At 70.8% G+C, this 196468-nt stretch carries 176 protein-coding genes (1 of these 176 only partly in view); 110 read left to right on the forward strand and 66 right to left on the reverse strand.

Annotated elements, in window-relative coordinates; all coding sequences use genetic code 11:
- The 5 genes from ASF40_RS02890 to ASF40_RS02910 form a co-directional block, all read left to right on the forward strand.
- On the forward strand, positions 1–144 hold the final stretch of the coding sequence (locus tag ASF40_RS02890; RefSeq protein ID WP_056366068.1) for a hypothetical protein. The gene continues 609 nt to the left of window position 1, outside the view; 144 of the gene's 753 nt are visible here — the last part of the coding sequence; its start codon lies beyond the left edge, outside the window; its stop codon occupies positions 142–144.
- Positions 145–172: 28 nt separating this feature from the next.
- Positions 173–469 carry a hypothetical protein gene (locus ASF40_RS02895; RefSeq protein ID WP_056366070.1) on the forward strand — a complete coding sequence of 99 codons (297 nt, stop codon included), beginning with the start codon at positions 173–175 and terminating at the stop codon, positions 467–469.
- A 36-nt stretch (positions 470–505) separates the two neighbouring features.
- Positions 506–1084 carry an orotate phosphoribosyltransferase gene (pyrE, locus tag ASF40_RS02900; protein WP_045299293.1) on the forward strand — a complete coding sequence of 193 codons (579 nt, stop codon included), beginning with the start codon at positions 506–508 and terminating at the stop codon, positions 1082–1084.
- Between the two features lie 75 nt (positions 1085–1159).
- Positions 1160–1750 carry a carboxymuconolactone decarboxylase family protein gene (locus ASF40_RS02905; protein ID WP_056366073.1) on the forward strand — a complete coding sequence of 197 codons (591 nt, stop codon included), beginning with the start codon at positions 1160–1162 and terminating at the stop codon, positions 1748–1750.
- 10 nt (positions 1751–1760) lie between these two features.
- Positions 1761–2648, forward strand: a complete 888-nt coding sequence (locus ASF40_RS02910; RefSeq protein ID WP_056366076.1) for an RNA polymerase sigma-70 factor — start codon at positions 1761–1763, stop codon at positions 2646–2648.
- Positions 2649–2666: 18 nt separating this feature from the next.
- Here ASF40_RS02910 and ASF40_RS02915 read toward each other — a convergent pair whose 3' ends face one another.
- Positions 2667–3971: a cellulase-like family protein gene (locus tag ASF40_RS02915; protein WP_056366079.1), complete on the reverse strand. Its 1305-nt coding sequence runs from the start codon at positions 3969–3971 to the stop codon at positions 2667–2669.
- Positions 3968–7252, reverse strand: a complete 3285-nt coding sequence (locus ASF40_RS02920) for a DUF5107 domain-containing protein (protein ID WP_056366083.1) — start codon at positions 7250–7252, stop codon at positions 3968–3970. The genes ASF40_RS02915 and ASF40_RS02920 overlap by 4 nt, the downstream gene beginning before the upstream one ends.
- A gap of 94 nt (positions 7253–7346) precedes the next feature.
- Here ASF40_RS02920 and ASF40_RS02925 point away from each other — a divergent pair, with 94 nt between their 5' ends.
- Positions 7347–8210 (forward strand): AraC family transcriptional regulator, encoded by an 864-nt coding sequence (locus ASF40_RS02925; protein ID WP_056366086.1) that lies wholly within the window; start codon positions 7347–7349, stop codon positions 8208–8210.
- A gap of 151 nt (positions 8211–8361) precedes the next feature.
- On the opposite strand, the gene ASF40_RS02930 is transcribed toward ASF40_RS02925, so the two are convergent.
- Both ASF40_RS02930 and pdxR read right to left on the reverse strand, forming a co-directional pair.
- Positions 8362–8934, reverse strand: coding sequence for a YdeI/OmpD-associated family protein (locus ASF40_RS02930; RefSeq protein ID WP_056366090.1), 573 nt, complete (start codon positions 8932–8934; stop codon positions 8362–8364).
- A 9-nt stretch (positions 8935–8943) separates the two neighbouring features.
- Positions 8944–10443, reverse strand: a complete 1500-nt coding sequence (pdxR, locus tag ASF40_RS02935; RefSeq protein WP_056366093.1) for a MocR-like pyridoxine biosynthesis transcription factor PdxR — start codon at positions 10441–10443, stop codon at positions 8944–8946.
- Between the two features lie 69 nt (positions 10444–10512).
- Between pdxR and ASF40_RS02940 the strand changes: the two genes are divergently transcribed.
- Positions 10513–11526, forward strand: a complete 1014-nt coding sequence (locus ASF40_RS02940) for an aldo/keto reductase (protein ID WP_056366096.1) — start codon at positions 10513–10515, stop codon at positions 11524–11526.
- 544 nt (positions 11527–12070) lie between these two features.
- On the opposite strand, the gene ASF40_RS02945 is transcribed toward ASF40_RS02940, so the two are convergent.
- Entirely contained in the window at positions 12071–12880 is an 810-nt protein-coding gene (locus ASF40_RS02945) for an HAD-IIA family hydrolase (protein ID WP_056366099.1), read from the reverse strand.
- 40 nt (positions 12881–12920) lie between these two features.
- On the opposite strand from ASF40_RS02945, the gene ASF40_RS02950 reads away from it, so the two are divergent.
- Entirely contained in the window at positions 12921–13865 is a 945-nt protein-coding gene (locus tag ASF40_RS02950; protein ID WP_056366102.1) for an SDR family NAD(P)-dependent oxidoreductase, read from the forward strand.
- A gap of 127 nt (positions 13866–13992) precedes the next feature.
- Here the strand turns inward: ASF40_RS02950 and ASF40_RS02955 are convergent, their stop codons facing one another.
- From ASF40_RS02955 to ASF40_RS02980, 6 genes are all read right to left on the reverse strand, one after another.
- Complete coding sequence (locus ASF40_RS02955; RefSeq protein ID WP_056366107.1) at positions 13993–14646, reverse strand: metal-dependent transcriptional regulator; 654 nt, start codon at positions 14644–14646, stop codon at positions 13993–13995.
- A gap of 24 nt (positions 14647–14670) precedes the next feature.
- Complete coding sequence (locus ASF40_RS02960) at positions 14671–15978, reverse strand: Nramp family divalent metal transporter (RefSeq protein WP_056366767.1); 1308 nt, start codon at positions 15976–15978, stop codon at positions 14671–14673.
- 193 nt (positions 15979–16171) lie between these two features.
- Positions 16172–16582: an ATP-binding protein gene (locus tag ASF40_RS02965; protein ID WP_056366110.1), complete on the reverse strand. Its 411-nt coding sequence runs from the start codon at positions 16580–16582 to the stop codon at positions 16172–16174.
- Complete coding sequence (locus tag ASF40_RS02970; protein WP_056366114.1) at positions 16572–16904, reverse strand: STAS domain-containing protein; 333 nt, start codon at positions 16902–16904, stop codon at positions 16572–16574. The genes ASF40_RS02965 and ASF40_RS02970 overlap by 11 nt, the downstream gene beginning before the upstream one ends.
- Positions 16901–18859, reverse strand: coding sequence for a glycosyltransferase family 2 protein (locus ASF40_RS02975; RefSeq protein WP_056366117.1), 1959 nt, complete (start codon positions 18857–18859; stop codon positions 16901–16903). Before ASF40_RS02975 ends, ASF40_RS02970 begins: the two co-directional genes overlap by 4 nt.
- Positions 18856–20004 carry a PP2C family protein-serine/threonine phosphatase gene (locus tag ASF40_RS02980; protein WP_157549360.1) on the reverse strand — a complete coding sequence of 383 codons (1149 nt, stop codon included), beginning with the start codon at positions 20002–20004 and terminating at the stop codon, positions 18856–18858. Before ASF40_RS02980 ends, ASF40_RS02975 begins: the two co-directional genes overlap by 4 nt.
- A gap of 257 nt (positions 20005–20261) precedes the next feature.
- On the opposite strand from ASF40_RS02980, the gene ASF40_RS02985 reads away from it, so the two are divergent.
- Complete coding sequence (locus tag ASF40_RS02985) at positions 20262–20906, forward strand: TrmH family RNA methyltransferase (RefSeq protein WP_056366120.1); 645 nt, start codon at positions 20262–20264, stop codon at positions 20904–20906.
- A 9-nt stretch (positions 20907–20915) separates the two neighbouring features.
- Here ASF40_RS02985 and ASF40_RS02990 read toward each other — a convergent pair whose 3' ends face one another.
- The 3 genes from ASF40_RS02990 to ASF40_RS03000 all read right to left on the reverse strand — a co-directional run bounded on the left by ASF40_RS02990 (position 20916) and on the right by ASF40_RS03000 (position 24596).
- Complete coding sequence (locus ASF40_RS02990) at positions 20916–22127, reverse strand: NAD(P)/FAD-dependent oxidoreductase (RefSeq protein WP_056366124.1); 1212 nt, start codon at positions 22125–22127, stop codon at positions 20916–20918.
- Complete coding sequence (locus tag ASF40_RS02995) at positions 22124–23185, reverse strand: semialdehyde dehydrogenase (protein WP_235560109.1); 1062 nt, start codon at positions 23183–23185, stop codon at positions 22124–22126. The genes ASF40_RS02990 and ASF40_RS02995 overlap by 4 nt, the downstream gene beginning before the upstream one ends.
- A gap of 91 nt (positions 23186–23276) precedes the next feature.
- Positions 23277–24596, reverse strand: a complete 1320-nt coding sequence (locus tag ASF40_RS03000) for an MATE family efflux transporter (RefSeq protein ID WP_056366129.1) — start codon at positions 24594–24596, stop codon at positions 23277–23279.
- 220 nt (positions 24597–24816) lie between these two features.
- Here ASF40_RS03000 and ASF40_RS03005 point away from each other — a divergent pair, with 220 nt between their 5' ends.
- From ASF40_RS03005 to ASF40_RS03015, 3 genes are all read left to right on the forward strand, one after another.
- On the forward strand, positions 24817–26781 hold the full coding sequence (locus tag ASF40_RS03005) for a M13 family metallopeptidase (protein WP_056366132.1): 1965 nt from the start codon (positions 24817–24819) through the stop codon (positions 26779–26781).
- A gap of 64 nt (positions 26782–26845) precedes the next feature.
- A complete protein-coding gene (locus ASF40_RS03010) occupies positions 26846–27757 on the forward strand; it encodes a serine hydrolase (protein WP_056366135.1) in 912 nt (303 codons plus the stop codon).
- Between the two features lie 221 nt (positions 27758–27978).
- Positions 27979–29091: a 5-methyltetrahydropteroyltriglutamate--homocysteine S-methyltransferase gene (locus tag ASF40_RS03015; RefSeq protein WP_056366138.1), complete on the forward strand. Its 1113-nt coding sequence runs from the start codon at positions 27979–27981 to the stop codon at positions 29089–29091.
- A 140-nt stretch (positions 29092–29231) separates the two neighbouring features.
- Here ASF40_RS03015 and ASF40_RS03020 read toward each other — a convergent pair whose 3' ends face one another.
- The 4 genes from ASF40_RS03020 to ASF40_RS03035 are packed head-to-tail and all read right to left on the reverse strand — an operon-like array spanning position 29232 to position 32774.
- The gene (locus ASF40_RS03020; RefSeq protein ID WP_056366141.1) at positions 29232–30197 is read right to left on the reverse strand and encodes a VOC family protein; all 966 of its coding nucleotides are present in this window, start codon (positions 30195–30197) and stop codon (positions 29232–29234) included.
- Positions 30198–30219: 22 nt separating this feature from the next.
- Positions 30220–31299, reverse strand: coding sequence for a 4-oxalomesaconate tautomerase (locus ASF40_RS03025; RefSeq protein ID WP_056366144.1), 1080 nt, complete (start codon positions 31297–31299; stop codon positions 30220–30222).
- Positions 31286–31999, reverse strand: coding sequence for a 4-carboxy-4-hydroxy-2-oxoadipate aldolase/oxaloacetate decarboxylase (locus ASF40_RS03030; RefSeq protein ID WP_056366148.1), 714 nt, complete (start codon positions 31997–31999; stop codon positions 31286–31288). Before ASF40_RS03030 ends, ASF40_RS03025 begins: the two co-directional genes overlap by 14 nt.
- A 16-nt stretch (positions 32000–32015) precedes the next feature.
- Complete coding sequence (locus tag ASF40_RS03035) at positions 32016–32774, reverse strand: PIG-L deacetylase family protein (RefSeq protein WP_056366152.1); 759 nt, start codon at positions 32772–32774, stop codon at positions 32016–32018.
- 150 nt (positions 32775–32924) lie between these two features.
- Here ASF40_RS03035 and ligM (ASF40_RS03040) point away from each other — a divergent pair, with 150 nt between their 5' ends.
- Complete coding sequence (gene ligM, locus ASF40_RS03040) at positions 32925–34346, forward strand: vanillate/3-O-methylgallate O-demethylase (RefSeq protein ID WP_056366155.1); 1422 nt, start codon at positions 32925–32927, stop codon at positions 34344–34346.
- A 98-nt stretch (positions 34347–34444) separates the two neighbouring features.
- Here ligM (ASF40_RS03040) and ASF40_RS03045 read toward each other — a convergent pair whose 3' ends face one another.
- The 3 genes from ASF40_RS03045 to ASF40_RS03055 all read right to left on the reverse strand — a co-directional run bounded on the left by ASF40_RS03045 (position 34445) and on the right by ASF40_RS03055 (position 37623).
- On the reverse strand, positions 34445–35224 hold the full coding sequence (locus ASF40_RS03045) for a DUF1932 domain-containing protein (RefSeq protein ID WP_056366159.1): 780 nt from the start codon (positions 35222–35224) through the stop codon (positions 34445–34447).
- 10 nt (positions 35225–35234) lie between these two features.
- Positions 35235–36131, reverse strand: coding sequence for an IclR family transcriptional regulator (locus tag ASF40_RS03050; RefSeq protein ID WP_082496812.1), 897 nt, complete (start codon positions 36129–36131; stop codon positions 35235–35237).
- Between the two features lie 100 nt (positions 36132–36231).
- Positions 36232–37623, reverse strand: a complete 1392-nt coding sequence (locus ASF40_RS03055) for an aminomethyltransferase family protein (protein WP_056366165.1) — start codon at positions 37621–37623, stop codon at positions 36232–36234.
- 260 nt (positions 37624–37883) lie between these two features.
- Between ASF40_RS03055 and ASF40_RS03060 the strand changes: the two genes are divergently transcribed.
- From ASF40_RS03060 to ASF40_RS03080, 5 genes are read left to right on the forward strand one after another with little or no spacing between them, the layout of a single operon-like run.
- On the forward strand, positions 37884–38663 hold the full coding sequence (locus tag ASF40_RS03060; protein ID WP_056366168.1) for an ABC transporter ATP-binding protein: 780 nt from the start codon (positions 37884–37886) through the stop codon (positions 38661–38663).
- Entirely contained in the window at positions 38650–39360 is a 711-nt protein-coding gene (locus ASF40_RS03065; RefSeq protein ID WP_056366171.1) for an ABC transporter ATP-binding protein, read from the forward strand. The genes ASF40_RS03060 and ASF40_RS03065 overlap by 14 nt, the downstream gene beginning before the upstream one ends.
- Positions 39361–39363: 3 nt before the next feature.
- The gene (locus ASF40_RS03070) at positions 39364–40245 is read left to right on the forward strand and encodes a branched-chain amino acid ABC transporter permease (RefSeq protein WP_056366174.1); all 882 of its coding nucleotides are present in this window, start codon (positions 39364–39366) and stop codon (positions 40243–40245) included.
- Positions 40245–41348, forward strand: coding sequence for a branched-chain amino acid ABC transporter permease (locus tag ASF40_RS03075; protein WP_082496813.1), 1104 nt, complete (start codon positions 40245–40247; stop codon positions 41346–41348). Before ASF40_RS03070 ends, ASF40_RS03075 begins: the two co-directional genes overlap by 1 nt.
- A gap of 20 nt (positions 41349–41368) precedes the next feature.
- Positions 41369–42640: an ABC transporter substrate-binding protein gene (locus ASF40_RS03080; protein ID WP_056366177.1), complete on the forward strand. Its 1272-nt coding sequence runs from the start codon at positions 41369–41371 to the stop codon at positions 42638–42640.
- A gap of 147 nt (positions 42641–42787) precedes the next feature.
- On the opposite strand, the gene ASF40_RS03085 is transcribed toward ASF40_RS03080, so the two are convergent.
- Positions 42788–43447 carry a GntR family transcriptional regulator gene (locus tag ASF40_RS03085; RefSeq protein WP_200919412.1) on the reverse strand — a complete coding sequence of 220 codons (660 nt, stop codon included), beginning with the start codon at positions 43445–43447 and terminating at the stop codon, positions 42788–42790.
- Positions 43448–43668: 221 nt separating this feature from the next.
- Between ASF40_RS03085 and ASF40_RS03090 the strand changes: the two genes are divergently transcribed.
- A complete protein-coding gene (locus ASF40_RS03090; protein ID WP_200919413.1) occupies positions 43669–45150 on the forward strand; it encodes an aldehyde dehydrogenase family protein in 1482 nt (493 codons plus the stop codon).
- A gap of 113 nt (positions 45151–45263) precedes the next feature.
- Here the strand turns inward: ASF40_RS03090 and ASF40_RS03095 are convergent, their stop codons facing one another.
- A complete protein-coding gene (locus ASF40_RS03095; RefSeq protein WP_200919414.1) occupies positions 45264–46964 on the reverse strand; it encodes a tannase/feruloyl esterase family alpha/beta hydrolase in 1701 nt (566 codons plus the stop codon).
- A gap of 279 nt (positions 46965–47243) precedes the next feature.
- Here ASF40_RS03095 and ASF40_RS03100 point away from each other — a divergent pair, with 279 nt between their 5' ends.
- A complete protein-coding gene (locus ASF40_RS03100) occupies positions 47244–47702 on the forward strand; it encodes a MarR family winged helix-turn-helix transcriptional regulator (protein ID WP_056366186.1) in 459 nt (152 codons plus the stop codon).
- A gap of 16 nt (positions 47703–47718) precedes the next feature.
- Here ASF40_RS03100 and ASF40_RS03105 read toward each other — a convergent pair whose 3' ends face one another.
- From ASF40_RS03105 to ASF40_RS03120, 4 genes are all read right to left on the reverse strand, one after another.
- Positions 47719–48327 (reverse strand): PadR family transcriptional regulator, encoded by a 609-nt coding sequence (locus ASF40_RS03105; RefSeq protein ID WP_056366190.1) that lies wholly within the window; start codon positions 48325–48327, stop codon positions 47719–47721.
- 119 nt (positions 48328–48446) lie between these two features.
- On the reverse strand, positions 48447–49853 hold the full coding sequence (gene ligM / locus ASF40_RS03110) for a vanillate/3-O-methylgallate O-demethylase (RefSeq protein WP_056366193.1): 1407 nt from the start codon (positions 49851–49853) through the stop codon (positions 48447–48449).
- Positions 49854–49922: 69 nt separating this feature from the next.
- Complete coding sequence (gene purU, locus ASF40_RS03115) at positions 49923–50798, reverse strand: formyltetrahydrofolate deformylase (RefSeq protein WP_056366196.1); 876 nt, start codon at positions 50796–50798, stop codon at positions 49923–49925.
- Positions 50795–51616, reverse strand: a complete 822-nt coding sequence (locus ASF40_RS03120) for a methylenetetrahydrofolate reductase (RefSeq protein WP_200919423.1) — start codon at positions 51614–51616, stop codon at positions 50795–50797. The genes purU (ASF40_RS03115) and ASF40_RS03120 overlap by 4 nt, the downstream gene beginning before the upstream one ends.
- A 514-nt stretch (positions 51617–52130) precedes the next feature.
- On the opposite strand from ASF40_RS03120, the gene ASF40_RS03125 reads away from it, so the two are divergent.
- The 5 genes from ASF40_RS03125 (at position 52131) to ASF40_RS03145 (ending at position 56528) form a co-directional block, all read left to right on the forward strand.
- Positions 52131–53114, forward strand: a complete 984-nt coding sequence (locus ASF40_RS03125) for an ABC transporter substrate-binding protein (protein WP_056366202.1) — start codon at positions 52131–52133, stop codon at positions 53112–53114.
- Positions 53115–53208: 94 nt separating this feature from the next.
- Entirely contained in the window at positions 53209–54036 is an 828-nt protein-coding gene (locus tag ASF40_RS03130; RefSeq protein ID WP_082496816.1) for an ABC transporter permease, read from the forward strand.
- Positions 54033–54857 carry an ABC transporter permease gene (locus tag ASF40_RS03135; protein WP_056366205.1) on the forward strand — a complete coding sequence of 275 codons (825 nt, stop codon included), beginning with the start codon at positions 54033–54035 and terminating at the stop codon, positions 54855–54857. Before ASF40_RS03130 ends, ASF40_RS03135 begins: the two co-directional genes overlap by 4 nt.
- Positions 54850–55671 (forward strand): ABC transporter ATP-binding protein, encoded by an 822-nt coding sequence (locus ASF40_RS03140; protein ID WP_056366208.1) that lies wholly within the window; start codon positions 54850–54852, stop codon positions 55669–55671. The genes ASF40_RS03135 and ASF40_RS03140 overlap by 8 nt, the downstream gene beginning before the upstream one ends.
- The gene (locus ASF40_RS03145; protein WP_235560110.1) at positions 55668–56528 is read left to right on the forward strand and encodes a PaaX family transcriptional regulator; all 861 of its coding nucleotides are present in this window, start codon (positions 55668–55670) and stop codon (positions 56526–56528) included. The genes ASF40_RS03140 and ASF40_RS03145 overlap by 4 nt, the downstream gene beginning before the upstream one ends.
- A gap of 13 nt (positions 56529–56541) precedes the next feature.
- Here ASF40_RS03145 and ASF40_RS03150 read toward each other — a convergent pair whose 3' ends face one another.
- The 6 genes from ASF40_RS03150 to ASF40_RS03175 are packed head-to-tail and all read right to left on the reverse strand — an operon-like array spanning position 56542 to position 62095.
- Positions 56542–57003 carry a DUF3237 domain-containing protein gene (locus ASF40_RS03150; RefSeq protein ID WP_056366211.1) on the reverse strand — a complete coding sequence of 154 codons (462 nt, stop codon included), beginning with the start codon at positions 57001–57003 and terminating at the stop codon, positions 56542–56544.
- Positions 57000–58523: an o-succinylbenzoate--CoA ligase gene (gene menE, locus ASF40_RS03155; RefSeq protein ID WP_056366214.1), complete on the reverse strand. Its 1524-nt coding sequence runs from the start codon at positions 58521–58523 to the stop codon at positions 57000–57002. The genes ASF40_RS03150 and menE overlap by 4 nt, the downstream gene beginning before the upstream one ends.
- Positions 58524–58561: 38 nt before the next feature.
- Complete coding sequence (locus ASF40_RS03160; protein ID WP_056366217.1) at positions 58562–59014, reverse strand: MaoC family dehydratase; 453 nt, start codon at positions 59012–59014, stop codon at positions 58562–58564.
- A gap of 20 nt (positions 59015–59034) precedes the next feature.
- On the reverse strand, positions 59035–60225 hold the full coding sequence (locus tag ASF40_RS03165; protein WP_056366220.1) for an acyl-CoA dehydrogenase family protein: 1191 nt from the start codon (positions 60223–60225) through the stop codon (positions 59035–59037).
- 1 nt (position 60226) lies between these two features.
- Positions 60227–61114, reverse strand: a complete 888-nt coding sequence (locus ASF40_RS03170) for an amidohydrolase family protein (protein ID WP_056366222.1) — start codon at positions 61112–61114, stop codon at positions 60227–60229.
- A gap of 51 nt (positions 61115–61165) precedes the next feature.
- The gene (locus tag ASF40_RS03175; RefSeq protein ID WP_056366225.1) at positions 61166–62095 is read right to left on the reverse strand and encodes an SDR family NAD(P)-dependent oxidoreductase; all 930 of its coding nucleotides are present in this window, start codon (positions 62093–62095) and stop codon (positions 61166–61168) included.
- A 93-nt stretch (positions 62096–62188) separates the two neighbouring features.
- Here ASF40_RS03175 and ASF40_RS03180 point away from each other — a divergent pair, with 93 nt between their 5' ends.
- Positions 62189–62653, forward strand: coding sequence for a MarR family winged helix-turn-helix transcriptional regulator (locus ASF40_RS03180; RefSeq protein WP_056366227.1), 465 nt, complete (start codon positions 62189–62191; stop codon positions 62651–62653).
- Positions 62654–62749: 96 nt separating this feature from the next.
- Here ASF40_RS03180 and ASF40_RS03185 read toward each other — a convergent pair whose 3' ends face one another.
- The 3 genes from ASF40_RS03185 to ASF40_RS03195 all read right to left on the reverse strand — a co-directional run bounded on the left by ASF40_RS03185 (position 62750) and on the right by ASF40_RS03195 (position 66390).
- The gene (locus tag ASF40_RS03185; protein ID WP_235560111.1) at positions 62750–63976 is read right to left on the reverse strand and encodes an MFS transporter; all 1227 of its coding nucleotides are present in this window, start codon (positions 63974–63976) and stop codon (positions 62750–62752) included.
- A 170-nt stretch (positions 63977–64146) separates the two neighbouring features.
- Positions 64147–65331, reverse strand: a complete 1185-nt coding sequence (locus ASF40_RS03190) for a 4-hydroxybenzoate 3-monooxygenase (RefSeq protein WP_056366230.1) — start codon at positions 65329–65331, stop codon at positions 64147–64149.
- Positions 65332–65637: 306 nt separating this feature from the next.
- On the reverse strand, positions 65638–66390 hold the full coding sequence (locus tag ASF40_RS03195) for an IclR family transcriptional regulator (RefSeq protein ID WP_056366233.1): 753 nt from the start codon (positions 66388–66390) through the stop codon (positions 65638–65640).
- Between the two features lie 262 nt (positions 66391–66652).
- On the opposite strand from ASF40_RS03195, the gene ASF40_RS03200 reads away from it, so the two are divergent.
- The 17 genes from ASF40_RS03200 (at position 66653) to ASF40_RS03280 (ending at position 82701) form a co-directional block, all read left to right on the forward strand.
- Positions 66653–67411 carry an IclR family transcriptional regulator gene (locus ASF40_RS03200; RefSeq protein ID WP_056366236.1) on the forward strand — a complete coding sequence of 253 codons (759 nt, stop codon included), beginning with the start codon at positions 66653–66655 and terminating at the stop codon, positions 67409–67411.
- A 258-nt stretch (positions 67412–67669) separates the two neighbouring features.
- Positions 67670–68539, forward strand: coding sequence for a protocatechuate 3,4-dioxygenase subunit beta (gene pcaH / locus ASF40_RS03205; RefSeq protein ID WP_056366238.1), 870 nt, complete (start codon positions 67670–67672; stop codon positions 68537–68539).
- On the forward strand, positions 68539–69114 hold the full coding sequence (gene pcaG, locus ASF40_RS03210; protein ID WP_056366240.1) for a protocatechuate 3,4-dioxygenase subunit alpha: 576 nt from the start codon (positions 68539–68541) through the stop codon (positions 69112–69114). Before pcaH ends, pcaG begins: the two co-directional genes overlap by 1 nt.
- On the forward strand, positions 69104–70504 hold the full coding sequence (locus ASF40_RS03215; protein WP_235560112.1) for a lyase family protein: 1401 nt from the start codon (positions 69104–69106) through the stop codon (positions 70502–70504). The genes pcaG and ASF40_RS03215 overlap by 11 nt, the downstream gene beginning before the upstream one ends.
- Positions 70501–71280, forward strand: a complete 780-nt coding sequence (locus tag ASF40_RS03220) for an alpha/beta fold hydrolase (protein ID WP_056366247.1) — start codon at positions 70501–70503, stop codon at positions 71278–71280. The genes ASF40_RS03215 and ASF40_RS03220 overlap by 4 nt, the downstream gene beginning before the upstream one ends.
- Positions 71277–71678, forward strand: a complete 402-nt coding sequence (gene pcaC, locus ASF40_RS03225; RefSeq protein ID WP_200919415.1) for a 4-carboxymuconolactone decarboxylase — start codon at positions 71277–71279, stop codon at positions 71676–71678. Before ASF40_RS03220 ends, pcaC begins: the two co-directional genes overlap by 4 nt.
- Positions 71679–71941: 263 nt before the next feature.
- Positions 71942–72703, forward strand: coding sequence for a 3-oxoacid CoA-transferase subunit A (locus tag ASF40_RS03230; RefSeq protein WP_056366250.1), 762 nt, complete (start codon positions 71942–71944; stop codon positions 72701–72703).
- Positions 72700–73386 carry a 3-oxoacid CoA-transferase subunit B gene (locus tag ASF40_RS03235; protein ID WP_056366253.1) on the forward strand — a complete coding sequence of 229 codons (687 nt, stop codon included), beginning with the start codon at positions 72700–72702 and terminating at the stop codon, positions 73384–73386. The genes ASF40_RS03230 and ASF40_RS03235 overlap by 4 nt, the downstream gene beginning before the upstream one ends.
- 1 nt (position 73387) lies before the next feature.
- Positions 73388–74560, forward strand: coding sequence for a thiolase family protein (locus ASF40_RS03240; RefSeq protein WP_056366256.1), 1173 nt, complete (start codon positions 73388–73390; stop codon positions 74558–74560).
- A gap of 36 nt (positions 74561–74596) precedes the next feature.
- Positions 74597–75388, forward strand: coding sequence for an IclR family transcriptional regulator domain-containing protein (locus ASF40_RS03245; protein ID WP_056366258.1), 792 nt, complete (start codon positions 74597–74599; stop codon positions 75386–75388).
- Positions 75389–75614: 226 nt separating this feature from the next.
- A complete protein-coding gene (locus ASF40_RS03250; RefSeq protein WP_056366261.1) occupies positions 75615–76622 on the forward strand; it encodes an NAD(P)-dependent alcohol dehydrogenase in 1008 nt (335 codons plus the stop codon).
- A 105-nt stretch (positions 76623–76727) separates the two neighbouring features.
- Entirely contained in the window at positions 76728–77663 is a 936-nt protein-coding gene (locus ASF40_RS03255) for a nucleoside hydrolase (RefSeq protein ID WP_268776119.1), read from the forward strand.
- The gene (locus ASF40_RS03260; protein ID WP_056366265.1) at positions 77660–78982 is read left to right on the forward strand and encodes an ABC transporter substrate-binding protein; all 1323 of its coding nucleotides are present in this window, start codon (positions 77660–77662) and stop codon (positions 78980–78982) included. The genes ASF40_RS03255 and ASF40_RS03260 overlap by 4 nt, the downstream gene beginning before the upstream one ends.
- Positions 78964–79950 (forward strand): carbohydrate ABC transporter permease, encoded by a 987-nt coding sequence (locus ASF40_RS03265; RefSeq protein ID WP_082496818.1) that lies wholly within the window; start codon positions 78964–78966, stop codon positions 79948–79950. Before ASF40_RS03260 ends, ASF40_RS03265 begins: the two co-directional genes overlap by 19 nt.
- Complete coding sequence (locus ASF40_RS03270; RefSeq protein ID WP_056366267.1) at positions 79947–80816, forward strand: carbohydrate ABC transporter permease; 870 nt, start codon at positions 79947–79949, stop codon at positions 80814–80816. The genes ASF40_RS03265 and ASF40_RS03270 overlap by 4 nt, the downstream gene beginning before the upstream one ends.
- Positions 80813–81700, forward strand: a complete 888-nt coding sequence (locus ASF40_RS03275) for a ribokinase (RefSeq protein ID WP_056366269.1) — start codon at positions 80813–80815, stop codon at positions 81698–81700. Before ASF40_RS03270 ends, ASF40_RS03275 begins: the two co-directional genes overlap by 4 nt.
- A complete protein-coding gene (locus tag ASF40_RS03280) occupies positions 81697–82701 on the forward strand; it encodes a LacI family DNA-binding transcriptional regulator (RefSeq protein ID WP_082496820.1) in 1005 nt (334 codons plus the stop codon). Before ASF40_RS03275 ends, ASF40_RS03280 begins: the two co-directional genes overlap by 4 nt.
- 29 nt (positions 82702–82730) lie before the next feature.
- Here the strand turns inward: ASF40_RS03280 and purU (ASF40_RS03285) are convergent, their stop codons facing one another.
- Positions 82731–83606, reverse strand: a complete 876-nt coding sequence (gene purU, locus ASF40_RS03285) for a formyltetrahydrofolate deformylase (protein WP_056366276.1) — start codon at positions 83604–83606, stop codon at positions 82731–82733.
- A 98-nt stretch (positions 83607–83704) separates the two neighbouring features.
- Between purU (ASF40_RS03285) and ASF40_RS03290 the strand changes: the two genes are divergently transcribed.
- Positions 83705–84709, forward strand: a complete 1005-nt coding sequence (locus tag ASF40_RS03290; protein WP_056366281.1) for an acyl-CoA thioesterase — start codon at positions 83705–83707, stop codon at positions 84707–84709.
- 9 nt (positions 84710–84718) lie between these two features.
- Here the strand turns inward: ASF40_RS03290 and ASF40_RS03295 are convergent, their stop codons facing one another.
- Positions 84719–85093, reverse strand: a complete 375-nt coding sequence (locus ASF40_RS03295) for a MerR family transcriptional regulator (protein WP_056366283.1) — start codon at positions 85091–85093, stop codon at positions 84719–84721.
- A gap of 78 nt (positions 85094–85171) precedes the next feature.
- Here ASF40_RS03295 and ASF40_RS03300 point away from each other — a divergent pair, with 78 nt between their 5' ends.
- A complete protein-coding gene (locus ASF40_RS03300) occupies positions 85172–86383 on the forward strand; it encodes an MFS transporter (RefSeq protein ID WP_056366285.1) in 1212 nt (403 codons plus the stop codon).
- A gap of 19 nt (positions 86384–86402) precedes the next feature.
- Here ASF40_RS03300 and ASF40_RS03305 read toward each other — a convergent pair whose 3' ends face one another.
- Positions 86403–87356 carry a LysR family transcriptional regulator gene (locus ASF40_RS03305; protein ID WP_045298634.1) on the reverse strand — a complete coding sequence of 318 codons (954 nt, stop codon included), beginning with the start codon at positions 87354–87356 and terminating at the stop codon, positions 86403–86405.
- A 215-nt stretch (positions 87357–87571) separates the two neighbouring features.
- Here ASF40_RS03305 and ASF40_RS03310 point away from each other — a divergent pair, with 215 nt between their 5' ends.
- The 5 genes from ASF40_RS03310 to ASF40_RS03330 all read left to right on the forward strand — a co-directional run bounded on the left by ASF40_RS03310 (position 87572) and on the right by ASF40_RS03330 (position 94463).
- On the forward strand, positions 87572–88873 hold the full coding sequence (locus ASF40_RS03310) for a C-glycoside deglycosidase beta subunit domain-containing protein (RefSeq protein ID WP_056366287.1): 1302 nt from the start codon (positions 87572–87574) through the stop codon (positions 88871–88873).
- A 26-nt stretch (positions 88874–88899) separates the two neighbouring features.
- On the forward strand, positions 88900–90381 hold the full coding sequence (locus ASF40_RS03315) for a C-glycoside deglycosidase beta subunit domain-containing protein (RefSeq protein WP_056366289.1): 1482 nt from the start codon (positions 88900–88902) through the stop codon (positions 90379–90381).
- Entirely contained in the window at positions 90374–91282 is a 909-nt protein-coding gene (locus tag ASF40_RS03320; RefSeq protein ID WP_056366292.1) for an alpha/beta hydrolase, read from the forward strand. The genes ASF40_RS03315 and ASF40_RS03320 overlap by 8 nt, the downstream gene beginning before the upstream one ends.
- Positions 91279–92907, forward strand: a complete 1629-nt coding sequence (locus tag ASF40_RS03325) for a DUF5597 domain-containing protein (protein ID WP_056366296.1) — start codon at positions 91279–91281, stop codon at positions 92905–92907. Before ASF40_RS03320 ends, ASF40_RS03325 begins: the two co-directional genes overlap by 4 nt.
- 89 nt (positions 92908–92996) lie before the next feature.
- Positions 92997–94463 (forward strand): family 43 glycosylhydrolase, encoded by a 1467-nt coding sequence (locus ASF40_RS03330; RefSeq protein WP_235560113.1) that lies wholly within the window; start codon positions 92997–92999, stop codon positions 94461–94463.
- Between the two features lies 1 nt (position 94464).
- On the opposite strand, the gene ASF40_RS03335 is transcribed toward ASF40_RS03330, so the two are convergent.
- From ASF40_RS03335 to ASF40_RS03345, 3 genes are all read right to left on the reverse strand, one after another.
- Positions 94465–96633 (reverse strand): glycoside hydrolase family 3 N-terminal domain-containing protein, encoded by a 2169-nt coding sequence (locus ASF40_RS03335; protein ID WP_056366305.1) that lies wholly within the window; start codon positions 96631–96633, stop codon positions 94465–94467.
- Between the two features lie 129 nt (positions 96634–96762).
- Positions 96763–98055, reverse strand: a complete 1293-nt coding sequence (locus ASF40_RS03340; protein ID WP_056366307.1) for an ABC transporter substrate-binding protein — start codon at positions 98053–98055, stop codon at positions 96763–96765.
- Between the two features lie 179 nt (positions 98056–98234).
- Positions 98235–101447 carry a glycosyl hydrolase gene (locus ASF40_RS03345; RefSeq protein ID WP_056366312.1) on the reverse strand — a complete coding sequence of 1071 codons (3213 nt, stop codon included), beginning with the start codon at positions 101445–101447 and terminating at the stop codon, positions 98235–98237.
- 147 nt (positions 101448–101594) lie between these two features.
- Here ASF40_RS03345 and ASF40_RS03350 point away from each other — a divergent pair, with 147 nt between their 5' ends.
- The 13 genes from ASF40_RS03350 to ASF40_RS03410 all read left to right on the forward strand — a co-directional run bounded on the left by ASF40_RS03350 (position 101595) and on the right by ASF40_RS03410 (position 113881).
- On the forward strand, positions 101595–102554 hold the full coding sequence (locus tag ASF40_RS03350; protein ID WP_056366316.1) for a carbohydrate ABC transporter permease: 960 nt from the start codon (positions 101595–101597) through the stop codon (positions 102552–102554).
- Between the two features lie 3 nt (positions 102555–102557).
- Positions 102558–103394: a carbohydrate ABC transporter permease gene (locus tag ASF40_RS03355; RefSeq protein ID WP_056366318.1), complete on the forward strand. Its 837-nt coding sequence runs from the start codon at positions 102558–102560 to the stop codon at positions 103392–103394.
- Positions 103395–103513: 119 nt separating this feature from the next.
- On the forward strand, positions 103514–104308 hold the full coding sequence (locus ASF40_RS03360; RefSeq protein ID WP_056366322.1) for a TIM barrel protein: 795 nt from the start codon (positions 103514–103516) through the stop codon (positions 104306–104308).
- Positions 104305–105852 (forward strand): GMC oxidoreductase, encoded by a 1548-nt coding sequence (locus ASF40_RS03365; protein ID WP_056366327.1) that lies wholly within the window; start codon positions 104305–104307, stop codon positions 105850–105852. Before ASF40_RS03360 ends, ASF40_RS03365 begins: the two co-directional genes overlap by 4 nt.
- 49 nt (positions 105853–105901) lie before the next feature.
- Entirely contained in the window at positions 105902–106297 is a 396-nt protein-coding gene (locus ASF40_RS03370; RefSeq protein ID WP_056366336.1) for a C-glycoside deglycosidase beta subunit domain-containing protein, read from the forward strand.
- Positions 106294–107400 carry a sugar phosphate isomerase/epimerase family protein gene (locus ASF40_RS03375; protein WP_056366338.1) on the forward strand — a complete coding sequence of 369 codons (1107 nt, stop codon included), beginning with the start codon at positions 106294–106296 and terminating at the stop codon, positions 107398–107400. The genes ASF40_RS03370 and ASF40_RS03375 overlap by 4 nt, the downstream gene beginning before the upstream one ends.
- Positions 107397–108431, forward strand: a complete 1035-nt coding sequence (locus ASF40_RS03380; protein WP_056366341.1) for a sugar phosphate isomerase/epimerase family protein — start codon at positions 107397–107399, stop codon at positions 108429–108431. Before ASF40_RS03375 ends, ASF40_RS03380 begins: the two co-directional genes overlap by 4 nt.
- A 39-nt stretch (positions 108432–108470) precedes the next feature.
- Positions 108471–109253, forward strand: coding sequence for a nuclear transport factor 2 family protein (locus ASF40_RS03385; RefSeq protein WP_056366344.1), 783 nt, complete (start codon positions 108471–108473; stop codon positions 109251–109253).
- 8 nt (positions 109254–109261) lie between these two features.
- Entirely contained in the window at positions 109262–109678 is a 417-nt protein-coding gene (locus ASF40_RS03390) for a C-glycoside deglycosidase beta subunit domain-containing protein (RefSeq protein WP_056366346.1), read from the forward strand.
- On the forward strand, positions 109675–110865 hold the full coding sequence (locus ASF40_RS03395) for a Gfo/Idh/MocA family protein (RefSeq protein ID WP_200919416.1): 1191 nt from the start codon (positions 109675–109677) through the stop codon (positions 110863–110865). Before ASF40_RS03390 ends, ASF40_RS03395 begins: the two co-directional genes overlap by 4 nt.
- 61 nt (positions 110866–110926) lie before the next feature.
- Positions 110927–111934: a sugar phosphate isomerase/epimerase family protein gene (locus ASF40_RS03400; protein WP_045298598.1), complete on the forward strand. Its 1008-nt coding sequence runs from the start codon at positions 110927–110929 to the stop codon at positions 111932–111934.
- A gap of 79 nt (positions 111935–112013) precedes the next feature.
- Positions 112014–112883, forward strand: a complete 870-nt coding sequence (locus ASF40_RS03405) for a ThuA domain-containing protein (RefSeq protein WP_056366354.1) — start codon at positions 112014–112016, stop codon at positions 112881–112883.
- Between the two features lie 2 nt (positions 112884–112885).
- Complete coding sequence (locus ASF40_RS03410) at positions 112886–113881, forward strand: Gfo/Idh/MocA family protein (protein WP_056366357.1); 996 nt, start codon at positions 112886–112888, stop codon at positions 113879–113881.
- A 187-nt stretch (positions 113882–114068) separates the two neighbouring features.
- Here the strand turns inward: ASF40_RS03410 and ASF40_RS03415 are convergent, their stop codons facing one another.
- Positions 114069–115508, reverse strand: coding sequence for a sugar phosphate isomerase/epimerase (locus ASF40_RS03415; protein WP_235560114.1), 1440 nt, complete (start codon positions 115506–115508; stop codon positions 114069–114071).
- A gap of 102 nt (positions 115509–115610) precedes the next feature.
- Positions 115611–116888 (reverse strand): ROK family protein, encoded by a 1278-nt coding sequence (locus ASF40_RS03425; RefSeq protein WP_056366359.1) that lies wholly within the window; start codon positions 116886–116888, stop codon positions 115611–115613.
- Between the two features lie 105 nt (positions 116889–116993).
- Between ASF40_RS03425 and ASF40_RS03430 the strand changes: the two genes are divergently transcribed.
- The 11 genes from ASF40_RS03430 (at position 116994) to ASF40_RS03480 (ending at position 128839) form a co-directional block, all read left to right on the forward strand.
- Entirely contained in the window at positions 116994–118028 is a 1035-nt protein-coding gene (locus ASF40_RS03430; protein ID WP_056366361.1) for a Gfo/Idh/MocA family protein, read from the forward strand.
- Positions 118025–118801: a hypothetical protein gene (locus tag ASF40_RS03435; protein ID WP_056366364.1), complete on the forward strand. Its 777-nt coding sequence runs from the start codon at positions 118025–118027 to the stop codon at positions 118799–118801. Before ASF40_RS03430 ends, ASF40_RS03435 begins: the two co-directional genes overlap by 4 nt.
- A gap of 106 nt (positions 118802–118907) precedes the next feature.
- On the forward strand, positions 118908–119927 hold the full coding sequence (locus ASF40_RS03440) for a VOC family protein (protein ID WP_045298584.1): 1020 nt from the start codon (positions 118908–118910) through the stop codon (positions 119925–119927).
- A gap of 76 nt (positions 119928–120003) precedes the next feature.
- Complete coding sequence (locus tag ASF40_RS03445) at positions 120004–120975, forward strand: fumarylacetoacetate hydrolase family protein (protein ID WP_056366367.1); 972 nt, start codon at positions 120004–120006, stop codon at positions 120973–120975.
- A complete protein-coding gene (locus tag ASF40_RS03450; protein ID WP_056366370.1) occupies positions 120972–121970 on the forward strand; it encodes a cyclase family protein in 999 nt (332 codons plus the stop codon). The genes ASF40_RS03445 and ASF40_RS03450 overlap by 4 nt, the downstream gene beginning before the upstream one ends.
- Before the next feature lie 34 nt (positions 121971–122004).
- Positions 122005–123138: an FAD-dependent monooxygenase gene (locus ASF40_RS03455; protein WP_056366371.1), complete on the forward strand. Its 1134-nt coding sequence runs from the start codon at positions 122005–122007 to the stop codon at positions 123136–123138.
- Positions 123135–124175, forward strand: a complete 1041-nt coding sequence (locus tag ASF40_RS03460; RefSeq protein ID WP_056366374.1) for an amidohydrolase family protein — start codon at positions 123135–123137, stop codon at positions 124173–124175. Before ASF40_RS03455 ends, ASF40_RS03460 begins: the two co-directional genes overlap by 4 nt.
- Positions 124172–125140, forward strand: coding sequence for a fumarylacetoacetate hydrolase family protein (locus tag ASF40_RS03465; RefSeq protein ID WP_056366377.1), 969 nt, complete (start codon positions 124172–124174; stop codon positions 125138–125140). Before ASF40_RS03460 ends, ASF40_RS03465 begins: the two co-directional genes overlap by 4 nt.
- Positions 125141–125280: 140 nt before the next feature.
- The gene (locus tag ASF40_RS03470; protein ID WP_056366380.1) at positions 125281–126774 is read left to right on the forward strand and encodes an MFS transporter; all 1494 of its coding nucleotides are present in this window, start codon (positions 125281–125283) and stop codon (positions 126772–126774) included.
- 17 nt (positions 126775–126791) lie between these two features.
- Positions 126792–128387, forward strand: a complete 1596-nt coding sequence (locus ASF40_RS03475) for a GMC oxidoreductase (protein WP_056366384.1) — start codon at positions 126792–126794, stop codon at positions 128385–128387.
- A complete protein-coding gene (locus tag ASF40_RS03480) occupies positions 128384–128839 on the forward strand; it encodes a nuclear transport factor 2 family protein (protein ID WP_056366389.1) in 456 nt (151 codons plus the stop codon). Before ASF40_RS03475 ends, ASF40_RS03480 begins: the two co-directional genes overlap by 4 nt.
- A gap of 105 nt (positions 128840–128944) precedes the next feature.
- On the opposite strand, the gene ASF40_RS03485 is transcribed toward ASF40_RS03480, so the two are convergent.
- Positions 128945–129712: an SDR family NAD(P)-dependent oxidoreductase gene (locus ASF40_RS03485; RefSeq protein WP_056366392.1), complete on the reverse strand. Its 768-nt coding sequence runs from the start codon at positions 129710–129712 to the stop codon at positions 128945–128947.
- A 118-nt stretch (positions 129713–129830) separates the two neighbouring features.
- On the reverse strand, positions 129831–131075 hold the full coding sequence (locus tag ASF40_RS03490) for a family 1 glycosylhydrolase (protein WP_056366395.1): 1245 nt from the start codon (positions 131073–131075) through the stop codon (positions 129831–129833).
- 234 nt (positions 131076–131309) lie between these two features.
- On the opposite strand from ASF40_RS03490, the gene ASF40_RS03495 reads away from it, so the two are divergent.
- Genes ASF40_RS03495 through ASF40_RS03510 form a run of 4 tightly spaced genes read left to right on the forward strand, consistent with a single transcriptional unit; the run spans position 131310 to position 136908 of the window.
- Positions 131310–132875, forward strand: coding sequence for an ABC transporter substrate-binding protein (locus tag ASF40_RS03495; RefSeq protein WP_056366396.1), 1566 nt, complete (start codon positions 131310–131312; stop codon positions 132873–132875).
- 57 nt (positions 132876–132932) lie between these two features.
- On the forward strand, positions 132933–133874 hold the full coding sequence (locus ASF40_RS03500; protein WP_056366399.1) for an ABC transporter permease: 942 nt from the start codon (positions 132933–132935) through the stop codon (positions 133872–133874).
- Positions 133871–136042: a dipeptide/oligopeptide/nickel ABC transporter permease/ATP-binding protein gene (locus ASF40_RS03505; RefSeq protein ID WP_056366400.1), complete on the forward strand. Its 2172-nt coding sequence runs from the start codon at positions 133871–133873 to the stop codon at positions 136040–136042. Before ASF40_RS03500 ends, ASF40_RS03505 begins: the two co-directional genes overlap by 4 nt.
- On the forward strand, positions 136039–136908 hold the full coding sequence (locus ASF40_RS03510; RefSeq protein ID WP_056366403.1) for an ATP-binding cassette domain-containing protein: 870 nt from the start codon (positions 136039–136041) through the stop codon (positions 136906–136908). The genes ASF40_RS03505 and ASF40_RS03510 overlap by 4 nt, the downstream gene beginning before the upstream one ends.
- A 9-nt stretch (positions 136909–136917) precedes the next feature.
- On the opposite strand, the gene ASF40_RS03515 is transcribed toward ASF40_RS03510, so the two are convergent.
- Positions 136918–137829, reverse strand: coding sequence for a LysR family transcriptional regulator (locus ASF40_RS03515; RefSeq protein WP_056366406.1), 912 nt, complete (start codon positions 137827–137829; stop codon positions 136918–136920).
- 155 nt (positions 137830–137984) lie between these two features.
- Here ASF40_RS03515 and ASF40_RS03520 point away from each other — a divergent pair, with 155 nt between their 5' ends.
- The 3 genes from ASF40_RS03520 (at position 137985) to ASF40_RS03530 (ending at position 140277) form a co-directional block, all read left to right on the forward strand.
- A complete protein-coding gene (locus ASF40_RS03520) occupies positions 137985–138530 on the forward strand; it encodes a quercetin 2,3-dioxygenase (protein ID WP_056366409.1) in 546 nt (181 codons plus the stop codon).
- 7 nt (positions 138531–138537) lie between these two features.
- Positions 138538–139320: an alpha/beta hydrolase gene (locus ASF40_RS03525; protein ID WP_056366414.1), complete on the forward strand. Its 783-nt coding sequence runs from the start codon at positions 138538–138540 to the stop codon at positions 139318–139320.
- Positions 139321–139389: 69 nt separating this feature from the next.
- On the forward strand, positions 139390–140277 hold the full coding sequence (locus ASF40_RS03530; RefSeq protein ID WP_082496848.1) for an alpha/beta hydrolase fold domain-containing protein: 888 nt from the start codon (positions 139390–139392) through the stop codon (positions 140275–140277).
- 21 nt (positions 140278–140298) lie between these two features.
- Here the strand turns inward: ASF40_RS03530 and ASF40_RS03535 are convergent, their stop codons facing one another.
- Together ASF40_RS03535 and ASF40_RS03540 are read right to left on the reverse strand one after the other, a co-directional pair.
- Positions 140299–141108, reverse strand: coding sequence for an IclR family transcriptional regulator (locus ASF40_RS03535; RefSeq protein ID WP_056366420.1), 810 nt, complete (start codon positions 141106–141108; stop codon positions 140299–140301).
- A 39-nt stretch (positions 141109–141147) separates the two neighbouring features.
- Positions 141148–141705, reverse strand: coding sequence for a carboxymuconolactone decarboxylase family protein (locus ASF40_RS03540; RefSeq protein ID WP_056366423.1), 558 nt, complete (start codon positions 141703–141705; stop codon positions 141148–141150).
- 92 nt (positions 141706–141797) lie between these two features.
- Between ASF40_RS03540 and ASF40_RS03545 the strand changes: the two genes are divergently transcribed.
- The 5 genes from ASF40_RS03545 to ASF40_RS03565 are packed head-to-tail and all read left to right on the forward strand — an operon-like array spanning position 141798 to position 147928.
- Positions 141798–142580 (forward strand): SDR family NAD(P)-dependent oxidoreductase, encoded by a 783-nt coding sequence (locus ASF40_RS03545; protein WP_056366799.1) that lies wholly within the window; start codon positions 141798–141800, stop codon positions 142578–142580.
- Between the two features lie 25 nt (positions 142581–142605).
- Complete coding sequence (locus tag ASF40_RS03550; protein WP_056366428.1) at positions 142606–143397, forward strand: SDR family NAD(P)-dependent oxidoreductase; 792 nt, start codon at positions 142606–142608, stop codon at positions 143395–143397.
- Positions 143398–143428: 31 nt separating this feature from the next.
- Positions 143429–144304: a fumarylacetoacetate hydrolase family protein gene (locus ASF40_RS03555; protein ID WP_056366431.1), complete on the forward strand. Its 876-nt coding sequence runs from the start codon at positions 143429–143431 to the stop codon at positions 144302–144304.
- The gene (locus ASF40_RS03560) at positions 144301–145152 is read left to right on the forward strand and encodes a fumarylacetoacetate hydrolase family protein (RefSeq protein WP_056366435.1); all 852 of its coding nucleotides are present in this window, start codon (positions 144301–144303) and stop codon (positions 145150–145152) included. Before ASF40_RS03555 ends, ASF40_RS03560 begins: the two co-directional genes overlap by 4 nt.
- 52 nt (positions 145153–145204) lie before the next feature.
- Complete coding sequence (locus ASF40_RS03565) at positions 145205–147928, forward strand: alpha-L-rhamnosidase (protein ID WP_056366438.1); 2724 nt, start codon at positions 145205–145207, stop codon at positions 147926–147928.
- On the opposite strand, the gene ASF40_RS03570 is transcribed toward ASF40_RS03565, so the two are convergent.
- Positions 147891–149510 carry a peptide MFS transporter gene (locus ASF40_RS03570; RefSeq protein WP_056366442.1) on the reverse strand — a complete coding sequence of 540 codons (1620 nt, stop codon included), beginning with the start codon at positions 149508–149510 and terminating at the stop codon, positions 147891–147893. The two genes, ASF40_RS03565 and ASF40_RS03570, sit on opposite strands and share 38 nt — an antisense overlap.
- A 111-nt stretch (positions 149511–149621) precedes the next feature.
- Between ASF40_RS03570 and ASF40_RS03575 the strand changes: the two genes are divergently transcribed.
- Positions 149622–150911 (forward strand): FAD-dependent oxidoreductase, encoded by a 1290-nt coding sequence (locus tag ASF40_RS03575; RefSeq protein WP_056366445.1) that lies wholly within the window; start codon positions 149622–149624, stop codon positions 150909–150911.
- Between the two features lie 135 nt (positions 150912–151046).
- Here the strand turns inward: ASF40_RS03575 and ASF40_RS03580 are convergent, their stop codons facing one another.
- Positions 151047–152447 carry an MFS transporter gene (locus ASF40_RS03580; RefSeq protein WP_056366448.1) on the reverse strand — a complete coding sequence of 467 codons (1401 nt, stop codon included), beginning with the start codon at positions 152445–152447 and terminating at the stop codon, positions 151047–151049.
- A 97-nt stretch (positions 152448–152544) separates the two neighbouring features.
- On the opposite strand from ASF40_RS03580, the gene ASF40_RS03585 reads away from it, so the two are divergent.
- The 5 genes from ASF40_RS03585 to ASF40_RS03605 all read left to right on the forward strand — a co-directional run bounded on the left by ASF40_RS03585 (position 152545) and on the right by ASF40_RS03605 (position 156867).
- Positions 152545–153261, forward strand: coding sequence for a GNAT family N-acetyltransferase (locus ASF40_RS03585; protein WP_056366451.1), 717 nt, complete (start codon positions 152545–152547; stop codon positions 153259–153261).
- A 145-nt stretch (positions 153262–153406) separates the two neighbouring features.
- Positions 153407–154324, forward strand: a complete 918-nt coding sequence (locus ASF40_RS03590; RefSeq protein WP_056366454.1) for a cyclase family protein — start codon at positions 153407–153409, stop codon at positions 154322–154324.
- Between the two features lie 77 nt (positions 154325–154401).
- Positions 154402–154701, forward strand: coding sequence for a hypothetical protein (locus tag ASF40_RS03595; protein ID WP_056366456.1), 300 nt, complete (start codon positions 154402–154404; stop codon positions 154699–154701).
- A gap of 39 nt (positions 154702–154740) precedes the next feature.
- Entirely contained in the window at positions 154741–155874 is a 1134-nt protein-coding gene (gene menC / locus ASF40_RS03600; protein ID WP_056366459.1) for an o-succinylbenzoate synthase, read from the forward strand.
- 108 nt (positions 155875–155982) lie between these two features.
- Positions 155983–156867 (forward strand): hypothetical protein, encoded by an 885-nt coding sequence (locus ASF40_RS03605; RefSeq protein WP_056366462.1) that lies wholly within the window; start codon positions 155983–155985, stop codon positions 156865–156867.
- A gap of 181 nt (positions 156868–157048) precedes the next feature.
- Here ASF40_RS03605 and ASF40_RS21645 read toward each other — a convergent pair whose 3' ends face one another.
- Positions 157049–163360: a rhamnogalacturonan lyase family protein gene (locus ASF40_RS21645; RefSeq protein WP_056366465.1), complete on the reverse strand. Its 6312-nt coding sequence runs from the start codon at positions 163358–163360 to the stop codon at positions 157049–157051.
- Between the two features lie 484 nt (positions 163361–163844).
- On the opposite strand from ASF40_RS21645, the gene ASF40_RS03615 reads away from it, so the two are divergent.
- The 5 genes from ASF40_RS03615 to ASF40_RS03635 all read left to right on the forward strand — a co-directional run bounded on the left by ASF40_RS03615 (position 163845) and on the right by ASF40_RS03635 (position 170727).
- Positions 163845–165179 (forward strand): alpha-hydroxy-acid oxidizing protein, encoded by a 1335-nt coding sequence (locus tag ASF40_RS03615; protein WP_082496824.1) that lies wholly within the window; start codon positions 163845–163847, stop codon positions 165177–165179.
- 172 nt (positions 165180–165351) lie between these two features.
- Positions 165352–167211 (forward strand): vWA domain-containing protein, encoded by a 1860-nt coding sequence (locus ASF40_RS03620; protein WP_235560115.1) that lies wholly within the window; start codon positions 165352–165354, stop codon positions 167209–167211.
- 11 nt (positions 167212–167222) lie between these two features.
- On the forward strand, positions 167223–168266 hold the full coding sequence (locus ASF40_RS03625) for a hypothetical protein (protein WP_056366468.1): 1044 nt from the start codon (positions 167223–167225) through the stop codon (positions 168264–168266).
- A 69-nt stretch (positions 168267–168335) separates the two neighbouring features.
- Complete coding sequence (locus tag ASF40_RS03630) at positions 168336–169721, forward strand: glycine--tRNA ligase (protein WP_056366471.1); 1386 nt, start codon at positions 168336–168338, stop codon at positions 169719–169721.
- Between the two features lie 223 nt (positions 169722–169944).
- The gene (locus ASF40_RS03635; protein ID WP_056366474.1) at positions 169945–170727 is read left to right on the forward strand and encodes an SDR family NAD(P)-dependent oxidoreductase; all 783 of its coding nucleotides are present in this window, start codon (positions 169945–169947) and stop codon (positions 170725–170727) included.
- Between the two features lie 208 nt (positions 170728–170935).
- On the opposite strand, the gene ASF40_RS03640 is transcribed toward ASF40_RS03635, so the two are convergent.
- The 4 genes from ASF40_RS03640 to ASF40_RS03655 form a co-directional block, all read right to left on the reverse strand.
- Positions 170936–172450, reverse strand: a complete 1515-nt coding sequence (locus ASF40_RS03640) for a flotillin family protein (RefSeq protein WP_056366477.1) — start codon at positions 172448–172450, stop codon at positions 170936–170938.
- Between the two features lie 61 nt (positions 172451–172511).
- Positions 172512–172979, reverse strand: coding sequence for an NfeD family protein (locus ASF40_RS03645; RefSeq protein ID WP_056366480.1), 468 nt, complete (start codon positions 172977–172979; stop codon positions 172512–172514).
- Between the two features lie 218 nt (positions 172980–173197).
- Entirely contained in the window at positions 173198–173620 is a 423-nt protein-coding gene (locus tag ASF40_RS03650) for a DUF1801 domain-containing protein (protein ID WP_056366483.1), read from the reverse strand.
- 13 nt (positions 173621–173633) lie between these two features.
- Entirely contained in the window at positions 173634–174218 is a 585-nt protein-coding gene (locus ASF40_RS03655; protein WP_056366486.1) for an HhH-GPD-type base excision DNA repair protein, read from the reverse strand.
- A gap of 62 nt (positions 174219–174280) precedes the next feature.
- On the opposite strand from ASF40_RS03655, the gene ASF40_RS03660 reads away from it, so the two are divergent.
- The 7 genes from ASF40_RS03660 to ASF40_RS03690 all read left to right on the forward strand — a co-directional run bounded on the left by ASF40_RS03660 (position 174281) and on the right by ASF40_RS03690 (position 179778).
- Complete coding sequence (locus tag ASF40_RS03660; RefSeq protein ID WP_235560116.1) at positions 174281–175822, forward strand: protoporphyrinogen/coproporphyrinogen oxidase; 1542 nt, start codon at positions 174281–174283, stop codon at positions 175820–175822.
- A 98-nt stretch (positions 175823–175920) separates the two neighbouring features.
- Positions 175921–176310, forward strand: coding sequence for a hypothetical protein (locus ASF40_RS03665; RefSeq protein ID WP_056366489.1), 390 nt, complete (start codon positions 175921–175923; stop codon positions 176308–176310).
- A gap of 4 nt (positions 176311–176314) precedes the next feature.
- Entirely contained in the window at positions 176315–176716 is a 402-nt protein-coding gene (locus ASF40_RS03670; RefSeq protein WP_056366810.1) for a phage holin family protein, read from the forward strand.
- The gene (locus ASF40_RS03675; protein WP_056366491.1) at positions 176706–177005 is read left to right on the forward strand and encodes a hypothetical protein; all 300 of its coding nucleotides are present in this window, start codon (positions 176706–176708) and stop codon (positions 177003–177005) included. Before ASF40_RS03670 ends, ASF40_RS03675 begins: the two co-directional genes overlap by 11 nt.
- 187 nt (positions 177006–177192) lie before the next feature.
- Complete coding sequence (locus ASF40_RS03680) at positions 177193–178041, forward strand: uroporphyrinogen-III synthase (RefSeq protein WP_056366494.1); 849 nt, start codon at positions 177193–177195, stop codon at positions 178039–178041.
- 7 nt (positions 178042–178048) lie between these two features.
- Positions 178049–179032 (forward strand): 2-phospho-L-lactate transferase, encoded by a 984-nt coding sequence (cofD, locus tag ASF40_RS03685; protein WP_056366497.1) that lies wholly within the window; start codon positions 178049–178051, stop codon positions 179030–179032.
- A gap of 2 nt (positions 179033–179034) precedes the next feature.
- Positions 179035–179778 (forward strand): sulfite exporter TauE/SafE family protein, encoded by a 744-nt coding sequence (locus tag ASF40_RS03690; protein ID WP_056366501.1) that lies wholly within the window; start codon positions 179035–179037, stop codon positions 179776–179778.
- A 10-nt stretch (positions 179779–179788) separates the two neighbouring features.
- Here ASF40_RS03690 and ASF40_RS03695 read toward each other — a convergent pair whose 3' ends face one another.
- From ASF40_RS03695 to cofG, 5 genes are all read right to left on the reverse strand, one after another.
- The gene (locus ASF40_RS03695; RefSeq protein ID WP_056366503.1) at positions 179789–180220 is read right to left on the reverse strand and encodes a cupin domain-containing protein; all 432 of its coding nucleotides are present in this window, start codon (positions 180218–180220) and stop codon (positions 179789–179791) included.
- A gap of 207 nt (positions 180221–180427) precedes the next feature.
- Positions 180428–181153, reverse strand: a complete 726-nt coding sequence (gene cofC / locus ASF40_RS03700) for a 2-phospho-L-lactate guanylyltransferase (RefSeq protein ID WP_082496826.1) — start codon at positions 181151–181153, stop codon at positions 180428–180430.
- Positions 181150–182160 carry a glucose-6-phosphate dehydrogenase (coenzyme-F420) gene (fgd, locus tag ASF40_RS03705; protein WP_056366506.1) on the reverse strand — a complete coding sequence of 337 codons (1011 nt, stop codon included), beginning with the start codon at positions 182158–182160 and terminating at the stop codon, positions 181150–181152. Before fgd ends, cofC begins: the two co-directional genes overlap by 4 nt.
- Positions 182157–183626, reverse strand: a complete 1470-nt coding sequence (locus tag ASF40_RS03710) for a flavin-containing monooxygenase (protein WP_056366509.1) — start codon at positions 183624–183626, stop codon at positions 182157–182159. Before ASF40_RS03710 ends, fgd begins: the two co-directional genes overlap by 4 nt.
- Entirely contained in the window at positions 183623–186157 is a 2535-nt protein-coding gene (cofG, locus tag ASF40_RS03715; RefSeq protein WP_056366512.1) for a 7,8-didemethyl-8-hydroxy-5-deazariboflavin synthase CofG, read from the reverse strand. Before cofG ends, ASF40_RS03710 begins: the two co-directional genes overlap by 4 nt.
- 103 nt (positions 186158–186260) lie before the next feature.
- Here cofG and ASF40_RS03720 point away from each other — a divergent pair, with 103 nt between their 5' ends.
- Complete coding sequence (locus tag ASF40_RS03720) at positions 186261–186725, forward strand: hypothetical protein (protein WP_056366515.1); 465 nt, start codon at positions 186261–186263, stop codon at positions 186723–186725.
- Positions 186726–186740: 15 nt separating this feature from the next.
- On the opposite strand, the gene ASF40_RS03725 is transcribed toward ASF40_RS03720, so the two are convergent.
- Positions 186741–187559, reverse strand: a complete 819-nt coding sequence (locus tag ASF40_RS03725; protein WP_056366519.1) for an ABC transporter permease — start codon at positions 187557–187559, stop codon at positions 186741–186743.
- Entirely contained in the window at positions 187556–189634 is a 2079-nt protein-coding gene (locus tag ASF40_RS21580; RefSeq protein WP_082496827.1) for an ABC transporter ATP-binding protein, read from the reverse strand. Before ASF40_RS21580 ends, ASF40_RS03725 begins: the two co-directional genes overlap by 4 nt.
- A gap of 149 nt (positions 189635–189783) precedes the next feature.
- Here ASF40_RS21580 and ASF40_RS03735 point away from each other — a divergent pair, with 149 nt between their 5' ends.
- The 4 genes from ASF40_RS03735 (at position 189784) to ASF40_RS03750 (ending at position 193260) form a co-directional block, all read left to right on the forward strand.
- On the forward strand, positions 189784–190857 hold the full coding sequence (locus ASF40_RS03735) for an enoyl-CoA hydratase/isomerase family protein (protein ID WP_056366522.1): 1074 nt from the start codon (positions 189784–189786) through the stop codon (positions 190855–190857).
- A gap of 27 nt (positions 190858–190884) precedes the next feature.
- Entirely contained in the window at positions 190885–191730 is an 846-nt protein-coding gene (locus ASF40_RS03740) for an LssY C-terminal domain-containing protein (protein WP_056366525.1), read from the forward strand.
- Positions 191727–192266 (forward strand): hypothetical protein, encoded by a 540-nt coding sequence (locus ASF40_RS03745; protein WP_056366528.1) that lies wholly within the window; start codon positions 191727–191729, stop codon positions 192264–192266. The genes ASF40_RS03740 and ASF40_RS03745 overlap by 4 nt, the downstream gene beginning before the upstream one ends.
- Positions 192267–192333: 67 nt before the next feature.
- The gene (locus ASF40_RS03750) at positions 192334–193260 is read left to right on the forward strand and encodes a J domain-containing protein (protein WP_056366531.1); all 927 of its coding nucleotides are present in this window, start codon (positions 192334–192336) and stop codon (positions 193258–193260) included.
- A gap of 123 nt (positions 193261–193383) precedes the next feature.
- Here ASF40_RS03750 and ASF40_RS03755 read toward each other — a convergent pair whose 3' ends face one another.
- The gene (locus ASF40_RS03755) at positions 193384–194061 is read right to left on the reverse strand and encodes a FadR/GntR family transcriptional regulator (protein WP_056366535.1); all 678 of its coding nucleotides are present in this window, start codon (positions 194059–194061) and stop codon (positions 193384–193386) included.
- Between the two features lie 75 nt (positions 194062–194136).
- Here ASF40_RS03755 and ASF40_RS03760 point away from each other — a divergent pair, with 75 nt between their 5' ends.
- Positions 194137–194985 (forward strand): amidohydrolase family protein, encoded by an 849-nt coding sequence (locus ASF40_RS03760; RefSeq protein WP_056366539.1) that lies wholly within the window; start codon positions 194137–194139, stop codon positions 194983–194985.
- A gap of 236 nt (positions 194986–195221) precedes the next feature.
- On the opposite strand, the gene ASF40_RS03765 is transcribed toward ASF40_RS03760, so the two are convergent.
- On the reverse strand, positions 195222–196094 hold the full coding sequence (locus ASF40_RS03765; RefSeq protein WP_056366542.1) for an IS3 family transposase: 873 nt from the start codon (positions 196092–196094) through the stop codon (positions 195222–195224).
- The coding region (locus ASF40_RS03770; protein WP_235560117.1) for a transposase at positions 196091–196468 on the reverse strand (378 nt) is incomplete at its 5' end. The genes ASF40_RS03765 and ASF40_RS03770, both read right to left, overlap by 4 nt.

Raw genomic sequence — 196468 nt, forward strand, 5'->3', positions numbered from 1 at the left:
GCCGTGGCGGCGCTGCTGCCGCCGGGCGCCACCGGGAACGACAAGCGACGCGAGGCGATCACGTCTCGCGCGGCTCCGCGCGACGTCGCGATGCTCAGCGGGCGACCGGTCGAGGACAGAACCGACGCGGCTGTGGAAGACTGAGGCGCCATCAGCCAGGAGAAGGGCCGTCATGACCGTCAAGAACCGCGTGCTCGCCGGCGTCCTCGCCGTCTGCGTCGCCTCGGGTGCAGGCATCGCCGCCGCAGCACCCGCCCAGGCCGCGACGATGGGGTACAAGTCCTTCACCATCACGAAGTCGGGTTACACGACCAGCACGGCATGCCTGGCGGCGCAGCGCTCGACCGCGTGGTCGATCACGAACTCCGGGGGGATCATCTATGCCGGCGATGCCTGCGGTTACTGGGGCTCGGCGCAGAAGTGGGGCTTCTCGACCACGTACAAGAAGCTGGTCCCCATCGGCTCCTGAGCGGCGCCGGGGCGCAGCATCCGTAAAATCGAGGGCATGACCGCCGCCTCCACGCCGCAGCTCGAAGCCGACCGCCAGTATCTGATCGCGCTGATCCAGGACGAGGCGGTGTTCCACGGAGACTTCACCCTCTCGAGCGGCAAGAAGGCGACGTACTACGTCGACATGCGCAAGCTGACGCTCGACCACCGTGCGGCCCCGTCGATCGGGCGCATCATGCTCGATCTCATCCGCGACGTGGACGGCATCGTCGCCGTCGGCGGCCTGACCCTCGGCGCCGACCCGATCGCCAACGCCGTGATGCACGAGTCCGCGCGCACCCACAAGCCGCTCGACGCCTTCGTCGTGCGCAAGGAGCCGAAGGACCACGGCCGCGGCCGCCAGGTGGAGGGGGCGGATGTCGCGGGCAAGCGCGTCGTCGTGCTCGAAGACACCTCGACCACCGGCCAGTCGGCGCTGAAGGCGGTCGAGGCGCTCCGCCGCGAGGGCGCCGAGCCGGTCGCCGTCGCCGTCATCGTGGACCGCAAGACCGGCGCGCAGGCGGCCGTGGAGGCCGAGGGTCTGCAGTGGCTCGCCGCGATCGACCTCGACGACCTGGGCCTCGACCCGCAGTAATACTCCGCGGGGTGTCACACGCCGGCGCCCGCCGGTGTCTCCATGTCGAAGGACCGAATCGACACGGAGGTAGACATGAGCAGCGACACCCGCATCCCCACCGCAGAGGTCACCGGCGTCTCCGGCGCGCTGATCAAGGCGGTCGCCAAGAAGATGGTCGGCCGCGTGCCCGACTCCCTCGGCGTGCTGTGGCATCACCGCGGCGTGATGAAGGACTCGATGGGCATCGGCCAGAAGGTCGAGGGCTGGCACGAGCTCGACCCGAGCCTCGCGACCTTCGCCGCGATGGCGTCGGCGGCGACCATCGGCTGCAGCTTCTGCCTGGACTTCAACTACTTCATGTCACGGGACCGCAACGTGGACGCGGCGAAGGTGCGCGAGGTGCCGCGGTGGCGGGAATCCAGCCTGTTCACGCCGCTCGAGCGCCGCGTGATGGAGTACGCCGAGGCGGCGAGCCAGACGCCGCCCGCCGTCACGGATGACCTGTCGGATGCGCTCCTCGCCGACCTCGGCGCTGCCGGGCTCGTCGAACTGGCCGCCAGGGTGGCGTTCATGAACATGTCGGCGCGGATGAACATCGCGCTCGGCATCCGTTCCGAGCACTTCGCCGACGCCTGCGGCCTGCCTCCGCTCGCCGCACGGCCGGCCGTCGGCGCTTCCGCGTAGGCTCCCGGCCATGAGCACCGCCGCCGTCGACGACCCGTTCGTCACGCACCGGAGCCTGCTGTTCACCGTCGCGTACGAGATGCTCGGCTCGGCCGCCGACGCCGAGGACGTGCTGCAGGAGTCGTGGCTGCGGTGGGCGGCCGTCGAGCACGACACCGTGCAGGAGCCGCGCGCCTACCTCGTGCGCATCGTGACGCGGCAGGCGCTCAACCACTTGCGCACGGTGTCGCGGCGGCGGGAGGAGTACGTCGGGGAGTGGCTCCCCGAGCCGCTGCTCACGAGCCCCGACGTGGCCGACGACGTCGAGCTCGCCGAGAACCTCTCGATCGCCATGCTCACGGTGCTCGAGACGCTCGGCCCGGCCGAGCGGGCGGTGTTCGTGCTGCGCGAGGTGTTCGATGTCCCGTACGACGAGATCGCGGATGCGGTGGGCAAGACCCCTGCGGCCGTGCGGCAGATCGCCCACCGTGCGAAGGACCACGTCGCCGCGCGCCGCCCTCGCGTGACGGTCGGCCCCACCGAGCACGAGGAGGTCGTGGAACGCCTCGTCGTGGCGCTCAACAGCGGGGACCTGCAGGGCCTCATGGACGTGCTGGCGCCTGACGTCGTGTCCGTCGCCGACGGCGGCGGCAAGGTGCGCGGTGCGGCCCGCCGGCCGATCGTCGGCGCGGAGCGGCTCGCACGCTACCTCGTCGGCGGCATGGCGAAGGTCGAAGGCACCTTGGCGGCGTCGTCGACCTGGGTCAACGGGCAGCCCGGGGTGCGCATGGAGCTCGACGGTGTGCTCGTCGGCGTCGTCAGCCTGACCGTCGTCGACGGGCGGATCACGCAGGTGTACTCGATCGCCAACCCCGAGAAGCTCGGACGGGTCGACGAGGAAGCGGTGGTGGGCCGCTGAGCCGCACACCCCGCACACTCAGCGGGCGAGGATCTGCGCGTTGAGCTCGCGCTGCCAGTCGCGCAGCTGCCACATCGGATGGTGCGGGGCGGCGTTCGACGACAGCACGACGCCCCACACGCCGTGGTCCAGCGCCGTGCGCACGCCGTGCTCGGCGAGGGACCGGCCGATCGGGCCCTCTTCGAAGGTGCCGTGCAGCGGCGTGTAGCCGACCCACCCCTCCCCGACGATCGCCGGGACGCCCTGCCAGCGCGCCCACGCGGCGATGGCGATGGCCCGCGAGGCGATCTCCCGGTGCATCACCTGCTGGTACGGCGGGTAGTGGTCGACGAGCCAGGTGTCCCACACGACAGGGTCGATCCAGTCGTAGCCGTAGATCATCTGGTCCGTGACGACCGTCGCGCGGTACTTCCACTCGGCGGCGCGACCGTACTCCGCGAGGGACGGGGCATCACTGCGCAGCAGTTCCCGGAGGGCGGCGTGGGGAAAGCCTTCGCTGCCCTCGGAGCGGATGTCGATGCGCTGCTGCAGCGCGTCGAGCACGCCGTAGCTGTACACGTGGAACTGCGCGGCGCCCAGCCCGTCGGGGAGCCGGTGCATGGCGAGGTGGGGCGGCTTGCCGTAGCCGGCGGTGATGAGGAGATCCGGATGCTGCGCCCGCAGGCGCGTCACCTCCTCCGCTCCGCCGTCCTCGAGCGCGGGCAGGATCGAGAAGTCGACCTCGTTGTGCAGCTCGACGAGCGCGATGCGATCACGGTGGCCGTGGTCGGTGAGCCACTCGATCATCGCGTCCCAGGCGTCGGAGAGGACGCCGTAGCGATCGGCGAGCGGCACCGCGTCGATCGCTTCGAACCATGCCGGGGAGGCGGCGAACGCGGTCGACTGCTGGTACTCCCAGCTGGCGAGGATGATCACCATGCCGTGCGCGGCGGCAGATTGGAAGAGCGCGAGAAGGCGCGCCCGCAGATCGATGCGGTAGCCGCCGGGAGCGTCGTACCACCGGGTGCGCTGTCCGAAGTATCCGCCGAGCGGGGACGGGCCGAGCCCGCCGATCTCGAGGTCGCGGGCGACCTCATAGAGTCCCAGTCCGCCGAAGAGCAGCACCGGGGCGGCGCAGATGCGGATGGCGTTGTAACCCAGGGAGGCGGCCTCCGCCACCGCCGCGTCGAGATCGGCGTACGGCTCGCCGGGACCCGCCTGCGTGTACCAGGAGAAGTCCCACAAGGTGATGGTGAGCCGCTGCGGAAGATGCGCCGGGACGGGTCCGGTGAGGGCCGACTCGTCGCGCTCGATCGTGCCGGATCCCAGGTAGCGCTCGGTCATGTGCGGGTCCTCTCCGAAACGTCGACGGGCCGCGCTGCGAGCTGCTGCGCGCGTCCGCGCTCCGCCAGCCGTTCGAGCCGGTCGGCCATGGCTGCCCGCGCCGTCGCGGTGGCGGCCTCGAACGAGGTCAGCTCGGGCACGGAGGTGGCGAAGTAGTCGACCTCGTCGCTCGCGGCGCGCAGCGCCGTCGCACGCGCGTCCAGGGCATCCCACGCGGACGCCGCGCTCGTCGCGTCGGCGAGGTGGAGATGCGCCACCCCGGTCCAGTACGTCGACTCGCCGGCCGCCCGCGGTGCCACTGCCAGCGGCGACGGTGCGACGGCCGTGCGCCAGGCCTCGGCCGCACCTGCCGCGTCTCCGGCAGCCGCGCGCGCGGCGCCGAGCAGCACCCATCGCTGCACCGGACGCTCGGCCGGGTGGCGTCCCTCGCCGAGGGTGCGCGGCGGAACGAAGCCGGACTCCAGCAGCGAGACCGCGTCGGCCGGCGCCGTCTCCAGCATCCGTTCCGCGAGTCGGCACGCGGCGCGGTCGTACGCTGCGATCACGAGCCCCTCGCCGCCCTCGAACGGCCGGAAGCGGCGGGTCGTGAGCAGGATCCACGCCTCGTCGATGCGCCCGACATCGAGAAGCAGGTTCGCATGGCGCACCGCCAGGTCGTCGCGGGCGTCGAGCAGGACGGCGTGGGCCTCGAGCAGCGAGAGCCGGGTCGCGGCATCCGTCCTCCTCCGCACCGCGAGCACGTCGCGCTCGAGAAGCAGCCGCGCGTCCGGGCGCAGTGACAGGGCGTGGGCGAGCGCCGCGTCGGCCGCGGCCTCGTCGTCGTCGACCGCGACGAGCGCGATCGCGAGGTTGCGCCACACCACCGGGTCGGTCGAGCCGCCCTCGGTCGCGCAGCGCAGGTGCGCGAGCGCGTCGGCGTGACGGCCGGCGTCGAGCAGCCACATGCCGAGGAGCCCCGCGGCGACGACGTCGTGCGGGTCGGCGGCGACCGCGGCGACGAGCGCGTCGAAGTGGTCGAGGCCGGCGGGGAATGCCAGCGTGGTCGAAGTCCCCCGTCCGAGGGAGCGCTCGTCGTCGGCCTCGGCGGCGCGTCCGGACCGTTCGAGCCAGTGCGCGCGCAGGTAGTGGCGGAGCGGACCTGCGAGACCCGCCGAGGGCGTGCGCTCGACGGTGGCCGCGGTGGCCGCGGTGGCCGCGAGGGCCTCGTCGACGGCGCCCGCCCGCGCGAACTCGGCACCGACCTCGAGCGCCGTGCGGGCGTCGCGGTCGATCGACTCGCCCGCGAGCGCACGGGTCGCCGGGTCGAGCGGGTCGGCCGCGAGCAGCTCGGCGACGCGGGCGACGGATGCTGCGCCCTCACCGCGGCGGGCGAGTGCCAGGGCTTCGATGCGTCCTGCCTCGGGGATCGGCGCAGCCGAGCGGGCGAGGTCGAGCGCTGCGACAGTCGATCCCGCGCGCAGGGCGATGCGTGCCCGCGCGAGCATCGCCGCCGGCGCGAACGCCGCGTTCCAGGCGGCCTTCGCGAGGCAGCGATCGGCCGCGTGGTCGTCGCCGAGCCGTTCGTGCACGAGGCCGAGCAGGTACGCGGCTTCACCGTCGCGCGGGTTGAGGTTGCGCCGGGTGAGCTGCGCGGTGGCCGCCTCGAGCAGATCGCGCGCCGCCGCGTACTCGCCGCGGGCGAGGTGCCACGATCCGAGCGCGGTCGCCGCGCGCGAATCGCCGGCGTCACGTCGCAGCGCCTCGTGCAGGTACGGCACCGCCGAGCGGGTGGGGTGGCGGTACTGCAGCAGGTGCATGGCCGTCGCATAGAGCTCGTCGTTGGACGCGATGTCGTCGGGCAGGGGCGGCGCGGTCGCTACCCAGGGCTCGCCCGCGTTCCCTGCTCGCGCTCGCCAGGCAACGAGGGTCTCGCCCGCGTGGAGGACACGCACCTCGAGGCCCGCAGCATCGACGGCGATGTCCGCGACGGCGGCGAAGGGCGCATCGGGGCCGAGGTCGACGGTCCAACGCGCGACCGTCGCGCCACCTCGACGCACCTCGATCACCGCCGCCGGGAGCACCCGCGTCGCGATCGCCGTGATGAGAGTGCCGTCGCCGTCGGCGCGCACGCCGATCGCGGCATCCGTCGTCGCCTGCCGTACGGCTCCGGTGGCGTGGATCGGGTACCAGTACTGACGGAACCGCTTGGTCTCGCCGGGGAGCATCCAGCTGAAGTCGGGCTGATTGTCGGTGTAGACGCCGGCCATGAGCTCGACGTACGGGCCGTCGTCGTCGGTCAGCTGGTCGTCCCATGCGCGCCCGATCGGGCCGTCGCCCCACGTCCACTGCTTCTTGCCGGGGGAGATCGCCCGGTCCGCCCAGTGGACGAAGCCGGCATCGGCCGCGTGGTCATAGCCGCCGAAGAACGAGTCGTCGGTGTCGGTGATCATGTACGACGTCGGCACCGGGATGCTGCTGTACACGTCGATGCGGTCGGCGTCCGGCCGCTCCGCCGCGAGCGCCGGGTAGTCGACGCCGTAATAGGGGCGGTCGGCGCGTGGGAACGCGGAGATCGCCCGGCGCGCGTGGTCGGCGACGAAAGCGACGTCGTCGGGGAAGAACGACTGATACCGCTCGTGCGCACGCGCCGCGACGTTGGCCCACCACAGGAACGTCTGCGGGACGTCGGTGCGGTTGTGCAATGCGGCCTCGAGCTCGATCAGCGACGATCCCGGCCGGAGCCGCACCCCGTGCACGCCGCGCATGCGCTGCAGCGGGTCGAGGTCGCTGTGCCACACCACGACAGCGCCGTCGGCCTCCCGCTCGATGCGGGTGTCCACCGGGAGGAAGGTCGCGGGCCGGTGGTGCTGCGGCCAGTTGAACTCGACGCCGCCCGAGATCCACGGACCGGCGAGGCCCACGAGCGCGGGCTTGATGACGTTGTTGCGGTAGAAGAAGTCGTAGCCCGCGACCTTGTCGTAGCCGATGTGGATGCGACCGCCGATCGCGGGGAGCAGCGCGAGGCGCACGTAGGCGTTCTCGAGATGGATGGCGTGCCACTGCCGCGGCGCCTTCTCGTGCGCGACGCTGTCGATCATCGGGAGCGGGTAGACCTTTCCGCTGGACCCCTGATAGACGCGCCGATCGAGGAACAGCGGGTAGGGATCCGGCTCGCCCGGCTCGTACGTGTCGATCCAGAGGGGCTCGCTCCAGCAGGCGACTCCGCCCGCCGCGAGGATCGCGGCCTGATCGGCGGGAGCCTCGGGGAGCTCGATGCGGCTCTGGCGGTCGGCGTCGGTCACCTGGCAAAGCTACGCGCGCGGGGGGCCTTGCGACCATGGCGGATCGTGGCGATGACCTGGACGATCCAACTGCCATCCGTGACAGGATTCCGGAGTGGAGCGTGCAGAAGGCTTCGAGCGGGAGCGGCTGAGCGTCGTCCCTCGTCCTCTCGTCGACGCTGCGCTCGCGCGGCCGGTCACACGGCGCATGCTGGTGACGGATGCCGGGTACTTCCCGCGTGCGAGACACCATGGACGACACCGCCCCGATGGGGCGGCGGAGACGATCGTGATCGTGTGCGTCGCCGGGTCGGGATGGGTGGAAGCGGAGGGCGTCCGCACGCGGGTGGGGAGTTCGACGGCGATCGTCATCCCCGGCGGTGTGGCCCACTCGTACGGCGCGGATGCGACCGATCCCTGGACGATCTGGTGGTGCCATGTGCGCGGGAGTGACGTGCTCGAGCTCACCGAGGCGGCCGGTATCCGTCCCGACCGGTTGACGCTGTCACTGCGCCAGGTCGAGCGCGTCACCGCCCTGCTCGACGAGATCTCGATGTCGCTCGCTCTCCAACCGACGCCGGCGCGTCTCATCGCGACGTCGGGAATGGCGTGGCGCCTGTTCACCCAGCTCGTCGTCGATCGTGCCCTTCCGAGCGAGGGTGCGCCCGTCGAGCGTGCGATGCGCTATCTCGAGGAGCGTGTCGACGGGCGCGTGCAGGTCGCGGAGCTCGCCGCCATGGTCGGGGTGTCGCCGTCGCACCTCGCCGCGCTGTTCCGCCAGGCCACCGGCGGCGGTGTGCACGCGCACCACCAGGCCCTGAAGATGGCGCGTGCCCGGGCGCTGCTCGACACGACCGATCTGCCGGTCGCCGAGGTCGGGCGCCGGGTCGGGCTGGACGACCCGTTCTACTTCTCGCGGCAGTTCCGCCGCACGCACGGCATGAGTCCGCGCGCCTACCGCGAGCAGCACAAGGGCTGACGGGCGTCCGGGGCCGGGTCGGCCGTCTGGGCGGTTCGGGATCAGTCGCGCTTGCCGCGGCGCCGCCACCACTGCCAGATGATGACGGTGAGCGTGCCGAGCGTGATGATCGCGGCGGTCAGGAGGAGCAGCGTCTGCTCCGTCTCGGAGATCACGGGCGCTTGCCTTCCGCGGCGTCGGCCACGAGCTTCGCAACGCGCGCGGCGCGGGTCTCGGGGCGCCGCGCCGTGTCGACGTGGGAGATTCCCAGCTTGCGGCTCGAGGGCGGGAACGCGTCCCAGGCGGTGCGCGCAGCGGGCGCGGCGTCGAGCGCTGCAGCGAGGTCGTCGGGCTCGCGGAGCGCCTCGGCGTTGTCGAGCACCGTCCACGCGCCGTTCGCCTTGGCGACCTCGACCGCTCGGTAGCCGGCCTCGGTGATCAGGCCGGCCGCTTCGAGCTCGATGAGCCGCGCCTTGTTCGTCGCCGCCCAGCCGCTCGTCGCGCGCCGCGGCGCGAACCACAGGCCGCCGCGCTCGTCGTCGAACGAGCGCACCGGGCCGTCGATCCACCCGAAGCAGAGTGCTTGCAGGATCGCGTCCTCGTACCCGATGACCTCTAGGTCGGAGCCCGGTCGCGCCCGCACGAGCCACGCGCCCTTGGAGGTGCGATGGTTGGCGTCGAGCCACGCGCGCCAGGCCGCAGCATCCGTCACTTCCACCATCTCGCCGTCGTCGAGCGCACCCATGCCGCGACCCTACCGGGAGCCGGTGACGTCGCGCGCGGCGACCTCGCGCACCGTGTCGGCGAGCAGGCGCACCGCCTCCTCGACGAGGGGATCGGCGAGGTCGCCGTACCCGAGAACGAGGCGCTCAGGCGCCGGTGCGTCGGGTGAGACGCGGTAGCGGCGCATGTCGGTGAGAGCGAGCTCGCGGGGCTCGGCCGTGCGCACCACCTCGGCCGCGCGTACCCCGGGTGGCAGCTCGAGCACCACATGAAGCCCCGCCGCGATGCCCGACACGCGGCACTCGGGCATCGCGCGTTCCAGTGCCGCGAGGAGCGCCTCGCGCCGGCGCCGGTAGCGGGTGCGCGCGCCGCGCAGGTGCCGGTCGAGGCCGCCGGAGATGAGGAAGCGGGCGAGCGCGAGCTGGTCGAGCGTCGACGGCGCCGCCGATCCCGCGTCGCGCACGGCGTCGCGCAGCCACGGCGGCAGCACGAGCCACCCGACCCCGAGCGCGGGCGTCGCGGTCTTGCTGAGGCTTCCGGCGAGCACGACGCGATCGGGTGCCATCGCCTGCAGCGCGCCGATCGGGCGCCGGTCGTAGCGGAACTCGGCGTCGTAGTCGTCCTCGACGACGACCCCGTCGCGGGCGCGCGCCCAGGCGACGAGTCCCTCGCGGCGCTCGGCCGACAGCGGCACCCCCGTGGGGAACTGGTGCGCGGGTGTCACGAGAGCGGCGCGCGCGCCGGTGCGGACGGATGCCTCGACCAGCGCCGCGACGTCGATACCGCCGTCGTCGACGGGAACGGGCACCGACGTCAGCCCCTCCGCCGCGGCGACCTGGCGCATGCGCTGCCACGATGGGTCTTCGACGAGGAGCGCGGTGTGCCCCAGGGTGCGCAGTGCCCGGGCGACACGGCGCATGCCGTCGGCGGCGCCGTGCGTGACGAGGACGGCGTCCGCATCGGCCCGCGCGAAGCGCGACCGCGACAGGTAGGCGGCGAGCGCCGCGCGCGCAGCCGGCACGTCGCCGTCGAGCCGGAACAGCTCGGTGTCGGGGGTTTCGGTCAGCGCCTCGGTCACGGCGCGCAGCCACAGCGCACGAGGCGCGTTCCGCAGGTCGGGCACGCCGGGGGCGAGGTCGTACCGGGGTCGGTGCAGCGGCCGGACGGGCTCCGCCTCGGGTGGCGAAGCGGTGGCGCGCACCGTCCCCACGCCCTCTCCACGCGCCGCCGGCGCGTCGCGCGGAGCCTCGGGGCGCGTGGGCCCAGCGGCGACCCGCGTCGCCGACCCGGTCCGGGCCTCGAGGATGCCCTCGGCCGTGAGCCGCCCGTACACCTCCGTGACCACCCACCGCGAGACGCCGAGCGACGTCGCGAGCAGGCGGCTCGGGGGAAGTGCGGCACCGGACGCCAGGCGGCCGGTGGCCACAGCATCCCTCACCGCCTGCTCCAGCCGCACGTGGCGCGGGCCCTCGTACGCGGCGAGGTCGAACAGCGTCTCCCACGCGACCGGATTGGTCTGGGTTTCTGCCATGGAATCGGATCGTACTCCCAGACCGCTCGCGATCCACGATGGGAACACGAACCACGGAAAGGGCACATCATGCAGTTCCGCACCATCTCCAACGGCACGACCTCGTTCGAGGTCTCGACCCTCTGCCTCGGCACCATGTTCTTCGGCACGCGCACCGACACCAGGACGTCGCTCGAGATCCTCGACCGCTTCGCCGACGCCGGCGGCACCTTCGTCGACACCGCGAACAACTACAACGCGTGGGTCGGCGGACACGGCCGCGACAGCGAAGACGTGCTCGGCGCGTGGATCCGCCGCCGCGGGGGACTCGGCGACGTGCGCCTGGCGACCAAGCTCGGCGCCGCGAAGAAGGACCCTGCGCTGCCGCTGCAGAACGTCGAGCCGACGAACTTCCAGGGATTGTCGGCCGAGGTCGTCGCCCGCGAGGCGCGCCTCAGCCTGCAGCACCTCGGCGTCGAGCGCATCGATGTGCTGTACGGGCACGTCGACGACCGCGAGACGCCGATCGCCGAGACGGTCGCCGCCTTCGGACAGCTGCAGCGCGAAGGACTCGTCGGCATCTCGGGCATCTCGAACGTCGCGCTGTGGCGCCTCATCGAGGCGCGCGACGAGGCGCTGCGGCAGGGCGTCGACCCGTACGGCGTCGTGCAGCAGGGCTACAGCTACGTCTACCCGAGCCCGGGCTTCGGGCGCACCAACGACGTGTCGGTCGAGCTCCTGGACTACGTCGCCGCCGCGGGAACCGACGGACGTCCGCCGCTCACGATCACGGCGTACTCGCCGCTGCACCAGGGCGCGTTCGCCCGCGACGACAAGCCGATGTGGGCACCCATGCGGCACGCGTCCAACCGCGAGCGCGTGCGCGCGCTGCACGACGTCGCGGCCGAGATCGGTGCGACGCCGAACCAGGTCGCGCTGTCGTGGCTGCTCGGCGCCGAGGTGCCGGTGATCCCCGTGGTCGGCATCTCGAGCGTCGCGCAACTGGAGGAGGCGCTCGCCGCGTCGGAGCTCGTCCTCGACGCCGACGTGCGCGCCCGCCTCGACGCCGCCGACCTCGACGTCCGCGCCGCGGTCGCGGCCTGACCGGTGCGGCGGCGCTGTGCCCGGCGCAGGGGCCGCAGCATCCGCCTCCTCATTTGAGGTCGTGGGCCGAGCTGAGGGCCGGGCGCGGCGTATCGGTCCGCATCTCGGCTCTGCTCCTCAATTGAGGACCGGAGCTTGCGCCCGCAAGACCGGGATCGCACGACGTAGTCGCGACCGAACGCGCGGGAGTGCAGCATCCGTCTCCTCATTTGAGGTCGTGGTCCGAGGTGAGGGTCGGGCGCGGCGTATCGGTCCGCTTCTCGGCTCTGCTCCTCAATTGAGGACCGGAGCTTGCGCCCGGAAGACCGGGATCGCACGACCGAATCGCGACCGAACGCGCGGGAGTGCAGCATCCGTCTCCTCATTTGAGGTCGTGAGCCGAGGTGAGGGCCGGGCGCGGCGTATCGGTCCGCGTCTCGGCTCTGCTCCTCAAATGAGGACCAGCGGCTGGCACGGGGGAGCTGCGGGCGGGGGCGGGCGCTGCGGAAGCCCGCCTCCTTCCGGGGAACGGATGCCTCGGGCCGAGGCATCCGTGTTCCCCGTGCTACAGCAGCTCGGGGTCTTCGGACTCGACGGGCTCGTGGTCGAGGAGGTCGGCGACCGAGTCCAGCACCTCGTCGGGGCGGAAGGGATAGCGGGCGATCTCGGCGGCGTCGCTGATGCCCGTCAGGACGAGCACGGTGTGCAGGCCTGCCTCGATGCCGGCGACGACGTCGGTGTCCATGCGGTCGCCGATCATGCCGGTGTTCTCGGAGTGCGCGCCGATGCGGTTCAGGGCCGAGCGGAACATCATCGGGTTCGGCTTGCCGACGACGTAGGGCTCCATGCCCGTCGCCTTGGTGATGAGCGCCGAGATCGCACCCGTCGCCGGCAGCACGCCCTCGGTCGAAGGGCCGGTGGCGTCGGGGTTGGTCGCGATGAAACGGGCGCCGGCGTTGATGAAGCGGATCGCCTTCGTGATCGCCTCGAACGAGTAGTTGCGGGTCTCGCCGACGACGACGTAATCGGGATCGGTCTCGGTCATGATGAAGCCGGCCTCGTGAAGGGCCGTTGTGAGGCCCGCCTCGCCGATGACGAACGCCGAGCCGCCGGGCATCTGCGACTTGAGGAAATCGGCGGTGGCCAGGGCCGAGGTCCAGATCGACTCCTCCGGCACGATGAGGCCGGAGGCCCGCAGCCGGGCCGACAGATCGCGCGGCGTGAAGATCGAGTTGTTGGTGAGAACGAGGAACGGCACACCCTGATCGGTCCACTGCTGCAGCAGATCCGATGCCCCGGGGATGGGGGTGTTCTCGTGGACCAGCACGCCGTCCATGTCGGTGAGCCAGCATTCGATGTCCGCGCGGGTCCGCATGCGTCAAGACTAGGCGGCGGGCAGGCGTAGGGTCGTTCCCGTGACGTGGGACCCCCGGACCCTCCCAGACCTTTCCGGACGCGTGTACCTCGTGACCGGATCCAACGCCGGCCTCGGTTACTTCGCGTCCGAGCAGCTCGTGCGCGCCGGTGCGCACGTGCTCATGTCAGCGCGCCATCCGAACCGCCTGTCGGCCGCGCGCGCGGCGATCCGCCGCCGGGTTCCGGAGGCCGCACCCGACGCGACCGAGCCGCTCATCCTCGACACCTCGAACCTCGCGTCGGTGCGCTCCGCCGCTGCGAGCGTCCGCGGCAAAGGCCCTCTCGACGGCGTGCTGCTCAACGCCGGCATCGTCCATGCCCCGAAGTCGCGCGAGACCACGATCGACGGGCACGAGGTCGTGTTCGCGACCAACGCCCTCGGCCACTACGCGCTCGCCGGAGAGCTCCTGCCGGCTCTCGCCGACGCCCACGGGCGCATGGTGTGGGTGGGGAGCATGTCGACCTCGCTCACGCCGTACGACCCGGTCGACCCGCAGCTCGTCGACGACTACACGGCCTGGCGCGCGTACGTGCAGTCGAAGGTCGCGACGACGGCGCTCGGGTTCGAGGCCGACCGGCGCCTCCGCGCGGCCGGCATCCCGGTCGCGAGCGTCGTCGCCCACCCGGGCTACTCGACCGGCGGCCGCACGCCCGGCATCGTCGGCGTCAACGAGCCGTCGCGCGCCAAGCGCTTCCGCGACAACCTGCAGGCGGCGATGGCGCAGTCGAAGGAGCACGGCGCCTGGCCGCTCGTGCGGGCCCTCACGGATCCCGAGGTCGAGGGCGGCGAGTTCTGGGGCCCGCGCACCGGCTCGCGCGGCGAGCCCCGCAAGCAGACCGCCTCGAAGATCACCCGCGACCCGGTCGTGGCCGCGCGCCTCTGGGACGTCGCCGAGACCGCCACGGGCGTGCGCTGGCCGTTCGAGGTGACGGCGCGCCGCTGACCCGCGCGCACAGCATCGGAGGTTGTGGGCGGCACGCCGGCGCGCAGCATCCCGTCCCCGGCGTGTCGTCGTGAATCTCCGATTCTGTGTCGGGACACGCATGCCGCGACCCCGGCCGAGACTCGCGTCAGGCGCTGAGCCAGACGGCGTCGGCTGCGGCCTCGGGAAGCGACACCGACGCGGTCCCGATGCCCTCACCCATCGTTAAACGCAGGGCCGCAGCATCCGTCACCGTCACGGTCGCGCCGACGGCCACGCCGGCCGACTCGACGGCCCGAAGCAGCTCCGGGTCGCGGTCGCTCACGCGCAGCACGCGGCCCACGTGTCCGACCGGCGCGGTGGCGAGCAGCACGAAGGGTTCGCGGTGGACCTGGCCCGCAGCATCCGGGATCGCGTCACCGTGCGGGTCGAAGCGCGGCCTGCCGAGCCGCTCGTCGATGCCCTCGAGCAGCCGGTCGCTGATCGCGTGCTCGAGCACCTCGGCTTCGTCGTGCACCTCGTCCCACGCGTAGCCGAACTCGCTCACGAGCCACGTCTCGATCAGGCGGTGGCGGCGGATGATCGCCGCCGCGCGGCGCTCACCCTCCTCGGAGAGCGCGATGGGCCCGTACGGGCGATGCGTGACGAGACCCTGGGCGGCGAGCTTCTGGACCATCTCGGTGACGCTCGACGGCGCGAGGCCGAGCTCAGCGGCCAGCTGCGACGGCGTGATGCGGTCGTCCTGCCACTCGGTGTGGTGGTAGATCGTCTTCAGGTAGTCGTCGATCGCAGGGGAGGCCACGGTTTCAGGGTACCGGGCGGCCTTTCACGCGCCCGTCAGCACCAGGTACAGCAGCACGCCGTTGAGGGCGATGAGGAACACGGATGCTGCGATCCCCGCGATCGTCGTCCACACGCGGTTGCGGTACCCGCCGAGCACCTCGCGGTTGGCGGTGAGCGCGACCAGGGGGATGAGCGCGAACGGGATGCCGAACGACAGCACCACCTGGCTCAGCACGAGGGCGACCGTCGGGTCGAAGCCGATCGCGAGGATCGCGAGTGCGGGGATCAGCGTGACCAGCCGGCGGGCGAGCAGCGGCACGCGGATGTGCAGCAGGCCGTGCATGATCTCGGCGCCGGCGTATGCGCCGACCGACGTGCTGGCCAGGCCGCTGGCCAGAAGGCCGACGGCGAACAGCGTGGCGACGAGCGGCCCGAGGCCCGCGTACAGCGCGGCGTACGCACCCTCGAGCGAGTCGGTGCCGGGGACGCCTGCGAGATTCGCCGCCGCGAGCAGCAGGATGCAGAGGTTCACGGTGCCCGCGATCAGCATCGCGATGGTGACGTCCCATTTGGTCGCGCGCAGGAGGCGACGGGTGGGGATGCCGCGCAGCTCGGCCAGCGTCGGGTCTGCCGGGGCCCCGATCGGGGCGTCGGCAGCGCGGGAGCCGCGCGGCATCAGTCGGTCGCCGCCGAGCGCCCCGCCGGCCGGCGCCGGGGCGAAGCGGTCGCGCGCCAGGGCGCTGTGCGCGTAGATGGCGTGCGGCATGATCGTGGCGCCGAGGATCGACGCCGCCAGCAGCACCGAGTCGGTGCCTTCGAAGCGCGGCACGAGGCCCGCCACCACGCTCGCGCCGTCGGGCGGGGCGACGAACACGCCGAACGAGAACCCGATCGCGATGATGGCGAGCAGGCCGATCACGACGAACTCGAACGTGCGCGGACCGCGCCGCGACTGGATGAGCAGGAGCGCGATCGACACCGCGCCGGTGATCGCGCCGCCCCACAGCAGCGGGACGCCGAAGAGGAGGTTGAGAGCCACGGCGCCGCCGATCACCTCGGCGATGTCGGTCGCCATCGCGACGAGCTCGGCCTGCAGCCAGTACGCGCGGCGGCCCCAGCGGTTGCCGATGCGGTGGCCCAGGGTCTCGGGGAGGCTGCGGCCGGTGACGATGCCGAGCTTGGCCGACAGGTACTGGATGAGCCAGGCCATCACGTTGCCGAGCACCACGACCCACACCAGCAGGTACCCGTACCGGGCGCCCGCCGTCATGTTGCTCGCGACGTTGCCGGGGTCGAGGTAGGCCACCCCCGCCACGAGCGCCGGGCCGATCAGCCATGCGAGGCGCGGCATCGACACGCGTCGGCTCAGGAGCGGCGTCGGCGTGCTGACATCCTCGGCAGTTTTCGGCATACCGAAAACGTACCCTGTTTTCGGTGCACCGAAAAGACTGCGACGGCACAGTCAGCCGGCGAGACGAGGGAATCGGCTGAGACCGGGGACGCGGTCCTGTGTCTCGGTGAGAGTCCCCTGTCTCGGGGTGCGGTCAGTCGCGGCGCAGGCGGCGCAGCCGCCAGACGTTGCCGCGCTCGGTCTCGTGGACGAGTTCGTCGAGGGTGGCGAGGGCGATCGCGAGCCCTCGTCCGGACTCGGCGTCGGAGCCTGGCATCGAGACCGAGCCGAGGTCGATGAGGGCGGGCTCGGCGGTGTCGGTGAAGACCGCCGAGAGCGCGTCGGCGTCGGCCTCCAGTTCGACGGTCACGTGGACGGGCTCCCGCGCGAGGGCGTGCTCGGCGACATTCGTGGCGACTTCGCTGACCGCCAGGCGGAACAGCATCGCGTCCTCGTCGCCGACGTCCGGGACGCGGCGGAGCAGCTCGTCGAGGGCATCGTGCACGCGGTCGACGAGCGCGTCGTCGGCCACGCCTTCGAGGCGGATCGTCGGCTCAGTCGCCATCGAACGCCGACTCCGGCGTCGGGTGATCGCGCAGCACGCGGTCGAGGTTGGTGAGCTTCAGTACGCGGCGCACCGGCTCGGTGGCGGCTGCGATGCGCAGGTCGCCGCCGGCGAGCCGGGCCGACTTGAGGCCGCCGATGAGCGCGCCGAGCCCGGACGAGTCGACGAACTCGGTGCCCGACAGGTCGACCACGATGCGCGTGCTGCCGCCGCCGACGAGGTCGTCCACCGCCTTCTTGAGCCGGGGCACGGAGGTCGCGGTCAGCCGGCCCTCGGGCCGGACGACGGCGAAAGCCTCGCCGGGTGTCACGATCAGATTCACGCTGCCTCCTCGGGCTCGGGGACGGGCCGCGCGGGCCCGCGGTACAGGGCGGCCTGGACGATGACGCTCAGCACGGCCAGGTCATAGATCACCCACACCGTGTTGACGAGCGTGCCCGTGCCGTCGGCGGTTCCGACCGCCAGGCGTGACAGGCCGAGCACGAGGGCGAGCGCGAGCACCACGATCGCCGTCAGCTGCGGCCAGATCTCGCGCCACGGCGGGCCGGACTCGTCGCGGCCGTCCTTCTTGGTGACGGCGAAGCCGAGGGGGCGCTTCAGCACGACGTTCGAGAACGCCGACGTGCATGCCTTGATCCACACCGGGAAGAGCGCCAGCGCGTACTGCTGGCCGCGCCACGTCTTGATGCCCTTCGCCACGACGAGGAACAGGATCTGGTTGACGATGAAGTACGGAAGGAAGCGCGCGAAGAAGTCGACGCTCCACGCGGTGACCGGCATCACTCCGAAGACGAGGTAGATGACCGGCGCCGCGAGATAGACGATCGCCGTGAATCCCGACAGGTAGCTCCACATCGTCGCGAAGTACATCAGCCGCTGACCCGCCGACAGGCCCTTCTTCGCGAGCGGGTTGTCGCGCAGCATCACCTGGAGGGTGCCCTGCGCCCAGCGCAGTCGCTGCGTGAGCATCGTGCGCAGGTCCTCCGGGGCGAGCCCGTGCGCCAGGATCTCGTGGTGGTAGACGCTCTTCCAGCCGAGCGAGTGCAGCTGCATCGCCGTCGCCATGTCCTCGGTGACCGAGATCGTGGCCATCGGCTGCACGGGCTGCGCCTCGTCGGGGCGGTCCACGCGGAGCGCCTCGAGCAGTGCCGACACCGAGTCGATGGCGCCGAGCGGCGACAGCTCGCGCGCGGCGAGGGCGTCCAGGCCCGCGTCGTCGATGACGATCGCGTCGAGCTCGGCGTCGCGCTGGACCGGCAGCTCGCCGATCGACGCGAGGTCGGCGCGCATGCGCGACAGGTCGCCCCGCACCAGCTCCCGCGAGGCCGTGTCGACGGCGGATTGCACGCGGTAGGTGACATCCGCGATCGGCTCGCCCTCGTCGAGCCGGGCGCGGGCCTGCGTGACCTCGCTGCGCAGCACCCGCAGCTGCTGACGCACGGCGGGATCGGCGTCGCGGTCGCGCGCCGCGTGGGCGAGCAGCGACTCGGAGGCCTTCAGCGTGCGCGCCGTGGACTGCTCGAGGCTGCGGACGTACCCGACGATGCCCAGCTGCATGAGTGCGTCGCGGCGCAGCACGGCGTTCGAGCCGCAGAAGAACGCCGCGTTCCAGCCGTCCTTGCCTTGCTGGATGGGGCCGTAGAACAGCGGCGCCTGACTGCCGAGCGGATCCGCGTCGTCGACGTTGACGAACCACTGCGGGGTCTGGACGAGGGCGACCTCAGGGTCGTCGGCGAAGTAGCCGAGGGTGCGGTGGAGGATGAGCGGATCGGGCACCTGGTCGGCGTCGAGGATCAGGAGGAACTCGCCCTCCGTCTGGAAGAGCGCATTGTTGAGGTTGCCGGCCTTCGCGTGCCGCGGCTTGCCGGCCCAGTCGGCGGAGCGCGTGATGTAGCCGACGCCGAGCCGGCGGGCCGCGGCGGCCATGTCGGGTCGCGCACCGTCGTCGAGGATCCACGTCTCGTGCGGGTAGGCGATGGACTTCGCAGCCCGGGCGGTCGCGATCACCATGTCGACGGGCTCGTTGTAGGTCGTGATGAGCACGTCGACCGTGCCCTCGGGAGGCGAGGCCGGGGCCGGGCGCTCGCGGGCGCGCCACATCGTCGCCGAGAACAGGAAGGTGTCGATGAGGCTGTAGGTCTCGGCGATCACCAGCGGCACCGCGATCCACCACGCCGCCCAGTTCACCGAGTCGAGCCAGCGCCAGACGATGTAGTTGACGCCGAGCAGCACCGACAGCAGCGCCAGGATGCGGATCCAGACGAAGCGTGCGCTCACGCATCCCTCCTCACGACGAGCACCGTGACGTCGTCGGGCGCGCCGCGCCGCGCGGCGAGGGCCGTCGCCTCCTGCACGGCCCCGGCGGGGCCGAGATCGCGCAGCGTGTCGTGCACGTGACCGAACGGGTCGTCGGCGTCGAGCACGTCGAGCAGGCCGTCGCTGCAGACCATGAACACGTCACCCGGATCGAGCTGCGCCGCCGATGCCGTGCGGGTCTCGTCGAATCCCATGCCCAGCGGCAGGCCCGTCGACCTCAGCGGCTCCCACGTCCCTCCGGCGCGCAGCACGAACGCGAGGCTGTGTCCCGCGTCGACGAAGGCCATCCTGCCGGACGCGATGTCGATGTCGGCGGCGACGGCGGTCACGAAGATGTTCGACCCGCCGATGTCGTCCTCGAGCATGCGGTCGATCTCGCTCACCGCCTGGGTGAGCGGGCGCTCCGGGGCGGTGCGCAGCGAAGCGCGCACAGCGGAGGCGATGATCGCGGGCCCCGCACCCTTGCCCATGACGTCGGCCAGGGTGACCCGCAGCCGCCCGTCCACGACCTGCCAGTCGTAGACGTCGCCGAGCAGATGCCCCGCCGGAGCAGCCGCGGCGGCGAGCGTGTAGCCCGGCACCTCGGGCGTGCGCGCGGGGAGCATCGCGCGCTGGACGACGGACGCGTAGTCCAGCTCGCCCCTGTCCATGATCTCGGCCTGCACCCACAGGGCGAGTTCGCGCAGCAGCTCCCTGCCGCGATCGTCGAGGGTGCGCGGCTCGGTGTCGACGATGCACAGCGTGCCGACCTGCTCTCCGCCCGGCGCTCGCAGCGGATGCCCGGCGTAGAACCGCAGGTGCGGATCGCCGACCACGAAAGGGTTCTCGGCGAACGTGTCGTCGGTGGTGGCATCCTCGACCACCAGCGTCCCCTCCTGCCGGATCGTGAGGTCGCAGAAGGAGTCGGCGCGCGGCGCCTCGTGGCCGCCGAGACCGATCTGCGCCTTGCGGAACTGCCGGTCGCCGTCCATGAGCGTGACGCTCACCATGGGGACGCCGAACATCTCCTGAGCCAGCCGGGCGACGCGGTCGACGCGTTCATCCGGTGGGGTGTCCAGCACCCCGAGTGCTTCGATGGCGCGCTGACGCTTCTGATCGTCGAACAACTGGCCCCCCGGTCGTACGGTCTTTCCCAGTATGACCGGCGTGCGCTTTCCGAGTCGAGCCGAACCACGCAGTGAGACGAGATCGGTCGGCCACACGCCGTGCGAGCCGTCCGTCGGCACGTCCGCGACGGCCGCCGCACCCCTGATCGCCGAGAAGGGTTCGCGATTCAGGATGGATGCCGCGTGACGGCGCCATGGCGCTCGCTGCGGGCGTCCGGTCCTGCGTTGCGAACCGCAGCGCGGGATAGCCTGGGCCGGTGAACCCGCCCGAGCAGAGCGCCGAGCCCGCCGAGCCGACGCTGCCGGTCGGCGTGGGGCCGTGGCCGGGTGGTCCGGACGCGTGGCCCGACGATCCGCGGTACGACCGCGAGCTGCTCGCGAACGGCGACGCCCGCAACGTCGTCGACCCTTATCGGTACTGGACGATGGACGCCATCGTCGCCGACCTCGACACGCGCCGCCATGCGTTCCACGTCGCGATCGAGAACTGGCAGCACGACATGAACATCGGCTCGATCGTGCGCAGCGCCAACGCGTTCCTCGCCGCCGAGGTGCACATCATCGGCAAGCGCCGCTGGAACCGCCGCGGGGCCATGGTGACCGACCGCTACCAGCACGTGCGCCATCACGAGACCGTCGAGGCGTTCACCGCGTGGGCGGATGCCGCGTCCCTGCCCGTGATCGCGATCGACAACGTCGAGGGGTCGCTGCCGCTGCCGGCCGCCGACCTGCCCGAGGCGTGCGTGCTGCTGTTCGGCCAGGAAGGACCCGGGCTGTCGCCCGAGGCGCTGGCGGCAGCATCCGGAACCGTCCAGATCGAGCAGTACGGTTCGACCCGCTCGATCAACGCGAGCGCCGCCGCGGCCGTCGTCATGTACGAGTGGTGCCGCCGCTGGGCGTGAGCCCGGGCCTCAGGCGGGAGACGTCGTCAGTCCGGAGACGGGCTGAGGCGGGGTCGTCACGGCGTGCCGACGCGGCGTGAACGCGAAGCGTGAGAGGTCCGCCACGACGCCCGCTGCCCGCGAACGCGACGGCATGAAGCGGAGGAAGAACACGAGGCGCAGGATCCACGCGACCGCGCCGGTGAACGGCACCCCGTACAGCTCCGAGATGCCGCGACCGAAGCCGAGCGAGGCCGCGCGCCCGAGCCCGCGGTAGGTGAAGCGCCCCGCCGTCCGTCCGCTCAGTCGCCCTGCGATCGCGCGGCCGATGTGGTCGCCGCCCTTCATCGCCCACAGCGCGTTGGCGGGCACGGGCTCGCCTGTGACGGGATGCTCGACCCGCGCGCCGTCGCCCGCCGCCCACACGCCGTACCGGACCGCGAGCGTCGGCTGCGTGCGCAGGCGACCGCGTTCGTCGCGCCAGGGGTCGAGCCCGGGGATGCGCACGGGACGCTGGCCGGTCGTGGCGACGACCGTCGCCGTCGGGAGGGCCGAGCCGTCGGAGAACCGCGCCGCGGTCGGCGTGACCTCGGTGAGCCGAACGCCGGTCACCACCCGCACCCCGAGTCGTTCGAGTTCCCGCGCGGCGCGAGCCGCCAGCCGTGGCTGATCGGACCACTCGCCGACGAGGTGACCGCGGGAGTGCACGAGGGTGACGGGATGTCCGCGGTCGGCGATGGCCGCCGCCAGCTCGACGCCCGCGATCCCGCCGCCGGCGACGACGACCGGTGATCCGGGAACACCCGCGAGGTGGTCCGCGAGTTCGGCGATCTCGTCCGGGCCGCGCAGGGCGTAGCCGTACTCGGCGAGCCCGGGGACCTCGGCGACCGGCTCTCTCGCTCCGGTGCCGACGACGAGATGGTCGTAGGCCAGCGTCTCGACGTCGCCGTCGTCGTGGCGTCGGTACGACACCGACTGGCCCGCGGCGTCGATGCGCACCGCACGGCCCTCGATGATGCGGGCGAGCGGCATCGCCTCGGCCAGCGGCGTGGCCACGCGGTCGCGGTCGATCATCCCCGCCAGCAGTTCGCCGGTGAAGCCGTGGAAGCGGTGCGCGGTGTCGGCCGAGATGACCACGATCTCGAGGTCGCCGCGCCGCAGTCGTCGCCCGGCACGACGCGCGAGGGTCGCGTAAGCGTGGAGGGTGACGTAGCCCCCGCCCAGCAGCACCACGCGGGTCATGCGATCACCGTCGCGCGTCGCTCGAGCGCCACCGGTGCGCCGAAGCTCGTCGGGGCGGCCGCGTGGAAGCCGAGATGTGCGAGTCGGGCGGCCCGAGCACGGATGCCGTCGATCTGCTCGAGCGTGGGGTTGCCGATCGAGAAGTGGCCGCGGTGGCCGGTGAGGGCGAGGATCGCCGTCTCGGCGAAGCAGGCGTACGAGCGGCCATCGGGCAGGCCGATCTCGCCACCCGTGAGCCGCAGGCTCGGGATCGAGACGATGCCGCCGTCGACCACGAGCACATCGGGCCGCGCGGTGGCGAGGGCGGGCGACGTGTTGCGCGGCTGGGTCGCGTCGAGCACGATCGCGCCGGGCGCGAGGTGGTCGGGGCCGAGGATCGTGTCGGCCGAGGCGGTGAGGAGCACGACCAGGTCGGCGCCCTGGACCGCATCGATCGAGAGCGCGACCGTGACATCGACGTCGCCGGCGACCGACGCCGCGAGCGCTTCCAGGCGCGGTGCGGTGCGGGCGATCAGCGTCAGACGTACCTCCGCGGGGTCGCGGGCGAGCAGCTTCGTGACCGCGCTGCCCACGCTGCCGCTGGCGCCCACGATCGCGATGTGCGGACGCGTCGTGCGTGCCGAGACGTGGGGGAGCAGCATCCGGATCTGGTCCTCGACGATCGCCGCCGTGAACGCGTTGCCGTTCGTCACCCCGATGTCGGAGCGTCCGCGCAGGGTGGCGCCGCCGGCCGTCACCGTCGCGGTGAGCGCGCCGAGTCCGACGACGTCTGCGCCGAGCGCGGCGCCACGGTCGACCGCGCGGGTCACGCGCCGCCGGCCGCCCTCGACGTCGGAGAGTAGATGGCGTGCGCCGAAGGGAACCAGCACGACGTGGCCGACGCGCTCGCCGCCGATCTGCACGCCGGCCATCGTGATCGGCGGCAGCGGCAGGCGCCGCAGCGCGGCGTCGTAGACGGACTCCGGCACCAGTCCCAACGGCCGCCATGCGCGAGCGAGGTCCTCGCGCAGACGCGCACGGGGGTGGACGGTGAACGCGAATGTTCCGGTGCCGGACACGGGACGCTCCTTCCGGCGGCCGCGGATGGACGCCATGTGACTCAGGAGCGGTCGGCAGCGGGCGTGATACGTCCGTGCGCGGAACCGGTCGTCAGGCCTCGACGGACAGCCAGGCCGAGCCGCGCACGCGCCAGCCGAGGGTGGCGAGCCGGGCGAGCATGTAGACGCCGAAGAACGCGACGGCGAGCCACGCGAGCCCGGCCGCCCCGACGGGATGCAGCCACGCGACGAGCGCGAGCGCGGGGACGAAGGGCACGAGGTTCAGCACCCCGACGATCGCGAGGTACTTCGCATCGCCGGCGCCGATGAGCACGCCGTCGAGCACGAACACGACTCCGCACACCGGCTGGGCGATCGCGAGCACGATGAGCGCGGGCTGGACGAGGGTGGCGATGCCGGCGTCGCCCGTGAACGCCAGCCCGATGACGCCCGACAGCGCCCCGATGATCGCACCCGTGATCACGCCGAACCAGGCACCCCACGCGACGGTGCGGCCGAGCACGCGGCGAACGAGCGGCGTGTCTTCGGCTCCGAGGCCCTTGCCGATGAGCGCCTGCGCGGCGATCGCGAGCGCGTCGAGCGCGAAGGCTGCCGTCGAGAAGATCGTGAAGGCGACCTGCCAGCCGGCGAGCTCGACCGTGCCGAGCCCGGTCGCGACGGCGACCGTCGCCAGCAGCGCGAACCGCAGCGACACGGTCCGCAGGAACAGCCAGCCGCCGGAACGCGCAGAGCCGCGCACACCCTCGCGCTGAGGGCGGATGGATGCCTCGTGCCGCCGCGCGAGCCGCCCGACGACGACCGCGTACGCGGCGACCATGCCCCACTGCGCGACGACGGTGCCGATCGCGGAGCCCGCGATGCCCCACCCGAAGCCGTAGATGAAGAGCCAGTTGAGCAGGGCGTTCGCGGCGAAGCCGAGTCCGGCGATCCACAGCGGCGTCACGGTGTCCTGCATTCCGCGCAGGAGACCGGTCGCGGCGAACACGACGAGCATCGCGGGAAGGCCCCACATCGAGATGCCGAGGTAGATCTCGGCCTGCTGGGCGACCTCCGGCGTCGCGCCGAACAGACCGACGAGCAGCGGCGTCGCGACGTAGCCGACGAGCGCGAGCACCGCTCCGAGGCCGAGGGCGAGCCAGATGCCGTCGATGCCGACCGACACCGCACGGGACGGGTCGCCGGCGCCGAACCGGCGCGCGACGGCGGGCGTCGTCGAGTAGGCGAGGAACACCATGAGCCCGACGATCGTCTGCAGCACGGCAGACGCGATGCCGAGCCCGGCGAGCGGCTCGACGCCGAGATGACCGACGAGCGCCGAGTCGACGATGAGGAACAGCGGTTCTGCGATCAGGGCGCCGAGCGCCGGCACCGCGAGCCGCAGGATGTCGCGGTTCAGGGTGTCGGTCGTCACCCTGAGAGCCTAAGAGGCGCCGCCGACGCCGGGGCGCAGCATCCGTCGATCCTCAATTGAGGACGAGAGCCGGGATGCGGGCCGATCCTCGCCGTTGCATCCGCAACTCGGCAACAGTCCTCAACTGAGGAGCGAGCAGGCTTCATCACAATGTCGTCACGAGCGGCGATCCGGCCGCTCCCGAGAGTTGTCCAGGCTTCGGGCGACTACCCTGGAACGCATGACCGATGCCCCCCGCTCCGGTCTCGCGCTCGAGGAACTCAGCGCCGAGATCCGCCCCCAGGACGATCTGTTCCGCCACGTCAACGGCAGCTGGCTCGAGCGGACCGAGATCCCGGAGGACAAGGCGCGGTGGGGCTCGTTCCACCTCATCGCGGAGCAGGCCGAGAAGGACGTGCACGCGATCGTCGAGGAGTCGCAGCAGGCCGAGCCCGGCACCGAGGCCCGCAAGATCGGCGACCTCTACACGAGCTTCATGGACACCGAGCGCATCGAGGCGCAGGGTGCGGCCCCGCTGGCGGACTCGCTGGCCCGTGTCGAGGCGATCGAAGACATCCCCGGGTTCCTGCGCACGATCGGCGAGTTCGAGCGCGACGGCATCGCCGCCCTCATCCACCTCTATTTCGAGCCCGACCCGGGCAACCCCGAGCGCTACGTGCCGTTCTTCATCCAGGGCGGCCTGTCGCTGCCCGACGAGAGCTACTACCGCCTCGACAACTTCCAGGAGACGCGCATCGCGTTCCGGACCCACGTGCAGCGCATCCTCGAGCTCGCGGGCGTGGCCGAGGCCGAGGCATCCGCAGATCGCATCGTCGCGATCGAGACGGAACTCGCCACCCACCACTGGGACAACGTCTCGAGCCGCGACGCGGTCAAGACGTACAACCTCAAGACGTGGGACGAGGTCCAGGAGCTCGTCGGCGTCGACCTGACGCCGTGGCGCGAGGGCGCGGCCCCCGACCACGCCGACGCGTTCGCCGAGATCAACGTCTACCAGCCGAGCTTCTTCGAGGGCCTCGGCGCCCTGCTCGTCGAGGACCGCCTCGAGGACTGGAAGGCGTGGCTGCGCTTCGCGGTCGTGCACTCCGGCGCCCCGTTCCTGTCGGAGGAGTTCGTCGCCGAGAACTTCGGGTTCTACGGCACGCAGCTGACGGGCGTCCCGGTGAACCGCGAGCGCTGGAAGCGCGGCGTCAGCCTCACCGAGGCCGCCATGGGCGAGGCCATCGGCCGCGTCTACGTCGAGCGCCACTTCCCGCCCGCGGCCAAGGAGGCGATGGACGAACTCGTCGCCAACCTCATCGAGGCGTACCGGCAGTCGATCGCCGAGCTCGAGTGGATGAGCCCCTCCACCCGCGAGCGGGCACTCGCGAAGCTCGACGCGTTCACCCCGAAGATCGGGTACCCGGTGAAGTGGAAGGACTACTCCACCCTCGAGATCGCGAGCGACGACCTCATCGGCAACGTCCGCCGTGCCCACGTGTGGGAGCACGACCGTCAGCTCGCCAAGGTGGGCCAGCCCATCGACCGCGACGAGTGGTTCATGACGCCGCAGACCGTCAATGCGTACTACAACCCGCTGATGAACGAGATCGTGTTCCCGGCGGCGATCCTGCAGTACCCGTTCTTCGACGTCGAGCGCGACGCCGCCGCCAACTACGGCGGCATCGGCGCGGTCATCGGCCACGAGATCGGCCACGGCTTCGACGACCAGGGCAGCCGCTTCGACGGCGACGGGTCGCTGCGCGACTGGTGGACCGACGACGACCGCGCCGCCTTCGAGGAGCGCACCAAGAACCTCATCGCCCAGTACGACGCCCTCGTGCCGCAGGGGCTCGCCGATGACAACAACGTCAACGGCGCGCTCACCATCGGCGAGAACATCGGCGACCTGGGCGGACTCGGCATCGCGATCAAGGCCTACGCCCTGTCGCTGGGCGATGCCGACGCCCCGGAGCTCGACGGCTTCACGGGCATCCAGCGACTGCTGCTGAGCTGGGGACAGATCTGGCAGCAGAAGGGACGGGATGCTGAGACCATCCGTCTGCTCACGATCGACCCGCACTCGCCCAACGAGTTCCGGTGCAACCAGATCGTGCGCAACATCGACGCGTTCTACGACGCGTTCGGTGTGACCGAGTCGGATGCTCTCTGGCTCGACGAGGATCAGCGCGTCACCATCTGGTGACGGCCGGGCCGCGTGCGGCCCGATCACCCCGCAACAACGTCAAGGGGAGGGAAACTCCGTGGGCATGGAGCCCAAAAAGGATGCCGAGTCGCTGCGGGGGGCAGGGCGGAGCACCGGTAGGCGGCTGCCGAAGAGGGCAGCGGCCGGTCGTCGTTCGTTCACGTCGACTCTGAAGGCGCTCGACGATCTCGCCGCATCCGGGGCCAAGATCTCGGTGCGCATCACCGACCTCGACCGCGGGACCTCCGTCCTGTCGGGCGACGACTTCGTGACGCTGCCCGTCGCCGGCCTCGGCGTCGTGCCGCTGCTCATCGAGGTCGCCGCCGCGTTCGAGTCGGGGCGCCTCGAGCCGCTCGAGATCATCGACCGCGCGCACATCGAGCCCGTCGGCGTCGGGGGAGTGTGGCAGCATCTCAAGGCGCCCGCCCTGCCCCTCATCGACCTCGCCGTGCTCACCGCGTCGACCGGCGACGCGCTGGCGGCCAATGCCCTGCTGACGCGTGTGGGCATCCCGGCCGTGCGCGCTCGCATCGAGGAGCTCGGACTCGCCCGCTCGGCGCTGCTCGACCGCTTCCGCGACGAGCGCGGGCCCGACGACGCCCCGCACTTCGCCCTCGGCTCCGCGCGCGAGCTGGCCGAGGTGTTCGCCGCCCTGGTGAACTCGCAGGTCGTCTCGCCGAGCGTGAGTGCCCAGGTGGCGGAGTGGCTGAGCCTCAACCACGACCTGTCGCTCGTGGCATCCGCCACCGGACTCGACCCGTTCTCGCACGAGAACGACGAGCACGGGCTGCTCTTCATCAACAAGACCGGCCGGGATGCCGGCATCCGTGTCGAGGCGGGTGTGCTGGCGGGCCCCCGCGCCGGAGTGTCGTACGCGCTCATCGTGTGCTTCGACGACCTGTCGATCTCGCACCGGCTGCGCGCGCACGAGGCGTTCCGCATCCTCGGCACCGACCTCATGGAGTACGTGTTCTAGACCGGTGTGCCTCGCCGTCGGCGGTGTCCCCCGCAGGACCGGGCATTCGGTGAGACGACAGCCTGCAGACGAGACCATGGGGTTCACCCAGGGTCTCGTCCGCCGACTGTCGTTTCACGCGGTGGGGTCGCGCGGCAGCGGCGGGGTCGCGCGGCGGCGGGGGATGACGCCGGGTGACGAGCGAGTACCTATGCCGGGAGGGATCGGCTACGCTCGCGAGGGTGTCAACACCGCCGTTCCGCGCCGACATCGTCGGCAGCTTCCTTCGTCCCGCTGAGCTCGCGGAGGCCCGCCGCCGGTTCGCCTCCGGTCAGATCGACGCTGATGCGCTGCGCGTCGCGGAGGAGACGGCGATCGCCGAGCTCGTCGTGCGCGAGGCCGACGCCGGCCTGAAGCTCGCGACGGACGGCGAGTTCCGCCGCTCGTGGTGGCACTTCGACTTCTTCGGCCTGCTCGACGGCGTCGAGATCGTCGAGCTCGACCACGGCATCCAGTTCCAGGGCGTGCAGACCAAGCCGCGCGGCATCGAGATCTCGGGCAAGATCGGCTTCAGCGACGCGCACCCGTTCCTCGACCACTTCCGCTCGCTCAAGAGCCTGCTCGAGCGCACCACCGGCGCGGTGCCGAAGTTCAGCATCCCGGCCCCCACGGTGCTCGACTTCCGCCTCGAGCCGGGGCACCTCGAGGGTTCGGGTTACGACGGCCGCGACGACATCGTCGACGACCTCGTGCAGGCGTACCGTGACGCGGTCGCCGCGTTCTACGACGCCGGTGCCCGCTACCTGCAGTTCGACGACACCGCGTGGGCGTACCTCTGCTCGGAGGTCGAGCTCGAGAAGGCGCGCGAGCGCGGCATCGAGACCGACGGCATCGCCGAGCGCTACTCCGGCATCCTGAACCGCATCCTCGACGGCAAGCCCGACGACCTCACGATCACCACGCATGTCTGCCGCGGCAACTTCCGCTCGACGTGGATCTCGTCGGGCGGGTACGAGCCGGTCGCCGAGCAGCTGCTCGGCAACACCGCGTACGACGGCTACTTCCTCGAGTACGACAGCGAGCGCGCCGGCGGCTTCGAGCCGCTGCGGTTCCTGCCGGAGGGCGACAAGACGGTCGTGCTCGGACTCATCACGTCCAAGAGCGGCGAGCTGGAGAACGTGGATGCTGTGAAGCACCGCATCGACGAAGCAGCGGCGTTCGCCCCCCTCGAGCAGCTCGCCCTGAGCCCCCAGTGCGGCTTCGCCTCGACCGAGGAGGGCAACGTCCTCACCGAGGACGAGCAGTGGGCCAAGGTGCGCGAGGTCGTCGACATCGCCGCCGACGTCTGGCGCTGATCCGGCCCGCCCCGGCCCGGCCCCGCCTCTGTGGGAGGTTCGGGGCGCAGTCCGTCCGTTGGGGCGCAGATACTGCGCCCCAACGGAGAATCTGCGCCCCAAACCCGGGGAGAACCTCTCGCGACAGTGCGACGCTGGGCTCAGTTGCCCGGGGCGTCGACCACGGGGGTGCCGTGGGTGTGGAAGGTCTCGATCGTCTTCATGCCCCAGGCCTGGCCCTTGCGGCGCTCGGCCTCGGTCCACTCCACGACGGGCTGATCGGGGTCCAGCAGCAGGCGGGCGCCGGCGTTCGCGAACTCGATGCGGTTGCCGCCGGGTTCCCAGACGTAGAGGAAGAACGTCTGGTTGATCGCGTGCTTGTGAGGCCCTGACTCGATGTGGATGCCGTTCTCGAGGAAGATGTCGGCGGCCTTGAGGATGTCCTCCCGCGTGTCGGGGGCGAACGCGATGTGGTGCAGGCGGTTGCCGTGGCGGGTCCAGTCGTCGGAGTAGACGACGTCGTACGACTTGAGCGAGAAGTGGAACCACCACGCCGCGAACCTGCCGCTGTCGAGCCGGATGCGCTCGGACTCGCGCATGCCGAGGGCGTCGCGCAGGAACGCCCCGTTCGCCTCGACGTCCTTCGCGAGGTAGTTGATGTGGTCGAGCCGGCGCGCGTTCACGCCCCGGCCAGGGAAGCGGGAGGCCTGGTTCTTCAGCGCCGGCCTGTCGTCGTCGCCGGCCTGGTAGCGCTCGGCCTCGTAGAAGATCGACATCGCGTGACCGTCGGGGTCGGTGAACCCGTAGGTCGGCCCGCAGCCGACGTCGCCGTCGGTCCACCCGACGCCGAGCCCGGCCGCCTCGATCGCGGCGACGCGCCGCTCCAGCGCCTGCGGCGACGATGCCCGGAACGAGGTGCGACCCACGCCCGCAGCGTCCGACGCCGTGAGCTTGATCGTGTAGAGCTGGTACTCGTCCCACGTGCGCAGGTACACGGAGTCGCCGTCCTCCGCGACGACGCGCATCGCCAGCAGGTCCTCGAAGAACCAGCGGCTCTCGGCGGGGGTGGGCGTCAGCAGCTCGACGTGGGCGAGGTGGGCGACGTCGAACGACGTGTCGGCGGTCATGGGGCGTCCTCTCTGACGGGTTTCATCGGCGCGGCCTCGGAAAGACCGTGCCGTCGAAGAGCTTGCGGGCGGTGCGCAGCGAGAAGGAGGTCGCGCGCCAGGCGCCGCCGTCGTCCTGTGTGACCCGCACGCGCGACGGGAAGGTGCCGCTCGGGTGCTCGATCGCGGCGTCCTCCTCGCCGAGGGGGCCCGCGAGGTCGTGCCCCACGGCGCCGGGGATCCGCAGAGCGGCGGCGACGGATGCTGCCATCAGCACGCCGATCGCCGTGTGCACGCGCGTCGGGATGAAGGCGCGGGTCGAGATCGCGCCGCCCGCCCGCGGCGGCGAGAGCAGGATCACTTTGGGCACCGTCTGCGCCGACACGTCGCCGAGGCCCATGACCGGACCCGCGGCAAGCCGGAGGCGCTCTATGCGCGAGGTGAGGTCTGCGTCGGTCTCGAGCGCCGCGGGCGTCTCGAAGCCGTCGACGCCCAAGTCGTCGGCGCGCAGGAGCACGACCGGCATGCCGTTGTCGATGAGGGTCGCGGTGACGCCGTCCAGGTCGTCGGCGGGATTGCCGGTCGGGAGGAGAGGCTTGTCGTCGCCGCCCCCGACCTCGAGCTCGATGGCGGATGCCGTGCCCGGGACGCCGTCGATGGCGGCATCGCCGTCGTAGTCGGGGCGGCCGTCGGCCGTGGTGAAGACCGCGGTCGCGGTGTCGCCGGTGTTGAGGAGCCGGATGCGCACCGTCGTGCGGCCACCTGTCGCCGGGACGAGGCCGCGCTCGACGGCGAACGGCCCGATGCCGGCGAGCAGGTTGCCGCACGTCTGCGCGTCGGCCACCGTCGCTGTGTCGACGCCGACCTGCAGGAACAGGTAGTCGACGTCCACGCCCTCGGCGGTCGACGGCGACACGATCGCGACCTTGCTGGTGAGAGGGTGCGCGCCGCCGATGCCGTCGATCTGCCGGGGGTCGGGTGAGCCCATGATCCGCAGCAGCAGGTCGTCGCGCGCGCCAGGATCGGACGGCAGGTCTGCCGCAAGGAAGTACGCGCCCTTCGACGTGCCGCCGCGCATGAGCATGCAGCGGACGCCGTCGCGCACGGGGTCAGGCGCCGCCATCGCCGCGCGCCTCGTACTCCGCCTGCGTCATGTACTCGATGCCGAGCTCGGCGAGGAGGGGGCGCAGCCCCTTGCGGTCGAGACTCAGCTCGCCGCTGCGGTACGCGGAGCGGTCGGCCGCCTCCTTCGCGATGCGCGCGTCGGCGGCGGCGAGGGCACCCGCCGCGTCCCGCCGGGGCACGCACAGCACGCCGTCGTCGTCCGCGACGATCACGTCGCCCGGGCGCACCGTGACGCCGCCGACGGTGACGGGCACGTTCACCGAGCCGGGCGTCGCCTTCACGGTGCCCTGCGCGAACACGGCCGCCGACCACACCGGGAAGCCCAGCTCGCGCAGCTCCGCGACATCTCTGACGCCGGTCGTCGTGACGAGTCCGCGCACGCCGCGGGCCTGCAGAGCCGTGGCGAACAGCTCGCCGAACGCGCCGTCCACCGACGGCGACGTCGTGGTCACCACGAGCACGTCGCCCTCGCGACACTGTTCGACGGCCGCGTGGATCATGAGATTGTCGCCGGGGTGGCTCAGCACCGTGACGGCGGTTCCGGCGATGCGCACGTCGTCCTGGATGGGACGGATGCCGGGACCCACGAGTCCCGTGCGACCCATCGCCTCGTGCACCGTCGCGACGCCGTGGGATCCGAGCGCGCGGGCGGTCGCAGCATCCGTCCTCGCGATGTCGGTGACGATGACGGGCTTCATAGCGGACGCACCCCGCTCACGACAGCACCGAGGTGACCTGCGGGAAGTGCCGCATGTAGGCCTCGCCCATGGTCTCGTGGTGAAGGCCGAGGTTCGGGCCCGCGTTGCGCTTGAGCTGCACGCCGCGGCGGACCGCGAGGTCGGTGTAGTACGACCACATGTGCTTCTGGGCGGGCAGGCACTCCATCGCGGCGCGCTTGCGTGCGAACGCCTCGGTGATGTCGAGGAGCACATCCGGGGTGAAGTCGCACTGCTCGGGCTGGTGCGGCTCGAAGAAGAACACCGGCGGGGCCCCGATGATGTCGTCCTTGCCGGGGTAGCTGCCGTCGGAGTTCGCGACGCCGATGGCCTGCGCGAGCACGCGTGCCTCGAGCGCCATGCGCGCCGCGGCCGGGTGGTCGCCGTTGTACGGGTCGCGCAGGGTGTGCGTGAGCACGACCGTGGGCTGCACGCGCCGGTACAGATCGACCAGGCGCGAGACGGCCTCGCGCGACTCGACCAGCGGGTAGTCACCGAGGTCGAGGAACTCGACCTCGGCACCGAGAGCGGATGCTGCGGCCTCGGCTTCGCCCCGCCGGATGCGCTTGATCTCGTCGAGCGACTTGCCGTCGAGCCACTGGCTGGCCGACTCGCCGCGCTCGCCGTACGACAGGCATGCGACCACCGCGCGTTCGCCGCGGAGGGCCGCGGCGGCGATCGCGCCGCCCGCCCGCCACACGAAGTCGCCGGCGTGGGCGCTGACGACGAGGAGCGTGTCGACGGCGGTGTCTGTCATGGGGCCAGCGAACCATACCCGTGGCGAAATGGTCAACAAATTGTCTACAATCGTGGCGACCAAATACCTCTGGATGTAGGTATAGCCGCCGCGTACCATCGCGGTCAGGTCACCCGGAACGAACCACTGGACGAGGAAGTCGAGACAGGCATGGCGAGCAACCTCCAAGAGCTCCTGAACGAATACACCGCCGAGCGGGGGAGTGTCGTCGACATGCTCCGCAACTCGCAGTTGGGCACGTACATCTACCCGGTGGTGCCGGCCGAGTTCACCAACTGGCGGCGCGAGCAGAAGGCCTGGCGCGAGACCGCTGTGCTCTACGACCAGACGCACCACATGGTGAACTTCTTCATGACCGGCCCGGACGCGCTGAGACTGCTCTCCGACACCGGCATCAACTCGTTCGCGAACTTCCCGGTGAACACGGCGAAGCAGTTCGTGCCGACCTCGTCGACCGGCGGCGTCATCGGCGACGGCATCCTGTTCCACCTCTCGGAAGATGAGTACGTCTACGTCGGTCGCGCGCCCGGCGCGAACTGGCTGCAGTTCCATGCCGAGACCGGCGGCTACGACGTCGAGACCCGCTACGACGACCGCTCGCCGTCGCGCCCGTACGGCGAGGCGGTCACCCGCGAGTTCTACCGCTTCCAGATCCAGGGCCCGAACGCGTGGCCCATCATCGAGAAGCTCGCCGGCCGCGAGGTCGAGCAGGTGCGGTTCTTCCACATGGGCGAGCTAGAGATCGCAGGGCAGCGGGTGCGCACGCTCCGCCACGGCATGGCCGGAGCGCCGGGCCTCGAGATCTGGGGCCCGTACTCCGAGCACGGCCGCATCCGCGACGCCGTGCTCGAGGCGGGCCGCGAGTTCGGCCTCGAGCCGTGCGGCTCGCGCGCGTACTCGTCGAACACGCTCGAGTCGGGCTGGATCCCGTCGCCGCTTCCCGCGATCTACACCGGCGGCGACATCGAGCGCCGCTACCGCGAGTGGCTGCCGGCGAACAGCTACGAGGCCATCAACGCCCTCGCCGGCTCCTTCGTGTCGGATGACGTCGAGGACTATTACCTCAACCCGTGGGACCTGGGCTACGGCTCGTTCGTGAAGTTCGACCACGACTTCATCGGCCGCGACGCCCTCGAGCAGGTCGACCCCGAGACGCAGCGCAAGAAGGTCACTCTCGCGTGGAACGACGAGGACCTCAGCAAGCTCCTCACGAGCGTCATCGACCGCGAGGGCCCCGGGTATCAGTTCTTCGACCTGCCGAACGCGAACTACGGCTCGTCGAACTACGACGCCGTGATCGACGCCGACGGCGACACCGTCGGTCTGTCGCTCTTCACCGGCGTCACGGCGAACGAGAAGCGCGGCCTCTCGCTCGCGACCGTCGACCGCGACGTGCCGATCGGCGCCGAGGTGCGCGTGGTGTGGGGCGAGCCCGACGGCGGCTCGCGCAAGACCACCGTCGAGCCGCACGAGCAGCTCGCCGTGCGCGCCGTTGTCAGCCCGGTGCCGTACGCCGTGACCGCCCGCCAGGAGTACCACGGCGGCTGGCGCACCGCGGCCGCGGTGGTCTAGCCCCGGGGCGGCGGTGCGGCGTCCGTTCGGGGTCGCGACACGCGGAGTGCGCGCGGCGATTCCGCGGCCCCGCCACCTGAAGCGGCGCGGTCTCGTCGTCAGTCGTGGTCGCGCTCGGCGACGAGCCGCTCGAACCAGGCGAGGGTCGCGCGGGTCATGTCGGCGGGCTGCCCCGACGCCTCCAGCGCGGCGAGGGCCGCGCGCACCTCGTGCTCGCGGCGCACCGCGTGGGTGATCGAGCCGTCGACGAGGCGGTCGATCAGGGCAGCGCCGTCTGGGCCCAGCTCCTGGGCCATCTGCGCGCGCAGCCAGTCCTCGGCGCCCACGGCGCGCGACGCGCCGAGCCCCTCGAGCACGAGCGCCGCGAGGCCCTTCATGAACACGCTCCGCAGCAGCCGCAGGCGGGCGGCCTCGCCGGCGTCGCCGTCGACCACGTCGACCGGCACCTCGAACGGGCCGACCCGGGCGGCGAACTCGCGGGCTCCGGGTCCGCTCGCGAGCAGCGGCGTGCGGTGGCCCGCGCGCACCACGGGCGCCAGCACCGCGACGTCGGCCATCGCGAGCCCGCGGTCGGCGGCGAGCCGTGCGATGCGCTGCTTGAGCTCGGGCGCGGCGGTGTTGAGGTCGGCGTAGACGGCGCCCTCGGCCACGTGGGGAAGAGCTTCACGGGCGACGGATGCTGCGGCATGCCCGGTCACGAGGCTCAGGGCGACGTCGGCCCCGGCGAGGGCGTCGGCGAGGGTCGCGAACTGCGGGACGTCGGGATCGCCGAGGTCGTGGGCGGGATCGAAGCCGCGTACCTCCGCCCCGGCGTGCGCGAGGCCGCGCGCGTAGCGGCGCCCGGCTTCGCCGAGACCGAGGACCGCGATCGTCGTCATGCTGCCGACCCTAGGGCACCGGCGCGGGGCCGAGAGCGGGAAGCTCGCCCATCTCGTGCGGGTCGGCGTCGAGGCTCTCGAGGTACTCGAGCGACCGGCGCGACCCACTCACGAGCGAGCGGATGCCGTGGGTCCGCTCGTCGACGTCCGGACGGTACGCGACGGCGAGGTCGCGGGCGATCCCGGCGGCCGCGCGGCGCAGCAGCTCCGCGTATGCGTGCGTCGAGCCGCCGTCGTTGGGCACCACGACGCCGATCGCCGCGTACACGGTGCCGCCGGGCCCGGTGACCGGCACGGCGATCCCGCGGGACTCGGGGTGGATGTGCCCTTCGGCGACTGCGTAGCCCTCCTCCCGCACCCGGCGCAGCGCCGCGCGCAGTTCGGGGCCGGTGCCGATCGTGTGGTCGGTGTACCTCCGCAGGCCGCCCGCGATGACGTCGGCGACCAGCGCCGCGTCGGCGTAGGCCAGCAGCACCAGCCCGCTCGACGATGCGTGCAGCGGGATGCGGCCCCCGATCAGCGTCGCGTTGACGACGGCGTCGCGCGTCGACATCCGATCGATGAAGAGCACGTCGCGTCCGCTCAGCACGCCCAGCTGCGCGTGCTGGCGCACCCGCTCGTGCACCGCGCCCAGCCACGGGCGGGCGATCTCGCGCAGTCCGACCGCGCCGGGCGTGCGGCTCGCGAACTCCCACAGTCGCACTCCCAGGCGGTAGGTGCGATCCGGCAGGCGCTCGAGCAGCCCCTCGTGCTCGAGCTCGGCGATGAGGCGGTGCGCGCTCGACGGCGGAATGCCCGACGCGTCGGCGATCTCCGTCAGGGTGAGGAACGGATGCCACGCATCGAAGCTCTCCAGCACGCGCAGGTGCCGGTGAAGCACCGACTCTCCGGCCGACCCTCGTGCCACAGCATCCTCCTCGACGACGCGGCCATGCTAACCCGCGCCGGAACCCGTCGGACCGGAGGGGGAGGTCGGCTCGCGCCGACCTCCCCCTCCGGCCGGTGACTCAGGAAGCGTTCTGGCGATACACGGTCCGGGCGTAGTCGTGGTACGGCGCAGGGGCGACCGTCGCGCGGATCCGCACCTGGCGGTGCTCGGCCTCGACGGAGTCCTTGCGCGAGATCGGGTCCTCGCCCCACACCACTTCGACCTCTTCGCCGTCGCGGATGCCGGCGTCCAGGGTCGCGAGCGACATGTAGAGCTGGTCGTACGCCACGTACCCGGCATCCGTCGAGATCCCCACGCGCTCGCCGTCCTTCAGGATCTCGTCCATCTGGTAGAGCCCGTACCGAGCCTTGGGGAAGTCGAGATACTTGGCGGGGGTGCCGGGCTCGAGCTGCGAGCGCACGACCGCGGCGACGTCGTCGGCGTCCCAGATCAGCGTGACCTTGCGGCGGCGCTGGTTCTCGGCGTGCTTCTCGAGCGCCTCGCGCCCGTGGAAGTCGTGGTCGAACCGCACCGAGCGGCCGAGGCCGATGTCGAACGGCGTCATGTAGAAGTCGTGGATGTCGGTCGAGTACAGCGAGCCGCCCACCGAGCCGATGCGCGCCGCCGGCAGCCACTCGCGGTACTCGGCGAAGTCGTCGTCGAACACGGCGGGGAACGGCGTCGGCACCCAGCCGGACTCGAGGGGCGACGACGAGTACGCCTTCGCGCCGACGCGGCGGATGCCGTGCTCCTCACCCGCCTCCATGAGGGCCTCGAGCACGACCTCGTGGTCCTCCCACGGTCCGTAGAACTCGAAGCCGGGCTGTCCGGCCATGCCGTGGCGCAGCGCCTTCACCGGGCGTCCGGCGATCTCGACGTCGCCGATGTGGAAGAACTTGATCTCGGGCACCGGTCCGCCGAACACCTTCTCCATCACGAGATCGGCGTGCGGCCCCTGCAGCTCGTAGCGGTAGAACGTCGGCGGACCCTGGCGCATGTGCGAGTTCGCCTCGAGGCGATAGTGGACGTCCTTGCCGAGCGCCTCGGCCTTCTCGATGTTGAAGCGCACCCAGTCGATGAGGATGTGGTGCCCGATCAGCACGAGACCCTCGGGCCCCTCGGAGTTGTAGAAGAGGATGCCGTCGCCGATGAGATAGCCGTCCTGGTTGACCGAGATGAGCTGCTTGGCGACGCCCGGGCGGAACGTCGCGAACGTGTTCGGCGAGATCGAGCTCAGGAGGGCGATGAGGTCGGCGCCGTGGAGGAAGAGCTGCGTCATGTGGTGCGACTGGTCCATGAGCGCGACCGACGTGTTCCACGCGCGCTGCTCGTCGCGCCAGTTCGTGAACTCCGGCGCCACCGGGAACGTGAACGCCGGCCAGTTCTGGTTGCGCAGCAGCTCCACGGGGCTGCCGGCGCGATCGATCGCCTCGGCGAGCGACTCGGTCTTGGTGTCCGTGATCGTGGTCATCGTCGACCCTCCTTCTTCGGTTGCGGAAGCTGCGGTCAGCGTAAGAGCGCTCCGGGCCGACCCGAACGGGTGATTCCGTTGAACGGAAACGGATGCTGCACCCCCGTGCACCGCGCGCCAGCATCGTGTCGAAGGTCACGGTCGCGGAACTTCGCACCAAAATCGTTGACAATCTCGCCGCGAATCCGTAGTTTCCCAAGCACGGGGAGACTCGACTCCCGGATCGACCACGACGACGCGATGACGCGAAAGGTGGGGCCATGGGCGCTCGGCTCGCAGTCCGTGACGTGAGCCTCCACTTCGGCGGTGTCAACGTGCTCGAGGACGTGACCTTCACCGTCGAGGCCGGTCAGATCTTCGGGCTCGTCGGGCCGAACGGCGCCGGCAAGACCTCGCTCTTCAACTGCGTGAGCGGCCATTACCGCCCGAGCGCCGGCTCGATCACGATCGACGACGACGAGGTGCTCGGCTCTCCGCCCGCGACCCTTGCCCGGCACGGCCTGGCGCGCACGTTCCAGCATCCCGCCCTGCAGCTGCGCGAGACCGTGCTCGAGAACGTGCTGCTCGGCGCGCACAGCCGCCTGCCGGGTGGACCTGCGGAGTGGTCGCTGCGCCTGCCCCGGACGACCCGCTCCGAGAAGGCACTGCGTCAGGAGGCGCTCGACCTGCTCGAGGGCCACGGCCTCGGCTGGGCCGCGAAGACGCGCGCCGACGAGCTGTCGCACGGCCTCCACAAGGGCGTGGAGCTCTGCCGCGCGCTCCTGATGAAGCCGCGGCTGCTGCTTCTCGACGAGCCGGCGGCGGGACTCCCGCACTCGGAGGTCGAGCAGCTCATCGAGACCGTGCGGCGCGTGCGTGACGACGACATCACCGTCGTGATCGTCGAGCACAACATGGGCCTCATCTCGGCGCTCACCGATCGCGTGGTCGTGCTCGACCACGGCCGCAAGCTGATGGAGGGCTCGGCGGCCGACGCGCAGGCCGACCCTCGGGTCATCGAGGCCTATCTCGGGAAGGACGCGGTCGATGACGCTGCTTGAGCTCGCCGACGTGCGGGCCTTCTACGGGCGCGTGCAGGTGCTCGAGGGCGTGTCGCTCAGCGTGCCCGGCGGCGGTGCCGTCGGCATCCTCGGGGCGAACGGTGCGGGCAAGACCACCACGCTGCGCGCGGTGTCGGGCACGGTGCGCTCCACCGGCACGATCCGCTTCGACGGCAAGGACCTCCATGGCCTCCGCCCCGACCAGGTCGCGGCGCTCGGCATCGCGCACGTGCCAGAGGGGCGCGGCACGCTGTCCGACCTCACGGTGCGCGAGAACCTGCGAGTGGGCGCCTACCGCCGCAAGGACGCGAAGGCCATCCGCGCCGACGTGGACTACTGCCTCGACCTCTTCCCGCAGCTGAAGGACCGCATCCGCTCCAACGGGTCGGCCCTGTCGGGCGGTGAGCAGCAGATGCTCGCCATCGCACGGGCGATCATGGCCCGGCCGCGCCTGCTGCTGCTCGACGAGGCATCCCTCGGTCTCGCGCCCAGCACCGCGAAGGCGGTGTACCAGGCGATCGGGCGGCTGCGCACGGAGTCCGGCATCGCGATGGTCGTGGTCGAGCAGAACGCCAACCTCGCCTTCACCCTCGTCGACAGTGCGACCGTGCTCGAGACGGGACGCAACGCCCTGACCGGCTCGACCGCGGAGCTCAAGGGCATGGACGAGATCCGCCGCGCGTACCTGGGAGGCTGACGGGTGGGTACCTTCATCCAGCTCGTGATCGACGGTCTGTCGACGGGGTCGATCTACGCGGCGCTCGCCCTCGCGATCGTGCTGGTCAACCAGGCGACCGGCCTCATCAACTTCGCCCAGGGCGGCATGGCGGTGCTGTCGGCCTACATCGCATGGGCGCTCAACGGCTTCGGTGTGCCGATCGTGCTGGCGATCCTCGGCGCGATCGTGGTGTCGTTCTTCATGGGCGCGCTCATCGAGCGCTACCTCATCCGCCGATTCGAGCGCGGCGACCCCGATACCGCCGTCGTCGTCACGATCGGGCTTCTGACGTTCATCACCGGCTTGTGCGCCTGGATCTGGACCTACAACAACCGGCTCTTCCCGTCGCTGTTCCCGCTGCAGACGATCCAGCTGGGCGGGGCCGTGATCAGCGTGCGCTCGCTCGGCACCATCGTGGTGATCGTCGTGATCATGCTGCTGCTGCAGGCGCTGTTCCTCGGCACGAAGCTGGGCCTGGCGCTCCGCGCCGTCGCGATCAATCCCGCATCGGCGGCCTTCTCGGGCATCAACGTCGGCCGGAGCCTCATGGTCGGCTGGGGGCTCGCCGCGGTGCTGGGTGCCGTCGCGGGCGTTCTGGTCGCGCCGCAGCTGACCCTCACCCCCGGGATGATGGACGGCGCCCTCGTCTACGCGCTCGCCGCCTGCATCCTCGGCGGCCTCTCGAGCCCGATCGGCGTCGTCGTCGCGGCGTGGCTGATCGGCGTGCTGGAGAACCTCGCGGCCGTCTACATCCCCTTCATCGGGCACGACCTCAAGATCGCGGTGCCCTTCATCCTCATCTTCGTCGTGCTCATCGTGCGGCCACAGGGCCTGTTCGGCCGGAAAGCGGTGGTGCGCGTCTGATGCCTTCGACCGCGGAGTTCTGGAGCCGGCCCTGGGTGAGGTGGGCGGGGATCGGCCTGATCGTCGTGCTGATGATCGTCGGGCCGCTCATCCTGCCCGAGTTCGCGAACCAGACGATCGCCCGCATCGGCGTGTTCGCCGTGGCGGTGCTGGGCCTGAACGTCGTGATGGGCTACACCGGCCAGGTCTCCCTCGGCCAGATCTTCTTCGTCGGCGTCGGCGCGTACGCCACCGCGTACGGCGTCAACGCCGGGTGGAACATCGTCCTCGTGTTCGTGCTCGCGTGCGTGGTGCCGGCCGTCCTCGGGCTGCTCGTCGCGCTCGCTGCGGCGCGGCTCGGCGGTCTGGCGATCGCGATGGTCACCATCGCACTGCCCATCGTGGGCGTGCCGCTCGCCAAGCGCCTGTCGGACTTCACCGGCGGCTCGCAGGGCACCTCCGCGCGGTTCTCGGACGCCCCCGAGTGGACGGGGCTCTACGACGACCAGTGGCAGCTGTACCTCGTGTTCCTCATCGGCGGCATCACGTTCCTGCTCACGCGCAACCTCGTGCGCGGCAAGTACGGCCGCGCCTTCGCCATCGTGAAGGGCAATGAGGCGGTCGCAGCATCCATGGGCGTCTCGCCCTACCGCTACAAAGTGCTGGCGTTCACGATCGCATCCCTCATCGGCGGCGTGAGCGGATTCCTCTACATGGTCGTGATCCAGTACACCTCGCCCGAGACGCTGCACTTCGGCCACTCGATCGAACTTCTCGCCTCGATGGTCATCGGCGGCGCCGGCAGCATCATCGGCTCGCTCCTCGGCGGCGCCTGGTACGTGCTGCTGCCGCAGATCACCAACCTCATCGATCCCAACATCACCGCGATGCTCCAGGGCGCGATCCTCCTCGTCGTGCTGTTCATCCTCCCGGGCGGACTCGTCTCGCTGCCGCGGCTGTGGCGCCGGCGCGGCAGGGGGTCCGTCGCCGGACCGGGTGGCGGACCGGTCGGAGGTGCGATGCAGGCGGATGCCGCGGCATCCGTCCCAGGAAGCTCCACCGTCGGCGACGCCCTGGGCGCCCCCCAGACGCAATCACCACCACCACCTACGACGCAGTCGTAATACACAGAGAGGCAGGACCCATGAGCACGAATCGCAGAAGGATGCGCGTCGCCTCGGTCGTCGCGGGGATCGGCATCGTCGCCGTCCTCGCTGCCGGCTGCGCGCGCGGCGGCGGCTCGCCGAACAGCACCGAAGATGGCGGCGCAGCCGAGGCGAGCCCGGGCATCACCGACGACTCGATCACCCTCGGCATCACGACGCCGCTGTCGGGGCCGACCGCGGGACCGGGCACGTGCACGGTCGCCGGCATCACCGCGTACTTCGGCGCCAAGAACGCCGACGGGGGCGTCGAGTTCGGCGACGGCAAGACCCGTACGGTCGAGATCGAGGCGCTCGACGACGAGTACGACCCGCAGAAGGCCAAGGCCAACTACGACCAGCTCAAGAGCAGCGTGTTCGCGATGACCGCGGGCCTCGGAACGCCCACCAACCGGGCGTGGCGCGAGGCGGCGATCGCCGACGAGGTGCCGCAGGCGCTGATCATGACGGGCGACCCGATCTTCAGCGACGCGGAGGAGAGCCCGTGGCAGCTCGGATTCGTGCCGATCTACCAGAACGAAGGACAGGCGTTCGGCGAGCTCCTGGCCGGGTCGGGCGAAGAGCACACGGTCGCGATCCTGTCGCAGAACGACGACTACGGCGAGGGATACGTCGAGGGCTTCAAGGCCGGCATCGAGGGCGCCGACAACATCGAGATCGTCAAGGAGCTCACGTACGAGGCCACCGACACCTCGGTCGACGCACAGTTGACCGAACTGGCCGGGTCGGGCGCCGACGTGTTCTTCAACGCGATGTCGATCACGCCGCTCGTGATCTCGTCGCTGCAGAAGACGCAGGAGCTCGGGTGGCTGCCCTCGTGGTTCCTCCCGTCGAACACGTCGAGCCCCACCGCGATCCTCGAGCCGGGCGGCGCTGCGGCGTTCCCGGGCGTCTACACGGTCGCCTTCGCACAGTCGGCGGCCGCGCCCACCTTCGCCGAGAGCGAGGACGGCGCCGCATTCCTCGCCGGGCTGAAGGAGTACGCGAACTATCCCGACCCTCCCGCCTTCCCGCACTGCGTCTGGTCGTACCAGGTCGGCGCGACGCTGGAGCAGGTGTTCGCGAAGATGACCGAGCCGACGCGCGCGGACTTCATGGAGCAGCTGCGGACGATCTCCGGCTACACCGCACCGCTCATGCTCGAGGGCTCCACCGTCGACACGACCGTCGACGGCCAGCCGGCGGTCTCGACCGTGCAGGTGCAGAAGTACAACGGCAAGGGCTACGCCCCTGCCGAGTCATGGGATCAGTGACCTGAGCCCGGAGGAGGGGCGGGCGGAGGCATCCGTCCGCCTCTCCGCCGTCTGCCGAGAAACCGCGATCGCGCAGGGGAACCACACCTGCGACGCTGACTCAGCGCGTTCGTGGTTTCTCGCGTGCGACGAAGCGCGGACGGTGCCTCACTCCATGCCGTGCAGCACCTCGACGATGCCCGACAGGTGGGCGCGGGTCGCGGCCTCGGCGGCGTCGGGGTCTTTCGCGAGGATCGCGTCGATGATCGCGATGTGCTCCGGCGCCGACGTCGCAGCGCGCCCCGGGTGGAAGGCGAGCCGGAACTGGTGCCGGGCGGACTGCGCGCGCAGGCGCTCGAGCAGCTGGGTCGCGGTGCCGTGGTGGCTGAGGTCGCGGATGCGGCGGTCGAGCTCCTGGTTGAGGCGCGAGTACGCCATGAGATCGCCCGATCCGATCGCGGCCTCGATGTCGGCGCGCAGCGCGCGGAGTTCGTCCGCGTCGGTGGGGGAGAGGTTCTCGGCGGCCTTGCGCGCGCAGAGGGTCTCGAGGCCGATGCGCACCTCGACGATCTCGATGGCCTCGTCGACCGTGATCGCCCGCACCCGTGCGCCGCGGTTGGGCAGGCGCTCGACGAGCCCCTCACCGGCGAGGTTCAGCAGCGCCGTGCGAACAGATGCACGCGACGCTCCGTAGCGTTCGCTGAGGTCGGCCTCGATGAGCCGCTGATGCGGCGCGAACTGCGCGTCGAGGATCGCCTCGCGGATCACCTGGGTGAGGTCGGGACGCTCGATCGTCGCGTCGTCGCTCAGCACTGCGGCATCCGTCATCTCCGCCAACCCCCTTCGGCGCCTTCGTCGTGCACTGACACTATCTCGCGGGGGGCCGATCGACGGGAAGAATCTCATACGAAATGCGCGCGAAAATCGTCGACAATCTTGATTCACGCGCATGGGAGAGGCACGCTGGGAGAGGTGTCGATCCGCGCCGACCCGAGGCGGATCCACGTTGGACAACACGGAGAGGTGGGCGTTCCATGGGCGAGACGGCGATGGGGACTTCGGTCCGGACGGGCCTGTTCATCGGGGGTGAGGAGCGCTTCACCGACGACGTGCTGACGATCCCCGATCCCGGCAAGCCGGGTGCGGTCGTCGGCGAGGCGGCGGCCGCGACGGAATCGGATGTGAAGGATGCCGTCGCCGCGGCGAAGGCGGCCTTCCCGGCGTGGGCGGCGCTCACACCCCAGGAGCGTGCGGCTGCGATGGCCGAGGCGATCGCGGGGATCGCCGACGATCGTGACGAGGACGCGGCAGTCCTGTCGCAGGAGAACGGCAAGATCCGCATGGAGGCCTGGATCGACGGCCTCGTGTTCGAGATCCGCTGGAATCTCGCTCTCATGCTCGCCGACGAGGTCGACGCCTCCAAGACCCTGCCGCCGATCCCGGGCGCCATCCCCGTGTCGACCGACGTTTCGTACCAGCCCCTCGGCGTGGTGACGGTGATCGTGCCGTTCAACTGGCCGATCGCGATCCTCGGTGCGGCGCTGCCGCACGCGCTCCTCGCAGGCAACACGGCGATCGTGAAGCCGCCGCCCTCGGCGCCGCTCGCGACGACCCGCGTCGTGCAGCGCGTGGCCGAGAAGCTGCCGCCGGGCGTCCTCAACGTCGTGACCGGCCGCGATCAGGACATGGCCGGCCTCATCCAGAGCCCCGACATCGCCAAGGTCTGCTTCACGGGGAGCGTCAACGGCGGCAAGCGGATCATGGAGATGGCGTCGAAGACGCTCACCCGCGTCACCCTGGAGCTGGGTGGCAACGACGCGGCGGTGTTCCTCGACGACGCGATCCTCGACGACGCGCACCTCGACCGCCTGTATGCGGCGATATACGACACGACGGGCCAGATCTGCATGAACGCCAAGCGCGTCTTCGTGCACCGCTCGCGTGCCGACGAGCTCGTGGCGGGGTTGTCCGCCCGGCTCGAGGCGGCGCGGCTCGGCTACGGACTCGACGAGGGCACGACGATGGGGCCGCTGCACCAGCCGGCGCAGAAGGCGTTCGTCGACGAGATCATCCAGGAGGCGAAGGATGCCGGCGCCGACGTCCGCGAGTTCGGCGAGCTGCCGGGCGGCGAACTGGCCGGCGGCAACTTCGTGCGCCCCGCGATCGTCGTCGACCCGTCACTCGAACTGCGCGTGGTGACGCAGGAGCAGTTCGGCCCGGTGATCCCGGTCATCCCGTTCGACGACGAGGCCGAGGCCGTGCGCCTCGCCAACGACACGTGGGGCGGGCTGTGCGGCTCGGTGTGGACGGCCTCGCCCGAAGCGGCCCAGCGCGTCGGCTCGCAACTGGAGTGCGGCTACGTGTGGGTCAACGACCACGGCGCGACCCGACTCGACCTGCGTGCCCCGTTCGGCGGCATGAAGCAGTCCGGCTTCGGCCGCGAGCAGGGCATCGAGGGCGTCCGCGCCTTCCAGGACACCCGCTCGATCGCGACCCTCGACCCGGAGGCGCTGGCCTCGATGGCCCACTGACCTGGCCGATCCCCGCCCTGCCGGTCGGGGTCTCGCGTGATCATGGTCTCGAGAAGCGCGGAAGAGGGTGGGTTCCCGGCGGAATCCACCCTCTTCGCGTGTCGGGGGCCGTGTCAGCGAGTGCCGTACGCGAGGCCGGGTTTCGGGTCCTCGCAGGCGAAGCTGGAGGCGGTCTCGGGGTCTCCCGAGACGTACTCCGCGACCTGCGGGTACACACACAGCGGACGCGAGCGGGTCGGCGACCAGTTCGCCGGTACCTCCGGGTTGGCCGGATTGACCGATGCCACGAGCTGATCGGGCGCGATGCCCTGCTCGACCCAGGCGACGAGGGCGGCGAGGCCGGCGTGCTGGTCGGTGGCGGGTCCGCCGGCAACGTGACCCATGCCGGGCACCTCGAAGTACCGCGCGAACTGCTCCGCGTCATCGCCGTAGGTCTGGTCGAGCTCGTCGAACCAGGCCGCGGTGTCGTCCGGCGAGAACACGCCGTCCGAGGCGCCGTGGATCACGATCATCTTCGCCCCGCGGTCGCGCAGCGAGTCGAGGCGGGTCGGATCGGGTGGCGTCATGAACGACATGCTGCTCTCGGTGTAGATCCCCGAGGTGGCATAGATCTTCGCAGCCTCGGTGTCGACGTCGAAGCCGAGTGCGTAGCCCCGCAGGTCGGAGAGGATGCTCGGCTCGGCCGGCGGCGTGGTGAAGATGAAGCCGACGGCCGGGGCATCCCGCGTGTACGGTGAACCGAACTTCCAGCCCGCCCAGCCGGTCTGCGTCAGGCCCGGGTCGAACGGGAAGGACGAGTAGATCGTCTTGTTGTTGCTCGTGCGCGCACCGGCGAAGACCTCCTCGATGACGGTCAGCTGGTCTTTCGTCAGACATGTTCCGTCGCGCTCGCCCTTGCAGCGCGGCGCATCGCGCTTCACCGAGAACGCCTGCTGGCAGGTCTCACTGTTGTGGACCATGCCGTCGGCCAGTCCGTCGAGGGCGTCGCATCGGCTGAGGATCGCTTCCGCGACGAGAGTTCGCTCGGTCGGCGTGAAGGCCGTCGCGAGATCGGTCGACGTCGCCGCGACGCGCGCCCACTGCTGGGCTCCCCACAGTTGGGCGACGGCCGCCTGCGGCAGGTTGAAGCCCGGCGAGATCGCGAGGAAGCCGTCGAACTGGTCGGCGTAGCGAGCGGCGGCCACCATGGTGTGGCGCCCGCCGTTGGACCCGCCGGTGATGTAGGAGCGGTCGGGGCCGCGGTCATAGGCCGCAGTGATCAGGGCCTTCGCCATCGGCGTGAGCGTGCCGACCGCCTGATAGCCGTAGTCCAGCCGGGCCTGCGGCTCGCGGCCGAACAGCGGGTTCTGGCTGCCGTTGTGACCGGCGTCGGAACTCAGAACCGCGAAGCCCATTTGCAGCCCGCTCTCGCCGCCGCGGGTGAGCCCCAGCGCGGGCACGATGGCGCCGTCGAGCCCCCCGTTGCCCTGGTAGAGGAAGCGCCCTGCCCAGTCCGTGGGAAGACGCATCTCGAAGCCGATCGCGTAGATCTGGCCGTCGAACGTGCTCACGCGCTCGTTCATCGTGCCTCGTACCTGGCAGTGCTCGCCGATCGGCCGGCCGCCGTTGGTGACGGCGCCCGCCGCGATCCGCGCCACCGACGTGATCGTCGTCGACGGGTACGCGAACGCGGTCAGCGTCTCGCACTCCTGCAGAGTGCCGGGCTGTGCCGCTGACAGCTGCTGTAGCGTCTCCTCGCCGCGGGGCGGAGCGGCCGTGGCGGGGCTGGCGAGGCCCGCGACGAGGAAGAGGGATGCCGCGGCCGCACCGATCATTGCCGTCAGGCGTGGGCGCGACCGAGCGAGGGAGCGGTTCCGCTGTCGCGGAGATCCTGGGGGCGAGCCGTCGAAGAAGTGTGACATGGGAGTCCTCTTCCTGGTCCCGTGCGGCGAGATCGTTCTCGTCGGACCATCTAGGTGCGCCCGGCATCATCGCCGGGGTCCTGTCAAGCTATGCCAATTTGGTTGCACATTGCAACTGTTTTCTGAGTGGCGAGGCACCTGGTCCTAGACTGCGACGGTCGGGCGAGGACGGATGGGGAAGCGTTGGCACCGGTGGACGGCGAACACGCGGCGGGGCGGCTGGCACGCAACCCGGGTTTCCTGGCAGCGCGCTTCACCTCGGTCGCAGCGACCGTCTCGAACCGTGCGCTCGCCCCCTTCGGACTGCGCACCCGCAGCTACTCCCTCGTCGAGCTGGCCGCGGCATCGGGCGGCCTGTCGCAACGGGAAGTCGGGCGCATCCTTGCTCTCGACAAGGCGCACGTGGTGCGGCTCGTCGATCAGGTGGTGGAGATGGGCCTGGTGGTGCGGGAGCGGGATCCCCGCGACGGTCGCGCCTGGCTCATCCGGGCGACACCGAAGGGAGACGCGGTGGCGCGAAAGGCCGGCCAGGCCCTCGACGACGCCTACTCGCTCCTGCTCGGGCCGCTCAGTACCGACGAGATCTCCGCCGCGATGACGGCGCTCCAGAAGCTCGCCTTCGCGATCGAGGTTCCCGACCACGAGGTGTGACCTCTCGGTCGACGGGTCAGGGGCCGGTCGCTGCGCCTGTCGAAGCGCCGTCGAGGCGGTCCACGAGCGCGAGGCCGCGACGGGCCCACGCGATCTCGCCCTGGGCGCGCTCGACGAGACCCTCGTACGCGAAGCGCTTGTAGGCGATGGTGCGCTCGCGATCGGCGTCCGCCGTCACGGCGAGGCGCCGGACGAGCATGGGGTTGGCGACGGCGTCGATGCGCTCGAGTTCGCCCTCCCACTGCGCCAGTTCGCCCTGCCACTGTGCGATGTGCCGTTCGAGGAACGCGCGCGCGGACGCGGGCGAAGCTGCTTCGAGGTAGGCCGCGCGCAGGTGGGCGGGGTCCCGCACCCGCTGGTAGTCCAGGGGAGAGCCCATCCATTCGAGGAAGGCCTGCTCACCGGCATCCGTCACGTGGTACATCCGCCGCGTGCCGCGCTCGCCGCGCGTCTGCTCCTCGCCCTCGATGAGGCCGAGCTCCTCCATCTTGCGCAGCTCGGGATAGATCTGGGAGTCGGGCGCATGCCACACGTGGCCGACCGACTGGTGGAACTGCTTCTGCAGGTCGTAGCCCGACAGCGGGCCGACCCGCAGGATCGCCAGCAGCGCGTAGCGCAGACTCATCGCGTGCTCCTTCCTCGCCCGAGGGTAGCGGGCCGAAGACGGTGAGACCCCAGCCGACGGCCGAGACGGAGGGTTTCACCCACGGTCTCGTCCGTCTGCTGGGGTCTCAGCGGTTGTGGTCAGGCCGGCTGGTACTGCGTGCGCCAGCCGCCGTGGTAAGTCTGGCGGGCGACCGTCGAGTACGGCACGGGCGAGACGACCGCGCGCACCTCGAGCTGCTGGTGGGGCTCGACGGAGGCCTTCGTGGTGCCGCCGTTCGGCTCGCCCCACACGACCGTCACCTCGGCGCCCTCGGGCACGTCGGGGTTCACGGTCGCCAGCGACAGGGCGCGCTTCTCGTTGGCGCTGTACCCGGTGAACATCGAGAATCCGACGTTGTTGCCGTCGGCATCGGTCACCGAGTCGTAGTTGGCCGACCCGTAGTTCGCCAGCGGCAGGTCGAAGAACTTGTAGCTGTCGCCCTCGGTGTCGAAGAGCGACGCGAAGATCTTCGTGACGTCCTCGGCATTCCACGCCAGGGTGACCTTGCGGCGCTGCGTCTCGGGGTCGATCTGCTCGAGGGCGTCGCGGCCGATGAAGTCGTGGTCGAACTTCACGAACGAGCCGTAGCCGAGCTCCCACGGGGTCAGGTAGTAGTCCGAGATGTCGTCTGACACGAAGGACCCGGCGAGCGTGCCGGTCGCCTCGTAGCTGTCGACGCCGAGCCACTCGCGGTAGCCGCGCTCGGCCTCGCCCGAGTAGATCGCGGGCAGAGGCGACGGGATCCAGCCCGACTCCAGCGTGTTCGACGGGTACGCCCGCGAGCCAACCGGCACCAGGCCGAACTCGGCGCCCGCCTCGACGATGATGTCGCGCACGCGGTGGTGGTCCTCGTAGGGGCCCCACACCTCGAGCCCGGGTGCGCCGGCCATGCCGTGACGCAGCGTCCGGACGTTGGCGCCGCCGATCTGCATCTCGGCCATGCTGAAGAACTTCAGCTGCTCGAGCGGTCCGCCGTTGAGCTTCTCGATGACGTTCCACGCCGCCGGGCCCTGGATCTGGAACCGGTAGTAGCGGCGGCTCACCGCGTCGCCGTACGGGCGCGAGGGCGAGCGGCGGTCGACGGTGATGTCGAGGTTCGAGTACCCGCCGGTCTCACCGTGGTACAGCAGCCAGTTCGACGCCGGCGCGCGGCCGACGTAGACGTACTCGTCCTCCGCCTCGTGGAAGAGGATGCCGTCGCCGATGACGTGGCCAGACGCGGTCGTCGGCACGTACTGCTTGGCGCGGTTCACCGGGAAGGTAGCGACCGAGTTGATCGCCGTGTCGGAGATCAGCCGGATCGCGTCGGAGCCCTTGAGGAACACATTGTCCATGTGGTGCGACTGGTCGTAGAGCACGGCCGTGTCACGCCAGGCCCGCTGCTCCTTGATCCAGTTCTGGAAGTCCGCGGGGACCACCGGGTAGATGTACGAGCCGATCTGCGAGTTGCGCAGCATCTCGACGGCGTTGTGGCCGTCGAGCAGCTCCTGCAGATTCTTCGCCATGGGGAACCTCTCTGTTCATGGGATGGAGTTTCGGGAAGACGGATGCCGCGGCCCGCGGCATCCGTTCGATCAGGTGAAGACGATGGTGTGGTTGCCGTGACGGATGACGCGGTCTTCGGCGTGCCATTGGACGGCGCGGGAGAGCACGGCGCGTTCGACGTACGCGCCCCGGGCTTGGAGGTCGGCGGCGGTCATGGCGTGGGTGACGCGGGCGACGTCCTGCTCGATGATGGGGCCTTCGTCGAGGTCGGCGGTGACGTAGTGGCTGGTCGCGCCGATGAGTTTGACGCCCCGCTCTTTGGCCTTGCGGTAGGGGGCGGCGCCGATGAACGCGGGCAGGAACGAGTGGTGGATGTTGATGACCGGCACCCCCACCTCATCGAGGAACGAGTCGGAGAGGATCTGCATGTAGCGGGCGAGCACGACGAAGTCGACGTTGCCCGTGAGCAGCTCGACGATCCTCGCCTCGGCGGCGGACTTGTCGGGCCCCTGGGACGGCACGTGGAAGAACGGGATGCCGAAGCTGCGGACGTCCTCGGCGGTGTTGGTGTGGTTGGAGATCACCATCGGGATGGTGACCGGCAGCTCCCCGCGGCGGTGGCGCCACAGCAGTTCGAGCAGGCAGTGGTCGCTCGTCGAGGCGAGGATCGCCATCCGCTTGGGGATGGACTGGTCGGTGACCCGCCACTCCAGGCCGAGCGGGGCGAGCGTCTCGTCGAGATCGGCCTCGATGGCCGGCAGGGCGGCCTGCAGGTCGGGCCGGTGGAACACCACGCGCTGGAAGAACTCACCGCCCTCGGGGTTGTCGGAGTATTGGTCGAGCGTCACGATGTTGCCCTCGTTGCGGGCGACCAGCGCCGTCACCGCCGCCACGATGCCCGAGCGGTCGGGCCCGTGCACGATCAGGCACGCATGATCGCGTCGCACGTCGAGGTGGGTCGTCATCGGCGCGCCCCCGAGGACTGCGCTGCGACGAACTCGCGCGCCCAGGTGCTCGTCGCGGCGAGGCCGCCGAACGTGTAGAAGTGCAGCTTCACGTCGCCGGACTTCGGGTCGTCGGCGAGCAGAGTGGCGAGGTCCGACACGAAGCGGTCGGGTCCGGCGGTGCCCATGAGGTTGGTGAGCGAGAAGCCGTACTTCTTCACGATCATGGCGTTCGCGCCGATGCCGAAGCGGCGGGCGAAGCCGAGCAGCCGCTTGACGCCGGCCGGGCCGGGGGTGCCGATGCGGATCTGCGCGTCGATCCCGCGGGCGCGCACCGCGTCGATCCACGCCATGACGGGAGCGGTGTCGAACGCGAACTGCGTCAGGATCACGGCATCCAGCCCCTGCTGGGCAAGCGCGAGCACTTTCTCGTCGAGGTGACGCCACAGCACGTCGTCGGAGATGTCGGGGTGTCCCTCGGGGTAGCCGGCGATCGACACCTCGCGTGCGCCGTACTTCTGCAGCACGCCCGAGCGGATGAGCGTAAGCGAGTCGGGGTAGGGACCTGCCGGCTCCGCCGGGTCGCCGCCGACCGCGAACACGTGCTCGGTCGCGCCGACCTCCTGCAGCCGCGCGAGGAACTCCTCGAGCTGCGCCTCGGACTCCAGACGCCGCGCCGAGAGGTGCGGGACGGGCACGAAGCCCATCTCCTTGACCGCCTTCGCCGCTGCGACGCGCATCTCGAGGTCTTCGTTGCCCAGGAACGTCACGTTGACCTTCGTGCCCTGCGGAATCGTCTCGCGCGCCTCTTCGAGACCCGCGATGTCCTTGCCGGTCATCTCGAGCGAGAAGCCGTTCACGAGCGAGGCGGCGTGCGGGGAGACGGGGATCGAATGAGCCACTGTCGAGGTCCTTTCCTCTGCCGGGATGCGTCGCTGCACCGGCTGGATCCGAGAATACCTATGACCATAGGTAATGGCAATAGGCACGCTGGCGCGTGCGCGTCCATCCTCAGCGGGGGAGCGTCTCTCGCGCGCCACGGTTTCCGTTGAGCGGACATCGCCTTCGGCGTCCGTCCTCGGCGTGCGTCGTGTGCGCTCCTACAGGTCAACCGCGTGTCCACAGGACGTTTGCGCTCGAAGCATCCTGCAGAAGCCCGGTTGACCTGTTGAACGAATGGTGAGGGGGTGGCTTTGTTCACGAGTTTCGTGACGGGCGTCACAGAAGCATTGACAATCGATGCGGCGTGGCGCACCATGACATGTGTCCGGCACGCCGCGGTGAGGACTCCGACTCTTGGGACGGAACCCGGGCCGCCGGCACACCCCCGCACCGTCCACGAGAGGCCCGTCAATGAAGAAGAGTCTTGCCACCATCGGCGTACTCGCCGCCGCCGCGATCGCGCTGAGCGGCTGCACCGATTCCGCCGCCGGCCCGTCCTCGAGCCCGACCGACGACAGCGCGTCGGGCGAGCTCACCGCCGTCCGCGTCGCCGCGCTCCCCATCGCCGAGACCGGCGCGCTGTGGGCCGCGATCGACGAGGGCATCTTCGAAGATCACGGCCTCGACATCGAGGTCGTCCCCGCGCAGGGCGGCGCCAACGCGATCCCGGCGCTCCTCAGCGGCGACATCCAGTTCGCCATCGGCCAGCCGTTCGGTCCCATCCGCGCCGACCAGCAGGACCTCGGCGTCGTGATCGTCGGCAACTACGCGAACAGCCTGGCCGACGGCGACGACGTCAATGCCGTCGTCGCACTCGGCGACTCCGGCATCATGCGGCCGGCCGACCTCGCGGGCAAGAAGGTGTCGGTCAACACGATCGGCGCCGCCGGCGACCTCACGATCCGCAAGGCCGTGCAGGACGACGGCGGCGACCCCTCGACGATCGAGTTCGTCGAGGTCGCGTTCCCCGACGTCCCCGCGCAGCTCGAGGCGGGCACGATGGATGCCGCGTGGGCGCCCGACCCATTCCGCGGGATGATCCTCGGCGAGGGCGGCGTCTCGGTCGTGCAGCCGTACCAGGCGACGATCCCCGGGCTCTCGGTGCTCACGAACATCACGACCCAGGCGCTCCTCGACGAAGACCCCGACCTCGTCGCGGCCTACTCCGCGGCGATGACCGAGGCGCTCGAGTGGGCCTCCGGCAACGAGGAGGCCGTGCGCGCCGCGATCGCGACGAACCTCGAGATCCCCGAGGAGGCGGCCGCAGGCATCACCCTCCCCACCTTCACGTGGGACCTCGGCGACGCCGGCATCGAGGACCTCGGCGCGCTCGCCGTCGAGTTCGCGTACATCGAGGCCGAACCCGACTACGACCGCCTGCTCCAGCAGCAGTAGCCCCGACGAGGAGGGCGACGGATGCCTCGGCCCGAGGCATCCGTCCTCCTCCCCGCCCTCGTTCCCCGTCAACCGCGCCGTCGATCGGATTCACATGGCCACCGCCGCCGCCGTGCCCGCCCCCGTGAGGCGGAGCCCGCGACAGCTGCGCACGCTGCGCAAGCTCGCGCTGGGCGCCGCCGGCATCCTCGGATTCCTCGTGACGTGGCAGCTGCTTCCCACCCTGGGCCTCGTCGACCCGCGCTACTTCCCGACGGCGACCGAGACCCTCGCCCAGCTCGGGCAGGAGATGCGCGACCTGGAGTTCTGGCGCAACGTGGGGCGCACCCTCACGGCGTGGGGCATCGGCCTGGTGATCGCGACCGTGCTCGCGACGGTGCTCGGCACGGTCATCGGGCTCGTGCCGTTCCTGCGCCGCGCGACCCACACCACCGTCGAGTTCCTGCGGCCGATCCCGTCGGTCGCCCTCATTCCGCTCGCGGTGCTGCTGTACGGGTACCAGCTGCAGGCGGCGCTCATCATCATCGTGTTCGCGAGCTTCTGGCAGGTCTTCATCCAGGTGCTCTACGGCGTGGCCGACGTGGATGCCGTCGCCCGCGACACGGCGCGCAGCTTCGGGTTGTCGCGCGGCTCGCGCATCGTGAACCTCGTCTTCCCGACGGCCCTCCCGTACCTCATGACCGGACTGCGGCTGGCCGCCGCCGTCGCGCTGATCCTCGCGATCACGGCGGAGATGTTCATCGGGAACCCGGGGCTCGGCCGCGAGATCGTGTTCGCGCAGTCGGCGGGCAACTGGCCGGTCGTCTATGCGCTCGTGATCGTCACGGGCCTGCTCGGGCTCCTCATCAACCTGGTGTTCCGTGCGATCGAGCGCCGGTCCCTGGCGTGGCACCAATCGGTGCGAGGGGAGGAAGTGCTGTGACCCTGTACACGAGCACCGTCGTCACACCCCGCCCGCGCTCGCGCGTGTGGGCGAAGATCGGCGAGAACACCGCGTATGCGATCGGCCTGCCGATCATCCTGGTGGTCATCTGGGGGATCTGGGCGACCGTCGCCCCGGCGCAGTTCTTCCCCTCGCCCGCCGAGCTGCTCGAGGCGTTCGTCGACACCTGGATCGGGCCGGCCTTCGTCACCGACGTGCTGCCGAGCCTCGGTCGGCTCGCGATCGGCATCGTGCTCTCGATCGTGGTCGGCGTCGTCGCCGGCACGCTCATCGGCCTGAACCGCTGGCTGCGGGAGCTGCTCGAGCCGATGCTCGAGTTCTTCCGCGCCGTGCCGCCTCCGGTGCTCCTTCCGATCGCTGTCGTGCTGATGGGACCGACCGACGCCATGAAGATCGTCGTGATCGTCATCGGCTCGGTGTGGCCCATCCTCCTCAACACGATCGAGGGGGTGCGCTCCACCGATTCGGTCATGACCGAGACGGCCCGTTCGTTCGCGTTGACGCGCGGGGAGCACCTGCGGTACCTGGTGCTGCCCGCGGCGAGCCCTCGCATCATGGCGGGCGTCCGCCAATCGCTGTCGATCGCGCTGATCCTCATGGTCATCTCGGAGCTCGGCTACTCGTCATCGGGCCTGGGCTATCAGATCGTCTTCTTCCAGCGCAATTACCTCATCGCCGAGATGTGGAGCGGCATCCTGCTGCTCGGACTCATCGGTATCCTGCTCGCGGCGATCTTCGGACTCGTCGAGCGACGCGTGCTGCGCTGGTATCACGGAATCAAGGAGGTGGAGCGTGCCTGAGACGCTTCGAACAGCACAGACGCTCTTGAACGTCGAGCACCTGCGCAAGGTCTACGAGTCGTCGACCGGGAACGTCGAGGCGATCGGCGACATCGGATTCCGGATGGATGCCGGCGAGCTGGTGTGCATCGTCGGCCCCTCCGGGTGCGGCAAGACCACGCTGCTGAAGTGCATCGCGGGGCTGCTCAAGCCCACGTCGGGCGTCGTGGAGCTCGGCGGGCGGCGGGTCACCGCTCCGCCGCCGAACATGGCCCTGGTCTTCCAGGAGTACGGGCGCAGCCTGTACCCGTGGCTGACGGTGCGCGGCAACGTCGAGCTGCCGCTCAAGCACAAGAAGCTGTCGCGGGCCGACCGCGATCGACTCATCGACGACGCGCTCGTCGCGGTGGGCCTCGACCACGCCGCCAAGAGCTATCCGTGGCAGCTGTCCGGCGGCATGCAGCAGCGCGTCGCGATCGCACGCGCCGTCGCCTATCAGCCCGAGGTGCTCATCATGGACGAGCCCTTCGCCGCCGTCGACGCGCAGACGCGCGCCGACCTCGAGGACCTCGTGCGCACGCTCCACCGCGAGCGGGGCATGTCGATCCTGTTCGTGACGCACGACATCGACGAGTCCGTCTACCTCGGCGAGCGGGTCATCGTGCTGTCGAAGTCGCCGACCTGGGTGCAGGAGGACCTCGCGATCGACCTCGCGCCCGAGCGCGACCAGATCACGACGCGGGCCCTGCCCCGGTTCACCGAGCTGCGCACGCACGTGTACGAGCAGATCCAGCGCGCGAAGCGCGGCGAGGCCGTCCGCCCGGAGGCCGCGTGAGCGTCGCGAACGTGCGCGCGGCATCGCCGGCGGCGGGAGCGTCGCCCCTCGAGACGTCGGTGCTGACGCGCAAGCCGCGGCAGCTGCTGCTGGCGTTCTTCGGCGAGTTCGTGTGCGACCGCTACTTCGAGCCGCTGCGGGCCAGCGTGCTGATCGGCACGCTCGAGAGTGCGGGCGTCGCCGCCTCGGCGGTGCGGACCAACCTCGATCGCATGGTCGAGAGCGGACTCCTCGAGCGCCGGCGTCTCGGGCGTGAGATCGGATTCGAGCTGACATCGCACGGCAGCGAGGTGCTGCGCGAGGCGTCCGGCCGCGTCAACGGCCCGGCACCGTTCGAGCCGCAGGGCGAGGGCTGGACCCTCGTGACCTTCACCGTTCCCGAGCACCTGCGCGACCTCCGGCACCGGCTGCGCGCGACACTCACCTGGTCGGGGTTCGCGGTGCTGCGCGACGGACTGTGGATCGCACCCGGTTCGGTGGACCTGGCAGCTGCGCTGGAGGCGATCATCCCGGATCTGCCCCCGGCATCCGTCAATGCCTTCTCGGCGACGGAGCTGGCCGGCTTCCCGATGGCCGAGGCCGTGCGCGACGCGTGGGATGTGGAGCGGATCCGCGCGGCACATCGTGAGTTCATCGAGCACTGGGAGCGGGAGGATGCCGCCGCCGACCTGCCCGCTGTCACGGCGCGGACGCTCCTCGTGGCCGACTGGCTCGCACTGCTGCGTGCCGACCCGCGGCTGCCGCGGCAGTACATGGGCGATGACTGGCCCGCCGACCGCTCCGCCGAGCTCTTCACCCGGCGGCACCGGGAGTTCGCCTTCCCGGCCGTCCGCGATTTCGCGGGACTCGTCGACTGAGACCCGGCCGCGCTCAGGTCACGCGGTAGGCCACGTACCGCACGCGATGCGCCTCGCGGATGTACGACGCCAGGTAGACCGCGCGCTCGAACTCGGGGTGCGCGGCGCATTCGAGCGTGAGAGCCGCACGGAAGTAGTAGTCGGCGGGATCGACGTCCTCACCGCGGAGGAGCGCCTCGAGCACCGCGGGGTCGCCGCTGCGCACCCCGCGGGCGCGGATGTAGAGGAGCGAGCCGTCGTCGCCGCGGGCGCTGTAGCGCCCGTCGATCTCGATGGACCCGTCCGCGCGCACGGTCTGCCAGTCGGCGCCGCCGGAGAGGATCTCGCCGTCGAAGGCGCCTGTGATCGTGCCGCCGACGACGGGGATGATGCGACGGTGACCGGCGCGGGTCATGCCGTGGTCCTCGAGCGGGCCGAGGTCGGCGACGACCTCGAACGCGCGCTCGAGCGACGGGGCCGGCGGTTCGTGCGTCATCGGCTCTCTCCGTAGCGGGCGCGGAGGTCCGCCTTGCGCACCTTGCCGGAGGCGGTGCGGGGGAGTTCCTCGACCACGACCACGTTCTTGGGCAGCTTGTACCGCGCGAGCAGCCCGTCGAGGTGCTCGCGGACGATCCGCGTGTCGACCTCGGCGCCCTCGCGCACGGTCACCACGGCCAGCGGAACCTCGCCCCACCGCTCGTCGGGCACGCCCACCACGGCGACCCCCGAGATGCCCTCGATGTCGGCGATGAGGTTCTCGACCTCGGCGGGATAGATGTTCTCCCCGCCCGAGATGATCATGTCCTTGAGCCGATCGGAGATGTAGAGGTAACCGTCGCGGTCGAGGTAGCCGAGGTCGCCCGAGCGGAACCACCCGTCGCGCGTGAACGACGCCGCAGTCTCATCGGGCAGGCCGTGGTACCCGAGGAAGACGTTGGGCCCTGCGACCTCGATCTCGCCGACCGTGCCGCGCGGCACGACCTCGCCGTGCTCATCGGTGATCCGCACGTCGGTGAAGAAATGGGGGAGGCCGACACTGCCCTGCTTCTGCCGCGTCATCGCCGGAGACAGCGACGTCGCCCCGGGCGAGGTCTCGGTCATGCCGTAGCCCTGCGAGAACGACAGGCCGCGCTCCTCGTACGCGTTGAGGATGCGCGTCGGAACCGCCGACCCGCCGCACGTCAGCTTCTGCAGCGACGACAGGTCGGTCGACGCCCACGCAGGATGGTCGGCCATCATCTGGTAGGTCGTGGGCACGCCGCTGAGCATCGTGATGCGGTGCTGCTGGATCAGTTCGAGTGCGCGGCCCGGCTCGAAGCCCTTCTCGAGCACGAGCGTCGCGCCCTTCAGCAGTACGGGCAGCGCGCCCATGCCGAGGGAGGCGACGTGGAAGAGCGGCGAGATCATGAGCGACACGTCGCTCGAGACGACGTCGTAATCGACGACGCAGTTGAGGGCCACCCACGTCAGGTTGCCGTGGCTGAGCACGGCGCCCTTCGGCCGCCCGGTCGTGCCCGACGTGTAGATGATCGCGGCCGGGGTGTCGAGGTCGACGTCGGCGACGGTGTGCCCGTGCGGCGCCTCGGCGATCAGTCGCGCCAGGCCGGGGTGCTCCGCAAGGCCCTCGCCGGTCACGATCACGTGCGCGATGCGCCCCGCCTCGACACCTGGCATCGCGCGGTCGAGGAACTCGGCATCCAGCACGACGGCGCGAGCTCCGGAGTCGGCCAGCACGTGCCGCATCTCGGGCGCCGCGAGCCGCGTGTTCACCGGCACGAACACCGCTGCGAGCTGGGCGGCGCCGAACATCACCTGCAGGAACTGCGGGCTGTTCTCGCCGATGTACGCGACGGCGTCGCCCGCCCGGATGCCGCGATCCCACAGCACGGCGGCGACGCGGTCGGCGGCATCCGCCAGCTCCCCGTAGGTCAGCTCCGCGTCGCCGAAGACGACGGCCGTCTTCTCGGGGTCCTTGAGGCGCCGCTTGGCGAGCCAGAACCCGATTCCCTTGTGCATCGTTGCAGTGTCCTCTCCTTCGAGGATGCGTGCCCGGGTCAGGCGTAGAAGCGGTACAGGCCGCGCGCGACGACGGCGGGCTTGCCCCCGCCCTCGATCTCGATGGTCTGGTCGACGGCGAACTGGTAGCCGCCGGGGATCTCCGTGACCTCGGCGATGACCGCGCCGCCGCGCACGCGCGCGCCGACCTTGACCGGCGACACGAACCTCACCTTGTCGAGGCCGTAGTTGACGCGCGTGGTCACTCCGGTGACGTCGAACAGCTCGGACCAGAACTTCACGGTCAGCGACAGCGACAGGAAGCCGTGCGCGATGGCGCCGCCGAACGGGCCCTCGGCCGCGCGCTCGGGGTCGACGTGGATCCACTGGTGGTCGTCGGTGGCATCGGCGAAGAGGTTCACGCGCTCCTGCGTGACCTCGAGCCACTCGGTCCAGCCGAGGTCGGTGCCGGCGAGGCCGGCGACGTCGGCGTAGTCGACGGTGGTGGTCATGGGTTCTCCTTCGATGGGTTTCAGATGAAGGCCGAGGCGCCCGTGAGGGCGCGGCCGACGATGAGGGCGTTGATCTCGTGCGTGCCCTCGTACGAGTACACGGCTTCCGCGTCGGCGAAGAAGCGGGCGACGTCGTGCTCGAGCAGGATGCCGTTGCCGCCGAGCACTTCGCGGCCGAGGGCGACGGTCTCGCGTGCGAGGCGAGCGGTCTGCAGCTTGGCGAGCGCCGAGTTCTCGTCGGCGTACTCGCCCTGGTCCTGCCGGGCAGACAGCTGTGCGACGAGCGCCAGCGACGCCACGGCATTGCCGAGCATGCGGGCGAGCTTCTCCTGCACGAGCTGGAAACCGCCGAGAGGCCGCTCGAACTGATGCCGCTCGCGCACGTACCGCACCGTCGCGTCGAGTGCGCCGGCCTGAAGTCCGGCCGCGATCCAGGCGACGTCCGACCGCATCGCGCGGAGGATCCGCGCCACGTCACGCCACCCGTTCACGTTCTGGAGGCGCTCCGCCTCGGTCACGCGCGCGCCGTCGAGAGTGATCACCGCGTTCTGCATCGGTCGCAGCGCGATCTTGCCGGCGATCGCCTCGAGGCGCACGCCTGTCGCGTCGGTGGGCACGAGGAAGGCCTTGACCGCGTGGTCGTCGACATCGCGCGCGAACACGACGAGCACATCGGATGCCGCGGCCCCGCCGATCCACTTCTTGCGGCCGTCGATCACCCATGCGTCGCCCTCGCGACGGGCGGTGGTCGCGAGGCCGCCGGCGATGTCGGACCCGTGCTCGGGCTCGGTGAGTGCGAAGACGCCCTTCAGGTCGAAGCTGCGCACGCGCGGATCGAGCTCCTCCACCTGCGCGGGGGATCCGCCCAGCGCGATCGTGGTGCGGAAGAGCCCCGACTGCGCGTTGTAGAGCGTCGCGACCGATACGTCGGTGCGCGCCAGTACGTAGTTGCGGAACCCGGAGTACACGCTCGACGCCGCCTCCGCAGCATCCACCGCCTCCGGCTGCATGAGGTCGAGAGGGATGAGCGCGTCGAGCACCTCGGGCGGCATCGTCGCGGTCTCCCACGCCTCGGCGAGGAGGGGACGGATGCTGCTCTCCAGCGTCTGCTGCAGACGCCCCAGCGCCGCCCGCGCGGCGGGGCTCAGATGCGCGGCCGCGATCGCGTACGGGTCGAACCCGAACGTCGCATCCGCCTCGAGCGCGGGCATGTCAGCCCGCCAGTCCCAGCAGCCGCACCGCGTTGTCCTTCAGGATGCCGGGCATGACCTCGGGCTTGAAGGAGCCGGCGGTCTCGGCATCCCTCATCCAGCGGTCGGGGGTGAGCAGGGGGAAGTCCGAGCCGAACAGCACCCGGTTCTTGAGGTAGGAGTTCGCGGCGCGCACGAGCGACTCGGGGAAGTACTTGGGGCTCCAGCCCGACAGGTCGATCCAGGTGTTGTGCTTGTGGGTCGCGACCGACAGGGCTTCGTCCTGCCAGGGGACCGACGGGTGGGCCATGATGATCTGCAGCTCGGGGAAGCGGGCGGCGACCGGGTCGAGCAGCATCGGGTTCGACAGGCCCAGCAGCAGTCCGCGCCCGCCCGGCAGGCCCGCGCCGATGCCGGTCTGGCCGGTGTGGAACAGTGCCACGACGCCGGCGTCCTGCAGCGTCTCGTACAGCGGTGAGTAGGCCGGGTCGGAGGGATCGAAGCCCTGCACGGTCGGGTGGAACTTGAAGCCCCGCACGCCGTGGTCCTCGATGAGGCGGCGGGCGTCGTCGACCGCGGTCGGCGAGAGCGGGTCGACGGAGCCGAAGGGGATGAGCACGTCGTTGTTGCGGGCAGCGCCCTCCGCGATGTCGGCGCTCGAGATGGGTGCGTGCCCGAAGTTCGTGCGGGCGTCGACCGTGAACACGACGGCCGCCATGCGGCGCTCGCGGTAGTACGCGGCCACGCCGTCGAGGTCGGGGTTCGGCCCGTCGGTGCTGAAGTACTTCGCCGCCGCGTCGCGCAGATCGTCGGGCAGCGACGAGTGCCCGTGATGGTCGACCTCGATGTGCACGTGCACGTCGATCGCGGTGATCGCGTCGAGGTCGATCGCGGGTTCGTAGCGGATCATGGCGCCTTCCGGTCGGTGAGCGAGCGAAGCGAGACGAAACGGGTCAGCCGGTCATGAGCGCTGCAGCTCCTCGGGCAGCGGCGGGAACTTCTCGCCCACCGACTGGAGAGCCCCCGCAGCGTCGGCGAAGCCGGTCGCGAGATCGTCGTACGACCAGCCGCCGTCGCTGTAGGCGGTGGCGACGGCCTCGGGGTGCGACCACAGCTGCAGCCGGTCGCCGCCGATGCCGATGGCCTGCCCGGTGACGGCGGCCGCAGCATCCGACGCGAGATACGCGATGAGTCCCGCGACGTCGTCCGACGTGCCGAATCCGAGGTCGTGGCGGAAGAACGCGGGCATCGGCTCGCCCGCGGCGTCGGCCTCGACAGCGGCCGCGAAGTAGGGCACGGTCGCGGTCATGTCGGTCGCGGCGACGGGGATGACGGCGTTCGCGGTGATGCCGGCGCGCTTGAGCTCGAGCGCCCACGTGCGCACCATGCCGACGATGCCGGCCTTGGCGGCTGCGTAGTTGGTCTGGCCGAAGTTGCCGCGCTGGCCGGTGGGGGAGCCGATGCAGATGATGCGGCCGGCCACCTCGTTCTCGCGCATCCAGCTCGCGGCCTCGCGCACGCAGGTGAACGTGCCGCGCAGGTGCACGTTGATGACGGTGTCGAAGTCGTCGTCGCTCATCTTCCAGAGCACCGTGTCGCGCAGGACGCCGGCGTTGGTGACGAGGATGTCGAGTCGACCGAAGGTGTCGACTGCGGTCTGCACCAGCTGCTTCGCGGTCTCGGTGGGGCCGACCGGCAGGGCCACGGCGACCGCGCGACCGCCTTCGGCCTCGATGGTGGCGACGGCTTCGGCGGCGGTGGCCTCGTCGACGTCGTTGATCACGACGGCGGCGCCCTGGCGGGCGAGCTCCTGGGCGTAGGCGAGGCCGAGGCCGCGGCCCGAGCCGGTGACGATGGCGACCTTGCCGTCGAGAGGTGCGTGCGAAGACATGCGTGAACTCCTTCGTGTCGGATCCATTGAAGACCCAACTGTTGAGAAAGTCAATCATTCCGTTCATCCATGAATTCGACTACGATCGTGGGCATGCCCGACACCGCTCACCCCATTGCCCCGGAGGGGCTGCGGGCGTCGGCGTTGAGCGACGACGTGAGTTTCCTGCTCGCGCGCGCGAACGCCATCGCGCTCGCCGCGGGCAACGCCGCCCTGGCCGAACACGGGCTGAAGGCGCGCTCGTACTCCGTGCTGGTGCTGACATCGGGCGAGGCGCGGCCGTCGCAGCGCGAGCTCGCCGAATTCCTCCGGCTCGACCCGAGCCAGGTCGTGAGCCTCGTCGACGAACTGCAGTCGCGCGGCCTCGTCGAGCGCCAGCCCGATCCCGCGGACCGGCGCGCCAACGTGGTCGTCGCGACCGATGCCGGCCGCGCACTCGTCGGCCAGGCGCGGGAGTCGGCCCGGGCGGCCGAAGAGCGCGTGCACGCCGATCTGACGGAATCAGACCGCGCGACGCTCGCCACGCTGCTGCGCACGGTCGCCTTCCCGTCCGACTGACGGCGGCACGCGGCATCCGTCCCCGGCTCGGGGGTCGCGACATGCGGGGTGGGCGCGTCGATTCCGCGTGTCGCGCGACCTGAAGGGCCGCCGAGCTCAGCGGCGGTCGAGGACGTAGCGGTCGCGCCCGGCGAACACACCGACCACCGTGAGGGCGACGAGCACCGCGAGCACGAGCGCGAGCGATGCCGTCCAGCCGCCGGTGAGGCTGTGCAGGGCGCCGAAGGCGACCGGGCCGAGCGCGGCGATGACGTAGCCGACGGACTGGGACATCCCCGACAGGGCCGCCGAGGTGTCGTGGTCGCGGGCGCGCTGCGCCATGAGCGTGAGCGACATCGCGAGCGTCGCGCCGCCAGTGAGTCCGATGAGAGAGCCCCACACCAGGACGCCGTCCGGCGCGATCATGAGGCCTGCGACGCCGACGATCGCGAGCGACGGGATGAGCGCGGGCGCCCACCGTTCGAGGCCGCCGCGCAGCGCGAGAGGCAGCAGCAGGCAGCCGGCGAGCGAGAACAGCTGGTAGACCATGACGTCGATGCCCGCGACGACCTCGGAGCGTCCGATCGACATCGACAGCGGCGCGAGCCACGTCACGAACATGTAGAACATGGATGCCTGGAGGCCCATGTAGGCGGCGACGAGCCAGGCGATCGGGTCGCGCCAGATGCCGGTGCGCCCGCGCGGTGCCGCGGAGCGGTCGTGGGCACGGGCGGCGCCACGGTGCGCCCACCACCACGCGACGATCGCGAAGGGCAGGAGCGCGGCGCCGGTGACGAGGAGCGCGAAGCGCCACCCGGCCGGATCGCCGCCGACCTCGATGTGCGAGATCGGCACGACCACGCCGGAAGAGACGGCGCCGAGGCCTGCGAGCAGGGCGGTGTAGGCCGCGGTCACGGCGGGGACGTGGCCCGAGAACTCCCGCTTGACCACGGCGGGCATGAGCACGTTGATGAGGGCGATCCCGATGCCGATGATCGCCGTGCCGATCCACAGGCTCACCACCGGGCCGGGGATCGAGCGCACGAGGGTGCCGGCGAACAGCACCAGCAGCGACCACAGCAGCACCCGCGGCTGCCCGAACCGGCGGCTCAGATCGTGCGCGAGCGGCGAGAACAGCGCCCACGCGACGAGCGGCACCGCGGCGAGCAGGCCCAGCGCCGAGACCGACATCCCCGTGTCGGTGCCGATCTGGTCGAGGAGCGGCCCGAGGCCCGTGATCGCGGGCCGCATGTTCATCGCGACCAGGCAGACCGCCGCGAGGAGCATCGCCACCGAGGCCGTGCGCGACGGCTCGGGCGGTGCGGTCCGGGGCGGTGAGGCCATAGGCACCGGACTATAGCCGAGGCCGGGGCCGTAGCATCCGTTCATTCCCGTTCAGCGGCAATGCCGGCTTGTCGGGGTTCGGGGCGCGGCGCGTCCGTTCGGGGCGCGCGGCGTCCGCCCCGAATGCGTACGCTGCGCCCCGAACGGCACTCACGCCACGGGCCACTGCGTCAGGCGAGGCCCTCGAGCGGCCAGCCGGTGTACGCCTCGGCGAGGAAGCGGCGACCGGCCTCGGACTCGACCACCGACTGCAGCTCGCCGAGCTGGCGCAGGCGGTCGAAGTCCGACGCGTCGGGCGCGACGTGGAGCATGTTGGTCATCCACCACGAGAAGTGCTGGGCCTTCCAGATGCGGTGCAGCGTCTTCTCGGGGAACGCCTCGATGAGGCGGTCATCGTTGTCGAGAAGGAGGGCGCGCAGCGCGCGCTCGAGCACGAGCACGTCCGCGACGGCGAGGTTCATCCCCTTCGCGCCGGTCGGCGGCACGGTGTGCGCGGCGTCGCCGATCAGTGCGACGCGGCCGTTCAGCAGCTCGTGGGCGACGAAGCTGCGGAACCGCAGCACGTCGCGCTGGAAGATCGGGCCCTCCTTGAGCGTCGTGCCGGGCACGCGCTTCTGCAGCTCCTCCCACAGCTGCTCCTCGCTGAGGGCGTTCGGGTCGGCGTTCGGGTCGCACTGGAAGTACATGCGCTGCACCGTGGCGCTGCGCTGGCTGATGAGCGCGAACCCGTCGGGCGAGTTGCTGTAGATGAGCTCCTCGGCGCTGGGCGGCGCCTCGCACAGGATCCCGAACCAGGCGAACGGGTACTCGCGGAAGTACCCGCCGGTCGACGACCCCGTGACCGCCTCGCGCGCGACGCTGCGCGAGCCGTCGGCGCCCACGACGAACTCGGCCTCGATCTCGAGGGGCGCGCCGTCGGCGTCGGTCGCGATGACGCGGGGGCGATCGGATGCCGCGTCCTCGACGCGCACCGCGGTCACGCCGAAGCGGAGGTCCTGGCCCTTGCCGAGGCGCGCCGCGATGAGGTCCTTGAGGGCCTCATGCTGCGGGTACAGCCAGACCCCGCGGCCGACGAGGTCGGCGAAGTCGATGCGGTGGCCGGCGCCGGCGAAGCGCAGCTCGATGCCGTCGTGGCGGTTGCCGACGGTGCGCACGCGGCTCGACGCACCCGACGAGTCGAGCACCTCGACGGTGCCCTGCTCGAGGATGCCGGCGCGGATCGTCGTCTCGATCTCTTCGCGCGAGCGCTGGTCGATGACGACCGACTCGATGCCGGCGATTCCCAGCAGATGCGACAGCAGAAGCCCGGCCGGGCCGGCGCCGATGATGGCGACGCGGGTGCGGATCGTGGACATGGACGTCTCCTTCGACGTTCGGGAACGGATGCCTCGGCCCAGTGTGACGGGGTGCGTCCCGGGTTGATCCGGATTCCCATTGAATGGGCTCGCGACGCGCCGCCGTCACCGGACTTCCACACAGAATCGGATCCGCTGTTGCGGACCGCGGAGGCGGCGCGCCGGTCGCCACGGCGCCGTAGCGGCGTGTCGGGCCGCGCGTCCGTAGGCGCGGATCCGCGGGTGAGGGCGGGTGGGTGGCGGATCGAAGACCGAACGCCCGAGACGAAGGGGACGGATGCCGCGGCGCGGCGTGGTGGGCACCGATCAGCGGCGGTCGGTCCGCAGGTCGGCCTCGATTCCGGCCGCGGCCTCGCGCAGCGCATGGATCGCGGCCCCCGGGTCGGTCTCGCGGGGGAGCACGACCGACAGCGCGGCGACGACCTCGCCCGCGTCGCGGATCGGCACGGCCACGCCGGTCGACACGGCCTCGATGGAGCCGGGCGCCACGACCACGCCGGCGCGGCGGACCTCGGCGATGAGGCGGCGCAGGCGCGCAGCATCCGTCACCGTCTCTGGAGCGAGGGCGCGCAGCGCGCCGGCGAGCACCCGCTCGCGCAGGGCCGACGGCGCATGGGCGAGCAGGACGAGGCCCGACGACGAGGCGTGCAGCGGCAGGCGTCCGGCGATGCGGGTGATGTTGGCGCCGGCGTCGGGGTGGGAGAGGCGCTCGAGGAAGAGGGCCTCGTCCTGCTCGAGCACCGCGAGCTGCGTGTGCTCGCGGATGCGCGCCTGCACCTGCTCCATGTGAGGCAGCGCCGCCTGGCGGAGCCGCAGGGCCGTCGAGCCGCGGAGGGCCAGCTCCCACAGGCGCATGCCGAGGTGCACGCGCCGGTCCTCGTCGCGTTCGAGGAGGCCCGCGTCGACGAGCTCGTCGACGATCCGGTGCGCGGTCGACGACGGCAGCCCCGCGCGGCGGCCGATCTCGGCCGCCGACTGCATCGAACGCTCGGCGGTGAACGTCTCGAGCACCCGCACGATGCGGTCGGTCATCGAGTCGCCGGAGGGCGAGTTGGCCATGCGCCCACTCTGCCATTCCTGAGCGACCTGTCGTTGAGCGAAGAGCGCTCTGGCGCCCGTAGTCGAAACGCCTGGGGTGTGCGGGAGTGCCGAGGCCGAGGTTGCTCGCAAGGTCGGCGCGTTTCGACTCGCTCGTTCCTCGCTCGCTCAACGACCGGGAGAAGGCCAAGCCCTCGCTCGCTCGACGACCGGGAGAAGGCCAAGCCCTCGCTCGCTCGACGACCGGCGGGTCGGGGCGGGTAACGTCGCACGAGGAGGATCCATGGCGGACGGCGAAGGCGTGCTCGAGCGCACGCTGCGGGTGCTCGGGTGCTTCACCGACGACGAGCCGGCGGTCACGGCGACGACGCTCGCGGCGCGCACAGGGCTCGCGTCATCCACGCTGCACCGCCTGCTCGCGACGCTCGTGGCCGAGGGCCTCCTCACGCGAGGGCCCGGCCACACCTACGCCATTGGTCCGCGGCTGTGGGAGCTCGGCGAGCTCTCGCCCCTGTCGCTGCGCCTGCGCGAGACGGCGCTGCCCCACATGGTGCGGCTGTACGAGGCGACCGGCGAGAACGTTCACCTCGCGGTACTCGACGGTGCAACGCCTGCCACGACGACCGCGCTGTACGTCGGACGCCTCACTGGACGCCAGTCGATCCCGACGCTGAGCCGCATGGGAGGACGCGGGCCCCTCCACACCACGGGCGTCGGCAAGGCGCTGCTCGCGACGCGCGACGAGGGCTGGCTGCGGGAGTACTTCGAGGCGCCGCTCGAGCGAGAGACGGTCAACTCGATCGCGACGGAGCGGGAGCTCCGCGCCGACATCGCGCGCACGCGGGCCCTCGGGTACGCGACGACCCGCGAGGAGATGACCCTCGGCAACGTCTCGGTCGCGGCCGCGCTGCCGCGGGTCGAGGGCTTGCCGCCGGTCGCGCTCGGGCTCGTCGTGCACCTCGCGCGAGCCGACGAGCGGCGTCTGGGGCCCCTCGTCGTGCAGGCCGCGAAGGACCTCCACCACGATCTCCGCGTGGCGTGACCCCGCACCACTCCAGGTTTGGGGCGCATTTCGTCCGTTGGGGCGCACATCGTGCGCCCCAACGGACGAATGGCGCCCCAAAGCCGACAGGGAACGACGCCGAGCGCGCGACACCGACAGTGCCGACCCGCACGCCGCGGGAGGGCTACGGATGCCGCGGGGCGCAGCATCCGTGATTCCCACTGAGTGGGAATCCACGGCGGTGAGTGCACGCGGGAGTGCGACCCTGGGACGACCCGAGTCGTCGAAGGAGACCTCATGACACAGGCCCAGCCCGATCCCCAGGGCGAGGAGGCGTTCTCGTCGTCGGTGGTGCTCGAGCAGACGGCGGCGGCCCCCGAGTCGCTGCTGGCCTCGCCCGACCAGCTCACCCAGCGCGAGATCACGCAGGAGATCGTCGATTACCACGCCGCCGCCGCACGGCGTGAGGCGGCGGGAGAGCGGCTCAACATGAGCCTGCACGACTTCCCGCCGTACCGGTCGAGCCTGCTGCGCCACCCGACCAAGAACCCGAAGCTCGTCGACCCCGAGACGATCGAGCTGTTCTCGCCCGCCTTCGGCCAGCGCGACGTCGCGGCGATCGAGTCCGACCTCACGCTGCAGCACATCGGCGAGCCCCAGGGTGAGCGCATGACCGTCGAGGGTCGCGTGCTCGACTCGTGGGGGCGTCCGGTCCCCAACCAGCTCGTCGAGATCTGGCAGGCGAACGCCGCAGGTCGCTACATCCACCAGCGGGATCAGCATCCCGCTCCGCTCGACCCGAACTTCACCGGCGCCGGCCGAATCGTCACCGACGACGACGGGTACTACAAGTTCACCACGATCAAGCCCGGCGCCTACCCGTGGAAGAACCACGTCAACGCGTGGCGGCCTGCGCACATCCACTTCTCGATCTTCGGCTCGGGCTTCACGCAGCGCCTGGTGACGCAGATGTACTTCCCGGGCGACCCGCTGTTTCCCCTCGATCCGATCTACAACACGATCTGGCGCCAGAAGGACCGCGACCGCCTCATCGGCCTCTACGACCACGACCTGTCGGTGCCCGAGTTCTCGATGGGGTACCGCTTCGACATCGTCGTCGACGGCCCCGACGCGACGTGGTTCGAGCCCGAAGAAGGAGAGCACTGATGGCCCGCACCGCCCGCGACCTCGGCCCGAAGACCCACGAGGCCACCGGCGGCCAGACCGTCGGCCCGTTCTTCGCGTTCGGCCTGGATTACGAGAAGAAGCACCAGGTCGTGTTCCCGCACAGCCCGGGCTCGGTCGTGCTCGGCGGCACGGTGTTCGACGGCGCCGGCAACCCGATCCCCGACGCGGTCATCGAGATCTGGAGCGCCGACGAGAACGGCCGGATCCCGCGCGCCCACGGCGCCTTCCGCCGCGACGACCATTCGTTCACGGGTTTCGGTCGCGCAGCCACGACAGACGTCGGCCGCTACGAGTTCTGGACGCGCAACCCCGGTCCGGTCGACGGCGGCGCGCCGTTCTACTCGGTCATCGTGTTCGCGCGCGGCCTTCCCGACAAGCTCGTGACGCGCATCTACCTCCCCGAGCACGAGGAGCTCCTCGCCGCAGACCCGCTCCTGTCCTCGCTCGACGCCGACGAGCGCGCTACGCTCATCGCGACGCGCCTGCCGGACGGCAACCTGCACCACGACATCCACCTGCAGGGCGAGAAGGAGACCGTGTTCCTTGCCTTCTGACCGTGACCGGCCCGCACTCGATGGGGGCCTGCTCTCGCCCGTGACCGTCGGTCACGACGAGACGGTGACGGATGCCGCGTACCTCGACGCCCTCGTGACGGCCGAGGTCGCGCTGGCACGGGCCTGGGTCGAAGCCGGGGCCGCCCCGGCCGAGGCGGTCGACGAGATCGAGACGGAGTTCGGCTGGCAGGGGGCGCTCCGTGGATGCCGCGACCACGGCGTCGACGGCACGGCGCTGCCCGCTGCGGCCGTCGCCGGCGGCAACCCGGTGATCCCGCTGGTCGGGCGGCTCAAGGAACGAGTCGGAGTCGACGCGCGACTCTGGGTGCACCGCGGGGCGACCAGCCAGGACATCGTGGACACCGCGGCGATGGTGGTGGCCCGGGCGGCGACGAGCCGTATCGTCGCGGCGCTCGTGCACACCGAGGTGTCGCTGCGCTCGCTGGCCCGTTCCCGGCGCGACGAGGTCGCGGCGGCGCGCACGCTGACGCAGCACGCCGTGCCGACGACCGTCGGCCTGCGCGCGGCCGGCTGGCTGCGGGGCGTCGAGCGCGCGAGGTCGCGCGTCGACGACGTGCAGCACCAGCTGCCGGCTCAGCTCGGCGGCGCCGCGGGCACGCTCGCGTCCTTCACCGAGATCGCGGGGCCGGAGGCGGCCGCCGCGCTGCCCGCCGCCTTCGCGCACGAACTCGGACTCGCAGCACCCGACGCCCCGTGGCACACGAGCCGCTGGCCGATCACCGAGCTGGGCGACGCCCTGGTGCAGGCGATCGACGCCGTCGGCAAGATCGCCGCCGACGTCGCGACGCTCAGCCGCACCGAGATCGGCGAGCTCGCCGAGGGCGCGGGCGGCGGATCGTCGGCCATGCCGCAGAAGCGCAACCCCGCAGCATCCGTCCTCATCCGCTCGGCCGCGCTGCGCGCTCCCCAGCTCGCGGCGACGCTGCATCTCGCGTCGGCACTCGCCGCCGACGAGCGCCCCGACGGCGCGTGGCATGCGGAGTGGCCGACGCTGCGGGAGCTGCTGCGCCTCGCGCTCGGCGCGACCGCCCACGCGGCTTCACTCGTCGCCGGGCTTCACGTCGACACCGACGCCGTCGCCCGCAACCTCGCGGCCACCGGCGGGCTCATCGTCTCGGAGCGCCTCTCGATCGTGCTCGGGCCTGTGCTGGGTGCCGCGCGTGTGGCGGAGCTCGTAACCGGGGCCGCCGCGGGCGGCGACCTCGCCGGGCTCCTCGCGGCGTCGCCCGACGTCGCCGCGCTCGCGGCAGCGGCCGGAGCGACCCCCGAGGCGTTCGCCGCCGACCTGCTCGACCCCGCCCGCTACACCGGACTCGCCGGCCGCCTCGTCGACGAGGCCGCCGCACGCACCGCAGAGGAGGACGCGTGACCGTCCCCGCCATCTCCCTCACCGACCCCGTCGGCCCTGACGGTGCGCCGCTGCTCGTGCTCGGGCCGTCGCTCGGCACGTCGACGCTGCTGTGGGACCGCGTCATCCCGGCGCTCGCCGAGCACTACCGCGTCGCCCTGTGGGACCTGCCCGGCCACGGCGCCGCGCCCCCGTCGACCGAGGCGTTCACGATCGCCGAGGTCGCCGACGCGGTCGCCGACGCGGTCGACGGGCCGTTCCTGTACGCCGGGGTCTCGCTCGGAGGCGCCGTCGGGCTCGAGCTGCTGCTGCGCCACGGTGACCGCATCGCCGCCGCAGCGATCCTGTGCTCGGGCGCGAAGATCGGCACCGCAGAGGGCTGGCACGAGCGGGCGGCCCAGGTGCGCGCGCAGAGCACGTCGAGCCTCATCATCGGTTCGGCGCAGCGCTGGTTCGCGCCGGGATCGATCGAGCGCGACCCCGACCTGACGGGGCGGCTCCTCCACGTGCTGCAGAACACGCACGACGAGAGCTACGCCCGCTGCTGCGACGCCCTCGCCGTCTTCGACGTGCGCGGCCGGCTGGGCGAGATCGCCACCCCGGTGCTCGCGGTGTGGGGCGATCACGACGCAGTCACGCCCGAGGCATCCGCTCGCGAGATCGCCGCGGGTGTGCAGCACGGCGAGGCGATCGGGATCCCGGATGCCTCCCACCTGGCGCCCGCCGACTCCCCGGCGCAGACCGCCGCGGTGCTGAGGGAGTTCTTCGACACGGTCGCCGCGGAGCGTGCCGCGTGAGCCGGCCGGACGGCGAGGGCCTCACCGACGAGGAGCGCTACGACCAGGGCATGGTGGTGCGCCGCGAGGTGCTGTCGGACGCCCACGTCGACCGCGCGATCGCGGGCACGACCGAGCTGACCGCCGACTTCCAGGACTTCATCACCCGCGTCGCGTGGGGGGACATCTGGTCGCGCCCCGGCCTCGACCGCCGCTCGCGCTCGGTCGCGGTGCTCACGGCGCTCATCGCGCTCGGGCATCACGAGGAGCTCGCGATGCACCTGCGCGCGGCGCTGCGCAACGGCCTCACCGTCGACGAGATCAAGGAAGTGATCCTCCAGGCCGGCCTGTACTGCGGCGTCCCCGCCGCCAACACCGCGTTCCGCATCGCGAAGGACGTGTTCGCCGAGGAGTCCTGACCGGCCTTCTTCTTCCGGGTTCGCTTCGCGGGGTCTTGCGTCGTCGTCCTCCCGGGTCGTCCCTGCCCCCTGGTCTCGGTGGTTTGGGGCGTGCGACGTGCGTTCGGGGCGTGCGGGGTGCGCCCCGAATGCACGCGGTGCGCCCCAAACCCGTGCGGACGACGGATGCTGCGGCTCAGGGCTTCCGAAATGACCTCGTCGCACGTACACTGGGTCGCAGAGCGTACATCTGTTCGCACAGCGAACAAGCGAGGAGGCGGTTCGTGATCGACAAGACTGTGGGCTCCGTCGAGGAGGCCGTGGCCGGCATCCGCGACGGGGCGACCATCATGATCGGCGGCTTCGGGCGTGCCGGGCAGCCCGTCGAGCTCATCGACGCGCTCATCGCGCAGGGTGCGAACGACCTGACGATCATCAACAACAACGCCGGCAACGGCGATGTCGGGCTCGCGGCGCTGCTCGCGAAGAAGCGGGTGCGCAAGATCCTCTGCTCGTTCCCGCGTCAGCACGACTCCTGGGTCTTCGACGGGCTCTACCGTGCCGGCGAGATCGAGCTCGAGCTCGTCCCGCAGGGCAACCTCGCCGAGCGCATCCGCGCGGCCGGTGCGGGCATCGGCGCGTTCTTCTCGCCGACGGGCGTCGGCACCCAGCTCGCCGAGGGCAAGGAGATCCGCGAGATCGACGGCCGCTCCTACGCGCTCGAGTACCCGATCAAGGCCGACTACGCCCTGGTGAGTGCCTACCGCGCCGACCGGTGGGGCAACCTCGTGTACCGCGAGACCGCACGAAACTTCGGGCCGATCATGGCTGCCGCCGCGACCACGACGATCGTGCAGGTCGACGAGCTCGTCCCGCTCGGCTCGCTCGACCCCGAATCCGTCGTGACCCCCGGCATCTTCGTCGACCGCGTGGTCGCCGTGGGCGAGCGCGGGTGGCTCGACGCCGGCGCGTTCGTCGGGGGAGTGGACATCGAGGGCCGCCCGCTCGCCGGCGCCGCAGCATCCGGAACGGAGATCGACCAGTGACCGAGACCGCAACGACGGCGACGCGCATCCCCCGCGAGCAGCTCGCGGCGCGCATCGCGCAGGACATCCCCGAGGGGTCGTACGTCAACCTCGGCATCGGTGCGCCGACCCTGGTCGCCGACTACCTTCCCGAGGACCAGGAGATCATCCTCCACACCGAGAACGGCATGCTCGGCATGGGCCCGTCGCCGGTCGCGGGCGAAATCGATCCCGACCTCATCAACGCCGGCAAGCAGCCCGTCACGGCGCTGGCCGGTGCCGCGTACTTCCACCACGCGGACTCGTTCGGCATGATGCGCGGCGGCCACCTCGACGTGTGCGTGCTCGGCGCGTTCCAGGTGTCGCAGGGCGGCGACCTGGCGAACTGGTCCACCGGAGCACCCGGCGCGATCCCCGCCGTGGGCGGCGCCATGGACCTCGCCATCGGCGCGAAGAACGTCTACGTCATGACCGACCTCCTCACCAAGACCGGCGAGTCGAAGCTCGTCGAGGCGTGCACCTACCCGCTCACCGGCGTCGGCTGCGTCACGCGCGTCTACACCGACCACGCCGTCTTCGACGTCACGCCCGACGGCTTCGCGGTGCGAGAGGCGTTCGGCGACAACACCGTCGAGCTCCTCGCCGAGCTCACAGGCTTGAAACTTGTGGATGCCTCGAGCCGCGGCATCCGGGAAGGTGAATGACATGACCACCTACGTGTACGACGCCGTCCGCACGCCGTTCGGCCGCGCCGGCGGCGCGCTGTCGGGCGTGCGCCCCGACGACCTTGCCGCGGTCGTCATGAAGGCGACCCTCGAGCGCACCGGCCTCGACCCCGCGCGCATCGACGACGTGATCTTCGGCGACGCGAACCAGGCCGGGGAGGACAACCGCAACGTCGCACGCATGGGCGCCCTGCTCGCCGGCTTCCCGACGACGGTGACCGGCGTCACGGTGAACCGGCTGTGCGCCTCGTCGGTCGAGGCCGTCATCCAGGGCTCGCGTGCGATCGAGGCGGGCGACGTCGACGTCGTACTCGCAGGCGGTGTCGAGTCGATGAGCCGTGCCCCGTACGTGGTCGAGAAGTCGCCGCGGCCGTGGCCCAGCGTCGGCAACCAGACCCTGTGGAACACGGCGATCGGGTGGCGCATGACCAACCCGAAGCTGCCGAAGCACTGGACGATCTCGAACGGCGAGTCGGCCGAGCTCATCGCCCGCGAGTGGGGGATTTCCCGCGACGCGCAGGACGAGTTCGCCGTGCGGTCGCACCGGCTCGCCGCCGAGGCGTGGGCTGCGGGCGTCTACGACTCCGAAACAGTCCAGGTGCCGGGCGCTGAGCTCGCCCGCGACGAGGGCATCCGCGACGACACGTCGGTCGAGAAGCTCGCCGGGCTCAAGGCGCTGTTCGCCGCGGACGGCGAGGGCAGCGTCACGGCCGGCAACTCGTCGCCCATCAACGACGGCGCCTCCGCGGTGCTGCTCGGCCGAGAGGGTGTGCTGCCGACGGAGCCGCTCGCCCGCATCACCGGCCGCGCCGCCCACGGCGTCGACCCCGACCAGTTCCCGATCGCGCCGATCGAGGCCGCGAACAAGGCGCTCGCGCGCGCCGGCCGCACGTGGGCCGACGTGGACGTCGTCGAGCTCAACGAGGCGTTCGCGTCGCAGTCGCTGGCGTGCCTGGCGGGCTGGCCCGACCTCGACCCCGACAAGCTCAACATCCACGGCGGCGCCCTCGCGATCGGCCACCCCCTCGGCGCCTCGGGCGGCCGCATCATCGGCCACGCTGCGCACGAGCTCGCCAGGCGCGGCGGCGGGGTCGCGGTCGCGGCGATCTGCATCGGCGTGGGGCAGGGCCTCGCCGTCGTGCTCGAGCGCTGAGTCGGCGAGCGCCGCGCAGATGGGTAGGGTGAGCCGGTGACCGACGACGCGGCCCGCACCAACGACACCATCCAGTCCCTGGTGCGCGGGCTCGCGGTCATCCGCGCCTTCGACGCGGAGCACCCCGGCTTGACGCTGAGCGAGGTGGCGCGCCGCGCCGAGATCACGCGCGCGGCCGCGGGACGGTTCCTGCGCACCCTCGAGGAACTCGGCTACGTCCGCGGTTCGGCGGGGTCGGGAGTCGGCCGCACGTTCGCGCTCACCCCGCGCGTGCTCGAGCTGGGGTTCAGCTACCTCTCCGCCCTGTCGATCCCCGAGATCGTGCAGCCGCATCTCGAGCTGCTGTCGCGCGAGGTCGACGAGAGCGTGTCGGCCGCCGTGCTCGACGGCGGCGACATCGTCTACATCGCGCGCGTCCCGACGCGGCGCATCATGAGCGTGCGCATCACGATCGGCACCCGGTTCCCCGCCTTCGCGACGTCGATGGGGCGCGTGCTGCTGGCGGGACTGCCGGATGCCGCGCGCGACGCCGTGCTCGAGGCATCCGCTCTCCCGCCGCTCACCGACCGGACGCTGACGACGGCGGACGCCTTGCGCGACGAGCTCGCCCGCGTGCGGGAACAGGGATGGGCGCTGGTCGACGGCGAGCTCGAGCCCGGACTGCGCTCGGTGGCCGTGCCGCTGCACGACCGCCGCGGTGACGTCGTCGCTGCGGTGAACGTGTCGACGAGCGCGACGCGCGACACGGTGCAGCACGTCGTCGAGCAGTACCTGCCTCCGCTGCAGCACATGGCCGCGGCGATCGATGCGGAGCTCCGCCTGGTCTGACCCGCCGCCCGTAGCGTGCGCGGTCCGCCAACTCGACATGCGCGAATCGCACGGGCGAAGCGGTGCGAAGCGTGGACCGGCAGGCGCCGACGGAAGGATGTCGCGGTGCATGCCGCCGTCACCGCGAGGTTCGTCGGCTTCCGCGGCCGACTCAACTCGTGTAGACACTTGGAGACGCCGTGCGGACCTCGAGTGAGGCATCCGTTGACACGAAGGAGATTCATCCATGGCCAACCGCACAGCACTCATGCCCGAGTTGTCGAGGATCGAGATCGTCGACCGCGCCGTGCCGCCGATCGGCGGACGCCAGGCGCTCGTGCGGATCGAGTCCGTGGGAGTGTGCGGCTCCGACGCAACCTACTTCACCGTGGGATATATCGGCGACTGGGTCGTCCGCGGGCCGATGGTGCTCGGGCACGAGGTCGCGGGCACGGTGGTGGCCGTCGGTGACGGCACCAGCCGCGCGCGCGTCGGCGACCGCGTCGCGATCGAGCCGGGCACGCCCTGTCGCGACTGCGACGACTGCACGACGGGGAACTACCATCTGTGCGCCGACCTGGTCTTCCTCGCAACTCCGCCGCACGACGGCGCCTTGACCCAATTCATGGCCTTCGACGAGCGGAATCTCTACCCGATGCCGAACGGGATGAGCTTCGACGAGGGCGCGATGCTCGAGCCGCTGTCGGTCGGCATCTGGGCCTGTCGCCGCGCAGGGCTGCGCGCCGGCGACAGCGTGTTGGTGTCGGGGGCCGGACCCGTCGGCATCCTCGCCGCGCAGGTCGCACGGGCGTTCGGGGCGTCCCGCGTGCGGCTGGCCGACCTGTCGCAGTACCGGCTCGAGCTCGCCGCGAGCCTTGGCTTCGAGGCGGAGACAGCGGGCGACGGGGGCAGCGCGCCCCAGTTCGACGTCCTGCTGGAGTGCTCTGGCGCCCCGACCGCCCTGGCCGACGGACTGTGGCGACTACGCAACGGCGGTCGGGCCGCGATGGTCGGGATGCCGAAGCAGGCGGTCGAGCTGCCGTTGTCGCGGCTGAACGTGCGCGAGCTGTCGGTGGCGCTGGTCAACCGCTACGCGCATACCTGGCCGACGGCTATGGAACTCGTCGCGTCGGGGAGGGTCGATGTCGCGTCGACGGTGACCCATCACTTCGCGCTTGACCAGACCGCCGAGGCGCTCCTGCTCGCCAAGAACGACCCTCGCTCCATGAAAGCCATGATCCATCCGCAAGTGTGATCAACTCGTGTTGAATTGATGCTTGCGGCCGCCGTTCAACTCGTGTTGAATGGCGGCCGTACTCAATGAAGAGGAGGGTTCGGAGTGGAACGTGTAGTACTGGATGTGGATCTCGCAATGGGAGCGCCCGGCAGCGATATCGACGACGGCTTCGCGCTGGCGCTGGCCTTGGCGGACCCGGGGATCTCGCTTGAGCTGGTCACGACGGTGAACGGCAACACGGATGCCGACACCGCCACCGCGCTGACGCTCGAGCTGCTGCACCGGCTGGGTAGCCCGGAGGTGCCGGTCGTGCGCGGCAGCACGCGGCCGCTCGTGCGGCCGCGTGCTCGCCAGGGCTCGCTGCCCGACGACGTGCCATTGCGATCGCCGCGGGCGGGCGCCGCTGCCGGTGCGATGGTGGAGCTGGTGCGTGCGAATCCGGGCGAGATCACGCTGGTGGCGGTCGGCCCTCTCACGAACGTCGCTCTCGCGATGCGGCTCGACCCCGAGTTCGCGTCAGACCTGAAGTCGCTGGTGATCATGGGGGGAGTCTTCGAGGGTCAGACCAACAACGCCGCGATGCCGGGGGAGTTCAACATCTGGTGCGACCCAGAGGCGGCGGCGATCGTGCTCGATTCCGGGATCGCGGCCAGGTGGGTCGGGCTCGACGTGACCCTGCAGGTACGCGTCGAACGCTCGCAGGCGATCGAGATGGCCGCCAGCGAACGCCAGTTCACCGCGTTCGCCGGCGAGTACACGGCCGCGTGGATCGACCACCTGGCCGAGATCGACGAGCCGGGCGCCACGTCGTGCGCGATGCACGACCCCCTGGCCGTCGCTGCGGTGACCCGCCCCGACATCCTCGAATGGCGCGACGCGCACGTCGCCGTCAGCACGGCAGATCTCACGCGCGGCGTGATGGTCTGCGACTTCCGCTGCGCCGGCAGCGGACCCGACGGGACACCGCGTCCCGCTCGTCCCAATGCCTCGGTCGCCGTCGCCGTCGACGTCGCCGAGTTCAACACGCATTTCCTGAAGAACCTGGAGGCAATCGCATGACCCGTACCGCTTTCGGCAAGTTCCTCGCGCTCGGCGCCGCAGCAGCAGTGATGCTCGCGGGCTGCGCTTCCGACTCCGCGACGGGATCGCCGACCGACGACTGGAGCATCCCCGACGAGGACCCCACCGCGACGATCAACGTGGTGGGCATCATCGATCCCGTCGCGGAGAGCATGGACGAGGTGATCGCGGCCTTCGAGGACGCCCACCCCACGATCGACGTGAACTATCAGTACGTGCCGTTCGACGACCTCAACAGCGTGCTCGACACGCGCATCACGTCCAAGAGCGGCGACCCCGATGTCTTCTGGGTCGACCAGCCCCGCGTTCCCGCGCTCTCGGCGCGTGGCTATCTCGAGGATCTGACTGCAGCGTTCGAGGGTCGCCTCGACGGACTCGTTCCGGCGACGGTCGAGTCGAGCTCGTACGACGGCAAGCTGTGGTCGGTCCCGATCGCCAACTCGACGCAGGTGCTCTTCTACAACAAGGACATCCTCGACGCCGCCGGCATCACCCCGCCGGGGTCCAGCGGGGAGCGCGTCACCTGGCAAGCGCTCAAAGAGCTCGGCGCCCAGGCGCAAGCCTCGGGCGGTGCCGACATCGGACTGATGGTCGGTCAGCCCAACCGTTACTACCAGCTGGAGCCGATCCCGGTCTCAGCAGGGGGTGGCGTCGGCGTCACCGGTGACGACATGCTCACTCCCGCCTTCACGAACGACGGCTGGGTGGACGCGATGACCTACTACGGGTCGCTGTTCGAAGACGGCGTGTCCCCGAAGGGCATCACCCCGGAGCAGACGGATGCCACGTTCCTGGCCGGCAAGACCGCGTTCTTCGTCGAGGGCAACTGGATGGTGCCGAAGATGCTGGACGCGACGTTCGAGTGGGGTGCTGCGCTCAACCCCGTCTGGGAGGGCGGCGACCCCGCCACGCCGACCGGTTCCTGGTCGCTGGGCATCAACCCCTTCTCCAAGAACAAGGAGGCGGCGGCGATCTTCATCGACTGGATGGCGATCGACGGCGAGGGCGGCTACGGCGAGCATCGGGCGTTCGCCGAGCTGCCCGCCAACACCCGGGGTCTCGAGTCCTACCTCGCCGGACCTGCCTTCACGTCCTCAGAGGGGGGAAAGCAGGCCGCCGCGGTCATCGCCGAGGAGACCGAGACGAGCGCCGTGTCGCGCGCATCGACCGTCGGCTACATCGAGTTCGAGGAGATCATCGGGCGCGCGTTCTCCGACATCGCGAACGGCGCAGACCCGGCCGAGGCGCTCGCCGCCGCCGAGACGGAGCTGACGAACGCATGGAAGCAGTACAAGTGATCGAAGCGGTGGGGACCCCCGAGAAGGGGGTCCCCACCCCGGCCGCAGACCGCTCGACGGGCAGCGCGCGGAGTGTCGGCGCGCGGCGACCGCGGAGGCGGGCGACGCGCGCGTGGCTGACCGCCGCCGCTTTCCTCGCTCCCGCCCTGCTGACCATCCTTCTCATCCGGATCATCCCGTTCCTGGGTGCGGTGGTGTCGACGCTGCATGTCCGCGACGGCGTGGGCCTGCTCGCCGAGGAGCGGTTCGCCGGCCTGCAGAATTACGTCGACCTGCTGTCGGACCCGCTGTTCCAGGCGACGCTCGGGCGCACGCTCCTGTTCAACGTGATCATCAACCCGCTGCAGATCGCCCTTGCCCTGGCGATCGCGGTGTTGCTGACGCGCCGTGTCCCGGCCCGCGGCCTGTGGCGGATGGCCGTCTTCATCCCCTGCACGATCCCGCTGGTCGGGTCCTCCATCGCGTGGGGCGTCGCGCTGCGGGCGGATGGCCCGATCAACGGCATTCTGGAGTTTCTCGGCCTGCCGGCACAGCCCTTCCTGTCGTCGCCGAGTCAGGCGCTCGCGAGCATCATGCTTGTCGCGTCCTGGGTCGGCATCGGCTACTGGATGATCTTCCTCGTCGCCGGGATCAACGACATCCCTGATGAGCTCTACGAAGCGGCGGCCCTCGACGGCGCCGGCGGCTGGCGCAGCTTCTGGTCGGTCACCCTGCCGATGCTGCGGCGACCGCTGCTGTTCGTGCTGGTGGCTGACACCGTGGCCAACTTCGTGCTGTTCGTCCCCATGCAGATGCTCACCGAGGGTGGGCCCCAGAACTCGACGACGATGCTCATGTTCGACGCCTACCGGCGCACCTACACCTACTCCCAGCCCAACCAGGGCGCGACGGCGACCGTGATCCTCACGGTCATCATGCTGATCATCGTCTTCGTCCAGTTCCGGCTCCTCAAGGAGGACAGAGGATGACCGCACAAGTGACCGCCGTGGGCGGCCTCCAGCGCCGGATGCGTGTTCAGCGCGTGATCCTCGGCGTGCTCGCCGGGCTCGTGGGCGTGCTGTTCCTGCTGCCGGCGATCTGGATGCTGCTGGGCTCGCTGCGTCCGGGCGGCGAGATCATCGGAAGCGTCAGCCCGCTGAGCTGGAACACCCTGATCCCCGACGTCTGGACGCTCGACAATTACGCCGCGCTGTTCGGGCCCCTCCGCTTCGGCCAGGCGATGATGAACTCGCTGATCGTCGCGTTCGCGAGCGTCGTGCTCGGTCTCGTGATCACGATTCCGGCCGCCTACGCGCTCAGTGTGTTCCGGTTCCCCGGCCGCGAGCTGGTCTTTGCGGCGCTGGTCGTCGGTTTCATGATCCCGTTCGAGGCGATCGCGATCCCGCTCGCGCAGATCTTCACGCAGTGGCATCTCGACAACACCTACATCGGGCTCATCCTGCCCGGCATCGGAAACGGCCTGGCGATCTTCAACCTGCGCCAGTTCTTCCTGGGCGTGCCGGGGGAGCTGCACGAGGCGGCTCGCGTGGACGGTGCGTCCGAGCTGCGCACGATGACCCAGGTGTACCTGCCGCTGAGCGTCACACCGGTGATCAACTCGGCGCTGCTCATCTTCCTGGCGCAGTGGAGCGCCTATCTGTGGCCGCTGCTGGTGGTGTCGGACGAGAAGATCCAGGTCGCGGCGATCGCGCTGTCGCGCACGTTCTCGGACACCAGCTTCAACTTCGGGCAGATGTTCGGCGGCGCTCTCGTGATCTCGGTCGTCCCGGCGGTCCTCCTCCTTGTGCTCCAGCGGTATTTCACGCAGTCGGTGGCGACGAAAGGATTGAAGTGACGGATGTCGTCGTCGTGGGTTCGATCAACTACGACCTCGGGTTGCGCGTGCAACGTCTGCCCTGGGCGGGGGAGACGGTGCTCTCGTCCGCGTTGACGCGCAGGCCCGGCGGGAAAGGGGCGAACCAAGCGGTGGCTGTGCAGGAGGCGGGAGCTTCGTGCTCGATGGTCGCGACCGTGGGGTCGGACGGCTCGCCCCTCGTCGACCAGCTCCGCGGTCACGGCGTGGACACCTCGCGGATGCGAGTAGACACCTCGGCGATGACCGGCACCGCAGTGATCATGATCGACGACGACGGCCAGAACTCCATCATCGTGTCTCCGGGTGCCAACGAGTCGCTGACGGCGGGCGAGGTGTTCGCAGCGGTCGCCGGTATTCCGGACGCGCTGGTCGTCCTGACCCAGGGCGAGTCCCCGATCCCAGCCGTCGAGGCCGCTGCGGTGGCCGCACGGGCGGCATCCCTCCGGTTCGTGCTGAATCTCGCGCCCGCCGTCGACGTCCCGCGACGGGTCATCGAGGCCGCCGATCCGCTCGTCGTCAACGAGCTCGAGGCGGAGGAGGTGGCGCTCGCACTGGGGCTGGACGTCGACGGGATCCCGACCGGAGAACTTGCGTCCGCGCTGGCCGCCGTTGCGCGATCCGTTGTGATTACACTGGGCGCGGGCGGGGCGGTGTGGGCTTCGCGGGGAGAGGGCGGCCGGACACATGCGGAAAGAGTCGAGGTCGTCGACACCACAGGTGCAGGCGACGCGTTCGTCGGTGCGATGGTGGCGGCCCTGACGCGTGGCGCCGACCTCGCGACCGCGGTGCGCGTCGGCGTATCGGCTGGCACGAGGGCCGTGCAGTCCCTAGGCGCTCGTGCAGCCGGGCAGGCGGTGCGATGACACAGGTCCGGCGGTCGGATGTAGCGCGGGCCGCGGGGGTGTCGCCGGCCGTGGTGAGCTATGTGCTCAACGGCGGTCCACGGCCCGTGTCGACCGACGCGCGTCGGCGCGTCGAAGCGGCGATCGCCGAGCTCGGCTACCGGCCGAACAAGATCGCGCAGGCGCTGCGCGGAACGCGGACCCACTCGATCGCCATGTTGATGCCGGATCACCTCAACCCGCATTTCGCAGAACTCGCGCAAGCGATGGAGGACGAGGCCCAGCGTCGCGGATATGTCCTCATCATCGGGACGGCCGCGAACGACGTGGAGCGCGAGCAGAGCTACCTGCGGTCCTTCCTGGACCGTCAGGTAGACGGCGTCGTGCTGATCAGCGCCGCCGCTGATCCCGACGTCGACGAGATCGAGCGCGCCGGGATCCCGCTCGTACTCCTCGATCGCGCTGCCGGAGGCTCGTCCCGGTCCAGTGTCGTGACGGACAACTGTGCCGCGGCGGCCTTGGGTGTACGCCACCTGCAGGAGCACGGGTGCACCCGGCTGCGTTTCCTCTCCGGTCCGGCCGAACTCGAGCCGGTTCGCGACCGCGACCGCGGATGGAGCGAGAGGACGGGCGATGCATCCCTCGAGCGCGTGTGGCGCAGCGCCTTCTCCCGGGAAGCGGGATACGAGGCGGTCCGCTCCGCGGTCGCGCGCTCAGGCATCGACTTCGACGGGCTGTTCACAGCCAGCGATGCGCAGGCGATCGGTGCGCTCAAGGCGCTGCGCGAAGCCGGGGCGCGCGTGCCGGAGGACGTCGCCGTCGTCTCACTCGACGGTTCGGAGGCGAGCTTGTATACCCTGCCGACCCTCACAGCCGTCGTCCAGGACGTGGGCCGACTCGCGGCTGATGCCGTCGAGATCCTCGTGGCCCGCGCCACCGGGGTGACCACCACCCCGGTCCATCACATTCTCCAGCCCTCGTTGCGCCGCATGGATTCCTGCGGTTGCGGCACATCGGGCTGACGAATCCGTACGCCTCGCCTCGGACGCTCTCAGAAGACGATCGTGTGGTTGCCGTGGCGGATGACGCGGTCCTGGGCGTGCCACAGCACGGCGCGGGAGAGCACCTGGCGCTCGACGTCGGCGCCGCGCCGCGCGAGCTCTGCGGCGGAGTCCGCGTGGGTCACCCGGACGGTGTCCTGCTCGATGATCGGGCCCTCGTCGAGGTCGTCCGTGACGTAGTGCGAGGTGGCGCCGATGAGCTTGACGCCGCGCTCCTTCGCCTTCTTGTACGGCTCGGCCCCGATGAAGGCGGGCAGGAACGAGTGGTGGATGTTGATGACCGGCACGCCGAGTTCCTTGAGGAAGTCTCCCGACAGGATCTGCATGTAGCGGGCCAGGACCACGAAGTCGACGTTCCCGCGCAGGAGCTCGAGGATCTTCGCCTCGGACGCCGACTTGTCGGGGCCGGCGACGCCCGGCACGTGGAAGAACGGCACGCCGAACGAGCGGACGTCCTCGGCGGACGCGGTGTGGTTCGAGATCACCATCGGCACGGTCACCGGCAGGTCGCCGCGGCGGTGCCGCCACAGCAGGTCGAGCAGGCAGTGGTCCTGCTTCGACGACAGGATCGCCATGCGCTTGGGCACGGACTGGTCGGTGAGCGACCACTCCAGATCGAAGCCCGCGAGGGTCTGGGCGATCTCAGCCTCGATGTGCGGGCGGTCGGCCGCGAAGCCCGGCCGGTGGAACACGACCCGCTGGAAGTACGCGCCGCCCTCGGGGTTGTCGGAGTACTGGTCGAACGCGACGATGTTGCCGCCGATGCGCGTGATCATCGCCGAGACCGCCGCCACGATTCCCGGCTGGTCGCTGCCGTGGACGATGAGGCAGGCGTGGTCGGGATTCAGGTGCAGGGAGGCGGCCATTGTTCGATTCTGCCCTGTGCGAAGGAACGCCGCTTCTTGAGGCCGTTCCGCGCGACATGCGCGGGACAGACGGATGCCGCGGCCCGTACCCTGACGGCATGAGCAGCACCTCCGGGGCACGGGCAGCGGCCCGCGACGATCGCATCACGATGCGGTTCATGGCGGTCCCCGCCGACACCGCCGCCGGAGGCCGCTCGGTCGCGGCGGGCAGCGTCATGGAGTGGATCGACAAGGCCGGCTACGCCTGCGCCGTCGGCTGGGCGGGTGCCTACTGCGTCACCGCGTACGTCGGGAACGTCCGCCATCGGCGGCCGATCGCGCCGGGCAGCCTCATCGAGGTGCAGGCGCGCATCGTCTACACCGGCCGCACGAGCATGCACGTGGTGGTCACCGTCTCGTCGACCGAGGTGAGCGAGCGCCTCTACACGCCGGCCACGACGTGCATCCTCGTCTTCGTCGCGAAGGGCGCCGACGGCCGACCCACCGAGGTTCCGGCGTGGAAGCCGGTGAGCCGCTCCGACCACAAGCTCGCCGAGGGGGCGCTGGAGAGGATCGAGTCCCGCGCCGAGATCAAGCGCCTCATGCTCGAGGAGGACTACACGGATGCCTCGACCGCCCCGCGCACGACGCTGAGGTTCCTCGCCCCGCCCGGCGTCGTGAACTTCGGGGGCAAGGCGCACGGAGGCACGGTCATGCGCTGGATCGACGAGGCCGGCTACGCCGTCGCCGCGGCATGGGCGAAGGACGGCGAGGACGCCAGCGCGGCGATCGGCGTCTACTCCGGAGGCATCCACTTCCTCGCGCCGGTCGTGATCGGGCATCTCGTCGACGTCGACGCGCGCATCGTCTACACGAGCCGGCACAGCATGCACGTGAGCACGCGGGTGTGGACCGCCGACCCGCGTACGCCCGAGGACCGCACGCTCACCACGCAGTGCCTCAGCGTGTTCGTCGTGCCCGGCGCCGACGGCGTCGCTCAGCCGGTCCCGCAGTGGACGCCCGAGCTCTCCGAGGACGAGCGCCTCCAGGAGCACGTGCGCGAGATCATGGCGCTGCGCGAGGAGATCGTGCCGATCGCCGCCTCCCTCACGCTCGAGCCGTAGCCCGAGGAGCTAGGCCGCGCCGACCAGATCGCCGTTGCGGGTGAGCGTGAGATACCGCGCGACCGCATCGCGGCTCTTGGTGAGGCATGCGAGGCGGTCGTCGAGCGCCGACAGCTCGGTCGCGAGCATCTCGGCGAGTTCGCGCGAGCATGTGGGCTGCGCCAGGGCGCACTGCCGCTCGACGTCGAGCACGACCTTGGCGAGGCGCGTCGACAACCCCGCCTGAACGAGGCCGCGGGCGCGCGCAGCGCGCTCCACGTCGGCCTCGTCGTAGGCCCGGTAGCCGTTCGCCGAGCGCTCGGACGCCAGCAGCCCCTGCTCCTCGTAGTACCGCAGCATCCGTGTGGGGATGCCGGTGCGCTGCGACAGTTCGCCGATCTTCATGCCGCGATGCCTCCCGTGTCGATTCGTGTCGCGCGAAAGCTTGACATTGACATTGATGTCAAAGTTTAGCCTCGCTGCATGACCTCGTCCACGGCATCCGTCGCACTCCCCGAAACCTCCGTCTCGCGCTTCCCGCTGGGTGCGCTGCTGCTGCTCTCGCTGGGGGTCTTCGTCACCGTCACCGCCGAGTCGCTGCCCGCCGGGCTCATGCCCGAGATGGCCCGCGACTTCGGAGTCGACCCCCTGCGCATCGGACTGCTGGTATCGGTCTGGGCGATCGTCGTGATCGCCACGAGCATCCCGCTCACGCGGGCGACGCGGCGGATCGACCGCCGCATCGTGGTTGCCGTCTCGCTCGCGGTGTTCGCGGTGGCCAACGTCGCGACGGCCTTCGCGCCGACGTACGAGTTCGCCTTCGCCACGCGTGCGGTCGCCGCGGTGGCGCACGGCGTGTTCTGGGCGATCGTCATCGTGTACGCGTCGTCGCTGCTGTCGGGTGCGCAGCTCGGGCGCGGGCTCGCGCTCGTCACCGGCGGGGGCACGGCGGCGACGGTGCTGGGCCTTCCCGTCGCGACGGCTCTCGCTCAGCTGACGAGCTGGCGGGTCTCGTTCGCCGTGATGGGGATCGGGATGCTGCTGCTCGCCGCCGTCGTCTTCCGCCGGCTTCCGCGGTCCGTGGTCGAGGCCGTCGCTGCGGGGGAGCGTGCGCCGCTGCGCCACGATCGGTCACTCCCGCCGCTGGCGGCATTCGGGATCGCCGGGCTGATGATCGGCCTCGCGCAGTTCCTCTCGTTCGTCTACATCCGCCCCTACCTCGCCGAGTCGGCCGGCATCGCAGACGGCTGGGCGAGCGCCCTGCTCTTCGTGTTCGGCGCGGCGGGCATGGCCGGAGTGGCGGTCGCCGGCAGCCTCGCCGATCGGTTTCCCCGTACAGCACTGACTGCGACCCTGCTGGTGTTCGTCGCCGCCTTCGCCGCACTCGCCGTCGCTCCGCACGCGACGGCCGTCGTGGTCGTCGCCCTGGCACTCTGGGGTGCCGGCACCGGTGCGATGTTCCCACTGATCCAGACGGCGCTCATGCGCGCAGCATCCGATCGCCTCCGCGACCTCGCGAGCGCGTCCATCGTCGTGCTCTTCAACGTCGGAATCGCAGGCGGCTCATGGGCCGGCGGCCAGCTCACCGCGACGTACGGGCCGACGGCGAACATGGCGGTGTCGGCCGTGGTCGTGCTTCTCGCCGCCGGCCTCACCGCGGTGGGGGCTGGACTGGCGGCGCGCCGGAACGCGTGAGACCGCTGCGGGCGAGCGCTCAGGCGGGCTGGCTCACGACGGACGTCGGGCGATTCGACACGGATGCCGCGGCCTGTTCGAAGATGCCCCGCATCCAGGCGTGCTCGGGGTCGCGGCCGTGGACGGGATGCCACCACAGCGCGTTGACGACGGGCGTCGCGTCGAAGGGCGCCTCGAGCGTGCGCACGCCCGGGACGGACTCGGCGACGTGGGCGAGCCCCGCCTGGATCAGGCCGAGACGGTTGGTGCCGGCGATGAAGTGGGGCAGGGCTAGGAAGCTCTCGACGACCGCCTCGATGTGCGGCTCGATGCCGAGCTGCTGCAGCTGGCGGGCCGCCGAGGTGAACGCCGTGCGCGACTGGTAGGTGAAGACCCACGGCAGGGCGCCGAGCACGTCCATCGTGAGTTCGTCGCCGACCTGCTCGTTCGACTCGGAGGCCACGACCACCCAGCCGTCGCGCCAGAGATCGGCGTACGGGAGGTCGACGAGGTAGCCGTGGGGGATCACCATGCCGTCGGCGGAGCGCAGCCGGTTGAGGGCGTCGTCGACGATGGCGGGGTTGTGCAGCATGAAGCGGAAGCGCACGCCGGGTGCGGCCTCCGCCGCGAGGCGGGACACCTCGCTGCCGATGGTGGCGAAGCCGTAGTCGGAGCCGTAGATCGAGAATTCGCGGGTCGAGTCCCTCGGGCTCCACGTCGCCTGGCTCTCGAACACGCGGCGCGCGGCCTCGAGCGCCGTTGTCGTGTGCTCGGTGAGGCGCAGGGCGAGCGGGGTGAGCTCGTAGGTGTTGCCGCGGCGGGCGAGGATCTGGTCGTTGAAGTGCGTGCGCAGCCGCGCGAGCGAGGCGCTCAGCGCGGGCTGGCTCAGGTGCAGCCGCTCGGCCGCGCGCGTCACGCTGCGCTCGGTCAGCAGCGCGTCGAGGGCGACCAGGAGGTTCAGGTCGAGCCGGGAGAGCAGCGGTTGATCGGACACGACGGTGTGCTCCTCCGGGTTCGGGATGCCTCGGCCCAGTGTATCCGTGCAATCTATGTGGTGGGGAGGTGGCATCGTTCGCAACGATGTGCGGGCGGGCTCTCGATTATGCGCACATCACACTTACTTATGTCTAAATCAGGCGTAACGCTGATACTCTGGAAAAGACTCCCGGCCCGCGACAGCGCGGTCCCGACCCCAGAGAGCGAGCATCGATGCTTCTCGAGAGAGATCTCATCCAGTCCGTCGGCTTCCGCAATGTGCGCGAAGGGGGTGAGACCACCGGCTTCCAGTTCCGCCTCCGTATGCCGTCGTACCGCGGCATGGCCGCATCCCTCATCGACGGCGTCGCGGTCCGCGTCGGGAACCTCGTCGACGTCCCCGCCGACGTGCCGCTGTGGACCTTCGCTGGTCGCACCTACTCGCTGCAGGAGCTGTGGGACTCGGAGGGCGTGCGTTGGCCCCTCGAGGAAGCGGCGATCGTCACGGTGCCGTACCCCGGCGGGCTTCCGGAGGGCACGCACGAGGTCTCGATCCAGTTGCGCCTGCGCATGTCGTACATCCCCCAGGAGCACCAGCCCTCGACGTACGAGGTCTCGAGGCACATCACCCTCACGTCCTCGGAGGACGGCGGCCCCTTCAAGTACGGCGTCAGTCTCTACAGCTTCATGACCGACTTCGGCACGGTGATGGACCTCGAGACGGCGCTCGCCGCCGTGGCCGACGTCGGCGCGACCGGTATCGAGATCCTCGGCGAGGGCCACATCGAGCGGTACCCCGAGCCCACGACCGAGTGGATCGATCGCTGGTTCGCGCTGCTCGAGAAGTACTCCCTCGAGCCGACGAACTACGGCTCGTGGATCGACACGCGCCTGCACTCCAGCGGCGCGAACGCGCGTGACCTCACGGCAGCCGAGGGAGCGGCGATGCTGCAGCGGGACGTCCGTCTCGCGAAGCGGCTGGGGTTCCGCTTCGTGCGCCCGAAGATCGGCGTCGTCTCGAGCGATCTCATTCCGCACCCGATCTGGACGGAGTCCGTCGAGCGCTCGCTCGACCTGGCCGCCGAGCTCGACGTCGTCATCTGCCCCGAGATCCACTCGCCGACCCCCATCAAGCACGAGGTCGTCGACGACTACATCGGCCTCATCGAGCGCACCGGAACGAAGCACTTCGGGCTGCTGCTCGACACCGGCATCTTCCAGGACCGGCCCATCCCGCTGAAGCCCGGAGAGCTGCCCGGTCGCCGCCCGGCGTTCCTCGACGGCATCGCGGTCGACCCCGCCGACATCGCCGACATCGCGAAGTACGTCGTCTTCATCCAGGCGAAGTTCCACGACATCGACGAGAACCTCGAAGACCAGCAGATCCCGTGGGAGCCGGTGCTCCGCGCCCTGAACGACGCCGGCTACACGGGCTACCTCTCGAGCGAGTACGAGGGTGACCGCATCCCCTGGCGCTCGATCGAGCAGGTGCGCCGACAGCACTCCCTCATCCGATCCATCGCCTCCACCCTCTGACGAACCGCCCGAAAACGGAGAGAACCATGCCCAACGGACTCATCGCCGAAGACAGCCTCCGCCCGCACCCGGACGGCCTCGCGCTGAAGCTCACCATCCCCTGGTACCGGAGCCTGTGGCTCTCGTCCGTCTCGACGCTCCGCCTCACCGTCGACGGCGTCGAGATCCCCACGGACGAGCTGGCCTTCGAGATCGACGGCACGCGCTACGCCATCGCCGAGCTGTCGCAGCAGAGCGAGACGCTCTGGTTCCTGCAGCAGCATCCGCTCCTCGTCGCACGTCTCGACCAGCCCGTCGCGATCGGCGAGCAGCACCAGGTCGAGATCTTCGGCGAGCTGCGCCTGCCGTACATGCAGATCATGCCCGGCCAGGACGGTGGACCCGGCATGTACGTGCCGAACATCGTGCGGCAGTCGTTCACGCTGGCGGTGACGGATACGGATGCTGCGCCCCTCGCGACCGTGACCGACATCGCACCGCCGCCGGCGGCGTCGGCGGACGACCCGTTCCAGCTCGGCCTCACGCTGTACTCGGCGAGCGCCGAGTTCCGCGCGGGCTGGTACGACTTCGATGGCCTGCTCGACCGCGTGGCCGAGCTGGGCATCGGCCCGGGCATCGAGATCGTCGCGTCGCAGGTGCTGCCGACCTATCCGGTGGTGTCGGACGAGTTCGTCGCGCAGTGGCGCGCTGCGTTCGACAAGCACGGCTTCGACGCGAGCTCGTTCGGCGCGAACCTCGACATGGGCCGCCGGCGCGACCGCGACATGACGCCGGACGAGGAGTTCGAGTTCAGCGAGCTCATGTTCCAGGGGGCGAAGAAGCTCGGGTTCCCGCTGGTGCGCATCCAGTCCGCGAAGCCCGAGCTGCTGCGCCGGCTGCTGCCGGTGGCGGAGCGCCTCGACCTGCAGCTGGCGTACGAGATCCACGCGCCGATGGGGCCGAACGCCGAGCCGATCCTGAAGGTGCGCGACACCTACGCCGAGCTGGACTCGCCGCTGCTCGGGTTCGTCGCGGACTTCTCGTCGACGATGCACAGCATGTCGCCGACGCTGCTTCGCGCCGTGCAGCGCGCGGGCCTGGATGACGACGCGCTCGCCGAGCTGCAGCGCATCTGGGCGACCGATGCCACCATGCCGGAGCGGCAGCAGGAGTTCATCGGCTACCTGAAGTCCCGCGACTTCGACCCGGGTCGCCTCGGCTCGTTCGCCCACCTCGCGTTCAACATGCACGGCCACGTCGACCCGCGCGAGTGGGCCGACATCATGCCGCAGATCACGCACGTCCACGCGAAGTTCTACGACATCGATGAGAACGGCCAGGAGCCCGCCATCGACTATCCGGAGCTCGTGCGCGTCTTCGTCGAGGGCGGCTATCGCGGCTACTGGTCGAGCGAGTGGGAGGGCCACGCGTTCGCCGAGCTCGGCGAGGTGGACCCGCTGCTGCTCGTCCGCAAGCAGCACGACCTCATCCGCGCCTCGATGCGTGCGGTGCAGGCGGCCCATGTCTGACACCGAGGTCGACTTCCGCACGCTGCCGCTCTCCGAGGTGCTCCGGATGTTCCGTGAGCAGGGCGAGCCGGCCGACCCGCGCCCCGACATCGACACGGAGTCGCTGAAGCGCCGCTTCCCGCATCTCGCGAACGTCCAGACGCGCGAGGTCGCGATCGAGGGGACTGCCCGTGCGGTGCCCGCGCGGCTGTACACGGATGCCTCGGCCGAGGCATCCGGTCGCGCCCTCGTCTGGGTGCACGGCGGCGCGTTCATCGGCGGCCACCTCGACATGCCGGAGTCGCACTGGGTCGCGCTCGAGCTCGCGGCGCGGGGCATCCCGGTGCTCGCGGTCGACTACGTCAAGTGCCTCGGCGACGTGCACTTCCCCGCGCCCTCGGACGACGTGCTCGCCGCCTGGCGGCACGCGGTGGCGCACGCAGAGGAGCTGTTCGCCGCCGACACCGTTTATCTCGGGGGCGCCAGCGCCGGCGGCAACCTGACCTCCGGAGCGGTCGCACGGCTGCGGGATGCCGGCGAGCGGCTGCCCGACGGACTCGTGCTGGTGTACCCGGTCGTGCACCCGAACGGCCCGGCGGCCTCGGCGGACCTCGATCCCGACTCTCCGCACGGTGCCCTCGCCCTGAATTTCGCGGGGTCCGTCGAGGCGCTGGGCGATCCGCACGCCTTCGCGGCACTGGGGCCGGTCGATGGCTTCCCGCCGACGTTCGTGCTGGTGTGCGAATTCGACGGCCTGCGTCCGTCGGGCGAGGCTTTCGCGCGGCAGTTGGATGCTGCGGGGATCGACGTCGCACTCCGTCTGGAGGCCGGCGCCGACCACGGCCACATCAACGAGCCCGCCGACCCGACCGCGCTGCCGACCATCGAAGCGATCGCGAGCTGGATCGGCGGGACGGAGTGAGCGCCGGCGATCGCTCGGCCTGGACGTTCGGCGAAGACCTGCGTCTGCGCAAGGACGGCGAGCTCCGCCTCCTGCTGGGTGGCCAGGTGCACAACTCGTCGAGCTCGTCGACGGCATCCATTCGTCAGTCGTTCGCGCACGCGCGGCACCTGCACGCGAACACCGTGCTCGCGCCGGTCAGCTGGGCGCTGACCGAGCCGCGCGAGGGCGAGTTCGACTTCACGCTCGTGGACACCATGATCGACGAGGCCCGGGGCCAGGGACTGCACCTCGTGCTGTTGTGGTTCGGCGCGTTCAAGAACGCGGCGTCGACGTACGCGCCGCGGTGGGTGCGGGCGGACCAGACGAGATTCCCGCGCGCCGTGGTGCACGCGAAGACACGGGGGAGTGCCTTCCACTATTCCGGTGTGATGCCGACGCCCGTGCTCTCGGTCTTCAGCGAGGCGCTCCGCGATGCCGATGCCACCGCGTTCGAAGCCTTCATCACTCACCTCGCAGAGGTCGATCGCACCGATGTCGTCGCGCTCGTCCAGGTCGAGAACGAGTCGGGCATCCTGCGCGACAGCCGCGACCGGAGCGACCTCGCCGAGGAGGCCTGGCGTCGCGACGCGCCGGGCGCGCTGATCGCCGCCGCCCGCGCGGGTGAGGAAGGCTCGCTGCTCCGCACGCTCTGGGCGGAGGCCGGCCGGCGTGAGGCGGGTACCTGGGCCGACGTGTTCGGCGACGGCTCGGGCGCCGACGAGATCTTCATGGCGTGGTCGATCGCGTCGTACGTGCAGCATCTCGCCGAGCGCGGTCAGGCCGTCAAGCAGATCCCGATGTACGCCAACGCGTGGCTGGGCCCGCAGCCCGGGCAGGACGAGCCGGGGGCGTGGCCGAGCGGCGGACCCTCGAGTCGGGTGATCGATGTGTGGCGCGCAGCGGCGCCCTCTCTGTCGCTCGTCGGCCCCGACATCTACGTGGACGACGCCGACTCGGCGATGCGTACCTATGCGACCGGATCACAGCCGCTCTTCGTGCCGGAGAGCAGATTGCGCGCGGGAGAGCTCGTGCGGGCCATCGGCACTTATCGCGCGGTCGGCTGGTCGGGATTCGGCTTCGATGGGGCCAACCCCGAGGGTCAGGTCGCCGCGATGCTCGCGTACCTCACCGGCTTCGAGCCGGAGATCGCCGAGGCCCAGCGAGCTGGACGCATCGGCGCCGTCGTGGTGGAGCCGGGCTCCCCTCCGGCCGAGACCACAGTCGGAGACCTCACCGTGAGCGCCCGTGGGCTGAGCGACATCGTCCGCGACTTCCTGCTCGACGTGGGTGTGCAGCTTCCCGACGAGGCGCTGCCGGTCCCCGACGAGACGCTCCCGCGTGAGCCCGTTCCGACGCCGGGCGAGCAGCGGCCGTTCGGGCTGATCTTCGCGGTGGCCGACGACGAGCTCGTCGTCATCGGCCAGGGCGTGAAGCTCGACTTCGCCGCACCTCAGGGATTGGTGGAAGTCGACGCCGTCGTCGAACTGCTCCTGGACGAGGGCCGCGTCGTCCCCAGTCGCGTCCTCAACGGCGACGAGCGTCTCCAGGTCGTCCCGGTGGATCGCGTGGGGGCCGCGAGGGTCACCCTGCTCCGAGTGTCGTGAGGAAGCGATGAGTCAGACCGATAGTGCGTGTCGCGAGTACCGCTGCATCCCCGTGATAGCACGGGCGCGTTTGGCGAGGAGTGTGACCCATGGCTGACGTGCCGACCTTCGTCAACCCCGTCCTGGGCGGAGACCGCCCCGACCCGGCCGTCATCAAGGTCGGCGACGAGTACTGGATGACGTACTCGTCGTTCGAGTCGGCGCCGGGGCTCCTGCTCTATCGTTCGCCCGACCTCGTGAACTGGACCTACGCGGGCTCGGCACTCGCCGAGCCTCTCGGCAGCACGTTCGCGGTCGACATCGCGGAAGTGGACGGGCGCTTCTTCATCTACATCCCGTTCATCCCCGCGCCGTGGTCGGCACTCGATGCGCCGGCGATCTTCGTCATTCACGCCGACTCGATGGAGGGCCCGTGGTCGGACCCGATCGACTTGGGCATCCGCTGGGCGATCGACCCGGGCCATGTCGTCGGCGAGGACGGCAAGCGTTACCTCTTCGTCAACGGCATCCGCCGCATCGCCCTCACGGACGACGGCCTTGCGACGGTCGGCGAACTGGAGCAGGTCTACGACGGCTGGCGCTACCCCGACGACTGGATCACCGAGGCGTATGCCCTCGAGGGGCCCAAGCTCTTCCGGCATGGCGAGTGGTTCTACCTGGTGAGCGCTGTCGGCGGCACCGGCGGCCCGCCGACAGGGCACATGGTCATCGTGGCCCGATCGCGCTCGGTGCACGGGCCATGGGAGAACAGCCCGCACAATCCGGTCGCGCGCACGGAGGACGCCTCGGAGAAATGGTGGTCGCGCGGACACGCGACGATCCTCTCGACCGGCGAGGGCAGCTGGTGGATGGTCTCGCACGGCTACGAGAACGGCTACCGCACGCTCGGTCGCCAGATCCTGCTCGAGCCCATCGCGTGGACCGAGGACGGCTGGCCGGTCGCCGCGCTGGACGACATCGGGGGCGAGCTGGATGCCCCGGCCGAGGCATCCGTCCCCTCCCCGTCCCGCGGGTTCGACGACGACTTCGCCGATCTGCGGCTCGGTGAGCGGTGGACCTTCCATGCCCCATCGCCCGGCGAGGCCGCGCGTCTCACGCTCGACGACGGCCTGGTGCTCGCGGGCAAGGGGACGGGGCCGGGCGACACGTCACCGCTCGCGCTCGTCGTCGGCGATCACTCGTACGAGGTCGAGGTCGACGTCGAGATCGACGAGGCCGAAGGTGGCCTGCTGCTGTTCTTCAACGACCGGCTGTTCTGCGGCATGGGGATCGACGGGGAACGGATGCGGAGCTACTCGGGCGGCCACGTCACGCACTGGCGGGAGCCGGCGCCCGAGGCGCGTCGCCTGCAGCTGCGGATCCGCAACGACCAGCACATCGTGACGGGCTGGTACCGCGAACCCGGCGGGGAGTGGGTGCGTCACGCGATCCGCTACGAGACATCGGGGTACCACGCCAACACCATGGGCGACCTCCTGAGCCTGCGCCCGGCGCTCTACGCGGCCGGCGCGGGGACGGTGCGGTTCCGCGACTTCCGGTACCGGCCCCTGCGCTGAGTCAGACGACCCGCAGGTCGACGGCCTGGGTCGAGGCGAGCGTTGCACCGAGGTGCAGGCGGAAGAGGCCGGGCTCCACGACGAACGCCGGGGGCGCAGCATCCACAGCCCAGAAGCCGAGCTGATCGCGGCCGATCTCGAACTCGAACTGCGTGGTGCGGCCGGGCTCGATGGTCCGGCGCTCGAACGCGACGAGCCTGCGGACCGGAGGAGCGACGCTCGCGACGACATCCTCGACGTAGACCTGGACGACCTCGTCGCCGGTGCGCGCCGACGTGTTGGCGACCTCGAGCGACAGTGACAGCGTCGCGCCGCCGTCGAGTTCGGCGCCGCTGATCGAGGAAGCCGACAGTGTCGCCGGAGCGTGCGCGAAGGTCGCATAGCCCGAACCGTGGCCGAAGGGGAACTCCGGCCCGAGCTCGAGGTCGAGGTACTTCGAGGTGTACTTGTCGGCGACGTTGGCCGGGCCGTGCAGGCCGATGTCGGCGGTCTCGGCGCTGAGCGATCCGCCCGTCGTCGCGGGGCGACCGGTGTTCTCGTGCGCGTAGTGGATCGGGATCTGGCCGACGGATCGCGGCCACGACATCGGCAGGCGTCCGGCGGGATCGACGTCGCCCAGGAGCACGTCGACGATCGCCGCCGCGGCCTCGGTACCGCCGTGCCACGCGACGACGACCGTCTCCGCGAGGTCGATCCAGTCCGACACGACGAGCGGGCGACCGGTTTCGAGGACGACGACGAACGGGATGCCGGTGCCGGCGATCTCGCGGATCAGCTGCTCCTGCCGTCCCGGCAGGCGCAGGTCGCTGCGGGAGGCGGCCTCGCCCGACAGCGCGCTGGGCTCGCCGACGAGCACCACCACGACGTCGCTGGCCCGCGCGGCCGCGACGGCGGCCGGGATGCCGGATGCGTCCTCGCCGAGGAAGTCGACGCCGGGCACGACTCGCACCTCGACGTCGGGTCGTCGTGCGACGAACGCACCGGCGATGGTCTCTGCGTCCGCGCCGAAGGACTGTGTCCAGGCGCCGAGGTGATCGGTTGAGTCGGCGTAAGGGCCCGTCAGCAGCACGCGGGCGCGTGCGCCGAGCGGCAGCGTCCCGTCGTTCTTGAGCAGCACCGACGACCGGGCGGCGGCGCGCCGCACGAGCGCCCGCCCCGCGTCGGTCGGGGCAGTGAGCTCGTCCGTCTCGCTCGCGTACGGAGAGTCGAAGAGACCGAGCGACTCCTTCAGTGCGAGCACGCGGGCGACGGCGTCGTCGAGGCGCGCGGGGTCGATCGCCGAGAGCAGGGCGTCGGCGACCTCCGAAGGGGCGCCGCCCATCTCGACGTCGAGCCCGGCGCGGAACGCCTGGGACGCGGCATCCGTCAGATCCTCGGCGATGCCGTGCGGAAGCAGGTTGCGCACGCCCTCGGCATCGCCCACGACGACGCCGGGGAACCCCCACTCGTCCTTGAGCACCCCGGTCATCAGCCGCCGGTTGGCGTGCATCGGCACACCGGCGACGGTGTTGAACGACGCCATGACCGCGGCCGCGCCCTCGTCGACGACCGCGCGGAAGGGCTCGAGATAGATGTTGCGCAGCCGGTGCTCCGACACGTCGACCGCGTTGTAGTCGCGGCCACCCTCGGGTTGCCCGTAGGCGACGAAGTGCTTCGCGGTCGCGGCGATCGCGTGTCGGCCGGCGAGGTCGTCGCCCTGGTAGCCGCGCACCATCGCGCGGCCCATGACAGAGGTGAGGTGGACGTCCTCGCCGAACCCCTCGACCACGCGGCCCCAGCGCGGATCGCGGGCGACGTCGACCATGGGGGAGAAGGTCCACGTGACGCCGCCCGAGCGTGCTTCGGCAGCCGCGAGCGCGGCGAGCTCCTCGACGAGCGAAGGGTCGAAGCTCGCGGCCTGCGCGAGCGGGACGGGCGCGATCGTGCGCTGCCCGTGGATGACGTCGAGCCCGACCAGCACGGGGATGCCGAGGCGCGTCTCTTCCACGGCGACCCGCTGCAGCGCGTTGGTCGCCGCCGCCGACCGGGGCCAGAAGATCGAGCCGAGACCCTCGCGGATGAGCTCCGCGGCATCGTCGTGCCGCGGACGGAACACGATCTGCAGCTGGCCGAGCTTCTCGGCCGGGGGCATCTCGGCGAGCAGCTTCTGCACGCGGGCGGATCGGTTCATCTGGTGCTCCTTCCGGGGGGGGGGGGCGACATGCGGGGCCGCGCACGGCTGAGACTCGGTCGGGGATCATGACGATGCCGCCCGGGGCGCATGGCCCCGGGCGGCATCGTTCACTGCGGATTCAGGGAGTCAGTTGCCCCACGCCGCGTCCATGTCGGCGAGCACCTGGTCGACCGTCTTCTGACCGGTCAAGAGGCCCTGCACTCCGACGCCGAGCGCGTCGTAGACGGCGGGGTTCGGCCACGTCGCGTTCGGCAGGCCCGCGTAGTCGCCGTTCGCGAGCAGGTCGCCGATCGGCGCGTACTCCGGAAGGAGCGTTTCGGAGTCGATGCCCGTGATCGGCACCGAACCCGAGAGGTCGGCGTACGCCTGGGCGTTCTCCGGCTGGGCGACCCAGTCGAGGAAGGCCTGCGCGGACGCCTTCACGGCGTCGTCCGACGCGGCGTTGATCCCCCACGCGTAGTTGGCGCCCGTGACGGTGAAGGCCTTCTCGCCGTCGGCGGGCGGGAACGCCTGCACGTTGAGCTCGGCGCCGGTGGCGTCGCCGATCGAGGCGGCGGCGCTGCCGGGGACGGCGGCCGTCAGAGAGGTCCCGCCTCCCATCCCCTGGGTGATCGAGTCGAACGTGCCGCCCGCGGCGCCATCCTGGAAGCAGCCCTTGTCGTTCATCTCGACGATGTCGTCGAGGACGTCCTTCCAGCCGCTGTCGGCGAACGTGACGTCGCCGGCTGCGCGCTGCTCGTTCCAGTCCGGCGTCTGGGCGTACACGCGGGTCGCCGAGATCAGCATCGAGATGAGCCCGGTGTTGAACGAGACGCCGCCGGCGAGAACGGTGAACGACTTGCCCGCGTCCCGCGCGTCAGCGCACGCGGCCAGGAGGTCTTCGTACGTCGAGGGATACTCGGTGACGCCTGCCTCGTCGGCCGCGGTCACGTTGAACACCATCCCGACGGGGGTGAGCGCGGTCGGCTGGGCGTACGTCTTCCCGTCGATCTGGAACTCCGCCTCGCTGCCGGCAGGCAGCAGGCCGGCGGAGGTGTCGTCGAGCGGCTCGAGGAAGCCCGCGTCGGCGAGAGTGATGACCGAGATCGGCTGCCCGGTGCCGGGCGCGAGGACCATCATGTCGGCCGCGTTGCCTGCCTGAAGCTGGGTCGTGACCTGGGTGTTGTAGGCATCCGACGGGTAGGGGATGACTTCGATCGGCACGCCGGTCTCTTCGGTGTACTTCTGTGCGGTCTGGGCGTAGAAGTCGTCGGCGTCGTTCGCCTGGGCGACCATGAGGCTGAATCCGACGGTGTCCGGATCGGCTGAGCTGTCGCCGCCGTCGGTGGAGCCGGAACAGCCGGCGAGGACGAGTGCACCCGCCGCAGGGATCGCGAGGAGCGACCACCGGAGGTGCCGAATGCGTGAGTGCTGTGGCATTTCTACCCTTTCATGACGTCGTTGTCGCCAGCATCGGGACGCTGGCTCGGCCTCGGGGCCGCACCTCAAGCCTCGCATGATATGTAGATTTCTGACATTAGTAATGCTTATGCGCGGCAATTGGCTCGCTGATCCCCTTCTGGGAGCTGTTCGAGCGCACTCGCCGTCGATCACACGCCTCAGGACGAGGACGGGTGCTGCGGCCGCTCGGCGACGATTCGCACCGGTCCCGCCAGCCCGGCCGGCGAGTGGCGCGCGGTGGGCTCGAAGACCCGCGTCATCGGCGTGGAGATCTCACCGCTCGGCGCGGCCGACTCGGCGATGAGCCGGTTGCGCCACGGGTTGGTGACGTGCACCTCGATCTCGTTCGTTCCCGTGCGGATGGCGCCGCTCACGTCGACGCGGAACGGCGGCGTCCAGGCGACGCCGCAGTCCACTCCGTTCACCCTGACGCGAGCCAGGTCGAAGGTGTCGCCGAGGTCCAGGAGCACGCGTGTGGCGTCTGCGGGCAGGTGGAGCTTCGTGGTGACCCGGTACGTGGCGGTGCCCGAGAATCCCGCGGCGACGGAGTCGGCATCCGTCCACAATCGCGGTTCTGGTCCGAGCGTGAGCGGTGCCGTATCGGGGAGCTCGAGCGTCCAGTCGCCCCGCACCGGCACGTCGACGAGATCGACCCTCCGGGGGCCTGCGCCGTGATCCTCCACGAGGAACAGCGATCCGAACGCGGGGAGCCGCACCGCGTATCGCCGCTCGCCTCCGCCCGATGGCACGAGCGGCTCCAGGTGCCCCGTCTGCACGGTCACCGGGTCCCACGCCGAGAGACCGACCTGGCTCGTCGCGACGAACGTCCGCTCGCGGTCGTCCGGATTCGCCACGAACATGATGCGGCGGCCGCCGACGATGCGCGCGATGCGTCGCACCTCCGCGTCCTCCAGTCCGATCGCGGGATGCACGCCGAGCTCCGTCAGCGCGGTGCCGAGGTCGCGGGTCGGCAGCACGCGCCCACGCGCACGGGGCAGAGTCCACACCCGATCGCACAGTCGTGCGAACTCGACCTCGTCATCGGCGAGCGACGGCGATCTGTCCGGGCGGACGCCCACGACCGTCGCCCCCGCGTCCAGCAGCCGCTCGACGTGCCGCAGGGTTGCGATCGTCATGTGATCGCTCGATCCGCCGAGATAGAGGAGTCGATACCGCGCCCCGGCCGAGGCCAGCCGGTCGTTCTCCATGCTGAGCAGCGCGAGGCCGTCCGTGCCCACGTAGTCGAAGTCGACCTTCACGGGAACCGCGTCGTCGAACCGCCCTCCGAACAGCGCGGTGACCGGCGCCTCCTCGCCGACGAAGTACGCGATGTCCACGGCGGGTTCACCCGACGAGAGAACGGCCGAGCAGCGTCCCAGGTAGTCGATCCATGGACCGGCGTCGCCGGCCCATGTCTCGTTGACGGTGAAGGCCTGCCCGAGGAACGGCGCGAGCGCGATGCCAGGCGGGGGCGCGGCGAGCGGCTGGTGCGGCGAAGTGTGGATGCAGAACCGCGTCACGCCCAGCGCGAGCTGAAGATCGGCGACGTGCTTGAGGCTCCGAGGAGTCGACGACCAGGGACGATCGAAGCTCGTGAACGCCTCCGCGCCGGTCCACGCCTTGCCATGGACATGGGCGACGGATGCCGCGCCCTTGAGGTCGGCGACATACGTGGGGCGCGGCCCGTGCTCGGGCAGGAAGGTCCACATCGCGCCCATCGGCACATCGGCGTGCGCGCGCATCGCGAGGTCGTCGCCGAGCTGCGGGCGCTGATCTTCGAGCGCTTCGGCGTAGTACACCATGCCGCGCGCGTGGGCCGCGGCCGCCAGTGTGCCGTAGTACTCGCTCGCGAGCAGTTCGGAGATCGTGCGGCGGTAGTCGTAGAGGAACCGATCGGAGTCCGACGCGGTGCGCACGATGAAGCCGGCGAGAGCCGGAAGCCAGGGGAGCGGGTCGTAGCCCCTCGCATCGGCGAAGCGGGCGAACAATGCGTCCGTCCAGTTCTGCGGACCGGCCTCGATGCTGTCGCTGAGGAGTGCGGCGAAGCCCTCATCCGCGCCGAAGCGCGCGAGGTGCTCGTCCAGATACGCCGAGACCCGCGGCCCGTCGAGCTTGTCGACCTCGAGTCCGGTGGTCTCCGGCGACGCGGGGCCGTTGGTCTGACCCGTGAGCGACGCCCCGAGCCGCAGGATCGTCCAGAGCCCGGGCGGAGCATCCCACCGCAGGACGCCGTCGGTGACCGAAGACGTGACGTCGACGATCGCGTCCGGATCGACGGAGCCTGCGCGGATGCGCGCATCGGTGCCGACGGCGTAGTAGTCGGGCACGACGCCGAACCCCGCCTTGACCTCCGCGTGATGCACGCGGCCGGCTGCGCGCAACGCGAACTCGGACACGACGAACTCCGACATGCGGCGCAGAACGGGGGGAACCTGCACGCCGTCGTCCAGCGCCGGCAGCGCATCGGCCGCGCTCGCGCCGGTCAACACCAGCCGGAAGCGCCGCGCGGTCGTCGCCGCGAAGCTCACCGTGCGTGCCGGGACGGTCGTGACCGGCAGCGCGGCGACCTCCCGATACGTCACGCCGTCGTCGCTCGCCTCGAGCACGGCGCTCGGGGGCGGGGCGGCGCCGAATCCGCGCGGCCCCGGCAGCCCGACGACTGCCGAGCGCACCGTCACCGGCTCGTCGAAGATCTGCTCGACCCACGCCGACGACGTCGCTTCGGGATCGCGGGGAAGAAGCACCGATCCGTCGAACGAGCCGTCGACGAGGCATCCCCAGTCCTCCACGCGCTCGGGGGCTGCTCCCGGAAGGATTGCGGATGCCACCACCTCCGCGGGTCGGTGCGCCACGTGGACCGGGTCCGCCGGCACGGCGAGGACGATGGAATCGGTCGCCCATCGCGGCGCATCGGCGGCGAGGCCCCAGCGCCGGCAATCCTGAAAGAGGCCCGGGGCGTCCGGCAGAGCCGCGAGTCCGACGATCCGACGACCGCCGCCCTCGAGGGGCGTCTCGGACCACACGAGCTTCTTCATCGCATCCGCGGGCGCGACCCACGGGCCGCCCGAGGCGCTCCATCCCGACGAGGTCGCGACGGCGAGTTCGATCCCCAGCTCATCCGCGGTCTCGACAGCCGACGCGATCGCGCGGCGCCAGGTCGTCGATCCGGGCCGGACCGCCGCCGGCACGATGAGAGGACCGCCCATGGCTCCGTCGAACAGCTGCACCCCTCTCACGCCGACCGCGTGCAGCCAGCGCAGGTCGCGACGCACGCCGGCGGGGTCGACGTTGCCGTCCATCCAGTGCCACCAGGCGCGGGGGCGTGCTTCGTCGGGTGGCTCGAGGAAGTCCTGCCAGAGCGGATCGGTCATGGATTCATCCTCTCCGCGACGCCTGGAGGGTGGCGTCCGCACCACTTATAGCCGATATCGCTGATACTAATGTGTGCTTTCGACACAAGTGTGGGAGGGTCTTTTCAAGCGCCGACGAGGGCGCGTGACGACGAGGTCAGAGAGCAGATGACAGTGACGATCGAGAAGGATGCCACTCGCACCCTCACCGTGCCTCCCGGAGCGCGGCGCACTCCGCGTCCTCGCGGCCGCAAGCCGCTGATCAGCTTCGGCCATTGGTGGTGGGCGCTGCCGGCCATCATCATGGTCGTCTTCGTGCACTACGCGGCGACACTGACAGGCGGCTTCTTCGCCTTCACGAACTGGACCGGCCTCGGCGACTGGGAGTTCGTCGGACTCGACAACTTCGTGCGCATCTTCAACGACCCGCTCCTGGTGGGCGCCGTCTGGAACACGCTGTTCCTCGCGTTCGGCTCGGTGATCCTCACGAACATCCTGGGCCTCGGGTTCGCGCTCGCGATCAATCGCACGCTCAAGACCCGCTACATCCTCCGCACGCTCCTCTTCATGCCCGTCGTGCTGAGCCCGCTCGCGGTCGCGTATGTCTGGAAGTTCATCTTCCAGTTCAACGGGCCGCTCAACGGGTTCCTCGCGGCGATCGGACTGCCTGAACTGCAGAAGGTCTGGCTCGCAGACCCCACGTGGTCGATCTGGGCGATCCTGCTCACGGTCGTCTGGCAGCAGACGGGCTTCGTCATGGTCATCTACCTCGCCGGTCTCGCGTCGGTGCCGGTCGAGCTCGAAGAGGCGGCTGCATTGGACGGCGCCGGGATCTTCAAGCGCTTCTGGCACGTGACGGTTCCCGGCATCCGCCCCTCGATCGCGATCGCGTCGACACTCGGCATCATCCAGGGCCTGCGGATCTTCGACCAGATCCTCGCGCTCACCGGCGGAGGGCCGGCGGGGGCGACCGAGACTCTCGCCACGCAGGTCTACAAACAGGCGTTCTCGCTCGGCCAGTTCGGATTCGGCTCGGCGCTCGCCCTCGTGCTGACCGTCATCATCCTCGTCTTCGCCATCCTCCAGCAGTACGCGACACGCGACCGCGACGCCGCGCGAAAGGCCTGACCCATGTTCCGGTACACCAAGCTCACGGCACTCCGCGAAGTCCTCATCTGGATCGTCGCGCTGATCGGCCTGCTGCCCTTCTACTTCCTGATCAACACGGCCCTGAAGTCCGACCAGGAGGCGTTCACGACCAGTGCGGTCGCTCCGACCACATCGCTCGACTTCGGCGCCTTCATCGAGGTGCTGACCACGGGTGGGCGCGACAGCATCCCGATGGCGATTCTGAACAGCGCCATCATCACCGCGGGCGCCATCGCCGGACTCGTGCTCTTCGGCTCGGTCGCCGCGTACGTGATCACCCGTCGCACCCGGGCGTGGACGAACCTCACGTTCTACCTCGTGCTCATCGCGATCATCCTGCCCGCGCAGCTCGGCACCGTTCCGCTGTACATCGGCGCGCGCACCGTCGGGCTCACCGGCAACGCCCTCGGAATGATCCTGCTGTGGATCGGCATCCTGCTTCCGCTCTCCGTCTTCCTCTATGCCAGCTTCTTCCGGGGGCTCACGACCGAGTACGAGGAGGCCGCCGTGATCGACGGGGCCTCACCGACGCAGGCGTTCTTCCGCGTGGTGCTGCCGCTGATGGCCCCGGCGACCGGCACGGTCGCGATCCTCGCGGGCCTGATCGTCTGGAACGACTTCTTCAACTCGCTGATCTTCCTCGGCGGCTCGACCACCCAGACGCTGCCGGTCGCGATGTACACGTACGTCGGCGGGCTCGTCTCGGCCTGGAACAAGATCTTCGCGGTGGTGATCATCTCGATGATCCCCATCCTGATCTTCTACATGGCCGCCCAGAAGAAGTTCATCCAGGGCTTCGCCGGCGGCCTGAAGGGCTAGCCGCCGGGATCCGACTCGATTCGAGAGCGGCCGGATCGTCGAGCGCAGGTGCCCGCGTCAGCGGGTTCCGGTGCATGCCGCCCACGACCACCTTGTTCCGACCTTCCGACGGAGACCACATGTATCAGCTCGCACCCAACATCGAACTCCTCTTCACCGAAGCGGGTGATTACCACGACCGCGTGCGCGCGGCGGCGGCCGCCGGCTTCGACGCCGTCGAGATGTGGGGGCCGACAGGGGTCGACGCGCCGTCGACGCCCAAGGACCTTCCCGCTCTCAAGGCGGCGCTCGAAGAGACCGGCACGCAGCTCACCGCGCAGCTTTCGGAGCCGCGCACGCAGTTCATGATCCCGCCGTGGGATCACTCGGAGTTCTTCCGCAAGCTCGACGAGGGCGTCGAGATCGCGCACTTCCTCGGGACGCCCCGCGTGGTGGTCGGCAGCGGAACCGGCTTCGGCGGCTGGAAGCGCCAGGTGCAGCTCGACAAGCTCATCGAGATCTACCAGAAGGCCATCGCGCAGATCGACGGCTCGGGCATCACGCTCGTGCTCGAGCCCGTCAACGTGCGGGTCGATCACCCCGGATCGCTCCTGGACCGCACGAGCGAGGGCGTCTATGTCGCGCGCGGCGTCGACTCGCCGTTCTTCGGCGTGCTGTACGACATCTACCACTCGGCCGTCGAGGGCGAGGACATGGAAGCGGAGCTCGCCAACGGCGGCGACCTGATCAGGTACGTGCAGCTCGCGGACGCGCCCGGACGAGGTGAGCCCGGTACCGGCGACCTCGACTGGCCCGAGCGCCTTCGCATCCTTCGTGCGAGCGGCTACGCCGGCCCGATCGGGCTCGAGTACTACCCGCAGACGGCGTCGGCGGAGTCGGTGAAGCACATCGCGGCCCTGGCGGCCTCGGCATGAGCACCCGCGTATACCCCGAGCAGGTCGACGTCGCGATCGTCGGCAGCGGCCCGGCCGGCGCGACCTATGCCCGAATCCTGAGCGAGCGGGCGCCATCGGCGACCATCGCGATGTTCGAGGTCGGCCCCACCGTGTCGGACCCGCCCGGGGCGCACGTGAAGAACATCGCGGACGCCGACGAGCGTGCCCACGCTCAGCGCCGGTCGGAGGGGCCGCACGCTCGCGAGGACGACGACCGTGTCGGCGGCATCGTGAAGTCCGCCCAGCGGCGCGCGCGCCCGGGCACCTACCTGCTCGAGTCCGGCTATCAGGCGGACGGCGAGGACGGTCTGCCGGTCGCTGCGTTCTCGAGCAACGTCGGAGGCATGGCCGCACACTGGACGGGGGCCTGCCCCCGGCCGAACGACAGCGAGCGCATCGGCTTCCTCGACGAGTCGGGCGAGCTCGACGAGCTGCTCTCGGAGGGGGAGCGACTGCTCGGGGTCACCACCGACGCGTTCGATTCGTCGCCGTATGCGGGGATCGTGCGCGGGCGGCTCGCCGCGGTGGAGGACGCTCATCGGGATGCGGATGAGCGCGTGCAGCGGATGCCGCTCGCGGTGCATCGCCGCGACGACGGGCCGCTGGTGTGGTCGGGTTCGGATGTCGTTCTCGGAGACATCACCCGCGGCAACCCGAACTTCACGCTGTTCGACGAGTCCCTCGTGAGCCGCGTGCTGGTCGAGGACGGCCGGGCCGCCGGCGTGGTCGTCACGGACGTCCGCACGGGAGAACGGCGCGACGTGCGCGCGCGCTTCGTCGTGGTCGCCGCCGACGCGCTGCGGACGCCGCAGCTGCTCTGGGCCTCCGGCATCCGTCCCGATGCCCTCGGCCGGTATCTCAACGACCAGGCGCAGATCGTATTCGCCGTGCGCATGCGCGACTTCACCCCCGCGGTCGATGCGGACGGTGTCCCGCAGACCGGCCTGAGCGAATACACCGGGGTGACGTGGGTGCCGTTCACCGACGAGATGCCCTTCCACGGCCAGGTCATGCAGCTCGACGCCTCTCCGGTGAAGCTCGCCGACGACGACCCTGCGGCGCCGGGCTCGATCGTGGGGCTGGGGCTGTTCTGCGCGAAGGACCTCCAGGCCTCGGACCGCGTGGCGTTCTCGGACGGCGACGTCGACGGTTACGGGATGCCCGCGATGCAGCTGCACTACACGCTGAGCGACCGCGACCATGCGACGATCGACCGGGCCAAGGCCGAGATCGTGCGCCTGGGGAAGGCGATCGGCGACCCCCTCGATGACCGCCCGTTCGTGATGCCGCTCGGAGCGTCGCTGCACTATCAGGGCACCGTTCGCATGGGTCGGGCCGACGACGGCGCGAGCGTGTGCTCGCCCGACAGCGAAGTCTGGGGAGCGCCCGGGCTCTTCGTCGCAGGCAACGGCGTCATCCCGACGGCCACGGCCTGCAACCCGACGCTCACGGGCGTCGCGCTGGCCGTCCGCGGTGCACGGCATATCGCCGATGAGATCACCGCAGATCTTGCTTCTGTCTGATTCAGACATTACAGTGTAGAAACTAAGACAAAGTAGTCAGGAGACAACTGTGATCCCCGATCGCATCATCGAGCAGGGCACGCTCAGGACCGACGGACCGCGTGCCGCGGTCGAGGTCCGGCTGCCCTGGTACCGGGCCCTGCCGGGGTCCTGCATCGCCGGCGCGGAGCTGACGATCGACGGCAAGACCGCCCCCGCGGAGTCGCTGCGCTGGGAGATGAACGGCGCTGAGTTCACGTTCGACGAGCTGCGCACGAACATCGACGAGTGGTGGTTCCCGACGGATTCGGCCGTGCTCTCGGGAGACCTCGACATCGAGCCGGACGCTGAGCACGAGGTGACGGTCGGGCTCACCCTCTACATCCCGTACATCATCATCTCCGATACCGAGACCTTGCACATCGACGAGAAGAACACCAAGACCATGAAGGCGGTGGCGGCATGACCGCGCTCGGCACTCCGATCCAGGGCGTGACCCTGTACAGCTTCACCAGAGCGTTCCATGGCCGGGAGTACGACCTCGAGGGACTCATCCGCAAGACGGCGGCGGACGGGTTCGGACCGGGCCTCGAGATCATCGGCTTCTCCAGCTTCCGCGGCTTCCCCGCGATCGACGATGCGTACGCGGGCTGGTTCAGGGATCTGATCGACGAAGTCGGGCTCGTGACGACCTCGCTCGCCGTCAACGCCGACATCGGCATCCATCGTGATCGCCTGCTGAACCAGGACGAGCTGATCGAGTACATGACCCTGCAGATCAAGGCGGCCGCGAAGCTCGGCTTCCCGATCGCGCGCGTGCAGATCTCGATCGAACCGGACTCGATGGAGGCTCTGGCCCCCATCGCCGAGGCACACGGGGTCACCCTCGCCCTCGAGGTGCACGCCGATCAATACGCCTCGCACCCGCGGATCCTCGCGCTGCGCGACCGCTACGAGAAGGTCGGCTCGCCGTTCCTCGGCTTCACGATGGACTGGGGCGCCACCGTCAGCGGCTTCGCCCCGTCGCTGATCGAGGCCTACCGTCGCCGCGGTGCGTCCGAAGAGCTCCTCGGACAGGTCGTCGAACTCTGGAACACGTACTACGAGCAGGGCCCGCCGGCCGATCAGGCCGACCACGGCCAGCGCTTCGGCTCATTCATCGGACTCGCTGCGCGCCACGGTCGCCCCGACCTCGGGATCGACTTCGGCATCAACGGCACGGGCCTGTTCGGCCCGGCGCGCGTGGATGACTGGCGCACGATCGCGCCGTGGATCAAGCACGTGCACGGCAAGTTCTTCGGTATCGACGAGAACGGCGAAGAGCCATCGGTCCCGGTGCGCGACCTCGTGAAGCTGCTCGTGGAGAACGGGTACAACGGGGCGATCTCCAGCGAGTACGAAGGCTGGCACTGGAACTACTGGCAGTCCCCGTTCGACATCATCGCGGGCGAGCAGGCCGTGCAGCGCTCGGCCGCCGGGGCGGCCGGTTCACGGATGATCACGGACCTCGCCGAGGCCCGTACGCAGCTCGGAGCCTGGCTGCCCAACACCGAAGGAGCACACGCATGAGCGACGGAATCGCCGGCACCGGCATCAAGCTGGGCACCACGCTGTATTCGATGACGAGCGAGTTCGCGGCGGGCCTCTATACGCCCGAGACACTGATCGCCGCGGTCGCCGAAGAGGGCATCGGCCCGGGCGTCGAGTTCAACATCGCCCAGCTGCTGCGCACATACCCCGACGTCGACGACGCGTTCGTGAAGCTCTGGTTCGACTCGCTCGAGAAGTACGGGCTCGAAGCCAGCGCCGTGGGTACCAACCTCGACATGGGGCGCCGCAAAGACCGCGACATGACCCCCGACGAGGAGCACGACTTCCTGGCGCGCCAGCTGAAGACGGCGCACACCCTCGGCTTCAAGAGGGTCGTGATCCGCTCGCACGGCAAGGAGCTGCTGCGCAGCCTCCTCCCGCTCGCCGAGAAGTACGACCAGAAGCTCGGGTACGAGATCCACGCGCCCTCCGGGCCGAACGACCCCCATGTGCTGCAGATGCGCGAGATGTACGACGAGCTGCAGTCGGATCGCCTGGGCTTCACCGCGGACTTCTCGTCGACGATGCACTCGCTCTCGCCGACCCTGCTGCGCACGCTCAGCCAGATGGGCATGGACGAGAAGCACTTCTCGGTCATGGACGAGATCTGGCACGAGCCCACGCCGATGCACGTGCGCAACCAGAAGTTCGAGGACTACCTCACTGCCGAAGGAGTCGACTTCCTGCGGTTCGGTCCCTTCACCCGCCTCGCCTTCAACATGCACGGGCTCGTGCCGCCGGAGGAGTGGCTCGACATCATGCCGCAGATCTTCCACGTGCACGCGAAGTTCTACGACATCGGCGCCGACGGCGAAGAGCCCGCGATGGACATCCCGCGCATCGTGAAGCAGTTCGTGGAGGGCGGTTATCAGGGCTACCTCTCGAGCGAGTGGGAGGGGCACGCCTTCTCCGACCTCGGCGAGTCCGACCCGATCGATCTGGTCAAGAAGCAGCACACGCTGATGCGGCGCGCCATCGAAGAGACCGTCGCGCAGAGCCAGCCGGCCTGAGCGCACACGCCCGAGAACGAGCCGATCACAAGGAGTGACATGACCGACACCGTCGTCGACGCATCCATCGCCGGACTGGCCGCCGAGGTGGCCAGGCTCCGTGAGCAGGTCGAGGACGCCCAGCGCCTCGCCCAGCGCGCGGAGGACCGGGGCCAGGTCGAGAACCTGTTCAACCGCTACATGTACCTGCACAACGCGTTCCAGGACGAGCAGATCATCCCGCTCTGGGTGAAGGAGGGTACCGAGGGCATCCGCGCGCGGTACACCAACGCCGGGCAGTACACCACGTGGGAGAGCGTCACGCGCTACCACCGCGACCGGCCGTCCCCGGTCGGAAAGCTCATCCTCCACGCCACCACGACCCCGGTCATCGAGGTCGCCGGCGACGGGCAGACCGCCAAGGGCGTGTGGCTGATGGCCGGTACCGAGTCGGGACTGACCGACCCGACGGTCGCGGAGGCGTTCCCCGACATGTACTCCCCGGACGAGGTGCTCGGCAAGAAGGTCTGGGCGCACTGGGTGTGGTGCAAGTACGCGATCGACTTCCTGAAGCAGGACGGCGAGTGGAAGTTCTGGAAGTTCCGCTGCTACGAGCTCGCCCGGGCCCCGTTCGAGGAGAACTGGGTGAGCTTCGGCCAGAAGAACCAGGGCGCCTTCGACCTCGACCTGATGTACTTCGGCGACGACGGCAAGCCCGTCTTCATGCCGCCGGCAGACCAGCCGGTGCCGGAGACGAATCACCCCTACAGCCCCGAGACCGTGCAGAAGCTCGAGCCCGTTCCGCCGGTGCCGCACGACCACTTCACCGACACCTTCGCCTAGGAGACATCATGGCCACTCACAACTCCCTCTTCTCCGAGAAGGACGTCCGGCGCACCGACGACGGGCTGGCGGTCTCGGTGCAGCTGCCCTGGTACCGCAGCCTCTGGCTCTCGGCGGTCGACGAGGTGGCGGCATCCGTCGACGGCGCTCCGGTGCCGACGGAGAACATCCGCTTCGCTCTCGGCGGCCGCGAATACCGGGTGGAGGAGCTGCCCGAGCAGTCCGACACCCTCTGGTTCGTCGCGGACCGTCCGGACGTGCTCATCCACCTCGACCATGTGCCGGCAGCCGGCGAGAAGATCACGGTCGAGGTCGTGCTCACCATGCGCCTGCTCTACATGCAGATCATGCCGGGCGAAGACGGCGGACCTGGCCGCTATGTGACCAACCGCGTTCCGGTGGAGCGGGAACTGGTGCTGGCATGACGCTCCGGGTGGCCATGATCGGCTACGGGTTCATGGGCGCCGCGCACTCGGTCGGGTGGCGGCAGGCGCCGCACGTGTTCTCCCTGCCGGAAGACGTGGAGATGGCGGTGATCGTCGGACGCAACGCCGAGGCGGTGGCGGATGCTGCCGCCCAGTGGGGCTGGGCCGAATCGGCGACCGACTGGCGCGAGGTGATCGCCCGCGACGACATCGACATCGTCGACATCGTGACGCCCGGCGACTCGCACGCAGAGATCGCGATCGCGGCATTGGAGGCGGGCAAGCACGTGCTCTGCGAGAAGCCGCTGGCGAACACCGTCGAAGAGGCCGAGGCCATGGCGGAAGCGGCCGCCCGCGCCGCCGCGCGCGGCGTCCGGTCGATGGTCGGCTTCACCTACCGTCGCGTCCCGGCGGTGACGTTCCTGCGGGATCTGATCGCACAGGGCGCGGTCGGCAGGATCGCGCACGTGCGCGCGGCATACCGTCAGGACTGGCTCGTCGACCCGGAGATGCCGCTGGCCTGGCGCTTGCAGAAGGAGCACGCGGGTTCGGGCGCGCTCGGGGACATCGGTGCCCACATCATCGACATGACGCAGTTCGTGACGGGCCTGGACGTGACCGCGGTGTCGGGCGTGCTCGACACGATCGTGAAGCAGCGTCCGCTGCAGGGATCCGGGTCGGGTCTGTCCGGGACCGCGGCAGACGGGGTGGGAGAGGTGACCGTGGACGACGTCGCCCTCTTCACCGGGCGGCTGTCCACCGGCGCCCTCGTCTCGTTCGAGGCCACGCGATTCGCCACCGGACGCAAGAACGACCTCTCGATCGAGGTGTCGGGCGACAAGGGCGCCCTTCGCTTCGATCTCGAGGACCTGAACACGCTGTGGTTCTACGACCGCACCGCACCCGAGACCACGCAGGGCTTCACCCGGATCCTCGTCACCGAGGCGCAGCATCCGTACGTCGCCGCCTGGTGGCCGGCCGGTCACATGCTCGGCTACGAACACGGGTTCAGCCACCAGGTCGTGGACCTCGTGACCGCGATCAGTGAGGGCGCCGACCCGCACCCGTCTTTCGCCGAGGGGTTGTCCGTGCAGCGCGTGCTGGCCGCCGTCGAGGAGAGCTCGCGGAGCGACTCGGGCTGGGTGCGCGTCGGTGCGCCGGTCGCGGCCGAGACGACCGCGGGATGACCCGTTGCCTCCGGCACACCGCCGGATAGGTTCATAGCAACACCAAAGCGAAGGAGCTTCGATGCCTCGTCCGATCACCCTCTTCACCGGCCAGTGGGCCGATCTGCCGTTCGAGGAGGTCGCACGGCTCGCGGGCGAATGGGGCTTCGACGGCCTCGAGATCGCCTGCTGGGGCGACCACATCGACGTGTCCCGGTGGGACGACGCGGAATACGTGCAGTCCCGCAAGGACATCCTCGAGCGCAACGGCCTGAAGGTGTGGGCGATCTCGAACCACCTCACCGGTCAGGCCGTGTGCGACGACCCCATCGACGCGCGGCACAAGGACATCCTCCCGCCTCGCGTATGGGGCGATGGCGAGCCCGAGGGGGTGCGTCAGCGAGCAGCCGAGGACATGAAGAACACGGCCCGGTTCGCCGCGAAGCTGGGCGTGAAGACGGTGAACGGCTTCACGGGTTCGTCGATCTGGAAGGCGGTCGCGATGTTCCCGCCGGCGTCCGACGAGTGGATCGCCGCCGGGTACCAGGACTTCGCCGACCGTTGGAACCCCATCCTCGACGTCTTCGAAGAGGTCGGTGTGCGCTTCGGCCTCGAGGTGCACCCGAGCGAGATCGCCTACGACTACTGGACCGCCAAGGCGACGCTCGAGGCCATCGGGCACCGCCGGAGCTTCGGCCTCAACTTCGACCCGTCGCACTTCATGTGGCAGCAGCTCGACCCGGTCGCTTTCGTCCTCGATTTCGCAGACCACATCTTCCATGTGCACGTGAAAGAGTCGATCACCAACCTCGACGGCCGCAACGGCGTACTCGGCTCGCACCTGCCGTGGGCGAACCCTCGTCGCGGCTGGACGTTCGTGTCGACCGGACACGGCGCCGTGCCGTGGGAGCCGCTGTTCCGCGCACTCAACGCGATCGGGTACGACGGGCCCACCTCCATCGAGTGGGAGGACGCCGGCATGGACCGGCTGGACGGAGCCCCTGAGGCGATCGAGTTCGTGCGCAAGCTCAACGCGATCACGCCTCCCGCTGCGGCGTTCGACGCCGCGTTCTCGACCAAGGCCGACTAGGCCCCGACCCGCAGGGTCCCGGATGCACCGGGACCCTCTTCGGCGTGCCTTCGCACGCCCCACACGAAGGAGTGTTCGCATGACCGACGTCCTTGACGTGCTCATCCTGTCGGGTCACATGACCCGCGAGCTCGACAACGAGTTCCGCAGCTTCCGTCAGCACAACCAGTGGCTCACGACCCTGCTCGAAGACACCGGACGCTTCCGCGTCCGAGTGGTTGAGGACCCCCGCGGTGTGGGCGCCGAGATCATCGACAAGTACGACGTGGTCATCGTCGTCTTCGAGGGCCGCGACGGCTACCACGAGAAGGCCGTCGGCTTCGGGGCGGAGACGGATGCTGCGCTCCTGAAGTTCGTCCACGACGACGGCAAAGGCATCGTGTGGTTCCACGGCTCCGCCGCACAGGAGGATGACTGGGGCTACCCCGACGAGTACAACGTCATGCGCGGCTCTCGGCTCACCGTTGCCGGGGGACTGCGGCCCCGCCCGTGGGGTGAGGCGCAGCTCGACACCGTCGAGCCGCGGCACGCGATCACCGAGGGCATCAGCGCCCGGTGGACGGTCACCGGCGACGACATCCTCACCGGCGTCGAGATCGCCGAGAGCGCCCAGGTGCTCCTCACGACGTACGACGACCTCGAGTCGTACGAGAAGGCGCCGATGTGGCCGATGTCGCACTACCCGGTGGCGATGCCGCCGGAGGGCATCGCTGCGCTCCCCGGCATGAACACTGATCAGCCGATCGCCTGGATCAACGAGTACGGCGCCGGCCGGTCGTTCACCATCACGATCGGCCACGACATCGACACGTTCCGCCGCATCGAGTTCATCCGCATGTTCCCGCGCGGCGTCGAATGGGCGGCGACCGGTGAGGTCACCCTCGACGGTCCCGACCGTCGGGGCGAGCGCCGCTTCCTGCCGTGGCCGTACTACAACAAGGAGGGGTGAGCATGACAGCTTCACAGCTGCGCGTCGGGATCTTCGGGACAGGCGGCATCGCCGAGCGGGCCATGGTGGAGCCCTCGACTCTCGTCGAGAGCGTCCAGGTCATCGCGGTGGGATCGCGCGACCCCGAGCGCGCCCGCGCCTTCGCGGACCGGTTCGGCATCGAGGCCGCCGGGGACTACGCGAGCGTCATGACGAACCCCGACGTCGACCTGGTCTATGTGGCCCTGCCGCCCACCGTCCACGCGCGGTGGGCGGTCGCGGCGCTGGATGCCGGCAAGCACGTCCTCTGCGAGAAGCCGCTCTCGGCCAACGGCAAGGACGCGCGCGCGATCGCCGACGCCGCCCGCGCGAACCGCCGGTCGGCGTTCGTCGGGTTCCACTATCGGCTCCACTCGTTCACTCAGCGTCTGCTGGAGGTCATCCGGTCGGGCGTGCTGGGTGACATCGAGGACGTCGAGATCGACTTCAGCATCCCTCACTTCGTCGTAGGGCCCGGCAATATCCGGCTGAACGGAGATCTCGGCGGCGGAGCGGTGATGGACGTCGGCTGCTATGCCATCGACCTTCTGCGCGCCGCGTTCGGTGAGGCGACCGTGCTGTCGTCGTCTGCCGAGCTGTACGACGACGACCCCCGCGTCGATCTGCAGACCGACTTCGTGCTGTCGTTCGACGACGGCATCACCGCGCGGGTGCGCGCGTCGTTCCTGGGTGACGACGAGGGACGGATGTCGCTGCACATCGTCGGATCCTCGGCGACGCTGCACGCGACCAGCGTGATCGTCCCGCAATGGGGCGCCACGCTGCGCGTCACCGCGGGGGAGGACGTGCTCATCGATGAGAAGGCGGTCGATGGTGAATCGAGCTACGTGGCGCAGCTGCAGCACCTCGTGGAGGTCCTCGGCTCCGGGGCCGCCACGCCGCTGCGCGCCCAGGACGCCGTAGCCACGATGGAACTCGTCGACGACGTCTATCGCGCTGCGGGACTTCAGCCCCGCTGAACACACGACGATGGCTGCCGATCCGCGGATCGGGAGCCATCGTCGTACTCGTGCAGCGGCGTCAGCGCGCGTGATCGAGCTTGCCGGGCCGCAGTGTGCCCGGGGATGTCGTCTTTCTCCTCCGGTCGAGACAGGTCTCGAGTCGCTGCCCCGCGGGCCGCGTGCCTGTCGCACGAACGACCGCATCTCACGCTCTGACGGATGCTCCCGTCAGCGCGCGGCGCGACAGCGCCAGGTGGGCTCGGGTCATCGTGGCGGCATCCGCGTCCAGCCACTCGTGGCCGCCCCACTCGCTCGTCAGTGTGCCGGCGAAGCCGGTGCGCCGCAGGGCTGCTCCGATGTCGCCGATCGGGCGCGACACCCGCCCTTCGGCGTCGTCGAGGTCCCAGAACTTCAGGTGCACGCCGGCGGTGAGGGGCAGCAGCGGTTCGAGGTCGGCCACCTCCGAGCGACCGAAGCGCACGAGCAGGTTCATGAAGAGCGTGTGGACCGACGGGGGCACTCGTCCCTCGCGGAGCGTCGCGATCACTGCTTCGTGGGTCTCGGGCGCCCGCCATGCGGTGTCGAGACGGTGAAGCAGAGAGTCGTCGACACCACCCCGGCGCAGCTCTTCGAGGTACGACGGCGGCAGCGACGGCATGAGCATGCTGATGTCGATCAGCACCCGGATGCGGGGATCGTCGAGCTCCTGGAGCAGCTCGAGGTTGGCCGCGTTCGCGGGCACGTCGAGGCTCTGCTGCCCCTGGATCTCTTCGTGGAGCACGACGCCGAGGTCGTGGAGCACCGGCTGCGCCAGGCGCAGCAGCTCGGACCCCGTCTGCCCGAAAGGGACGCGCACGCCCCGGGCGCCGAGACGCGCGGCCGCACGCAGCTGCGGCACGAGGAACGCGAGCCGCTCCTCGTCCGTGCGACGGCGCGAGGGCGACGCCCAGTCGTCGAGGCTCGCGCCGACGATCGTCACGGCGCCGCCGGCAGCTGTCAGGCGCTCGCGGAACACGTCGACCTCCGCGTCGGAGGGATCCGGGAACGAGCGCCACACCTGCCCGGCCTCGATCTCGATGGTCGCGGCGACACCCTCGCCGACCACGCCGATCGCGATGTCGGACGCGGAGCGCTCTGCGCGGATGACCTCCGGCGTCCAGTTGAACGCGCTGGCTGAGACGGTCCACTCGCCCGGCAGGTCGCCGCCCGCCGGCACCGCCTGCTCGGCCGGGGTAGCCCTGTCTGCGACCGGGCGGCGAGCGACGGATGCCTCGTCCCGGAGGCCGAGCGCACGATCGGCGCGCAGCGGCAGCGCGAGCGGCCCGGACGGGCCCGCCTGCAGATACGGCACCACGAGCACGAACGACACCGAGACATCGTGCGCGCCGGGCGGCAGCATCCCGACGCCCCGCAGTTCGAGGCGGTCCTGGATGAACCACCATCCCGGCTCGGTGGAGAGGGCGCCCGGTGCGACGTCGCGCCCGTCGAGCCGGGCGGTGACCGAGACGGGGGAGCCGTCGATAGAGACCGCGAGATCGGTGACGGCCGCCAGCGGCATGGACCGGATCCACGGCAGGCTTACGTGCAGCGCGAAGCCGGATTCCGTCGAGACGAGCGCATCGTCCTGCAGCAGCGGCAACGCCATCGTGTTCACTCCCTTGTGCCGGCCGATCGGATCGGCTTCAGACAGGAAGCTACACGCTTTTGTCGTTTTTCGTAAGAAGTTTCCGGGTCTCTGTCACAGAGCTCAGGCGACGGCCTCGAGTGCCCCGCGAATGGCGACGACCGACGGCCTCCCGTCGCTGAACCACCGCGGGAAGGTGACCTCGAAGAGCTGCTCGCGCACCATCTCGACACCGCCGCGCAGCGGCTCGCGCCGGTCGTTGACGGACTGCGCGATCGTCAGGTCGCGTGTGGCGAGGGGGAGTGACAGCTCGTAGACGCGCTGGCGCACCTCGGCCAGCAGAAGCTCGCCGGCACCGGCCATGGCGCCGCCGATCACGATGACCGACGGGTTGAACATGTTGACGAGCGCGGCGATCGACTCGCCGACGACGCGGGCCGAGCGCTGCACGAGCCGGATCGCGAGGGCGTCGCCGTTCTCGGCCGCGATCGAGATCAGCTCGGGCGTGAGCTCCTCGCCGTCGGCGACGGCGGTGGCGAGCACGCCCGTGGCGCCGGCCTCGATCTCGGCGAGGGCGTCGCGGATCATCGCCCATCCGCCGGCGACGGCTTCGAGGCACCCGATCTTGCCGCAGCGGCAGAGGGCATCCGAATCGCGCACCCGCACGTGGCCGATGTCGCCGGCGGCGCCGTTGACGCCGCGATGGATGCGGCCGTGCGAGAGGAGGCCGGCGCCGATGCCGGAGCCGATCTTGCAGTAGATCAGGTCGAGGCGGTCGTCGTCGCGGCGGGCCCGCTCTCCGAAGGTGAGGAGGTTCACGTCGTTGTCGACCCAGACGGGAGCGTCGTAGCGCTGCTCGAAGCGGCGGCGCACGTCGAAGCCGTTCCAGCCGGGCATGATCGGCGGTGCGACAGGACGACCGCTGTCGAAGTCCACCGGGCCGGGCACTCCGACGCCGATGCCCCAGACCGGCACGTCCGGGGTGCGCGCGAGCACCTCGTCGATCATGCTCAGGGCCTTGTCGAGGGTCTCCGCGGGACCGCGGGCGATGTCCCACGGCGAATGCTCCTGATCGATGACGTCGCCGTCGAGGAGCGCCACGCCGACGTGGATGTGGAGCGCGCCGAGTGCGCAGACGACGATGCGCCCGGCGTCGCCGCGGAAGCGGAGGGTGCGCGGTGCGCGGCCCCCCGACGAGGGGCCGAACTCGCCGTCGGCGAGGTAGCCCATCTCGATCGCGTGGTCGACGCGCTGCGTCACGACGCCACGGCCGAGACCGGTCACGCGGCCGATCTCGGGACGGGTGGCGGCCTCACCGGTGCGAACCATGTTGACGATGCGGAGAAGGCTCGTCATCTCGTCGGTCTGTGCGCCGAACCGCAGCGTGGACTCTCTGGCCATGGTCGATTCTTACATAACACTGCACGCTAGACGCGGAAATCGAGACACCTATAGTCAAACGGCTTCACACTTAGGTACGCTTCCAGCCGAAGTAAGGAGGCAGCCATGGCGCGTGGTGTGGGCATCATCGGTGCGGGGCCCGGAGTGGCGGCGCTGCATCTTCCGACGCTCGCGCGCGTGGGCGACGCCTTCCGCGTCGTGCACATCGCCGACGGGGGCAGTGGCCGCTCGGCGGCACTCGCGGTGCGGGTGGGTGCGCGGTCGTCGACGGGTGTCGACGCCATCATGGCGGATCCGGAGGCCGAGGTCGTCGCGATCTGCAGCCCGCCCGCCCAGCATGCGGCGCAGATCATCGCGGCCGTCGCCGCCGGCAAACGCGCGGTGTTCTGCGAGAAGCCCATCGGCACGACGGTCGCCGAGGCGGAGGAGGCCGTCGAGGCGTGCCGCCGCGCCGGGGTGCCGCTGATCGTCGGCACGAACCACTACTTCGATCCGGCGTGGGGCCGGGCCAAGCATCACCTCACCGTGTCGGGCGGGCCGGTCGTCTCGATCTCGGTCACGCTCGCGCTGGCGCCGAACGCGCGGTATCACGAGCTCGTCACCGAGCTGCCCGCATCGGCGGCCGCCGGCCGGGGCGCTCCCGACCTGACGCGCGCCGCGGTTGCCGCGGGCGTCGTGCGCCAGCTCCTCACGGGGCTCGCGATCCACGACATGCCGCTCGTGCGTGATCTGGTCCCGCGCTTCGAGCGCGTCGTCTTCGCGCGGGCGCTGCCCCCGCTCGGGTACGCGGTCGGCTTCGTCGCCGGCGGGGTCCCGGTCCAGCTCACGATGGTGATGCTCCCGGAGGGCGCCGACACGCTCTGGCGCATCGCCGTCGCGACGGCCTCCGACCGGCTCGACGTCAGCTTCCCGCCCCCGTTCGTGCACGCGGGCGGAGCGCGGGTGCGCGTGCGCGCCGCGGACGGCCGCGACACGATCTACGCACACGACCCCCTCGACGGATACGTCGCCGAGTGGCGCGCCCTCGCGGAGCTGCTCGACGCCGGCCTGCCCGTGGAGTACGACGAACTGCTCGACGATGCCCGCTACGCCCTGCGGCTGGCTGACGCCGCGGCAGAGCTGATCGGAGCCGCAGCATGACGACGCCCGTTCGCACCGACCTCGACGCCTACCGCATCGCGGTGGCCGAGCTGCCCGAGAGCGCGGTGGCGAGCCGTGACACGAAGGGTGCCGTCGCCGTCGTGCGCGGGGGCGACGGGTGGTGGGTGGTGGCCTCTGATGCGATCGCCGCCGGCGCGGCGGCCGTCGTCGTCGCGCAGCCCGCCGTCGCCCCGATCGAGGCGCTCGAGGCTCTCGCCTCACTCGCCGGTGCGACGCCCGTGGTCGTGGAGCGCCCGCTGCTGCGCGCCGACCTGGTCGCCGGAGTGGGCGCTTCGATCGAGGAGCTCCCGGCTCCCGGCGCGCTCGTCGTCGAGTGTCATGCGCCCGCGCGCACCCTCGGTCCGGCGTTGCGCGACGCGATCGGGTGGGCGCGGGTCCTCGCGCGCGCTCCGCTCGCCCCTCTGACGACCGAGTCGTGGGGCGGCCGCGTGCTCGCGCTCCTCGGGTCCACAGAGGGCGCTTCCGTGTCGATCGTCGCCGCCGCGCAGCCGGGCGCGCCGATTCCCGGCCGCGTGCGGATCACCACGATGGCCCCGACGCGCGTGGAGATCGACGCCGATCTCGAGACCGTCGCCTGCGTCACGGATGCCGCGGGTCGCGGCATCCTTCCCGCGCTCTTCGAGAGCCCCGAGCGCGTCGCGCTGCGCCGCGCGATCGCGGCGGTCCGCGCGGGCGAGCCGCCGTCCGATCTCGCGGATCTGCGCCATGACACAGCGCTCGCGGCCGCGCTCCTCGCCGCGCCGACGGCATAAACGTCGGTGATCTGAGGGATAGCCGATATGGGATTCCTCGATATGCCCGAGTTCGGCGAAAGTGGTTGACGGGATCACCCCGATGACTCACCGAAAGGGATCGAAGATGATCAAGCTTCTGTCGCATCTGTCGTATGTGGCCATCACGTCGCCGGATGTCGAAGCATCCGTCGACTTCTACGTGAAGCAGGTCGGCCTCACCGTCGTCGACCGCGTCGACGGCGCCGTCTACCTCCGCTGCTGGGGCGACTACTACGCCTACTCGGTCGTGGTCGTGCCGGGCGACGAGCCGGGTCTCGTGACCGCCGCGTGGCGCACGTCGAGCCCCGAGGCGCTCGAGGAGGCCGCCAAGCGCGTCGAGGCCGCCGGCATCCAGGGCGAGTGGATCGACGTCCACAAGATCGGCCGTGCCTATCAGTTCACCGGCCCGTGGGGCCACACGCTGACCCTGCACTGGGACGTCACGCGCCACCACGACACCGAGGGCGACGCCGCGTCGATCTACCCCGACCGCCCGTCGCGCCGCAGCAAGGTCGCGGGCGCCCCGCGCCAGCTCGACCACGTCACGATCGCGACGAGCGACGTCGACGCCTTCGTCCAGTGGTACGTCGACGTGCTCGGCTTCCGCTTCATGGCGCGCACGCAGCTCGACGAGGCGCCGATCTCGGTGTTCTCGGTGCTCACGACGAACGAGAAGTCGCACGACCTCGGCGTCGTGCTCGATGGCTCGACCCGCGCCGGCCGCGTGAACCACTACGCCTTCTGGGTCGACACCCGCGAGGAGCTGCTCATCGCCGCCGACGTGCTCGGCGAGAACGGCTACCCGATCGAGTACGGCCCGTCGATCCACGGCATCGGCGAGCAGAACTTCCTCTACTACCGCGAGCCCTCGAGCCTGCGTATCGAGCTCAACACCGGCGGCTACCGCAACTACGTGCCCGACTGGGAGGCCAACACGTGGAAGCCGTCGCAGGGGTCGAACAACTTCTACCGCAACAGCGCCATGCCGATGTCGATGACGGAGTCCTTCCCGCCCGCCGACGGTCCGTCGGCGACGGAGGAGGGCGTTCCGGATGAGATCAAGGACGCCCTGCTGAACCCGTACGCCAAGCACGGCCAGGGCTGACAGGCTCGAGGGTGGGGATGCCGCGGAGGCGTCCCCACCCTCGCACCACGTTCCGAACCACGGATCTGGAGAGAACATGACGACGTCGTCACACGGACTGACCGCCCCTTTCGCCCTCGCGCGCTTCCGCGACGGCGATTCCGTGCGTCTCGGGCTCGTCGCCGGCGACCGCATCCGCGCGGTCTCGGATGACGAGCTCGGCGCCGCCGGCCTCAACGCCTTCCTGGCGCATCCCGATTGGGACCGCCTCCGCGCGCTCGCCGCAGAACAAGGGGGGTGGATGCCGCTGGCCGACGTCGTGCTCACCGCACCGGTCGAGCCCCGCCAAGTGGTGCAGGCGGGCGCGAACTATCGCGAGCACGTCATCGAGCTGGTCGTTGCCGGCCTCACGCAGGACCCCTCCCGCTCGCCCGAGGAGGCCCGCGAGTTCGCGGCCAAGATGATGGACGACCGCCGTGCGAACGGCGAGCCGTACTTCTTCCTCGGCCTGCCCACTGTCGTCGTCGGCGACGACGTGCCGCTCGTGCTGCCCGGCTACAGCGAGGTGCACGACTGGGAGCTGGAGCTCGCCGTCGTGATCGGCACCGAGGCGTTCCGCGTCTCCCGCGAGGACGCACTGAATCACGTCGCGGGCTACACGATCGTCAACGACGTCACGACGCGCGACCTCGTCTTCCGCAAGGACATGAAGGAGATCGGCACCGACTGGTTCCGCTCCAAGAACGCCCCCGGCTTCCTTCCGACCGGTCCCTTCCTGGTGCCGGCGCCCTTCGTGGCGGGGGAGGACCTCACGGTGCGACTCGATCTCAACGGCGACACGATGCAGAACGGATCGACGAGCGACCTCCTCTTCGACATCCCGGCGCTCATCTCCGCCGCGTCGCAGACGACGGCGCTGCTGCCCGGCGATCTGCTGCTCACCGGAAGCCCTCCCGGGAACGGCCAGCACTGGAAGAGGTTCCTGCGTGACGGCGACGTCATGACGGGATCCATCTCGGGCCTCGGCACGCAGGTGGTCCGCTGCCTCGCGGAAGGACCGGCGGTATGAGCGCGCCGAGCGAGAACCCCGCCGACCTCGACCGCAACGACCCCGAGGCCGAGATCGCCGCGCGCGCCGAGGCGTTCCGCAACTGGGGCCGCTGGGGTGAGGACGACGTGCTCGGCACGCTCAACTTCATCGATGCCGCCAAGCGGGTCGAGGCCGCCGCCCTCGTGCAGGACGGCGAGGTGATCTCGCTCGCGCAGGCGTTCGACACGAACGGCCCGCAGAAGGGGTGGCGCCGGCGCACCAATCCGGTGCACACGATGACCGACACCGGCACCGACGCCGAGCGCGGCAACCAGGGCTTCCCGCACGGCATCGGCGGCGCCGACGACGTGATCGCGATGCCGCTGCAGTGCTCCACCCAGTGGGACGGGCTCGGGCACATCTTCGACCACGGCAACGCCTGGAACGGCCGGCGTGCGGGCGACGTCGTCACGAGCGACGGCGACCTCGTCACGGGGATCGAGCACGCGGCATCCGTCATCGTCTCGCGGGGGGTGCTGATCGACGTGGGCCGCCATCTCGCGCCCGACACCGGCGAACTCGCCGACGGCTACGCGATCACCGTCGCCGACATCGAGGCGACCATCGCCGCGCAGGGCGCGTCGAGCCGCGTCGGCCGCGGCGACATCGTGCTGGTGCGCACCGGCCAGTACGCCCGCACGCGGCGCGACGGCTGGGGCGAGTACGCCGGCGGACCCGCGCCGGGGCTGTCGCTCACCACGGCAGGGTGGCTGCACCGCACCGAGATCGCCGCGATCGCCACCGACACGTGGGGCTTCGAGGTGCGGCCCAACGAGTTCGACGCACCCGCGTTCCAGCCGCTGCACCAGGTCGTGATCCCGAACATGGGACTCACGATCGGCGAGATGTGGAATCTCGACGCCCTCGCCGACGCGTGTGCGGCACGCGGGCGCTGGGACTTCCTGCTGTCGGCGGCGCCGCTGCCGATCACGGGGGCGGTCGGCTCGCCGATCAACCCCGTCGCGATTCTCTAATCCCCCCCGAAGACAAGAACAGAGAGGTTCTGACATGACCGCAGTGAACAAGGTCGCGATCGCCGGAAGCGGCGTCAGCGGACTCGCCGCCGCCATCCAGCTCGCCAAGGCCGGCGTCGAGGTCGACGTCTTCGAGGCGAAGCCCGAGCTCAGTGCGCTCGGGTCCGGCATCTCGCTGCAGGGCAATGCCCTGCGCGTGTTCGACGCGCTCGGCGCGTGGGACGACATCCGCGCCGCCGGCTACCCCTTCGAGGGACTCAACCTGCGCGCTCCCGGGCCGGGTGCGCCGATCGTCGCCGAGCTTCCCGACGTCAAGACCGGCGGACCCGACTACCCGGCGGCGATGGGGATGCCGCGGCCTGCACTCGCCCGCATCCTCCTCGACCACGCGCAGAAGGCGGGCGCGAACGTCCGCTTCGGAACCAAGGTCACGGGCCTCGAGCAGAGCGGCGACGGGGTCGAGGTCTTCGTCGACGGCGCCTCCGCCGGCTCGTACGACCTGCTGATCGGCGCCGACGGCCTGAACTCCGCCGTCCGCGGGCTCATCGGCATCGAGACCAAGCCCGAGCCGACCGGCATGGGCATCTGGCGCTCGTTCGTCTCGCGGCCCGCCGAGGTCGTCCGCAGCGAGCTGTACTACGGAGGCCCGGTCTACATCGCCGGCTACACCCCGACGGGCGACGACACGATGTACGCGTTCCTCGTCGAGAAGGCGCAGGACCGCTTCGACGTCTCCGACGAGGACGCCACCCGCGTCATGCTCGAGGAGTCCCGCGCCTACGACGGCCCCTGGAACTCGATCCGCGCCGACCTCGAGGGCGGTGCGCACGCGAACTACACGTGGTTCACGAAGCACATCGTCGAGGGGGCGTGGAACCGCGGCCGCGTCGTCCTCATCGGGGACGCCGCGCACTCTTGCCCTCCGACGATCGCGCAGGGCGCGGCGCAGGGCCTCGAGGACGCGCTGGTGCTCACCGAGCTGCTGGCCGGCCGCGATGCGGTCGACGCGGCGCTGTGGGACGAGTTCCACGCGCGTCGGCTGCCGCGGGCCACGGCCGTGGTGGAGGCATCCGTCCAGCTCGGCCAGTGGCAGCTGGACGGCGTCCGGGACGCGGACGTCGCGGGCCTCATGTTCGGCATCGCGCACCAGATGGCGGTTCCCGCATGACCGAGCTCATTTCGGTCAGCGGCGACCAGATGCCGGTTGTCGACGTCCACGCACACCTGCTGCTGCCGGCGCTGCACGCCGAGGTCGAGCGCCGCGCGCCTGAGGAAGTGGCCGCGGCCGCCGACCTCGAGCGCCGGCGCAACGGCGTCGAGAGCCTGCAGGCGTCGGGCGCCATGATCGGCGCCCGCATACCGAAGCTCACCGACGTGCACGCCCGGCTCGCCGCGATGGATGAGCAGGGGGTCGACCGGCAGTGGGTCAGCGTGTCGCCGAACCACTTCTACCCGTGGGCGAACGAGGGGTTGTCGGGCTGGATCGCGGGGGAGACGAACCGGCTCATCGCCGAGCACGTCGCCCAGGCGCCCGACCGCCTCGTCGGCCTCGGCGTCGTGCCCTTGCAGCACCCGGCGCACCTCGTCGAGTACCTCGACGACGCCGTGCTCGGCCGCGGTCTCGCGGGCGTCGAGATCTCGTCGTTCGCCGGTGATGTCGAGCTCTCGGACGAACGTCTCGAGCCGTTCTGGGCGCGCGCCGCCGAGCTCGGCTGCGTGATCTTCCTGCACCCGTTCGGCTGCAGCCTCGACGAGCGCCTCGACCGGTTCTACCTCTCCAACACGGTCGGGCAGCCGACCGAGAACGCCGTTGCTCTCTCGCACCTCATCTTCGCCGGAGTGCTCGACCGGCATCCGGGGCTCAAGATCGTCGTCGCGCACGGCGGGGGCTACCTGCCGTTCGCCATCGGGCGCTCTGACCGCGCGTGGCGCGTGCGCCCCGAGGCGCAGCGCTGCGCGCACGAACCGTCGAGCTACCTGAAGAAGCTGTGGTTCGACACCGTCGTCCACGACCCCATCGCCGTGCGCCACCTCGTCGAGGTCGCCGGGGGCTCGCGCGTCGTGCTCGGCAGCGACTTCCCGTTCGACATGGGGCTCGACGACCCGGTCGCCTTCGTGCGCTCGGCCGATCTTCCGGCCGAGATCACCGACCGCATCCTCGCCGGCAATGCCGCGGAGCTGCTGCGCACGAAGGTCTCCGCATGAGGATCGCCCGCTGGACCGACGGCGCCGGCATCGGCGAGGGGTTCGTCGTCGGCGATCGCGTCGTCCCGTTCCCCGACGGCCAGACGGTCGCCGACATCCTCGCCGGGGGAGTGGATGCTGCGCACGCAGCGTTCGGCCGGGTGAAGGGTGAGCCCGGCACAGCGCTCGCCGACGTGCGCCTGCTGGCGCCGGTGGTCCCGGCCTCCGTCCGTGATTTCGTCGCCTTCGAGGAGCACGTCGAGGGCGTGAGCGCGTCGGTCGACGGCAAGAGCGAGGTCGTGCCCGAGTGGTACCAGGCGCCGACGTTCTACTTCACGAACCCGCACACGATCCTCGGCCCGGACGAGCCCGTCGCCCCTCCGGTCACCGAACGGCTCGACTTCGAGCTGGAGGTCGCCGTCGTCGTCGGCAACGCGCCCGGGGTCGGCGCGGCGAACCTGACGGCGGGGGAGGCGGCCTCCCGCATCTTCGGGTACACGATCATGAACGACTGGTCGGCCCGCGACATCCAATCCCGCGAGATGAAGGTGCGACTGGGGCCGGCGAAGGGCAAGGACTTCGGCACCAGCCTCGGCCCGTGGATCGTGACGGCCGACGAGCTGGAGCAGTACGTCGACGCCGACGGCTTCCTCGCGATCCGCGCCGAGGTGCGCATCAACGGCGAGCTCGTCGGCGAGGACCTCGTGTCGAACATGGGCTGGCCGTTCCCCGAGCTCGTCGCGTACGCGTCGCGCAACTCCCGGGTCGTGCCGGGGGACGTGTTCGGCAGCGGCACGGTCGGAAACGGCGGATGCCTCGGCGAGCTGTGGGGCCGGGGCTCGACGATCCCGTCCCTGCGCGAGGGCGACGAGGTGCGCATGACCGTCGAGGGCATCGGCGAGCTCGTCGGGACCGTGGGCGCGGCAGCGGCGGCGCCGGCGTTGCCCGCTGCGCGCCCCCGCCCCCGCGCGAGGCGGCGCTTCTGATTCTTTAGTTGTTTTGCGACTAAAGAATGGCTAGAATCGACAGTGACGTCGGGGCCTACGGAGGCCCGTTCCCTGCGGCGAAGCCGCCCAGGGGCACACCCCGTCGCGTCGATCGCCCGGTCGTACGGGCCAGAACGCGTATGAGCATGTCACCGTGGAGGCTTCGCCTCCTGATCGTCTCCCTCCTGACGGTCGCGATCCTCGGAGCCCTCGACCACACGATCGTGTCGACGTCCCTCGCGACCGTCGCAGGAGAACTCGGAGCCCTCGCCCAGATGGGGTGGGTCGTCGTGGGCTACACGCTGGCGAGCACCGTGCTGCTGCCGGTCCTCGGAAAGCTGGGCGATGCGGTGGGGCCGCGCGCCGTGTTCCTGGTGTCGCTGGTGCTGTTCCTCGTCGCGTCGCTCGCGTGCGGCTTCGCGCAGGACATGCCGCAGCTCATCGGCGCGCGCGTCGTGCAGGGCATGAGCTCGGCGGGGCTGCACCTGATGTCGCAGACCATCGTCGCCCGCGTGACCACCCCCCGCGAGCGGCCGCGGTATCTCGCGCTGATCGGCGCCGCCTTCCCCGTCGCGATCCTCATCGGCCCTGTGCTCGGCGGCCTCATCACGGACTACTGGGGCTGGCAGTGGGTGTTCTGGATCAACATCCCGTTTGGCGTCGCCGCGCTCCTGCTCGCCCTCGTCGCCGTGCCCCGTCTGCCGGGCTTCGGCCGGCGTCGGTTCGATGTCGGCGGCTCCGTCTCGTTCGCGATCGCGATGGTCGCTCTGGTGCTCGCCGTGACGTGGGTCGGCGATCCCGTGCTGGCTGCAGCATCCGTCGTCGCCTTCGTCGTGGCGGGCATGGCGTTCGCCGCGTTCTTCCTCATCGAGCTGCGGGCGCCCGAACCCCTGGTTCCCCTGCGGCTCTTCGCCGACCGCACCATCGCGGTGGGCACGGTGCTGTCGGCCATCATCGGCATCGGGCTGTTCTCGATCACCGCGTATCTGCCGACGTACTTCCAGATGGCCTACCGCACGAGCGCGACGGTGTCGGGTCTCGTGCCGATCGCGACCGTGTTCGGCATGCTGGTGTCGAACCTCGCGACCGGGTGGCTCGTCAGCCGCACCGGGCACTACCGCGTCTACTGCATCGTGGGCACCGCGCTGAGCGCCGCCGGGCTGTTCGTCATGTCGGTCCTCCCGGTGGGCTTGCCGCTGTGGGTGCCGATGATCGTCATGGCCGTCGTCGGCGTCGGCACCGGCGCCTTCATGAGTCTCGTCATCGCGGTCGTGCAGAGCGCCGCGCCGCGTCGCGACACCGGCAGCATGACGGCCACCGTGAACCTCGTGCGCCAGGTCGGCTCGACCGTCGCGACCGCGATCATCGGCGGAGTCATCGGCTTCGGCGTCGCGGCACTGCTCCCATCGTCGCTCGATGCGGCGACGCTGACACCGCAGTTCGTGCACGACGCCTCCGCCGCGGTGCAGGGCCAGGTCGCCGGGATCTACAGCGGCATCTTCACTCCCGTGTTCGCGGCTCTCGCCGTCACCTACGCCGTCGGCGTCGTCGCCGCGGTGCTCCTTCCCGCCGGTCGCCTCTCGGACGAGTCCGAGCCCGCACCGGCACCCAGTTCCGAACCCCTCACCGCGTGACCAGAAGAGGTACCCCCATGTCTTCCACCCCCACCGTCGCTGTCGTCGGCTCCGGCCCGATCGGCTCCGCGTACGCCCGCGTCATCCTCGAGGCGAGCCCTGACGCCCGCGTCGTGATGTTCGAGGCCGGCCCGCAGCTCACCGCCGTTCCCGGTGAAAGCGTGCGCAACATCGCCGACCCCGACGAGAAGGCCCGTGCTCGCGAGATGTCGCAGGGGCCGCAGTCTGGCGCCTTCCGCGAGAGTCTGGGCATCCCCGCCGGTGTCGTCGTCGAGGGGATGTTCACGGCCCGGCAGGGGACGCACCTGCTCGACTTCGGCGGGCCGGGATCCGCGCACGCCGCCACCTTCCCCGCGGCGGCGGCCGCGACGAACGTCGGCGGCCAGGGCGCGCACTGGACCTGCGCGATACCGCGTCCGGCCTTCAGTGAGAAGGTCGACTTCATCGGCGACGCCGAGTGGGAGGACCTGATCTCGACGGCCGAGGGACTGCTGCACGCGCAGCAGGCGGCGTTCGCCGATTCGGCCATCGGAACGGCGATCCGCTCGCTCCTGAACGACGAGTTCGGCGCCGAGCTGCCCGCCGGCTACGGCGTGGGCACCCTGCCGGTCGCCGGAGATCCGCAGCCCGACGGCTCCATGGTGTGGGCCGGTGCGAACACGGTGCTGGGACCCCTCATCGAGGCCGGCACCCCCGAGTCGGCGCGGTTCGAGCTGCGCGACCTCACGCTGGTGCGGCGCATCGAGACCGAGGACGGCGTGGCCACCGGAGTCACGATCGAGGATCTCCGCACGAAAGAGGTCTCGTTCTTCCCGGCCGATGTCGTCGTCGTGGCCGCCGACGCGTTCCGCTCTCCGCAGCTGCTCTGGGTCAGCGGCATCCGTCCCCGCGCCCTCGGGCGCTACCTCACCGAGCACCACGTCGTCATCACGACGGTGGCCCTCGACGAGGAGCGCATGAGCGCGCGCATCACGGACGAGGAGTTCACGGCCGAGCTCGCCCGACGCGCCCAGAACGCGGCCGACCCGGTCGCGGCCGTCAACCGGATCCCGTTCTCCGAGCCGGGGCACCCCTTCTCGCTCCAGGTCATGTACGCCGAGAACCCGCCCTTCCAGCTCGACCCCTCGCACCCCGCCGCGGGGAACCGCTGGGGCTACGTGAACATGGGTTACGGCGTGCGCAAGCACCCGCGCGTCGAGGACGGCGTCACCTTCGACGACAGCGAGCTCGACTACCGCGGCTTTCCCAACATGACGATCGAGTACGCGCTGACGGATGCCGAGCAGCCCGAGCTCGACGAGGCCACCGCGCGCGTGCGTCGGGCCGGCGCCGCCCTCGGCGCCTTCGTCGCCGAGCCGCGGCTGCTGCCCAACGGCTCGAGCCTGCACTACATGGGCACCCTGCGGATGGGACCGTCCGACGACGGCACGTCGGTCGCGGATCCGTACTCGCGGGTCTGGGGCTACGACAACCTCGTCGTCGGCGGGAACGCCCTGATCCCGACGGCCAACACCATGAACCCGACGCTCATGAGCGTTGCGATCGCCGTCCGCGGTGCCCGCAAGCTCGTCGAGCAGCTGGATGCCGCGCGGGTCGAGCAGGTCGCCCGATGACCGGGGGAGATGCCGCACTTCGCGCAGGCAATCGCGCGGTGGTCGAGGCGTTCTTCACCTCGAACCTCGGCAATCCGGCCGAGCGGATCGCGCTGTGGCACCCGGACGGGGTGAAGGAGCTGCCGTTCGCGCCGTCCGAGCTGCCCAAGACGCGGTGGGAGGGCCGCGACGACATCGTCGCCAACACGCACGCGAACGCCGGCATGTTCGAGAACGTCGTCCACACCGACCTCGTGATCCACGACTGCGTCGACCCCGGGCTGTTCTTCGTGACGAGTCGGATGGTCGACGAGGCTCGGTTCCTCGGTGAGCCCTACCCGCAGTCGTTCGTGCACCTGATCCGCGTGCAGGACGGCGCGGTGATCCTGCAGCAGGAGTTCTTCGACTCGGAGATCCTCGCGGGCGCCGAGCGCGCAGCGCGGGCGAAGGGCCGCACGCCCCTCGGGTCGTGACGCGGGCGCTTGCCCTGCAGAACTCCACTGATCTGGTCGGTCAGCGGGTGAGGAACCGCTCCCTCGGCTGCCGCAGCCTCGAATCCGTGGAGTTCTGCGGGTGGGTCAGGACCCCGCGATGCGGTCGGCCATGAACTTGGCCCCGGCCGACGACGTCGCACCGCCGTCGACGGGGATCTCCGCTCCGGTGAGATACGACGCGGCGTCCGACAGCAGGAACGCGACCGCCTCAGCGACCTCGTCCGCCCGCCCGAGGCGGTCGAGCGGCGTCAGGGCGAGCTGCGCCGCGCGCATCGCCTCGGGCGCGTTCGCGGTCATCGGCGTCTCGATGAAGCCGGGGTGAACGACGTTGACACGGATGCCGCGCGCCCCGAGCTCCGTCGCCGCGACGTGGGTGAGACCGCGAAGCCCCCACTTCGACGTCGTGTACGCCACGGGGTAGTGCGCGTTGAGCGCGGCCGACGAGCCGATGTTGACGATCGACGAGCCGGTCCCCATCAGCGGCGCGAGCGCCTGGATGCCGAGCATCGGGCCTGTGAGGTTGACCGCGAGCACCCGGTCCCAGTCCGCACGATCGACCGTGCCGAGCCGGGCGCGATGGGTGATGCCGGCGTTGTTCACGAGGCCGCGGAGAGGTTCGCCGTCGAGGAGTTCCGTGAGGGACGCGGCGAACGCGGCCCAGTCGCGCTCGTCCGACACGTCGAGCCGCCGGTACTCGACGCCCGAAGTGGCGGCGGTGGCGGCACCCGTCACATCCGTGGCGATGACGCGCGCTCCCGCTTCCGCCAGCACGCGCGCCTCCGCCGCACCCTGGCCGCCTCCCGCCCCGGTCACGACGATCGTGCGTCCCTCGAGGCCCGGATACCTGGTCATGGACGCGACGCTAGACCACCGCCCGGCCGGCGGGAACCGGCATCCGCTGATGCTGCGCATCGGAATCGCCGAACCCGCGCCGGCGCCCGACGGCGGCACCCTCATCTCGGACTGAGGATCACGCCTCCGGGCGATATCGAGCCACCAGCTGCCGGTAGACATCCGCGCTCGGCTTCTCGGTGCGTGCGAAGGTCTCGGGATCCACCTCGTGCAGACCGAGCCTCGGGCCGTAGCCGAAGATCCACTCGAAGTTGTCCATGAGTGTCCAGTGGCAGTACCCGATCACGGGGACGCCGTCGGAGATCGCCTGAGCGAGGCCCTCGAGCGACGGCTCGATGAAGTCGGCACGGATGCTGTCATCCGGCGTGCTGACGCCGTGCTCGCTGACGAGCACCGGGACGCCGGCCACGGCGTAGGCGTATTCGACGGCGCCGCGCAGCGAGTCGGGGTCGACCGTCGTGCCCATGCCGTTGAGCACGGCGCCCTCCGGCGCGGGCAGCAGTCCCTCGGGTCCGTAGACCAGGCGCTCGTAGTTCTGCACGCCGACGAAGTCGTCGTCGGCGGCCAGTCGCAGCCAGTAGTCGTAGACCTCTGCCCGCTTGCGGTCGCGGACGGCTTCGCCGCCGGGGACGGCGACGTCGTCGCACATCGCGAGCGAGAGACCGACCGGCAGGTCGGCGCGACGCTCCTTGATGGCGGCCTTCGCCGCGGTGTGGGCCGCCGTTATGCCGGCGCGCATCCCGGCGAAGTCCTCACGGGTCATGACGTTGCCGGCCCGGTATCTCTCCACGCCGGCGGCTTCGGATGCGGCTGCCAGCGTCGCGCGTTCGAGGTCGGCCACGAAGGAGGGAAGGTCCGCCCACGTCAGCATCTCGGGCAGATCCGGCTCGTTGAAGGTCACACCGAGCTCGATGCGGTCGCCGAAGCGGTCCATCACGACGCCGCAGTAGCGGGCGAAGAGCTCCGGCGCCTCGGGGTCCAGCCACGCCCCGCGGCCCGCGAACCAGTGCGGCGACGTGAAGTGGTTGAACGTCACGATCGGCGCGAGGCCGCGGGCGCGGCATCCGTCCACGATCGCCTCGTAGTGATCGAGCGCCTCGGACGAGAACTCGCCTTCAACAGGTTCGACGCGGGCCCATTCGACCGAGAAGCGATAGGCGTTGAGCCCCAGGCCGGCGACGATGTCGAGGTCGGACTCCCACAGCTCCCAGCCGTTGGTCGCCTTGCCCGAGCGTGCCTGGAAGACGGTCGGCGTCACGTTCTCGAGGAACCACGTGTCGCTGGTGACGTTGTCGCCCTCGTTCTGATGGCCGGCGGTGGCGACTCCCCAGAGGAAGTCGGCGGGGAAGGATGCTGCGGGCATGAGTGGTCCTCTCTGAACTCTCGTTCATCATGCACGAATTATTCATTCTACGAAAGCTCATTTCATCAGATGCAGCGAGAGGAAGAACCATCGTTAGGCTGCGGCTAACGAATCCCAGCGGAATCCGAATGGCCAAACCGCCCGTGGATCGTCACTCTTGACCGAAAGATCGCATCCCGAATCGCGATCACGACACCGAAGTCCGCAGCAGCACACCGATCACAGGAGATCAGGATGTCCCGACTCATCACAGCACGCGGCGCCGCCGTCATTGCGGCCGTCGCCGTATCAGCCCTCGCACTGGCGGGCTGCAGCGGCGCAGGCGATCCCAGCCAGACCGGCGGTGCAGCCGACACGTCGAAGCTCGTCATCGGCCTCGACTCCGACCAGGCCGCGCTCGGGTACGACCCGGTCCGCTACGGCAGCGGCCAGCGCTTCTTCTTCGAGGGGATCTACGACTCGCTGTTCCTGCTCGACGAGGACGGCCAGGTGGTCCCCGATCTCGTCACGTCGTTCGAGTACAACGAGGACAACACGCAGCTCACGCTCGACCTCGACACCAGCGCGACCTTCGACGACGGCACGGCGCTGAGCGCCGAACTCGTGAAGGAGAACCTCGACGCGCGCGGCAACCCGGACCTCTCGGCCTACAACGGCTTCGCGACCGGCGGGCAGAACGAGATCTCGGAGGTCACGGTCGTCGACGACGACACCGTGACGCTCACCTTCGCGTCGGCGCAGCCCGGCTTCGAGGCGAACCTCGTGCTGCCCGCAGGGGCGATCGTCGGGCCGACGGGCGCCGCCGACCGCTCCACGCTCGACACGACGCCGGACGGCTCGGGACCCCTCACCGTCGACGAGGAAGCCACAGTGAAGGGCAACTCCTACCTGCTCGTCAAGAAGGAAGGCAGCGACGCGGCCGCGGACTATCCCTTCGACTCCTACGAGTTCCGCCCCGTCCTCGACCCGCAGGCTCGCGTCAACGCGGTGATCTCGGGCGAGGTCGACCTGGCCTACATCACGGCCGACACGCAGGCGCAGGTCGAGTCCGCGGGTGTCGGGCTCGTCGCCAACGGCGGAACCGTGCAGAACATCATCGCCTTCGACAAGACCGGTGCCCTCGGAGAGCAGTGGGCCGACCCGCGTGTGTACCAGGCGCTCTCGATGGCGATCGACCGCGAGGCGTTCGTCGAGGCGATCCACCCGGGCGAACTGCCGACGGCGAACGCGCTGCCCGCCGACAACCCGGGCTACCTGCCCGAGCTCGACGAGGAGTACGCCTACGACCCGGACGCCGCCAAGGAGCTCCTCGCCGAGGCGGGCTACCCGGACGGCTTCGACTTCACCTTCACCATCTCCTCCGCCAGCCAGCGCGACCTCGAGGCGCTGCAGCCCTACTGGGAGGCGATCGGGGTCAACATGACGCTGAAGAACGCCGCGTCGACCGAGGAGATCTTCGCCGTCGTGCAGACCGAGCCGCTCGGCGGGCCGATCCCGCTGACGTGGACCAACCCGCTCGGCAACGTCTTCGGGGTGCTGTTCGGCTTTGCGAACTTCCACGGCGCGGACAACCCCGAGATCAAGGCCGCCGCCGGCGCATACGGTGCGGCGACGGGCGACGAAGCGGCGCAGACCGCGGCCCTCAAGGACCTCAACCGCGCGATCGTCGACTCGGGATGGCTCATCCCGCTGTTCGAGCAGCTGGCGCCGTGGGCGTACAACGCGAAGAAGGTCGCCGAGCCGACGTTCCCGGGCGCCGAGGCCTTCCCGATCCTGGCCTCCATCCAGCCCGCATCCTGATCCGACGGCGGTGCCGGCGACCCGCGTCGTCGGCACCGCCCGTCAGGGAGAGTTCTGATGCTCATCTTCATCCTGAAGCGCGTCGCCTGGGGCATCGCGACACTGCTGATCGCATCGTGGATCGCGTTCATGCTCGTCCACCTCTCGGGCTCGACGCCCGGCGGCGTCGCCCTCGGGCAGTCGGCCACGCCCGAGCAGGTGGCGGCGTACAACGAGTCGATCGGCTGGTACGACCCCTGGATCCAGCAGTACCTCGCCTGGGTCGCGCAGGTGCTGCAGGGCAACCTCGGCACGTCCCTCATCGACGGGCGTCCCATCGGCCCCGACATCGCCAAGCGGCTCCCTGTGACCGCGGCGCTCGCCGTCTTCGGAACCCTTGTGGCCGCCCTCATCGGCATCGTCGTGGGCGTCATCGCGGCGGTGCGCCGCGGAGCGGTCGACAAGGCCATCACGGCGGCCTCCGGCATCCTGCTCTCCGTCCCGGCCTTCTGGGTCGGAGTCCTGCTCGTCTACGTCTTCGCCGTCCAGCTGCGGCTGCTCCCCGCGACCGGTTTCGTGCCGTTCGCGAGCGACCCGGCCGCGTGGGCGCGCTCCCTCGTGCTGCCCGTCCTCACGATCGCGATCACGTCGGCCGCCGGCATCGCCCGGCAGACGCGGGCCTCGATGTCGGAGTCGCTCGCGCAGGAGCACATCCGCACCCTCCGCGCCGTCGGAACCCCGACGAACCGCATCATCTACGTCCACGCGCTGCGCGGAGCAAGCCTCCCGATCCTCGCGAGCGTGGCCGTCATGTTCATCGTCCTGTTCAGCGGCTCGGTGGTCATCGAGGTGCTCTTCGCCCTGCCCGGCATCGGTCAGGCCATGCAGAGCGCCGTCGGCTCCGCCGACCTCCCGTTCGTGCAGGCGCTCGTGCTCGTCGCGACCCTCGTGGTCGTGATCGTGAACGTCGCGCTGGAACTCCTCAACCGGACCCTCGACCCGAAGCTGCGTGCCTCATGACCGTCTCGACGACCTCGATCGTCCGCCCCCGCCGCTCGGAGCGGAAGCTGCGCCTGCGCGTGCTGCGCTCGCCGGCCGCCGTCATCTCGATCATCTGGCTCGTCGGGCTCGTTCTCGCGTCGCTCACCTCGCCGCTGTGGCTGCGGTACGGCCCGCTCGAGCAGGACCTCTCCGTCGTGCTCCAGGGCCCCTCGCTCGCACACCTCCTCGGCACGGACGAGCTGGGCCGCGACATCCTCTCGCGTCTGGTGACCGCCGCCGCCCCGACGATCTTCATCGGACTCGTGGTGCCGATCGTCGCGGTGCTGGTCACGATCCCCATCACGCTCTGGGCGGCTCGGAGCCGGCGCGGTGAAGGGGCGATGAACCAGGTCAGCGAGATCGTCCTGTCGCTGCCCGGAACCGTCATCATCCTCGCCTTCATCGCGGCGGTCGGCACCAACATGCCGCTCGTCATGGCGGCGTTCGGGCTGCTGCTCTTCGGGGCGATGTACAAGATCTTCTTCGGCCAGGCGAAGTCGCTGCACACGCAGCTCTACGTCGAGGCGGCCGCGATCGACGGCGTGCGGCCGATGCGGGCGAGCATCCGCCATGTGCTGCCGAACATGTCGACGACCGTCATCGTGCAGTTCGTCCTGCTCTTCGGCGTCGGCATCGGGATGCAGGCCGCCCTCGCGTTCATCGGACTCGGACCTCAGCCGCCCGAGCCCACCTGGGGCGGCATGATCCAGACCGCGTCGCGCTTCATCTTCCAGCAGCCCTGGATGATGGTGCCGACCGGCGGCATCCTCGCGCTCACGCTCATCGCCGCCAACTCCCTCGCGGACGTGCTCGCAGGCGGCACCGCCGTTCCGCCCCCGCTCGTCGCCCTCCGTCGCCGCCTGCGACGCGCGCCCGCGACCGAGGTCGCCGCGTCCGCCGTCGCCGACGATCTCCCCGTCGTGGGGCTGGCGGACGATGCCGCCCCCGAATCCCTCGACATGATCGCGGATGCCTCGTACCCGGGGTCGAACGCCGACCCGCTGCGCGACGCGCAAGCGCAGGTCGACGTCATCGCCCTCGGCGCACTGCCCGCCGACGCGGTGTCGAGACCCACCTCCGGGCCGGCGTCGCCGGGCGCCTCGACGAGCCGCGAGCAGCTCGCGAACGACGATCACGGGCTGGTCGTCGAGGACCTCGTGATCGGTGTCGACGGCGGCCCCGCCCTCGTGACCGGCGTCTCGATGCGGGTCCGCCCGGGCACCGTCATGGGGCTCGTCGGCGAATCGGGGTGCGGCAAGAGCGTGACGTCCTACGCGCTGCTGGGTCTGCTCGCGCCGGGACTCTCGGTGCGCTCGGGTCGCATCGGCTGGCGGGGCGCCGATCTCGCGGGAGCCGCCGAGAAGACCCTCCAGAGGGTGCGCGGCCACGAGATCGCCTTCATCTCGCAGGAGCCGACGCGAGCGCTCGATCCCATGTTCACGGTCGGCGCGCAGCTCGCAGCCGCGATCCGGCGCCTGCGCGGCGTCGGACGGGCCGAGGCCAAGCGCATCGCCTCTCAGCTGCTCACCGACGTCGGCATCGTCGATCCGCCGCGCGTGCTGAAGAGCTATCCGCACCAGATATCGGGCGGCATGGCGCAGCGCGTCGCGATCGCCCTCGCCCTGAGCGGCACGCCGAGTCTGCTCGTCGCCGACGAGCCCACGACGGCGCTCGACGTCACGATCCAGGCCGAGATCCTGGCGCTGCTGCGCGGGCTCATCGCGGAACGCGGGATGTCGATCATCATCGTGACCCACGACCTCGGTGTCGTCGCCGACATCTGCGACGACGTGTCGGTCATGTACGCGGGCGAGATCGTCGAGACCGGCACCGTGCGCGACGTGCTGCTGCGGCCCGAGCACCCGTACACCATGGCACTGCTCGCGGCCGATCCGCACGCGATCCTCGATCTCGAAGGGACCGCGCGCCTCGCGTCGATCCCCGGTCAGGTGCCGCTGCCGGGTTCGTGGACGACCGGGTGCCGCTTCGCCGAGCGCTGCCGCTTCGCGCGCGACGAGTGCCTCGTGACGGTGCCGCTCGACCCGCGCGCCCAGGGCGAAGGCGGAGTCCGCTGCGTCCGGCGAGACGACGTGCAGGGTCGCCAGGACGAATGGCGGCTGCCCGTGACGACAGGAGCAGGACGATGAGTGCCCCAGACACGGTTTCCGTCGGCGCGCAGGGCACGGATGCGCCGCTGCTCGAGGTGCGCAACCTCGTCGTGCGCTACGGCAAGAAGGGACCGGCCGCGGTCGACGACGTCTCGTTCGCGATCGCCCGCGGTGAGACGCTCGGGCTCGTCGGCGAGTCCGGTTCGGGAAAGACGACGATCGGCCGGGCGATCCTCGGCCTGCAGCCGGTGAGCGACGGGCAGATCCTCTTCGAGGGGCGCGACATCACGCACGCCAGCGTCGCCGAACGTCGTGCGTTGCAGGGGGACCTTCGCGCGGTGTTCCAAGACCCGTTCTCGTCGCTCAACCCGCGCCGGGTGATCGGCGACGCCCTCACGGAGCCGCTCCGCGTCGCCGGTGTCGCCCGCGAGGAGCGGGAGCGCCGCGCGAATGAGGTCCTCGCGTCGGTGGGGCTTCCCGCCGGCTCGTACGACCGGTACCCGCGCCAGTTCTCCGGCGGGCAGCGGCAGCGGATCGCGATCGCGCGGGCACTCGTGACGGATCCGCGCCTGGTCGTGTGCGACGAGGCGGTGAGCGCGCTCGATCTGTCGACGCAGGCGCAGGTGCTGAACCTCCTCGCCGAGCTGCGTGCCGGCGCCGATCTCGGCTACCTCTTCATCGCCCACGACATGGCGGTCGTCGAGTTCCTCGCCCAGCGGGTCGTCGTGCTCTATCGCGGAAAGGTCATGGAGCAGGGAGCCACGGTCGACGTCATCCGCAGCCCGCAGAGCGAGTACACGCGTGTGCTCATGGCAGCCTCGCCCGTGCCGGATCCCGACGAGCAGGCCCGCCGCCGCGAGGTCTGGCAGAGGCTGCGGGCGCAGGCGAAGGCGGCGGTCGGCTGACCCGGCGGGTCAGTGGAGCGTCGCATCGACGAGCGGCGAGAGCTCCTGCGCCGTCTCGCGGAACGTCCTGACCATCGGGTTCGGCGAATCGCTGAGGCTGCACAGCACGATCGTGGCCGGCTCGATGTCGGAGATCGGCACGAACGCGAGCTCGTCGCGGCGGTACTGGCGTGAAGCGGACTGCCCCGCGATGTTCACCCCCGCCCCGGCTGCGACCAGCTCGAAGAGCCCGTCGACGCTGTCGGCCGTCGGGCCGCGGCGGGGTCGCGTCCCGTCCGGGCGGGGGTCGACGATCCACCAGTTCACGACCTCGGGAACCCCGCGGGCGACCGCCACGAACACCTCGTCGTTGGTCTCCACGATGGTGACCGACTCTCGTCCGGCGAGGGCGTGACCGGCGGGGACGACGAGCACCCGCGGCTCGCGCCACAGCGGCTCCACACGGATCCGAGGCGGCAGCACCATCGGCGACGGCGCGAACACGACATCGACCCGCCCGGCTTCGAGTTCCGAGGCCACGTCGAAGAAGCCGAGCCGCCGCATCTCGATCCGCGCCGTCGGGATCGCCTGCATCGTCGCGGCGATCGCGGCGGTGGTCAGCGCGCCCGCGCCTGCGGCGACGACGCCGACGCGCAGGAGCGGCGTGTGCTGATCGCGGCGCACCGACTGCGCCCAGGCGAGGAGCTGATCGTGGTCGTCCTGCACACGACGGGCGAGAGGCAGCAGGTCGCGCCCGTAGCCGGTGAGCTCGACTTTGCGAGGACTTCGATCGAACAGCTTGACGCCGAGCTGCTGCTCGAGGCGGCTGATCTGCTGGCTCAGCGACGGAGGGGTGATGCTGAGGCGCTCAGCGGCGCGACCGAAGTGCAGCTCCTCGGCGAGCACGCAGAAATACCGGATCACGTGGATGGGCACGTCCATGCTCGGATCTTAGCCTCAGGCTAACGCCGGGTAGGGATGTCGAACTTCCTCAGGGTGCGGAACCTCGTGAGACTTGAGGCATCTGGAACGGTCGATCGGAATGGCCCGATGTTCCCGTCTGCCTAACGGCACCACTGTCTTACATGGAGGTAAGCATGACCACTTTCGCCGCTGACGACCCCGACAAGGTCGCGTTCGCCGGAATCCTGCCCGCGGCCCCGAAGCCTTACGTGATCGGCAACGGGCAGGGTGAGAAGTCGCTCGTCTTCGACCAGCTCTTCGAGATCCTGGTCTCGGGAGACGAGACGGACGACCAGTACGGCGCGTGGACGATGAAGGCGCGTCAGGGGGACCGCATCCCCGCCCACACGCACCTCGAGACCCACGAGTTCTTCTACGTCGTCGACGGCGAGATCTCGGTGTGGATGGACGACCAGGCGGACTACCACAGCAAGACCACGCTCACCACGGGCGACTTCGCGTTCGTGCCGGCGAACATCGTCCATGCGTTCAAGATCGAGAACACCACGACGGTGTTCGGCGCCGGCACGGCGGGCTTCGAGCGGTTCTTCCACGCGATCGGCCAGAAGACCGACCTCGATGAGCCTCAGGGTGTGTACGTACCGGACTTCTCGATCATGCGCGCCGCGGGCGAGAAGTACGCCACGATCTTCATGCCCGAGTTCCGGTTCCGCGACTGACGCACCCGTGTCCTCGCTCTTCGAGGTCGACGTCGCCCAGACCGAGGGATTCCGGCCGCTGTCGCTCGACCTGCGCACCCCCGAGACCGCAGGCGCGCCCCTCGTCGTGTTCCTGCACGGCGGGGGGTGGCTGCGCGGCAGCCGCAAGGTCTTCACCCCCGGCATCAGCGTCGCCGATTCGTTCGACCGCATCGTCGCCGCGGGCTTCGCGATCGCGTCGGTCGAGTATCGGCTGAGCGGCGAGGCGCGCTTCCCCGCACAGCTGGACGACGTGGATGCCGCGATCACGTGGTTGCAGGACCACGCGGCCGAGTGCGGCGTGGATGCCTCGCGCACGGCGCTGTGGGGAGTCTCGGCGGGCGCGACGCTCGCCGCGCTCACGGGGCTCCGCCGCCGTGACGTGCGCGGCGTCGTGGACTGGTTCGGTCCCGCCGACCTCTTCACGATGGCTGAACACGACATGGGCGATCCGCCCGAGAAGACCCGTGAGGCTCGCTGGATCGGCGGACCCGCCGCAGAGCAACCCGAGGTCGCACGCCGTGCGAGTCCCGCCCACCAGGTGCACGCCGGCGCTCCGCCGTTCCACATCGCGCACGGCACCGCCGACGAGCACGTGCCGTTCTCGCAGAGCGAGGCGCTCGCCGAGGCACTCCGAGTCGTCGGAGCCGATGTCGACTTCCACACCGTTGCGGGCGGAAAGCACTTCTGGCAGGGGCTCGACGACCCGTCCACGGTGTTCGACGCCGCGATCGACTTCTGCTCGCGCGTCACACATTCACAAGGAGACTGAAGTGACAGACCCCACTCGCGACGAAGGCTTCCACCTCGCATCACCTGAGCCCTTCGGTGCATGCCGATGATGACCGAGATCCACGACGTCGCGCTCTCCGCTGGCGGTTTCGACTTCCGCGTGCGCGTGTACCCCGCTGTCGAGCCCAACGGCTCGCTGCTGGTCTGGCTGCACGGAGGTGCGTTCATGTTCGGCGACCTCGAGATGCCGGAGGCCGACCAGGTCGGACGGCGGCTGAGCGAGACCGGAACCATCGTGGTGTCGGTCGACTACACGCTTGCGCCGCTCGACGCCCTGGAAGGTCTCGCCCCGCCAGACCCGGACGCAGGCCTGCCCACGCCGGAGCAGCTGCGGGCGGAGGCCGACTCCGCCCGCCCTCGCGCCCGGTTCCCGGTCGCCGGACTGCAGACCGTCGCCGCCTTCGACTGGGCCGTTGCGAACGCCCGCACGTACGGCGCCGACCCCGAGCGGGTGTCGCTGGGCGGTGCAAGCGCCGGTGCCAACCTGTCGGCCGGCGCCGCGATGCGACTGCGTGATCGCGGCACGACGGCCCCCCGCATCCTCGCGCTCGTGTACCCGTCGCTGCACGACGGCATACTGCCTCCGAACGACGAGACGGCCGGGCTCCTGCGGGACGTTCCGCCGTCGCGGCTGTTCACGCCCGAGACCCGCGCCGCGATCAACCGCAACTACCTGCCCGACGGCAGCGACCCCGACGGCTACGCATTCCCGGGCGGCCATGACGTCGCAGGCCTGCCCGAGGTGCTGATGGTCAACGCCGAGCTCGACAGCCTGCGCCCCTCTGGCGAGGCGTTCGCGGCGGAACTGGCGGCGGCAAGTGTCGATGTCCGCGTGGTGCGCGAGCGGGGTGCGATGCACGGCTACCTGAACGAGATCGGCCACCCGGCCGCCGAGCGCACACTGGTGCTCATCGGGAATGCCGTCGCGGCGCGCTGAGCCGGCGTCGTCCCGGACGAGTCACGTGGCGCGCAGGAGCCTCGAGATGTCGTCCGCCGTCGCCCGCAGGCGATCGAGGATCGGTCCACGCAGCGAGGCGAGATCATGACGCTGCGTCGACACCGCGATGTTGATCGCGGCGGCGGGCTTGGAGGCATCCCGTCCGAATACGGGCACCGAGACCGAGCGCAAGCCGGCCGCGACCTCCTGGTCCTGCAGCGAATAGCCCTGTTCGCGGATGACGGCCAGGCGCTCGCGCAGCTCGTCGAGCGACGTCGCGGCGTTGGGTCCGGCATCCGTCCCGAACTCGTGAGCAGCAAGGGCCGCGGTGAGCTCTGCGTCGCTCAGATAGGCCAGCAGGAGCTTGCCCATCGAGGTGTAGGCGGCAGGCAGCGTCGACCCGACCTGGATGTTCGCGGTGACGAGGTCCGAGTTGCGCAGACGTGCGAGGTACAGCACCTGATCGCCGACGAGCACGCCGAGGTTGACGGTCTCGCCGGACTCCTCGGCGAGGTGGCGCAGCGGCTGCTCGCTGAGCTGGACGAGGCTCGACCCGCGCAGCGCGGCCGAGCCCAGCAGCAGCACGGCGACACCCGGACGGATCGCGCCGTCCGCCAGGCGCTCGAGGTAACCGCCCTCTTCGAGGGTCGCCACCACGCGGAAGGCCGTCGGCATCGGGATGCCGGTGCGCTCGCTGATGTCGCGGAGCTTGAGCGACGTGACGGACTCGTCGAAGAGCCGCAGGACGTCGAGCCCTTTCGCGAGTGCCTCGATGCGATAGCGGCTCGGCGACTTCTCGGCGGACTCGCTCGGGGTCTCTTCGGCTTTCATCGTGTGAAACCGTATCTCTCGGTCCGGAGGCGTGCAATCTCAGCCGTCGACGCGGAACACGCGCAGCTGCAGGGCGAGGGTGGCGTAGTAGCCCACGAGCGTCGTGAGCTCGAACACGACGGCTGCGCCGAGGGCGACGGATGCCGCGTCCCACAGTCCGTCGTCGAGATCGCCGCCGACCAGCTGGAGGGTGACGGCGGCGACGAGACCTTCGTCGCCCTCGAAGGGCGTGATGTCGCCCGCCCGCAACGCGGCCAGCTCGGCGTCGCCGAGGCCCGCAGCGGCGCCCACCGCCTCGTGGGCTTCTCGCTCGAAGGTGCTGTCCCAGTGGGCCGCGACCAGCAGGATCGCGAGCTCGCGCGCGCGATCGGTGAGCGCACCCCGGTAACGGATGACGGACCCGACGTGCTGGAGCGCGCCGCCCAGGTCGGGCGCGAGCAGAAGGGCGTTGAAGGGGCCGCGCAGCGAACCATCCGGCCTGGTCAGGGCGAAGTGCTGCGGACCCTGGGCGCGCGGCCCGCCGGCGATCGCCCCGTACAGGTCGGCCTGTGCGGGGGAGAGCTCCTCGGGGCGGAGCGGGGGAACGCGGGGCGGCATCTGTCTCCTCCATTTGACGAATCGCTGGGATCAGCCTACATTCAATCAACGAAAGTCGCTTTCACCCAATGAACTCGATTGCGAGAGACGTCATGGCAGACACCCTCCAGGCCGCGAAGGCCGCATGGCTCGGACTCGAGGGCGCGCGCGTGCTCGTCGCCGGAGCCGGCGGGATCGGCGGAGCGTGCGCGCTCGCGTACGCCGAGGCCGGGGCATCCGTCGCGGTCGTCGACCGCGATCAGCGCGCGCTGGACGCGATCGGCGCCGACCTCGATGCCACGGGGGCGAGGTACGCGCTCCACCATGCCGACCTCACCGAGCACGGCGCGGGGGAGCGGGTCGTGGCCGACGTCGTCGAAGAGCTGGGCGGCCTGGACGTGCTGCTCCATGCCGTCGGCATCAACGACCGGCGTCCGATCCTCGAGTTCACCGAGGACGAGTGGGACCACATCCTGCGGGTCAACCTGTCGTCCCTCTTCGGGCTGGCGCAGGCAGCCGGCCGGCACATGGTCGCGCAGGGCCACGGCCGCGTGCTCGCGCTGTCGAGCGTCTCCGGACTGCTGGCCCACCACTCCCACGGGCCCTACGCGGCCTCGAAGGGCGGGATCAACCAGCTCCTGCGGGTCATGGCGCGCGAGTGGGCCGCGTCGGGCGTCACGGTGAACGCCCTGGCGCCGGGCTACATCGAGACGCCGCTCACCGCGGGAGAGCTCGCCAAGCCCGGCAAGCGCAAGGATCTCGAGAACCTCGTCCCTGCCGGCCGTCTCGGCACGCCCGACGAGCTCACCGGCCCCGCGCTCTTCCTGTCCTCACGGCATGCCGGGTTCGTCACCGGCCATGTCATGTACATCGACGGCGGACGCACGCTCGTCTGAGCGCGCTCGACGATTGGAGAACCCGATGACCGACCCCACCCCGCAGATCTTCCCGCGCTTCGCCGGCAAGACCGTGCTCGTCACCGGTGCCGGCACCGGCTTCGGCGCCGAGATCGCCGTCCGCGCCGCGCAGGAGGGCGCGAAGGTCGCCGTCCACTACCGCTCGTCGAAGGCGGGCGCCGAAGCGACGCTGCAGCGCATCCGCGAGGCCGGCAGCGACGGCATCCTCGTCCAGGCCGACATCGGCTCCTGGGAGCAGATCAAGCGCATGGCCGACGAGGTGTGGGCGGCGTTCGGCACCCTGGACGTGCTCGTCAACAACGTCGGCGACGTCTCGAGCGAGCAGATGAACTGGGACGAGCTCACGCAGGAGGCCCTCGACGCGGTCATCGACATCGACGTCAAGGGGACGCTCCTCATGACGCACGAGTTCGGTGAGCGGATGCTGGCACAGGGCCACGGCAGCATCGTGCAGGTCGGCTCGACCGTGATCGTGCGCGGCTCGGCGCGGGCACCGCAGTACGCCGCGGCGAAGTACGCGATCCTCGGCATCACGAAGTCCTACGCCAAGGCGTTCGCCCCCGCGGTGCGCGTCAACACCTTCGCGCCCGGCTTCATGGAGACCGAGCGGCTGCTGAACCGCGAGGACTGGAAGAACGGCCGCCGCGAGGTGCTGCTGTCGCAGACGCCGATGGGCGTCATCCCGCCGCCCGAGTTCGTCACCGGGGCGTGCCTGTGGCTCGCGACCGACGAGGCGGCCCACCTGACCGGCGGCTACATGCTCGCCGACGGCGGATTCAACATGGTCGGCGCCTGAGCGCCCGCCCGACATCTAGGAGACAGAACCCATGAAGCTCATCACCTTCGACGGCGGACGCGTCGGCCGGCTGGAACTCGAGGAAGGCGTCGTGATCGAGCTCGACGTCCCCTCGACCCGCGAGTACTTCGAGCGGGGCGGCCAGGTCACCGAGACCGGCGAGCGCCTCGCGTACGCCGACGTGAAGCTCGAGGCGCCCATCCGCCCCAAGAAGTTCTTCCACACCGCGGGCAACTTCGCCGACCATCACAACGAGCTCGAGGCCGTCAACTGGTCGCACCCCGTTCACAAGGGCATCGTGTTCTTCCAGAACGTCGACGCGATCATCGGCCCCGACGACGACATCGTCTACCCGGACCACCTCACGAAGGAGATGGACTACGAGCTCGAGCTCGCCATCATCATCGGCAAGTCGGGCAAGTTCTTCGGACCCGACGAGGCCGACGACTACATCGCGGGCTTCACCGTGTTCAACGACATCTCGGCGCGCGACATCCAGCGCAAGGAGATGGAGTCGGGCGTCTTCTCGTTCTCGAAGGCGATCGACACGTTCTGCCCCATCGGCCCGTGGATCGTCACGCGCGACGAGGTGCCCGACATGCACGAGCTGCCGATGCAGCTGCGTGTGAACGGTGAGGTGCGCCAGCAGGGCAACACGAACCAGACCCGCATCAAGTTCCCGCACCTGGTGGCCTACCACTCGCCGCAGATCTACAGCGCCGGCGACATCATCACCACCGGCACGATCTCGGGCGTCGCGGCCATCCAGGACAACCCGTTCGACTTCTACCTGAAGCCCGGCGACCAGATCGAGGCCGAGATCACCGGCATCGGGACGCTGCGCAACAAGGTCATCAGCTGGGAGGACCGCTACGGCGAGCCCGCCCCGCAGCGAGTCGACTGGTGAGGCTCGCGAACCTCGCCGGTCGCGCGGTCGTCGTCACCGGCGACCGCGCGGTCGACGTCGAGCAGGCATCGGACGGTCGCTTCGGTTCGGACCCCCAGGCGCTGTTCGACGACTGGCAGGCCTTCGCGGAGTGGGCGTCGGCGGTTCCGGATGCTGCGGCCGCAGCATCCATCGCCTTCGAGGCGACCCGACTCGGCGCGCCGGTGCCTCGCCCGCGGCAGGTGTTCGCGATCGGGTTGAACTACGCCGAGCACGCCGCCGAGGCGGGGTACCCGCCGGATGAGATGCCGGTGACGTTCACGAAGTTCCCGTCGTCGATCGTCGGCCCGGAGGCCGTCGTGGAGCTGCCCGAGGGCAACGTCGACTGGGAGGTCGAGCTCGTCGTGGTGATCGGCCGTGAGGCGCATCGCATCGACCGGGAGCACGCGTGGGATCACGTCGCGGGGCTCACGATCGGCCAGGACCTGTCGGAGCGGGTCACGCAGCTGCAGGGCTCGGCGCCGCAGTTCAGCCTCGGCAAATCCTTTCCCGGCTTCGGCCCGACCGGGCCGTGGCTCGTGACACCGGACGAGTTCGCCGACCGCGACGACCTCGCCATCTCGTGCACGCTGTCGGGCGAGGGCATGCAGGCCTCGCGCACCTCGATGATGCTGTACGACGTGCCCGAGCTGCTGATGCGGCTGTCGGCGGTGTGCCCGCTGCTCCCGGGCGACATCATCTTCTCGGGCACGCCGTCGGGCATCGGCAACCGCCGCACCCCGCCCCGGTTCATCAGGCCCGACGATGTGCTCGTGAGCGAGATCGAGGGCATCGGCACCCTCACCACGCACTTCACGTCTGCGCCCTGACCCACCCGGTCGCTGAGCCCGTCGAAGCGCCCGGCACCTTCTGCGAGGACACATGACACCGTATGACCTGCGCGTCGAACACCTCCGCGCCCCGATCGCCCTCGGGGCGCGGCAGCCCCGCCTCTCGTGGCTCGTCGACCACGCGCGCGCGGCGTGCGAGCTGGAGGTGTCGACCGGGGGCAGGCTCGTCTGGGCGAGCGGCGAGATCGAGAAGGCGGATGCCGCTCCCGCCCTCTACGCGGGCGAAGCGCTGACCTCGAACACCGTCTACGAATGGCGCGTGCGCAGTCGTCCGTCGGGCGGCGAATGGTCGGACTGGGCCACCTCGACGTTCGAGACGTCGCTGCTGGATGCCTCCGACTGGGTCGCGCCCTGGATCGAGCCCGGGCAGCGGGACGCGGTCATCGAGCGGTGGAGCATCGTCGACTGGATCCGCGGACTCGGCCCCGACTCGCCGCCCGAAGAGCGCCTGCGGCCCCCGCGGCTGCTGCGGCAGGCGTTCGAGATCGGTCCCGGCGTCGTGCGGGCGCGGCTGTTCGCGACCGCTCGCGGCGTGTACTCCGCGTCCGTCAATGGCCGGCGCGCGGACGACCAGGTGCTCGCGCCCGGGTTCGACAGCTACGAGCACCGCATCTCGTTCGCGTCGTCCGACGTGACGGCGGCGCTCGTCGAGGGCGAGAACGTCCTCGGGCTGGCGCTGGCCGACGGCTGGTGGGCCGGCCGGCTGGGCCTCACGGGCTCGAGCGCGCAGTTCGGCACGCGCACGTCGGCGATCTGGCAGCTGCACGTCGACTACGCCGATGGCACGACCCAGCTCGTGACCTCCGGCGCCGATGTGCGCAGCGCGCCCGGGCCGTGGGCGTACGCCGATCTGTTCGTCGGCGAGAGCTTCGATCGCCGCGCGGTGCCGTCGGGCTGGGACCGCCCCGGATTCGACGACGGCGGATGGATGCCGGTGGCCGAGGTCGGCACCGATCACGCCGTTCTGGTGCCGTTCCGCGGCGAGCCGGTACGCCGGGTGCTCGAGGTGCGCCCGGTCGCGCTCGTCGAGACCGCGCAGGGCACGATCGTGGACTTCGGCCAGGTGCTCGTCGGTCGCGTGCGGGTGCGTCTGCGCGACATGACCGCTGGTCACCGCGTCACGATCGAGCACACCGAGACGCTCGCGGCCGACGGCTCGTGGTTCGCCAACATCGTCGGCATCAACAAGGAGCAGACGGACGTCTTCGTCTCGGCCGGCGGAGCGGACGAGTGGGAGCCCGAGTTCACGTTCCACGGCTTCCGGTACGCGCGCATCAGCGGTTCGACCGCGCCGCTCGAGCCGGACGACGTCGTCGCCGTGGTGCTCGCGAGCGATCTGGAGCAGACCGGCGCGTTCGCGGCATCCGATCCCCGCCTCGACCGCCTGCACCAGAACGTCGTGTGGAGCCAGCGCGGCAACTTCCTGTCGGTGCCGACCGACTGCCCGCAGCGCGAGCGCGCGGGCTGGACCGGCGACATCCAGGCGTTCGCCGGCGCGGCGACGAACAACGCGCAGGTGCTGCCGTTCCTCGAGCGGTGGCTCGACAACCTGCGGGCCGACCAGCTGCCGGACGGCCGCATCCCGATCTTCTCGCCGCGCTCGCCGTTCGACGCGGAGGCCGCGGCGAACGCGCAGGGCATCGGCTCGATCGTGGCCGCGGCCGGATGGAGCGACGCGATCGCCATCGTGCCGTGGACCCTCTACGAGCGCACCGGCGACGTCCGCGTGCTCGAGGAGAACTTCGACGCGATGCTCCGGTGGATCGAGTACCAACGCCGCACTGCGGCGGCGGAGCTGCCCACGTCGCTCGCGGGCGTGGACCTCGCCGAGGCGCGCATCCGCGCGCAGGCGCTGCTCTACAACACCGGCTCGCACTTCGGCGACTGGCTGACGCCGAGCACGATGGAGGGGCTGCCGACCCACGAAGCCATCGGCATCGCGCCGGCCCTCACCAGCGAGTACCTCGCTCCGATGTTCCAGGCGAACACGCTCACGATCGCCGCTCAAGCGGCAGAAGTGCTCGGACGACCCACGGATGCCGCCGACCTCGCCGAGCGGGCAGCTCGGGTGCGTGCCGCCTTCGCCGCCGAGTACGTCGACGCCGACGGCGACCTGCCGGTGCGCCTCCAGGGTGTCTACGTCGTCGCGCTCGCGTTCGACATGGTGCCTGCCGGGCTGCGCGCCCGCACGACCGCGCGGCTCGTCGAACTCGTCCACGAGCGAGGCGACCGGCTCGACACCGGCTTCCTCTCGACGCCGTACCTGCTCGATGTGCTGTGCGATCACGGTCACCCCGAACTCGCCCGCACCCTGCTGTGGCAGTCCGAGATGCCGTCGTGGCTCTACGAGGTCGACAACGGCGCGACGACCATCTGGGAGACGTGGGATGCGATCGCGCCGGACGGTTCGATCCGCCCGATGTCGTTCAACCACTACGCGCCGGGGAGCGTCGACGACTGGCTCTATCGCCGGGTCGCCGGCATCCGCTCCACCTCGCCCGGCTATCGCACCGCCGTCATCCAGCCGGACTTCGATGCCGGGGTCGGCCAGGTGCGCGCGCACGTCGGCACGCCCTACGGGCGGCTCGGCGTGGAGTGGGCGGTCGCCGCGGGTGCGGCATCCGTGACCGTCGACGTGCCGCACGGCGTGACCGCCCGGCTGGCGACGCCTGCAGGAGAGATCGCGTTGGAGCCCGGGCGCACGCGCCACACGCTGCCTACCGGACGCCCCGCATCAGCTTCAGCACCGGCTTGACCGCGGCGAGCAGCGCGAGGCCCAGCACGATCGCGATGCCGCCGAGGATCGTGAAGTAGGGGATCTCGTTCTCGGGGTCGTAGAACTGGGCCAGCCAGCCGGCGATCGCGGTGCCGAGCGCGATCGAGAGGAAGTACAGCGCCACCATCTGCGTGTGGAAGCGCTCGGGCGCGAGCTTCGTCGTCACCGAGAGCCCCGGCGGGGAGATGAACAGCTCGGCGATGGTGAACACGAAGAGGATCATCACGATCGCCAGCAGCGGTGTCGAGTTCGGGGCGCCGTTCGCCCACGGCAGGAACAGCAGGAACGCGAGGCCCATGATCATCGCGCCGAGCGAGAACTTCACGGGCGCCGACGGGGCGCGGTCGCCGAGCTTCGTCCAGATGGCGGCGAAGACGCCCGACAGGATGATGACGAAGATCGGGTTGATGGAGTTCACCCACGACACCGGCATCTCCCAGCCGAAGATCGTACGGTCGAGCTGCTTGTCGGAGTAGATGGTCAGCACCGTGAACTGCTGCTGGTACAACGACCAGAAGCCGACGTTCACGACGAACAGCGGGATGAACCCGATGACGCGCGAGCGGTCGTCGCCGCTGATCGCCCGCGACGAGATGATCACGCAGAAGTAGGCGATGGCAGCCGCAAGCGTGACGAGGATCACGACGCCGGCGAGGTTGTCGGCGCGGATCACCCCCGTGAGCACGAGCACGACTATGAGCAGCAGCCCTGCGATGCCGATGCCGATCATCATGCCCCGGCGGTTCGAGGGGAGCGGGTTCGCGACCACCCGTGACGACGCCGGCAGCTGCTTGCGTCCGAACGAGTACTGGATGAGGCCGATGGCCATGCCGATCGCCGCGACCCCGAAGCCCCAGTGGAACCCGACGTTGCTCTGCAGGAACCCGGTCACGATCGGGCCGAGGAACGCGCCGAGGTTGATGCCGAGATAGAAGAGGGAGAACCCCGCGTCGCGGCGCGGATCCTTCGGGGTGTACAGCGTGCCGACGACGGCGGTCGCGTTGGCCTTCAGCCCGCCCGAGCCGACGGCGACGAGGATGAGGCCGACGCCGAGCCCCCACACGCTCGGGAGCAGGGCGAGGGCGATGTGCCCCGCCATGATGACCCACGCGCTGAAGAACAGAACGCGCTCCGAGCCGAGCAGGCGGTCCGCCACCCAGGCGCCGAGGATCGTCGAGAGGTACACGGTGCCGCCGTAGGCGCCGACGATGCCGGTCGCCGTCGCCTCCGGGATGCCCAGGCCCCCGTCGGCGACGGAGTAGTACATGTAGATGAGCAGGATGCCCTGCATGCCGTAGAAGCTGAACCGCTCCCACATCTCCACGCCGAAGATGTGCGCGAGGGCCCAGGGCTGCCCGAAGAACCGGGTGTCGTGGTCGGCGCCGTCTTCCGGGGCGGTGGTTCCGGCGGCGTCGGTGCCGCTCCTCGCTGCGACCGTGCCGGTTCGGGTGGCGTCCGCCGCGGCGGTGGCCCCGTCGGGCGGGCCGACCGGCACCTGTTCGGGCTTGCGATCGCCCCGCGCCGCGTCGTCCCCCTGAAAGCCCTGATCACGCCCGTCCATCGCCTGCTCCCGTCGCCCCGGTTGACGTCAGGCTAGCGACGGGGTGCGCGGGCGCGATAGCCCTGGGGCGAACGCCCTAGTCTGAGCGGGGGCTCACAGAACGGCGCGCACATGCGGATCGGCATCATCGGCGGCGGCGCCGCGGGACTTGCGGCCGCGTGGCTGCTCGAGCACGACCACGATGTCACGCTGTTCGAGAAGGACGACCGGCTCGGCGGCCACGCGCACACCGTCGACGTCGAGGTCGACGGCCAGGCGCTCCGCATCGACGCCGGGTTCCAGTTCTTCGCGCGCAGCGCCGCCTACGCGACGTTCAACCGGCTGCTCGACGAGCTCGAGGTGCCGCGCACGACGTACCCGGCGACCCTGACGGTATCGCGCCGCGACGGCACCCGGCCCGTCGCGATGCCACCGATCCGGCGCGGCCGGCCGGTGTGGGCGTCGCTCACGCCGCGCGCGATCGTCCACCTCGTGCGCTTCCGCGTGTTCCTGTCGGGGCTGCCGGCGTTCCTCGCCGAGCACGACACGACCGTGACGATCGCCGAGTACGTCGAGCGCGAGCGGCTGCCGAAGGCGTTCGTCGACGACTTCCTCTTCCCGCTGCTGCTCGCGTTCTGGTGCGTCGACCTCGCCGACTTCCGCCGGTTCGCCGCGTACAACGCGCTGTACTACCTGGGAGCGAACCTTCCGCGGGGCCTGACGCCGCCCGAGCAGAGCGAGATCCCGGGCGGGCTCCGCGCCTACGTCGACGCCCTCGTCGCCTCACTCGAGCGCGCGCACCTGCGCACCGGCGCTCCGGTCGATTCCGTCACACGGGATGCCGACGGCACGCTGCTCGTCGAGGCGGCCGGGGCGCAGCATCCGTTCGACCATCTCGTGCTCGCGTGCGACGCACGCACGGCGCACGACCTGCTCGCGCCGCTGACGGAGCTCGCCGAGCTCACGGCGCAGCTGGCGCGCTTCGGATACTTCGACACGACGATCGCCATTCACGGCGACCGGCGGCTGATGCCGCACGACGAGCGCGCGTGGTCGGTCGTGAACGTGCGGACGGATGCTGCGCACAGCTCGCTGTCGATCTGGAGCCCCTCGCGCGGGGTCGACGTCTTCAAGAGCTGGGTGACGTACGACGATGAGCTGCCGCAGCCGCTCTACGCGACTGCGACCTACCGGCACGGCCTCATCGACACCGAGTACTTCGACGCGCAGCGACGGCTGCGCCCGCTGCAGGGGCGGCACGGCGTCTCGCTCGCGGGGCTCTACACCGCCGACGCCGACTCGCACGAGAGCGCGATCCTCTCGGCGGTCGCCGTCGCCGAGCGGCTCGCGCCGGACTCCCCGAGGCTCGCGCGGTTGACCCCCGTGCCCGCCCGGGGCGCTGAGCGGTCGTTCCTCAGCTGAGGGCCTTCGACCTCGGTCCTCAGCTGAGGACCTGCGCCGAGTTGAGGAGCGTTCGGGCGGGTTCGCTCCGCATCTCGGCTCAGGTCCTCATTTGAGGACGAGGTGCTGCTCCTCAGCTGAGAAGCAGCGCGATAGTCACTCCGGGAGGGACGGATGCCGCTCCTGGGGCGCGTGGTGGCGAGGGATGAACAGTGCGACGAGCAGCGCGACGAGCGCGGCCCCGCCGCCGAGCAGGAACGAGATGTGGAACGCCGCCGGATCTGGCACCGGCACGCCGTCGACCTCGACCGCGAAGGTCGCGAGCACCGCGCCGATCACGGCCGCGGCGGTGCTGGTGCCGAGCGAGCGGAACAGCGCGTTGAGGCCGTTCGACGCGCCCGTCTCGGACTGCGGCACCGAGCGCATGATGAGCATCGGCATCGCCGCGTAGCCGAAGCCGATGCCGAAGCCGATGCCGATGTTCGCCACGAGGATCTGCCACACCTCGCTCGCGAACAGGAGGGTGAACCCGTAGGTGATGACGAGCGCGATGGCGCCGACGACGAGGAGCAGCTTGGGCCCGACCGTGCGCGCGAGCTGCCCCGAGAAGGGCGAGAGCACCATCATCACGAGACCTGCCGGCATCACGATGAGGCTCGCGGCCACGAGCGACAGGCCGAACCCGCCTGCCGCGGTCGGCAGTTCGAGCATCTGCGGGTAGATCACGTTCGACGCGAACAGCGAGAAGCCGAACGCGATCGAGGCGAGGTTGGTGAGCAGCACAGGGCGCCGCGCCGCGACGCGGAGGTCGAGCAGCGGGTCCGCGATGCGCAGTTCGTACCAGCCCCACAGCAGCAGCACGGCGAGGCCGCCGAGGCCGCAGGCGAGCACCACGGGGGAGGTCCAGCCCCACTCGTTGCCTCGCGACACCGCGAGCAGCACGCCGACGAGTCCGACGGCGAGGCCGGCCGCGCCGAGGTAGTCGAACTTCCCGCCCGTGCGCAGGGCGCTCACCGGCACGATCCACAGCACGAGGGCGAAGACGATCACGCCGAGGCCGGCGGCGACCCAGAACAGCACGTGCCAGTCGCTGCGCTCGGTGATGAAGGCGCTGATCGGAAGCCCCAGTGCACCGCCGACGCCGAGCGTGGCACTGATGAGGGCGATGGCGGAGTCGACCCGGTCTTCGTGCAGCACGTCGCGCAGGATCGAGATGCCGAGGGGGATCACGCCGGTCACGGCGCCCTGCAGCGTGCGCCCGATGATGACACCGACGATGCCGGGGGAGGCGGCGGCGATCACCGATCCGACGACCAGCAGTGCCAGCAGCACGAGCACGATGCGGCGCTTGCCGTACATGTCGCCGAGACGTCCGGCGATCGGGGTCATCACCGCGGCCGCGAGAAGGGTCGAGGTCACGACCCACGCGGTGTCGTCGCGGCTCGCGTTCAGGAGCTCGGGCAGCTTCGACTGGATGGGCACGACCAGCGTGAACATGAACGACGACGCGAGCCCCGCGATCGCCAGGACCGCCACGATGGCGCCCTGGCGAGGCATCCGGGTGAGTCTTCTTCTCGCGTCCTCGTCACCTGTGCCCATCAGTTCAGGCTATCTGGGCTCTGAGCGCCGGGCTCCGCGGGTGCAGACTTAGCTCATGCCCGAGACCGCGACGCCGCCCGGCATCGACATCCGCTTCCTCGACACGGTCGAAGAGGTCCACCGCGCCTCCGAGGTGCTCGCCGAGGTGTGGGGCGGCGACCGGGGCGGCATGCCGCCGAACCTGCTGCGCGCCCTCGCCCACGCCGGCAACTACGCCGTCGGCCTGTACGACGAGGAGCGCCTGGTCGGGGCGTCCGTCGCGTTCTTCGCGGAGCCCGCCGCGCGCTCGATGCACAGCCACATCACCGGCGTGCTCCCCGACCACCAGTCGCAGGGGCTCGGCCGCGTGCTCAAGCGGCACCAGCAGGAGTGGGCGCTCGCCCGAGGCGTCGGCCACATCACGTGGACGTTCGACCCGCTCGTCGCGCGCAACGCCCACTTCAACCTGCGCGTGCTCGGCACGCGGGTCACCGAATACCTCGTGAACCACTACGGCCCGATGGACGACGGCGTCAACCGCGGCGACGAGACCGACCGCATCATGGTGTCGTGGGCGCTCGCCGCGCCGCCCGTGCCCACCCCCGAGGACGAGCGCGTGGTCGCCTCGGTCGAGATCCCGCACGACATCGAGATCCTCCGCCGCGAGACGCCGGTGGATGCCGCGGTCTGGCGCGCACACGTGCGCGAGCAGCTCGTCGGGCACCTGGCCGAAGGCCTCGTCATCGGAGGCTTCGACGACGCGCGGGGGTACCTGCTCGTTCCCGGTCGTTGAGCGGAGGGCGCTCTGGCGCGCGAAGTCGAAACGCGATGCGTGTTCGAGAAGGCCCCACGCGTTTCGACTCTCACGCTCGCTCAACGACCGGAATTCGTCGATGAGTGGCAGTCCGCGCGGATGCTGCGCCCCTAGGCTGACCGGCATGCCCGAGTACCGCGCCCACTTCGACTTCGACATCCGCTTCGCCAACGGCGGCGGCCTCGCCGGCACGGGGTTCCGGCTGGACCTCCCGAGCGCGGATGCGACCGAGGACGAGATCGCCCGGCTGCTGATCGCCCACCTCGGGCTGGCACTCGTCGACGAGGTGGAGCTGCGGGGCCTGCGCATCCTCGAGGAGCCGCACCGCGGCAGCAGGGGAGTGGATGCCGCGTCCCCGGCCGCCGGCGAGACGCGGGTGGTCGATCTCAGCCACCCGATCCGCGCCGGGCTCGTCACCTACCCCGGCCTTCCCGCGCCCACGATCACGCCCCACCTCACGCGCGAGGATTCGCGCGCCCGCTACGCGCCGGGGACGGAGTTCGCGATGGACGTCATCCACATGATCGGCAACACCGGCACCTACCTCGATTCGCCGTTCCACCGATACGCCGACGGCAGTGACCTGGCGGGTCTCGAGCTGTCGTCGCTCGTCGGCCTGCGCGCCGAGGTGTTCCACCTCGAGGACGCGTGGGAGGCCGCGCGCCGAGGCATCCGTTCCGCCACGCTCGCCGATCGTGACGTGCGCGGCGCCGCCGTGCTGCTGCACACCGGGTGGGACCGCTGGTTCGGGCAGCCGGAGTACGGAGCCGGGGCGCCGTTCCTCACGGGCGAGGCTGCGCAGTGGCTCATCGACGCCGGGGCGGTGCTCGTCGGCATCGACTCGGTGAACATCGACGACACCGAGTCGGGCGGCGAGCGGCCCGCGCACTCGCTGCTGCTCGGCGCCGGCGTGCACGTCGTCGAGCACCTGACGAACCTCGGCTCGGTGCCGCCGCGCGGCGCGCGGTTCACCGCGGCGCCGCCCGCGGTCGAGGGGTTCGGCACCTTCCCCGTGCGCGCCTTCGCCGAGCTCCCTGCCTGACCGCGGACTTTTCGCGGAGCCGCCGGCGCGCCCGGGAGATCATCACCGATGTCGGAACCCCCTCGTACCGTGGGGTCATGGACGGGTACGCAGGTGTACCGATCAGTTCGTTCGCCGATCAGTCGGCCCACGAAGAGCTGGCCCTCGCGACGCGGCGGGTGATGTATCAGCACCGTCCCGAGCATCTCCTCTTCTACGAACGAGGAGGAACCATGCGCGAGCACATCGAGACCCTGATCGTCGCTATGAGCGACGCGCTGCGGGGAACGGCGCACCACACGGCGCCGGCAGAACCGCGTCGCCGGCGGCCGCGGGTCGCCCGGTCCACGTACGTCCCGGTCCTCCGGGACGCCGCGACTGCGCGCTTCGCGCACTGACCGCCTCGCTCCGTCGCCGGCCGGGCGTACGCTGAGCGCATGCCCATCGCCCGGCCGGCGGCATCCGTCGCCCTCGAAGGATTCGAGCTGCGGGTGCTGCACCTGCCGCTCGTCGCCCCGTTCACCACGTCGTTCGGCACCGAGACGGTGCGTGAGGTCATCGTCGTGCGGGCGCTCACCACTGACGGCGACGGCTGGGGCGAGGTCGTCACGCAGGCCGATCCGCTGTACTCGAGCGAGTACACCCAGGGCGCGTGGGACGTCGCGCTGCGCTTCCTCGCGCCGGCGCTCCTCGACCGGGAGCGCCTTGCACCCGAGGAGGTCGCGAGCGTGCTCGAGCCTTTCAAGGGCCACCGCATGGCCAAGGCCGGACTCGAGCTCGCCGTGCTCGATGCGGCGCTGCGCGCCGAGGGACGCAGCTTCGCCGAGTACGCCGGGGCGGTGCGCGACCGTGTGCCGAGCGGGGTGTCGGTCGGCATCCAGCGCGATCCCGCGGCGCTCGTCGAGACCGTGCGCGGCTACCTCGACGAGGGCTACGTGCGCATCAAGATCAAGATCAAGCCCGGCCGCGACGTCGGCGACACGGCCGCCGTGCGCGATGCGTTCGGCGCGATCCCGCTGCAGGTCGACGCGAACTCCGCCTTCACGATGGCGGATGCCGACACCCTCGCCGAGCTCGACCGCTTCGACCTGCTCCTCATCGAGCAGCCGCTGCAGGAGGACGACCTCGTCGACCACGCGACGCTCGCTCGGCGCCTGCGCACCCCCGTATGCCTCGACGAGTCCATCGTGTCCGACAAGGCGGCCGCCGACGCGCTCGCGCTGGGCTCGGCATCCGTCATCAACATCAAGGCCGGCAGGGTCGGCGGCTACCTCGAAGCGGTCAAGATCCACGATCGCTGCCTCGCGGCCGGGGTGCCGGTGTGGTGCGGCGGCATGCTCGAGACCGGCATCGGCCGTGCCGCCAATGCGGCCCTCGCGGCGCTCCCGGGCTTCACGCTGCCAGGCGACGTCTCGGCCTCGAGCCGCTTCTACACGCGCGACATCGTCACCGAGCCCGCCGTGCTCGAAGACGGGCATGTGCGGGTGCCGATCGGCCACGGCCTCGGCGTCGACATCGACCCGGTGGCGCTCGAGGACTTCACCGTCGCCCGCGAGACGCTGACGCGGTGACCATCGCGGAGTATCGTGCAGCGGCCACGGAGTGCGGAACTCCTCAGAATCGGTGAGCGGATGCCGCGACACAGCGGAGACACCAGGAGATCGGGAGACCGCGGCAGGATGCGTTCCCGGCATGATCGCGGGCGCGGAGCGCTCTCGCTGGCGGTCGCCGGAGTCCTGGCCTTCGGCGGCTGCGCGGCCACGCCAGGCACCGATCCCCTCGCACAGCCGACGGTTCCCGCCGGGGTGAGCGTCGAGCTCGCGCAGCTGCGCGCCGACGTCGCGCCGCGGCAGGCGCAGGTGCGGGTGGTGAACCGATCCGCCGAGCAGCTCGTGATCGGCGACGTGCGGGTGCAGGACGCTCGCTTCGACGGCCCGGCGACGAGGGTCGTGGCGGGGCGCACCAGCACGGTCCGCGCCGGCGGTGGAGTCGACATCCGCGTGCAGCTTCCGCCGGTCTCGTGCGGGGCGTCCGACGAGGGGCAGCCGGTCGTCGTGCTCGAGGTCATCGAGGAGTCGGGCACACACGAGATCGAAGCAGCCGCGACCGACCCGCTGGGATTCGTCGCCCCACTCCACGCCCGCGAGTGCCTGCGCGAGCGACTGGCGGATGCCGCGACCCTCGCCTTCACAGGGTTCCAGGCGTCCGCCCCCGGCGAGCCGGCCGCACTCGAGCTGACCGTCACCCCGGCCGGTGGCGCCGCCGCCACGATCGCGGGCGTGCAGGGCACGAACCTCCTCGACTTCGGATCTGCCACCGTGGACGGGGCGTTCCCGCTCGACCTCGAGGTCGCCGAGGGTGAGGAGACGCCGATCGTCATCACGCTGCCGATCGTGCCGTTCCGCTGCGACCCGCACGCCGTGCAAGAGGACAAGCGCGGCACGATCTTCGACGTGCGCGTCGAGGTGGCGGGGGAGCCCGGCGAGATCGAGCTGTTCGTCGGCGATGAGCTGCGCGGCCGGATCCTGTCGTGGGTCGCGGCCTGGTGCGGATTCGGCGGCTGAGCTCAGAGTCGTCGCCGCGTTCGGGGCGTTTCGACTCGCAAGCTCGCTCAACGACCGGAACCTGAGTATCGGTCGTTGAGCGAAGCGCGCTCTGGCGCGCGAAGTCGAATCGCCCGGGGCCCGGCGCAGACACGAAGCGGCCGGCCGCCCGAAGACGACCGGCCGCAACGCCTGAGTCGGGCTACCTCACCGTGACCGTGATCGCCTGGGAGCTGGTGGCTCCGGCGGCGTTCGCGAACTCGGCGACGTAGGTGTACGTGCCGGGCGCGCGTCCCGCGACGGCGGTCTTCGCCTGCTGCGCGTTCGGGGAGGCGGCGGTGAGCGACTGCTCGTCGATCACCACACCGTTCTCGAACAGGCGGTAGGCGGTGCCGTTGGTGCCCCACCACAGATTGGCGGTGACGGTGTAGTTGCCGTCCTTGTCCCAGTTGTCGTGGGAGAGGACGGGCGCGGCGGGCGCGGCGTCCTTCACCTTCACCGTGACCGAGGTGGTCGAGGTGGTGCCCTTCGCGTTGATGAGCTCGCCGGTGTACACGTAGGTGCCGTTGGGCTTGCCCGACACGTCGACGGTCGACAGCTGCGCCTTCGGCGAGTTCGCGTCGAGCAGCTTCGTCGAGATGAGGGTGCCGTTCTCGTACAGCTTGTACACCGCGCCGTTGACCCCCGACCAGAGGTTCATCGACACCGTGAACGTGCCGTCGTGCAGCCCGTCCTCCCAGCCGGAGTTCGTCGACAGCACACCGCGACCGGGCTTGGCGGCGGCGCCTTCGTCGTCGAACACCAGCAGCTGCACCGACGCGGCGGTGACGAGGCCGTCGTGGTTGACCGCGTTCACCGTCAAGGTGTGCGGGCCGACGAGGTCCGTCAGCGCGATGACCTGACCCGGCGCGACCGGCGCGCCGTCGAACGCGATGTCGAGGTTTCGCACGCCCGACTCGGGGTCGTCCGCGCTCACCCCCACCGTGAACGTCGCCGTGCTCGGCAGCAGCGTGCCGTCCGCGGGCAGCCCCGACAGCACCGGTGCGGTGGTGTCCGTCGCTCCCGAAGGGTCACCGGTGACCGCGATGCGCGGTGCCGGCGGGGTGGTCATCCCGTCGCCCAGGAAGAACGACGTCTGCGGCGGCTGGTTGTAGCCGGTGTTCTGCCACGCGACCGACAGGCGGTAGACCGGGTCGTGCATCAGCGTGCGGATGCGCAGGTCGGTCTCGTCGGTGGTCGAGTAGATCCGCAGCTCGCTCGAGTCCGCCGAGCGCCACGCGATCTCCTCCCGCCAGTCGCCGAACAGGTCGGCCTGCAGGTTGGGCGTGCCCTTCGTCGAGTTGTTCGAGCGGGCGCCGTCGGCCTTCACGATCACGTCGGCGGACTCGGTCTCCCAGTTCCACTTGGCGATCGTCGGCACGCCCTGCGACGTGGTCGCATTCCAGTCGTGGTCGACGATCTCGCGGAGCGGGTCGCCGTCGAACCAGGCGAGGAAGTTCGCCGCGGGGATCTTCTCGGCGATGAGCTCGCCCGTGGACGACTTCAGCTGCCCGACGGGCGAGTTCCACGCGGCGTCGCCGCCGATGGCCCAGCCCTCGGCCCCTTCGTAACGGGGATCGATGTCGCCGGATGCCGCGCGGCCGGTGTCCTTCACCGCGGGGATCGACCACAGCACCTCGCCCGTGCGGGCGTCGCGCATGGTCGCGCCGAGGTTGCCCGAGTTGCCCATGTCCTCGTGGGCCGCGAAGACCTCGAGGCCCGGGTTCGAGGGGACGAGATCCGACACGTGGATCGCGTCGCCGTGGCCGAGTCCGGTCGAGTAGAGGAGCTGCCCGTCGTCGTCGACAGTGGCCGAGCCGTAGACGATCTCGTCCTTGGCGTCGCCGTCCACGTCGGCCACCGACAGGTTGTGGTTGCCCATCCCGTAGAAGCCCTCGTTGCCGTCTTCGTTCGAGTCGAGCACCCACCGCTCGGTGAGCTGCGAGCCGTCGAAGTCGTACGCCGCCATCACCGCGCGGGTGTAGTACCCGCGGCTGAAGACCGCGCTCGGGTGCTCGCCGTCGAGGTAGGCCGTCGCCGCGAGGAACCGGTCCACCCGGTTGCCGTAGGCGTCGCCCCAGGCTCCGACGTCGCCGCGGGCGGGCACGTAGTCCACCGTGTCGATCGCGGCTCCGGTCAGGCCGTCGAACACCGTGAGGTACTCGGGGCCTGTGAGCACGTAGCCCGAGCTGTTGCGGTAGTCGGCGCTGGCGTTGCCGATCGGCTGGCCGATGCCGTCGATCGTGCCGTCGCCGGTCTTCATCATGACCTCGGCACGTCCGTCGCCGTCGTAGTCGTACACCTGGAACTGCGTGTAGTGCGCGCCGGCCCGGATGTTCACGCCCAGGTCGATGCGCCACAGCCGCGTGCCGTCGAGCCGGTAGGCGTCGAGGTACACGTTGCCGGTGTACCCGGCCTGCGAGTTGTCCTTCGCGTTGGACGGGTCCCACTTCACCAGCAGCTCGTACTGGCCGTCGCCGTCCACGTCGCCCACGCTCGTGTCGTTCGCGGAGTACGTGTACGGCTGGCCGTCCTTGCTGTAGGCGTCGGCCGGCTTGTCGAGCGGGACCGACCGGTACGCGCCGGCCTGCACCCCGAACGGGTCCGTCTCGGTCGTCTCGACGCCGTCCAGCACCTTGGTGATGAAGTAGACGGATGCTGCGGCCCCGGCCTCGTCGAGATAGTTCGTCGAGTCCGTGATCGGCGCCGAAGTGACCCGCTTCCCGTCACGGTAGACGTGGAAGGCCACGCTGTCGGGATCGGTGCCGAGCATGCGCCACGACACCAGGTTCCCGGCATCCGTCTTCACCGCCGCCGGAGCGCGGTCGAGGTACTCTGCCTGCCGCTGCAGCACCGTCACCGCCTCGGTGCCGAGCTGCGCCGACGCGGCGCCGGCGCCGCCCGCGTTCACCGCGACCACCGTGTAGAAGTACGGGATCGTGGTGAGCACGTCGGTGTCGGTGTAGCGGCTCGCGTCGGCCACGCCGATCAGCTCGCCGCGCTCGCCCTCGACCTCGGAGCGGAACACCAGGTAGTACAGCGCGCCCAGCGGCTGTGCCCAGGAGAACTCCACCGCTCGCTTGTCGATGCTCTCGACGGAGAGCCCCGACGGGGCCGCGGGCGGTGTCACGTCGGCGTCGACGAACGAGACCTCGGCCGTGGCCGACGGCACCGACTCGAGCTGCGTCTGGTCGACCGCGGTCACGTGGTACGCGTAGTCGAGCCCGACGCGAGCCGTCGTGTCGACGAACTCGGGCTCGCTCACCGCCGCGACGAGCACGGCCTTGGCGTCGAACGGCGACTGCCGGTAGACGTTCCACGTGAGGCCCGGCTCGGCGTCCCACGCCAGCGAGACGCTGGGCGCTGCCGGGTCGGCGTTCACGTCGGTCACCTCGAGGCCGGTGGGTCCGAGCAGGATCGGCGTGATCTCCAGGCCGTTGAGGCGCGTGCCCGCCGCGGCGCCGTACGCCTCGACGTTGAGCTGCCCGTCGGTGACGAGGTACGGTCCGCGCAGAGTCGAGTTGACGCTGCCGGTGCCGGCGTTGCCGGTGCCCGCCTCCTTGCCTTCGATGCGGAAGCTCGTGCGCGTCGACCCGATCCAGTCGCCCGAGTAGGTCTTCACCGAGTACGTGCCGTTCGGGACGTCCAGGGCGAAGGTCGAGCTGTCGCCCGGGAGCACGAAGTCGCGCACCAGGTCGTTCGAGCCGGTCGCGGCGCCGCGGTCACGGCCGGCGTTCGCGGCCAGGGTGTTGAGGAAGCCGTACCCGCGCTCGGCCGTGTAGGCCGTGTTCGGGTTCACTTCGGTGTAGCCCGCCATCAGGGGGTTGCCCGCCAGCTGGAAGTCGTACTTGTACACCGCCTGCTTCGTGGTGAAGGTCACGGCGGCGCTCGGCGCGGACTCTCCGCGGCCGTTCACCGCGACGACGCGGTACCGGTAGCCGGTGCCCTCGGCGAGACCCTGCACGATCGAGCTCGTCTGCGTCACCATGCCCACGAGCGTCCACTCGGGCGCCGTGTCGGCCACCGCCTGACGGTAGATCTTGTAGATGTCGGCAGTCGGCGAGGCATCCCACTGGAGCGTCGCGCCGCCGTTGCTGATCGCGCCGGCCACGACGTTCTGCGGAGCCGCGGGAACGTCGGCGGGCGGTGCGATGTCGGAGACCTTCGCCGCGAGCGGCGAGTCCAGTCCCGCGACATCCTGCGCGATGAGCCGGGCCATCTGGATCGCGCCGTACTCCTGGAAGTGGGTGTCGTCGACGATGCCGGCGGGCCGGTTCGCGAAGATGCCCGGATCGACGTGCAGGAACACGGCCTTCGCCGCCTCCGGCCCGATCTCGTTCAGGTACGCGCGGCTGGATGCCGACAGGTCGACGAGCAGCACGTCCTCCTCGGCGGCGAGCTCCTTCATCTTGTCGACGTACTCGGGGAAGCTCACGTTGAAGATGCCGGTGGCCGCGTCGAAGCTCCGCCGCGAGACCGGCGTGACGAGGATCGGCGTCGCGCCGCGCTGACGCGCGCCGTCGACGTAGACCCGCAGGTACTCCTTGTAGTCCGCGGGGCTCGCGTAGCGGTCGTCGACGCCCTGGGTCGCGTCGTTGTGCCCGAACTGCACGAACAGATAGTCGCCGGGACGGATGCTGCGCAGCACCTCGTCGAGACGACCCTGGGTGATGAAGTTCTTCGACGAGCGGCCGCCGATCGCGTGGTTGGCGAAGGCGACGTCGTCGGCGAAGAACCGGTCGATCATCTGGCCCCAGCCGGCCTGCGGCGCGTAGGCGATCGGGTCGTAGGTCTGCACGGTCGAGTCGCCGGTGATGAAGGCCGTCGAGAGGGCCCCGGCGACACGTGCCGGGAGGCGCGTGATCGTCAGCGCGTTGACGGCGGGGGCGTCGCCCGCGAACTGCAGCGTCAGCGTGCCGTCGACGAGCGCGATCGTGAACGACATGTCGAGGAACGCGCCCGCGGCCTGCGGGTTCGCCAGCACCTTGGCGATGCTCTCGGCCATCACGGTGGTCGTGGTCGCCGCCTGGGCGTCGCCCGAGACCAGGCGCACGGAGTAGTCGCCGGCGCCGAGGTCGACCTCGAAGGTCGAACCGGCCGCGGCGACGAAGTCGCCCCGCAGCGCGTCGGAGCCGCCGCGGTCGACGTCGGGCGTCGCCGAGGTGGGCGCGGTCGAGAAGCCGTAGCCCCACTCCGGGTTGTACGCCGTCGCCGACGTCACCGGCAGTGCACCGTCGGCCACCTGACCCGGGCCGAAGTCGAACGTAACGACGTCACCGGCCGGAAGCGGCGCCGGCGCGGTGTAGACGTTCGAGGTGACGGGTGCCGAGGCCGGCGACGAGCCCGCCTGGTTGCGGGCGGTGACGCGGTAGGTCCACTGCTGCGCCGTGTCGGCAGCATCCGTGTATCCGGGCGTCGTGACCGTCGTCAGCACGGAGAAGACGCCATCGGCGCCGGCGCGCTCGACGACGTACTCGTCGCCGTTCGCGACGGCCGACCACGACAGCGCGACCGCGTCGCGGGTGACCTGCGCCACGGCGAGGTCGGCCGGCGCCACCGGCGCGACGAGCTCGGGGACGATGCCCGAGCGCACCTCGGCCGACAGGGCGGAGGCCACGCCGTCGTCGTCCACGGCGACGACCGCGTAGGCGTACGAAGCGCCCTCGGCGACCGAGGCGTCGCTGTAGGAGGGGGCGGTGGTCTCGGCGATCTGCGCGAATTCGCCCGTGGTGTCGTTCACGACGTCGGCGCGGAGCACCTGGTACTTCGTCGCGCCGTCGACGGCGGTCCACGCGAGGTCGACGCCGTTCCAGGCGACACGGGTCGTGGCGAGGCCGGTCGGGGCGTCGGGAACGATCGGCGCGACGACGAGACCGTTGACGAAGGCACCGAGACCCGACCCGGTGAAGCCCACCGTGAGCTGGCCGTCGGTGACGGCGGTGGTGAACGTCGCGGTCGTGTTGAGCCCGCGCGCCGAGGTCAGGCGGGTCTGGGCCACGCCCTCGAGCGTCACGGTGGCGTTGGTTCCGGATGCCGAGCTCAACCCGTCGCCGATGGTCACGGTGACCTCGTAATCGCCCTCGGGCAGGCCGTCGAGCTGGAAGCCCCAGTTCGTGCCGGCGACGAAGTCGTCCTCCATCGGGCCCGCGGGGGAGCCGTCGGTGCTGCGGTCGCGGTCGAACAGCGTGACGCCGTCGGGCACGGTGATGCCCCAGCCCGCCTCAGCGGTGTACAGCGATGTCGTGCGCACCTGCTGCCAGCCTTCGGCGACCGCGCTCGTCGCGGTTCCGAAGTCGAAGCGCCATGCTCCGTCGTCGGCCGGGGGGAGCAGGGCCGCGGCGGGGGTCGCGGTGATGAGGGCTGCGACCACGGCGGTGGCGCCGGCGATCGCGGTGAGTCGAAGCCCGCGGCGAGGTGCGCGGGCCGCGGGGGCGTGTTCTGCGGGTCGCGTCGCGCCGTCGGCGCGTGCGGACACGTGGGGCACGGTTCCTCCTGTTGTCAGCATCGGCAAAGGATGACGGCGCACGCCGCGGCATCGCGGCATCCATCGTCGTGAACCGGGCGCGTACGGACTCGAGCCCTGTCCGGTGGATCGCAGCTGGGGCCGCGGTCCGGTTTTGTTGTCCACCGCGCGGAAAGCGTATTCCGATCGCGGTCGCTCGCAGTCTGGCACGGGCGCCCGCGATGAGGCAAGAACTTTGTGAAACGTTTTTACGATGTGACCTGCGGCCTTGCGCCCGGGCGCCCCGGTGTCCTAGGGTTCCCGGCGAGCGCTTTCCCAAACCCCCGTCGCCGACGCGTATACGGACCGTGTCGGCGGCGGGCTCAGTGTGCCTTCGCGACCCGAGGTTTGGGTCGCGTTCTTGTCGTTCGGGGCGCACGTGCTGCGCCCCGAACGGACGAAACGCGCCCCAAACCCGCGGCGCGGCGTACGAGCGGCCCTGCGTAGGCTGGGCCGCATGGCTCAGCGAAGCGCCGCACCTGCCGACCCCGCCGCGTCGCGCGGCATCTCGCGCCGGACGCAGTCCGACATCTATCGCGCCGGCATCAGCGGCACGCGGCCGCGCGTGCCGGTCGACACCGAGGCGCTCGAGGCCGCCGCCCGCAAGGCGCTGAGCGCCGAGGCGTTCGCCTACATCGCCGGGGGAGCAGGGGCCGAGCGCACCGTCGCCGCGAACCGCGCCGCCTTCGGCCGCTGGCAGGTGTGGCCGCGGACGCTGCGGGACGTATCGTCGCGCGACCTGTCGATCGACCTCTTCGGCGTGCGGCGGCCCACGCCGCTCCTGCTCGCTCCGCTCGGGGTCATGGAGATGGCCCACGCCGACGCCGACCTCGCGGTGGCGCGGGCGGCGGCCTCGCTCGGCGTCCCGTACACGCTGTCGAACCAGGCCTCCTTCCCGATGGAGGCGGTGGCGGATGCCGCACCCGACGGCTCGCGGCTGTTCCAGCTGTACTGGTCGGCGTCCGACGAGCTCAACGCGTCGCTGCTGCGCCGGGCCGAGGCATCCGGATGCGAAGCCGTCGTCGTGACGCTCGACACCCACCTCCTCGGATGGCGCACGCGCGATCTCGACCTGGCCTACCTTCCCTTCACGCGCGCGATGGGGATCGCTCAGTACACCAGCGACCCCGTCTTCCAGCAACTGGTGCGGGAGCGGTCGCGGGGAGCGGATGCTGCCGCCGACGCCGCGCCGCCGGTCAAGGTCACCCCGAAAGCCGTCGCGGCCGGGGTGCGGATCGCGCGCAAGGGAGCGGCCCTCACGGGCACGAACAGCGTGCGGGAGAACCTGCGCTCGCCGCTGCCGCGCGCCGCGGTGGAGACGTTCCTCGACGTGTTCTCGACGCCGGCGCTCACGTGGGACCACCTGGCGAAGGCCCGGCAGTGGACGTCGCTGCCGATCATCCTGAAAGGCATCGTGCACCCCGACGACGCGATCCGGGCGCTCGACGCCGGTGTCGACGGCATCTGGATCTCGAACCACGGCGGCCGCCAGATCGACCAGTCCGTGCCGACCCTCGAGGTGCTGCCCACGATCGCCGAGCGCGTCGCCGGGCGGGTGCCGATCGTCTTCGACTCGGGCGTGCGGCAGGGCTCCGACGTGTTCATCGCGCTCGCGCTCGGGGCGACGGCGGTCGCGCTCGGGCGCCCCTACTCCTACGGCCTCGGGATCGCCGGCGAGGCTGGTGTGCACGAGGTGGTGCGCAACGTGCTCGCCGAACTCGACATCACGCTGGGGCTGTCGGGACACACCTCCATCGCCGAGATCGGGCGCGACGCGCTGCGGGAGGCGTGACGCCCCCGTCACCGCGGCTCACCGCCCTCGGTGAAGCCGAAGATGGGCGTCGCCCCGGCGAGTTCGCCGGCCGTCGTCGGCGCGTCCACGCGACCAGGGCATGCCGCGTCTGCGCGGCCGGCGAGGCGCCGCCCGTCTGTGCGCCCGCGGCCGGGAGCCTTAGGCTTCTGACATGCCCGCACGAAGCCGGCGCTCGCCCGCCGACAGCTCGCCCCTCGCCTGGATCCGACCGCGTCTGCTCGCGGGCACGGCGGTGCTGATCGGCTCGGCCATCGCGCTGACCGGCTGCTTCGGCGCCGACCCCGTGGTCGAGGAGTCGGGCGGCGGCGATTTCGCGGACGACGGCTGCACGAGCGTCGTCGTGGCGACCTCGTCCGAGAAGGTCAACATGCTGGACGCGCTGGCCGACGCCTTCAAGGGCTCGTCGCAGCACGAGCAGCTCGCCGAGTGCGCGACCGTGCATCCGATCAATGTCTCGTCGGGTGACGCGACCCGGTTCCTCACGGCGGGTGGCGACTGGCCCGACGACGACACGCGCCGCTGGCCCACGATGTGGTCGCCCGCGTCGACGGTGTGGACCGATCGGGTCGCGGCCGCAGCATCCGCTTCCCTCGTCGGCGAGCCCGAGTCGTTCACGCACACGCCGGTCGTCTTCGGCGTGCCCGAGACGATGGCGAAGGCGCTCGGCTATCCGGCGTCGCCGATCGGCATCGCCGACTTCGAGGCGCTCTGCCAGGACCCCGCGGGCTGGGCGAGCGTCGGCAAGCCGCTGTGGGGCTCGTTCAAGATCTCGAAGACGAACCCCAATACGTCGACGACCGGGCTCTCGGCGATCCTGATGCAGTCGTACGAGGCATCCGGCAAGAGCGCCGACCTCACGGCTGCCGACGTGGCCGCCGCGGCCGAGTTCTCGCGCGTGTTCGAGGAGTGCGTGATCCATTACGGCGACACCACCGGCAAGGTGCTGACGCGGCTCTACGACGAGACGCAGAACGGCGCCGGCGGCTCGGGGTACGTGTCGGCGGTGGCGCTCGAAGAGACCTCGCTGCTCAACTACAACCAGGGCAACCCCGACTCGCACACGGTGCAGCCGGGTGAGACGCTGACGCCTCCGAAGGAGAAGCTGGTGGCCGTGTACCCGTCGGGCGGCTCGATGTGGTCCGACAACCCGATCACCGTGCTCGGCGCCGACTGGGTGACGCCCGAGCAGGCCGAGGCGGGCGCGGCGTTCGCCGCCTTCCTGCAGACCGACGCGGCGCAGAAGATCCTGCCCGAATACGGCTTCCGCCCGCTGGATGCCTCGGCGCCGCTGGGCGACCTCTTCACGGCCGAGTACGGCGTCGATCCCGCCGGCCCTGCGGTCACGCTGCCGAAGCCGGCCGTCGACGTGGTGTCGGCCGCGATCGACCAGTGGACCCAGATCCGCAAGCCCTCGTCGGTGCTCGAGGTGATCGACATCTCCGGCTCGATGGACGAGGCGATCGGCGACGGCCGCTCGAAGCTCGACGGCGCGATCGAGGGCGCGCAGGCGACCCTCGGCCACTTCCGCTCGTCCGACGAGGTCGGGGTGTGGGCGTTCACCACCGGCGTCGAGTCGGAGGCCGGGAAGAACATCGTCGTGCTGCGCGATGTGGAGCCGCTGGCATCCGACCGTGAGTCCGTGGACTCGTCGCTCGACGACCTGCGCTTCGCCCATCGCGACGGCACCCCGCTGTACGACGCGATCGCCGCGGCTTACGACGAGATGGTCGCGCGGGCACAGCCGGGGCGCATCAACGCGATCGTGCTGCTGTCGGACGGCCAGGACACCGACTCCGAGATCTCGCTCGACTCGCTCGTCGCGAAGATCGGCGCCGCGTCGAAGGAGGGCGGCGACGACGCGCCGGTGCGCATCTTCCCGATCGCGTACGGCGAAGGCGCCGACACGGGCGCTCTGCAGCGCATCGCCGAGGCGACCGGCGGCCAGTGGTTCGACGCGTCCGACGCCGCGAAGATCGACCTCGTCTTCGCGTCCGTGATCAACAACTTCTGAACGGCGGACGGATGCTGACGCTCGCTGACGCCGAGGGGTACATCGACGAGGCGGCCACAGCCCTCGCGCAGGGCAACGTGTACGTCTCGCCGGAGATCTCCGACTCGGCGGCGCTCGCGGCGAAGCTGGATCAGCAGATCGGCGACTCGTCGGTGGCCGTCGCCGTGTTCTCGTCGAACGCCGCACTGGAGGGCTCAAGCACCGAGATCCTGCGGGACCTGGCCGCGCCGGCAGACCCCGGGGTGCCGACCTATGACACCGTCATCGTTGCGGTGGGCGGGGATCTGGTCGCCGGGTCGAACGTGCTCCCCAAAGGCGAGGCGATGCGGATCGCGAACGAGGCTGAGGCATCGGCTGGTTCCCTGGACGCCGCGCTCACTGAGACCGTGCAGCGCGTTGTCGCCGCGACCCCCGCTGACTCGGGCCAGACCGGCGGCGTGGACGGAGGCCTCATCGTCGGCGGCGCGCTGGGCCTCGTCGTGCTCGTCGCGGCCGGCGGCGCGCTCTGGGCGGTGCTCCGCCGGCGCGGTCGAGGCGGCGCCGCCGGCCACCACGCCCCGCTTCCCGACACCGTGCGCCCGCTCGTCGGGAGACTGCGGGCACTGAGCGGCGAGTACGCGGCGGCCGGGGCATCCGGAAATCGCGATGCCACCGACGTCGCGACAGAGATCGTGACCGTCGCGAACAACACGACGGAGCTCTTCGACCGCCTCGGCCGCAAGGGCGACGAGGGCCAGCGGGCCACGGCAGCGGTCGAGTACGGCGAGACGCTGCGCAAGCTCACGGCGGCGCTCGACCGCGACTATCTGCTCGACATCCTGCAGCACCCCGACCTGTGGGACGACCCGGTCGATCGGGTCCGCGAGGTGCGCACTGCGCTGACGTCGTTCTCGACCGAGCTCGTCGAGAACATCAAGCAGGTCAACGCCCGCCGGGGCCTCCACTTCCAGGTGTCGCTCGACGGGCTCATCGGCCGCCGCAAGGAGCTCCAGGAGTGGGACCGCGCGTTCGAGCGCGCGGATGGAGACGCCGGTCCCTCGTCGCACGACGACTAGAATCGACGGATGCCGCGGTCAGCGGCTTCTCGCACTTTCGTGCATCCCCTCCCGACCATTGGAGCCACCGTGGCCGAGCAGTCTCGCCTCGACAAAGTCATCGCCCTCGCCCGTCACCGCGGGTTCGTGTTCCAAGCGGGTGAGATCTACGGCGGATCCCGGTCGGCATGGGACTACGGCCCCCTCGGCACGGAGCTCAAGGAGAACATCCGTCGCCAGTGGTGGCAGACGTTCGTGCGCGGCCGGGGCGACATGGTCGGCCTCGACTCGTCGATCATCCTGCCCAAGCGCGTGTGGGAGGCATCCGGTCACGTCGCGACCTTCACCGATCCGCTGGTCGAGTGCCTGCAGTGCCACAAGCGCTTCCGCGCCGACAACCTCATCGAGGACTTCGAGGCCCGCAAGGGCCGCCCGGCGGAGAACGGCCTCGCCGACATCCCCTGCCCCAACTGCGGCACGAAGGGCCAGTACACCGAGCCCAAGGCGTTCTCGGGCCTGGTGAAGACCTACCTCGGCGTCGTCGACGACGAGTCGGGCCTGCATTTCCTGCGCCCCGAGACCGCGCAGGGCATCTTCGTGAACTTCTCGAACGTGCTCACCGCGAGCCGCAAGAAGCCGCCGTTCGGCATCGGCCAGGTCGGCAAGGCGTTCCGCAACGAGATCACACCCGGAAACTTCATCTTCCGCACGCGCGAGTTCGAGCAGATGGAGATCGAGTACTTCGTGCCGCCCGCCGAGGCGCAGGAGTGGTTCGAGCACTGGGTCGACGAGTGCTGGGACTGGTTCATCGGGCTCGGCATCGACCCCGACAACATGCGCCGGTTCGACGTGCCCGAAGAGGACCGCGCCCACTATTCCGACGGCACCATCGACGTCGAGTACCGCTTCGGCTTCGCCGGCAAGGAGTGGGGCGAGCTCATGGGCGTCGCCAACCGCACCGACTACGACCTGAGCTCGCACTCGGAGGCGTCGGGCCAGTCGCTGACCTACTTCGACCAGGCCTCGGGCGAGAAGTACATCCCGTACGTCATCGAGCCCTCGTTCGGACTCACCCGCGCGATGATGGCCTTCCTCGTCGACGCGTATCACGAGGAGGAGGCGCCGAACGCGAAGGGCGGCACCGACACCCGCACGGTGCTCAAGCTCGACCCGCGCCTGGCGCCCGTGAAGGTCGCGGTGCTCCCGCTGTCGCGCAACGAGCAGCTCTCGCCGATCGCCCGCGAGGTCGCCGAGACCCTCCGAGGTGACTGGAACATCGACTTCGACGACGCCGGCGCGATCGGCCGCCGCTATCGTCGCCAGGACGAGATCGGCACGCCGTTCTGCGTCACGGTCGACTTCGACTCGCTCGACGACCGCGCCGTCACCGTGCGCGACCGCGACACGATGGGCCAGGAGCGCGTTCCGCTCGACGCCCTGCACGACTACCTCGCGGAGCGCCTCAAGGGCGCCTGACCCGCAGGACCATGGATGCCTCGACCCGCCGGGTCGAGGCATCCGTCGTCTGAGGGCGCCCGGGTCGGGCGTCCAGCGTCGTCCGGGGGCGCGGGGTTCGCGCGGTCGATTCCGGCGTCCGCGGTCGTTCGGGGCGGGCGCGGATGCCGATTCGGGCAGCGCGAGCGATCGGGCTCGCGCCAGCGGCCTATCCCCGAGCGTGGTCGGTGCCTAACCTGCTGACATGACCAGGGACTACCGCGGAACCACCGCGCTCATCACCGGCGCGAGCTCGGGCCTGGGGGCCGAATACGCGACGCAGTTCGCCGCGCGCGGCGCCGACGTCGTCCTCGTCGCCCGCCGCGAGGACCGACTGCGCGAGCTCGCCGATCGCCTCGTTCGTGATCACGGCGTGCGGGCGACGCCGATCGCCCTCGACCTCACGCGGCCGGATGCCGCCGTGGTGCTCCGGCGCGAGCTCGACGAGCGGGGCATCCGCGTGCAGAGCCTCGTCAACAACGCCGGGTTCGGCATGAAGGGGTCGTTCGCACAGGCGGATGCCGCGCGCATCGGCGAGATGGTGCAGGTCAACGTCTCGGCGCTCGTGGCTATCACGCGCGAGGTGCTTCCCGAGATGGTCGCCGACGGCCGCGGTGCGCTCATCGGCATTGCGAGCACCGGCGCCTACCAGCCCTGCCCGAGCATGGCGGTCTACGGCGCGACCAAGGCCTTCGTGCTGAGCTTCACCGAGGCACTCGCATACGAGACGAAGGGGTCGGGGCTGGGTGTGATCGCGATGAGCCCGGGTGCGACGCGCACCGAGTTCTTCGACGTCACCGGCGCCGATGCCGCGATCGACCGCTTCAAGACGCCGGCGCAGGTCGTCGCGCTGACCCTTCGCAAGCTCGACCGTGACGACGTCCCGCCGAGCGTGGTCTCCGGCCGTGCCAACGCGCTGAGCGCGTGGGCGGCGGGGGTGATGCCGCGCCGTCTCACCCTCGCGGTCAGCGGCCGCGTGCTCAAGTAGTCGCCGGCGCGCGGCATCCGTCGCCTTCCTCTCAGCGCTGGATGCCGTTCTCAGGACCGATGCGGCGCGCGGCGGGAGTATGCCCGTGTTGTTGCCCTGCCGGGCCCGTTGGTCCTGCACACGGTAAGAGGGTCGACTGCACCGGAGCAGGCCGGAACGACGAAGCGCCCGGCCCCTCGCGGGACCGGGCGCTGTGCGACAGAAGGGGTCAGCCGCCGATCGCGGCGGCGGCATCCTTCGCGGCGTTCTTCGCAGCCGCGCCGGCGTCGCCCGCGGCGGACAGCGCGTCGGCCCCGGCGGTCTTCACCGCGAAGGCCTGCAGCAGCGTGGTGAGGTCGAGACCGGTGAGGCCCTTCACGACCTCGGTGCCCTCGCCGAGCACGCGTCCGACGGTCTTCGTCATCTCGGATGCGCCGTCGGTCGAGACGACGGTGAGCTTGTCGATCGAGGCGATCGGCTCGGCCGCGGCCCGTACGATCTCGGGCAGGCGCGAGATGATCTCCTGTGCGAGCGCGGCCTCGCCGTACTTCTGCAGCGCGAGCGCCTTCGCGTCGGTCGAGGCGGCCTCGGCGAGGCCTTCGGCCTGGATCGCCGAGGCGCGGGCCTCACCCTCGGCCTTGATGCCGGCTGCGAGGGCGACCTGCTTGTCGCGCTCGGCCTCACCCGAGAAGCGCACCGCGGTCGCGGCGGCTTCAGCGTCCTGCACGGCGGCGACCTTGTTCGCCTCGGCGATCTTGGTGCGCTTGTAGGCGTCGGCCTCGGTCGCGGCGTTGGCCGCGTCACGGAGGGCCGTCGCGCGCTGCACCTCGGCGTAGGCCTGCGCCTCGGCGGGCTTGCGGATCTCGATGTCGAGGCGCTCCTGCGTCACGAGCGCCTGCTCGGTGAGGGCCTCGCGCTCCTGCACGGCGACGAGCTTGTCCTGCTCGGCGGTGGCGAGCTGGCCGGAAGCCTGCGCTTCGGCGTTCGCGCGGTCGGTCTCGGCCTTGATCGTGGCCTGCTTGAGGGCGAGAGCCTTCTGGCGCTCGGCGATCTGCTCCGACGCCTCGATGCGCGCGAACTCGCTGGCGCGGGATGCCTCGGCCTCGCTGATCTCGGCGACCTGGCGGGCGCGGGCGGCCTCGGCACGGCCGAGGTTGGCGAGGTAGTCGCTGCCGGGGGTGGAGATGTCGCTGATGTTGAGGAGGTCGACCTGCAGGCCCTGCTCGACGAGGTCGGCCTTGGTCTCGGCGACGACGCGGTCGGAGAGGCTCTTGCGGTCGGAGATGATCTGCTCGATCGTCATGTCGCCGACGATCGAGCGCAGCGAGCCTTCGAGCGACTCCTTGATGATCTCGGTGAGGAGGTCCTGCTGCGAGAGGAAGCGCTGTGCGGCGCGGCGCACCCCGTCCTCCGTGCCCGAGACCTTGAAGTTGATCGAGGCCTTGATCGCGATCTTGATGCGGTTCTTGTCGACGCCCTCGACGGTGATGCCGATCTGGCGCTGCTCGAGCGAGATCGAGAAGCCCTGCTGCAGGATCGGCCACACGAACGTGCGACCGCCGATCACGACGCGCTGGCCGCTGCCGGTCTCGCCGGGCGCCGGGCGGCCGGCCCCGCGTCCGACGATCACCAGCGCCTCGTTCGGAGGGACGCGGCGGATGCGCCGCGCGATGAAGGTGATCAGCCCGAGCACCGCCACGATGAGGGCGACGACCGCGATGATCTGGATGAGTTCGTTCGTCATGGACGACCTTTCTCGTGGGATGCCGCGACCCGGGGTTCCCGACCCGGACCGCGGTGGGGATCTACTCCGCGACGACCTTGACGCGGGTGCCGGTGTGCTCGATGACGCGCACGCGCACGCCCTCGGCGATGGTGTCGTCCGCGTAGGCGAGGCGGCGCTCGACCTCGTGGGGACCGTCGAGGCTGACCTCGCCGCCGGCCGGGGAGACCGTCGAGCGCGTGACGCCCGACAGGCCGAGCGCCGATGCCGGCACGCCGTCCGAGCTCTTGGTCAGCCGCTTCACGAAGAGCACGGCGATGACGTAGGCGATGATCGCCAGCACTGCGGCGAGAACGTACGCCCAGAGCGTGTCGAGGCCGTTCGTCGTGGTGAGGGCGCCGGATGCCCCGAACACCACGGCCGCGATCCCCAGAGCGGTGCCCGAGATGGCGCCGTCGCCGATGTCGAAGTGGTCGAAGATGTCGCCGACGATGAGCGAGATCAGCAGCACGGCGAGGCCGACGCCTCCGACGATCAGGAAGGGCAGCACGGTGTCTCCTGCAAGGGTGCGGTGCGGGCGGGTCCTTCCACCCTAGCCAGCGGTTGGGACCCGGTGTCCAATCCTGGGACCGGATGTGGAAAACGCGCTCCGCGGGCGTGCTGTCGAGGCATCCGTCCCCGTCGACGGCACGATGACAGCGCCGTGACAGCGGGACGCCAGAGGGGACAGCGGGCTGACGGTGCGAATCCCGCGACCCGATCGGGCGGTCAGTCCGTGACGGTGTAGGTCGTGTCGCCGGTCTCGCCGGCGAGCACGCGGCGGTAGTCCTCGGCGACGATCTCGCGGAGCACGCCGGCATCGACCGCGTCGAGGTCCTTGATGTACAGGCAGCTGACGCCGGTCTCGTGCGGGCCCAGATCCGCGAGCCGCTCGCCGTGCGCGGCGGTGCGCAGCGTGTACACCGTCGTGGATTCGCGCCGCGGCGAGAACGCCGCGATCGGTGCGTCGCCCTCGCCGCCGGCCGCCGAGCGGTAGTGGCATGAGCCGAACCCGATGATGGTGCCCCAGAGCTCGGGCTCGCGACCCGTCACCTCGCGCAGGAGATCGATCATCCGGGCGGCATCGCGCTGACGCTTCGCGGGCCGCACCGCGGCGACGAACTCGTCGACGTCCCCACCGGTCTTCTTCATCGCCGCCTCCCGGTCAGCCCTTGGCCGCGGCCTTCATCGCGCGCTTGTGCTCGCGCACCTTCGTCAGGGACTCCGGCGAGACGATGTCGGCGACGCTGCGGAACGACCCCTCGTCGCCGTACGAGCCGGCCGCCTCGCGCCAGCCGGCACCGGTGTAGCCGTACTGCTTGCCGAGGAGAGCCAGGAAGATCTTCGCCTTCTGCTCGCCGAAGCCCGGCAGGGCCTTCAGCCGCTTCAGTACGGTCGGCCCGTCCGGTGCTTCGGCGGGATCCGCGGCCGGGCGGGCCCAGATCGCCGACGCGTCGCCGCCCCAGTCCTGCTCGACCGCCGCGCAGAGCGCCTGCACGCGTGCTGCCATCGAGCCCGGGAACCGGTGGACCGCCGGCGTCGCCTTGAAGAGCTCCGTGAACGCCTCGGGGTCGAAGCTCGCGAGCGCCGCGGCATCCAGCGTCCCCGCGCGCTCGGAGATCTTGAGCGGTCCGGCGAATGCCGTCTCCATCGCGACCTGCTGGTCGAGCAGCATGCCGATCAGCAGGGCGAGCGGGTCGTCGGTGAGCAGGCGGTCGGCGGCGTCGTCGCCCGTGATGTGGAGCGTCATGCGGCCCAGTCTCCCACCGCCCGCCCCTGCCGGCACAGTTCGCGGATGGGAGGATGGATGCCGTGACCATCCCCACGCCCGCTCCCGACGCCGGCGGGTCGCCTGCACCCTCCGGGCACGAGGGCCCCGCCTCCGAGCCGTTCCAGGAACTCGTCGAGCACGCGCGCGAGACGCATGTGGTCGTCATCGGCGGCGGCATCGCCGGGCTCGTCGCGGCGTGGGAGTGCGCCAAGGTCGGCATGGCGGTGACGCTGGTGGAGGCATCCGATCGCCTCGGCGGCACGATCGGGTCCGCCCGCATCGCGGGGCTCGAGCTCGAGACCGGTGTGACCTGCTGGTCGACCCGCGGCGGCACCGTGCGCGGACTCGTCGACGACGTGCTGCCGGATGCCGCGATCGTGCGCCCGCGCGACGACCGCGAGTGGATCGCGGGCCTGCCGAAGGGTGCCGCGGCGCCGCTGCCCGCCGAGCAGGTGCTCGGAATCCCCGCCAACCCGTGGGACGAGAGCGTGCGCCGGATCATCGGATGGGGCGGCACGTGGCGCGCGTACGTCGATCGCCTGCGTCCCCCGCTCACGATCGGCGCCCAGCGCAGCCTCGGCCGGCTCGTCGACGGCCGCATGGGCGACATGGTCCTGGATCGCCTGGTGGCACCGCTCACCATCGACCGCTTCGGCCTCGACCCCGTCGACGTCGACGTCGAGGTCGCCGCCCCGGGACTCAGCAACGCGCTCACCCGCACCGGGTGGCTCGGCGGTGCGGTCGCCGACGTACGCGTCGATGCCCCGAGCGCCTCGATCGAGGGACTGGACGGTGGGATGCCGCAGCTCACCGCCGCGCTCGCCGAGAGGCTCGCCGAGCGCGAGGTCGCCATCCACACCGGAGCGCTGGCGACGGGTGTCGTCCGCAGCGACGGACGCTGGACGGTGGAACTCGCGACGATCGCGCCCGACGGTGCGGTCGCCGCACCGGACCGGCTGCACGCCGATGCGGTCATCGTCGCGACCGACGAGACCACGGCGCGTGCGCTCCTCGCCGCCGCGCTCGGCAGCCCCGCGTTCGCCGACGTCGCCGCCGCAGGCATCGCCCGCGACGTCGTGACGCTCGTCGTGGACGCGCCAGAGCTCGACGCTGCGCCGCGCGGCGCTCACGTCCACGCCGTCCCGGGCGCTTCGCGCGCGACCGGCCTCGTCCATGAGACCGCTCGGTGGGAGTGGCTGGCGCGGGACGCGGGCGCTGGGCGCCACGTCCTGCGCGTCGCCTTCGGCGCCCCGGGGATCGCTCCGGCGACCGAGGGACTGTCCGACGCCGACGCGGCGGTGATGGCCGTGGCCGAGGCATCCGTCCTCCTCGGGGTGCAGCTCGACGAGGGCCGGATCGCCGGCGCGCGCCGCGACGCGTACACCCTCGTTCCTCCCGCATCGGCCCTCGGCCGACGTGAGCGCACCGACGCCGCCCGAGCCGCGATCAGCCGCGCACCGGGGCTCGCCGCGGTCGGCGCGTGGCTGTCGGGAAGCGGCCTCGCACAGGTCGTCGCCGACGCTCAGGACGAGGCCGACCGCCTTCGCCGCAGGGCTCTGTGGGGTGCCGAGGCAGCAGAGTGAACCCTCCGCCCGAGCCCCTGTCAAGGGTGGATGCCGGAATCGGCATACAGGGCTACCCTGGGAAGGTCGTCAGGTCACACCGAGCGTGAGGAGACCTCATGAAGGGCAAGGCAGGACTGGTCATCGGACTTGCGATCGGGTATGTGCTCGGTACGCGCGCGGGTCGTGAACGCTACGAGCAGATCAAGACGCAATGGCTGAAGGTGTGGAACACGGAGCCTGTGCAGAGCCAGGTCGGCAAGGTCAAGGACTTCGCCAAGTCGCAGGCGATGGCGCTGCCGTCGACGCTGTGGGAGTCGGCTGTGAAGGTCACGCAGGCCGCCGGCTCGAAGGGCACCGCCGGGCAGAAGCTCGACGCGGCCATCAAGGTCGGCAAGGACTCGGCCGATGACGTCGGCACGGCGGCGCAGACCTCGGCGAAGGCTGTGAAGGACGCCGTCGAGGACGCCGTCGACGACGCTTCCGAGAACGGTCGCGGCGGGGCTTGACGTGATGACCACCCCCCGCGGCTTCCGCGACCGCGCGGACGACAGCCTGCTCACCCTGCTGGGTGAGATCCCGGAGCTCGTCCGCAACCTCGTCATCGCGGAGATCGACGCCGCGAAGGCCTGGCTCGCCAAGACCGCGAAAGACGGCGGATGGGGAGCCCTGTGGGTCTTCGCCGCGCTGTTCGTGCTGTTCTGGTCGGTCCCGGTGTTCGGCACGTTCGTGATCGCGGGATTGTCGTCGTGGTGGCCCGTGTGGCTGTCGGCGCTCGTCGTGTTCTTCGCGATGCTGGTCGTCACCGCCGTGTTCGCGTTCATCGGCGTCCTCTACTTCCGCCGGATCGGCGAGCGCCGCAACCCGGTCCAATCGATCGCCCTGGATGTGAAGGAGGTGCGCGATGAGCTCTGACGCGCCCGTGCCGCTGTCGAAGAACTCCGTCGCGCTGCCTCGAACCGCCGTACCCCTCGGCATCGGCGACCCTGTCGAGCAGGCCAGGACCGAGCTCAAGGCGGCGCTCGCCGCCATCGAGGAGAAGGCGAACGTCCCCCGCCGGGTCGAACGCGTCCTCGACGAGCGGATCGAGCAGGCCCGCGCGTTCAATCGCCGCAACCCCGCGCTCACCGCCGTCGCGGTCATCGCGGGCGCCGCCGCGATCGGCGCGGCGGTCTGGGGCTTCGTCCGCCTCTATACGCGCTGATCCCGCCCGGATTCCCGCTCTCCACACCGCCGAGGCAACGCCTCGCGCGATCGGGGGTATGCTCGGGAGGCAAGGCAGTGCAATGATGCGTTAGCTGCCGATCGCGCGAACCCGATTCGAATCGCGCATCGGCTGCCTCGATCTTTCCTGGGCGGCCGACTGAGCATCATCGAGAGTCGACCCCCCTATGAATTCCGCCGCAGCACAGCAGCAGTCCGTCAAACCTCTGACCGGCTGGCGCGTTCTCGTGCCCCGTGGCGGCCCCTGGGGCGACGGCGTCGCAGCGACTCTCCGCCGTCAGGGCGCGATCCCGGTGATCGCCCCGCTCATCAACTTCGCCCCCACGAACGACCAGGCGTCGCTCGACCAGGCGCTCGCCGACCTCGCCGCCGGCAAGTTCGAGTGGCTCACGGTCACGAGCGCGACGACGGTCGACGTCCTCTACGCCTACCGCGCGGTCGTCCCGGCGACGACGAAGGTCGCCGCCGTGGGCGAGACCACAGCTGCCGCGCTCCTCGCCGTCGGCTATCGCGTCGACCTCGTCCCCGAGCGCGACAACTCCGCAGCCGGCATGGCGGAGCAGCTCATCGGCCTCGAGCCCGAAGCGCGCGACATCCTCACCCTCCGCAGCGAGATCGCGAAGCCGGTCCTCACCCGCATGCTCACCGAGGCCGGGCACCGCGTCCGGAGCGTCGTCGCGTACCGCACGGTCGGGGTCCCCGTCACCGAGCGCATCGCCGAGGACGTCCACTCCGGCCGCATCAATGCGATCCTCGTGACCAGCGGCTCGGTCGCGCAGCAGGTGCACGAGCAGTTCCCCGAGATCCCCGACACCACGCTGATCGCTGCGATCGGCCCACGCACCGCCAAGGACGCGCGCCGCGCGGGCCTCGACGTGGATGTCGTGGCCGATGCGCAGACCGTCGATGCCCTCATCGACGCCGTCGGCAAGTTCTCCCTCCCTCACGCGGCCGACGAGTTCGCCCCGAAGACCGGCATGATTCCGCGTCTCGGCGGCATCGACACCCGGAACTGACCCGCCCGTGACCGGCACGCCCCGCATCGTCGTGCTCGCGGGCGGAGTCGGCGGCTCCCGCTTCGTCCTCGGGGTCCGTGGCGCGCTGCGCGCCCGCGGCATCGACGACACCGCCGCCGCGCTGACGGTCGTGGTCAACACCGGCGATGACATCTGGCTCTCCGGCGTGCGCCTGCAGCCCGACGTGGATTCGATCACCTATGCGCTCGCCGGTGTCAACGACGCCGAGCGCGGCTGGGGCCGGCAGGGCGACAGCGAGCGCGTCAATCACGAACTGCAGGAGTGGGGTGCCGGCTGGCCGTGGTTCACCCTCGGCGACCTCGACCTCGGCACGCATCTCGCCCGCACCGGCTGGCTGCGCGAGGGGCTCACGCCGACCGACGTGCTCGAGCGCATGTCGCACCGCTGGGACCTCGGCGCGCGCCTGCTGCCGATGACCGACAGCGAGGTCGACACCGTCGTGGTGCTCGCCGACGGCACGCGCCTGCACTTCCAGGAGTGGTGGACCCGGCACCGCGCGACCCTCGCGCCCGAGCGGTTCGAGAACCCGGGCATCGACGGGGCGATCGCCGGCCCCGGCGTCGCGGAGGCGATCGCCGAGGCGGACGCCGTGCTGCTGGCGCCCTCCAACCCGGTGGTGTCGATCGGCCCGATCCTCGCCGTGCCGGGCGTGCGCGAGGCGGTGCGTGCGACGCGGGCCCCTGTCGTCGGGGTCTCGCCGATCATCGGCGGCAAGGTCGTGCGCGGCATGGCCGACGTGTGCCTGGCCGCGATCGGCGTCGAGACCTCTGCGACGGCGGTCGCGGGCCTGTACGGCGCCCGCGAAAGCGGCGGGCTGCTCGACGCGTGGCTCCTCGCCGAGGAGGACGAGGCCGTCGCCGACGAGGTCGCGGGGCTCGGCATCCGTCCTCTCGTCCGACCGCTCTGGATGACGGATGCTGCGCGCCAGACCGCTCTCGGCGAGGCGGCGCTCACCGCCGCCGGAGTGTGAGCGTGCCCGAACTCGCGTGGTGGGCGTGGGCGCTGCTCGGCCTCGGAGCCGTCGTCGTGGGCCTGTCGAAGACCGCCGTGCCCGGCGCGGGGACGATCGCCGTCGCCATCTTCGCGGCCGTGCTCCCGGCGAAGCAGTCGACCGGCGTCCTGCTCCTGCTGCTGATCGTCGCCGACATCTTCGCCGTGACCATGTACCGCCGGCACGCGGACTGGCGCACCCTGATCAAGCTCGCCCCCGCGGTCGTGGTGGGCGTGCTGCTGGGCGTCGTCTTCCTGTGGTTCGCCGACGACGTGTGGGTGAAGAAATCGATCGGCGTGATCCTGCTGGCCGTCATCGCCATCACGCTGCTGCGGCGCCGGTTCGCCTCCGGCGTCGAGGCGGGCGGCTCGCACCGCGTCGCCGCAGCGACCTACGGCACCCTCGGCGGCTTCACCACGATGGTCGCGAACGCCGCCGGACCCGTGATGTCGATGTACTTCCTCGCGGCCCGCTTCGAGGTGAAGGCGTTCCTCGGCACGGCGGCCTGGTTCTTCGCGATCGTGAACCTGTTCAAGGTGCCGTTCTCGATCGGCATCGGCATCATCACGGTGCCGGGGATCCTCATCGACCTCGTGCTCGTGCCACTCGTCGTCGCCGCGGCGTTCCTCGGAAGGTGGCTCGCCGATCGCATGCCGCAGTCCGTCTTCGAGAAGCTCGTGATCGCCTTCACGATCGTCGGCGCGGTCTACCTGCTGATCGTCTGACCCGCCGCGCTCATCCCCACGGGGAGGGGCGGTCGTTGTCGCGCGTGCTGTCGTCGGGGAGGCGCGGGAGCTCGGTTCCGCTGGCGCGGAGGCACAGCCACCGCAGCTGCTCGGGGCTGTCGGGCGTCGCCCGCCACGTGCGCCACACGCCCTGACCCACCCGCACGACGGTGCCGGGGCCGACGTCGACGATGTCGTCGTCGAGGCCCATCTGCCCCCGGCCGGCGAGGAAGACGTACAGCTCCTCGACACGGGCGTGCGAGTGCCAGTAGCCGGCCTGCTCACCCGGCTCGAACGCGTTCGCGGTCATGCCGATGTACTGCATCGTCATGTCGTGGTCGACGACGCGGCGTCCGTCGCGCGACTTCTCGGGCGTGAACCCGCCGTAGTGCGCCCGCCACTCGTCGAGCCCGCCCATCTCCAGCACCTGGTAGTCGCTCATCGGGCCAGGCTAGCTGTGCCGGCGGGGTCGGGTCGGCCGGTGCGGTCGCCTCAGGCACGCGTTGCGACTGGACAGGCCGACTGTGCCCCGCGGATCGCGAGGCGACGCCGGCGGGGTCGGCCGGTGCGGTCGCTTCCGGACGGGCCGGTGACCGGAAGGGCCGACTCGGCGGGCGCTACGGTGCCCGAGGGGACGGATGCCGCGGCCTCAGCGCGCGAGAAGGGCCGCCGTGCGCGGGCCCAGACCCAGCATGCGCGCGGCGTCGAGCTGGTCGGCGGTGTCGACGTCGCGGCGGAGGGTCGAGGCATCCGGAATCGGAAGGGCCACGCACCCCCGCGCGACGTGCCGCGCGAACGAGCCGTCGCCGAAGGACGACTCCCACGGGGTGCCCGGCCCCGCGGTCACCAGCGTCGAGCCGGTGCCCTCCGCGTCGGGAACGACAGCGCGGGGGAGGGATGCTGCGGCCCGCAGCGCGTCCGCGAGGTCGGCGGGCTGCAGCGCCGGAAGGTCTCCGAGGAGGGCGGCGCGCGGCATCCGTCCGTCCGGATCGATCGCCGCGACGCCCGCCGCCACCGCGGCGTCGAGCCCGCGCGCGTCGCCTTCGGGGACGAACCGCAGCGCCGGGATCATCGCGGCCTCACGAGCGAGGGCGGCGTCGTCGGTCACCACCACGACCTGCGCGACGAGATCGCACGCGGTCGCCGCAGCGAGCGTGTCGAGCGCGATGGCTCGGGCGAGATCCGCGCGCCCCACGCCGTCGACGTCGAGCCGCGACTTCGCGCGGGCCGACGGCTTGACCGGCACCACGACGACCCAGCGCGGCGACGGCGACTCCTCGGGTTCCGCGCCGGACGGGCTGGAAGAGGTCGAACTCAGCGGTGGCGTCGCTGACTCCGAGGAGTTGCGGCGGCGCCGGCCGAACAGCGGGGTCACGCGTACTTCGCGCGCAGGCGCGGCAGGATCTCTTCGCCGTACATCCGCAGGAAGGCGCCCTGGTCGTGGCCCGGGTCGTGGAAGACGAGGTGGCGGAAGCCGAGGCCGATGTACCAGCCGATGCGCTCGACGTGCTCGTCGGGGTCGTCCGACACGATGAACCGCGACGCCGCGCGCTCGATCGGCAGCGCCTCGCCGAGCCGCTGCATCTCGATGGGGTCGTCGATGCCCATCTTCTCCTCGGGCGTGAGCGCCAGGGGCGCCCAGAAGCGGGTCTTCTCCTTCGCGGCCTCGATGGTCTCGTCGAGCGAGACCTTGATCTCCATCAGCGTGTCGATCGCGTCGGCCGGTCGGCCGGCCTTCTCGAGTCCCTCGTGCAGCGCCGGCAGCAGCGTGTCGGTGTACAGCTCGCGCTTCTTGCCCGACGTCGTGATGAAGCCGTCGGCGATGCGGCCGGCGAGGCGCGTCGCGGCGGGGCCGGCGGCACCGATGTAGATCGGCACGGGCTCGGGGAGCTTGTCGTAGATCGTGATGTTGCGGGCCGTGTAGTACGTGCCGTCGAAGTTGACGCGGTCCTCCGACCACAGCCGGCGGATGAGGCCGATGGCCTCCTTGAGGCGCTGGAACCGCTCCGGCGGATCGGGCCATGTGATGCCGAGGTTCGCCTCGTTGAGCGCCTCGCCGGTGCCGACGCCGAGGATCACGCGCCCCGGGTACATCACGCCGAGCGTCGCGAAGTCCTGGGCGACGACCGTCGGGTTGTAGCGGAACGTCGGCGTGAGCACGGACGTGCCGATGAGCACGCGCGAGGTCTTCGCGCCGAGCGCGCCGAGCCACGGGACGGACGCGGGGGCATGCCCGCCGTCGTGCAGCCACGGCTGCAGGTGGTCCGAGATGAACACCGAGTCGAACCCGGCCTCCTCGGCCTGGATCGCGTAGTCGAGCAGCTCGGCCGGGCCGAACTGCTCGGCGGAGGCCTTGTAGCCGAAGCGCAGAGGAACGGTCATGCGGGTATCCCTTCGATGGCGGGTGCAGGCAGGAACTCGGAGCCGTCGGCGCGGGCGAGTCGCTCCCGGAAGGCGTCGACGGTGCCCGGCCAGAGCAGGGCGAGCCGCCCCGAGCGCTCGTCGACGTACCAGTTGCGGCAGCCGCCGGTCATCCAGCGGGTGGATGCCGCAGCCCGGGCGATCTCGTCGGTGTAGGTGCGCTCGGCCTCGGGGTCGACGCGCAGCACCCGGCCGCCACGCGCGTCGAGGACGCGCGTGACGTACCCCGCCTGCTCCTCGATCATGAGCACGGACGACGAGTGGCCGAGCGAGGCGTTCGGCCCGTTGAGCACGAAGAGGTTCGGGAAGCCGGCGACGACCGTCGACGCGAACGCCGTCATTCCACCCGACCAGTGCTCGGCGAGCGTCACACCGCCCTCGCCTGTGACGAGCTCGGCGTAGGGCTGGCGCGTCGAGGCGAATCCGGTCGCGAGGACCAGAGCGTCGACCTCGTGGCGGGTGCCGTCGGAGGCGACGAGCGTCGAGCCGTCCACCTCGGTGAGCGCATCGGGCACGAGGGTCACGGCCTCGGACGCGACAGCGGGGTAGAAGTCGTCCGACAGCAGCACGCGCTTGCAGCCGAACGCGTAGTCGGGGGTGAGAGCGGCACGCAGCGCGGGGTCGGCGACCTGACGCTCCAGGTGCGCGAGCGCCACGGCCTCGGCGTCCGCCGCCGCGGCGGAGTCGCCCGCGCGCGACGCGAAACGCGCCTCGCCCTCGGCGTAAAGGTCGGCGCGGAGGGCCTCGAGCGCCTGCGGGGACGCGGCGAAGCGGGCGCGGTCGGCGTCGGAGTAGGCGTCGCCGCCGCGCGGCACGATCCACGCGGGCGTGCGCTGGAAGAGCGTGACGTGCGCCGCCGTGCGTGCGAGCTCGGGGACGATCTGCACCGCGCTCGCACCCGTGCCGACGACGCCGACGCGGGCGCCGGCGAGATCCGCCGAGTGGTCCCACCGCGCGGAGTGGAACAGCGGCCCCGGGAACTGCTCGAGCCCGGCGAAGCGTGGAATGGTCGGCTCGGTGAGACGCCCGCACGCGAGCACGAGCACGTCGGCCGTGATGACGCCGGACGGCGTGGTGAGCCGCCACACGTCGTGCGCAGCATCCCAGGCGGCCCCGCGCATCGGGGTGCGCAGGAGCACCCGGTCGCGCAGGCCCTCGACGTCGACGACGTGCTCGAGGTACGCGTGGATCTCCGCGCCCTTCGCGTACGTGCCCGACCACGCCGGGTTCGGGTGCGCCGCGAAGCCGTAGAGGTGCGAGGGCACATCGCACGCGATGCCCGGGTACGTGTTGTCGCGCCAGGTGCCGCCGACGGACTCCGCCCGCTCCAGCACCACGAAGTCCTCGCGGCCCGCGCGGCGCAGTGCCGACGCCACCCCGATGCCGGCGAATCCGGCACCGACGATCGCGACCTCGACGCGGGTCACCGCAGGACCTGACCGTACGTCGTCGTGCGCAGGCGGAACGGCCGGAACAGGCGCGCGACCATCGCCGAGGCATCCGTCACCGGCAGTTCGAGACCGTGCTCGATGCCCGCCTCGGGCTTCACGCGGCCGTCGAGCAGGGTGCCGCCGAGGTCGTCGCCGCCGGACTGCAGCAGGACGACGGATGCCTCGCGCCCGACGCGCGTCCACGGGATCTGGATGTGCGGGATGCTGCCCGACAGAAGCAGCCGCGAGACGGCGACCATCGCGCGGTGCTCGTCGAGCGGGGCGCGGCCCGAGACCAGGGGGACGCCGCCGGCGGGTCCGGGCAGCGGGATCGGCACGAACTCGCTGAAGCCGCGCGTCTCGCCCTGGATGGCCCGCAGCTGTCGCAAGTGCGCGATGCGCTCGGCCGCGGTCTCGACGTGACCGTAGAAGATGACGCTCGTCGACCGGAATCCGCCGCGGTGCGCCGCCGTGATGCCCTCGACCCAGCGGTCGATCTCGAGGTCGGTCGGCGCGACCAGCCTGCGCACGCGCTCGCTCAGCACCTTGACGCCCGTGCCCGGCACGGTGTCGACGCCCGCCTCGCGCATCGCGGCGAGGGCTGCGCCGAGCGAGAGACCGGAGCGGTCGGCGAGGTCGCGCACGTCCTGAGGGCGATAGGCGTGGAGATGGATGCCGGAGGCAGCGGCCTTCACCGCACGCGCGATGTCGAGGTAGCCCGAGGGGTCTTCGGAAGCCGGGAGCAGCCCTTGCACGCAGAGCTCCGTGGCGCCGAGATCCCACGCGTCGGCCGCGATCGCCTCGACGTCGTCGAGGGTGAAGGTCGCGGGGTCGTCGCCCGTGGTCGGGCGGAGCCAGGTGGAGGTGAGGTTGCGGTTCACCACAAGGGTGACCGCTTCGCCCACGGTGTACCGACGCACGTCGTCGGCGGTAGCCGCGAGTACGTCGAGGTCGTCGCCGGTCGCCTCGAGGAGGGCGACCCACTCGGCGTCGTCTAGCGCGAGCGGGTCCGCCGCCGCGGCCTCCGCGAGCTGCTTCACCGTCCGCGCCCTCGCCCCCCGCTGTTCCGCAGTCGACTTGTGCGAGTCCGCCAACGCCCGATCCGCCGAAACTGACTGCGCAGCGATCCGCCCGTTGGAGCTCAGACCCAGCGGTTCCGCAGTCAGTTCGTGCGGGTCGCCGGGGGGCCGATCCGCCGGAAGTGACTGCGGAACAGAGGAGAACGGGACCGTGGGCGGGGCGGAGGCGGGGGACGCCGGGGGCACGGCGGCGCGGCCGGGGGCGGCGAGCCCGGTCTCGGGATCCGCGAGCGCCTCGACCGCGGGGCGCAGCGCGGGATCGATCCACGTCTGGGCCCCGAGCACGAACTCGGGTTGCGCGGTCAGGCGCTCGCGCAGCTCGAAGCCGAGCTCCGCCGTCATGCGGGCGAGGTCGTCGAGGTGCGGCCACGGGCGCTCGGGGTTGACGTGATCGGCGGTGAGCGGCGAGACGCCGCCCCAGTCGTCGGTGCCGGCGCGCACCAGCAGCCCGAACTCCGTGGCGTCCGAGAGGTTCGGAGGCACCTGGATGCGCATCCGAGCGCCCATCACGAGCCGCGCCACGGCCACCGTCGCGACGTACTCGAGCAGCTCCGCGTCGGGTGCGCCCTGCATCGCGGTGCGGGGCTTCGCGCGGAAGTTCTGGACGATGACCTCCTGGACGTGGCCCTGTCCATCCACCTGGTGACGTTCGTGGGCCTCGCGGATCGCGACCAGCGACTCGGCGCGGTCGCGCACGGTCTCGCCGATCCCGACGAGGATGCCGGTGGTGAAGGGCACGCGCTCGCGCCCGGCGGCGTCGATCACCTCGAGCCGCAGCGCCGGGTCCTTGTCGGGCGAGCCGAAGTGCACCTGCCCAGGCTCTTCGAACAGGCGACGCGAGGTCGTCTCGAGCATCATGCCCATCGACGGTGCGGTGGGCCGCAGCATCCGCAGCTCGTCCGCGTTCATGACTCCCGGGTTGGCGTGGGCGAGCAGACCGGTCTCAGCGGTCACCAGGCGCGCGATGTGCGCGACGTACTCGATCGTCGAGGCGAACCCGTGCTCGTCGAGCCACGCGCGCGCCTCGGGCCAGCGGTCCTCGGGACGGTCGCCGAGCGTCAGCAGCACCTCTTTGCAACCCATCGCCTGGCCCTGCCGCACGACGGCCAGCACCTGCTCGGGCGACATGTACGCGGGCTTGTGCTTCTTGAGCAGCTGCCCGGGGGTGTCGACGAACACGCAGTAGTGGCAGCGGTCGCGGCACAGGGTCGTGAGCGGCACGAACACCTTGCGCGAGTACGTGATCACGCGAGGGCGACCGGATGCTGCGAGCCCGGCATCGCGCAGTTCCCCGGCGATCTCCAGCAGGCGCTCGAACCGCTCGCCCGTCGCACCGAGCAGCGTCTCGGCGTCGGCGGCGTCGAGACGTTCGCCGGCCGCGGCGCGCGCGAGCACGGCGTCGACGGCGATGGACGAGGACGCGGTGACGGAGGGGGACACGACGGTCACCGATCCAGTCTTGCACCGCCGGCGAACCCCGGGGCGCGGGATCGTTGCCCTCCCGTAAGCAAATCAGTCCGGTTCCGAGTGCCCGCGCTGGCAGACTGGGCACATGGTGACGCTGCTGCTCGACTCGACGCAGCTCGAGGTCGTGCTGTCGGTGTCCGAGCGCGCCCTGTCGTTCCGCAAGGGAAACGTCGTCATCGAGCGCTCGACCATCACCAAGGTGCAGCTCACCGACGACGCGTGGACGTGGCTGCGGGGCATCCCGAGCCCCGGAACGCACGTGCGCGGGATCATCGCCGCGGGCACCTGGCGGTCCGCGGGTGGCGACGACTTCGCGATCATCCGCCGTCACCGGCCCAGCGTCGTGATCGACCTCGAGGGCCACCCCGAGTTCCAGCGGGTGATCCTCACCACCCGTCACGGCCTCGCGCTCGTGCAGGCGCTGCGGGTCGAGGTCGCGGCCGAGCCGACCGACGTCGTCGACATCGCGGCCGAGACGGGCACGATCCCGGTCATCCCCGAGCGCAAGCCGCGGGGGCGCAAGACGCCGGCGCCGGCTCCTGCCGTCTGATCTTTCAGGGGCCGGTCAGCTGACGTCGCGCCGCCAGCTCACCAGGTGGCCGAGCACGACGAACACGATCGCGTAGCCGAGCAGCACGAGCCCGCCCACCCACCATTCGAGCGGGTCCGACGAGCCCTGCGGGATCGTCGCCGCGTACACGCTCGCACCGACCAGCGCATCGCTCGCCGCTCCCGGCAGGAAGCGCGTGACGTCCGACAGCCCCTCCACGAAAGCGGCGGCGGTGCGCCCGATCGGCTCGATGAACTGTGTGAACACGAGGACGCCGACGATCGCGCCCACCTGGTTGCGCACGAGGGCGCCCACGCCCACGCCGATGAGCGTCCAGAGGGCGTAGGCGAGCAGCATCCGCCCGAGCATCGCCCAGGTGTCGGGCGAGGTGATGCCGGTCTCGAGACCGAAGCCCGCGAGGAACGCCGCCGACGTGCCGACGGCCGCGACGATGCCGATCAGGCCGAGCACGACGCCGATGAGCACGCCGACGGCGAGCTTGGCGACGAGCACGCGGCCGCGGCGCGGCGTCGCGAGGAACGTGGGCGTGAGGGTCTTGTGGCGGAACTCCGCCGTGACCATCAGCGTGCCCACGAGCAGGGGGAAGACGTAGCCGACGGTGGTCGCGGTGCTGTACAGCGTTGCGGCGAGACCTTCCTCCGGCAGCGGCGGCGCGTTGCCGGGGAGCGATCCCGTCGCGGCGGCCGCGTAGACGAACCCGAGGGCCGCCGCGGTGAACGCGACATACGCGAACAGGACGATCGCGAGGATCCACCAGATGCTCGTGGAGAACAGCTTCGTGCTCTCGGCGCGGGTGGCGGCGGTGAGACTCATCGGTCGCCCCCTTCCTCGTCGGCGGGTGCGGTGACGGTGTCGGCCGCCGGGTCGCTTTCGGAGGAGAGGGATGCCTCGGCCCCCGGCTCGGGCTCGGGTTCGGCGGTCTCCGCGGGGGCAGTGTGGTTGACGGCATCCTCGAAGGCCTCGGCCTCGGGCGGCACCCAGGCCTCGGGCTCGAGCTCAGGCTCAGGCTCGGGCTCGGGCTCGGGCGCGGATCCGGGGTCGGACTCGGGCGCGGGTTCCGCGCCGGGCGCCGATTGGCCGGTGTGGTCGAAGGCGGCGAAGAAGGCGTCCGCCTCGATGTCCGAGTCGGTCTTGACGTAGTGCTCCCACGGGCGGTCGTCGTCGGCGTCCGGCGGCTCGGGGGTCGAGAGGTCGTCGTCGATCTCGCCGATGGCCTCGACGTCGGGATCCGCGTCTTCGGGGTCCGCGTCTTCGGGGGCCCACGGATCGGCGGGCTCCGGCTGGGGCTCCGGCTCCGGCTCGGGTCCGGGCTGCGGCTCCGGCTGCGGCTCGGGTCCGGGCTGGGGCTCCGGCTCCGGCTCCGGCTCGGGTCCGGGCTGCGGCTCCGGCTGCGGCTCGGGCTCCGGCTCCGGCTGGGGCTCCGGCTCCGGCTGGGGCTCTGGTTCGGGTTCCGGTGCTGCCTCCGCCGCGGCCCCCTCCTCGCCCGTCGGCGCAGCCTCGGGCTCAGCCGAGAGTTCTGCGTCGACCTGGCCGATGGCCTCGACGTCGGGGTCTGCGTCCTCGGGGGCCGCGGACGGCACGATGTCGATCACTCCCGTGCTCGCGACCGCGTAGGCGACGGGTGCCGGCGCGACCGGCGCTTCGGGCTCGCTGTGCGCGCCGGGGTCGGGGCGTTTCGTCTCTGCGTTTCGACTCGCGGGCTCGCTCAACGACCGGGGGTCGGTGTCAGGCTCGCTCAACGACCGGGGGCCGGTGTCGGGCTCGCTGTGCGCGGCGGGTTCGGCGGCGAGGCGCTCGGGCTCGGCGCCCTCGGAGACCCAGGCGGCGCCGGCCGCGGCGGCGAGGGCTGTCGCGGCGCCGGGGGCGCTGGTGGCTTCGGCGTCGAGCGCGGCCGCGGTGAGCGCCGACTCGGCCGCCTCGTCGGATTCGGACCCCGTCTCCGTCACCGGCGCCGGGGGCGCAGCATCCACGTCTCCGGCCGCGCTCGGATGCACGCGCGTGCCGTTCACGAGATCGAGGAAGACCTCCTCGAGCGCGGGGCCGCGGCGGTGCAGTGCCGAGAGCGCGACCCCGCCGGCGGCAGCCGCCGCGCCGACCGCGGTCGGGTCCACGCCGCGCACGGTGAGCCCGGAGCGCAGCACCTCGAAGGGCACGTCGGCGGCCTTCAGCGCGGCGCCGAGCGCTGCCCGGTCGGGAGCGTCGACGACGGTGGCGTACTCACGCGGGTCCGTCAGCTCATCGACGCCGCCCTGGAACACCAGGCGCCCGCGCGAGATGATCAGCAGCGCATCGACGGTCTGCTGCACCTCGGCGAGCAGGTGCGACGAGACGAGCACGGTCCGGCCCTCGCTCGCGAGCTGCCGCAGGAACCCGCGCATCCAGCGGATGCCCTCGGGGTCCAGTCCGTTCGCCGGCTCGTCGAGCACCAGAACGCCCGGGTCGCCGAGCAGCGCGTACGCGAGGCCGAGGCGCTGGCGCATGCCGAGCGAGTAGCCGCCGACCTTGCGGTTCGCGGCATCCGTCAGTCCCACGAGGTCCAGCACCTCGCCGACCCGCGACTTCGCGATGCCCGCGGCCTGCGCGTAGATCGTGAGGTGCGCGGTGGCGGTGCGGCCGGGATGGAAGCTGGATGCCTCGAGCACCGCGCCGACGGTCTGCAGCGGCTTGTCGAGCTCGGCGTAGCGCTTGCCGCCGATCGTGGCGTGGCCGTCCGTCGCCTTGACGAGCCCGAGGAGGATCCGCAGCGTCGTGGTCTTGCCTGCGCCGTTCGGACCGAGGAATCCGGTGACCAGTCCGGGTTCGACCCGAGCTGTGAGGCCTGCGACCGCTGTGACGACGCCGAAGCGCTTCGTGACACCTGAGAACTCCAGCGACTGGCCTTCGGGCATGCCGAACCCTCTCGTTGGTCGTGGGCGACACTCCGCGGGGCAATGTACGGGGCCGCTCCATTGCGGACTCACAGCAGAACTCCGTCCCATCCTGGCGGAAATCCGGTCTCAGCGTGGGAGAAGTTCGCCCTGCCGGTAACGTTGCGCTCGTGACCGACCTCGCCGAAGCCGCCGCGGAGCCCACCGTCCTCGTGAGCACGAGCGGAGGGCTCGGGCGCCTCACTCTCAACCGGCCCCGCGCGATCAACGCGCTCAACCTGGGGATGGTCGAGCAGCTGCACGCGGCGCTGGACGCATGGGAGCACGACACCGAGGTCGACGTGGTGCTGCTCGACGGCGCCGGTGAGCGCGGACTGTGCGCCGGTGGCGACGTGCGCAGGCTCGCCGAGCAGGTCACGAGCGGCCGCGCCGGCGACGCGGCGGTGTTCTTCCGGGCCGAATACGCCATCAACGCGCGCATCGCCGAGTACCCGAAGCCGTTCGTCGCCTTCGCCGACGGCATCACGATGGGAGGTGGCATCGGCGTCGCCGGCCACGCCGCGATCCGCATCGTGACCGAACGCTCGCAGCTGGCGATGCCCGAGACCCGCATCGGCTTCACCCCCGACGTCGGCGGCACGTGGCTGCTCGCCCATGCGCCGGGCCGCCTGGGCGAGTACCTCGGGCTGACGGGCGCGGTGATGGATGCCTCGGACGCGATCTACGCCGGATTCGCCGACCATTACGTGCCCCACGAGAACCTCGACGCGGTCCGCGACGCGCTCGAGACACGGGCCGATCCCTCCAGCCCGACCGAGCTCGTCCTGCTGTTCGACGAGACCCCGGCGCCCTCGAAGCTCATCGCCTCGCGGGAGTGGATCGACGACGCGTTCGCGGCCGACACGGTCGGCGGGATCGTCGAGAGGCTGCGGGCGCGCCCCGAACCCGAGGCATCCGCCACCGCCGATCTGCTCGGCGAACTGTCGCCCACCGGTCTCGCCGTGACGCTCGCCGCGATCCGCCGCGCGCGGGAGCTGCCGGGGCTCAGGGACGCGCTCGACCAGGAGTACGGGCTGGTGATGTGGTTCGCGACGACCCAGCCCGACCTGCCGGAGGGCATCAGGGCGCAGGTCATCGACAAGGACCGCACCCCGAACTGGCGGCCGGCGACCCTCGCCGACCTGCCCGGCGATGTCGCCGAGACCGCCCTCGGCCACCGGCCCGACGTTCCGCTCTGGGACTGACGCGAGCATCGGCGGCGAGGAGGGATCGTGAGCACCCGGCGGCGGAGGAGCTACTCGATCGGCGTCGCGATCGACTGGTTCTTCTTCGTCTTCGCGGGGCTCGCGGCCCTCTGGCTCGCGTATCTCAGCCTCACCGAGACGTTCCACGTCGGGTGGTGGGGCATTCCGTTCTTCCTCGCGTTCTGGGTGCTGCTCGCGTATCTGGTGCTGCCGCGGCTGCACCGCATCCTCACCACGATCTACGTGCCGGACTACTTCATCGGCCGCACCCGGACCAGTGACGGGCTGCTCGGCGACCCCGTGAACCTCGCGTTCCACGGCACCGGTGACCAGATCCGCGCATCGCTCGAGGCCGCCGGCTGGACCGAGGCCGACCCGGTGACCCTCGGCTCGTCGTGGCGCATCATCACGTCGACGCTCACACGCCGCAGCTACGACGAGGCGCCGGTGAGCCCGCTCTTCCTGTTCGGACGCCAGCAGGACTTCGCCTACCAGCAGGAGGTCGACGGGAATCCCGCCCAGCGCCACCACGTGCGCTTCTGGCGGTGCCCCGACGACTGGCTGCTGCCCGGCGGGCGCCGCGTCGACTGGCTCGCCGCCGGCACCTTCGACACCAGCGTCGGGCTGTCGCTGTTCACGCTGCAGGTCACCCACCGCATCGACGCCGACACCGACGTCGAACGCGACCACATCGTCCAGACGGTGACGGATGCCGATTCCCGCGTCACCGTGGACGTCATCCCCGACTTCGCCACCGGCTATCACGCCCGCAACGGCGGCGGCGACAGCATCCGCACCGACGGGGACCTCCCCATCGTCGACGTGCGCGCGGTCGAGCCGAGCGTGCAGAGCGCGGGGGAGGTGCCGGCATGACCGCCGAGCTGCCCGCGCCGCACAAGCGGCCCGCATACGAACCGGCCAAGCGACTCCTCAAGCCGCCGCGCTTCGACCCGGGGATGAAGCGTCCGATCTCCACGGTGGCCGGCGTTCTGCTCATCGTGCTGAGGGTGCTCGCCGGCGTCGTCGTGCTCGTCAGCATCGCGACCGGATGGGACGCGATCCTCTCCGATCCCGACTCCGTGCTCGAGGGCTTCGACCCGACGCCGGAAGGGAAGCAGGCCGCGCTGTGGCTCGTGATCGGCACCGGGGCGACCGTGCTCCTCATCGACCTCGCGCTCGCGTTCTTCGTCTTCCGCGGCTACAACTGGGCGCGCGTGTTCGTCATGTTCATCGCCGTGCTGTCGATCAGCACGTCGTTCACCGCGTGGTGGGCGCAGGGCCAGGAGATCGAGATCCAAGGGACGTTCCTGTCGCTGAGCATCGACATCCTGCTGCTGCTCGCCCTGTCGAGCCGCAGCGCCGCCGCGTATGCGCGCCGCAACGAGCGGCGCCCGGATACCCCGGCGTGACGTAACCTGAGTCCCGCCGCAGGCAGCGGCGCGCAGCATCCGTCATCGCAGTCCCGGGGGAGGGCACGTGTTCGACAGTCCGCTCTCGGCGTCCGCGTACGAGGTGCTCGCGGTCGCCCCCGAGGTCGACGACGAGACCCTCCGCAAGGCGTATCGCCTGCGGCTGCGGCAGACGCACCCCGACACCGGCGGCGACGCGGCCGTGTTCATCCAGGTGCAGCGGGCGTGGGAGCTCGTCGGCACGCCGGAGGCCCGCGCGGCGTACGACCGCGGGCACGGGTTCGGCGAGGCGGCGGCTCCGGAGTGGTCGGGCTGGCGACCGCCCGCGGCGCGCACCGACACGCGGCCGCGCGCCCGCTCCTACGGGCACCCCGGCGGCTGGCGCCGCGAGCGCTACCTCACCCTGATCCGCGAGTGGGCCGGCCGCGGCGTCACGCTCGAGGACCCGTACGACCCGGCGCTCGTCCGCTCGGTCCCGGTGGCGCTGCGTCGCCTCCTGGCCGACGCGCTCGCCGAGGAGGCGACGGCCCGCATCGTGGCCGACCTCGGCATGGGGTACACGGTGTGGCACGACGTGGCCGCGGCCGGGCGCGGGACCGACCCCGACGCGAAGATCGACCACATCGTGCTCGGGCCGAGCGGCCTGTACGGCGTGCTGTCGGAGGATTTCGGCGGCCCGGTGCGCATCCGCCGCGGCGAGTTCGTCGGCGACGGCGTCCCCGGCGCCCCGCTCGCCGAGCTGCTCTCGCGCATGCGGGTGATCTCGCGCGCCGCCGGCGTGCGGTTCAGCGGCGCGATCGTCGTCCTCCCCGACGAGGACGTCCTCACCCCGATCGACGAGATCGGCCGCGTGCGCGGCGTGCGCGTCGCAGTCGTCTCGCGCAGCGCCCTGGCCACGGTGCTGCGTCGCGGCATCACGGGCGCCCGCGACGTCGGCGGCAACGAGGTGTTCGACTACCGCACGCGCCTGCAGCAGACCGTGCGCTTCGCGTAGAGCCCGCGGCCGTTCACATCGCGTGCTCTCACCGAGTGCACCCGTCGTGCGCGTGCATGACGGGTGATCTCGGTGACATCACGTGCAGTGGACGGATGCTGCCGCCAGCCGTCGCGTCGGGGCTCAGGCGTCGCGTGCCTGGCGCAGCCAGCGCTCGATGCCCGAGATGTGCACCTGGGCCACCGAGGTGGCGAGCTGGATGTCGTGGTCGGCGATCGCGTCGAGGATCGCGCGGTGCTCGGCGAGCGTGCGCTCGACCGCGCCCGCCTGCGTGAGCCCTCGCCATACGCGGGCACGCACGGTCTGGCTGGTGAGGCTCTCGAGCAGGCTCGCCAGGTAGTCGTTGCCCGCGAGCCGCGCGATCGCGCTGTGGAAGCGCACGTCGTGCTCGACCAGGGTCTCGATGTCGGTGTCGGTCGCGACACCGCGGATCTCGGCATCCAATCCCGCCACGTCGTCGTCGTCCGCACGCTGGGCCGCGAGCCCCGTCGCGTGGGACTCGAGGACGCGACGAACCGCGAAGATCTCGAGCAGCGAGTCGTCGTCGTGCAGGTCGACGACGAACGAGATCGCCTCGAGCAGCAGCTTCGGCTCGAGGCTCGTGACGTACGTGCCGTCGCCGCGCCGCACGTCGAGCACGCGGATGACCTCGAGCGCCTTGACGGCCTCGCGCATCGAGTTGCGCGAGAGGCCCAGACGCTCGGCGAGGTCCTTCTCGGGAGGCAGGCGCGACCCCGGCGCCAGCTCGCCGCGGACGATCATGTCCTTGATCTTCTCGATCGCTTCGTCGGTGACGGCCACGGGCCCATCCTAGACATCCGATGTCAGGAACGATCGGATGCTGTGGCCACCGCGCGTCGACGGCATGATGGTGGCATGCGCGTCGTGGACGGACACCTCCATCTCTGGGACCGGGAGGTCCTGACCTACGAGTGGCTCGAAGGGGCTCTGCTCCGATCTTTCGGACCGGACGAACTCGACGTCGCCCTGCAGGAGGCTCCCGAGGCGGACTGCGGGTTCGTGTTCGTGCAGGCGGAGTGCGCTCCGGAGCAGTCGATCGCCGAGGTCGACTGGGTCGCCTCGCTCACGGACCGTGTACCGGTGCGGGGCATCGTGGCGCGCGCGCCCCTCGAGGATCCCGGCGCCACCGAAGAGCATCTCGCGGCGTTCGCGGAGCGTCCGCTCGTGGTCGGGGTGCGCCGGCTGCTGCAGTCCGAGCCCGAAGGCTTCTGCCTGCGCCCGGGCTTCCTGCGCTCGGCCGAGGCGGTGGCCGCCGCCGGACTCTCGTTCGACGCCTGCGTGCGGTGGGAGCGGCTGCCGGACGTGGTCGCGCTCGCGGACGCGCTGCCCGACCTCGCCATCGTGCTCGACCATCTCGGCAAGCCCGAGGTGGGTTCGCCCGGCGACGCCGACCCCGCCGACGGCACCCCGTGGGCGGAGTCGCTGCGCGACCTGGCCCAGCGCCCGAACGTGGTGTGCAAGCTCTCGGGCCTGCCGGCGGAGTCACGCGGCGAGTGGACCGACGCCCAGATGCGCCCGTTCCTCGACGTGGCGCTCGACGCCTTCGGCCCCGACCGCCTGCTGTTCGGCAGCGACTGGCCCGTGTCGGGTCCGTACGGGCGGTGGCTCGACACGGTGACGTCGTGGTTGGAGGACCGCGTCGGCGAGCGCCACCGGAGGGCGGTGCTCGCCGACAACGCCGAGCGCGTCTACCGGCTCGGGTAGCAGCATCCATCGCGCTCCCCTTCTTCATCGACGGGGCTGCGAGGCCCCCCTCGATCAACAGGTCAACCGGGGTTCTGCAGGAGCTTCAGCCTTAGGGCGCTCCGCGTGTCGTGGAGTCGGTCCCTGCTCCTTTCGTTTCAGGCTGCGGTTGCAGCGGGTCGGGTTGTGAGTCGGGTCATGGTGTCGGCGGGTAGGGCGCTCCGCGTGTCGTGGAGTCGGTCCCTGCTCCTTTCGTTTCAGGCTGCGGTTGCAGCGGGTCGGGTTGTGAGTCGGGTCATGGTGTCGGCGGGTGTTGCGTAGCCGAGGCTTTGGTGCCGGCGTGTGGTGTTGAAGTGATGGATGTAGTCCGCGATCTCACGGGTCGCGTGTCGACGGGTGGTCAGCTGCAGCCAGCGGAGTCGTTCGTTCTTGATCTTCGAGAAGAAGGACTCCGCGACCGCGTTGTCCCAGCATTCGAAGTTCTGGCCCATCGAGCGGCGGATGCCGTGACGGGCGCAGAACCGGGCGAACCGTTTGGAGCGGTATTGGGTGCCGTGGTCGGAGTGGAAGATCGCACCCGACTGGACATGGCCGGTTGCTTGGGCCCGTTTCATCGCGGTGACCACCAGTTCCGCGGTCTGTCGTTTCCCGGTCGCCCAGCCGATCACCATGCGGGTGGCCAGATCGATGACGGTCGCCAGATACAACCAGCCTTCGGCGGTGGCGACATACGTGATGTCGCCGACCAGCACCGTCCCCGGCCGGATGGTGTCGTGGAAGCGGCGCTGCACCAGGTCGGCAGGGTCCGGCTCGCGTCGGGCCCGTGCGGCCGCCTTCCGATACGCGGCCCGCGCCGCCGGGGGCATCACGCCCAGATCCCGCATCACCGCGAGCACCGTCTTGTCGTTGACGCGGAACCCGTCGGCCCGCAATGTCGCCGCGATCTTGCGGTGCCCGTCCGCGCGGCCCGACCGCACGAACGCACCCAGCACCCGAGAGGTCGTCTCCCACCGCCGTGATTCCCGCGCCGACAGCGGACGGCTCCGACGGGCGTGATACCCGGACTCGGACACACCGAGCTTGCCGCACAGATACCTGATCCCGAAGTCGGCCTTCAACCCATCGATCACTTCGAACTTCTCCGCCGCAGTGAGATCGCCTGGGTGAAGGCCCGCGCTTTTTTCTCGAACTCGAGGTCCTTCTCCAGTTGCGCGACCTGGTCCTCCAGCGCCCGGATCCGCCGCTTCGCGGCATCCGACATCGAGCCCTCCGGATCGATGTCCGCATTGCGCGCCTGCACCACCCACTGATTCAACGTCTTGTCATTGATGCCCAGCTCGGCTGCGATCTCCAAGATCGTGCGCCCCTTCGACGACCGCACGATCCGCACCGCCTCGGCCCGCTCTGCCGGCGTGTACTGATGGCGCCCACCAGCCCGGGGATCCCTACTCCCAGCATTCATCTCCACCACAGGACCAGACTCCACCACAACTGGGGCACCCCA

This window comes from Microbacterium sp. Leaf288, from assembly GCF_001422925.1.
Classification (GTDB): domain Bacteria; phylum Actinomycetota; class Actinomycetes; order Actinomycetales; family Microbacteriaceae; genus Microbacterium.

What these genes read in the sequence shown, in the direction of transcription:
- ASF40_RS02895 (WP_056366070.1), top strand. Translation starts at nt 173, where the DNA reads ATGACCGTCAAGAACCGCGTGCTCGCCGGCGTCCTCGCCGTCTGCGTC.
- pyrE (WP_045299293.1), top strand. Translation starts at nt 506, where the DNA reads ATGACCGCCGCCTCCACGCCGCAGCTCGAAGCCGACCGCCAGTATCTG.
- ASF40_RS02905 (WP_056366073.1), top strand. Translation starts at nt 1,160, where the DNA reads ATGAGCAGCGACACCCGCATCCCCACCGCAGAGGTCACCGGCGTCTCC.
- ASF40_RS02910 (WP_056366076.1), top strand. Translation starts at nt 1,761, where the DNA reads ATGAGCACCGCCGCCGTCGACGACCCGTTCGTCACGCACCGGAGCCTG.
- ASF40_RS02915 (WP_056366079.1), bottom strand. Translation starts at nt 3,971, where the DNA reads ATGACCGAGCGCTACCTGGGATCCGGCACGATCGAGCGCGACGAGTCG.
- ASF40_RS02930 (WP_056366090.1), bottom strand. Translation starts at nt 8,934, where the DNA reads ATGGGTGCGCTCGACGACGGCGAGATGGTGGAAGTGACGGATGCTGCG.
- pdxR (WP_056366093.1), bottom strand. Translation starts at nt 10,443, where the DNA reads ATGGCAGAAACCCAGACCAATCCGGTCGCGTGGGAGACGCTGTTCGAC.
- ASF40_RS02940 (WP_056366096.1), top strand. Translation starts at nt 10,513, where the DNA reads ATGCAGTTCCGCACCATCTCCAACGGCACGACCTCGTTCGAGGTCTCG.
- ASF40_RS02945 (WP_056366099.1), bottom strand. Translation starts at nt 12,880, where the DNA reads ATGCGGACCCGCGCGGACATCGAATGCTGGCTCACCGACATGGACGGC.
- ASF40_RS02960 (WP_056366767.1), bottom strand. Translation starts at nt 15,978, where the DNA reads ATGCCGCGCCTCGCATGGCTGATCGGCCCGGCGCTCGTGGCGGGGGTG.
- ASF40_RS02965 (WP_056366110.1), bottom strand. Translation starts at nt 16,582, where the DNA reads ATGGCGACTGAGCCGACGATCCGCCTCGAAGGCGTGGCCGACGACGCG.
- ASF40_RS02990 (WP_056366124.1), bottom strand. Translation starts at nt 22,127, where the DNA reads ATGACCCGCGTGGTGCTGCTGGGCGGGGGCTACGTCACCCTCCACGCT.
- ASF40_RS03005 (WP_056366132.1), top strand. Translation starts at nt 24,817, where the DNA reads ATGACCGATGCCCCCCGCTCCGGTCTCGCGCTCGAGGAACTCAGCGCC.
- ASF40_RS03010 (WP_056366135.1), top strand. Translation starts at nt 26,846, where the DNA reads ATGGAGCCCAAAAAGGATGCCGAGTCGCTGCGGGGGGCAGGGCGGAGC.
- ASF40_RS03020 (WP_056366141.1), bottom strand. Translation starts at nt 30,197, where the DNA reads ATGACCGCCGACACGTCGTTCGACGTCGCCCACCTCGCCCACGTCGAG.
- ASF40_RS03025 (WP_056366144.1), bottom strand. Translation starts at nt 31,299, where the DNA reads ATGGCGGCGCCTGACCCCGTGCGCGACGGCGTCCGCTGCATGCTCATG.
- ASF40_RS03030 (WP_056366148.1), bottom strand. Translation starts at nt 31,999, where the DNA reads ATGAAGCCCGTCATCGTCACCGACATCGCGAGGACGGATGCTGCGACC.
- ASF40_RS03035 (WP_056366152.1), bottom strand. Translation starts at nt 32,774, where the DNA reads ATGACAGACACCGCCGTCGACACGCTCCTCGTCGTCAGCGCCCACGCC.
- ligM (WP_056366155.1), top strand. Translation starts at nt 32,925, where the DNA reads ATGGCGAGCAACCTCCAAGAGCTCCTGAACGAATACACCGCCGAGCGG.
- ASF40_RS03045 (WP_056366159.1), bottom strand. Translation starts at nt 35,224, where the DNA reads ATGACGACGATCGCGGTCCTCGGTCTCGGCGAAGCCGGGCGCCGCTAC.
- ASF40_RS03055 (WP_056366165.1), bottom strand. Translation starts at nt 37,623, where the DNA reads ATGACCACGATCACGGACACCAAGACCGAGTCGCTCGCCGAGGCGATC.
- ASF40_RS03060 (WP_056366168.1), top strand. Translation starts at nt 37,884, where the DNA reads ATGGGCGCTCGGCTCGCAGTCCGTGACGTGAGCCTCCACTTCGGCGGT.
- ASF40_RS03065 (WP_056366171.1), top strand. Translation starts at nt 38,650, where the DNA reads ATGACGCTGCTTGAGCTCGCCGACGTGCGGGCCTTCTACGGGCGCGTG.
- ASF40_RS03075 (WP_082496813.1), top strand. Translation starts at nt 40,245, where the DNA reads ATGCCTTCGACCGCGGAGTTCTGGAGCCGGCCCTGGGTGAGGTGGGCG.
- ASF40_RS03080 (WP_056366177.1), top strand. Translation starts at nt 41,369, where the DNA reads ATGAGCACGAATCGCAGAAGGATGCGCGTCGCCTCGGTCGTCGCGGGG.
- ASF40_RS03085 (WP_200919412.1), bottom strand. Translation starts at nt 43,447, where the DNA reads ATGACGGATGCCGCAGTGCTGAGCGACGACGCGACGATCGAGCGTCCC.
- ASF40_RS03090 (WP_200919413.1), top strand. Translation starts at nt 43,669, where the DNA reads ATGGGGACTTCGGTCCGGACGGGCCTGTTCATCGGGGGTGAGGAGCGC.
- ASF40_RS03095 (WP_200919414.1), bottom strand. Translation starts at nt 46,964, where the DNA reads ATGATCGGTGCGGCCGCGGCATCCCTCTTCCTCGTCGCGGGCCTCGCC.
- ASF40_RS03105 (WP_056366190.1), bottom strand. Translation starts at nt 48,327, where the DNA reads ATGAGTCTGCGCTACGCGCTGCTGGCGATCCTGCGGGTCGGCCCGCTG.
- ligM (WP_056366193.1), bottom strand. Translation starts at nt 49,853, where the DNA reads ATGGCGAAGAATCTGCAGGAGCTGCTCGACGGCCACAACGCCGTCGAG.
- purU (WP_056366196.1), bottom strand. Translation starts at nt 50,798, where the DNA reads ATGACGACCCACCTCGACGTGCGACGCGATCATGCGTGCCTGATCGTG.
- ASF40_RS03120 (WP_200919423.1), bottom strand. Translation starts at nt 51,616, where the DNA reads ATGACCGGCAAGGACATCGCGGGTCTCGAAGAGGCGCGCGAGACGATT.
- ASF40_RS03125 (WP_056366202.1), top strand. Translation starts at nt 52,131, where the DNA reads ATGAAGAAGAGTCTTGCCACCATCGGCGTACTCGCCGCCGCCGCGATC.
- ASF40_RS03130 (WP_082496816.1), top strand. Translation starts at nt 53,209, where the DNA reads ATGGCCACCGCCGCCGCCGTGCCCGCCCCCGTGAGGCGGAGCCCGCGA.
- ASF40_RS03150 (WP_056366211.1), bottom strand. Translation starts at nt 57,003, where the DNA reads ATGACGCACGAACCGCCGGCCCCGTCGCTCGAGCGCGCGTTCGAGGTC.
- menE (WP_056366214.1), bottom strand. Translation starts at nt 58,523, where the DNA reads ATGCACAAGGGAATCGGGTTCTGGCTCGCCAAGCGGCGCCTCAAGGAC.
- ASF40_RS03160 (WP_056366217.1), bottom strand. Translation starts at nt 59,014, where the DNA reads ATGACCACCACCGTCGACTACGCCGACGTCGCCGGCCTCGCCGGCACC.
- ASF40_RS03165 (WP_056366220.1), bottom strand. Translation starts at nt 60,225, where the DNA reads ATGCCCGCGCTCGAGGCGGATGCGACGTTCGGGTTCGACCCGTACGCG.
- ASF40_RS03170 (WP_056366222.1), bottom strand. Translation starts at nt 61,114, where the DNA reads ATGATCCGCTACGAACCCGCGATCGACCTCGACGCGATCACCGCGATC.
- ASF40_RS03175 (WP_056366225.1), bottom strand. Translation starts at nt 62,095, where the DNA reads ATGTCTTCGCACGCACCTCTCGACGGCAAGGTCGCCATCGTCACCGGC.
- ASF40_RS03180 (WP_056366227.1), top strand. Translation starts at nt 62,189, where the DNA reads ATGCCCGACACCGCTCACCCCATTGCCCCGGAGGGGCTGCGGGCGTCG.
- ASF40_RS03185 (WP_235560111.1), bottom strand. Translation starts at nt 63,976, where the DNA reads ATGGCCTCACCGCCCCGGACCGCACCGCCCGAGCCGTCGCGCACGGCC.
- ASF40_RS03190 (WP_056366230.1), bottom strand. Translation starts at nt 65,331, where the DNA reads ATGTCCACGATCCGCACCCGCGTCGCCATCATCGGCGCCGGCCCGGCC.
- ASF40_RS03195 (WP_056366233.1), bottom strand. Translation starts at nt 66,390, where the DNA reads ATGGCCAACTCGCCCTCCGGCGACTCGATGACCGACCGCATCGTGCGG.
- ASF40_RS03200 (WP_056366236.1), top strand. Translation starts at nt 66,653, where the DNA reads ATGGCGGACGGCGAAGGCGTGCTCGAGCGCACGCTGCGGGTGCTCGGG.
- pcaH (WP_056366238.1), top strand. Translation starts at nt 67,670, where the DNA reads ATGACACAGGCCCAGCCCGATCCCCAGGGCGAGGAGGCGTTCTCGTCG.
- pcaG (WP_056366240.1), top strand. Translation starts at nt 68,539, where the DNA reads ATGGCCCGCACCGCCCGCGACCTCGGCCCGAAGACCCACGAGGCCACC.
- ASF40_RS03240 (WP_056366256.1), top strand. Translation starts at nt 73,388, where the DNA reads ATGACCACCTACGTGTACGACGCCGTCCGCACGCCGTTCGGCCGCGCC.
- ASF40_RS03250 (WP_056366261.1), top strand. Translation starts at nt 75,615, where the DNA reads ATGGCCAACCGCACAGCACTCATGCCCGAGTTGTCGAGGATCGAGATC.
- ASF40_RS03260 (WP_056366265.1), top strand. Translation starts at nt 77,660, where the DNA reads ATGACCCGTACCGCTTTCGGCAAGTTCCTCGCGCTCGGCGCCGCAGCA.
- ASF40_RS03265 (WP_082496818.1), top strand. Translation starts at nt 78,964, where the DNA reads ATGGAAGCAGTACAAGTGATCGAAGCGGTGGGGACCCCCGAGAAGGGG.
- ASF40_RS03270 (WP_056366267.1), top strand. Translation starts at nt 79,947, where the DNA reads ATGACCGCACAAGTGACCGCCGTGGGCGGCCTCCAGCGCCGGATGCGT.
- ASF40_RS03280 (WP_082496820.1), top strand. Translation starts at nt 81,697, where the DNA reads ATGACACAGGTCCGGCGGTCGGATGTAGCGCGGGCCGCGGGGGTGTCG.
- purU (WP_056366276.1), bottom strand. Translation starts at nt 83,606, where the DNA reads ATGGCCGCCTCCCTGCACCTGAATCCCGACCACGCCTGCCTCATCGTC.
- ASF40_RS03290 (WP_056366281.1), top strand. Translation starts at nt 83,705, where the DNA reads ATGAGCAGCACCTCCGGGGCACGGGCAGCGGCCCGCGACGATCGCATC.
- ASF40_RS03295 (WP_056366283.1), bottom strand. Translation starts at nt 85,093, where the DNA reads ATGAAGATCGGCGAACTGTCGCAGCGCACCGGCATCCCCACACGGATG.
- ASF40_RS03300 (WP_056366285.1), top strand. Translation starts at nt 85,172, where the DNA reads ATGACCTCGTCCACGGCATCCGTCGCACTCCCCGAAACCTCCGTCTCG.
- ASF40_RS03310 (WP_056366287.1), top strand. Translation starts at nt 87,572, where the DNA reads ATGCTTCTCGAGAGAGATCTCATCCAGTCCGTCGGCTTCCGCAATGTG.
- ASF40_RS03315 (WP_056366289.1), top strand. Translation starts at nt 88,900, where the DNA reads ATGCCCAACGGACTCATCGCCGAAGACAGCCTCCGCCCGCACCCGGAC.
- ASF40_RS03320 (WP_056366292.1), top strand. Translation starts at nt 90,374, where the DNA reads ATGTCTGACACCGAGGTCGACTTCCGCACGCTGCCGCTCTCCGAGGTG.
- ASF40_RS03330 (WP_235560113.1), top strand. Translation starts at nt 92,997, where the DNA reads ATGGCTGACGTGCCGACCTTCGTCAACCCCGTCCTGGGCGGAGACCGC.
- ASF40_RS03335 (WP_056366305.1), bottom strand. Translation starts at nt 96,633, where the DNA reads ATGAACCGATCCGCCCGCGTGCAGAAGCTGCTCGCCGAGATGCCCCCG.
- ASF40_RS03340 (WP_056366307.1), bottom strand. Translation starts at nt 98,055, where the DNA reads ATGCCACAGCACTCACGCATTCGGCACCTCCGGTGGTCGCTCCTCGCG.
- ASF40_RS03345 (WP_056366312.1), bottom strand. Translation starts at nt 101,447, where the DNA reads ATGACCGATCCGCTCTGGCAGGACTTCCTCGAGCCACCCGACGAAGCA.
- ASF40_RS03350 (WP_056366316.1), top strand. Translation starts at nt 101,595, where the DNA reads ATGACAGTGACGATCGAGAAGGATGCCACTCGCACCCTCACCGTGCCT.
- ASF40_RS03355 (WP_056366318.1), top strand. Translation starts at nt 102,558, where the DNA reads ATGTTCCGGTACACCAAGCTCACGGCACTCCGCGAAGTCCTCATCTGG.
- ASF40_RS03360 (WP_056366322.1), top strand. Translation starts at nt 103,514, where the DNA reads ATGTATCAGCTCGCACCCAACATCGAACTCCTCTTCACCGAAGCGGGT.
- ASF40_RS03365 (WP_056366327.1), top strand. Translation starts at nt 104,305, where the DNA reads ATGAGCACCCGCGTATACCCCGAGCAGGTCGACGTCGCGATCGTCGGC.
- ASF40_RS03375 (WP_056366338.1), top strand. Translation starts at nt 106,294, where the DNA reads ATGACCGCGCTCGGCACTCCGATCCAGGGCGTGACCCTGTACAGCTTC.
- ASF40_RS03380 (WP_056366341.1), top strand. Translation starts at nt 107,397, where the DNA reads ATGAGCGACGGAATCGCCGGCACCGGCATCAAGCTGGGCACCACGCTG.
- ASF40_RS03385 (WP_056366344.1), top strand. Translation starts at nt 108,471, where the DNA reads ATGACCGACACCGTCGTCGACGCATCCATCGCCGGACTGGCCGCCGAG.
- ASF40_RS03390 (WP_056366346.1), top strand. Translation starts at nt 109,262, where the DNA reads ATGGCCACTCACAACTCCCTCTTCTCCGAGAAGGACGTCCGGCGCACC.
- ASF40_RS03395 (WP_200919416.1), top strand. Translation starts at nt 109,675, where the DNA reads ATGACGCTCCGGGTGGCCATGATCGGCTACGGGTTCATGGGCGCCGCG.
- ASF40_RS03400 (WP_045298598.1), top strand. Translation starts at nt 110,927, where the DNA reads ATGCCTCGTCCGATCACCCTCTTCACCGGCCAGTGGGCCGATCTGCCG.
- ASF40_RS03405 (WP_056366354.1), top strand. Translation starts at nt 112,014, where the DNA reads ATGACCGACGTCCTTGACGTGCTCATCCTGTCGGGTCACATGACCCGC.
- ASF40_RS03410 (WP_056366357.1), top strand. Translation starts at nt 112,886, where the DNA reads ATGACAGCTTCACAGCTGCGCGTCGGGATCTTCGGGACAGGCGGCATC.
- ASF40_RS03415 (WP_235560114.1), bottom strand. Translation starts at nt 115,508, where the DNA reads ATGGCGTTGCCGCTGCTGCAGGACGATGCGCTCGTCTCGACGGAATCC.
- ASF40_RS03425 (WP_056366359.1), bottom strand. Translation starts at nt 116,888, where the DNA reads ATGGCCAGAGAGTCCACGCTGCGGTTCGGCGCACAGACCGACGAGATG.
- ASF40_RS03430 (WP_056366361.1), top strand. Translation starts at nt 116,994, where the DNA reads ATGGCGCGTGGTGTGGGCATCATCGGTGCGGGGCCCGGAGTGGCGGCG.
- ASF40_RS03435 (WP_056366364.1), top strand. Translation starts at nt 118,025, where the DNA reads ATGACGACGCCCGTTCGCACCGACCTCGACGCCTACCGCATCGCGGTG.
- ASF40_RS03440 (WP_045298584.1), top strand. Translation starts at nt 118,908, where the DNA reads ATGATCAAGCTTCTGTCGCATCTGTCGTATGTGGCCATCACGTCGCCG.
- ASF40_RS03445 (WP_056366367.1), top strand. Translation starts at nt 120,004, where the DNA reads ATGACGACGTCGTCACACGGACTGACCGCCCCTTTCGCCCTCGCGCGC.
- ASF40_RS03450 (WP_056366370.1), top strand. Translation starts at nt 120,972, where the DNA reads ATGAGCGCGCCGAGCGAGAACCCCGCCGACCTCGACCGCAACGACCCC.
- ASF40_RS03455 (WP_056366371.1), top strand. Translation starts at nt 122,005, where the DNA reads ATGACCGCAGTGAACAAGGTCGCGATCGCCGGAAGCGGCGTCAGCGGA.
- ASF40_RS03460 (WP_056366374.1), top strand. Translation starts at nt 123,135, where the DNA reads ATGACCGAGCTCATTTCGGTCAGCGGCGACCAGATGCCGGTTGTCGAC.
- ASF40_RS03465 (WP_056366377.1), top strand. Translation starts at nt 124,172, where the DNA reads ATGAGGATCGCCCGCTGGACCGACGGCGCCGGCATCGGCGAGGGGTTC.
- ASF40_RS03470 (WP_056366380.1), top strand. Translation starts at nt 125,281, where the DNA reads ATGAGCATGTCACCGTGGAGGCTTCGCCTCCTGATCGTCTCCCTCCTG.
- ASF40_RS03475 (WP_056366384.1), top strand. Translation starts at nt 126,792, where the DNA reads ATGTCTTCCACCCCCACCGTCGCTGTCGTCGGCTCCGGCCCGATCGGC.
- ASF40_RS03480 (WP_056366389.1), top strand. Translation starts at nt 128,384, where the DNA reads ATGACCGGGGGAGATGCCGCACTTCGCGCAGGCAATCGCGCGGTGGTC.
- ASF40_RS03485 (WP_056366392.1), bottom strand. Translation starts at nt 129,712, where the DNA reads ATGACCAGGTATCCGGGCCTCGAGGGACGCACGATCGTCGTGACCGGG.
- ASF40_RS03490 (WP_056366395.1), bottom strand. Translation starts at nt 131,075, where the DNA reads ATGCCCGCAGCATCCTTCCCCGCCGACTTCCTCTGGGGAGTCGCCACC.
- ASF40_RS03495 (WP_056366396.1), top strand. Translation starts at nt 131,310, where the DNA reads ATGTCCCGACTCATCACAGCACGCGGCGCCGCCGTCATTGCGGCCGTC.
- ASF40_RS03500 (WP_056366399.1), top strand. Translation starts at nt 132,933, where the DNA reads ATGCTCATCTTCATCCTGAAGCGCGTCGCCTGGGGCATCGCGACACTG.
- ASF40_RS03505 (WP_056366400.1), top strand. Translation starts at nt 133,871, where the DNA reads ATGACCGTCTCGACGACCTCGATCGTCCGCCCCCGCCGCTCGGAGCGG.
- ASF40_RS03510 (WP_056366403.1), top strand. Translation starts at nt 136,039, where the DNA reads ATGAGTGCCCCAGACACGGTTTCCGTCGGCGCGCAGGGCACGGATGCG.
- ASF40_RS03515 (WP_056366406.1), bottom strand. Translation starts at nt 137,829, where the DNA reads ATGGACGTGCCCATCCACGTGATCCGGTATTTCTGCGTGCTCGCCGAG.
- ASF40_RS03520 (WP_056366409.1), top strand. Translation starts at nt 137,985, where the DNA reads ATGACCACTTTCGCCGCTGACGACCCCGACAAGGTCGCGTTCGCCGGA.
- ASF40_RS03530 (WP_082496848.1), top strand. Translation starts at nt 139,390, where the DNA reads ATGACCGAGATCCACGACGTCGCGCTCTCCGCTGGCGGTTTCGACTTC.
- ASF40_RS03535 (WP_056366420.1), bottom strand. Translation starts at nt 141,108, where the DNA reads ATGAAAGCCGAAGAGACCCCGAGCGAGTCCGCCGAGAAGTCGCCGAGC.
- ASF40_RS03540 (WP_056366423.1), bottom strand. Translation starts at nt 141,705, where the DNA reads ATGCCGCCCCGCGTTCCCCCGCTCCGCCCCGAGGAGCTCTCCCCCGCA.
- ASF40_RS03545 (WP_056366799.1), top strand. Translation starts at nt 141,798, where the DNA reads ATGGCAGACACCCTCCAGGCCGCGAAGGCCGCATGGCTCGGACTCGAG.
- ASF40_RS03550 (WP_056366428.1), top strand. Translation starts at nt 142,606, where the DNA reads ATGACCGACCCCACCCCGCAGATCTTCCCGCGCTTCGCCGGCAAGACC.
- ASF40_RS03555 (WP_056366431.1), top strand. Translation starts at nt 143,429, where the DNA reads ATGAAGCTCATCACCTTCGACGGCGGACGCGTCGGCCGGCTGGAACTC.
- ASF40_RS03565 (WP_056366438.1), top strand. Translation starts at nt 145,205, where the DNA reads ATGACACCGTATGACCTGCGCGTCGAACACCTCCGCGCCCCGATCGCC.
- ASF40_RS03570 (WP_056366442.1), bottom strand. Translation starts at nt 149,510, where the DNA reads ATGGACGGGCGTGATCAGGGCTTTCAGGGGGACGACGCGGCGCGGGGC.
- ASF40_RS03575 (WP_056366445.1), top strand. Translation starts at nt 149,622, where the DNA reads ATGCGGATCGGCATCATCGGCGGCGGCGCCGCGGGACTTGCGGCCGCG.
- ASF40_RS03580 (WP_056366448.1), bottom strand. Translation starts at nt 152,447, where the DNA reads ATGCCTCGCCAGGGCGCCATCGTGGCGGTCCTGGCGATCGCGGGGCTC.
- ASF40_RS03585 (WP_056366451.1), top strand. Translation starts at nt 152,545, where the DNA reads ATGCCCGAGACCGCGACGCCGCCCGGCATCGACATCCGCTTCCTCGAC.
- ASF40_RS03590 (WP_056366454.1), top strand. Translation starts at nt 153,407, where the DNA reads ATGCCCGAGTACCGCGCCCACTTCGACTTCGACATCCGCTTCGCCAAC.
- ASF40_RS03595 (WP_056366456.1), top strand. Translation starts at nt 154,402, where the DNA reads ATGGACGGGTACGCAGGTGTACCGATCAGTTCGTTCGCCGATCAGTCG.
- menC (WP_056366459.1), top strand. Translation starts at nt 154,741, where the DNA reads ATGCCCATCGCCCGGCCGGCGGCATCCGTCGCCCTCGAAGGATTCGAG.
- ASF40_RS03605 (WP_056366462.1), top strand. Translation starts at nt 155,983, where the DNA reads ATGCGTTCCCGGCATGATCGCGGGCGCGGAGCGCTCTCGCTGGCGGTC.
- ASF40_RS03615 (WP_082496824.1), top strand. Translation starts at nt 163,845, where the DNA reads ATGGCTCAGCGAAGCGCCGCACCTGCCGACCCCGCCGCGTCGCGCGGC.
- ASF40_RS03620 (WP_235560115.1), top strand. Translation starts at nt 165,352, where the DNA reads ATGCCCGCACGAAGCCGGCGCTCGCCCGCCGACAGCTCGCCCCTCGCC.
- ASF40_RS03625 (WP_056366468.1), top strand. Translation starts at nt 167,223, where the DNA reads ATGCTGACGCTCGCTGACGCCGAGGGGTACATCGACGAGGCGGCCACA.
- ASF40_RS03635 (WP_056366474.1), top strand. Translation starts at nt 169,945, where the DNA reads ATGACCAGGGACTACCGCGGAACCACCGCGCTCATCACCGGCGCGAGC.
- ASF40_RS03640 (WP_056366477.1), bottom strand. Translation starts at nt 172,450, where the DNA reads ATGACGAACGAACTCATCCAGATCATCGCGGTCGTCGCCCTCATCGTG.
- ASF40_RS03650 (WP_056366483.1), bottom strand. Translation starts at nt 173,620, where the DNA reads ATGAAGAAGACCGGTGGGGACGTCGACGAGTTCGTCGCCGCGGTGCGG.
- ASF40_RS03655 (WP_056366486.1), bottom strand. Translation starts at nt 174,218, where the DNA reads ATGACGCTCCACATCACGGGCGACGACGCCGCCGACCGCCTGCTCACC.
- ASF40_RS03665 (WP_056366489.1), top strand. Translation starts at nt 175,921, where the DNA reads ATGAAGGGCAAGGCAGGACTGGTCATCGGACTTGCGATCGGGTATGTG.
- ASF40_RS03670 (WP_056366810.1), top strand. Translation starts at nt 176,315, where the DNA reads ATGACCACCCCCCGCGGCTTCCGCGACCGCGCGGACGACAGCCTGCTC.
- ASF40_RS03675 (WP_056366491.1), top strand. Translation starts at nt 176,706, where the DNA reads ATGAGCTCTGACGCGCCCGTGCCGCTGTCGAAGAACTCCGTCGCGCTG.
- ASF40_RS03680 (WP_056366494.1), top strand. Translation starts at nt 177,193, where the DNA reads ATGAATTCCGCCGCAGCACAGCAGCAGTCCGTCAAACCTCTGACCGGC.
- ASF40_RS03695 (WP_056366503.1), bottom strand. Translation starts at nt 180,220, where the DNA reads ATGAGCGACTACCAGGTGCTGGAGATGGGCGGGCTCGACGAGTGGCGG.
- fgd (WP_056366506.1), bottom strand. Translation starts at nt 182,160, where the DNA reads ATGACCGTTCCTCTGCGCTTCGGCTACAAGGCCTCCGCCGAGCAGTTC.
- ASF40_RS03720 (WP_056366515.1), top strand. Translation starts at nt 186,261, where the DNA reads ATGGTGACGCTGCTGCTCGACTCGACGCAGCTCGAGGTCGTGCTGTCG.
- ASF40_RS03725 (WP_056366519.1), bottom strand. Translation starts at nt 187,559, where the DNA reads ATGAGTCTCACCGCCGCCACCCGCGCCGAGAGCACGAAGCTGTTCTCC.
- ASF40_RS21580 (WP_082496827.1), bottom strand. Translation starts at nt 189,634, where the DNA reads ATGCCCGAAGGCCAGTCGCTGGAGTTCTCAGGTGTCACGAAGCGCTTC.
- ASF40_RS03745 (WP_056366528.1), top strand. Translation starts at nt 191,727, where the DNA reads ATGACCGCCGAGCTGCCCGCGCCGCACAAGCGGCCCGCATACGAACCG.
- ASF40_RS03760 (WP_056366539.1), top strand. Translation starts at nt 194,137, where the DNA reads ATGCGCGTCGTGGACGGACACCTCCATCTCTGGGACCGGGAGGTCCTG.